The sequence below is a fragment of the Alistipes finegoldii DSM 17242 genome, from assembly GCF_000265365.1.
Lineage (GTDB): Bacteria > Bacteroidota > Bacteroidia > Bacteroidales > Rikenellaceae > Alistipes > Alistipes finegoldii.
On the sequence record NC_018011.1, the window covers coordinates 2,360,515 to 2,591,200 of the forward strand.

A 230,686-nucleotide genomic window follows, 5' to 3' on the forward strand; every position below is an offset into this window, starting at 1 on the left:
CGAGCTGCGGCCGGACCGGGGTCGGGGTTTCGATCCTGACCGCGGCGATTCCGTTTCCGGCGACGCGGACCGTGAAACGTCCGTCGGCGAGCTGGCCCGATGCGCCGCTGCCGCCTATGACCTGCGTCCTGTAGTGCCCTCCGTCGGAATGTCCGCTCAGGGCGTAGTCCAGCGCGACGTCCGTTTCGACGGTTTCAGCAGACTGGTTCATGAAAACGATATACAGCGCGTCGTCGTCGACGGCCGAAATGTAGTTGAGCTGCCGGTCGGCCGGCGTCGCCAGCCCCGTCGGCATCCACAACCGGGCTTCGCGGCCGTAGATTGTGCCGGGGAGGTGACCGTAGAACTTGCTTTGCAGGTAGGCGTATCCTTCGATGAATTCACCCGGAAAATCCACCTTCCCGCCGCTCCGGAAGAGGGCCTGCGTGACGAGAAAATCGTAAAGCAGCGATATGTGCGGCATGATGTGGTTGTAGTGGAAGGAGTTGGCGCCCAGTTCCATGTGGCCCCGGAGCGGATAGTCCGCCTTTTCGTATACGGTCGTGCGGGCCGTGTTGATGTGGTAGCCCGGAAAATTGCGGTAGCGGCCTATGACGGCGTGGTCCGCCGTGCGTGCCAGAAACCCGTCGCCCGTGTAATGCGCCAGCCGCAGCATCCACGCAGCGTAGTTGGCCATGAAGATACCCCGGTGTCCGGTGCTCGTTCCGGAGGATTCCGGGGTGAGTCCGATTTCCGAAAGCCGCCATGCCGGGACCCGTTCGGCGGGAGCGTCCATCTGCGCATGTCCTTTCGACTTGAGGTATTGGTAGTGCGGGGCTTTCCCGTCGGGATTGACCAAAATATCCCGGTCCGGGACGGCGGGGGAGTACCAGACGTACTGCGTGTAGAGTTTCGCCCCGCGGCAGCCGGTGTGTCGATGCGCCGGCGGATGTAACGGTCGGCCCCCGCGACGGCTTTTTTCAGGTATCCGGGCTTTCCGGTGGCCCGGTAAAGGTGCATGGCGTTTCTCCATGTGCCGCCCTGCTCGACGACGTCCAGATTGCGCACGCGCGTGGAGTGGTACTCTTTTCCGGCGAAGGAGAGCAGGTAAGGCGCATTGTCCTTGAGGATGCTGTTGAGCGCCGTCAGTTCCGAGACCGGGCAGCAGGGGCCGTTCATGCGCCGCGAAGGGTACTGGATGTCCTGCGTCGAATCGGCGCAGAAGAGCAGCTTCTCGCGCGAAAGCACGTATTCGTATACCGGAAGCGCCCTTTCGAGAAGCATCGTCCGGTTGTCGTTCAGGACGGCGATTTCCAGCGGATTGAGACTCGAAACGTTTTTCACCGCGCCCGGAACGTCCGTCGCATAGGTGCAGCCCTTTTCCTTGTCCAGAAAACGGCTGTAGGGGCCGAGTACGTAGGAGATCATGTTTTCGATCGTCCCGTTGAGCGAACCGAGCGCATTGTTCCGGTTGGCTGTGAAGCCGAACAGACGCTCTGCGACATTTTGGAGCGCATCCGTGGTGTCGCCCCGCTCTCCGCAGAGCAGGGCGGAAAAGACGAGTTCCCCGCCCGGAGCCGTTTCGGAACCGATGCCGCCCGGAACCGGGGCGAACAGCATCGGCGAGGCCAATCCCTGCCGGTCGCGCACGGCGACGCCGAAACGGCTGTTGGCGGCCGTCGGCAGCGGATCGAACGGGAATTCGGCGGGGTGGGCCAGAATGCCGTATGTCGCGTTGCGGTAGGTGACGAACGCCGAAGGGACGGGACACCGGAACGCGAGCGTGAGGTAACTTTTGTCGGGGAACCGTTTCTCCTGCCAGATCAGCGGCTGCCAGATTTCGTCGGTTCGTTTCGGGGCTCTCCCCGCAAAACCGGTGAATCCGACCGAATACCAGCCCCCGGTCTTCGCCGTGAGGCGGTAGGTGAGCAGGGGCCGGCCCGTCGCGGTGTCGGCCGTCAGCTCCGCCGCGATGCTGAAAAGGTCGTTTTCGGGGTAGCCGAAAGTGACCTTGTCCGTTCCTTCCGCACGGTGGGAGACGGGGCGGACGACGATGATGCGCCCTGCGTTGAAGAGGTCGGCTGTCCGCGATTCGACGGAGCCTTCGAGGATTTCATCGTCGAAGCCGTCGCCCGACTGATCGGCCCTGCGGTCCGTACGGTTCAGTTCCGGGCGGTCGCTGAGCCATGTAGCCACGTTGTACTGAACGTCGGGGATGCCCGCCGGACGCATTCTCAGCTGCGGGTCCGCAGCCGAAAAGAGGACCGTGAATTCCGGCAGATAGTCGGGCAGGAGGTGCTGCCCGCCGAACACGACCGTATGGTCGGGTTTCACCCTGAATTCCTGCGCCTGCGCCGGGCGGCACGCTCCCGCCGCGGCCAGTATGATCAGCAGTATGCGGCCGGTCTTGGTCATTGTTCGAGGTCGAATTTCAGGGTCTGTATTCCGTAGCCCGGCAGGGTGATGCCGAACGCTCCGTCGCCGCCGGGCGTGATTTTGCGTCCGGTTGCGGGATCGTCGGCCGAAGCGGTGCCGATGCGCCTGCCGGCGATGGCCGCGGGGTGCACCGTCAGCGCCGTATGCTGGGGCCGTGGCGTGCTGTTCATCAGGATCAGGAATAGCCTGTTCCGGTCCGTCGTCAGGGCCGACAGAATTTCGATGTCGGTGTTGTCGGCGTCGAACAGCCCTTTGACCATGATTGGATTCGCCTGCTCGTCGTATACGGTTCCCGGTTCGAATCCGAAGATGCGCTGCGGACCGACTTTCGGGGTCATGAAACCGCGGGGGAACGAGATTCGGCGGCCGCTCCGCATTTCGGCTTCGGCGAAGACGTAATCGGCGATCCACCCCAGCTGCCACCACGCATGGTGCGGGAAGGGACCGGGACCCCGGTCGAACTGGCTCCAGTAATAGGTCGCCATGTGCGTGTCCGGTGCGAGGTGCGCTTCGCGCGCCGTAGCCGCAGCCCGCGCGAGGTCGAGGAAGAGCCGGTCTGCGGTCTCTTCGTACAGTCTTACGAACATGCCGCAGTGGCTGGTGAGCAGGATCGGGCCGCTCTTGACCGCCGACCCGGCGCAGCCGCCGTGCTCGAAGCAGAGACCGACCTGACTGATCTGCCACTCCTGCATCTTCCGCCCTTTGTACTCGATTTCACGGTCGCCCGGCGTCGGATGCGTGTAGATCGACGTGGCGTACATCCGGGCCGTGCGGAGCGCGGCGTCGCGGTATCGGGCCTCTCCGGTCAGGCCGTGCATGTCGAGCAGGGCCTGTACGGCCTGTCCCGTGGCGAAGTCGTTGATAAGGCGCGCGTCGCCGCAGACCCCGGTGAAAGCCCCCTTGTCCACGGCGTTGCGGGCGAACCAGTCGGCGCCCCGCACCGCGGCGTCGAGGTATTTGCGTTCGCCGAGCAGCTTATAGGCGACGACGAAGCCGTAAAACGTGGGCCGGAGGTCTTTCAGGTCGGTGAACAGCGGTTTCCCGTCGTGTTTGCCGTAGGCCACGGCAAAACCGCCGTCGGCCTGCTGCAACGACAGCAGCCGTTCGGCTCCGGCCCGGAAACTGCTGCGCAGCAGCGAGTCGTCCCTTTCGAAGAGCAGGATGTTGCCCAAGTCCATGAGCGTATAGTACGTGATGCCGATCGGTTCGATATGGTCGCCCCACTCTTCGACGAATTTTTGCTTTTTCCACAGGTAATACTGTCCCATGGCCGCGCCGTGGTTGGGATCGCCGGCCGGGGCCTGCTGCATCAGTTTGAAGTTGCGCATGTAGGGAAGCCGATCCTCGGTAAGCCGCGGATCGCCGGTCATCGAGGCGAGCATCCACGATGCGCCGATGTCGGAATTCTTCATGGCGTCGTGGTCGGCTTCGACGACTCCGCCCAGATAGTCCTGCGCTCCGATGGTCAGCCCCCTTGTAGGCGGCGGTCCGCCAGAAGGAGAGCGAGTCGTCGAGAATGTAGTCCCAGATCGCTTCCATGCGCTTGTAGAGCGGAAGGGTCGTATGTTTGAGCGCGAGGAAGTTGCCCAGACTGTAAATGTCGTAAACGGCGTGTTTGTGCGCTTCGTACCACCCCTTGTCCGTCATGCTGACGCGGAATCCGAACCGGACGGAGTCTCCCGCCTGCTTTTCGGACCCCTCCTGTCCGAGCACCGGATAGTAGAGCGTCGGGGAGAGTTCTCCCTGCCGGTTCATGTGCGAAAGGCCGCACCGCCACGAGATGCCGTGCGTGCGCTTGCCGCCGGTGTATTCGGAGCGGGAGTAGCCGCTGTCGGGGATCAGCGCCAGCGTATTGCCCGCTTTTTCGGTCATGGACATGATCATCGTGGTGACCGTATTGTCGTTGCATTGACCGGCAGGTGGGGCAGTCCCTGTCCGTACATGTAGGCGAGGTGGAATACGGGCTGGATGTAGTCGCCTTGGAAAAAGCCCGGAACGACGCTCCAGCCGAGCCGCTCTTCGGGAAGTATGGCCAGCGTGGGCGTGCTTACCGAATAGTACCCCTTGCGAGCCGGGTAGAACACGCTTTCGATGCGTATGTCCGCCGAATAATCCGGGTCGGGACTCCATGTCGTGCGCAGGCGGCCCAGTTCGTTGCGGGCTTCGAAGCAGACGGTGCGCCCCTCTTTCCAGCCTTTTTCGGGGTAGAAGCGCAGCGCTTCGCCCGCGCGGTTCATCGGCACGGAAGAGACCGCCCTGTTGGAATCCTTGGCGATGTAGTGGAACCGCGCGATGTCGAAGTTCATGGTGTCGCCGCCGCGGTTGGTGATCGTTTCCGGCTCCGCCGAGGGCTTTTCGCTGCTGAAGAGTATCGTATACGCTCCGTCGGGCACTCCCCAGCAGCAGCCTTTGCGGTCGGCGATACGTGAGATTTTCCATCCTTCCGCGGTCTGCTCCCAGCGGATTTCCAGCCCTTTGTTTCTGACGGCCAGTTCGTCGGAGGGCGTGCAGGCGGCCGACAGTAGCAGGACGAATGCGGAGAATATTTTGAAGTGCGGTTTCATGGTTTCGGTTTCCGGTTCGAAGTTATGCAATTTATTCGGCAATGATCCCCATCAGGGCCTTGTGCCTTCCGGACTCGGAGTCTTCCGGCCAGAAGCGTATCGAGCGCAGCGTGTGCGGGGCGTCCAATGCAATCGTATTGCAGCTCTGGTGGTTGCCTTCCGTGCGGAACAGGAGGTTCCCGTCGCCGTCGGTAATGCGGTAGTTGCGGATGCACTGGGGCATCACCGAATCGAAATGCTCCATTTGCACGTTCTCCAGTGCGTGGTCGAAATCGGTGTCGAAGAACAGCCTGATTTGCCGGACGGTCCGCTCTTCGCCCAAGTCGATGCGGACCGACGGCGTTCGGTCGTCGGGGGCCGGGATCCAGCCGTTGGGCTGTATGTAGGGCCGGAAGTAGCCGTTGAGGAGGTTTTCGGCTCCGAAGCAGGTCAGCGGCGCGGAGAATTCGAGCGCGATGTTTTTCCCTTCGGGACGGCGCTTTGGGCACCAGAATTCGAACGTATCGACCCCGATGTCCTCCGGCGGAGTCTGCCTGCCGAAATTGGAGACCGCGGGATTGACGGTGTTGAATACCGAAGTCAGGCCGGAGACGATCTCCGAACTCATCGGAATGCTTACGTCGGGATTGGCCATGAAGCAGATGAAGACGTACTGCGGCGCGTCGTAGCACATTCCGAAATCGACGGTCAGTCTGTTTTCTCCCTCCCGGAGGTCGAAAACGAGCCGCTTGTCGGTCGTGTCCGGGGTGTAGTTGCCCCTGCGCGACGAACTGCGCAGTTCGACCGTCAGCCGGGTCGCCTTGTCCGCTTGCACGGTGAGACCGACGGCCGGAACCGGGCCGCCGACCGGGATAAGCTCGGCGGCGGAGCAGTCCAGCCGGAAGCGGGTGCCGTCGGGGCGCAGCCGTTCGAGCGCAAATTCGCTGGATGCGCTGATCCGGGCGTTCGGGGCAGCATGCCGCGGCCGAACCGTTCGCCCGGCAGGAAGTGTCCGGTGCGGAGCAGTGCGGACTGCAGCTGGCCTATACGCTCCCGGCCGATAAGGTCGGCCGGTTTGAGGTGGTCGCGCAGGGCGATTGCGGCCGCCGTGCCGATCGCCTGCCCGCCGTGTGCGGCGGTGCACATGACGCGCGTGGAGCCGTTGGCCACGTGGCTGACGCTGATGATGCGGCCTCCGATGAAGAGGTTGTCCGCATCGGGCATCACCAGACAGCGGTAGGGAATCTGGTAGATGCCCTTGCTGTGCCACTGGTTGCAGGCGCGCCCTGCACCGTAAACGCCGTCGGCGGGGTGCAGGTCGATCGACCAGCCGCCGAACGAAACGGCGTCGTAGTGCTCGTGCTGTTCGATGATGTCCTGTTGGGTCAGCATGTAGTAGCCCTTGAACCGCCGGCTTTCGCGTTTGCCGGGGAAAAGCCCGACCCATTCGAGCGTGTAGTTCTCCATTTCCGGGTACTTGCCCGAATTTTTGATGTGATTCCAGACGCCGTAGACGATTTTCCAGAGTTCGAATTTGATTTTTTCGGTATCCCGGATCGTGTCCAGCCGTCCGCCGTACTCCAGCCACCAGTATTTGCAGCCGTGCTGCGAGGTGTTGAAATACTCCGGATTCCGGAGCCGGGGGATCAGCTCCTCGACCTCCTTCAGGGCGAATTCGGGAGCTTCGAAGCGTACGGGGCGCCCCGTGTCCTTGATGTAGAACAGGATGCTGTGCCCCAGCAGTTCGCCGTATCGGGTCTTGTCGGGCGCGAACTTCTCGCCGTATTCTTCGCGGTCCTCGGCGCCCATGCGGTATTCGGCTCCCGCCATGTAGGCGAGCGCGCCGTCGCCCGAACAGTCGGCGAAAAGATCGCCTTCGATCGTGTGGTGCGTTCCGGTCTGCGGATTGAACGCCGTGACCGATCTGACGGTGCGGCCGGACATTTCGGCGTCGTATACGCACGTGTTGAGGTAAAGCGTGATGTTCGGTTCGGAGAGCACCTTGTCGATGAGCACCATGTCGAACAGCACGGGATTGCCTTCCCGGTTGCGGAAGGTGTTCTCGACCAGTATTTCGTCGATGACGCCCCCTTCGCGCGACCAGCGGTTGTTGTTGCCCATGTGCGAGGTCGCTCCCAGCGCCCACAGGCGGACTTCGCTCGAAGCGTTGCCGCCCAGCACGGGACGGTCCTGAATCAGCGCGACGTCGGCGCCCGCACGGGCCGCGGTAATGGCGCAGCATACGCCGGTAAGCCCGCCGCCGACGATCACCAGACTGTGACGGCTGTGTACTTTCGCCGGTTTGCGGCTTTTTTCGAATTCTCCGATAAACATATGTTTATTTGTTTTTTGTCGTGAGGAAAATCAGGCCGCCCAATACCGTCAGGACGATACCCGTCGTGAGGGGAACGAGAGTCTCCCCGCCGGACAGGAGCGCGATCAGGGAGATGAAGCAGCCCGAAATCGCCGCTCCGGCGCCGATGATGCGGATGCTGTTGTTGTTATCCGTGCCGGCGTCCTCGGCGGCGGGCGCCGCTGCGTTCTCTGCCGCAGGCATCGGAACGCAGACGCGCGAGCCGGAGAGTTTGTGATAGATTTCATAGCCGGTCAGCAGCAGCGCGGGGAAGAGCACCCCGACCAGCATCTCTTCGGCCCGGCTGAGCGAGAAGCCGACGGCCGCAGGCGTGATGAATTTGAGAACGGCGTTGACGGTCAGACTGGTGACGGTCGTGCTGAGGATCGCCCTGCCGTTCAGGTTCTTGGAGAAGAGACTCCAGATCAGCGGCAGGTAGAGGGGCACTCCGGTGAGTGCCGCCACGCTGATGACGACGTTGACGATGCCGCCCATGTTGGGGATGAGCAGCGCCACGGCGATGGCCAGCACCCCGAAGCCGAGCGTGGAGATGCGGGCGACTTTCATCAGCGTCGTCTCTCCGGCGGCGGGGCGGAGGCGTTTGAAGATATCGTTGGTGAAGACGCCTGCCGAGATGTTCAGCGTGGCGTTCAGCGAACTTGCGGTCGCGAAGATCATGCCGCCGAGCATGAGTCCGAGCATGCCGGCGGGCATCGTCTGCTTGCACATCAGCAGGTAGGCGTTTTCGTTTTCAAGCCCCGAAAGTCCGGGTTCGAAGACGCGGTAGATCATCGGCGGCAGCATCCACAGGATCGGACTGAAGGTATACAGCACGCCGAACAGCACGCCGACCTTTTTCGCGTCTCTGGGCGTGCGCACGCTCGTATATCGCTGGACATAAGCCCAGTTTCCGCCCAGAAAGAAGAGGTTGTAGAGCATGAACGCGACGATGAACACCCAGTTGTATTCTCCCGCGAAGAGCGTGAAGAATCCCTCCGGAACCCGTGCGAGGAACTCCGGGACGCCGCCCACTTCGCCGAATGCGAGCGGAATGACGATGATGACCGCGGCGAAGAGGATGATGAATTGCAGCACGTCGGTCACGACCACGGCGCGAAGGCCGCCGAGCGAGACGTATATCATGCAGAACACGCCGAGTATCAGGATGCTGGACGAGAGCGGAATCCCGGCGGCCACTTCGATGATTTTGGCGATCGGATAGAGGAAGGAGCCGGTGGTGAAGATCGAGATGAAAAGGAAGATGTAGGTGTAAAGCTTCTGCGTCGAGGCTCCGTAGCGGCGTGTGATGTATTCCGCGGCGGTGAGACAGCCCGTTTTGTTCCAGCGCGGGGCGATAAGCAGGCCGACGGCGAATCCGGCTGCGGCCATCGTGAGCTGTATGGTGACGGCGACGAAGCCCATCGAGTAGGCGATCGACCCCCATACCACGAACGTTCCGGCCGAGAAGAAGCCCATGAACAGCGACAGCCCGCTGATCCACCAAGGGACGTTGCCGCCTCCGGCGAAAAAACTCTTCATGTTTTTGCCGGTCGAGGAGAACAGCGAACCGACGAACATGATGCCCGCCGCAAAGACGGCGATGGTTATGTAGTCCAGAATTTCCATAGCTCAGGTTGTAGTTTACGAACAAAAATAGAATTTGCCGGAAGATATTCCGCACGATCGGCGAATAAAATCTTCGGGAACGATTTCGGGAACGATTGCGATTGCCGGGAGCGGTTGCGGAGTTGCCGGATGCGGGGGGCGGGCGGGGTTTCGGTTCGCAGGCGGAGCCATTGCGCCGAACCGAATTATTGCTATCTTTGCAGGGCGGCCGGACGTCTCAGGCGGACTGCGGCGGCGGATCGCATTAATAAATATATATGGTAAGCATCATCGTAGCCGTCGCCGAAAACGGCGTGATCGGCGATAAGAACGCCTTGTTGTGGCATATTTCCGAAGACCTGAAATACTTCAAGTCCGTTACGTCGGGCCATCCCGTCGTCATGGGGCGCAAGACCTACGAGTCGCTCGGACGGCCGCTGCCCAACCGGACCAATGTGGTCGTCACGCGGCAGGAGATGGAGATTCCGGGATGCAGGGTGGCCCATTCGCTCGAAGAGGCGGTGGCGCTGTTCCCGGCCGAAGAGGAGGTCTTCGTCATCGGCGGCGCGCAGATTTATGCGCAGGCCCTTCCGCTGGCCGGCCGCTTCTACCTGACGCGGGTTTTCCATGCCTACGAGGGCGATACGCATTTTCCCGCATGGAACGACGCCGAGTGGCGGCTCGTGTCGTCCGAGTCGTTCGCTTCGGGCGCGAATTATCCCTATCCCTTTGCGTTCGAGACCTACGAACGGCGGCGAAATTAGGTATTTATACCACTGCGCGGCTCGGCCGTAATCCCTACCTTTGCAGACGCAAAGGTTTTTTTATGCACATGCCGGACGCTTTTTTTCGCACTGCGCGGCGGATGCAGGCGACTGCTGGATCGGATGCGGGAAGCGGTGTAAATCCGCTGGGGCAGTCCGGACCGCATGCGGCGATTCGGTGCCGGCGGAAGGGCGAACGAACAAAGAAAAGAGAAAAATGGCAAAATATTTCGACATGCTGATGGAGGACGTGCGGATGAAGGAGGGCCTTCAGTCGTGCATGAACTGCGGCGTCTGCACGGGCGTCTGTCCGGCTGCCGAGTTCTACAATTACGATCCCCGTCAGATCGTGAACATCGTGCAGACACGCGACGACGACGCCATCGAGGAGCTTCTGAAGAGCGATACGATCTGGTACTGCGGCGAGTGCATGTCGTGCCGTCCGCGCTGTCCGCGCGGCAACACGCCGGGCTATGTGATTCAGGCGCTGCGGACCCTTTCGCAGAAGCTGGGGTTCTTCGTCGAGAGCGAAAAGGGCCGTCAGCAGCTGGCGCTCAAGCGTATCATCGGCGAGAACATCCTCCGCACGGGTTACTGCATCGTACCGCGGCTCGTCAAACCGGAACTGCACCCCGAACAGGGAACCGTGTGGCAGTGGATTTACGATAACGACAAGGAGATTTACGGTCAGTTCACGCCGGTCTACATGCGTCACGGCGCGGGTGCGCTGCGCCGTCTGGACGAGAAGTCGCTCGACGAGATTCACCGGATTTTCGAGGTCAGCGGCGGCAAGGAGATGTTCGACGCCATCGAGGAGCACTCCGACCGCAAGGCCCGCGAATTGGGTTACGAAGAGGGAGCCGATCAGAAGTACATGATGGACGTCTTCCTCAATAACAGCAACGAACACTATTAGCAGATGATAAAACGAAAGAGTTGGCAGGATTACCAGAAGGAGATTGCCGACGACCACTACTATTACGCCCGCAGCTGTATCCGCCAGAATTTCTTTCCCGGCAGCGAGAAGCTGTTCATCGACATGCTGCGCAACGATCTGGGCAAGGACCTGACGGACGATCCGTTGCACTCGTCCTGCACGGGCATCGGCTACCACTCGGACATCGTGCCGCTCGAAACGATCATGACGGTCGTGGCGCGGCAGTTCGCGCTGATGACCGAAGCCGGGTATGAAAACCTCGTTTCGTCGTGCATCACTTCGTTCGGCGTCTACACGGAGATTCTGGCCACATGGCACGAGTTCCCGGAGACCGAGGCGAAGACCCGCGAGAACCTTTACAAGGCCACGGGGCGCGAATTCAAAAAGCCTGCGAGTCTGGCCCACACGTCGGACGTCGTCTTCCACTTCCGCGAGCAGATCGCCGCACGGGCCAAACACCGGCTGGTCAATGCCCAGACGGGCGAACCGCTGAAGGTCGTGGAGCATATCGGCTGCCACTATGCCAAAATATTCCCCAAATCGGGTATCGGCGGATCGGAATTTCCCTACGTGCTGGCCGGCATGGTCGAGTCGTGGGGCGGCGAGTGCGTGGACTATCCCGAACGGCGGCATTGCTGCGGCTTCGGGTTCCGCAACTATCTGGTGCAGGCCAACCGCGGCTATTCGATCGCCAATTCGCACAAGAAACTGGAGAGCATGGCCCCTTACAAGCCCGATTTCATCGTGGCCAACTGTCCGGGGTGCGCGATGTTCCTCGACAAGTGGCAGTACACGATCGCCGAGATGGAGGGGACGACTTACGGCCAGAACGGCCACGGGATTCCCGTCCTGACTTACGAGGAGATGGCCGGTCTGGTGCTCGGTTACGATCCTTGGGCGCTGGGCATGCAGATGCATCAGGTCGACGTCGAACCCCTGCTGGACAAGATGGGCGTCGAGTACGACCCCGCGGCCAAATACCTCGGCCGCAACGGAAAATATATCGGTAAACCTGCGTCGGCGGTGGTGAACTGCTGCCCGACGGACACAATATACGACATCAGAGAGTAATGAAACGAGTGGCAGTCATAGGCGGCGGCGTTGCGGGCATGCAAACGGCCCTGCGTCTGGCAGAACAGGGCATCGAACCTGTAATCATCGAAAAGGAGGCCGAACTGGGCGGCAAACTCCGGGGCTGGCACGTGCTGTTCCCGTCGTTTACCCCGGCGTCGGAGATTCTCACCGAACTGCGCCGCCGCGTCGCGGAGCGCGGTATCGAGGTGCTGACGCAGACCGAAGCCGCCGGGTTTACCCGCGAGGGCGTGCGGCTGACCGACGGGCGTACGATCGCGTGCGACTCGGTCGTGATGTGTTCGGGATTCACGCTGTTCGACGCGTCGATCAAGGAGGAGTACGGCTACGGCATCTACGACAACGTCTTTACGACGGTGGACATCGAGCGGATGCTCAACGAAGGCCGTGTGGCCAAGGCCGACGGCTCGCGTCCCAAGCGCATCGCTTTCCTGCACTGCGTAGGTTCGCGCGACGAAAAGGTCTGCCAGCAGCACTGTTCCAAGGTGTGCTGCATTACGGGCGTGAAGCAGGCGATGGAGATGAAACAGCTGTTTCCCGACGCCGACGTCTTCAATTTCTACATGGACATCCGCATGTTCGGCCCCGGATACGAAGAGATGTACCGTGAGGCGCAGCAGAAATACAACATCCACTTTATCCGGGGACGTATTTCGGAAGCCAGCCCGACGATTGACGGCCGCGTGCAGATCAAGGCCGAGGATACGCTGACGGGACGTCCGCTGCGCATGAGCGTCGACATGCTGATTCTGATTGTCGGCATGCGGGCCAACGACGACAACGCCGTGCTGGCCGAAGGCGCGGGTCTGCACCGTGCGCCGAGCGGTTTCATGGCGCCGCGCGACATGTTCTTGGGCAACGTGAAGAGCAACGTGGAGGGCATTTTTTACGCCGGAACCGTCACGGCGCCGAAGAATATCGGCGAATCGTTGAACGAAGCAACGGCCGCTGCCGACGCCGCGGCCCGATATCTGGGGGCATAGCGTATGGCGGCGATCAATTTCGGATATACCATCTCCAAGCCGCGGGCGATCGACATCGACCGCAACAACCTGCGCAAGAGCGACGAGATCCTGCACGAAATGCCGGAGCTGCAGGCCTGCATCGGATGCGGGGCCTGCACGGCGGTCTGCACGGCCGGAAACCTCACGGAGTTCAATTTCCGCAAGGTCCACACGCTCGTCCGCCGGGGCGAATATCAGGGGGCTTACGAGGAGATGAACAAGTGCATGCTCTGCGGCAAATGCCGGCTGGTGTGTCCGCGCGGTATCAACACGCGCGGCGTGGTCATGCTTATCAAACGTAAACTGGGAGACTTCTGACGATGACTTTTTTCGCACCATTCTGCATACCGTTCATGGTCGGCGCGGCCGTGATGTTCGTCGTACTGCTCTGGAAGTGGGGTTCGTGGCTCTACCTGCTGCCCCGCGCCGACAAGAAACGGATTCTGTTCGGACTGCCGACGCGCCGTACGCTGGCGGCCGTGTGGGAGGTGATCAGCGAATCGCTGCTGCACCGCCGCATCTTCAAGGTCAATCCGCTGCTGGGCTACATGCACATGAGTCTGGCTTTCGGCTGGTTTCTGCTGATTGCCGTGGGGTGGATCGAGACCATCGCCTACCTCGGATTCCGTTATGTGCCGCTGCAGGGACACGTCTTTTTCAAATATTTCGCCACGGGGCTGGAACATAAGCCCGTGTTCGACTTCCTGATGGACCTGCTGCTGCTCTTCGTCCTTTCGGGCGTGGCGCTGGCTTGGGGCAAGCGCGTTTACTCGCGGGCGATGGGCATGCGGCGTACGACCAAGCACTTGCTGGGCGACCGCGTGGCCCTCTCGGCGTTGTGGTTCGTCTTCCCGGTGCGCCTGATCGCCGAGAGCACGACCTGCGCCCTTTACGGCGGCGGAGGATTCCTGACGGGGGCGGTCGGCGCGTGGATGGCGGAGCACGTCAGCACGCTCGCGCTGATGAATCTCGAAAGCGCGGCATGGTGGGCCTATTCCGCATGCCTCGGTATTTTCTTCGTGGCGTTGCCTTTCTCGCGGTATATGCATATCTTTACCGAGATTCCCCTGATTTTCCTGCGGCATTACGAACTCCGCTCGACCGAAAAGGAGGGTTCGTTCGATCATTTTCAGGTCGAAGCATGTTCGCGCTGCGGTATCTGCATCGATCCCTGTCAGTTGCAGAGCGTGCTGGGAATCAATGACGTGCAGTCGGTCTATTTCCTGCGCGACCGCCGTTACCGGATGCTGCGGCTGGCGACGGCCGACAACTGCCTGATGTGCGGGCGCTGCGCCGAAAAGTGTCCTGTGGACATAGACCTGAATACGCTGCGGCTCAACTCGCGCGATACGATGCGCAACGTGCCCGACGAGAAGCGCTACGACTATTTCAAAGGGTTGGACCGCTCTTCGGGAGAGGGCAAGGTGGGCTATTTCGCGGGGTGCATGACCCTGCTTACGCCCCGTACGATGTCGGCGATGGACAAGGTGTTCCGCGCCGCGGGCGAAGAGGTATGGTGGGCCGACCGCGAAGGCGGCGTCTGCTGCGGCCGGCCGCTGAAGCTGGCCGGCGAGACCGATTCGGCGCGCAGGATGATGCGCTACAATACCGATCTGTTCCGCAAACACGGCATCACGACGCTCGTGACCTCGTGTCCGATCTGCCTGAAGGTTTTCCGCGAGGACTACGAACTGGCCGGAATCGAGGTGCTGCACCATTCGGAATATATCCTGCGTCTGATCCGGGCCGGACGGCTGGATGTCGTGCACGGCCCGACGCGCTTCACCTACCACGATCCCTGCGAATTGGGGCGCGGAAGCGGCATTTACGACGAGCCGCGCGCCGTGATCGAAGCGGTGGGCGAACTGCTCGAACCCGCGCAGACGCGCGAAAACGCTCCCTGCTGCGGCTCCTCGGTCGCCAATACGGCCATTTCCGACAGCCAGCAGGTGCGCCTTGCGCAGGCGGTGGCCGAAGAGCTGGAAGCCACGGGCGCAGAAGTGATCGTGACGGCCTGTCCGCTCTGCAAGAAGGCCATCGGCCGCGGCACGAGGGGCGAGGTGCGCGACTTGGCGGAGATCGTCGCCGCCGGGCTGAAATAAGACTGAGTTAGGTTAGTGAGTATAAGATGAAAGCAAAGAAAACGATTTTGGATACCATCGGTTCTACGCCGATGGTTCGGATCAATGCGCTGTCGCCCAATCCGAAAGTGAAGATATTCGCCAAACTCGAAGGGTTCAATCCGACGGGCAGCATCAAGGACCGCATTGCGGTCAAGATGATCGAAACCGCCGAGCGCGAAGGCCGCCTGACCAAAGGGAAGACGATCATCGAACCTACGTCGGGAAATACCGGCATCGGATTGGCTATTGTCGGCATCGTCAAAGGCTATCCCGTGGAGATCGTGATGAGCGAGGCCGTGTCGATCGAACGCCGTAAGATCATCCGCGCATACGGCGGCACGGTGCGTCTGACGCCTGCCGCCGAAGGGACGGACGGCGCGATCCGTCTGGCCCGCAAACTCGTCGCGGAGAATCCCGACAAATATTTTATGCCCGACCAGTTCGCGAATGCCGCCAATTACTTGGCGCATTATGAAAACACGGCGCTGGAGATCTGGCAGCAGACGGGCGGACAGATCGACTATCTTGTCTGCGCGATCGGAACGTCGGGGACTCTGATGGGGCTGTCGCGCTTTCTGAAAGTGATGAATCCCGCGATCAAGGTGGTTTGCGCCCAGCCGACCAAGGGGCACTATATTCAGGGTCTCAAAAATATGGAGGAGGCGATCGTGCCCGATATTTACGACCCCTCGAAGATCGACGTGCAGGAATTGGTCGAGAGCGAGGAGGCGATCGACATGGCCCGCAGGATCATCTCTGCCGAGGGTATCTTCGCCGGGATGAGCAGCGGCGCCGCCATGCTGGCCGCCGTACGCACCGCGGCGCGTATCGAGTCGGGGAATATCGTCGTCGTATTTCCCGACCGTGCCGAAAAGTACCTCAGCACGACGATGTTCCGGGAGTTCGAGGATTGAGGCCCGGCAAGCGCGGGCTTGGGGCCGGTAGATTCGGATTCCGGGAGCTGTTGGAGAACTTCCGGGTTGTGCTGGATGCTGAGAAACGAAAAAAAAATAATTGTTGGCGGCTGATAAATAGCATGATAGATCGTAAATGCCGCATTGTGCCCGGAAAAATTTGTAGAATCCGAATTTTTGTCTTATCTTTGCACACGCAAAAGCGATAGTACATCACTAAAGACATATCGCGGGATGGAGCAGTTGGCAGCTCGTCGGGCTCATAACCCGAAGGTCGGAGGTTCGAGTCCTCCTCCCGCTACCAAAGGGGCTAAACAGCAATGTTTGGCCCCTAATTTTATGCTCTGCAAAGTAGTTAAGTGTCTTATAATCAGTGAATAAGTAAAATTGCTATATTTTAAGATATTTTAGTAATTAACCAAAATCGGGGCATTTTAGGGGTTCTTTGGAATACCGGGCAAAATCTGAAAATCTCGGTATTCCAGACTTGTAATGAAAAGTATTCCAGCAGGTTATAAAACAATCTGCTGACTATGATTGAAATATTACGAATCACTTACTATCTCTATGAATTTAAGCGTACAAAGCAAGGAGAGGTACCTATCTATTGCAAGCTGACTACTGACGGGATTAACCGTCAGCAATTCTCTACCCGGTTGTATATCAGACCTGAAATTTGGGACAAAGACGCTCAATGTGTCCGTGGAACCTCGGAAGATGCCGTATTGATTAACCGTCGGTTACAGGACATCACCGTCGAGCTGAAAAGCATCGAGCGTAAATTATACGAAGCAGATGGAAATGTTTCACTCGATGAAATTTATTCTCTTTATAAGAATAAGACTGCCAATGAGCATACATTGTGTGGAATTTTCCGGGAACGTATAAAGCGGATGGAATCTCTCGTAGGCAAAGAATATTCACCTTCTACGTTGCAAAAATTCCGAGAGGTATTCGCCCACGTGGAGCGATATATCCAGAATTTATGTGCGCCCGTACAAGCTGCTTAGTAAATATCCCACTGGCAAGGGATTAGGTAAGTGTTCTTTGAAAAACCTATCATCACCCGACTTATCCGAAAGGGAAACCGGACGGGGAGTGTAGCATGTCGGGAACGTCGTAAGTCAGTCAGTTACCAGACTGCCACTGAACGGCAAGGTGAAACGATGGATATGAGGATGAAAACCGAATTGTTTGAACGACAGTCCGAGCTGCTCTACTTGAAGGCTATGACGTAAGGTAACTGAAATCGTCATACTGCGGTACTGCTCCGGTGTATAGGTACGGACGCAAGCAAGAACTTGCCGCAGAGCAACCATGATAAATGGTAAAGGACGGAAATCGCATCCGACAATCCATCATGCCAACAGTTACTAAGTAAGTAAACGGGGATTACCTAAACCGGAACGCCGTAAGGCTATGAGGTGCAGACCTCTGAATATCCGGCACGGTAACGGAGCCTCCGTAGTAGTCCGGGCAGGGTAACGCCCTGCACATGGCGAAGGGAGGCAGCTAATTTTCTTTAATACAATTTAATGGATAATGTGAGAGACATTATGAGAAGTCCGGAAAGAGTATTAAACAGTCTGAACGAACACAGTAAGGATTCGAGCTACAAGTTCGAACGCCTTTACCGGATTCTGTTCAACGAAGAGTTGTTCTATGTTGCCTACCAAAAGATCGCATCGAACGGAGGCAGTACGACCAAAGGCTCCGACGGTCGCAGTATCGACGAGATGAGCCTTGCCCGGATCGAAACGCTGATAGCCTCGTTGAAAGACGAAAGTTATCAGCCTCACCCGTCGCGGAGGGTGCATATCCCGAAGAAAAACGGGAAAACGCGCCCTCTGGGAATACCGGCTTTTGAAGACAAGCTGGTGCAGGAGGTAGTCCGCATGATTCTGGAAGCCATTTACGAGGGACATTTTGAGACCACCTCGCACGGTTTCCGACCTAAACGGAGCTGTCACACAGCATTACTTCATATTCAAAAGACGTTCAGCGGGGCGAAATGGTTTATCGAGGGCGACATCAAAGGGTTCTTCGACAACATTGACCATGATGTACTTGTCGGAATCCTGCGGGAGCGCATTTCAGATGACCGTTTTATCCGTCTGATACGGAAATTCCTGAAAGCGGGATACGTCGAGGATTGGACGTTTCACAACACTTACAGCGGAATGCCGCAGGGAGGTATCGTCAGCCCGATTCTGGCGAATATATACCTCGATAAATTAGACAAGTACGTGAAAGAGTATATCCGACATTTCGACATGGGAACCAAACGCAGGCCGGGCAAAGAGAGCAACGATTTGGCCAATGAACGAAAACGGACTGTGCGGAAACTGAAAAAGGTAAAAGACGGGACTGAGAAGGCGGCTTTGGTCGCAAGACTCAAAGCCATCGAACAGGAACGTGCAGCATTTCCAAGCGGAGATGAAATGGACGGAAGTTACCGCAGGCTCAAATACATCCGTTACGCCGACGATTTTATTCTGGGTGTAATCGGCAGCAAAGAGGATGCACTGCGGATAAAGGAGGATATTAAATCATTCCTATCCGAAAGCCTCGCCCTCGAACTGTCCGAAGAAAAGACGCTGATAACCCATACGGGTAAATCGGCGAAATTTCTCGGATATGAGATTACGGTAACACGGAACAATCATCAACGACGGGATGTGCAAGGACGTCTGCGACGCACCTACGGCAAGCGTGTCCGGCTGAATGTCAGCATGGCAACGCTGCGGGACAAACTTCTGGAATACGGAGCTATGGAAATCAAGCTCCGCAACGGGAAAGAGATTTGGAAACCCAAATGCCGTTCAGGATTGATATTCAACGACGATCTTGAAATCCTCGACCGATACAATCGGGAAACAGTGGGATTTTGCAACTATTACCTGATCGCCAACAACTGCGTCGTACTGCACAACTTCAGATATATCATGGAGTACAGCATGTATAAAACATTTGCGGGCAAATATAGGAGCACGGTACGAAAAATCAACAAAAAGTACCGTCTCAACAAACTGTTCACCGTAAAGTACGAGCAGAAAGGGGTAATCAAGTCCCGAACCTTTTACAAGACAAGTTTCAAACGCCGGACAACGGCGTTCAACGGAAGCTGCGACATCGAACCGTACTCTATTGCAGACGTGAGCCGAACCAATTTGACGGACAGGCTCAAAGCGGAAAAATGCGAATTGTGTGGGGCAACGGGCAAGCTGATTATGCACCATGTCCGCAACCTCAAAGACCTGAAAGGGAAAGAGAGTTGGAAACGGCTCATGTCAGCCCGAAAACGCAAGACCATTGCGTTGTGTCCGAGTTGCCACAGGCTGCGGCATCTGGGAAAAGTTTAGACTGAAAAAAAATTAGTGGAGAGCCGGATACGCCGAGAGGTGTAAGTCCGGTTCGGGGGCGAGTTCTTGGAAACCTGCCGTAGAAATACGGTAAGGCGCCGGGTGCTTAGCCTACATAAGAGTACGGACATTCCGATACGCCGTGTGGATTATTTTTTCGTAAAGCAGTTCGAGGACACCCTATTATCTCAAGGACTGAAAGCGATTACTATAAATAAAATCATGCAGCGGCTGCGTCAGATGGTCGTATATGCGTTCAAGTGTAACTATATCCAACAAGACCCATTTGTTGAATATAGACCTTTAAAAGAGCGAAAACGGCTGGTATTCCTTATGCAGGAAGAATTGAAATTGTTGGAAGATTATCATTTTGCCCAACAACGGTTGGAAGAGGTGAAGAATATCTATCTTTTCTCCGTCTATACTGGATTGGCTTATCATGAAGCGCAAGCCCTGCAACCGAAACATATTGTCAAGGGTTTCGATGGGCGAAACTGGATTAATCTGGTACGTCAGAAAACAGACCGGGAGATTGCTGTTCCACTGCTTCCTCAGGCCGAAAAATTAATAATTTGGTTTGAAAAGTTTTGCAAGGTAAATGAGTATGTGCAACCGCGCATCTCTAATCAAAAGGTCAATTCCTATTTACGGGAAATAGCGGAGGTTGTGGGTATCGACAAAAAACTGACCCACCATACAGCCCGTAAAACCTTTGCAACGACGATTTTGCTCTATAACGATGTGCCTATTGAAGTTGTGAGCAAATTACTTGGTCACTCCGATATTTCAGTTACCCAGCGCTCCTATGCGCAGGTTCTAAATAAGAATATCAGCAATCATATCGGGCGGTTGGAAAAGGTGCTTGATGTGTAATAAAAGTGCTGATAACCAGCAAAATAGTTGCTGAATTATTTGGAAATCTCGAATATTTTTCGTATATTGTTAATACAGTTAAAGACTTATAGTCAGGTCTTTACATTGCCCGATGCAATCGGAAGCAAGCTTAGTTAGGGGATAGCCCGTGTGTATGCATGGGCTTCCCTCGTTTAACACCCCATATGAGGAGTATGGGGATAATACATATTGATATGGTAACAAAAAGAGTTTTCCAATCATTGTCTGCCATAACGCTTGGGCGTCATAAAATGAATGACCCGCGTTATGAATTTCTGACCGAAGAGAAAAACGGAGAGGTAGTCAGTTGTATCGTCAATAATGCGGAGATAAAGGATGTACCCGGAATCGATTATGAGTTGAGCATAAATCCGGATAATCCGGACAAGATAGATGCACTCCAAATTATTATCAATGATGAAAGCAAGAAGTTAGGGGATGTTTTCATGCAGTTGCCCTACGGAGTAATTAAGAAGAACGTTCCCGGCATCGGTGCTACAACGCTGGCGCTGCGTTCGCCGAACAACTGTATCGTTGTGTGTCCCACCAAAGCTTTGGCATATGAGAAATATCTGACGGGCATAGACCCTCAAACGGGGAGAAATTCATATTTATATGTGGGCGGCGGATTTGGGGATATTAAACAATCCCCTTCCTCGAAAGCTATCAATAAGTATTTATCAAATAAGACGATACGCTATAAAAAGATTTTGGTCGTAGCAGACAGTCTTCGGAAAGTAATGGAGAAAATCGAGCCGAGGCTTCGGGATTGGTATATAATGGTGGATGAGATTGATTCTTATCAATCGGATAGTACTTATCGGAATCGTGCTTTGGGCTGGGTAATGGACTATTTCTTCAAATTTCCGGAACGCCAACGCTGTCTGGTATCTGCGACAATGCGCCCGTTTTCCAATCCGGAGATATTGAAAATGCCCGTTATCGAAGTGAATTTCAGGCGATTGATTAAGCGCGAGGTGAAGCTGTTATATACAAACGACGTCCATTTGACAACGGCCCAAACGATAATCCGCTTGCGTGACATGTACGGAGCAGGGCATAAAATTGCGGTCGCATATAACAGGATATCGGCTATTCGGGCTGTCATCAATCTGCTGCCGGAAGAATTAAGGACGGAATGCGCAATCTTGTGCAGTGCGCAAAGCCAAAGTGAAGCAGGAGCTTATTATGCGAATTTAGAGGGGACGTGTCTTCCCAAGCCAATTACATTTATAACGTGTACCTACTTCGTTGGAGTTGATATTGACGAGCGATTTCACCTATTATCCGTGTCAGATATCAAGCAGATATATACGATTCTTTCACCGGAAAAAATGTTGCAGATTGCAGGCCGATGCAGGCATCCCCAAGGTCTATATGATGAAACGATTATCTACAACTCCTCTTCAAAATTGAATGAACGCTATACTGTATACAATAAAAATAAGCTGTTGTGTTTGGCTGATGAACTATGTAATATGTATAATGCGACTGTTAAAATATATGAAAATTTTAATGGCGTATTGACGTACAGTTTCTTGAGTTCAATGCAGTCGTTGATTCGTCAATCCAAGCAAACATTCTACGGAAGTACGCCTGTCAGTCTGATTCGGAAGAGTATTCATGGAAATTATGTGATATCCTACTTCAATATCGATGCTCTTGTTGAATTCGTACGATTGCGAGAAGCGATTTACCTGATACCAGACGGTTTGGTTGAAGCATTGGGAAAAACATGCCGTATCGTTGACTGGAAAAAAATGTGGCATGAAAACGGTGAGGCTACTCAAAAAGTTGTTGCGGCAACAAATAAGGATTTAAAAGAGCTGCAGTACCAGAGTGTCGATGAGGTTGTTGAGGCAATCAGGGAGATGCATGAACAGAGAACAGACTGTATCCCGGTTTCTATGGAGAATCTCAAGCGTAAATGCAATCGAACTCAACGCGGATTTGTCGAGCGTTATGAGAAATTATCGCAGTATGTCCCATTTGAAAATCTGGTACAAAGGCTTTCGGATATGAGGGACAAAAGCAACGCTTGGTACAAATGGTATCACAATGCGGTTATCTTCAATGCACTGGCAGAGAATCACCCATTCAAACAAGTTATCAAAGCGAGCTTTAAGCCAGAAACAAAGTGGTGCTCTTTAGATATTCAGGAGCATTTAAATGTCATTTTCGAACAAATGGGGATGAAACCTATTAAAGAGGAGCGTGAAGCTGTGAAATGGCTAAAATGCCTGTGTACCTTGCAGCGAAATAAAGATGCCGTCAAGGGCAACTATTATATAGTTAAAAATTACTGTTCCGAAAAATACCTGAATTGTGAGATTGCACAAACAATTTCGATGGCAACTCCGATTAACGAAGAATTCAAACTCTAGTACTCACTTATATCAATATATTCATATATAAATATTGATTGGAATAAGAAATATTCACAATTATTCCCAATGCGCATCGTAGCATAAAGCATTCATTTACATATCTTTACACATCGGTTTGAGTGCTATTCAGCCCATCGACAAACCGTTCAAACAGAGGATTTTGATGAATATCTGTCGTAAAATCCTTGAATCAATTCTCTAAAGGCATTTCATCCATTTTATTGATTGTCCCGTCCTGAAAAAGGTTTACAGTGATTGATAATTAAAGATAAACATTTTGGTTCAAAAAATATTGTCCTGATATAAGTTTACATATGCCTTCCGAACAACCGTCTTTCGGCCCCAATGATGTTTGAGTTTCCCGGTTCTAAGTTCCGCTTCCAAGGGCGTAAGCCAATCGCAGCTGGCATGAGGTCTGAGTGAATTGTAAAGGATAACGATCTGGTCGATGCGTTCTTTTGCTGCCTGAAAACTTTCAAAACATTCCTCGTCGATCCATTCGCTCTTCAGAATACCGTTCACCCGTTCGGCAACGGCATTCTCATACGGATCGCCCTTTTCAGTCATGCTGATGCGAATCCCATTATCGGTCAGCAATTTCACATATTCTTTCGAACAATATTGGCATCCTCTGTCCGAATGATGGATTAACCCTTGCCGTTTTTGCTGCGGAGTCTGGTCTATGGCCATCCTCAGTGCACGGAGCGCTCCGTCCCGTTCCAATGTCGTATTCAGATCATAGCCTACGATCCGTTTGGAATAGGCATCCGTTATCAAAGCCAGATATGCAAATCCTTCTTTCAAAGAAATGTACGTAATATCTCCGACCCATAAACGATGCGGCCGCTCGAGGTCGAAACCCCGGATCAGATTCGGATATTTACGCATCCAGTGCCGCGAGCAGGTCGTAACGCTGTATTTCTTCCGACGTTTGACCAGAAGATTGTTTTCCGAAAGCAGCGTAAATAACCGATCCCGACTGACCGGAAATCCGTCTTGTTGCAGCAAATGCCACAGTTTACGACCGCCGAGCCTGGGCATCAGTTTCCGGTAGTAACCCACCCGCTCCAAAAGAAGGGTGTCGGACAAAGATCCTTCCCTATTACGCCGTAAATGTTTATAATAGGCCTGACGGGTATAGCCGAACAACCCGCACAGAAACGACAGGCTCATTGCTGTGTGTCTTTCTTTGAGACGCTGGACTGTCCGGCTGCGGATTTTTTTAGCAGGTCGATACCGTATTCTTCTTGGAGGATATCTCCCATGATCTCATAGCCTTCCAGACGTAATAAAGCCTCTTCCAAGCGCCGCCGAAGGGCTTTGTTCTCGGATAATAATTCACTGGCTTCTTCACTCGTAACGCGGGACATGATCGGATAAGGATTAGGGGTACTCACAAAGCTACAACTATTTTTCGCTTTCCACCGCTGACCCATCTTATGAATCGTAGACATGGGAATACCATGTTCTTCGGAGAGTTGGCGAGCCGTCTTGACTCCGCTCAAATACTCCTGTAAAATCAGATGACGCAACTGACGCGATAAATAATGACGTGATAAGTCTGAATTCGTTTTTTGCTGCATAAGATTTACTCTTTTCTGTAAACCTTTTTCAGGACGGGACAGATTGAAACAGTTGGTCTGAGTTGGACTGACATGGACTATGATGGACTATCATAGACTTACATGGACATATATTTTGGAGTATCTCCTTTCGATTTAAATTGAAATCTATATTCCACTATAATCCATGTCAGTCAACGGTAGTCCATTTCATTTTTTCCAATGTAAATCTGCTTCCTACGAAATAAAAGCTATGTAAGTGATCGAAGGCAGAACCATGATTCAACAATGAAAAATCACAAGAGAATCAAGGAATGTTTCGGCGATTTCGAAAATATTAAATTAACCATAAATCAGAACATGAACGAATACACATTCTATCAAGATCATAAAGGTACGATCTGGCAGCGGAGCCATTTCTCAGTGAATGCCGAGTCTCTAAATGAAGCAAAGCAGATCATAGCAGCCAACAACCTGTCTTCGAACTTCGTCGGTGATCTGGACGACGGACAAACCATTGTTTTCCACAAGTCAGAGTACCTATACGATACTTTGAGCAGTATGGTTCCCGATCATAACCAAGGACATGCCACGATAATCGTTCTCGATTCGAACCATGAGACTATCTGCATGAACGGCCACGATCCGCAGGTGGACCGATCTGTGCGGAAGGAGCTGCGGGTCTTCGCCTGGCCTTACAAACTACTGCCCCGCAATGCTTCCGACGAAGAGATTCTCAAGGCATGGGAGAATGGGCCCATACCAGCCCCGGAAGATGAAAGGGAGATGTCCGAAGTAGAAATATACACGCCTGATGAGTTTTCTGAGAGGATCAATGACAATAAATGCGCTTTCGACAATTATTATGTTCGTTTCATTATAATAACCTTATGAACATGACAAAAATAGCAAAACTGTGTAGCAGTAAGTCTGCTCACACGGATCATCGTTGATGAAACAGATTCCGAAGAGGAGAATCTGGCTACCGCCAAGCCTCAATTTATCTGCAAAATCAACACGGACCTTGGAGATAACGTTGAATTTATCGAAGAAGATACCGAATGTCCTTTCGATCCGGAAACAGATTGAACGCCCGGAAACCTATTGAAACGAACGCTGATTTAGATCAAAATTATAACTCAGAGCATGGCCGAATCAAGCCATGCTTTTTAATTATCCATAACCATGAAAACATTCGCAGATGTAAAACGTAAAATGAGACCCGGCACAAAGTGGCGTTGCATCCATCTTTTCGACAACACAGATATGGGTGTGCGAGCGGTTGGTAAAGCACAAACCAATGCCGTAGCATTCCTTAAACCCGACGGAAAACTTATATGGCTCTTTTGGCCCAAGGCTAAAGACATACAAATCATCGACGAGAATACTTTTATCGTAACAGACAACGGTAGACCTATGCTGAAATATATCTTCGTAGAGTAATAATTTCAGCCATAATACGCTGTAGAAATCTTAAAAATTAAAGCCTATGCAAAAGAAAAGCAAAGGCCGGATATTGAGTATTACACGAATATGTGGGTATTGCGGCAATCCCTTCGAAGCCCATAACAGTACAACTCGCTTTTGTTCAAGAAAATGTTATAACCGGGACTATTATCTCCATCATGCCCAAATTATGAATCTAAAAAGGGCCGAGCTGTATAAAAAAACCTACAAACCTCGAAATCCGGCAAAACCGAATCCTCTACCTGCTTCTGGAGAAATCACTACTCCAGTGGACCTCATTTCCATCAAAGAAGCGGCGAGACGTATGTGTGTATGCAAACAAACGGTGTACAACTTAATCCATGCGAATCAAATCAGGGAAATTCGTTACACCTCACGTTTATCCTATGTAAAATGGAGTGAAATAGTGAATCATTTCAATCACAACAATCCGAAGATTCCGCAAATCACGTTGCCGAAAGGTAAACAGCCGTTGCGCAGGGAAGTAATTGCAAAATTCGAAAAGGCAACGGCAAAAGCAAAACTCAAGGAATCAACTCCGCTGTGGCTAACGCCACAGCAAGTATGCGAAAGATACGATTTATCATCAATCAATATTGTCTACGCTTATGCCAGTAAATTTCATATAGTTAAAAAGAAAGTCCACCGGCATACATTGTATTCAAGCAAAGCCTTTGATGCCGTATTAGAACCTTATCCCGATAAAACGATGCCATCCGGGTATATAACCATAAAAGAGGCTTCACTGAGATACAATCTTTCTCTTACAGGAGTCCGAAAGAGACTTGACATTTTAGGTGTTAAATATACATGGTTTCAGAAATCGATTATTTTTCAGGAAGATGAGTTTGTGAAAAAATCCAAGAGACTTGAAATCGCCTGACAATTACCGCATTACAAAACACAAATAATTGATTGTATGGTTAGTAATAAATAACTTGCAATCCCAAAAAAATATAACATGAGAAGAGTAAAAGTTACAGTTCGCAGCCGTCCGATTTCCGGAGATCGACGCACGCTCTATCTTGATTATTACCCGGCAGTCCGCATTCCCGAAACGATGAAAATGATGCGGCAGGAAACATTGGGCATGTACCTGTATGATAAGCCGAAAAACCAGATTCAGAAACGGCATAATGAATCCACGCTTGCACAAGCGGAAGCTATACGCTGTCTCCGCGTCCAAGCTGTCATCAATGAAGAGTTTGGTTTTCTGGATAAACAACGCCTGAATACGGATTTTCTTGAATATTTCCGCAAAGAAACCCTCATGCGGAATTGTAGTTGGGCAAGTTGCTACAAACACTTCAAGACATTCGTGGGCGGTAAATGTACTTTTGCCCAGATCAATGTCGATTTATGCGTGAAATTCCGGGAATATCTTCTGAAAGCTCCCCGCTTTGATACTTCCGCCAAAGCACTTTCCGTCAATACGGCTTCGGGTTACTACCGCAAATTCCGGGGTTTGCTTGCCATCGCATTACGCGACAAACTGCTGCAGGAAAATATCAATTTGTATCTGGACCGTATCGATGTAAAGCCCAACAAAATTGAATTTCTCACCCAGCAGGAATTGCTCAATCTGTCGAAGGCTCCTTGTGAAATTCCCGTACTCAAAAAAGCGTCGCTTTTCTCATGCCTAACTGGATTGCGATATAGCGACGTGCAGCGCCTCGAATGGAGCAATATCGTTCCGAATCTCGAAGGCACGGGGTATAATATCCGTACACGGACAAAGAAAACACAAGCGGAAATATCTCTGCCGCTAAGTCCGGATGCCTTGGAGCTATGCGGAGAGCGTAGTGACGGCGTAGTTTTCATCGGACTTAACCGCAACATGCTCAATGCTCCTCTGCGCCGGTGGATCTCCGAAGCTGGAATTACAAAACATATCACTTTCCATAGTTTCCGGCACACCTACGCCGTGCTTCAGTTGGCAAGCGGGACCGATATTTACACCGTAAGTAAAATGCTCTCGCATAAGCATGTTACAACGACAGAAATCTACCTCGACCTGCTTGAAGAAACCAAGAGTAAAACCATCGGCCGCATTCAAATCCATAAAGATCACGATCCGGATGCAGCATGAAGAAATAGTACTAACCAATAAAATGTTTAGAAATGGACGAATCCACTAATTTGACATTCAACGACCTGCCGCAGGCAGTATGAATGATAGCGCAAGAACTGAAAGAACTCCGGGAAATGGTCGCGGTATTACAGCCTCCGAAACCCACGCGCCGGCCAATTCTTATCGATGAAGCCTGCAAGATTCTCGGTAAAGCCAAACCTACCGTATATACACTGTCCCGCTTAGGTGAAATTCCCAGTTGCAGACAGGGCCGAAAGGTTTATTTCTACGAAGATGAACTGCTTGAGTACATCAATTCCGGAAAAGTTACTACAGCCCGGGAAATACGGGAAACCGCAGAGCAGGCGCTATACAAAGGCACTCGACGCCGATAAATGATGAATACGGCAGAGACCTCACCATCGAATCAGGTGGTGAGGTTTATTGTTGTCTTAGAAATCTGATTTAAGTTAAAGCTTAAGTTAAAAGAAAGCCCAAAACACATTGTGCATCTTTGCCGTACAAAACGACAACCAACAAGCGGTGAAACAATGGATTCGGAACAACAGTTCAAAGAGATCAGAACCTTATGCGTTCTGATGATAGACAAGCTGGATAAGATTTCGGCTGAATTTCGGGAAATGTTTGGCGCACATAAACGAAACTCCGATGATATTATACTCGATTATCAGGATGTATGTCAGATATTGCATATCAGTCTCAGGCATTTGCGCCGACTGGCAAATTCGAATGAATTACCGGGCTTCAAAATCGGCAGACGGCGTTTCTGGCGTAACTACGACGTGCAGGAATATATTCGCAAGATAGAAAAAAATAAGAATCGCTAATCATATAAGTTATGCCCAAAGAACCAAAGTATAAACTCATCGAAGAAGAAACGCTTCGGGAACTCTTATCCACACAGTTCCAACTCAGCTATTCTATTATCCTGCTCAGCTACATTTGCCAGAGAAATAAACTCGACACGACCCTTACTGCAAACGAAGCGGGTGGCATCATAAAATTATCTCCCCGCCAGATAAATGACGCCCGCAACCGCTGCCTGATACGGGCTGTAAACTGCGGGACATGCAAGCTATACAGCATCTTCGACCTTGCCATGCTTGCTGCGAACCTACACCGGAAACGGATGATTTCAAGTTTGAGACACGTAACCACCTATTCTGCTCAAACACCCCGGGAATCCAAATAATTCCCTCTGCTTTTTCTTTTTAAACTCACCTTTCGAAGGGACAGACCGCTTGTGAAAGCCGTCTGTCCCGCTTTTTTATATTCTTATCCTAATTTAAAAATAATGCTTAAAAAACCACATAAATATGTTAGCACGATTCGGAGGCCCACTATATGTCACAGACGACTATATTCCTGGGATATATACTGAAATTTTCAACATACTGATACTCTCTGCCAGCCCCTCGGAGGTTCAACGACAATTACTACAGTTATGCTCCCGAAAAGGACATCAGAACCCCTATAATTATTTTAAATGGGGATTTTCGGGGTCCTATTTCTGGCTGCAGCAACGATTATCATACTGTTCAAAGGAGTGCTTTGCATTCAAACATCTGACGATAATGACTTATTCCCGGATTAATAAGCTCTTTATCAATAATTAATTCTCTAAGCGAAAATGACTTATGGTAAAAGAACCTTTATATCTGCCCGGTGATAAGCAGGAACTCTTCGACCGTTATTTGGATAAAACGGCTCATGCCGACCTGATTGAACGCCTCCGTGTTATCACCGGAGCCCTTCAAAACAAACTTACACCGCAGAAACTCCGACTACACCGTATCGATCGTACCGACGCAATAACCTTGTTCCACGAGCGACAAAAGCTCACAAAGAAAATGTTTCAAGCAGTAGTGACAGATTTTGCCGTGCGTGTCTGTACGAACCAGATTGAAATCTGCACGCAGCAATTCTATGAAGCGCCTCGCGGGAAAGAAGCCGAGCATATTGCGGCGTCCCGAATTCCCGACTTATGTGACGATACGGAGCTATTGGAACAAATGTACGAGTGGTGGAAAAACCTTCTTCCCGGCCAGAAAAAAGGCATTGCCAAAACCTTCGATGATGACTTTAACCCCGAATGGTGCTTCCGGGACAAAGAAGAAGAAACCATCCAATGTATTGATGCCTGCTGGCGCAGTTTGCCCTTGGAAACGCGCATAGATATATATCACTATTGTGTTTGACACACATAAAACTTAAATCCACCTTTTTGAACGTGAGACACACGTAAAACTGTACAACGAGCCTATGATAAAACCCACCGTTGTAAACCTGCCGCAGAGTTTGAATCAAGCCTCCGGTATAATCTTTCATTTTGCCGGGAGCCATGCGCTCCCGGTTCTTTTTTCCAGTAAAGCATTTCAACATTTACCTTTTAATTCCAATCATTATGTCTAAGAAAATCAATCCGGCAATCGCAGCCGCAGCAGAAACCATCGCACCGGAAGTAGCCCTTGTAGCAACTACCGCAATCGCGCCTTTTCAGGCCATTTCGATGAATCTCGACATCTCTCTGATCGACCCGTCGCCGCTCAATCCCCGAACGATCTTCTCCGATGAAGGGATTCAGGAACTTTCCGACAGCATCCAAAAGTACGGATTGCAATCGGAGATTCTGGTCCGCCCCAAGAACGGGCGTTACGAGCTTATCTTCGGAGAACGCCGTCTTCGTGCCTCAAAGAAGGCAGGACTGACGACCATTCGGGCAAAGTGTGAAGATTTGTCCGACAGTGAAGCGAAGATTCGAGCTTTCATCGAAAATCTGCAGCGCGAAAACCTCACCCCCATTGAAGAGGGTGATGCCTTTGTGCGCCTGCTGGACGAACCCGACATGACTGTGAAGCGGCTTTGCGCCGATCTGGGCAAAAGCGAAGGTTACGTGCGAACACGCATTAACCTTATGAAGCTGATCCCGGAGGTTGTCGAGCTGCTCAACAACAAAGAAATATCCCTCGAAATCGCAAAGGAATTTGCGAACTACAGCAAGGATATTCAGCAGACCGTTTGCAAGGATCATTTCAAGGAAAACGGTTATTTCAGTTGGCGCGGCATCTCAGCCAAAGAATTCTCGGAACGGTTGTATTCAAGATATATGACCCAACTCGACAATTACAGCTTCGACAAGACAGAATGCAACACCTGCGAGTTTAATACCCTTCAGCAGAAGATGCTTTTCTCCTTCTGCTCAGACTGCGGCGGATGCCAGAAAACATCCTGCCTGCAGGCAAAGAATGAAGCGTATATGGTAAAGCGGAGTGTAGATCTGATTACCAACGATCCGCGCGTGCATCTGATGAAAACCACTACCAGCAACAAAGCCGTCGTAGACCAACTGACGGAGATGGGACACGATATTTCGGACCTTGAAAAGTCGGTTTACAATTACGACAACGGCCCGCGAATGCCGCAAAAGCCGGATGCCGAGGAATCAGGGGATGCCGATGACTACCAGTGTGCGTTGGAAGAGTACGAGAAAGATCTGGAGAGGTTCAAGGAAAGATGTACCGAGCTGGAATACAGCGTCACGGAAGGAAAGGTTCTCAAATATGCCGTTATCGAAGATACGGATGTTAAAATCTACTATGAGAAAGTCCGCGCAGAGACAACGACACAAAACGGTGTAACCGTTACCACCGTACCCGTGGTACCTGCAAAGGACCTCAAGCAGAAAGATGAACGAAACCACGAGATTTGCATCACGCACATCACCAAAGAACTCAAAAAGGTCCTCCACTGCGAAAAGAAGGATTTCCCCAAGACGGAAATTACACCCCGGGAACAGCAATTTTTCCATTACATTCTCCTGAGCAAAATTTCAGATAAGCACCGGGAAATACTGGGTCTGAAAACCGACTATTCGTCCAAGACAACCGAACGGATGAAATATGCCGCAAACCTCACAGACGAACAGAAAACGATGCTCATGCGTATGACGATCATGTCTTACTGCGACGACATGTACGAGTACAACTGCAAACCCGATTCGGCGAACAGCGCGATCATCACCGAATTTTCCACCCTGCACTTCCCGGATCAGGCCAATCCTATCATTGACCGGTACAAAGGCATTTTCGAAAAACGCCATGTCAACCTGGTTAAGCGCATCGACGCTATCGAGAAACAAGCCGAGAACATGCGCATTCAATCGATGTTCGAAGCCGGGGCCCTCTGGAAAATGCCGGACGGCACTATTCTTAACATTCTGACCGGCGAAATCCTCGACGAAAACGTGGTTTTCCATGCCCTGCCGGATGCCGAAATCCCGGAGTATCCGATCGAAGAACAACCGGAGGGCGACTTCCCCGAACCGGACATTGAGGAACCCCAGACCGAGGATGAGCCCGAAGGAGAGTATCCGGATGACCCCTATGAGTTCATCCCCTTTGAGGACGCTGCCATGAAGACGGGCAAAGGCCAGAAGTCCAAGGCAAAATCCAAGGCGAAACCGAAGGCCAAGACGATGCGTATTTCTCCCAAGAAAACCAAACTCGCAGCCTGATATACATCACACACTTATCGAAGGGGACGGATTAATGTACTGCACCCCAAAAGTTGGACACTTTTGGGGTGTTTTTTATGAAATATAATTATGAGATTCGTTTAAAGGCCGTAAAACTGGTACTCGAAGGCGGACTTTCGGTTAGGGAAGCCGGATGTCACTTGGGCTGTGGCCGCTCGCAAGTTCACTTGTGGGTAACATTATTCGAGCGCCATGGCCTTGCCGGCCTTAAGCTGCGCCACGGTAGCTACAGTGCAGAATTTAAGTTGTCAGTTTTGAAGCATATGCACCAAAATCATCTATCTTTGCTGGAGACAGCAGTGCATTTCGGCATTCCGGGCCCTTTTGTTATTCGTCAATGGGAGCGGCTCTATCAAAACCAAGGTGCTGAAGGCCTGCGGCGTAAACCGCAAAGAAGGAGGCCGGCCATGAGTAAATCGAAGACTAAAAAAGTCAAACTCAAAACGACTCCGCACGAAGAGTTGCTTAAGGAACTGGAGTATCTTCGTGCCGAGAATGCTTACTTAAAAAAATTGCAGGCCTTAGTCGAGGAGCGCATTGTCCGCGAGAGCGGGAAAGAGCCCAAGCCATCGAAGGACTAAGGCCGCAGTGCCGGCTTTCAGTATTGCTCAAAGCCGCAGGGATGGCGCGAAGCACATTTTATTATCACTTCAGAAAATCAAAACAACCCGATAAATATGCTCGCGAAAAAGAGAGTATTATAAGGTTATATCACGAACATAAGGGGCGTTATGGTTATCGGCGCATTACCGTTGAAATGAATAAGATCGGATATGCGATAAATCACAAAACCGTACTTAAGCTGATGAATATTTGCGGGATAAAAAGTCAGGTCAGGCTCCGTAAATACTGTTCATACAAAGGACAGATCGGACGGATAGCGCCCAATCTTCTGCAACGCGACTTTGCAGCCGAAAAACCGAATCAGAAGTGGGTTACTGACCTTACGGAATTTTCGGTTTGCGGCGTAAAGTTATATCTATCGCCGATTATGGACTTATATAACCGGGAGATTATTAGCTATAAAATAGCTGAACGCCCTAACTTTATGCAGATCATGAAGATGCTGGACGATGCGTTTGCCAGAATACCGGATTCTCCGGGTATTGTCTTGCATTCCGACCAGGGCTGGCAGTATCAGATGAAGCAGTATCAGCTCCGTTTAAGACAGAAAGGTATTACACAGAGCATGTCGCGCAAGGGTAACTGTCTGGATAACGCTGCTATGGAAAGTTTCTTTGGATTATTGAAGTCCGAATTATTATATTTGCAAAAATTCTCATCCATAGACCATTTCCGAAAAGAATTGGAAGAATATATCGACTACTACAATAACAAGCGGATAAAGAAATACTTAAACAACATGAGCCCGGTACAATACCGAACTCATGCCATCTAAACAAATACTAATCCGTCCAATATTTGGGGTGCACTTCATAATCCGTCCCCTTTTTATTTTTTATGTACGGGAAACACAGACCCGCCGTACACGGGCAATCCTAATGAATAAACACACAAACCCTCGTGCAGCGCTATTTGCACAACGTGTCCGGGGATCACTCGAATGCTACCGGAGCCTGCATCTGGTAACATACGATTACGGCTCATCGCCGTCATTGGCCTATTGGATCGGAAAGCAGAAAAGGGCTGCCGAAAATCTACACTTTCTATCCAATGGTATACGATTGAAGTACATCGCTGAGCTTAGGCAAAAAACCTCCATTCTCTACCGTGCGAAGTACCGGTTACAAAGGCAACTGCAGCGAGTTGCCGGCAGTGTGATGGCGTAAATCATCCATCAGATTCACTGATCCTGACATTCAATTTTGAATTAAAATCTGAAATCAATATGACAAAAATCGGAAAGACCATGATTACGGTCAAAGGCGAAATCCATCCGGTAGAGATACATTATAACCGGGAACGAAAATTCTTTTACCGGGGTGTGCCCGATGAAGTTATCGCACTCTCGTCGTTCAGAAACCGAGACTATGCCAGTGAGAAAGAACTTACCCAAGCCCTGAGCATCGCACTGGAACAGTACCATGAGAAAATCAAAGTCCAACGCAAGATGATCCTCTATACTCTCTTTGGATCTTCCGCTCTGATCCGGGAACGAATCGAACAGGGCATGTACGGCGGGCAAAAAGAAGGTGTGAGTTCAAAGTTCGAGACTTTAATGTATGCACAATATCTGTTCGGATTTAATTTCGACATATTATTGGAAGTAAGCGAACAAAGAGTCGAATATTACTATATGAAGGAAGATGGCACAGCCGGACGTCGCATGTCACGACCTTTTAATAGCCAGATGTGCCTCATTGAATGGACTCCCCAACGAGAGCAGTTTTTCCGGGATATGGCCTCCCAACTACAAAAACTCATCTGCTCGGTTTCTGAATTCTTCGACAAGCCGGACATGCTGGAACTGATTGACAACGAGATCGTGCGGTTATTGAAGTAATAATAGCCGGACCCAACCTCTCCGGTTGGGCTTGTTTCCACACCCAATACATGATCGACCATGCAGACTGACATTCTCTCATACGATAAATACTTGGTTCAGTTCAGCGGCGGAAAAGACAGTTCCGCCGTTTTTCTTTACTTGCTCGAAGAAGGGGTTTCGCTTAACAAAATCGAACTTTGGCACCAAGACATCGACGGCTGCGGGGTGGCTTTCTTCGACTGGAAAATAACCCGCAATTACTGTCGCTGTTTTGCCCATGCTTTCGGAGTGCCTCTCTATTTGCAATGGAAAGAAGGCGGATTCCAACGGGAACTCTTGCGCAAGAATGCACGCACGGCCCCAACCTGCTTCGAACTTACGGATGGTACGGTGGCCTGCAGCGGTGGGAAACGCGGTAATCCCGGAACCCGGATGAAATTCCCGCAGCTCTCAGGCAGCCTCAGAACCCGATGGTGCAGCGCCTACCTGAAAATCGACGTTTGCACGGCCGCAATCGTAAATCAAAGCCGGTTCAAGGGGTGCCGCACACTGGTACTCTCCGGGGAACGGGGTGAGGAATCTCCCCAGCGTGCCCGATATGCAATATGGGAACGGGACCCCTCCGATCTGAGAGAAAGCCTGAAAAATGCTCGCCTTGTAGACCGCCACCGGCCCATCCGGGATTGGCCGGAAAAAAAGGTTTGGGCAATACTGGAGAAATACCGCATTCGCGTACACCCATGCTACTACATGGGCTGGTCCCGGTGCAGTTGCCTGTTTTGCATATTCGGGAATGCCGACCAGTATGCCAGTGCTGCGTGCATAGAACCTTTGCGTATGCAGCAGCTTATCGACCTTGAACAGGTCCTCGGATGTACTGTGAAACGTAACAAAACACTCCTCGATTTATGTAAAACCGGGAGACCTTATGCAGCCATTGATGAACAGCTCCGGGTACTTTCTTCGCAGGAGTATTATGACCTCCCGGTTATCATGCCATCGCGCGAGAAATGGATATTACCGGCCGGGGCTTTCGCCAAAAAGTAAATCGACGCAAAAAATTAATCACATGACAAGAACAGAATACTTACAACGCCCCTTAATCAAAGACGTTGTTTATGAAATCACCCCTGACAAAATCCGGGTATCAAACACCAACACCGTGTTTGTTGAAGCTCGAAACTGCCGACGGCTAACCCTGCAGGAGGTACGGCAGCATTTTCGGGAACTGCAGCAAGCTGCCAAAACATCTGGGAAAGTACGTTTGAAAGGCGTTACCAGATTTATGCCTGCGATCCGCGACCTTTATCCGAAATACTGCGCTGCCTGCGACAATATTGAAGGTCGCTTTAAAGAGCTGGCCGAACTCGTCCGTCGTATGCAGAAAGATGGAATTCATCAAGGGTATATATACGATGAACTTTTCGATGCCATCATCGAAAAACGGAGCGAAATCACACGGTGTAAATACTGTGACAATGACTATTATTCCCAATTTCTATATTATGATAAGCGAGTCTGTGATGCACTTCAGGACAGGCCGTGGGAGAATGAAGAATTTGCAGACTGCAATATAGTCGTTGCCTAAACTGCAAAACATTTACTCAGAACAAAAGTATAATATCATTAAAATCCACCTCCATGAAATCCATGGAAAATAAAACTTTAGAAGAGTTAGATAACTTGGAAAACGACTACATCGCCCGGCATTGGGACACGCGCGGTCGGCACGAATCGGATATGGAACTCAACGACATCGCCCGTGCGAAAATTGCGGCAGTAAAACGAGATCATGGAATCTGCTTTTTAGCCAAATTTAACCCCGCCAATACCGAATCTATCTTCGTGCCCTATGATGGCAGACTGATTTATAACTTCGAATACGACATCGCCGTACCCGTGGAAGATGAAGAACTGAGGCGTCTTTTAATTTTGTTGAATGATCGGCAAGCCCAGAACTATTCATCCATCATGGAACGAATATTTAACAGGGCCAGCGAAATCGGAGGTGTAGTGCTTATGTGGGTATAGCTAAATCATCATTCTACAAACTCATGGAAAAACAATCCTCTGCCCGGAAACGCCGGGCATCCGCTCTCTGCAGCCAGCAACATCATCCTCGGGATGATCCTTCGCACCATAATCCGACCATGAATCATATACAGAGAATTCAAAGTCCTTTTCCCGGGCTATGGCCCGACGGGAAGCTGAGATGTATCGATTCAGCCACAACCAGAAAGACTGGTGTCGAAATTCGTGGTATCCTTGATATTCTGGTGGACCTGAACATCACAGGACTCTACACGGCATTCTTTCATTTCCATGCACACGTTGGAGAACTCGAAATCATTATTTTCCAAGGCCGCTGGAGTATTTTCAAAAGTCCTGTGTGGCAAGTTCAGATAGATTGCCGGGAGTATCCTTTGATTAATATTAATACCGGTCAGCCGTTTTATGTCCCAGCTTTCCTTGAAATGCTTATTCTATGGGTCCAGTGACAATTTCCCGAATAGATTTAATCGAATCGAAGATAATCATGCATATATCTCATCTAACTCATGCTTAATCTCGCAGAGCGCAAGATGCAAATGATTGGCAACCGTTTTATGCGATATATTCAATCTATGAGCTATCTCGTGGTAATTGAGCCCATCGCGCCTGCTCATCAGAAAAACATTATACCTCTGCCGAGGCATTTTACGAACCAGCATGCGAACATGACTTTCAATTTCGGAAGCAAAGTAATATGCCTCGATCTGTGATATTCTTGGCTCAGGCTTGAGATGTGATCGGTAATTACGCTCCACGGCATACCCCCTGAGATAATCGAATGCGGCATTTTTTCCGATATGGTATATATATGCCCGGAATGAATTTATTGCCTTCATCTGTTTCCGAAGAATCCAAATCTTTATGAAGATGTCTTGCACGATGTCCTCTGCAGCAACATCCGATTTAATAATAAATGCAATATATTTTTTGAGTCCCGGCTGGTATCTCGTAAACAAAATTCGGAACGCTTCGTGATCTCCGGACGATAACCGGATTAATCTTTCTTTGTCGTCATCATACTCCATGTAACACCCACAAATTAGTAATATAATCAGACAAAAAGGCTTCCATTCTCTGATGTACAAAGAATGGAAGTCTTTTTGCCTCTTGAATGATAAATTACATCACCTCGTCATAAGATGTCCTAACGTAGACTTAGACGAATATTTGGGGATTATTTCAGTTTGAGTATTTTTTACTCACCGACACAAATCCTGATCATTTCGTGTATCTATATTTTCCAGAATGCTGTAATTGACTCCCAATAAAACAAAAATACATTTATTTACCGGATTATTGTACCCGATGCCGATTGCATAACGTTTTTATTTTAAACACAATTTTGATCTGCGTTGACTTGCTTATCATGCGAATCAACCAATTCGGGAAATATATGCTATATCAACGGTTATCGAAGTGTTTATAAACTCCGCAAAGGTCCCATATTGCCCGAATCTCATCACACTGTATCTCAACCTTTACGGAATCTGAATTAATATCGTGGAGACATAGACAATCTGATGCAGAGCCTTCACCGACAATACACAACAAACGAATCCGGGACGAAATAACATAGTAAATCCTGCCGAAAATAATTGAATCTACAGTGATTTGCCGAAGAAACAGGATCGTGTGTTGGAGATATTTCTCAGACATTGTATCGTTGCCCTCAAAATATGCTGCGACTTGTGCCCCGTTTGCTACCATCTCGGAAATGACCAGCTCTCTTTCAGGTCTTTTTTTCATTGGACAGTCTATCGACCAAACCGAATTATAATACGGAACACGCATTACACCGGGAATGCCATCCACGTCATCGATGCCAAACATCAGCCATGGAATCGAGTATTCCGGAAACTTCTGATTAATTCTCCGGGCGACATCGATGCTTATCTTGTTGTTACCCCGCTTTATCTGATAGAGATTTTCCCCGCGCAACAGACCGATATGTTTTGCTAAATAATTAGTTGACATATTGACATCCTTCAGCACCGTTTCAATCCGCCGCCAACAATCATTGTTCTGTTTTGCCATTTATGGTGTAATTTTCCGAATTTTAATTCCGTACAGCAGATTGCTCCAATTTCCGGATACAAATTAAGTAGAGGATTCAGATAACATATAATGCAGAGCAAGCTGCTTATAGCTATAGTAATAGAACGGTTATAAGATAGCTAAAAGTTTTGATTATTGATACGGTCAAAACCGTATGCAGACGATTAATGGTAGCATTTTTGCAGGTTTTAAGTTATGCGATCCTGCCATAAAAAAAGTGAGCGGGGCCCTTGCAATCAGCGAGGTACTTGGAGGAAACCCGAAGCAATGCAAGTGAAAATGCCCACGCCCACATATCGTAGCGTAGTAATATACCACAACCGGGCGTGGGACACACGACCCGTCGGGCTGCTTTTCACTTCGTCACTTCTAAAAAAACCTCCAAGTTTTCTCTGAACGAAGGCGTCGCCTATTGGCGGGACGCACTTCAAAGGTAATACTAAAAACTTATTCAGCCAATATTGGACGATTTTTTTGTTCCGTAGTATAGTTTTCGCTATTCACTATTCAACCCCGTCAACTTAGGTAGTCACGAATAAATTGAAATCTCCCGTTCTGAAATCCATACCGCTACAGGACGATTTTTCGACTTTTTCTGCTTGTAATCTCAATGTAAGTAAAATTATTTTTTAATACATTGAATACCAGCATGGTTTAACGGCTAATGTAAGGTTGTTGCAGCTTGGTGTTTCGGGATTTATCTGCTAACTTTGAAATACACGTCGGCTGATAAACCTATGGAAAAGATGTCGCTCAAAAAAGGAATAATCTGCATCCTCATTTTGCTTTGCGGATTCCCATTGCATCCGGCCGACGGCCAACAGGCCTGCCGGACGCTGAACCCTGTGCAGGTCGAATCCCGCAGCCGGCATTACCGGCAGGCATATCTCGAAATGGCCGATATGCTCGACGGCAAAATTCCCTTGAGCATAAAACGTGCGGTCTTCCTTGCGGAGTGGGCCTACCTTGACGGCGACCTCGATTATGATGCCTATTGCTATGGTATAGATACGGCCGTCGCGTTTTTGCAAAGGTTCATTGTGGCAAACGGACTCGAACGCTATAAGACCGGGAAGAATCTGGCGCTCACGGAATACTTTTTTCGTCCTTATTCCGGGAACGGGCATAAACCCTTCACCTACGATTTCGACGATACCGGGGGCCAAGCCGATTTTACGAAACAGTTCGTAACCAAAGTCATGCGGACGCACAGCGGGCAGTGTCGTTCCCTGCCGATGTACTACAAGGTGTTGGCCGAGACCCTCGGCGCCGAAGCATATATCGCGTATGCCCCTGCCCATGTGTTTATCCGCTACCGGAACGAGGATAAGATGTATCCCGAAGAGTGGGTGAACGTGGAACTTACCACGCACCAGATTACCCCGGAGTTCTTTTACAGGGAGCATTTCGAGATCAGCGACAAGGCCATCGAGAACAAGATCTATCTTACTCCTCTGACGGATCGTGAAACCGTTGCGGCGCAGCTTGCCGACCTCGCGTTCGGATATTGGAACAAATTCAAATGTTACGACGAATTCACCCGATGCTGCACGGAGAAATCGCTGGAATACTATCCGCAGCACCCCAAAGCGTGCATTATTCTGGGCAAGTCTCTCGATGCGGCCCTTGTAAAACATCTGAAGGAAAACGGGTATAAGGAGGACGCTTGCACCCGGCAGATTGAAGCGCAATCGGCCGCTCTTTACGAAAAACTGAAAGCATTAGGCTGGGAAGATATGAGCGAGGAACTGCATGACAAACTCGAAAAAGGCAACGAAGAGGGGATGAAAATGCAGGAAGCAACCACCCAATAAACTGCCGATACAATAACCCTTAAAATTATACGATTATGAAACCTAAACTTTTGACCTCAGCGATTTGCATTATCGCATTATTTTCAGTAGATTTGACATACGGCTATCATCCGATTTCACCGTATGCGTATTGTATGGGAAATCCTATTCGATTTGTCGATCCTGATGGACAGGATGTTTGGGAAATGGATTATAATGGAAGGGTAAAATGGATAAGCCAAAGTGAAGAACATACCATGTATGCTCTAAACAAGGATGGTAATAGAACTGGACAATCCATTACGATCCAAGACAGAGCTATTTTTGATGGCCTTACGGCCACAGGAGAAGCAAGCGATTATGCGGCGAGCTTTACAGGAGGAAATCCTACCGAATTAGCTTCAGTCTTTCTTTTTGGCGCAGATAACTCAAATGCTGAATGGAGATTTAGCCGGTATGACGAAGGCAATGGAGACCAATATGCGATTGGAACCGTTCATAATGATGGTTTGGCAATTTCGCCCGAACAGATGGGGTTTGCACGCGAAAACGAGATCGCTTTTATCCATTCGCATCCCGGAAATTATAAATCGGTAACAGGTCCGTTTAGTGAGCATAGCAGCATGGGGTCGCTGCCCGGTGGGAGAATAATACAACCGTCCGACTCTTGGAATGTTTACAATAACTCCGACCGTTATCCGGGTAACAGGAACTCATTCGTGTATTTTCCGAATTCCAGTAATATATATCATGTACGAGGCGTGCAGGCACCTGCATTAATACGAAATGTGAGTAACCACAATTACAATGGTAGGAAACTATTTTGGGGAACACTTAATGGCAGATAATCTATGAAAAAAATCGTTTTATTATTCACTGTGTTAGTACTTTTTGCTGGATGTAAACACAGGAAAGCTATTCGAGTGGAAGATGAAACACCACAAAATAGTGAGGAATCTTTTGTTTTACATCCCACAATAATGGCTGCTATTAAGGAATTTGGATTGAGTAACCATACGGACAGAATCTATGCAGTTTATTTTACCGATACGAATGACGGATTTACCATGCTGAAGCAAGATACGCTTATCTACCTGTCATTTTTGGAAGAAACACCCTTAATTGATGCAAATTACAAAGGTATATTGGATATAGATTCCCTTTCGGTTGCAATTTTTGATAAAAACAGTTGTGGAAATAATTTTTATGATTCGACAAAACTTTCCACTATCCCGTTGAGTAACCTGAAAAAAATCCCCGAACACGAAATTAAACCTGTAGCCGCATGGGGAGTACAGGCGGATAGTATAATAAGATGGGTCGCTCCATAATGACGGAGTGCAACAAAGCGGGAGAACTTAGCGGTAACTTCTTTTACGGCTGACAATAATTTGTCAGCCTTTTCCTCTCCCTACCTCCAATATGGTCGAATACACTTTTAAAGAACGAACAACAGAGGATTGATAAACTAATTGAATAGCTACAATCCGAGATTTTGTTGTTCCGCAACCGGTTCAATAATTCCTTCGTCAAAAGGATCTCCATAGTTGAACTTCTGCCTCACGGGCCATGCCGTCATTTCTTCTTCGGGATATACCGTGAGCAGATCAGTGACGGCTTCCTTCGAAGCGATCGTCGGATCGAGCCACAAACGCTCCTGCTCCGAAGTGAGTATCTTCGGCATCCGGAAGGGATTACTGCCGCCGTTGTGGATCTTACGCATCATGGCGTTGGCATCGGTCGTAATCAAGACGAACGACAGCACCTTCTCTCCGGTCTGGGGATTCGTCCATTCGTCCCAAAGCCCGGCGATCGAGAAAATTTCCTGATCCTTTAAAGTGGTATAGTAGTACTGCGCCTTTCCGTTCGGCAGTCTGTGCGGCTCGAAAAATCCGGTTACGGGAATGATGCACCGGTTATGCTGCCACAGCATTCGCCACGGCCACTTCTCAAAAAGGGTTTCGGCCCTTGCGTTTTTGAACAGGTTTTCCCGGTTATAACGTTCTGCATCCTCAGGCTTCGCCATTCGTGGAATCAGCCCCCATTGCATTACTTGGAGTTTGTCGCTCCCGGAAACAATGACACATTGCGGCTCGGCGTAAGCGGGAATGACGTATATATCCTCGGCCAATCGAATGTCGTAGACACTAACCTTGTGTTCGGGGCCGGCTTCCTGCCTGGCCCTTTCTTCCTGTTCCTGCTCGGCGAGTATCTGCCGGGCTGCTTCGATAATATCCAACTGCTTGCCGTACTTTTTAGCTACGGCTGCCGCATTTGCTGATAGAGAGGTGAAGAAACACATAAACAAAGATTCTTTACAAATTTAGATGGCAATATCTATCCGGTCACTCCATTTGGTCGTAGGACATTTCGAAAGCATTTCGCGCCGCAGCCGGGTGTTATTCTGCCCGGTCAACTCCGCGCCCAGCACCACAAGCCGGCTGTCGAGGTTCAGCGGACCGTTCACCTCGTCCACGGCAGCCTGCAGGCGTCGTAATTGCTCGATGTTGGGCTCCTGATGAAACATGTTAAGCTGCATCGCTTCGGCCGGAATAAGGTCCGAAAGAGTTACCGTCGCCCGTTTGAACAGGAACGGTCTCTCACCGAGAGAATAGGTCGGCCAGATCGCTTTGAGCAGCGTCATGGCATACGGGATCATCTCAAACGTATTGTCCGTAGGTACGGGGAACTCAATCTGCAGCCCCCGGTAGGTCTGCCGCTGGTATTCGTTGAAGGGATTTGTTTCGATACCGACGTAGATGCGCCGGGCATAGGAATGCTGGTCGCGGAGCTTGCGGGCCGAGGAGCTGAGGTAACGGACCACGGCGGCCTTTACCTCGTTGAAATCGGAAGTCATTTTCCCGAATGCCCGCGACGTGCATATCTCCTGCTTGTCGGGCGGCGCCAGTTCCAGACTGATGCAGGGCGTCCCGTTCATCTCGCGCCAGAGGCGATCGCACACAACGGTCATGTTCTTGCGCACCCATTCGCGCGGCAGAACGGAGAAATCGTAGGCCGTGCGGATGCCCATCGCCGTCAGCCGCTTTTCATGCCGCCGTCCGATGCCCCACACATCGCCTATAGGCAGCTTTTTCAGCGCTTCCACGCGCTTTTCTTCCGTGTCGATAATGTAGAGCCCCCGCCGGGCATCGTCCGTCTTGGCGAGCTTGTTTGCGGCTTTGGCCAATACCTTCGTCGGGGCGATACCCAGACAGATCGGGATGCCGATTCCGCGCCGGGTGGAGCGAATGATGTCGCGCCCCAGCTTCTCGAAATCGAATCCTTCCATCCCCGTGAAATCGAGGAACCCTTCGTCGATGCTATACCGCTCATAATTCGGGGTGTAAGATGAAAATATACTGTGCATACGGTTACTCAAATCCCCATAAAGCTCGTAGTTAGAAGAGAACGTGACGATGCCGTGTTCCCGGATGGTGTCCGTTATCTGAAACATCGCGTCACCCATCTTGACGTATTTCTTCGCCAGCCGGTTCATGGCTATCGCACAGCCGTCATTGTTCGAGGCTACGATGATAGGCTTTCCGTAAAGCCACGGCTGAACGGATTCCTCGCAGGAGCAGTAGAAAGAATTTCCATCGGCAAGGCCGACCATCTGACGGGGATTCAGGGGCAATAGTTTCTGACTCATTTCTTACCTCCCTTCTTTACCCTTAATTGCCGGATGGAATGGGTTACGATACCCCAGAGCAGGCGTTCATTGTCTTCGGTAATTTGAATTGGAGCGTAATCCTTGTTGCCGGGCATCAGCCAGATCTCCCCGTTGTCGCGCAATTCAACGTATTTCATGGTGAAACCCTCGGTAGTGACGCATACGGCAAGGTCTCCCCACTGGGGTTCGAGCATCCGGTCTACAATCACCGAATCGCTGTCCTCGATGTCGTCGTCAATCAGGGAGAGGCCCTTTACCTTTCCGAAGAAGGTGCTGACCGGGTTGGGAATCAGCTCTTCGTTCAGGTCGATAAGCCCCTCGGCGGAAACATCGCTCTCCGGAAAAAACGAAGCTCGGATCGCCCGCCGCTCGAACAGCGCGGGTTGTTCCTTCTGCGGCAGGCGGTCGATAAGGCGTGTGCGCCGTCGCTTGAACCTCCGGACTTTGATGACGACCGTAACGACGCCCAGCACCCGCGCTTCGGTTTCGCCGTCGACAGGAAGCGTGTCGTCCGTTCCGCCGCCGAGAAGCCATAGCTCGCGCCCCTTTTTGCGGATGTATTTCAGCACGCGCTCGCCGCAGACCTCGCAGAGTGCGAGGTCCCCGGTATGCGGGGCAAGGCTCGTGTCGAAGAGGATGCCGTCGCCCTGTTCGAGTTCTTCTTCGACCATATAGTAGTCCCGAATGCGGGCATAGTAGGTCGCACCCGGATTGAGTATTAGGACTTCGTTCAGGTCGATGCGGTCGCCGATATAGTCCGTGGCCGGCGAGGGGAATCCCGCCGGAATTCCCTCGCTGACGTAGGGCAGCGATTTGGCCTTTACCGTAACAAGTCCGTATATATCGAAATGAATATTCATTAGATACAGTTATGGCGCAGGGAATACAATGGCAGCACGCAATGCTATCGGGCATTGTGTTGTCATTTCATCAATTATTTAAGCCGGCCGTATACCGACAATGTACATGATTGGAAGTTGCGTCCTTTCCGTAGTACTCTCCTGCGGAGTTTATGTGCAAAAATAACGGAAAATTTCGTGCCTATGTTGTGTGAATCTAAAAGATACTACAAGGCACACATACTTTCCAGCACTTTTATTATGCTTTGAGGTCCATTTTTATTATCTTTGGTCGTCACCTTGCATTCTTCTATGATAAACGGAACAAACAGAATACTGACAATCATTATCCTGATCATTGGGATAAGTACTGGATGTTCGGGAAATAAAACCGTCGAATCGCAGTTGTCCCGAGCCGAGCAGGTGATGCAATCATTGCCGGACAGTGCCCTTCGAATCATTGAAAATATCGATACAGACGATATTTCACGCCGTAGTACCCGTGCCCGCTATGCACTCCTGTATTCCCAGGCCCTCGACAAGAATTACATCGATCAGACAAATGATTCACTCATTCGTATCGCCGGTAAATACTACCGTTCACAAGGCAATATACGAGCCCAAGTTCTTACAGGTTACTATCATAGCAGAATTTTATGCAATAACGGAGATTATACACGGGCACTGTTACTTCTCCTGCGAATAGAAGATAAAGCTCAGGAGTTGAACGATCCTTACTTGCTGGGTATGTTATATCATCAAATCAGCGAGATATATACCACACGCTATGATTACCCCAATAAATTGAAATTCGCACAACAGGCATACGACAGCTATCTCAGTGCTGGTCTGAAAAATCATTGCGGGTATGCACTTTTCGATATTGGCGAAGCATACTTCAACTTGGAAGACTATGACAATGCTTTCGAAAACTATAAAAAATCACTCTACATAGCTATTGAAGAACAGGATTCAGTTATGCAGCGTTCCTGTCTCAGCAATATCGCAATGGCATGCGTTGGGCAACGTGAACCCGAAAATGCGATTGCGGCGTTATGGCAGATTAAGCAACAACTGCATGAAGATTGGGATGACCAAGAATATATCTCTATGGCTAATGCTTATCTTATTGCCAATCGACTGGACAGTGCGCAATATTACCTGAACATGGCCGAAATTCGGCATGATGACGATCCTATTGCTATTGCACGATTGAAAAGCGCAGCAGCACGAATTCATATCAGAACCCGCGAATTGACGAAAGCCGCAACTGAATTTCAATATTGTCTTTCTGCCCAAGATTCGCTATTCAGAATAGCCCTGCAGGAGTCTTATGCAAGTTTGCATCGGGATTATCTCGACAAACGGCAACGAGTTGCCCATCGTATGCTACTTATCATGCGGCAGCGTATCTGGCTTGCATCGGCTCTGTTCATCACTATAATACTCTTTGTAGGATTCATCGCTTTTGTGAACTTTCGCAAACGGCAGCTAACCGTTGCAAAATATATGTCGGCCATCGAAGATATAAATAATGCCAAGAAAATTTTGATGGTTAAACTCGATTCGCAGCAACAATCGGATACGACTGAATTACGGCGTATAATCAAAGATCGGTACTCTGTAATCGACCAACTCGCCTCTACTTATTACGAGCGTCAGGGCATGGACGAGCAAAAAGCCATTTACAATAAGGTAAAGAATTTGCTTGATTCCTATGCCTCTGATGAGAAAGGAAAACAGGAAATCGAACGAATCGTAAACCTCTGCTACGATAACGTGATGCAAAAGGTCCGAGAGGAATTACCGACTTTGAAAGATTGGGAACGCGATCTGCTTTGCTATGTGTACGCCGGTTTTTCGCTGCGTGTAATCAGTGTGTTCACCGGAGACAGTATCAACTATGTGGCAGTAAAAAAATCCCGTCTGAAGACAAAAATCGCCGAATCCGACGCTCCGTCAAAGGATTTTTTCATCAGTTTGATATAGTAAATCACTAACAACCAGATCATTATTTGCATTTGTGTAGATGCTTATTTTGCATCCACCTAATAATCAGTGTGTTATGAATGCGTAATAATTAGCCGCAAATATCGGCCGCAACAATCTGTAATACAGTGTGTTATACTTGTGTCTTGTAATGGTTTTACAAGGCATTTTTTCGTTTTGAACGGAAGGTATCTCTAATTTTGCTAATAATTAACTCACTTATTTAAATCCCTTAATTATGAAAACCTTTACTCTAATCCTCGCTGTTCTGATGCTGGTTCCGGCGATTCCTTTTGCCAGTTCTCTATGTGAATCGGAATACTCCTGTATGACCGGGAAAAAAGACAAAAATCATCAGCACACCTTCGAAATTATGATTACCTCTGGCCGGCCACGCCCTACGCGCCCCCGGATGATCGTTCCGACTCCCATTACCTGCATTTATGACGCACAGTCGGAATCTCTGAACTTCGTATTTTCTGAAAATCTCGGAGGAGTTACTATTACCATCGCAAATACTACTACGGGAACCGTCATCTATGACATGTGTTCAACCACTCCTGGAAACTGTAAGGTCATGTTGCCGGATGAAGAAGGCGAATACCAGATACTACTTGAAGGAGATCACGGAGAAATCTACTCCGGAGTATTCGATCTGTAACCTTCGGTAAATATGTAATTTGATCATTCTTTATCAACTTATAAATTACATCCATTTTGAAAAAAGTATTCACTTTAATCGTCTTGTCGGTTGCCCTGTACTCCTGTTCTCAGGATGAAACGCTGAACGACACAGCAGTGTCCGAACCTGAAAAGGCGGTGGCAGGCACGCCCCCCGGCGTACTTTGTTTCAGCTCGACAGAAGATCTGAATTTCGCCATATCAGCAATGAAAGAGACGAAAAATCTTGACATTCGACATAATCCCATGACCCGCGCGGCAGTTGCCGGGCCTGTAGACGGTTTCGTTTCCCTGCGAGAGCATCTGATCGATCAGGGGCTTCGGGAGTTTACCGATGCGGAACTTGCGGAAATCATTGCCGACTCCCTTGAATATGAACCCGAAGACAGCCTCATCGTAGACCCCTATATGACAGCCATTCTCAACGGTGAGCGTGAAGTACAAGTTGGTAATAAAATTTGCCGTTTCGTGGATGAAGGCATGGTAATGTACGATGTTGCCGATAAAGAAAAATTTAAAGTTCAGGACATAGACCTTGCGCTAAAGAAGGTCGATGTAAATGCAATGGAAGAAGGGCAAACGGCCAAACTTCAAGGCGCCGACATGAACGCAGAATTAGTGAAAATCGACTATATAGCAAGTCATAAAATCGATGATACAAATCTCCATTTTATTCGGGACGACGGTAAACTTATAGAGGTTGGCGGTTCATCGGGCGGTTCATCGGGAGGCTCATCGGGAGGTTCGTCGGGTGGGTCATCGGGTGGCTCCGATTCGGAATACCGCTTGAACGAGAGTCCGGATACGAGAATTTTTCTTGTCGGGGGTGTACAAATCCCAGCCAACAAAATCAGAAGGGCAACATATAAAAAAGGCGGTGGTAACGGCAGTTGGCTGGCTAAAGGTGTCTCCAGTGTCTTTGGGACGAATGTGACCATAACCAACAATTACGATAAGCGTCATCGGATGAAACTGCGCATGTATGAGCAGAACTACATTATCCATCGAGCTGTAGGTATGACCGTCCGCATGCAGGCAAGACGATTCCGGATTTGGTGGAGAAAGAAAGCTCAGGAATTCCGTTATGGCTGGTCTGCTATCGAATGTGAATATGACATGAAAACTCCGACATTCCAGCCTCCCCAAATGCCGGGTGGAGTGACACCGGAGTACAGCAGAATTCCTACGGCCATGACCAAGAAATTCCCGTTCGCCAATTCTAAAATCATTCTTTTCAATGTACCTATTGCTAACTACGATGTAACAACTGGAACTATTAACTCGGTATTCGCAAAAGGAGTAAATGCGATCGCCAAGAATATGAAAAAGTGGTTCGATGCCCCGGAAAATAAGAATACGAAAAAATACCCGCGCGGAATCTTTACCGAAGTAGATTCCAAAACCATAAGGGTCATTTATCCACAGGGAGAAGAAAAGGATTGGAATACCGGACGTGAAGTGGTAAAGTGGGATGCCGAATGGTTTTCCGGAGATTTCTCAGTCGGTTTTGCATACAACTCGCCCGGAGGCGGATTCAAATTTGGTAGTTTGGATGTTAAAGCTGCTAAAAAAGTTCACATCGTCCGAGGCCAGATATATGGGGCTGTAAAATATCGCAATGAATGGCGGGCTTGTGTAATCGCAACGGAGTAGTCAGTTATAAATTCGTCAATATGAAAAAACTAATTCTTGCATTGGCATTGCTATGCGCCTTCCAAAGTAATGCCCAAAGCACCCCGTCAGCAAAAAGATCCGATTGTGAAGTAAGACGGTTCGAAGGCGAAATCGGCGTGGGAATCAATTTCGGAGCCGATAAACTGAATTTCAACAGCAATAGGATCGGTGCTACATTTTTTGCCGAAGGACGCTATAACCTACAGCGGCTTCCAATAGATGTCGGACTACAGATTGCAGGATCGATTTTTCATCGAGATGCAGACAATGCCGGGAATCTGGAATTCCAAACATGGAACGTACTGGCTGTAACGGACTACAATTTCAGAAGGTGTAACAAAGTATCATTCTTTGCAGGCTTCGGCCTTGGCTATACCGCTTTGGACACCTCCGGACCTATCCGCTTTGACAATTCAAATCCCAACTGGGCCGGTTTTTCCACGGGAGACAAAAAAGGATCATTCTGTTTCATGCCGCGTGTCGGTGTTGAACTGTTCCACCGTTTGCGCTTTACCTTCGACTATAAGTTACAGGAAAAGGCAAACCGGCATTTCGATCTTACCGTAGGTTTTGTTTTCGGCGGTGGACGAAAATAACGCTCCATTTTTCAGACCCACAAATGTATCAAGTAACTGCCGAAAAACTTTACGAGTAGGCAAAAATCAACTAACTCATAATGATTATGAAATTTACAAAACTTATCATGCTGGCCTCGGTCGTATCTTTGGCCTGTGCCTGTGAAAAAGAGATGCCCGCCGAGACTGTGCCCGCGCCGGATCAGGCGAAAGAAACGCGCGTTTCGACGCAAATGCTATCGTTCTCTTCGATCGAAGAAATGGGGCAGCAAATCAACGAACTGGGAGCTATGGATGAAGTGGCCCTGAGTGCATGGTATGCTGCGCACAATTTCGAATCCCAGAGCGATGCCGTCTATCGTGTCGCAGCGGAGATCGAGGACGCAAAAACTTTGGCTGAAGCCGAAGCAATCAAGGCCAGCTATGCGCCATATTTCCTTTTCAATGAAAATCCCGATGATGAGGAGAGTTTCAATCCCTATATTCGCAACGAAAATCCGGATTACGCCTATGTCTGCAACATCAACGGCGATGTCGTGATCGGCGGGCAGGTAATAAACTTCAACACGATCAGCGATGTCAAGGATACGCATGAATACCAACTTACGCACGAGACCTTAACCAGAACTGTCGAACAGAGCCGGAATTATCTCAAGTCCACCGTGGGTAAACACAAATTCTGGGCAGAGGGACGTTTCGAGCCCAAGGACGATTTTGTAAAAGTGGAATTCACGGCACACCGGAAAGGGACGTTCGGATGGAATAAAACCAAACAAAATTACCATTTGAGAAACGGTCGTTCAAGCTATCCGAACACATGGGAGCTTTTTGAAAGCATCGGCTATGAACTTATCAACGGATCAAAAGATTTCTGGACCGGCACCTTGAATCCGCACAGACTGAAAAATGTCGGCCGTATCGCTGCCGGCAAAACGGCATCCTTTTCCATGATGGTTTATACTGCCGGAACACTTCAAGCCGGTGAAGGCCGTCTCGATCTGTATTTCACGTCTGCACGGTAATCTACTGAATTCGCAATATTTGCTGAGTTCATGTAAAATCGTTCGTTTTCTATGAAGAGTTTTTTCCGACTGCTATACACAACATGAATTATTCATCAGTTGCCATCCTGACAAACCCAAACAGATTTTGCATGAATATCATTCGAACCTTGAGTATGACGGTGTTAATCACCGTCATACTTTCCTCTTGTGAAGTGGATTATGATTTTGAGGGTAAAGACCTCAAAAGGCGCGTTGTCGTCAACGCGCTGATCACCCCGCAGGAAGAGTTTGCCGTCCGACTGAATTGGAGCGGCACATATACCGACGGCACGAAATTCAAAGCTGTCGCGGACGCCGAAATCCGGCTGTATGAGAACAACGCAGAGGTCATCAACTGCCCGGCTGACAGGGAAGGAATAACTGCGACCGACTTTGTACCTACTGCCGGCCGGCATTACCGGTTAGTCGTCACCGTTCCGAATTACGGGGAATTGTCCGCAGAAACAGATATTCCGCAGGCTCCGGCCGGTTCTCTTGTCTTCGCCCGTCAAAAAGGCTGGTACCGGCATTTCGATATGACGGAGTTGACGGTCCCGGACGACACCAAGTCGGTATGGATTCGGGGCAAGCGCAGATACAACGGCTGGAAGGATGTCTTTGAATACTATACGACCTCTGCATTTGTCGACCAGATCAATGGTTCCAACGACGCTTCCGAAGCCAACGACAAAGGAAGCACCGTGAATTTCGAGCAGTTTTTACGCATCCCCTATGAAAACTGCGAGGCGGTTGTTCCGCTGCGCTTCTCCGTCTTCGGAGCTGAAGACGAAAAACATATTTTCCAAGTAATCACCGCATCGGACACCTACGACCGTTATATGAAATCGCGCTACAAACAGGAACTCAATACCGAATGGGGCGGTGAGGAAAATCCGTTCGTCGAGCAAATTACGGTTTACACGAATATCAGCAACGGCCTGGGCATCTTCGCCGGGTACAACTACTACAAAACCCTTGAGATATGAAACGGTGGATTTTTTGCTGCCTGTCACTCTTGCTTGTGGGGACGGCCCTTGCTCAGACGCCCGCCGACAGCGTATCCCGCAGCGAAGCGATCGATTCGGTCGTTGTTACAGCCCGGAAACCTTTGATGATCTACAAACAGACGGGCAACATCGCAGTCAACATCGAGCAGCTCAAGTATGCTCCGCTGTTCGCCGGCGAGAAGGATATTTTCAAATTCCTGCAGCTCCTTCCGGGAGTCTCGGCCGGAAAGGACGGCATGTCGGGTCTGCTGGTGCGCGGCGGCAGTAACGACCAGACCCTAATTCTTTACGACGACGTGCCAATCTACAACCAGGCGCACGCCTACGGCATTCTCTCGATTTTCAGCGGCGAGACCGTCCAATCCGCCGAGGTGTCGAAAGGCTACATATCGCCTGCCTACGGATCGCGTCTTTCGGCCCTGACGCAGATCCGCACACGCGACGGGGACCGGCAGGACCACCGACAGTCGCTTACCGTGGGAACGCTTTCGCTGGCCGGAACCGTCGATGGCCCCATCGTTCGAAACAAAGGTTCATACCTCGTTTCTGCCCGTTATTTCTTTCCTGAAGCAGTCTTGGCGCTGGTCGGCAATGCCGTCCGTTTCGGGTTCTACGACCTGACCGGGAAACTCTCTTACGATATTCACCCCGGCCATACCCTGAGTCTGGGAGTCTATTCCGGGGACGATCACATGACCAACAAGGAGGATTATGCCCGGAACGAATACGGCTGGGGCAATACCACGGCGTCGCTTCGTCTGGAATCCCGATGGAGCGACAACCTGCGGTCCTCGATAGTCGCTTATTATACCTACCTGCAGAACCGGCAGGAGTCAGAATACGAGGACGATGATTTTAAAAACTGGGGCAAAACGACATATAAAACGCATGAGTTCGGGGCGCGTCTGACATTCGATCAGCGTCTCACACGAGCATGGTCGCTCGATTACGGAGCGAATATATCACACCAACGCTTTATGCCGATGCACTCGAAAGGTTATGTCAACGGACAGCACAAAGAGCGCGGCTATTCTTCCGAGCAGCTTGTTTCGGGGGCGCTTTTCCTGAACAACCGGTTTCAATGGGGCGGCTGGCGGGCAGATGTCGGAATCCGGGGCGCTATGTATGACAACTCGGAGCAAACCAGATTCGCCGTAGAACCGCGGGCGCAACTCGCGTATGATTTCGGCAACGACAATGCCATATGGCTTTCGGGCACGATCAATTCGCAGGCATTGGTGCAATACAATCGCTACTACTATTCCATGCCGATCGACTTCTGGACGCCTTTTAGGGACGGGAAATTACAACATGCATGGCAGGTGGCGCTCGGCGGCCGGGCCCGGCTGCGGGAGAATCTGACCCTCTCGCTGGAGGGCTATTACAAGCGCATGCGCAACCTGCCGCTGATCTACGACAGCGACGATTTCCTGCTGGGGCGCGGCGGCTTCGTCTACGGAACAGGCCGGGCATGGGGACTTGAGATCATGTTGCAGCGGCAGACGGAGCGGCTGAGCCTGACGGTATCGTACACTTATACGAATTCCCGACGCAGTTCGGAGGGCGTTAGCTATCCCTTCGAGTACGACGTACCACATGATTTCAACACGTTCCTCAGCTACGATGTCCTGAAAAGGCCCGGAAGGAGACATACGTTCACTTTCAATATGTCCTGGCGGTCCGGCCTTCCGTACCGCCTGACGAACGAGAGCTATCCCGATACTAACGGCAATCCGATCGTCGGCATTACGGCCTATCCTTCGATGCGCATGCGCAATTACTTCCGTTCGGACATAAGCTACAACATGGAGCGCCGGAAACGCAACGGCGTCCGTAACTGGCAGTTCTCGATCATCAACTGGACATGGCACAAGAACCCGGTCTGCATCTATCCATACCAAGGGACCTATAAGGCGACTGTTTTAGTGCCGATCATGCCGTCGGTTTCCTACACCCGAACGTTCGGGAAATAGTTCTCATAGCCCTCCAATTACGGCTTATTTGTGGGCTTACACTTCATAATTAATATCTTTATTTCAACCTAAACCTCAATCCTATGAAGAAAAATCTACTTGTTTTAGCTATTGCGGTCCTGCTGATCGGCTGCTCCAAATTTGAGGAACCACCTTCTGACACTCCAATAAGAGAGAGCAAGACCAGATCGGCACTCGCAGCCCAAGACAACCCCTATTCTCTGACTAATGTTCAAATGGCAATGGATAAAGTATCTGTAGAGATGGGACAACCGACAATAAAATTAAAACCGACACATTATTACGTCCGTTTCTTGCCTAAAGATTCAACGGAATATACCAGATTACTGGACTCCTCGAATCTTATGCTTTTCACCTATCCCCTTGACCGGGAACTGACAGATGAAGAAGTTGAATTCTTTGAAAACGATACTACAAATACTTATGGCTATCCTTGGCATTATACTAAAGTGCCGACTGACTATATATTTCCGGATGGCATTATCCATGAAATACTCGATGAAGTAGTTGTCGAAACTTTTGATGACAATGATATTAATGCTGGCGTGTCAAATAAACTGACTGAGGACGTGTGGGATCGGGTGATGATAAAATCCATGAGATTGCCCGACCAAACTGCTCAAACACGCTCAAGCTACAAATGGCGTCCCTATGCAAGTGTTCGGTACGTTGATGACTTCAATGGTCAAACTATTCCTCTTGTTGGGGTTCGGGTTCGATGTCATCATCTTCTTCATTTTGAGGAATGCTTTACAAACGCTAATGGTGAGGCAACCTCGTTAGGTAGCTTCAAACAACCTGCACGATATAAGATATTCTGGGAGGATCAAAAATATTGGGATATTCGGGATGGTCTCACATGGCAGGCAAAAACAAAAGGTCCCCGAATGACCGGACGTTGGGAGTTGGTAATCTCCGGAGACACCGAAGATGCAATGTTCGCCGCAATACATCGTGCTTGCCGGGCTATTTTCCACGACAATCCGTTTGGGATTACAAGACCTAAACGTGGTCGAATAAAACTATGCGCCTTTTATAAGAAAGATGTCGGAAAAAATGGCGACCATGCAGGAATTACCGTCGGAATATGGCCTGATATTCGGATATTCAGAAAGGTTAAAGGCAATACAAGATCCCGATGGGAAATTACATCAACTGCGCTCCATGAACTCGGACACGCTTCACACCATCGGGCTGTCGTTGAATTGCCTGGCTCTAATCGAATTGAAGATTTTGTGCTGGCGGATGGAATACTCAAGGAAAGTTGGGCTCGGGGAATCCAATTTGCATTTATGAATTGGCTATACCCAAATCAAGTGAACAAAATAAGACCTGACTATTTTGAAAATTATACCGGAGTCGTTGAAGGACTGATGAATCAGGGACTTACCCTAAAACAGATCGAAGGAACAGTAGTGGGAAACAGACTTTGGCGCGGATGGCGTCGAGATGTTAAAGCACTTCATCTCGTTGACGATATTATTGTGGATATGATTTTTGATAATCCCTACATGTTCTGGGCGGCAGATTTCAAAAACCTTATCATCGGCACATCGCAGATTTATACGGATACTGAGGTAACTTATTCATTGCCCCAAAGTGATAAGCTGCCATCCGCCATATCAAATTCCGGCTGGACAGTTTCCGGCGAAGGATACACAATCATCAAAAAAGAGAATCGGTCGATAAAACTGCGATTCAATACTCTCGGTGAACGGACCCTAACAGCACATCTAAAATTAATTGACGGAACAGACTATGATGTAATCAAAAAAATTAATGTAACTTCACGGGGTACAATTTACGGATCGCCAAATCCCCACACGGGAGAGTGGACAGTATACAGGTTAAGTAATTACACCGGAACAGTTGACAAATGGGAATTTGAAGGACTACCTTCCAAATATTATTGGATCGTATCCCAAACATCAAATAGTGTCACTGTTGTATTTAAGTCATCCGGCAGCGCAACGATAAAAGCAAAAATTCAGAATAGTGAACTGGCAACAAAGTCAATAAAAATACCGACAGACATGCCTATCAATTCATTTTGTGCTTACAAGAATACAGATTGGCCTTATGACTTTTGGATAGATAATGTTTCCAATTATACGCCTAATCCTTCGGTGTATTATAATGGATCACGGACATTAGAACCCAAAACGTCAAAGCAGCATTTTATGGCCTATGGATCACGGCCTTCGTCAAGCCATCCCAACTATTCTCTTCTGAAGCCAATATATGAAAACGGGTTTCATCATGGTAAATATGCATACGACCAGCGAACCTATCCCGAATTTTCACAATATGGAATAAAGGCATGGGTATTTTCATCACAGCGCCCCGGTACGGTTCCTCTTTATTTGATTGAAGACAGTCAATATAAGGATAAGAAAATGGTCTACACCATCAGTTATTTAACTCAGGAAAATCTTGGCGCATGGCGAAAAGTTTCATCATGGTATTGGAACTGGCTCGGAACAAGAAAAAAAGGAGATCGAAATTGGACGGAACGAAAGAATTTCGGCGTTATGGGATACGTTTATCCATACATTCCTTAACTGGACTTGTTAATTATCAAATTATTATGATTATGAGAAAAATATTGATTATATCCATAACCGCATTCACCGCTGCATTATTTATCGGTTGCTCTGACTCGGATTATTCGTATACTTCGAATTATATTTACAAGAACGACAGTTCTCGGGATATTACAATGAAATCATACAATTACGCTAATGGTGATCTTCTCGAAGATGCAAATTATACATTCGTAATCCCTGCCGGAAAAGCCCATACACTGCGTTTTGACACTGAAGGCGGATTCCCGTATCCATTTATGTGGACAAGCCCGACAGGTGCGGATTATATTGTCATTTCGAACGGAGAGAAACAATTTACAAACACCCGACACTCATCCACTGGAGAAGATAAATTATTCAGATCAGAAACGTATGAAATCTTGAAAAACAATGATAAAAAACGGAATAGAACCTATCAATATATTTTTACGGATAGCGACTTTGAGAATGCAACACACATAGAACCTTAATGAAGCAAAAGGGGCGGAAAATTTCCGCCCCTTTTGCTATTCTCGACTAACGGTATCAAAGCTCACCGTCAAATCCCTTTTTAGTCCGAAGTTGTCGATCACGAAAAATACAACCTCGGATTTCTCGTCACTGAGACTCTGATAAAAGAGCGTGAAGCTCAAATTATACGGATCACTGTCGTTGAAACCGACGATCGCAGGCAATTCAACGCTCTCTCTGTTTACAAGGCGGTTTGCGGCAGCATCCAGCACTTGTCCGGCCCCTTGCATCTGAATGTACCCGAAATGGTATTTAGCGCCTTTGAAATCTCCCTGCCGACGAAGCGTGAAACGTATTTCTACGAGTTCGTCCGGTTTTATATCCTCCGGCAGATGCCATGTGCCCAATGCGAAGTCGTAATTCTGCTGTACCTCGATATGATCGTCACATGCACTCGCAAAAATGAGCGATGCTAAAGCTATGAGGCAAATACATACTAATCTTTTCATTCCTCGATCTTTTAATTGATGATAAACCGAAATCCGATTCCCCAGGTAGTATGGAATGTCCCGGTAGAAGAGCCGAATGTACAATATTCTCGAAGGTTCAACAGCACAATAACCCGGTTTGAAAGATAGCCTTCAAGAGATGCCGAAAGCCGCCCGCCGTATATAATACTATCATCGCTGCGCAACGTCGCTCCGTCCCTGAGATGTTTATCACCCCAGTTGGTTGTTTCGTACCCCGCGACACCCGCCAATCCTGCAAAAAGGGATATGTTGCGGCCGCGATCCGAAATCAAGGGGTGATTATAACCGGCCTCCGCGGTAAATTGTGCCATCGGCACGAGCTGATCGCCCAGCACGCCTTCGTATCGGTAATCCTTACGAAGACAGGAGACCGCGAAATTCCAATAACTGTGATTCCGGTTATAGCGCGTCAGTTCCAACTCGCCCCAGAACCGGTATGCTCCATGAGAATCCCGAAAAGAGAAACCATCGGCAATGCCCCCGTTGACACCGAGAGCAACCTGTCCGGGTAATCCGCGTTGGGCATACACTTCACCGGGATTGAGCAGCAATGCGGCCCAAAGCCCCAAGCATAACATAATGATTGCCCGCATAGCTACCTGATTTTAAGTTCCTCGACTGTATGAGCATCCACCAAATCCGTATTCTGAATCATAAACGACTGGTGACGGCCGCCGTTCTTTTCGAATACATCCATGATAAGCACTTTATCATCCGGGATGGTGAACTTCTGAAAAACATAAACATTACGCAGGGTCTCTCCGGCTTTCACGGCTGCGATCGCATTATATGCCCGGACCGGCTCGACGAATGTTTCCTGCAGTGCCGTGCGTTTAGCGACTTTTCTGTCGGCAATACGGAACCGGATATGATCGATGTCGAAATTTACGTTTGAACTGTTGCTCAGGGAGACATGAATGTAAAATAGGTCGTTGTGAATGTAAATTCCCCTCAACAACAGTTGCATGCCGAATCGTTTGCTGCCGATGTTCTTAATCAATCGTGCATCCTTTTTATGGATCGTGTACATGATTCGGTTTACGGTAAGCGGGTTTTCATCGCCGAGTTCCTGAAGCCTGACATACGTCTGCGTGGATGCGAAATCACCATAGGGGTCTTTATGCAGCCAGTCTTCCATCTGAATGGAAAGGCGCCCCGGTACATCGGCATAAATGGCGTTGAAGGCGTAAAATACTCCGTCCGAGGTGATGACGCTGAAATTCGTTTCGCCGGGAAATCCCCGCACCGCAGATTTTACCCGCAGGACATTTTCTGCTCCATCCGCTTTACCGGCAACAAGGTCCGTTGATCCCAGATCAACGTATTTTACGGCTGCGGGGAAAAGAATATGTACGGTTTTGGCAAATGTCACCTCTACCTGATAGGGTTCAATCACCTGCTCCGGCGGTATCACCCGGGATGATTCCTGCGCTCCGGCCGCCCAAAAGCTGCAAAGGAAGAGGAAGGTAATTAATAACGTTTTCATGGAAAATTATTCTTTAGAAATGAGAATGATCTGATAACCCGCTTTCACGGTAACTTTTACCTGCCGCAGCTTTGAAGCAATATATTGCGTTCCTCCTGTCATGGCTCCTCGAACAAGATCCATTGCCACTTGCTGACCGGCATTCTGAGTGAATGAAATACTCGTTCCTAAGCCCGAACCGATTGACGCCGCAGCTTCCTTTGCCGCAGTTCGCTCTTTCGAATCGGGAACATATAACCCTTTTCCGCCGTCCAAATCAAAAGCGCTAAGTTCCACGGGGATGATATTACCAGCCTGTTCGATGCTCGACACGACAATCTGTAATCGCTGTCCTTCGATAGCCGCCGTACCGAATAGAAGGCTTCCGGCATCGATCTGACAATCGTTCACTCGTATAGGCTCCGTCAATCGCAGTCGAATTCGATCTCCGCTGCTGATTGTCTGGTCTTCATCCACACACACCCGAATACCGCGATGATTCGCTTGGGTATTGCTTCCTACGGCAGTATTGAATCCGAGATTACGTTCCCGGCCCAGTTCCGACAACAAAGAATCGGGTTCTACAGTCGCCAGTGTCGTAACAACCCCTTCACCTAAACTGCGGACCGGATGAACTGTAACTGTTTTGGAAGCACTGTTTCGTGCCGGCTCTGCGCGTTGTTCCCCGTTATTAAAGTATTTTGCCGCAAGCGCATATTGCTTTTCTGCAATTTCCATCGGATCAGGAGGAGTCTGGGGCTTCGTCTCAAGGCGCGATTCCAACTCCTCAACCTGCCGTTTCAGTTCTTCGACCTGCGGGTCTGTTTTCGGCGTACTGTAGAAATCGTTCAATAGTTGTGAGACTTCCCGATTCGCTTCCTGAGACTGAGTAATCGCATTCTGCGGATTGGATTTTTGCGGTGTGCCGGATGCTCCGTCGAGCAGCGAAAAAGAGTTCGAATCGAAGGCCGACACACGATCCTGCTGTTGCTGTTCCGAGTTGACACGTTCCAATGCCTTTTGTTTGCTGGCTTCAATCCCCGGACTCCGGCCATCAGGAACAGTCATGTTGAAAGAATTCTCACCCGGAGTTTCCGCCTTACTTCAGCCGCCGAAAATCAAATACATACAACCAAGGAACGGCACGAGCAAAATCAAAGCGGCCAGAACGGTCTTTTTCCGTTGTTCCTTTTGCGGGTCCTTCTGAATATTATCGGACGAACCCTTTTTTACATCAGTTTTATTATCTGCCATTTTATTTACGGTTTAATTGATTGTATATGTTCCATCTGCTTCTGCGGCCTCTCCGTAGACAGCCCATCGATAAGCTGCCAAATGTCGAGAACTGCAAAAATCACCAACATCCCAACGATTATCCACAGCCGTTCTCGTTGTGTACGGCGGTCTAAAAACGCCTTTACCTTCGCCTTGCTCCTTCTTATCCAGATGCGAGGCATGAGCAGTATTCTTTTAGCGGTCATAGGTTCCGAGGTCTTTGTTTTCAATGATGTTGAATCGCTCGATCAGGAACCCTTGCGGATTATTATCTGAACGTGTCGCGTTTACCAACTGGCATGTCGTAACGAGACTTCGCTCAGTAACACTGCTCTCACGTAAAATACGTTGCCGGGCATAAGTTTTCACCTGATACGGGTAATTCGTGAAATCACAGCGGATGCTGTCAACCTCGACTTTCTGGATGATATTTCCGGCTATCAGCCGATTGAAATAGCCCTTCTCCATTAAATCGCGGTAGTAACTCATTGCGCTTTTATCGGCCAGCAAAAGAGCTTTTGTAAGATTGCCTTCAATAGCGCTTTTATCCGGCGAGAGATCGAAGAATAACAGGTGAAAACGTCGGACATGTTCCCGTGCCTCAACAGGCCGGTTTTGTTGTAAATCCTGTGAGAGCGCCAGCATCAAGCTCCGGCCTTGATCCAGAACATAGATTTTCTGACGCTGCGCTTCGGCAAAGCTGTAGGACCTCCACACAACCAAAACCGTCAGGAGCATACAGCAACCCAGAAAAATGATTGCATACAAACGGATTTGCCGGAAACTGCTCTCTATATTTTTCAGTGCTTTAAATTCCATTTTGCTTACTTTATATTAGGGTGTCTCATTTTGAATTTTCGCTCTTCCTCGGCAATCCTTTTACCTTGCCCCTTGATGTACTTTCCAGCACCAGTAATAGAACCCATAGCAAAGCCACCGAGCCATTTACCCCCTTGAGTAACGAGATTATTATAACTGTTGAAACCTCCGGCCTGCACAATCCATGATGCAACAGTAGGAACGGTAAAATAACCACAGATACCGATCAGCAGAAATACCAGATAAACAGTACCGTCCATATTGATAAAATACCAGGGATCAGTACTCATCAACTCCAAATCTTTTTGAAGCGATAGTGTTTGCAGGCGGGCCAGAATAGCACCGAAAATATCAGCAACCGGCAACCATAAATATACGCCGATATACTTTGTGAGCCACTGTGCCAATGAAGCCTGAAAGCCATCGAACGATGCTATAGCAAAGACCAGAGGGCCCAGAATAGCCAGTACAATAAGGTAAAATGTCCGGATCGTATCGATAACCAACGAAGCCGCTTCGAAAAGCGTTTCCAAAAGCCATCTAAAAGCCATGACAATGAGACCGCGTATCCCAAACCAATATCTATCCTGATGCAACTGCGACATTGCATTCAAATCCGGTGGCATCCAGCCCAGTTCATCAATTTGCCGGTCAAACTCTTCATCCGAGACCAAATAAGCCTGTGTCGGGTCCTTGAGCATGATTTCTTTTTCGAGTTTGTCTTTATCCGCCTGATATTGATTCATACTGAAAGTCTGGCCTTGAAGAAGAGAGTGCGTGGCTTTAACAATCGGGGATAGTATTCCGTTGAGACCGCCGATAACCAATGTATTGAAAAAGATGATGCAAATGCACATGGCAAAAGGTCGTAACAACGGAAAAACATCAATGGGCTCAGCACGCGCAATAGACTGCCATACCCGATAAGATATGTATAGCAACGCACCGATACATGCTATTGCCGACGCCATGACAGTCATTCTTTCACATAACGGAAGCATCGAATCGAAGAGCTTACGCAGAATTTCATGCAGGCTTTCAAAAGATACTAAAGGGATCATCATAATCATCGTCTTTTATTACCAATACTTATCCTCATCTGTGCCGTACAGGGATAATGTCCGCTCCATATCATTCGACTTCCTCGCCCTTATATAGGACACAGAAAGATTCTGCCGGGTATAGTAGCTCGTTAAATTCCGTAACCGCAGTAATTCGGCATAGGTTTTATCAACCACATCCAAGCGATCTTTGTCCGTCATCGACAAATCCGAGGGATTGATGATACCCTGCAAATCCTTTAGCGTGTTGGCACTTCCCTGAAGAATTCGTGTATATCCCGAAGCGATAGCAGCAAGTTCCCTCACGGAAAAGTTCTTGTCGGAAAGCATGAGCTGATAGTTCGAGACATACATATCCGAAATTTCTCCCACAAAAAGAATACACTGCTGGACCTTCCGGGCGCTGCGAACAAGGTTTTTTACTTTTTTCAGCGTATCATAGTATTTCTTACTCTGGTCATAAATCTTCTGAGTCTCCTGAAAATTCTGAACCATCGTCTGTGCCGTAGAGGATGTCTGCACCATCTCATTCGACGAATTGATGATACTTTGCGTTAAACCGGCAAGGTCCGTTACAGGCCACTGGGCCCGGGCCGCCCCCGAAATAAGGACGAGGGCGACCAGCATAACACTAATTTTATTTTTCATGTTCTGTTTCCATTTTTCGTTTGAACGCTCCGTAGTCTTCAACCAGAAGCAAATCCTGTTTGGGATCGTAACCAATGCCCTGATTCATAAAATCGGCATAGAGATTCCCTTCTTTATCTTCCAGCAGCTCAGAGGATAGGCATTTCTTATAGTTATTAATCTTGTTCCCATAGCGGAATTCGATATAATACTTCCCGTCCTCTATATAGATTCTGAAAGAAACCGTAGAGTCTTTACGTTCCCATTCACCGCAAAGCAGCTCACGGGTCGATGCGGTCTGCAGTAAATATTGCCCCCGCATCGACCGTATCGTCTTTATAAGCGACTCGAATAAATCGAGTATTTCCTTAGAACGTCCCATCGTCTTCGGTTGCCGACCGTACTGCAAATTCCATTTCGCTATCCATCTCCTCACGGAGCATGTCTTCTTCACTACGGAAAATACCGTAGGCTCCGCATCGAAGCAGCCCGTCTTTGCCGATCGTAATGTCTCCGCCCGGTCCCTCGGAAACAATCACCACACGGCGTCCCTGAGCGAGGGCCGTCATCTGGCGAATAATCGTCTTGTAGCAGCGCGTATTGTCGCAGAGCATGAGGGAGAAACCGTCCTCGATACTGCGAATCAGCAGCGAGCAGCCCCCGTCCTGAGCGATCCAACTGCCGCAAATCGTGTTATTACGCACCTGTGCGCTTAATCGATCCACATACGACAGGAATTGCCCCTGCTCCGCATGTCCTTTCCGGTAGGCAGCAAGAAGTTCTGCGAATTTTTCCGGATTATTATTTTTCTTATCCATAGCATTGAGTTTTTATTGGGTTATTTGTGTTGATTTTATTCTGCGATAACTACACCCTGGCACGAGTAGTAAATTATTCCCTGATTCCGAGAGCCAGACATAAATCCGCCTTCCGTCTTGAAAATAATAGGGCCTTAGCCAATGATGCAACCTATACCAAGTATCTTTTGAGTCCCCGAAGACAACTATATAATGGTCATCTTCGCGCGAAATAGTGAGCCTTCCACGCGGAAGAACAGCATCTCATACCCCGCATAACGCGGCATTCTTATTCCGACAATGGGATGCAGACCACCATGCGAGGGAAGCTGCACAGATTATAAACGTTCAGAGACCTGTGATAGCCCAAAGCCACATTTTCGTCTTTCGGGATAATTCGGTTTTCTGTAACATGATCGTTTGTTATTCTGAATTGCGCCTCTTATCTGCCAAAATACGAATAGCTCCCTCGATGTCTCCGTTCATCTTCTTGGCGAGGTTGAAAACCTCGACTTTCTCAACCTCTTCGGTCGTGTATGTCAAGTATTCCTCTGCCGAGACCTCCGTAGCATAGACTGCGGATTGCACCCCGCCCAAACCGATCCACACCTCTTTGTACAGCCGCGAGGGATCGTTCGAAAGGTTGATAGATAGGATCTGGGCCTTCTCCTTGTCCGAAAGTCCCAGCAGGCTTTGGATGCCGTCGAACTTTGTCATGTACTTACGCTGATCGAGAAGAATCTTGCAATCTGCATTGTTGATGATCGAGTCTTTTACAATGGAAGAAGAAATAATATCATCGACTTCCTGCGTTACGGTAATAGCTTCTCCAAAATACTTGCGGACAGTCTTATGTAGGCTAAGCACCCGGCGCCTTACCGTATTTCTACGGCAGGTTTCCAAGAACTCGCCCCCGAACCGGACTTACACCTCTCGGCGTATCCGGCTCTCCACTAATTTTTTTTCAGTCTAAACTTTTCCCAGATGCCGCAGCCTGTGGCAACTCGGACACAACGCAATGGTCTTGCGTTTTCGGGCTGACATGAGCCGTTTCCAACTCTCTTTCCCTTTCAGGTCTTTGAGGTTGCGGACATGGTGCATAATCAGCTTGCCCGTTGCCCCACACAATTCGCATTTTTCCGCTTTGAGCCTGTCCGTCAAATTGGTTCGGCTCACGTCTGCAATAGAGTACGGTTCGATGTCGCAGCTTCCGTTGAACGCCGTTGTCCGGCGTTTGAAACTTGTCTTGTAAAAGGTTCGGGACTTGATTACCCCTTTCTGCTCGTACTTTACGGTGAACAGTTTGTTGAGACGGTACTTTTTGTTGATTTTTCGTACCGTGCTCCTATATTTGCCCGCAAATGTTTTATACATGCTGTACTCCATGATATATCTGAAGTTGTGCAGTACGACGCAGTTGTTGGCGATCAGGTAATAGTTGCAAAATCCCACTGTTTCCCGATTGTATCGGTCGAGGATTTCAAGATCGTCGTTGAATATCAATCCTGAACGGCATTTGGGTTTCCAAATCTCTTTCCCGTTGCGGAGCTTGATTTCCATAGCTCCGTATTCCAGAAGTTTGTCCCGCAGCGTTGCCATGCTGACATTCAGCCGGACACGCTTGCCGTAGGTGCGTCGCAGACGTCCTTGCACATCCCGTCGTTGATGATTGTTCCGTGTTACCGTAATCTCATATCCGAGAAATTTCGCCGATTTACCCGTATGGGTTATCAGCGTCTTTTCTTCGGACAGTTCGAGGGCGAGGCTTTCGGATAGGAATGATTTAATATCCTCCTTTATCCGCAGTGCATCCTCTTTGCTACCGATTACACCCAGAATAAAATCGTCGGCGTAACGGATGTATTTGAGCCTGCGGTAACTTCCGTCCATTTCATCTCCGCTTGGAAATGCTGCACGTTCCTGTTCGATGGCTTTGAGTCTTGCGACCAAAGCCGCCTTCTCAGTCCCGTCTTTTATCTTTTTCAGTTTCCGCACAGTCCGTTTTCGTTCATTGGCCAAATCGTTGCTCTCTTTGCCCGGCCTGCGTTTGGTTCCCATGTCGAAATGTCGGATATACTCTTTCACGTACTTGTCTAATTTATCGAGGTATATATTCGCCAGAATCGGGCTGACGATACCTCCCTGCGGCATTCCGCTGTAAGTGTTGTGAAACGTCCAATCCTCGACGTATCCCGCTTTCAGGAATTTCCGTATCAGACGGATAAAACGGTCATCTGAAATGCGCTCCCGCAGGATTCCGACAAGTACATCATGGTCAATGTTGTCGAAGAACCCTTTGATGTCGCCCTCGATAAACCATTTCGCCCCGCTGAACGTCTTTTGAATATGAAGTAATGCTGTGTGACAGCTCCGTTTAGGTCGGAAACCGTGCGAGGTGGTCTCAAAATGTCCCTCGTAAATGGCTTCCAGAATCATGCGGACTACCTCCTGCACCAGCTTGTCTTCAAAAGCCGGTATTCCCAGAGGGCGCGTTTTCCCGTTTTTCTTCGGGATATGCACCCTCCGCGACGGGTGAGGCTGATAACTTTCGTCTTTCAACGAGGCTATCAGCGTTTCGATCCGGGCAAGGCTCATCTCGTCGATACTGCGACCGTCGGAGCCTTTGGTCGTACTGCCTCCGTTCGATGCGATCTTTTGGTAGGCAACATAGAACAACTCTTCGTTGAACAGAATCCGGTAAAGGCGTTCGAACTTGTAGCTCGAATCCTTACTGTGTTCGTTCAGACTGTTTAATACTCTTTCCGGACTTCTCATAATGTCTCTCACATTATCCATTAAATTGTATTAAAGAAAATTAGCTGCCTCCCTTCGCCATGTGCAGGGCGTTACCCTGCCCGGACTACTACGGAGGCTCCGTTACCGTGCCGGATATTCAGAGGTCTGCACCTCATAGCCTTACGGCGTTCCGGTTTAGGTAATCCCCGTTTACTTACTTAGTAACTGTTGGCATGATGGATTGTCGGATGCGATTTCCGTCCTTTACCATTTATCATGGTTGCTCTGCGGCAAGTTCTTGCTTGCGTCCGTACCTATACACCGGAGCAGTACCGCAGTATGACGATTTCAGTTACCTTACGTCATAGCCTTCAAGTAGAGCAGCTCGGACTGTCGTTCAAACAATTCGGTTTTCATCCTCATATCCATCGTTTCATCTTGCCGTTCAGTGGCAGTCTGGTAACTGACTGACTTACGACGTTCCCGACATGCTACACTCCCCGTCCGGTTTCCCTTTCGGATAAGTCGGGTGATGATAGGTTTTTCAAAGAACACTTACCTAATCCCTTGCCAGTGGGATATTTACTAAGCAGCTTGTACGGGCGCACAGAGATATTTCAGATACTCCGCCATACCTTCCTTGGCGATAGCCTTCCACGCTTCCTCGATGAGAATAACCTTTCGCACGCCCTGTAACCGTCGCATCTTATTGATGAAGGTTTCCATGATGATGAGCGTTACGATCGGGAATAGGATTTTGTGATCCTTAATATTATCTAACTCAAAGATCACAAGACGTTTTGAGAGCAAATCCAACTGTTTGTCGGAGTTGAGAAGATAGTCATACTCGCCACCCTTGTAGTAGGGTTCAAGCACATTGAGAAATCCATCGACATCGAAATCTTTTTCCCGGACATTTTTCTGCCGCAGAAGCCGCCGGTAATCGCTGCCCACGAATTCATAAAACGTGTTAAACGAAGGAATCAGTTCAGAATCCTTTCTCAGTTCGGCCAGATAGAGATTAACGGCATTGGAAAGAGCTACCTCCTCGGCCCGCGTCGGCGGTTCATTCTCGCGTTTCCACAGAGTCAGAATCAAGGTTTTGATAGACTCTCGTTTCTCAATGTCGAAAATCCCGTCATCCGTATAAAACGGATTGAAGCAGATCGGGTTTTCGTCGGTATAGGTAAAATAGATGCCGTCCTTCCCATGCGTCTTTTGATTCACAAGTTCACACAATCCTTTGTACGAATTACCAGTGTCAACAAGTACAATATGCGCTCCCTGCTCCCAGTATTGACGAACTAAATGATTGGTAATAAACGACTTGCCACTCCCCGAAGGCCCGACGATACATTTATTTCTGTTCTGGATTATACCTCGTTTCATCGGCAAATCCGAGATGTCGAGATGTATGGGAATTCCAGTATGCCGATCGACCATTTTGATCCCGAAGGGTGACGGACTGCTGCGGTAATTTGTCTCTGCGGTGAAAAAGCATAAAGCCGGCTCCAAAAAGGTATAAAATGATTCCTCAGCGGGAAAATCCGCTTCATTACCCGGAATAGCGCCCCAGAACAATGCCGGAACATCAACCGTATTGTGATGGGGCGTGCAACCCAAAAGTGCGAGCTGGGCTCCAACGTCATTGCGGATACGCTTGAGATCGTCTTCATTCTCCGCCCAAGTCATCACATTACAATGGCAGCGAACGGAACGAAGATTACCTACATGAGCTTCCGAAAGATACAGATCGATCCACTCCTTGTTCACGGCATTCGACCGGGAATACTGCGACAAGGAATTCATATTACGTCCCATGCGTTCGAAGCGTTCGAGAATCTCTTCGTGGTTCTCCAGAAAGATAAACTGATTGTAAACGTGATCGCATCCGAGCAACAACCCAACGGGTGCGGCAAAAGAAAGACGGCAATCACTGCGATCGGTAGAAAGCCGCTCGTAACGGGTGTCCGTTCCGACCTGCTGGGGCAGGTCATCCAAATCGGTGAGCGTATGCATACAGAGGATCTTGTCCCCGATCATCATTCGCCCCGGATCGAGCTTTATATCCTCGTTTACCGAATGTTCGAAGTTGAGCGTGAAATACTGGTTCAGGATTCCCGGAGTCTTTTCATCCCCAAGAATCTCTTCGGTCGTAAGACGCCGGATTCCAATCAGACCGCTTTCACGGATAATGCTCTCGGCCTGACCTACGGCATCCAGAAAACGGCTTATAGCTTCGGGATCACGAATCTCCTTTGGAATGATAAAACCCCGGCACAACGTCGTGAAATTGCTCTGCTGGCTGATACGCTCTTTGGTTGTCTTCGTCAGGAAAAGGTAACAGGCATGCTCAAGGTAAGGCCGTTCATTGAAATGCCGTTCAAAAGAGCGGGAGAGGAAACTTTGATCGCCATCCCGATTCTCCGGCCGATACTTTTGCGACAGAAACCAGTCCTGTTTATGAACAACGGAGTAATCGGGTAGGACTTTGATTGCTTTCAGTCAGGTAGCATGAATCGCTTCGTATTCTTTGGTGGTCACGGAAAACAGTTCCGGCAGTTCAACCCGAAATGCGACCGTTACATCAGCCTCTTTACTGACGATGCAGCCATGTTCGACAGCCATGATTGGAAACTTATCTTCCAATGTATTTTTTTTCAAAATGCTTTTCATAAGTGTTTGGGATATTAATCCTTTTCAGGCATTTGAACCTCTTATCGACAGCTAAAGGTCCCGGATTCCGCTCGTTCTGGCGATGAGCCTTACAAGGGTTTTCCGAGAACTTATCCTCCGGGGAAACCGATGCCGCGCAGCAAGTTTCATCAGCCCGTGAGCCCCATATTCGGCGTTCAAATGAAAAGTGAACCAGACCAGCGCAGTACCCAATACCAATGCAATGGTGATACATACTACAGGAGGTGCGCCCATCATGTACAAGACGACAAAAAGGACAAATACGCCTAACAATCCTCCGGCGAAAATGAAGACATACTGCGCTCTGAGTCCTTTAAATTCAACTTGTTTGCCAACGCCTTTATTAATCATGTACTCGGCCATCGTTAGAGGAAGAACGATTCGAGAACGACACCCACGATTACAAGGAAAATGCAGGCTCCAAACCAACTGGCAGCCGTTTTTGAAGTGTCCGGGTCTCCCGACGAGAACTTTTGATAGACTTTGATGCCGCCGATCAAGCCAACGACAGCGCCTACGGCATAAATTAATTTCGTTAAAGGCGCAAAATAACTCGTAACCATTGAGGTGGCATCCGTGATGCCTTTAATACCATTGCCCTGAGCCATAGCTGCGCTGGCAAGAACGACGGCCATCAAAGTCAAAATCAGTTTTTTATTCATTTTTTATGTCTGCGTTTTAAAATTATTAAAAACCGCAGACCGCGCACTTCGGAAGATTGGCGGCCTGCGGTCGTCAGTCTTCGTTAGTGCGTTCAGGTCAGTCAGCCTGAATCGAAATAGAGCATTTTCATCGCTTCGTAGTTTTTGGGTTTAACAATTTAACTGTAAGCACCTGCATCGAAATTATCAATGCCGTACTTCTCTTCATCCGTAGGTTCCAGCAGGTCCCGTTGTTCATCGGCTTGTGCAAGTTCCAACTGTTCGGCAACTTCCCGGCGAATTTGTTCTTCATCGATGATCTCGATAATCTCCTCCTCTCCGTCACCGCCATTGACAGGAACAAATCGCGCCGCAGCAAAACCTTTGTCTTCCCACCTCTGCGGCTGTTTCTTTTCTGCAGGGCGGGGTGTCTGCGTTCTCTGAAAGGCCGGAGCCCTCCATTCCATGATCCGCGGCTCCTGCTCAACCTTCGTCGTGGCTGCAAATGTATCATCCCCGGCAGTTTTTGGTTCTCTTTTCGGGCCGATGTCACCCGTTGGCTCTTTCTGGCGTGAAACATACCGCTTCTTTTCAACCAGATTATCGTCCGTCAGCGTAGATATTACCTCCTGTTCGGGAGACGCCAAGGGTTGTTCGGGCGAACTGCGGCAGGAAAATCGGAGTATAGGACCGAACCATTCCCGAAGCAAAGACCGCCATCCGTCAAAGAAAAGTTGTGCGAGTTTTCCTTTAAACAGGAACTTGTCTACATAGAGATATGTAGAAAGGCTTCCCAAGAGTATTATTAGGATTGTCTTCATGCTACAATATGTCTTTCGTATTCTTCTGACGATGCAATCTGTTAATCTCATCCCGAAACAATTCAAGATGATGGGCAAGGATATTTTCGGCAAAGGATGTGACTGAAATCCTGCTCCATCCCAACCGGCGTACTACATCTGAGAGTTTCTCTTTAGTCTTTGAACTGATGTATATTGCACTGCGCTGCTGCACGACATGTTCGCAGAGGAAAAGCCGCTCATAGCTCGATATAGGGCGAGGTTTCGCTGGTTGAGGAGGTCTTTGTTCAGTAACAGCCCCTTTCACCTCTTGCTGTACATTCTCTTCGGTTCTGTTCGCAGAGTCGGTCTTGCCGGTTTGCGCCGTGGGATTATTCAGCACGGAGCCCGAAGGACTGCGGCGCGACGCCACTTCTCGCAGGAGGATTTCATCAAGATCAATCTCCTCCAATTTTTTCTTTCCTGCCATGCCTATTCCTCCTCGACGATTTTGCAGATTTCAGCACACAGAGAATCGAGACAGCACTCCGCAACGAAAGACCGCTCACCGGGGAAAAGCGTCGAACGGCATATAGCGCCGCCTTCGGGCCGCAATTCTTTACTGAAACGAAGGCGCTGCGGGATGTTGGTTTGCATCATCGGGAGCCCGAATGCGGCCAAAGCCTTCTCGTACAGATCGTATAGTGGCGTGCGTTCACGGCGATCGATCATCGACCAAAAAAGATGCACTCCTTTGATTTCCGACTTCTCGCTGGGAATAAAAGACTCCGCAATGGTGCGGGCAAAAGTTACACTGCTCTCCATAATCATCTTATCAGCTTTCAGCGGGATGAAAATCCGCTCCAAGCCGGCAATAAGGGGTAGAACCCCCTTGGTCGCAGTAGTGCCCGGGAGATCGAAAAAAACGTAATCGTACTCCTCATCAGTAGAATCGAGGAAGGTTTTAACTGTAGTCAAGGCTGTGGCGGCCCGGCATTCAAGTACAGGCCAAATCTTCCGCCCTGTAGCTTTATACTGCCGAATCATCATCAGTTTGTAATAATCCGAGCGGTCGAGGATTTCCAACTCCCGGCGGCGCTGTTCAAGAATGCTCCACTGGGGGTAGTCGCAATCCGCGACTACAACACGCCGGCCGAGACGATAATGAAGCATTCCCGCAAGAAGAATTGTAAAAGTAGATTTCCCGACGCCGCCTTTCTGACTGCAGATAGAGATGAAATGAGGTTTGTTTTTCATAGCTGAATTCATATATTGATTCCGTTGAGTGGAATGCTGTCATTGCACTGCATGCAGGCAATGACCGCCGTGAACCCCGATCATTCATTTCACTGAATGCATCGTATTCACTGAATGCAGTGCGTGAACTGAATTCACTGCATGAACGGCCTGCTTCCAACGACCTCAATTCATACAGCGACCTGCACGCATCCACATCATCCGGCACAAAGAAAAGCAGGAATCGAAGCCCTGATTCAGTATGTCACTCAATGACACTCCCAGTCCGCAATCGTCTCTTGTGCAGTTGATTTTTTATCCCTAACATTGCACATGAGAACGATACCGCATCCGATGAGCGGCGGCACGCTGGCCGCCGCCGGGAATAATCCGCTGAATAAGCGGATTCTATCGGCGCCTGCCGATAGCGAGCTGTGTTTTTGTATGCCGCAAATATTTGCGGCATACAAAAAGGCCCGGACTCCGAAGTCGTCCGGGCTGGTTTTCGCTCCAAAGTCGCATAACCTATAAAAAAATTACTATGGCAAATGGAAAATCGGGGCGTCCGAAGGCCAAAGACCCCAAAACTCACAGGTATAATTTCAAGCTCAACGATGAACAGGAACTACATTTCCGGAAGATGCTCGAAGAAGCCGGCTACCGGGAAAACATCTCGAAATTCATCCTCGCACGTCTGTTCGGATGAGAGTTCCGGGTCTATAAAAGCGATCCTACAGGCGCAAAATATGTCGCGCGGCTGAATGATTTCTACTGGCAGTTCTCCCGAATAGGGAACAACTATAACCAGATCGTAAAGCAAGTGAACACCCACTTTTCGGAGCAGGCGATCCCCGTGCAGCTCGACATGCTCATCGGCTACACACGCCAGCTCAAAGCCCTGAGCGAAAAGATCGCATCCCTGACCGAAGAACTGCGCAAACAATGGTTGCCCGAATAAACCACGGCGCACATATCGAAGGGGTGCTTTTCTACAACAAGTTCAAGACCGACAAAGGCGAAGCACGGGTCGTCCTGTGCCACAACCTGCCCATCGTTCCCCAAGACGGCAAGATCGACATCCGCCGCCTGAGCGAAGCATTCCGCCCCTGGATGACGCATCCCCGGCCCAGACTCGGGGAACCGGTCTTTCATGTCTCGTTAAACCCCAATCCAAAAGACCGGATAGACGAGATGAAAATGCTTGAAATAGCTCATTACTACATGGAGCGCATGGGCTATGGGGATCAGCCCTATGTCATTTTCGAACACAACGACATCGAACGCAAGCATTACCACATCGTTTCGACACGGATAAAACCCGACGGCACGACGATCGACTCTTTCGAATACAAGAAACGATCGAAGGCCCTGACCGAAGAAATAGAACGCGAATTCAACCTTATTCCGACCGTTCAGGGCCAGCAGTCCGCAGCTTTCGAGGAACTGCGCAAGGTCGAATACGCGCAGAGCAACCTCAAAGCGCAGCTATCTTCCGTACTCAACAACCTGACGGACCGCTACCGATTCAGTTCTAAAGGCGAATTTACGACCCTGCTGAAAATCTTCAACATCTGGATGGAGGAATGCAAGGGAGAAGTCGAAGGCCGTCCCTATGCCGGCATTATATACGGAGCCTTGGATGAACACGGCCAACGGGTAGGAAAACCCATCAAGTCAAGCCGTATTAGCAAGAAATTCGGCTATAAGGCACTGCAAAAGGAATACAGCAAAACCAAACGATGGATCGCCGGTAACAAACAGAAGTTGGAGCCGACACGGATAACAATCCGTGAGGCGATGAAGACCGCCCGGACTACTGAGGAATTTGCAGCGGCGATACGTCCGGGTGGAATATCAGTAGTCTTCCATCGAAGCGCCGAACATGAAAACAGAATCTACGGCGTTACATTCATCGACCATAGGAACGGACTTGTTATAAACGGCTCCCGGCTCGACAAGGCTTTTGCGGCCAACCGCTTCCAAGAACTGTTTACCAAGGCTCCGGCCACTGAGCCTCAGAACCGTGCGGAGCGTTCGCAGCAGAGCTCCGACACGGGAAATGACTGGTTCACGCAGCAATCGCACGACTTTGGAGCCATATCCGACATATTCCCGGACCTGGATTTATTCTCCGTGCTGCTCAACGAGGCATCCAGACCCGATTATTGGGATGAATGGGCGCAGGAATACCAACGAAGAAAAAAGAAGAAAAAACGCCGGCACTTGAAATAATACCCGTCAAAACTTAAAGCAGGCTTACAAAAAAAGCTGTCATAGACAGCTTACATTTTGGATTCTCCGGTACACGCCCGGATTAGGTGATTTTTTTATCCCCTGTTCCCAGCTTTTGACGGTCAACATGCAACCGTAGGCCGCAATGCGGACAGACGATATTATCAGCCTTGAGTAATTGTTCTACCGATAAAGGAATATAACCACTGCATACGGGGCAACTCATGCCCATTGGCTCTGACGGTATCATATAATAATCACTTTACAGGTTTCAGTTCTTGGGGCAGTATATAGGGAATCATGGCTATTTTAACCGAACTGACACCCGTTCTCAGGATATTTATAACCCATCTTTCACCGTTTTTTCTTTTAATAACAACTTTCTCTCCCTTTTTTACCGGACATTCTTGTTCTGAATAATACGGTTGACTGGATTCCGGGGCCTTTGTCCAGCCAACTATGCCTGAGAAGATCAGGTTATTATAAATAGAGTTGAATTCCATAGTTATCATAACTTCCCCTCCCCAGACAGCTACAGCTTCATCCGACGTTATGTCTAATTCAAGCATATTATTCTTTTCTTCGGATTCAGAAGGCAAATTCGAAACACGGGGGATAGATGGAACTACTGTTTGCACACTGTCGGGCTTCGAATCCTTCATTTTATTCACAACAAAACAGAACCCATAACCAGCCGAAAATATAAAACTAACTGCCGTAATAATAGACCACAGAGATTTAACTTTAACCCGGCCAAGTAATTTCCATAATTCTTTGCAAGTTATATTTTCCATGTACCTTACGACAATCGCATAGTCATCGCTATTCTTTCCCGCGTTATTTTGAATCTGGGATTGTGCCTGTGCCGCGGCTTGCGCCTGAACTTGGTTATTCACGTTGATATTAACTTGAAGCGGCTTGTCGTCCCGGCTATGGGCATTCTTTTGCTCCTGTTCCTGATCCTTCTGCTGCTCCTCGTCCACTAATTTCAAAAAATGGTTGCAAGCTTCGATTGTTTCCTGACGCATGATTTCAATGCCGGAAACAGGCAGTGGAAGCGATCCTTCACGCTTAGTATAGTAATCGATCGTCTTTTTGAAAACAGCATCTTTCGACTGAAGATAATTCTTTAAGTTCTTGACGGTATCGATAAGATGCTTCGGGCTTACAAAATGATTGCCTATCTCTAAATCACAAAACTCCTCCCTTAAATTATGAGCAATATCCCGTGATGTTTGGATGATTTCACTGCTGTTTATAAATTCTCCATACGAACGACTACCGTATTCCTTCATACTCTCGAAGTATTCACGGGAATGGTTCTGCACGAACTTTTCGAAATATTTCCTGGCTTCGTCAAAAGTATTCATAAAACAAAGGTAGTGAATTATCTCCGAATTATCCTAATATCCAGAACCTCGAAAAAAACGCAAACACCTGCCCGTAGTAGCTGCAGAGACTTTCGACCGTGGAAACGGATAGAATACCCATATCAACCGGCACATCAGAAAATTACTTGAAGATTTGCTGTTTTCTGAATAATAATCGCTAACTTTATATCACGGTCTGATAAATATTAGGCTTTATGGGTCGGTGGACCTCACAGTTCATAGATGTTTCATGGAGGAGGTGATTAGTGGCCTCCTCCCTTTTTTAAACGATGTTTGTACACATACACATACCCATCATCGACTGTAGAAGTCTGTGTTCATCCTTTCAGAGGTTGAAGCGTCCCGTCTTTCCGATTCCGGAAGAAAATGACTTTATCCGCAACTTCGGCAAAGTATCCTTGAATTACATCCCAGCCCTTCCGTGTTACGCCGGAGAAGACTGGTTTTTCCGGGGTGAAAATACCGTGAGGTTTAAGGAACTGCCCCGATTTAGGATTAGGATTGGCAAACAATATTACAACTGCCAAAGCAAATTCCGACGCCTCTTCTGCAACGGGAAAATGGCTAATCGTTATGAAGTGGGCTTAGAATTCACGGGAATGAGAGTATACGCCAATCAGCTTGTAGACCATCTGTTCAGCCTGGGCGTCAAAGTCAAAAACTGCGAAAAAGGATACACCCCGACCACTCTTTTGGCTGTCGGGAAATTCCTGCCTGCGATTTACGACTATTCGACATCGAATCAGCCGCTCCACGATGATTTACGTGTAAGCTGCGGGGAGACATTGTGTATTCTGGAATCTGCGGCCGGGGAAATCGTATTCCGGCCTCAGCATGCCGAATTGGTGCTTAAATTTCCTAAACAGGGACTCTCACTTTATCATTTCGTCTACACACGGGCGAATACCAAGATTCATTGCTGGATAATACAGAAATGGCTGACGGCAGACGCCCGCTTCGCCAGCAAACTGAGAAACGCGCTATTTCAAGTTCATTTGGAGTCCCAATCTTTGATTCAGGCATATAAATTTCTGATCCTGAACGACGATCCCCAAAAGTTAAACAAGGAGGCATTCCTGCGTTTCGTAACGGATATTCAGGCTAAACTCAAGCGCCGATCCCGCTTCACTATCAGCACCGAACGTATCGTCAACATCGCTCTCAAAGCAACGCACGCCCTACAACCGGCGCAGATGACCAAGATGATCGACATGGTGGATAGGATCGGCGACAAATACCAGACCGCCGACTTTCTGGAACTCATGTCGCCCCTAACGATCGCCGAGTGGAAAGAAGAGATCGAACGGGAGCTTCAAAAAAACTGGAGTCCCGGAACCAAAACGCAACTCGAATACCTGAAAGAGGCATGTAGTTCCTCTTCGTTCAAGCAATTCATTCGCTTTATTGTTCAATATAAGGGCGAAATCTGGGATATAGCGAAGGACATCATTACCGACCGACTAAAGAAATAAGGCTTACGGGGGAGGGCCAGTAGGGCGAAGCCCCTACAATATACTTCAAAACTAAAAATGGCCGGAAGAAAAATCTTCCGACCATGAATGGGGCAAACCGCTCCGTTTTAAACGGTTTCCATCATAGTGAATTGCTGCATCTTTAATTGCGTATCTCAAGTTTACAACCAGCATTTACATGTAAAGTCTCAAGCGATGTAACACTTTCGGTTCCTATGATTGTCAATTTTGCGTTATTACTAACAGTGACATTCTTAGTCTCCACTTTACGACCCTGAACAATCTGATCTGTCGTTACATGCTGATCGTAAAAAAGAATTTTATCAGGAACGTAATTCACTGCGGCATAAGCATCGACCAAGCCATAGCCCATGTAATCAACCCATAGCCCATTGGGACGACCGGAAGTCGTTTTATATAAATAACCTCCGACCTTTTTCCCTGATTTTTCTATAGCAGTTACCACTTGCAAGCGTGTAAAAGTAGGGTTCTTCGATATTACGAGAGCTGCTACACCCGCAATATGCGGGGTAGCCATAGACGTTCCACTCTTCTGGCCTGTGCTATTGCCCGGAATTGTAGACAAAATATTAGATCCGGGAGCCACAACATCCAACTTCGTACCATATCCGGAGAAAGACGATTTACTGCCATTTGAGTCAATAGAACCGACAGTTAATATATCATCATGGAAATTGCCGGGATAATCCATAACTCCAGAATAATTTCCTGCAGCAAAGGTTACTACACACCCTAATCCATCCCGGCCTTTTGTCATGGCATCAATAATAGCCTGCTCCAAAATCGCACTATGCATAGTGTCGTAAAATGCTCCACCCTGATCGCCCCAAGAATTAGTAAGTACATCAGCCCCATTTTGCCATGCCCAGCTAAATCCGCTCGCAAGTTCAGCCGAGAATGTTGTTGACAAATATAGGTCGTGACTAACTCCGATAATCTTGGCTTCAGGAGCAACGCCAACCACTTGCAGATTATTATTCCATACGGCGGCAACAGTACCGGCTACGTGTGTTCCATGACTCAATCCATTCACAAATACGCTGGGAGATTTGCCCGTTTGCGCATCATAGCTCAAGGTATGAAGATTGGCATTCAAATCATTGTGGCTGCGGTCAATCCCCTGATCTAATACCGCGACTTTCGCACCGGCTCCTCTTGTTATATCCCACGCAGCGGTAACATTGATATCAATATCCGGATAAGAATTATTTTTCAATCCCCATAGTTGGCCAAACATCGGATCATTAGGAATAACGTTCGGCTTGAAATCAAACATAAATGCAGGGTCCACATCTGCGAAATGACCAGTTTCATAGAAGTAGTTGCTTGCATCTACCGAACTGCCGAAGCTGGAGTTATGAATAGACATAATATACCACAAAGGCATATAAGGAACCTCCTTTACAATCTGAACTTTCTGTTCTTCTGCCAGCAGCTTTAATGTGGCGAAATCTTTCTCATCCTTTAATTTCAAATAGAAAATATCGGATGTTCCGATGGGTTGAGCATTCGCACCTCGGCTAAAGAATGGCAGAATGTGTTTAATCTGCTTATTTTGCTTGAGGTCTTTTATGAGTTTAGAGTAGTCTGTAGCAGTCGATTTCGAAGTCAATCTATATTTGACTACATTCCCGCTCCGAGCGCCATCTTCTTGTACTAAGTCCAGCCCTTGAAATGAAGAACCGGTCTTTGAAGATTTCAACGACGCATCATCTGCAACAATATTCACATATTCAGTATTCAGAGTCAAGGGTATCTTTTCTCCGCTATACCAGTAGTAGCACGTCGCATCTGCCCCTGCCGAGCGTGTCTTACTCAGGCCGTCTTGTCCCGGCTCATCGACAGGAGCGTCAGTACAAGAACCAAGAGTAATGGCCAGCAGGAATAGCATACTGAAAATGCCTATTATTTTTTTCATGGTTTCAAGTTTTTTAATTATATCTCGTTAAGACATATAAGAGATATTATATTGAGAAGCACAGAGCGGGTTACCATCCCCGCATCCGCCTGTTCCTCGACTAACGAGAGTTGTCACCGATTCTCTTTCAAGGCATTTACCTCGGCTTGAAGAGATTTTACGGCATCGATCAGCACGGGGATCAACATGTTGTAGTTGACGCATTTATTGCCCTCTTTGTCCGTGATGACAGCGCCCGGTAAGACCTCCTCCAACTCTTGTGCAAGGACGCCAATCTCCTGATCAGAAGACCTGCGATAGTTTTTACCCTCGTTAATGAAGTTGTAGGTGACAGGTCTGATCCGCGAGATAACCTCCAAGCCTTGTGAGAAATCACGAACATTGGTCTTGGCACGAGCATCGGAGTGGTAGTAAACATTCAGCACATTGATGCTGTTATACTTGTTCGTTGAGGAGTTGTAGAAAGAGATCTGATCACCATGCCCCGCCAGCCGGGTGTTTTCTGACGAAATGTCAATCTGGAAGAAGTTCGTCTGTGACGGGAGTTTGAAATATGCGCCGTTTCCGGCTATCGAGACCTTATAGCTCCCAATAGGGGTGGTATCCAGCGACAAGCGGCCTCCGGAATAGGTAAGCTGTGCATTTGCCGAGAAAATGCTGACAGCAGAGAATAGAATTGTGAAAAGCAGCGTATGGAGAGTTGTAGGTTTCATATATTCAAGTTTTTTAAGGTTAAAAGTAATCCGGGGTTTGGTTTACCCAAACCCCGGATTTGGGTATTACTTAGTTATTATGATTCGTGCTGTTTAAATATATAATGGGATGATAAAATCCGGATTCCCATACAACATTCCAATTTTTTGCAGGAAGATTTTGATTTATAGCATTATATATCACTCTATCGATGGGAATTTGATCGTATACAGGATTCGGCCGGACTGGGGTGATTGGACCGATCGCGTTTCCTGTCTCATTCTCTGAAGGATACAACCGGAAGGCAATTCCCCGCAGGACGATCGATCCTTTTGCGGCGGCTTCTTTTGCGGGTAACGTATTGACCGCATCGAGCAGCAATTTTCCATAAGGATCTGAACCACCAACGATGTAACCACTGAAAGAGGACAAATAGACGTATTCCAAAGCAGGAAGATCCCCGAAGTTGAAATTCTTGAGTTGGGTATTCTCCAGACTGATTTGCTTGAGGTTATTGCAATTCAGAATTGTCAACCCGCCGGTATCGCTCAACGAATATAACGATTCCGGATAGTCCGGCCATGCGAACACAGACTCATAATCTCCGATGTCAATAGGATCAGTTGGCTCGGAATATGATTCTCCTGGTTTCCAAATTCCTTTACTTGTCGCAAAAGTTTCCAGATTCGAACAATTATCCAAAATAACCTTTGAGTCGCCAATCCTGACTAAATACAGTTCTTTGAGATATTCGTACCCTGTGAAGTTGAACTCCCGACTAATGAAATCCGAACCGCCTATAATGCGGATATAGCTTAACGCATGATTCACGGGCTTGATGTCGATCGCACCTGCATTATTAGCACCCTTAAAGTCGAATCTGGTCAGCGCATAGCTGTAATCCGGCTTTGCCTCTCCGTAGTCCAGCACCTCGCCGATAACGATCTTACGGGTTTTCGTTTCGTCGAATGTCTTGTTGATCATAAACGTATGCTCAGACGTCGTATAGTCCGGAAGATCATAGGCAGTGTACTCTTTCGAGACCTCACCATCCCAGCGTACCCCCAGATTCTTGGTTGTAGTCACCGAAAATCTTGTGCTGGAACCAGTGCATTCGAACTCGATCAATGGGACGAATAGATTATCTGGGGGCGTACCTCCGAATGACTCTCCATAGAGGAACTGCGCAAATGACTTATCATTTTCGGACAACTCGGTTATGTAATCCTCGTCGAATTCGATGGGCGGAATATTGCGGGCAATCATCTCATAGAACGGCCAGTTCATCACCGACCACTGGTCGTAGTACTCGGTTTTGTGGATGAAGAACGCCTGATCTTCGAGCGGATCGAGTACGATCTTCTTCAACTCATCCCAGGCAATGTAATTCGCCAGTTCATTTTCCCAGTACTCCCGAATGGCCGTTTCGTTTACACTGCCGTCGGCATTGGTTATCCAAGCCGGATGGAACATCGGGTGACGGAACTCCAGCTCCAGACCGAGGACCTGACCGAAAGCCCGTAGTACGTCACTCCGCTTTTGGGCATCTCCGGCACGGCGCCATTGTGCAAAGTGCATTGTAGCTTCGCTCTGCTGTCCGTAAACCTGCATATGATCGGTGCCGGTCAACGACCAGCTCGACATCATGCCCGGCACATAGTCGAAGCCGATACGGACAGTGGCAGGCTTGTCACTTCCTACGAAATGGAAGCGGACGCCGGCAGCCTTCTCCCACTCTTTAGCTACTTCCTTAACATATTCCTGATAGCCGGCCGAACCGTTCAGGAATTTGACGGTCAGGTTATTGGCCGCCATAGGTTTACTCCACACTTTCATGGCGTTCGCAACGCCACGGGTCGCGGGAGCAGGGGTATTCAGCATGGCTGCACCATAGAAATGCGGAACAAAGGCTTCCGTTTGGTCAGCCTGCCCCGAACTCGTTGTTTCATCCTTGCTGCAACCTGCAAAGAGCAACAACACAACAGATAGCAGTAATAGTTTTTTCATAGCTGAATGTGTTAGGTTAATAATTGGGTTATCGTCTACATAGATATGTAGTTTATATGGTTATTAACTCTCAGTTTACTCCCCGATAATCGGCGGCTGGTGTCTGCGTTCTTGATCTTTGGTCTGTTGTGATCGTGATTTTGACAGATTGGGTCTGTCTTTATCGCTGTCTTTGGCCAGAAACTTGTCAAAGGTATATTCTTCGCCAGTTAGCGCCATAATGCGCCTGACAATCAATTCCCGACAGATGGTATTGAAATAAAAATCGGCTGATTCATCCATCAAACTATAAGACTCAGATCGCCAAACCCCAAATGCATAATAATATCCTCCTTGAAGCACACCCACATAGGGGTATCTCGGATGTCCGATCAGATGTGCCCAATAGACCGATTTCGGATCGCTGGTCAGCGAGAGATTCAGATACCAACCCTTCTTCTGTTCATTTCTCAATCTTGTTGCTTCATAATCCGGAATCTCGAACGGCTGTCCAGGATCGAATCCAGAAGTACTGTATTCGTCACCTAAAAGGCCAAAAGCATGACCGGCCGTTTCGTGAATAAATGTCCCCATTGACATCTTACGTCCTCCATAGACATAGCCTGTAAAGGCAAAATTTGGCCCGGATATCGGTTCCCGCATATAAGTAACCCCTCCTTTGACCCCATTGATAACGATCCCGACCGAATGTACCGGCCTTTCATATGCCAGGACAGGGAGACGATAATAGGATTCCAGCCTTTGTTGTGCGGTATAAATGTAAAACCACTGACGGCTGTTTTCTGTTTGCACACCTAATGCAGTCTGACCGCCGCTGTCAAACGCACCGATATAGGCATCCCTCGACACGGCATATACCATGTGTACGTTGAAGTATTCGCGGTAGGATTTGGTGGGTTCGATGGCAAAGAAGGATTCCATAGCAAACTCCATGACCTGCTTGTAGTAGCCCGTGGCAATGTCTACGTCGGTAAATGCTTCGCCGATCAATACGATGTCGATGCCCTTGCCCTTGGTCGCCCGTTGCAGGGTCTCGAACTGCTTATCCATCGAGAAGTCGGTACTCTGGTAGGAGCTGTTGCCGAATACCTTCTTCAACTGCGTGTTCAGGTCGTCCGTATGCTGGAACGGCCGGGCCATGAAATCTATCAGAAACGGCTCCTCGGGGTAGAGGCTTGTGGAGCAATACTGCCCCGTGAACATGTCGTTGGAGAACGTGCCGTACTGATCGACCAGAAAATAGCTCGGATAAGGTTCGGCAGGCAGAATCACGCGGTGTCCCTCGGCATCGGCATAGTCCGTCACCACGGGATAGGGCACGTCGTGCGTGCGGAGGTATTGCTCCGCTGCCTGTTTGTACTCCTCCCCTTCGGGAGTGATCGCCACCACAGCGAAGCCCTGTCCGCCGAAGAGCGTATGCACCCGCCGGACAGTGGTCTCCAGAAAGGTCTTCGAATCCTCCTGCAAGGGATTCCAGTGCAGGATCATCGTCCGGATGTTGCCGCTGTACACCTCGCGGATGCTGCCCTGCGAGCCGTCGCGCAGGTCGGTGAAAGTAAAGTCCGGAAGGTGGATATCCTTGCTGTATGATACTCCACCGGATTTACCGTAGTCTTGCCGGACACACTGGAGGGCGATGCGGCTCCACAGAGGATGGTTCTGAATAACGTCCGGGATTTTCCCATAGAGATAATTGTTGTTCAGGATCAAGTCTATTGGCCGCCCGCTTTGGAACAAATGCGCCCAAGTCGCCACCCAACTCGTGATCTTATTGAACGACAGATTTATATACTGCAATCTGTTCAGTTTGGCCCAATCGGGAAGATAACCGCCCTCGATGCAGTTATGGCTGAGGTCGATCGTTTCCAGTTCTATCAGGTCGTCCAGACAGGTAATTGAGTGCCCTTTTCCGTCATTGACGCTGATGGGGCCTTCGAGCGCATTCCAACTCAAATCCAGATGCCGCAGCTTCGTGAGTTTTGCGATCTCCCACGACACGGTTCCCGCGAGGTTGTTCTTCGCAAGCCGCAGGGCCGTGACGTGCCCCTCGGCGTCGGTCTCCACGCCGTACCACTCGCCCAGAGGCTTGTCGCTGCACCAGTTCTCGCGGTGCGTCCAGCCGCCGCCTTCGGCCGCGTCGTAGAATGCCCGCAGCGCCGAGCGCTCCGGGTCAGGATCGTCCCACGCGGCCTGCACGACGGTCAGTTCGTCGAACAGGTCGGACGCCTTATCCTTGAACACGATAAGCCCCGTGCGTTCCCGTGCATCCGGATTGGCAGAGATCGTGAAGCGGTGTGTACGCTCTTCGAGCCCCGGTGCGGCCCGCGATTCGGGGAGCTCCTCGATCCACTCGCCGCCCTCTTTCACCGATACGGTGTAGTCTACGTTCGACTGCACCTCTACCGTGAGTGTCCGCTCTTCACTGCCGATTTCAAGCCGGTTGTCGCCCGCGATGATCGCGTTCTTCTTCGCCTGCGAGACCTCGATGCGCTCTTCGAGGGTTTCGCCACGCAGGATAAGTGTAAAGCACCGCCCGACATACTCCTCATTCGGGTCCACCTTCACCGTAACATTAATCTCCCCGCCCGCATCACCCGAAGGGGGAGCGATGTCGTACCAAGTAGCGGCATCGATGGCCGATTCAGGAGCGGTCTCCGAGGTAATACGCCACGGCTCATTGGTCGAGAAAATCAATACGGCGCTCCCGCCCTGCGCACCGAAAGGCGCGGCGGGTAGTGCCTGCGTGATGGTTAGAAAAGGTTTGTCGGGATCAGGTGGTACGGGTGGATTATCCACGTTGTCGCTTCTGCTGCATTGCGAAAAGAATAACACGGCAGAAATCCAGAGAAACGGATGCGTGAAACATGGGAAGGGACGTGTCATAACCGTTCATGTTTTAGAATGATCCAAGTTATCGACTTTTGCTCAATATAATAAAATATTTCCAAGAAATCTTCGAGGCTGTTTCTCAATTATTACTCGAACGCCCGAATTTTCTACTAATAAATCCATATAGGATAATTTTGCGAATAGCACAACGATTCGGGAAATCGGTCAATTTTCGTATATGCGCAGAAACGAATCGATTATGAAGACTTCGGACCGCAGGTCAGAATGGCTGTATCTCGGCAGGTATTGAATATAAAACACGCGCAAAAAGGACATTTAGTAGATTTTGTTCTGGATGGTCTGTAAAAAACGTCGCCCATAAAGGACGACGTATAGGATAAAGTGTATTCGGTTTTCTTGTTACTCTTTCAGGATTGCTGTGTGCGACATATCCCGGACGATTATACCCTCATCAAAAAGTTCATAGGCGGACTATTTTTCCTCTACTTGTTGTAAACTATAAATTTCTTTCTGCCTTTCAATCTCCTCGCGTAACTCTTCCTCTTTGGGCAGGTAGGTCAGGTATTTTGCAGCAAATAGTTGTGGATTCTCATGCAGCACCGAATACCGGGCGATGTCGCGGCTGGTTTCCGTACAGAGGATCAATCCGATGGTCGGATTATCGCCGTCCGTGCGTTTCAACTCATCGTACATGCGGACATACATATCCATTTGCCCGACATCCTGATGCGAAATCTGGGTGGTTTTCAGGTCGATCAGCAAAAAGCACTTTAAAATGTAATTGTAGAATACCAGGTCAATGAAATAATCCCCTGCATCGGTAGAGATATGCTGCTGCCGGGCGACGAAAGCATAGCCCTTACCCATCTCCATAATGAATTTCTGCAAATGCGTGAGGATTGCACTTTCAAGCCGGGATTCGGTAAAATCCATGTTGGACGCCAAGCCCAGAAACTCTGCAACCATCGGATTCTTGATGAACTCCAACTTGTCCTTTTCATACGCCGCCGTCAGGGATTTCATTTCCGATACGACCTTTTCCTTTTTCGGTGATTGGAGCAGACGATGATAGTATTGCGACGATATATTGCGATCAAGTGTACGGACGCTCCACATTTCTTGTGCAGCTTCATTCAAATACCAGATGCGGGCCGCATCGTCCGTAACCCGCAATAAGGTTCGAATATGCGACCATGTAAGATTTGGTACACGCGTGTGCCAAATCTCATCATGGGGAAAAGATAGATAGAATTGCCTGTAATTTCGCAAATTGCGAGCCGAGAAGCCTTTGCCGAATGCCGCGGACAGTTCTTCGGAAAGCACCTTCAATAACTGCGTTCCATATTCCGCACGGCTCTTGCCATGCTGCTCCTGCTCTACGATCCGCTTGCCGATATTCCAATAGGTCTCCAGCATCACGGCGTTGATGGCAGCATAGGTATTCAGACGGGCATCCTCGATCAGACGTTTAATGTCGTCGATAAACGTGCGCTCCAGTACGGGTTTCATAACGGGTTAATTAGATTGGAAAAAAGATAAAACAAAGGTAGAAAATAATATCCGAATTACCCTACATTTTCAGCTCCTCGAAGAATTCCTCGAAAGTCAGGCCGTAATAGTTGCAGAGTCTTTCGAGAGTGGTGACGGATATATTGTAACCGCCGACCTCGCTGGCCGTGTATCTCGTAGATTTTATTTTGGATGGTCTGAAGTTCCATTGTTCGGGGTGAGTAACGGGGTTCATTCTTATAAAGTTTGCAGGAAAAGACCGGAATCTTTTAAAAGCATCACATTTCTTTCAGGTGTTCTCTCATCTTCAAGCCGGAGAAGAGTCCGGGCGTGTCACTGGACTGTCGTAGGAATAATTTTTAAAGTACAATTTTATTTTTCTTGAAAAATTCAACTGCCTGCTCGAACTTCTCGACAGAAGCTTCAATATTATTTGCATAAGCTGCAAAATTTTTGCTATACTCTTTCATTGCATTTATTTGCTCTGCAATTACAAAAACTTTACCTGCGAGAAAATGCGTCTTTATAATTGCAGGGGTTCTTTTTACAACAGAGCTGTCAAATTGTTTTATCACTAATATAAGGTTATGTAACCGTGAAAATTGCGGATTTACTGATGGAATGGCGTTTAAAGCAACGGTAATAAGATTTGTCAAAATAGAGTAATATACCTTTTCTGAGGACATCATAGGCATATTAATAATTCTATTATAATTTAATGCTACATCCTGCTGGTAGGCAGGCCAAAGCTCATTCCATTCCAAAAGAAATTTATTGCTGTATGAATTATAATCGTCGTATATCTTTCTGATCTCAGGTTGTATGCTGATTAAATATGATACACTTGACAAATAGGAATTTAGTTTTTTTCCTTTTATTTCATTTTTTTCTGATATACCTCGATGCAGGGAATCAGTCAGCCGATCAATGGTAAATTGCGAAAGTACATCAATGGTAATTTGCTGCACTGGAAAGGCTTGAGGCAGTATTTCGTCCGATTTCTTAATTTTATCAGCGAGCGTCTTTATCGAATGAATGTACTTCCGCAAAATAGGTATATTTTCTTCTGCCCAGATTACGATAGCGTCTTTTACAACCTCACGTTCTTCCTGCTTTTGTTTTCTCCGATACAAAATGTTAATACAGACTCCTAAAATAAAAATACCGAGCGAGATTAACGCCGGTAATAGAATGTCCCAAGACACACCAAGAAATGTGTTCTGACTGTGCGCAACAATACAATTCTGTATATCGGAAAGGCTTGTAGACATATCCGACAGTTTCGAAATAGCAAGGCTGTCTGAAGCATTGAGATTGTAGTCGAGCCGATACAGCCCCTCTTGAATGTCATCGAGTTTGAGCAGTAGTAATTTGTCTGAATACATATTCCCTTATTATTTGAGCGTGATTTCCGGGTGTTTGTCTTTCCAAGAGATCAAATCCTTGCACAACTTCCGCATGAAAATATTGAGCTGATACAAATCTTTCTCAGGACACTCGTTCTCTGTTGGTTTGAAATTGGCTTTCGCGTGTACGATACTATTCCTCGTGGCATAAAGAATGACCGCAACCTTATTCTTGATCGTCCTTTCTTTCTCCGCCACAATGCCGATGGCGGATTGTTGTTTGCTGGCTTTTGTTTCTTTGAGACACCGCTCCTGCACCCATTCTGGAAGGAATTCGTAGAGCTTAACGATGTCGCATTGTTCCATTACGATTTTTACAAGGTCACGATCCTTTATGTGTTTATCGTGTGCCCTCATGGATAATCCGGAATCCAGAGAATCGACATTCCCAGTTGCCGGAATCCCGGAAGAGAATTTCCGGCACAACTCTTCATGGGCCTTGATTTTGGCGACTATTGGAGAGATATACTCGATCACCTTATAGAAATACAGGAATTTAATATCGTTATTTCTTATTAGCAGGGCTTCAGAATATAAATCCAGAATAGGCGAACAATGAGGTAAAGAAGCTATTTGAATTGGATGTGTTTGGGTTGAATCCTTTGTCAAATCTAATTTGATCGTATATTTCACCTTGCGAACAGAACGGTTGTCGAGAGAAAAATTTATAAAATTGTATTTATCTATCAAATAGTACAAAACACGGTTAATAATATCACTCTCTTGTTCTTCGGGTAAAACATATTCCGGGGAATCATATCTTATCTCAATGGCAGAAAATGATGAACATGGCGAACATAATCGCTCATCTTCAGTGCATTTCTCTACATTATTTAATAGCCCTATTAGTAAGGGACTCTCAACCAACAATACAGTATAGTGTATGTCAGAAAATACATCTATGAATAACCTTGCATGTTTTAGGTTAATAACAGACTGCCTTATACTATCTGTTCGGACTGTACTTTCGTTTACCCCCTTTAAGGATTGTATATTATTAGTGTAGAGTAAAAAATCTTCAACAGGATATATTATGTAATCTTTTTCCTCTGCAAATAAAATTTCAATAGAATCTACACCTATTTTTACATCTTTATATTTAACATCATAATTATTCGCCAAAAAATCAAGCCGACGCTTGATCTCTTCGATATTTTCAGATGTAATGTAGGTATTCATATTCTCCTTATATTGGTGTTACATTTCCAACTCCCGGAAAAACTCGCCCAGCGTCGTGCCGTAGTAGCGGCACAGACGATCGATGGTGTCGAGCATCGGATTGAACAGGCCGGCTTCGATGTTGCCGACATTGATGCCGGTCTCCTTTATCACCTCTTTTTGGCCCTTGCCCGCGGCTTTGCGCAGTTCGCGGAACCCGGCCCCGATCCTATTGATCACCTCGTTATTGCGGATGTGTTTCTTGCTCATGGTCGTCGCTTATTTCCGGATTGTCGGTCGGTTCAGGTGCGTCGGTTGTTTCCGGCTCAACGGAAGGCGTGAAAAATTCATGTAGGGTCGTGCCGTATAAGGTGCAGAGGGCATGGAGTGTCGAGATGGTAATGTTGTTGCGCCCCATTTCGATATGCTCGACACGGACGCCTGTTTCAAACAACACCTTTTCCTGCGACAGGCCCCGCGCCAAACGCAGTTCCCGCAGCCGGTAGGCTATGTAACGGACAAGTTCTTCGTTTCTGGGAATTCTTACCATAATACAAAGAACTCGAAATCTCAAATACATTATGTTGTAATTGATTTGAGAGAATAAAAAAACAGGCTAAATAATTGATTTACCGGGTCTTTTTCGGAACGGAAATCGTGTGTAGAAAGGAAAATAATGTATATTTGCGGCAGAATAACATTCGACATGGAGACTTTAATTGCAGATAGTGACAGGCGGTTCAGCCGTAGTTCAGGCAAATAAGTCCGTTTACCCTCAATAATATACGGGCAGCGGGCTGACAAGCCCGGCGCGATGATTGTACCGATACCCCGGTGACGGGTATTTGTGCGTCGATGCAGACCTTCATAACGGCCCAGATCGCCCATTACACGGAAAAAATAGAAAAAAAAGATGCCAGCCCTGTAATCTATTTGAGAAAAAAGTTGCAGAAGAAAGATTTAGTACTTACCTTTGAATTGCGAACTCGCCGAAAGGCGTGAATCGCGTTGCTGCCCCGTAAACGTGGAAATTTACAGTAAAGCGGCAATAAGAGGCGTCACGACGGGTCGTAACCACGCTCGTCGGAAAGCAGTACTTTACAGGCACTACACCTTGACGGGCGTGGGCTTCTTGTGTTATTAGGCTTTACGGGTATTCCACGACCTACGGGACATAGTAACGCAAGCACGCATACCTCTCGTGCAGGGGACAGCGTGGGCCTATCCTCGATAGGCCGGGTTCACGTTCCGTCTCTTTTTAGTATAGGGACGATTTCGGCGGATAGCATCAACTTAAAACGAAAAAGTTATGTTATCTTTGCGGAGTAATACACGGCCTTTGCCGTGACATATTGTAAAGAATAAAGGTTAGGACAACCTTTACTTGTTCCCGCTAAACTTCGGACTACCTTTTAGGTAGGTTTAAGGATCGACGTAAAATTGTCTGAAACCTGTGTTATGTCCCTACACCTCGGTGTGGGGACGGGCACGGGCGTAAGGGCAGATCGTCGATCTGAGGCTCCGAAGGCCGAGCGGGAGAGGTCTGTACCTGCGCTCCGTGTCTTTTTAATTGACATCGTGCCGGGTGCATAGGTTATCCGAAACACCCGGCCCGCAGCTTCACACAGGAGCTTCGGGCGCAAGGACAGTACCAGCTAAGGCTCCGAAGGCCGGTGAGTGGACTGCACCTGCGCTCGTTTTTCGTAAGGGGCCGGGAAAGTTGAACAACAACTAACCCCGGTTACAATGTCACGGAAAATCAATCAGAAGAAGGAGGCGTTTTTGGCGTCCGGCGGTCTGCTCAGATCGGCGGGCTTAGCTGTGCCTGTTGCCGGGGTTTCTTCTATATCTAACTTTATCCACCAAGCTCACCACCTCCCCGCGATGCAACAGCATCCGGGCCGGGTGCGGGGTCCGCATTTCTGCATGAAGTTGCGTCACTACAAAATTCTTCATAGTGTCCCCGCGCCCGTTTTTTCTGCCTGCAATCTGGTCCGGTCTCCCGGCCAAAACGCTGGCGCTATCACCCTTAAAAATTATGCCCCATTGGAAAACGGGCCGCAGAGTCGGCTGCATAATTTTAGGGTCGGGGCCGCAGGCCCGATCAACCTGCGCCCCGTTTTTTTCTCGAAGTTTTACCCCGGCAATTTGCCACGGCCAATATATTTTAAAAAGGTTAAATTTGAGGTTATTGTAACTTCGGGCGAGTGCAAGGAAGCCCGATCCGCCGTGACATTTGCCGGGGTTTCTTCTATCAATACCAACCAAGCTAACCATTTGAACCTTCCCGCGATGTCGCTGCATCCGGGCCGGGCGTGGGTGACACATTTCTGTGTGAAGTTGCGTCACTACAAAATTCTTCATAGTGTCCCCGCGCCCGTTTTTTCACCAAACGCACCCCGGTATAAACTTAAATTCGGTGTGGTTCCGAATGTCGGATTTTCCCGATGCATAGGCAGCCGCGGTGCGCTTTTTTCTCCAGCCACTTTCCCAAGTGGAGTTTTCATAGCATCAGAAGTAACTCCGTCCTGCAAACCTACTGCGGGACGTGCGAGCAGGTTGATTCGCCTTGATTCGGATGCAGCATCCCCAATGCAGTCCGTCTCTGCGTGCGGATCAGCCGGCTCGCTTTCTTCTCACCAAACCCGGATTTCCCCATGAAAGAGAACTTGTTTTACCTCCCGCCCTACGAGGACGAAGCGACGGCCGAAAAGATTCGGGAAATCTACGGCTATCCAATCAGGTACATGAAACAATACCTGCTCGACTTCTTCACGGCCCTGTACGAGGAACAGCATCACATCTACGTGCTGCTCGAAAACCTGCCCCTCGACTATTTCGCTGTCGAAAGGACTTACGACCGCCTGCTGTACTGGAACAACCGCAACGGCAGCCATGAGGTAGACGGATGGCTGTACCCCCGCGAACGATACACGCTGAAAGAATTTCTGGCGAAAAAACGCACCTTCCACCGTATCGACGAATTCGAACTCGTTGCTCTGGGGACGAGTTTTACAAACAGCAAAGCGGAATTACCCTCGCAAAAGCTCCTCAAACAGCTCTACATGAAATTCCTGCAGGAACAATGCGAACGCCATCTGCGGCTCAATACTCCCATCCGGCTCACCCCCGAAATCATCAACCGCTACGGCCTGACCAAGTGGGATGCCGGAAAGATACGTCCCTACATCAACCGCTTCAACCGCAAAGCCAAGACGAAAATCCGGGCCGAATTCGACAAGCTGGCCGCGTTGGACTTTATCCGCGAAGAACTCGAAAAATCCGGCACAAAATGACACGATCCCTTACCATACGGCGGAACATGCACGGCGAAACCATATCGTCGGGCGTCGTCGCGCCGTGCGGCGGGAAATATACAGGGACGGCAGTGGCTCTGAAATCTGGTAACTCATGCATTCGCCGCGTGAGGATGATAATCCCGGCCGTCCCTTTTTTCGACTTCACCACAAACACGATATATGCCGCCGTTCTTCGTTCGGTTCAAGCCTATGGCAACTCGGACGAAAAGGACGGTTATTGCGGGAAGGCAGAGACCTCCGCACCCCATCCCGATTCTCACTGTCTAAAAACAACGGCGGCACAACTCTTAACGGATGCGGTTCCACCCCAAGCGTCCATCCGGACGTACTCCCACAACAATCAAGTAACCGGAACCGCATCCGTATCTTTACCCCCGGACACCAACACGGCCGAGGCCGAGGGTCCGGGCTGCAAAAACCCGAATCTAAATAAAACCAATGGTGACCAACGTGCAAATTGTCACGGCTTATTTACAGAGGGTCGGGATGCGGGTCACACGTCCCCGCATCCCGTTATCACAGCGGGAACAGCGGAAAAGGGAGAATATAACGAATTAAGTGAGGATCGCGCGGATCGGGTAAGTCCGCGCATCCGCCGTTCCCGCTTTCTTCAAACCCATCACCCGGCTTTATGCCGTGGCAACAGTCTGGGGGCAGTTTACTGTGTAGGATTAGACATTCAAACTGGGAACGCCGGTTTTGCAAGAGCCGGCGATGTTGCTGCCCCCTCTTTTCGATCCCACCAACCAAATCTAAATAACCCCGCCCGGTGCGTCGTGTACGCCGCCGGGTACAGGACGGGCGATGCACCAAAGTCTGTTAGGGCATACGATGGCTTACATCGTCCCGTCCTTTCTTTTGCTCCTTCCGCGGAGGCATGCAGCTTCCCGCGCCAGCCGGGATGGGGAAAATTCTCGGATACAGCCGCAATAATCTCCCGATCCATATTAAACCAAAAGATCATTATTCTTCGGCTTTTCGCACCCGCCATGCAACGGCATATCCATTCTTGATATAGGGGGGGCGAAAGCAACACAATATCCATTGAACCTTCGATTACTTATTTTAGTTGCCGTAGTCTCTAATACTATCATGGGACCTTGCTTCATGCTCAGGCTTAAAATATTTATTATGATTTTCAGGTGCGAATTGGGTTTCTTCTCCCAATGAATCGTCTTTACTAAAAGTTACAATTATGTTCAGATAGAAGGTAAATAACGTAGAACCACTTTAAAACTAAAAGCCGCAACTGAGTATTTTGCTTTTTTATGCCATGTCCTATTACCATTAATCATCAAGCCTTCCCCAAGAAGCCTTGATGACACCCTTTCTCCCATTCTAAATTTCTCAGTTCATCCGAACGCAGAGAACTATTACTTTTCCTATCCGGACATTCATAGTTTTCAAGCTGCACATGGAAGACAATTCTGCCCCAGAGATTCCCAGCCCTGGGGTTTTTGTTTAATCCTAACACTTAAATTTATGGACAATCTCCTGATCCAAGAGGAGTTGCTATCCTTGTTGAAGGAAGCGACCCAAGCCTCCCATGTGCAGTTGGAACCATGCGTCTGGCAGAATGCGTATGAAAACTTCTGCCGGCATGCCGAAAAGCTCACCGAAAGCGAATGTTCTTCTAAAGTCATGCGGACCATCGATCACGCCCGTATCGAACTTGAGCAAATCCCAAAACGTCTGTATGCAATCCCGGACCGGGATACAACGGCAGAACTTTACTGCAGCAAAGCGTTGAACGTGCTGCGCGGAGAACTGCGAATCATCACCTTCGAGCTGTCTCATCCGACCTTTGCCGGACAAAATGAAAAGATGTTTGTCTCCCCGCTGCATCTGAGCGAAGGGTTCCATCCTACGAACTTGGTGGAAATCATTACTCCTTTCTTCGAAATGGGACTGTGCGTAACGGCAGAAAAAAGACTCGCAAAACTCACCGAAATTATCCGGGTCTTCGAATGGGCATTCAATATTACAATACCCAATTATGCCGTACTCCGCAACGCAGCCATCAACCGCAAAATCCACCAAACACCTCTGCTCGACAAAATGCGGGAGATATTGATCCGCCTGAGTCAACAGTAACGCCTAAACTTTCCGGGGCTGTTTCTATAACAGCCCTTTTTTCCTCAGTGTCCTGAGAGACCTATGAGTGCCAATGAGTGCCAAGACCCAGAAATCAGCACCAAAAACATCCCTGCAATTTACCTTTGCCGGACCTAAATCTTAACGGCATGCAAAGCGAAGACGACCTGAGAGGACTTGCCAAAGTCATGCAATTTATGCGGGCACTGAGCATTCTCATTCTCCTAATTCATATCTACTGGTTCTGTTTCGACTGGATGGAATCCCTCGGCTGAACGCACCCGACCATAAACCGAATCCTTTCCGGTTTTCACCGTTCATCGCATCTTTTCAAAGCTCCTATCTATTCAAAACTTTTCTGCCTGCTATTCCTCGCTCTTTCATGCTGGGGGACGCGGAGCGTGCGCAATGAACAGATAACCCGCAAAAAAATCATCTCCTGCTTATCACTGGGGACCCTGCTGTTTTTCGGCTGCGGCATCTTTTTACATATACGCGGGGACATAATGCTCCTTTGTTCCCTGTATGCTATCATCTTGGCGATCGGATATGTTTTCCTACTCACCGGAGGCATCTGGCTTGGACGGATGATGTCGGAGCGTATGATGGATGACCCATTCAACGATGAGAATGAAAGTTTCATGCAGGAAACCCGATTAATCAAGAATGAATATTCCGTAAATCTACCAACACGATTCTATTATAACAAACAATGGCACAATGGATTTGCAAATGTAGTAAATCCAGCAAGGGCAGTCGCCGTTATCGGCAGCCCGGGCAGCGGAAAATCCTATTGCGTAATTAATCAATTCATCAAACAGCAGATCGAGAAAGGTTTCGCCATGTATGTTTATGATTTCAAATTCGATGATCTATCGATCATTGTATACAACCACTTGCGCAAACATCTCCACTGTTACAAAACACCCCCGAAGTTCTATGTCATCAACTTCGATAATCCGAGGAAATCACACCGATGCAATCCAATAAATCCGGCATTTATGACCGACATCTCGGACGCTTACGAGAGTGCGTACACCATTATGCTGAATCTCAATAAAACATGGATTACCAAACAGGGCGATTTTTTCGTGGAATCGCCAATTATTCTTCTGGCGGCAATTATCTGGTATCTAAAAATTTACAAAGACGGAAAGTTTTGCACCTTCCCGCATGCGATCGAACTGCTGAATAAACGCTATGCTGATCTCTTTGTCATACTAACCTCATATCCCGCACTTGAGAACTACCTGTCACCTTTCATGGATGCCTGGCGCGGTGGAGCGCAGGATCAGTTGCAGGGCCAGATTGCATCGGCAAAAATTCCTCTTTCACGTATGATCTCCCCGCAACTCTATTGGATCATGTCGGGAGATGATTTTACACTGGACATAAACAATCCCCAAGAACCCAAAGTGCTGTGCATAGGCAATAATCCGGACCGCCAAAATATCTATTCCGCAGCCCTCGGCCTCTACAACAGTCGCATCGTCCGTCTTATCAACAAAAAAGGCAAACTCAAATCCAGCATTATCATCGACGAGCTTCCGACGATCTACTTTCGCGGCTTGGATAACCTTATTGCCACGGCCCGAAGCAATAAAGTCGCTGTGTGCCTCGGACTGCAAGACTTTTCGCAGCTTACCCGCGATTACGGGGACAAAGAGTCCAAAGTCATTCAAAATACCGTCGGAAATATTTTCTGTGGACAGGTCGTAGGAGAAACCGCCAAAACCATCTCAGAACGTTTCGGTAAAATCCTCCAGCGACGTGAATCCATGTCAATCTCCCCGGAACAAAAATCCACGTCGATCAACACGCAACTCGACAGTCTGATTCCTCCCTCCAAGATTTCAAACCTCAGTCAAGGCATGTTCGTCGGATCAGTCTGTGATAATTTCGATGAGAAAATCGACCAGAAAATATTCCATGCCCAGATTGTCGTTGACAACGACGCCGTAGCACGCGAGACTGCCGCTTATGTCCCGATTCCGGATATAACAATCTTTCAGGATGAGAACGGAAATGACTGCATGGAAACACAAGTCGAGGATAATTACCAACGCATCCGTTCCGAGGTCAACCAAATAATCAAGGATGAGATGGAACGCATCAAAAACGACCCCAAACTCCGGCATCTTATTCCCCAGCCCAAACAGCCTGCAGGCGGAAAATAAACCGGATCGCTCCTTGGTCCATAGTGTCAGGAACGGACTGCGAGCGCCAACGGGTGACACGGAGAACAATCTAATAATCAGCAATATATCTTCGCATCATAGGACCACTAAACCTTATATTTTTTAATTATGGCAAAAAAAGAAAAACAAACAGAACCGGCGGAAAAAACGATGCCCGTTCGCCCTGATCCCAACAAGGAAACCATCCTGCTACGCTATCCTCTGGATGGCAGCGTCAAAGTCGTCAGCGCCCTCAAGGACGAGAAGGGCTCGCCGAGTTTAATCTGGGTTGAACCTTCCGGGAAAAACCAGCCTCGTTTTTACGAGTGCAACAACTGCCGCGAAGTCGCCAATTTCTTCGACATGGAGTACCGTCGGGCGTTCGCCGAAAACCGCGACAGGAAAACCATTCCTGAACTCTACAAAGTTCCCTTCGACAAAGTAGGGCTGATCGGCGAGGAACTTCGCAAGCTCTCCGACGATCCCCAAAACGCCGTGATTCTTGAAACCGTCAAGAAGTACCGGACCTACACGGCACAGCTCAACCGGATCACCTTCGACATCGCCCGTATGCCGATCGCGGAACTGGCCGCCGAGGGCTTCGACATCGAACAAATGAAAAAGGACGGAGCCTTCAAACTGCTGGAAGTCGGCAGACAGACCAAATTATACCCGGTCAAAGCGGTGCAAACCGGACATATCACCAAGGAGAGTACCTATTCTCTGCACTGTTTTTTCGACCAAAACGGGGAAATCGGCTTCAAGGCTCAATCTGCTCTTTCCGAACCTGAATACCGAACGGACGAACGTCTGCGAAGGGAACTGACGAAACAAGACATCAACGATCTTCGCGCGAAGAAGACCCTGAACCGTCTGATGCAGCATGACGGAGAGTATTGCTTTGTCGGCTTCAACAAAGATACTCAGCGCATGATCTATGTTCCCTGCAAAGATGTCAGAATTCCGGATTACATCTTCGGGCAATTCATCGGCCCTTCGCGGAAACAAGAATTCGAACGCGGCGGCAGTGTGCTGCTGGAAAACTGTAATTACTCCGGCAACGACAACCATTTCTCCGGTCATGCGCATTTCGATGTTCACCGCAGGGATTACGTCGTAGACGACCCGCATTACGAACGTCCTTATCTCCCGGAACATATCAGGACCCAAATGCCGAAAGAAGAGGTCGATAAATATTTCGCCGGCGAAGTAATGAAAGGCTACCGTTACAAAGGACGGGACGGAAGGCCATTCACCCAAGATTTCAGACTTAACACTGAGACCAATGCCTGCGAGTTCATCGACTATCAGAAACAGGCAGCAAGCCTACAGCAGACTCAGACGCAGGGACCGATCAGTGATCCTCCCGAATCGATGGAGCCGCAGGAAGCCCCCTATATGGCGCCTCACATCCCCGAAGAAGGACAGGACCGGAGTCAGGGCCCAAGGATGTAAACCAAAGCCGGTCACAGCCGGCGAATTCTTCAAGGCATGAAACGAAACCAATTAACAGACCCTCTCTATTACCGGAACCGACTTGAAGAGTTCATCCGGGAGAGACACCCCCGGCTCATCCATGCTTATAAACTCATCGGCACACGCAGTAATCTTGCGGCCCAGACTTACAAGGAAGCTATTGAATCCGGTGAAAGCCCTCTTGCGGCTTCAGCCCGTGCCGATACAGTCCTTTATGAAGATCTGATCTTCTCCCGCTTCGACACGCTGCGATGTATTCTGGCAACTGAATTCCCGATGATTCCCGCCCATCGGCAACGTTCGCTCGCCTTAACGCTGGAAACGTATTGCGAAGATGTCTTCGCAAGATATAACCTCGATGATGGCATGGTAGCCCGCAGCGAATATAATCACTTGATTGTTGAGCTGACAAACACACTTCGAATCTATTTTCAACAAAACAACATTTACACGCCACGGCGGGGACGCCCGGCAAACCAACGATAAAAATTACAACTGTCACAACAGAAAAAACACTATTAACAATGAAAAAAATGTTTATCGCGGCGCTGACCGCACTCGCTCTGTATTCCTGCGACAAAGACGAACCCGCAACCGGAACACCGGACCCCAAGCCCGATACCCACGGAGCAACCGTAACCATGACGTTCACCGACGAAACCCCGACCCGTGCGTTCTTTGCCGAAGCCGCGGCCGCCGAAGCGTGGGAGAAATCCCTGTCCTCGCTCTCCGTGTACGTGTTCAACGCCAAAGGCGACCTGATCGTGCTGCGCAATTTCACAGCATCCGAACTCACGGCCCGCTCCGCAACGTTCGCCCTGCCGCATGCCACGGCCGGTACGACCTGCGACTTTTATGCCGTCGCTAATCTGTCGCTGTCGGGCATTGCCACGAAATCCGCGCTGCTCGCCAAACTGGAGACCGCCGCCGCCGACTACAACGGCACGTTCGCCGAAGTTTCGACCAAAGCCAAGCGCAGCGGGGGCTTCGTAATGACTGCCGGAGTGAGCAAAGCCGTTGCTGACGGCTCCACGACATCCGTGCCCCTGACACTCAAACGTACCGTCGCCAAAGTCGCCGTGCAGACATCCATCGACCCGGCGTTCGCCAGCAAGTATTCCGGGACCCTGACCGTAACGGGTACGAAGCTGCTGCGGGCCGCCAGCCAGACGCCGATCATTGCCCCGGCCACGCCGACACCCGGAGCCATGAGCTTTACCCACACACAGACTGCGACAGCAACATCCGGGAAGTATAACAACCTCTTTTACCTCTTCGAGAACGGCCCCCTCGCCGAAGCAAGCCGCGTAGCGCTGGAGATCACCGCGACATACGACGCCGACGGGAACGCATCCACGACCGCCGACCGCATGGAGGTAGTTTATACCGTACCGCTGACAGGCAAGACCGGGGGCGAGATCGCACGCAACGGCTACTACCGTATCGCAGCTAACCTCACGGGCCTCGTGGGGCAGGATTGCCAAGTCTCCGTGTCGGTCGCCGAGTGGGAAAGCCCGATCACGCAGTCCGTCGATCTGGGAGCATAACCGAATTATTCACCAACACCGCCCGCACCTTTCGGGGCGCGGGCGGTTTAAACAATCACAGATGAAATATTTACTGTTCGCATTGCTTTCCCTTTCGATCTGGTTTACAGGCTGCATACACGATAAAACAGCCGCGGATGCGCCGATAAAAAACGTGTCCGTAGAGGTGGGCATTACGGCCCGACCCGCAGACCGCATTACCCGCGCCACCGACGAAACGCAGATTAAAGACCTGAACGTATATCTGTTCGGGAAAAGCAACACATTCAAACTTCACATTTATACGCAGTCGCCGCTCTTGCAATTCGAATGTCCCGTCGGAGAATACGACCTTTACATTGCCGCGAACCTCCATGCGGATATGGCAGACTTATCCCCGGCAGAACTCGAAGCCTGTTCCATAGCTTCCAGACCCGCGTATGACGATCTGCCGATGTCGGCGAAGACAACCGTAACGATTGCAGCTTCGGCGCAGGGAGAGGTGGTTACGCTCCCGACTATTGAGGTCCGGCGTTGCGTGGCGAAGATCGCCTATAATATTCGTGTCGCCAATACTGCAGGGGACATCAAACTTCAATCCGTGCGGCTGATGAGTATTCCCCGCACCTCGCTGCTGTTCACCTCCGCCCGGCCCTCCGAAAACAAGGCCGATTATACTTCCGGATTCTACTCGGAAATCCCGGCCGCCGGGGGCGCGGCATTTTCGGGCGTATGCTATATCTTCGAGAATAGGCAGGGCCGCGTTCCGGGCATTACTTCGCAAGCCGACAAAAGCGCCCGGAACGCCCCCAAAAACGCATCCTATTTGCTGGTGCGGGCGGTTCGGGGTGGGAAAGTACTGTCATATTCTATCTATTTTGGAGAAAATAATACTGATAATTTCGACATAGGGCGTAACACAATCCAGACATTCAATATCACCATCAATGGGGACAACGAAGTAGATACCCGCATCAGCAGCTACACCCTTAACGTGTACGACACGTATGCCGGCAATATGATCGGCGGCTATTGCCTCAATGATCAATATGGAGAATTGTTAATCGAGGTGGATGGTAACCCCGCACCTCTGACGCTTTGCGGGCGGATAACGGCTTCGGGGGACACGGGGCATATTCTCGTGAACGATACTCCCATCGGTTCCGGGCGTGACCTGGAGCTAACGGACCAGCCGGGATTGAACGAATATTATTTGCATTACGACAAACCCGTATATACGTCTGCCGATTCACAATTCTCCTACACCGTGACAATCGAGGACGACGGCGGCTATGCGCAGTCTTTCAAATTTGAACGGCGCTTTGCCAACAAACTCGACGTTATAGTCGATACCCCTGACAATGGCAAAGGCAAGGTGAAAGTTTCCGACGCGCTGTATTCCGTACAGGTCACCGGAGTGCGTGACCATATTGCAATGTGTTACGAAATGGGCTGCACGCTGGTAGCACTGCCCGCGGCAGGTTATCGGTTCGAGGGATGGTACTCCACGGATGGTTATAAGACGCGGCTTTCAATATCGACAACCTATTTCTATGTGCCGAAATCGGCCAACGCTGCTATCTATCCGAAATTCTCGCCTGCGACATCTCCGCTGGACAGCGACGGTACGGCAAATTGCTACATTGCACCCAAACTGAATACAGAATATTCCTTCGATGCAACCGTGCAGGGCAACGGCAAAAACACGAAGAATATTTGGGCCCTAAATCTTAACGGGATTTCCGCTCGTATGCTTTGGGAATCGGATAGCAAAGTTGTCGAAGATGTAATGTTTGCAGACAGCCGTATCTCTTTCTCGACGGGGACCGTGCGGGGAAACGCCGTGATAGGATTGTTCGACGTTACAGATAATTGCATTTGGTCGTGGCATATCTGGTCCGTGGATTACGACCCGGCATCGACAGCACAGACCTATGTTTCCGGGGCCGTGTTCATGGATCGAAACCTCGGAGCGATCACTACCGATTGCACACAGCCCGCATCCCGCGGGCTGTATTACCAATGGGGCCGCAAAGACCCGTTCATCCATCCGGCAAGCTGCAACAGCGATGAACGTGAAAGAGTGGTCTATACCGAAGGATTCGCATTTAATGTCAGCTATCCCCGGAATGCCGGAACTGAAAGCCCCTATGACGTAATGACCGTAGAGTGGTCGATTGCCCACCCGACAACCTTTATGAGCGATGCCATGTACGAAGATTGGGAAGAATGGGCATCTGTTGTGGATTGGCTTTACAATCATCATCCGAATCTTTGGGGTAACGTCACGACAAGCAACAACAATATCAGCAAGGTAAGCTACAAATCTATCTATGACCCGTGCCCCGTTGGTTGGAAAGTTCCCAGCCCCGAAGATTTTGCCGGAATCGAGCGGGTAAGTCAGTCGTCGCCCTATTATGTAACGATTCATTACAATGGTAATCGTACCACGAATATCCCGACTGGAGGGACTTTCGTTGAAACACGCTTTATGAATAACGGACAGCTCGGACGGCTTTATACCAATGCGCCCTACTATATGTTCTGGGGAACGTCATCCTGTCGGTATGGCGATATTTCCTGCACCTCGATTATTTTCTCGACGGGTTCCGTACCCTCGTTTATCGACACTTCTGATTACTATCGTTACGCCGCAAATCCCATACGGTGCATCAGAGAATAAAAAGCCATGAAGAAAAGACACATCATCATTTTATCGCTTTGCCTGCTGGCTTTTTGGGGCAAACCCCAGTTGGCCGCAGCGCAGTTTTTCAGCGCCAAAGTAAACGCGTTGGCCGCACTCACCGCAACGGTGAACGTAGGAGTGGATGCCGCCGTCGCGGACAAGTGGACGTTAGACCTTTCCGCCTACTGGAATCCCGTAAACTCCGATTCGTTCAGTTGTCGGCTGTATGCCGCGCAGATCGGCACGAAACGCTGGCTTTACGAAGCGTTCGTGGGCCATTTCATCGGCAGCCAGCTAACCTATGGAAATTACCTGTACGGCGGTTCCCGACGCTACTACAAAGGCGGAATGGCCGGGCTGGGATTCAGCTATGGTTATGCTTGGCTGCTCTCGAAGCGTTGGAACGTCACGGCCGAAATCGGCATCGGGGTCTTTTACATGAAAGACACCCGCCGCGACCGCATCCCGCCCGAATACGAATCCATCTTCATACACCACTACAAGCGGTGGGTTGTAGGCCCCTCGCGGGCAGAGATCAGTTTTAACTACTTATTCTAAAAGCAGCATGAAAAAACTTATTTATACCGTCGTCTGCATGATGCTTTTTTGCTGCGCCTGCTCGGATGCGGACATAGAGCTTAATCCGGCGACGCAGGCCAAACAGCAGCTTGCAATGACATTCCGCTGCGGGGCCATGTCCCCGACACGCGCCGCGACGGACGACACCCGCATTGACGACATTAACCTGTACTTGTTTCCTGCGAACGGCGACCCGGCCCGACACCTCTATATTGCTCCGGTGCGCCCCGTCGTACTGGAACTGCCCAAAGGCGACTACACGCTGTATGCCATTGCCAACCTCGGACACGACGCAGGCGAGCGGACGCAGGATTTCGTTCGTACGCTGCACGTCGAACGGGATCCTGCGGTCCTCGCGGATGCTCCCTTTCCCATGTCCGCGCAGCAGTCCGTCACCGTGCGCGGTGACACGCAGATCGCCGTATCGCTCATTCGCGCCGTGGCAAAGGTCAATTTCAGCTACACCGTGGCCGCGGATTTCGCAAAGTCTTTCCGCGTGAAGTTTATACAGCTTCGCAGCGTTCCCCGTTCTGCTACTCTTTTCGGCTCCAGCCGCGCCGAGAGCAGCGAAGCCGTTGCCGACATGCCGCCCATAGAAACGTCGGCCACGACCTATGCCGCAACCTACTATTTATTGGAGAACAGGCAGGGAGAGGTTGCAGGTATCGGTTACCAGCAGCAGAAAGACCAAACCCGCGCTCCGGAACATGCCACCTACATAGCCATAGCGGGCGAAGCCGACGGAACGCAGGTTGTGTACCGCATTTACCTCGGCGCGAACAACACGACGGATTTTAATGTCGGCCGCAACCGGGTTTACAACATCGACGCCCGCATCCTCGGCATGAACACCGTGGACTGGCGGGTATCGACGGCAGAACTCACCGTCACGCCATTTGCCGGGAACCATGCGCCGGGGGAACTTGCAACAACCGAACTGCGGCTTACATCCACGAACGACACCGAAAATGTCTATTACTTGTCCTATCATATCGACGCCGGGACGGGGATAGTCGCCATCGACGGTGTGGAACGGAACCCCGACACACCTTATCCGCTCTTTTCGGGCAACGGAACCGTAACGGCTGACATCAGCTATACGCAGGCAGAGCCGGGCGACGTGCGGCTCCGCCTGACGGTTACGGACAAATACGGATTCAGCATGGAGCGCGTGCTGACAACAGGATTCAAGAACCCGGAGCTGACGATAACCTATACCCAGCAGGGAAATGAACTGACGGTTTATGACCGGGCATATATCGACTATACCGTGTCACAACCCGGTTACTCCGGGAACTACACCGTAAAAGTGGAAGGTGTTCCGTCCGTGTACTATGGTCGCTATGGTTCCGACGTTCCTCTGACAACATTCACCCAATACGGGAACGGCAGTTATACGTTGCGTGTAAAACCGAATATGGTCGGTCCCAATCCCCTGAAAATTACCGTCACGGACGCCGACGGCCACAGCGCGGAGATCATCACATCGGTAATGGGTATTAAGGCCACCGCCGACCTCAAACCGACATTCAGCACATCATCGGGTCTGCTCTATGTTACCGTGGAATCTTCGCAGCCCGTAGTGGACGACCTGACCGTGAAAGTGACTGCCAATGCGGATATATATTCTTTCGGCGGGACCGTGACAAAGAAGCAGTATATCGTAACGGTGAAGATCGAAGCCGACCACACGACAGGAAAAGGGTCTGTATCATTGAGCGGATTAGGGAGTTATGCAACGTTCACGGTGGCATCCTACACCGCAGAATTTAAGCGCACATCGGATAACGGATTGGTCGAATATAAATTGCAGTAGAAAATGAAAAGGATAATGAAAACTATTGCCGTATGCTTGGCCGCGTTGCTTTGCGGCTGTTCGATAACCGGGCATCTGGAACGTCGCCAATACCGCGCGGACGTGCTGCACGTCAGCCGCGAACAGTACGAACGCGAGCAGCAGACCTACCAGCCACCCGCGTTGAAGATCGAGCGCGATAGTAACCGATTTTACCTCGTGCCGACAGAGGTGCAGGAGAACGGCGAACGCATCATGGCGATGCAGATACAGGAGGTGACGATCCGCGCCACAACCCGAACGCTCCCGGAACGACTGGGGAAAGTTACAATCGACTTTGTAATTGACATGCCCCGGCAATTACAGGGTACATGCCGCAGCATCGCGGTAATTCCCTATCTGCATAAATACGGAGAAGCACATCCCCTGCAAGACATTACCATCCGCGGAGGACTGTTCTCCCGTGTTCAGGACCGCGATTATTGGCAATACAACAAATACCTGCACGTATTCAACCCCTCGGAAATCGGAGCCGAAAGAGCTTTCGCCCGCTTTGTAAAATATCCCTACAGCGAAGGCTCACGACTGGACAGCATCGTTCAACATCCGGGGCATATCTCATACTACTATTCGCAGGAAGTACCTACGGATGAAACCTCGAAAACGATGCTTGTCACCTTACAGGGCTGGGTTATGGCACTCGACGAGAGTTACTACAAACTGCCCCCTTCCGATACGCTGACCTACCATGTGTCATCAATGCTATCCTTTGCCGATACAACCACCCGCTATAAAATCAAAATAATCGAAAAATACGCCACGGTTCAAGACAGAAACTACATCCAATTCCGCCTGAACGATACGCACGTTCTCGACTCCCTCGGCCGGAACGCCGCCGAACTTGACAAGATCAGGACACGTATGGCCGGGTTGATCGGCCAGCGGGAATTTTTCGTGGACAGCATCGTGCTGACCGCTTCGGCCTCCCCAGAAGGCCGTTATGCCCGCAACAGCACTTTGGCGCAGGGCAGAGCCCATGCCCTCAAAGGCTACCTGCGCAAATGTATCGGCCCCCAAGTCGATACACTTATGCAGATACGGTGGATCGCAGAAGACTGGCACGAGCTGACAACCCGTATCCGCAGCGACGAGAACCTACAGCACCGCGCCGAAATACTGAAGTTGATCGACACCGACTCCGATCCCGACCGCCGGGAGCGGACAATACGTGAACTATATCCGCAGGATTACCAATACCTCAAAGAATCGGTTTATCCCTCATTGCGTGCTGTGACGATGCGCTACGACCTGCGGCGTGTCGGGATGGTAAAAGACACCATACACACCCGAGAAGTCGATACCGCCTATATGCGGGGCATAAACCTGCTACAAAAAAGAAAATATGCAAAGGCGCTATATATCCTCAATGACTATCGGGACCGCAACACCGTGATAACGCTCCTTTCGCTGGGATATGACGCTCAGGCGTTGGAAATGCTGAACGGACTGGAGCGTTCGCATACAACCGAATACCTCAAAGCCGTTGCATGCGCCCGGCTGGGCCGCAAAACCGAAGGCCGGGAACATTTCCTGAAAGCCTGCGAATTGGACGAACGAATGCTCTTCCGTGGAAATCTGGACCCGGAAATAGCTGAACTTTTAAAAAACTAAGAACCATGAAAAAACTCATAAGCATCATAATCGTGCTTCTGGCTCTGGTAAGCCTGACGCACTGCAAACTGGCGGAAGTTGAAGCGATCGAAGAAATCCCATGCCCGGAGATCGGCATCGATTCGATCATTATTCCGCCGTGGGACATGGAAACAGAACAGGAGATATATCCTTTTATCGAAAACCAGTAAATACATTCGCAATGGACCTTTTTGATAAAGAATCCGGCAGCTTATATCTGACCTACGACAGGTTCCACAACATCCTTCATGCAAGTCGGGAAGGAGAGGGAACAGATGGCTTTCTCCGACATATTCACGACGATGTTTCTCTTATTCTCCAAGAAGGACATGATCCTAATGTCTGGTTTACCTATTTCGAATTCCCGGACAAACGGGATATTCCCAATTTGGCGCTTAAAGACATGTCACTTTTCTTCGAGAAAACAACACGTGCCGCAGAACGCTCCAATGCCCGCTGCCGCTATACGGTCAATGCCGCCGATGTCATCTATTGCTTCAAAAACGGCATTGTTCCCTTAACCCCTCAAGCGGAAAAAAGCGTGTTGTGCCAACAGGAAAACTACCCCCTGCCCACAGACGGCTTCGGGAACAATACCCCGCAAACGAATGTCGCATTACCTGAATACCGCTCCTATATGGCTGTTGAAACCGAAAAAGGAGTCGTGCTGTTTACAAATACCTCGGAAGGTCTGCGACAACGCAAAGCCTATGAAAAATACCTCGAACTAAACTTCTTCAATCCGTCACAACCGGGCGGCAAATTCCGGTATTGGGAAATCATTGCCAGTCCGTTCGACCTGAAAGACAAAGTAGATTGCCTCTCAAACCTCAATTCGCAGAGCAAAGATGATTTATTCCACGAGGCTTATGTCGATCCTGCCATCCTCAAACAAGGGCATTCGATACGCGAATTCGACCTCACCCAGAGTTTTGAGAACTATACCATTTTCTGCAAACGTACCGATCCGAATAAAACGCCCTATAAAGACTTGGGCGACATGACGCTCAAAGAACTTTATCAATTTTTCACATCCATGCTTCGGGGTAAAGAAAAGGGAGTAGTTTGTACGGAAAGTTTGGGATTTCCGAGCAATCCGCAGAACAAAACCTTCAAAATAAAGCGCTAATGGAATCTGAATTTAAAAAGGACTTGAATCCTGCGCCGAAATCCAAACCTGCAAGACTTTGCATCACAGTGGATAAGTTCTTCAAGCCCGTTCATATCAAGATCATCAGCAATGAACTCCGGGACTACAATAGATACTGCCGGAATGAAGCCGCGGACGCTCTTTTGCACCAAACGCCCGATATTCTCCAGAGAAGAGTCGTGAGCTTTGAATTTCAGGACCCGAAAATGATTCCGCCGATTTCACCGGACAACAACGATTCCTATCTAAAGCAGATACGAGAAATGTCTAAGCATCCTAACAACCACATATCCATAATGTATGATAAATATCTTAGAGATGATATCGGACTTTTCATTTCTAAAGTTCCTCGGCAACATCTTATATCCCGCTATGGAATCGTACCCGACAGTCCCCATACAATCAACATCCCGGAACTCTATGACGGTACAAACAAACCCCTCGTGCGGGACGTACTTCTGCATAATAACTTTCTGGACTGTGAGCTTATCGAAAGCCCACAAAGCAGTTGGCTGTTTACAGATACCGATTCAGGCATTAAACAGATGTCCGCATTCTATGCTCTTCTCAACAAGCATTTCTTCGACCCCCGCATGGACATCGATCGGCTCACCATCTCAACAGTATGGGTTGACAGAGACAATATGCCGAGGCAGGCAAATAAATTTACAGTGGATGATTCTTCGAAAGACCATCTGTTGTTGGCAAATGCGATCGAAGCGGAAAAAATCCCGATCCGGGAAAAGTCTGTTGAACATGATTTTAGCCCTTATCCCGAAAACTACTGGAGATTCTTCAGTGAATACCCCAATGACCCTCTTAACCGCAGTGACGAAATAGCTTGGCTACTTTTTGCAGAAAGCACAGGAATTATTGTCGAGAAGGACGAATATCACGATTATAGTTATATCGACCGGTTCGAGAATTTAAAAGAGCGACAGTATAATACGAGCTATATTGATGAGAAAATGGAAATAGAAAAGCAGCTCAAGACCCTTGCCGGAGAAATTCTCCGGCAAGAAGGATTCGTAATACGCGGCAGGGAGCTGGAACCCGCTGTTTCGATCGATGAAAACCTCATCCCGGAAAACCGGCCTTGCATACATTTATAATTCATAATCCATTGCCATGAATCCTAAAAACGAACAACCCTCCACAGTATTCATTTCGGTAAATCCTCGTTATTCGGCCGATGCCGTGCAGATCCTTCATAAAACATACTGTGAAGAGGATTTCCGCGCATTCATCCATAAGTCCTTTCCAACACCGGAAAAGAATCACAAAACACTCTCCGACAACTGGATGTTCGCTTACGAGTTTCAAGATGGCGGCAAACTGCCGCCTTTGGCTCCGGGTGCCAACCACAGCAATTTTTTCCGCTGTATACACGACATAGCATCCCGCGAGAATATTAAACCCGTCAGCATCATTCCTCTGCGGGATGCCTGTTATTGCCATAATTATGGCATCGATATGTTTTCCGATGAGGGGCAGCACCGCAATGTCATTCAGCAACCCGGTTACAAATCAATAAGTACGCACTTCGCCATCTTCGGACAACGCGGCGATATTTTTCCGACATGCCGGGCTGTAGATATTGGTTCCGGAGTTCTCCTCTATGACCGGAAAAGCGTATCCGGGGAGGATGCTTACAAAAGTTTTATGCAATTCTGTGCCGATCACTATTTCGATCCCAGCCTGAACATCGATCGTATGAAAATATACGAGCTGCATACGTTCCTCGATAAGAAACTGCTTGAAGAACATTGTGCGACCCTGAACTTTAATTTCAACTACCACGGACGCGATTTTACCTTCCGCGATCTGATGCAACTGCCGCTTATCGACTCTGATATTCTACGGGAAGGACTGCCGGCAAAAGAGTATGACATGCATCCTACCTCCGAAAATTACTCGTTGTTCCTCAGTGGTGAAAATGTCAATCTCCAGCCCCATACGCATACCTTCGACATCGCCATCCTTGACCAGATACATCAGAATGGTTTCCCAAGGGAACGACTATCATCGGAGTGGCATTTTGTCTGTCACTATCTGGGGAATTTCAAGGACTTAGCCGATGAAATTGTAATCTGCGACGATCCGAAAAAAATGGACTCGCTGCAACAAGAAGCCAAACATCTGGCTCAGGCATTACTCGACAGGGATTTCCCGGAGCGCCGGCAAATCACCCAAAACCCCGAACAAAGTCTGATGATCGAGATTCCATCCGAAAATTTTCACCAAGGGCCCAAACTCTAATTACATGACTATGGAAACACAAAAAAACAGCTATTCCGACCTTTATCTGATGTTAAGCCCAATTTACGACACGCTCCACCTGCGGCGTTGCAACTTGGGGGACAAAGGTTTCGAAGAGTTCGCACTGGAGAATGTGCAGCGTGCCCATGACCAAGCGCTATTTCCGAATAACTGGATGTTTCATTACCACTTCTCCGAAGAGCAAATCCCGCGGATAAAATCCTTGGATGGAATGCACCGCAGAGATTTTTTCCAAAAACTCCGCCCTGCATTGTTAGAGGAAGGGATCACCCCTTTACATATTCTTCCTTTGGACAGAGCATTGTATCTGCATATCCATTGCAAACCGCTCCTCGCATCCTGCCGAGATATTCCCACACTTGCACTTAGTGACCTGTTCGCGCGGGACGGGAATCCGGATTTTGAACTTAACCTTGCACGGCCGCCGTTCCGGGCATATACAGCCGTAAAAACCTGTCAGGGAGTTCTTTTATTTACCCCTACACCAAAAGGAGCCCGGCTGCTGGAAGGCTTCATGCAGAACATCGCCGACAACTTCTTCTTACCGCAAATGCCGGAGACAGAGATCACCATATCCAAACTCCCGGCTTTTGACTCCGAATTGCAGGATTTTGCCGATCTCTGTCCGCTTTACAAGCCGTCATTGACGCAACGGCAGAAGGAAATGATCCTTGCCCCGGCAATTTTCGAATCAGAAAAAATCCTCGGCAATGGTTTGGAATACTTTCATTTAGACATGGCTCCGACATGGAGCAACTATCACAAACTGGTGTTCCCGAACAATAGGACGGGCCTTAGCTGCACCCAGCGCAATTTCAATATTATGCGCTTATTAGCAATCGCCGAAACCGGACATTTTATATATAAATTTCAGAATGGCATGCCTGAAACTTTCAGCTATAGATCCTCTTTCAGTGATCTGGTAAAAGACCGCACGCCTCAATACACGGAATTAGTGTCACGTCGTGCCAAGGAATTGCTCGATCGTGATTTCCCCGACCTACGCGGCCGCCTGGCAGAGCAAAACCAAATGCAACAGCAAGCGCAGGATAAACTGGACAGGCTCTATGAAAGCAGGAGCAAAGGTCTTAAATTCTAATTCTACAACGCCATGTTCTCCGATTACGATACACCCACACCTGCATCCGTCTACTTAATCATTAATCCGGATCAGAAAGTTGAATACCTGCGGTTGTTCGATTGCGGCTGGCTGTTCTCATTCATCGAACGAGAGGTCAGTGCCTACCGCCTGTGCAAGGATCGGGATATTCCCGACAACTGGTTGATGGAATACCGGTTTAAGGATCAAAGTCTCATACCCCCGTTTTCAAACACCGACAACGGCGACTATCTCTCGCGGTTGCTCCCCGTAACGAACTCATTGGGTATCTGGCCCTCGAATGTAGTGCGGCTGCGGGATGCCGTCTTCTGCCATAAAATGCACATAGAGCCCCTGAGCGAACAGGGCTCCCATGACGTGTTGCTGAATCATCCCCATTTTACAAGCAGTTCAAATTACTACGACGACAAGTTGGTGAAAGAAGGGAATTACCAGTTTCCCTGCTGGAAAGCTCTCGAAAGCGAACGCGGCGTATTGTTATTCAGTGAAACCGAGAACGGGAAACTCGCATTCCGGAAATATTGGCAATACCTCACCGATCACTTTTTCGACCCGAAGTTTCACATCGAATTCCTCAATGAATACCATGTACCCAAATTCATGGACCCGTATGCCAGCCATGTAGACCGGTTTTATGATCTGCGCATAAAACGGAGCATCGAACGCGAATCTATCACGCCTATACCCCAAGAATTCTTTGCCCCGCGCGAACTCGTGCGCACAGGATTCTGCCAGCAGCGTTTCGATATGACTCCCACCGGCAAAAACTATGAACTCTTTGCCGTTGGAATGCATATCTACAAGGAGATCAAAGTAACGTTGGATAATTACCGCCTTGCATCGTTACTGCACCTCTGTGAATGTGGGGAGCCTATTCATCATCTCTCACCTGAAAAACATCAGCAATGTCCCTATGAAGCGGACCTCAATGCAATCCGCGAAAAATTCTACAACAAGCCGTCCGAAGAGCAAGAGAAAGCCTACCGAGAATATGGCGAGAAGCATCTGAAAGAGGAATTCCCTTTGTATTGGCAAAAGATCGCAGAACACCAAACCCCGGAACAGGAAAAGGCCACAACTCCCAAAATTAAAATTTAGCCATGAATAGCCCCAAAGAACAGGATTGCGTCCTTCTTACCCTCACAAAGGATAACAAAATTGAACGTGTACGGCATTGCACCCACTCGGATGATAAACTCCGGGATTATTTCGATGCCATCATCGCAAAATTCAAGAATGACTTCTATGCAATGAAGGATATCTGGGTGTTGAAAATGGTTTTCACAGATAAATCCCGCATCCCGGACATTGCGATAATGGACCAATATGAAACCCTGCAGAAACTTCTGCGCAACCCCCAGCTATATGGTATAAAAGAGCATAAAGCCTTCCTCGTACATGATCTCGATTTTTGCAGCCTTCATGGTTTCGACCCGCTATCCTACGAGGGTGCGCACGAAAAAATAGCGAAAAGGATTGGTGTTTATGCGTATACGGACGATTTCCGGGCAATACGCACAGACCGCGGCGTGCATGTTTTCACTTCCGATGAAACCGGGGACCACGCCATCGAGAACTGTTTGAGTTATTACGAAGGGCATTTCTTCTCGACAAAAAGAGGAACAGACCGCTTCGATCTCATCACCGTGCGGCCTATCGACCAGATACCTCAAGGTATTTTGAATCCTTTTGCAGATACGGTAGATTGGAACACAGCGCCCCTCGATTTGCCCGACGACTTCTTCTGTAAAGGCGTGACCATGCTGGAACTTACCGAGAAGAAAATCGATATGCTCCCCACGGTCAGCAACTATTGGAGCTTCTCGCATGAAAATGAAATTTCCGATATTTCAAGTTCAACCGACGTATACGATTATTGCTGCCTGATCGGTATCTGCGAAGGAGATATTCAACGACCCGATATGATCGAAGGCGAATGGTATGAATCCTTTTCATTAGAGAACCGATTCGATGATCTGCTCGAAGAACTGGATGATTGTGACGACAACATCGAAAGAGAGAATGTCAGCTCCCGAATCAAGAAACTGGCCGCGAAGATCCTCACGGAAGAATTCGCCGACTTCCGCTATTGCCGGGAACCGGAGAAAATCGAAGAACAACTCCAGCAGATTCAAACGCCCGAAACGGAGGATTTCCAAGAGAACAGCAATAAACCCAAGATGAAAATCTAACAAACAACAAACCGTTATGGATAAACAAAGTAATCCCTGCAGCCTGTATCTTTCGCTTTTACCCGAAAACGAGATTAAAAATGTCTACATCTCGGATTCCGACGAAGAGGGATTCAGGCAATACCTCACTGAACAGGTGCAGAAATTTGATGACAGTTCATGTGCTATTCCTGATATATGGCTCGTGCAAATCAATTTCGAGAATCGCCGTAAAGTGGAAAGAGCGACCTCGAAAATTGAAGGTATTATCAGATCGGAACTTGAACAGCAGAAGGGGAAAATCATGCACGTAATTTCTTTGATGGATGCCTATTACTGCTACCTAAAACATATCAACCCGCTTTTGGAGGAAAACAAATATGCCAACATCGTAAAAACCGAAGGCTATTTCTTATTGATGATCTCCTCAAAAACCCAATATATGCATGAGCATTCCTTAATGGGAATCCGAACGGACCGGGGTGTACATGTTTTCTCTCCGGACAGAAAAGGAATGAAGGCAATGAATGCTTGCCTTCATTATTATGAAAAACATTTTTTCTGTCGTGAACATGCTACGGACCGGCTTGAAGTCATTTATATCAAGGCGATCGGAGAAATGCCGGCTCCCTGCGGCAATCTTTTCGGAGAAAACAACAATTTGGAGACAACGCCACTGCATCTTCCCCAGAACTATTTCTGCCATGACAAATCGCTGGTGGAAATTACAACCTCAAAATTCGATATGCATCCGACGATGCAGAACTACTCCATATTCTGCACGAAGAACGGGATTGACCCCATGAAAACCTCCACCCCGAATTTTGAATTTTTATGCCTGGCTCAAATTCGTGATGGCTATTCTCACCATCTGGCAAGTCTTTTCCCCGAATGGCCCGACAACACTGCATTCGGAACCGATTTCCTCGACTTGTTTTTAAAATATGGCAAGTGTAAAGACAATACCCAACTGAGAATAATCCAAAAAGAAATCAAGGACTTTGCCAACCGGCTTATCAATGAAAAATACCCCGACAAAATTTGCTGCCGGGAACCCGTACAAACCCAAGAATATCTTCCCGACGACACACCCGAACAATCAACGAGTCCGAAACTGAAAATATAGAATCCAAATTGTCACAGCTATGGTGCAACACATTAAAGCAAATGAACCAGCGAGTCTGCTGCTGACCCTGACACCCTATAAAACGGCAATACATGCCCGAATTACCTCAGACCCCGAAAAGGATTTCCCGGCCTTCATCAACTCCGATATTCAACATATCGGGGACGATCCCCGCACAGTCCCCGGATACTGGTTCCTGCACGTCGATTACAAACACAAGAAGGATATACCTGAACTCAGTTCGACTGACCTGCTGCCAAAAGTCATACAAGCCCTTTCACGGAAAGTTGCGGTTATAAAGAGCGGAGTGCCCATGATCGACGTATTCTTCTGCCGAAAACAGGACCTCGACGCCCTTGCACCGGAAAACAGGCACGAGATAATTGCACAAGATTTCAGATACGATGTAATGGTTAATGAACACACCCGGAACAGCGACGTGAAATTGAATCTTTTCCAAGGAATCCGCACCGATCGAGGACTCCACCTTTTCTCGCAGAACGCCAACGGACAAGAAGGCATCCGTAACTTCCTGCACTATTACGGCAACAACTTTTTCAATAAACAACGGCCTTGCAATAGTTTGGAAATTGTTACCGTATACCCGCTGGGAAATCCCCCGACCATCGGCAAGGAGATAAGCAAAATGGAAATACATAAATATTTGCCCTCCAAACTGCCGAAAGTCATCTTCTGCAAAGACCCCGCACTGATCTGCATCACCGAACACTGGTTCGACATGCGGCCTACACTCAGCAACCAACGAAAAATAATGACCCAAAACGACCTTTCCTATCTTCAAACCAATACCCGCGTCCATGATTTCATGTGTCTGGCGTACTTGCATGAGGGAATTTGCACCCACACAAGGGAGTTGCCGAAAGATAATATCAATGAGTTTTCCCATCAGGACCGCTTCTGTTCCATGATGCAAGAGCTGGATGCCGCCCAAGGCACACCCCGAACCGAAGAGATCGGTAAGTGGGTGCGGGAACTTGCGGGCAGAATTCTCAAAAAAGACTTTAAGGACCTGCATTACCGCCGGGAACCCGCACGGGCCGAAACACAAGAACATCTCATCTCCAATCCCGATGACACACCCGAACTATCAGCCTATCCGAAACTGAAAATGTAAAATACGAATTTAACCGTATGCTGCAACTCCAATCTCGAAGAATAAAAAGCTGTCACAGGGGAGAGGACCGTAGATGTCGTTGATTATTTCCCTGACCGTAAATAAAAAAGGCAGCGATTCGCTGCCTTTTCATTATTAGCCAATTCAAGGAAAAGTTATTTGAAATAATTACTCAACCGTAACAGGATCACTAAGAGGATTACTATGTTAGGGAAATAATTGTATTCCCATGCCTCCATTAATCCATGAGCAACCCGGTTCCGCAGGTTGTGTCCTTTTAAAGTCAGTACATACTTCAGTAATAACCTATCTTCTTCCCTGAACCCGGTCGCCCTCTCCGGGGTATCTTTTAAATCGCTCAAGAGATCATCCAATAGTTTTTCCATCATTAATTGTACGCCGGCTTTTTCTCGGGGCTTCATGGTGGGAATACCTATTCTTTCGCAGTACAGACGTAATATGGATTCGATTTTAAGAGTTAAGGTGTCGGTGACAGTAATATAGTCGAATTCATAATTATCCGATTCCTTCATGGTTGCTTCCAATTCGCTGAAGAATAGCTTTAAACCGGGGCGCAACACATCCAAAACCCGGACCTCAATATGCTGTCCATTATAGGTGCGAGGAACTGGAACATTAAACCAGGTGTTTTCAAGATACCTCAGCAAAGAGTCATAAGATAATTTGCCGGCTTTATAGACTTCAAGGATAAATTGATGCAGGTTTCGCATGCCTATCTGGTGTGCAAACCCATACTCCTCCCAGAAAAACATCTCCTTAATTTCCTCATCGGTAATATATTGATCCACAGTATTCCCGAACTTATCTTTTATTACCGTAGTCGCTAAAAAAGGTACGAGGCTTCCTCGCTGGTTTACTTCCGCTTGGGCTTTAATTTGCGCTATATCTGTAAACCAACTCGCGTCGGTGAGTTCCGAAAGGATACCGTTCTCGTCGGATGTCGCAATTATTTCATTTATCATTTTCGTGACGTATTTTAAATATTCAGGCGGGAATTCTTTGAAAAATTGGGTATTTAGCGTGATCTGACTCCGCGTAGCCATGTAAGCGGCTTCCATTTGTGCAACTTTCTCCGCAGATTGCGCAATTTTATATAACCGTAAGGCTTTCTCGATGAACGTGAGACATACAAATTCCTCGTCTCTTTCACCTGCCATTTTCTCATAAAGCTGAGCTTTATAGTAAATCAGGTCCTTAGAATCGGCATTCTGCTTGGTTCTAATCTTTATACAGCGATCTACGATGTATATTGCTCCCCAAGTATATGTTTTTTCGAGTTCATGCGCCGCACTCAAGTTTTTCTCTACTACATGGTTGAAATCCACCTTGTCCTTGAATAAGGAATAATTATCGGCCATCAAACCTGAAAGATCAAGCATTCCCCGGAGTGAATCTCCTCGGTGAATATCCCAGCTATCATGGTGGTCGATGATTTCCGCACACAACACATCGAGTTCTGCCGTGAGCTTCGCTCGCTGGAAAATATTGAAGGCTAATGTCAGAATCCTAAAATAATGCTGGAAATTGTGGTTGTGTTCTCCGCCCTCTAAAGATTTATCCCAGTATATTTTCGCCAACTCGGATAATTTAAGCCCTAATTCGGACTTGAAATCGTTCCTTTTGGAATAAGGAGTAGCATGCCCAAAATACACCAACAGACCGTACTCCGTTTTAGGAAAGAGGCTGTGGCATGCCTTATAGCGATCTTCGTAGTATTCGAAATCATCCGGTTTCAAATTCCTCACATCAGGCTCATAGATGTCTATTTCTTCTCCGGCCGCATTTCGACTTGTGCCGGCTCTCATCCAAGATAACCCGAAAACCGTTCCCATGGCAGGATCGTCCTTATTATCGAACGATTTGCGGATGCAAAAAGCCATACACTCTCGGGCCGCGGTATTATAGTCCGGGTGGCTGGAATCAAGATGTGGTAGCAATGCAAGAACATCATCGCTTGTTATCCCTTCAAATTCCGGGCTGTCAATTTTTGCATAATAATCAGGTAGGGTTTCCATTGTTTTTGTATTTGGATTTGAATACAAGTTACAAAAAATATCGGAATGTACTATCAGAAAAAGGGTGGAAAATTCAATCCTCTGTTATACTATAGGGCACATCGGGACTGATAGCGGTTCTCGCTGTCGTTGAGGTGAGTTTATACCGAAAAAAGACCGGCCGTCGTCGGGTTTCGGACGGTCGTGAGTTTCCGGACGGTCGTGAGTTTCCGGACGGTCGTAAAATATAAGGGAGAAGGGAGAGAGGGGGTCCGCATGTCCTCTGGTTTCGTGCACAAAAATAAAGCACGGGCCGCGACGCGCAAGGTTATATGAATTTCGACAAAAAAAATGCACCGCAGGGGTGCATTTTTTTGCCGAAAACCTTGCGCGTGGCTCTTCCCCGTGCTTTAAAAGACGTGCACAAACCAGAAGACATGCTTCCTGGGGAAATAATATTAAAATATTATAAATCTTATGATTATGTATAAATATATCAAAATAATCTTGTTGCTGATTATAGCAATTATAGCAGTATTATACTGGCAAACCCTGCTTCGAATAGTAGGATGGCTTATCATCTTGAATTGTATCATCCGATTCTTCCTGCGGGTGTTGGGAGTACTTGCTCCCATCGTTGTGCCGATCGCTGTTCTGTACTTATTGTTTCATTAAAAATTATAACCATGAAAAACGGATGGGATTCTAATCGCTGGGACGAAGACTGGGATGAACCTTATAAAACGCCGGAAGAGCGTTTACGCGACCATGCAGCACGAAGCATGGACGAAGATCCTTTGTTGGGATATGGCCTCGGCCCTTATCAGGATAACATACAGGAAGCTGCAACGGATGAAGAAATAGAGTTCAGCCGGGAACGTAGAATTTCCCGCGGCCGATACCGCCGCTCAACCTATAAGGTGTTCACCAAAGAGGAAGCTCGCAACCTCGGACTTATCAAATAGTAATCTCAAACCCCTGCCGGCCCGGCAGAAAGAAAGGGCTATTATTATGGATCAATTCAAATATCAAGAAGGACTCAACGAAGTCGTAACCAACAAAGTTCATCGCATGATCGACAACCACCAGCCGGTTGTAATGCAGACCGTCGAAAGACTGCTCCGGGAAGCTGAAATCTCAAGGGATTTCATCGTCCCGATCGGTGTCGAACAACGCGGAACGTGCGAGAATCCGATCATCTCCTTCGAAGGGGATGACAAACTTATGATGCGCAAACGCGGAGAGCCGTTCACACTGCATAACAACGCCGTGCGTCAGCTCGCCGAGAAAATGGACATCCCCTCGAAATACCTCCGAGAGCTTTCAGAAGGAAGCGCATGGCAGCGACAGCTTGCGGCTGAAATCCTGAACAAAACTTCGGGCTGGACACCCCGAACACGGGTGATGATCCGGACCGTAGGCGATCAGGTGCGGGGCGTGCTTTCCGACAGCTACCGAAGACTCAACAGCGAAATTATCCTCACCGCATTTATGAAAACCGCTCTTAATGAAGGAGCCGTGGCTTGCGACGCCCTGATGACCGACACGAAAGTATGGATCGAGACAATTCTTCCCGAACCCATCTGCATCCCGACCCGCCTGAACGGTACGGTGATTATTTACATGGGAGTGCGGTTCTCCACCTCCGACTACGGCGACGGATCGCTCGACTTGCGGACATTCCTGCTCAACGGCGTCTGTCTCAACGGCATGGTCCGCGAACGCACCCTCAAACAAGTCCACTTGGGAGGCCGACTCCCCGAAGACCTGCAGCTCTCGGAGGAAACTTACCGGCAGGACACGAAAACGGTCCTCCTCACGGTAAGAGATGCTACCCGACAACTCTACAACAAGGATATTATCCGTAAAAAAGCGCTGGAGATAGAGAGGGCCGGAGATACGGCGGTAGATTTCGAAGCCGAATTGAAGAAACTGGTGAAGAACAACAAAATCCTCAAGAACGAGGAAGTGGCCATCCAGAAAATACTCATGGACCACAATCCCGAAGACGGACTGCAGGGAAGCCCGTCGCTGCTGAACCTTACACAGGCACTCACGGCTTACGGCCGGAACCAGAACTCTGCCCGCACCCGGGATTTTGCGGAAATAGCCGGAGAACTGATGGACCGCGTAAAACAGTAATTCCACACATCGATATTCACATACAGCCTGCGGCCTCCAAAGAAACGTGGAATCCGCAGGCTTAATAGTATTCCATTATGAATAAAAAGTTTAAACACTACGACATCGAACTGAGAAAGAATAGCAAGGAATTCATCGCTATGGAAAGCCTTTTATCCGAGTTGAATTCTTATGGCTTTCATACGGATAACTTCCTTGCTGCCCTGAGCGTGGAACATCACACGACACAGCAGACGTTCTTCCGTCTGATCCAAAGTATCATACTCTATATGGCCGAACCGGATAACGTTTGTATCGACGACCGCAACCGCGCCAGCTACGAGATGTGCAGGAAGATCGCAGATACCGTGCGGGAATGCCACCTGCCCCATATTTAAACCTATCAACGACTATGACACAGGAAACTAAAGATATGATCGTATTGCTGCAGCTCGAATTCAGCGCCGAAATCGAACAGGCAGACCATGACCCGAAATACTCCTATCGGATTTTCCAGCGGAAAACGGGTAATCCCATCTATCAGGCGTGTCGCTTCAGCGATATGTTCCGTTTTTTCAATATCGGTCCGTCGATGAAAATTGAAGATATTGATATTCGTATCCAATGGGGCCGGAAGATCGTCATGCCCGCCATGATCGACACGCCCCGGATACGGGAACGATCGCGCCTGAAACTCGTAAGGTTTTATATCGAATCCGGATACGGTCCGGAGGGGATTGCACAGTACAAGAATCAACTCTTTGAAACGGAAATCCGAAAGATATTCTCAGACCTCGGATTTGAAATCACAAGGAAAACTCCAGAATACAGCTTATCCGCAACAAAGGGCCACACAAATCTTTACTGCCATCCCACACATATCATGGGCCTTTGCGACGCCAGCTCGATTGAGACGATAAGGCAGAACCTCTCAGCGTCTCAAACATTCATTCTTACGTCATCAGAAACGATCCATGAAATCTACGACATCACCCCGGAACAGGAAATGAAATACTATCATCAGTTTTTTAATGGATTTGTCCATCTGGTGCTGATCGGAATATTCAGGACCAAACGCCGTAATCTCTACAAAAGTAAAGACATGATGTACGACATTGGACGCACCATAAAGATCCGTACATTACGTGCAGAACAGGGTTATAAATTTGGACTCCTTGCGGAGAAATTCGTGGAGGAAATCTATCAGAAAATGGTTGAGAACGGGGTGCTGATCGAATCCCCATGCCATCGCAAATGCCGTGCATCCACCTCCAAAGACAAAATAACCGCAAAATCCTAAATACATGGAAAACGCTGAATTAACAGTACACGAAGAGGAAGGTGACTTCTTCAAAATATCTCTCTCCGAAAAAGAGACTCCCCAAGCATTCAAACGTCGTGTCGAAGAACTCATGCTGAGCGGTCTTTCAGAAGGGGAAGCCCGTCACAACGCCGCAACAACACCTGTAGCTATGGAACTCTTCTACGACTGTGGCCGCGGTATGTTTGCTATAGAATCCGAGCCCCTACTGCACATCGGAATCTTCAATCCCTACACCGGGTTTGAAATTCCCAATGAAAACCTGCCCGCGTTTCCCCGGCCAAAGGAATCATCGGTATCCGCGGACAAAATCCCAATAGTCCCGGTCCCGGTCCATTTGCTCAGCATACTACTCGATTACATGTGGCAGGAGGAAAAAAAGAGCTGGGAAGAACTGGTCTTTGAACAAAACAGAACCAAACCCGATGAATACGACCCTCATGCTGTCACAGGGCATGTTTTCCATATAATGAAAGAGCTGTCCGAAATCCTGCTGCTCGACACCCGGTTCTACAGCCAGTCCACCCACCTGACACGGCGCATGCTCGAAGAACTTCCGTCGTCGCTTCAAGTCCGGGAGATCGGAAATGACCGGATGCAGCAGATTGCAGAACTGGCCGAGCAGTTTACAAAGATAAAACTCCACATGCCGCCCGGCTCGCACCTCGATATGGAGGATCAAGACATCGCCGAAATATGGCGCGAAGAACTTATCGCCATTTTACATTCGCAGGACATCCCTCAGCATTGAATACCCACTAACACTTTACGAAGATGGATAACAGCAAACAACAGCAAGTAGCACAAACGAACCTTCAGTTTGTCGCATTCCTGTGCGGACAGTTGATGGCGATCATAACCAAACTCCTGCAACGGGAAAAATTCACTCCGGGCGAAGACCTCGCCATCAACAAGGCTTATGAGGAAATCAGCCGAGCTAAAAACCGTTTGGAAAAGATTCCCGAAAAGTAACACCATTAATACCATATGTACGCGGCGACAGGCAAATGCTTGCCGCCGATTTTGTTTCCCTATAATTCCTCACATCATGCAAGACAAAACACCAGACAACAGCGATATGCTCGCTGTATTCGACCAAATCGAGGTCGATCAGGAGCCGGAAATCCCAATGGATGATAAGGCTTATTGCGAACGAATGCAAGCCCAATGTCATGCCGCGCTACGCCATCTGAAAACATGGCATGACCGATTCCGGTCCGAAGCGGAAAAGTACTCTGATCAATTTGCCATTTCGTACTCTCCGTCCGGATCTGTAGAAATCAGCCTCCTCGTCAGACAAGACGAACAAGAACAAAATGAATTCAAGGAATACTATTTCTATCCCTTCAAAATCATCAACAATATTGCCGATAACTATCGACGCGCCTGTTATTTCTTCGGTAGTGTTATTATGAGGTATTTTGAGGAAAAATACAGATTCTCCATCCTGCGTCCCGACTGTGAGGATACGATCTCTGTGGGCTTCCTTCCCGATTACAAGTTATATGTGGATCACATCATCAGCCGCCTGAACGGACAAACGTTCCGCGAGAAGGCCGAAGAGGAAATCATCATCCGCTCGTTATTCGCTTCAAAACGCCGAGAGCGTGGCACAGCACCCGAATTACGGGATAATAAAATCCTCTTCTACGACATCGTGGAGATGGACGACTACCAACGCAGCATAGGACGATACCAGATTGCTTACGGCACAGATACGTTTGTAAACAATATATGCGCGGGTTTGGTCCTCTATGCTACCCAAAGTATACAAGGTAATATCGGCTCCATCCCGGAATTCAACCAATACAACGTACAGGTCGGAAAGTGGTACGACATGAAAATGGACAAAATCGAGGCCATCAGGTTCTATGTAAACGGCCGTATCGATGTCCGTTTCTCAACACCCACAGCCGCCGCAGAGTGCTTCCACTTCCTGCGCCTCTATTCACTCGCAAACCATTGACATATGAGTTATCAGATCAAGAATCAGACGATCCCCAAGGAAAAGCGGGAAGATTACAACAAGAGAATCCTGAAAGCCATTGACAAGAATAAAGGGGAAATACCCCGGGAAACGATCTTCAACTGCTATACCGGCCTCGGAGGTTTGCACGGCCTCAAACAAGCCAATTTCGGAAATTATAACGACTATTCTCAAGCCAAGAAAGAATTCGAGATGGGGCAGTTCTTCACGCCTCACGACCTTTGCCGCCAGATTGTCGAAATAGCAGCTCCCGAAGCAACAGAAAGCATTCTGGATATGTGCTGCGGCATGGGCAACTTCTTCAACTATCTGCCCAATCCCTACAATGCCTACGGTTTCGACATCGATCCCAACGCCGTGAAAGTGGCCAAATATCTCTATCCCGACGCCAACATCCAAACTCAGGACATCCGGTGTTTCGACCCCGATCAGCGCTTCGATATTATCCTTGGAAACCCGCCTTACAACCTCGATTTTGACAGGGAGCCGTCGCAGTTTTACTTCTGTGAAAAAGCATACAACGCACTCAATCCTGCCGGAATATTCATTCTCGTCGTGCCCATGACCTTTATGAAAAGTGAATTCTGGGACAAGTCGCAGATCGGGGCTATTGATCGAAGATTCTCATTCATCGGGCAAACACAACTCCCTGTATCGACCTTCAGTTCATTGGATGTTGAAAACTTCGCTACCAAAATCATGGTTTTCACTCGCAGAACGGAACATATCGAGAGAAATTCATACAAGGATGATGAATTTGTATCTATGGAATGCCTGAAACAGCGCGTTGCGGACTTTCGGAAGCTCCGACAACCGCTAAAACTCAAATTGCTGCGCGAAACAAACGAACTGCTCTATTCCGAAGACCTTGCATTTCAAGTGAAACTCAAAAAATATCTGTATGAACTCAAAGCACATCCTCATATGCAGGGAAAATATGAAAAGGCGCTGGCGCTTGTAACGAAATTCCGCAATCAGAAACCTCCCCAGAACTACACCCGGACCCAATACGACGAATTTCAAAAAAAGAAACTCACCCATGCCAAGGTGTTGGCAGTAATCTATCGTTACATCCGGCGGCAATATGTAGTGCCACGCAAAGAAGTGGCACTCGTGAAGACCAACTACACATACAAACTCAAAGCATACGCCCCGCACATGCTGGATAATGTCGAATGCAAAGAGGCCCCCATATACCAGCTAACCTTGAACGACGGCGGGCTGCCCACACCCGTAAAGGACATGTCCCCAAACGCGGCGGCACAGTATGCACAGGCCATGCGGGTAATCCACCGCAAACATCGCCAATACCTGCGACACAGCACACCTATACTCGATGTGGAACCCAACAAAGCTCTTGCCAAGCATATCGCGGGGTTGCGCTTCTTCAACAACTACATGGAAGTTTGCCAGTTCAACGACCTGCAGCAACATGATATGAACCTGATTTTCCAAAGACGCTATTCACTCTTGAACTGGCAGCAGGGATCAGGAAAAACCGCCGTAGCGTACTATTACGGCAAATACCTGCGATCTCTGGGCCGCATACGCAACAGCGTCGTACTGGCCCCGGCGATTGCGATTAAAATGACATGGAAACCGTTTCTTATCAAACACAAGAAACGGTTTGTAATCCTGACATGCGAAGAGGATTTCAAAAAGATTCGCCCCGGTATGTTCATTCTCATTTCGACCACCATGCTCGAAAAAAACAAAAGGTCGGTGAAACTATTCATGCGAGGGATTTCCCGCAAAGTCTGCCTGATCTTCGACGAGTCAGACGAAATCACCAACGACGAAACGCAGCGTACACGCAACTCGCTCGATGTATTCCGCCGCTGCAAATACAAATTACTCGCCACCGGCACGACGACCCGCAACAACGTAGCCGAACTCTACGGACAGTTCGAAATACTCTATAACAACTCCGTGAACTTCATGTGCTGGTGCAAGAAAGTGTATATCGAGGATCGGATCACGCATGACATTTTCTGCGAAGATAACACCAACGTCGGAAAACCGTTCCCGCCACGAGAAGGAGCCCGCCTCTTCAAAAACTGTTTCTGTCCGGGAAAAGTCACCGTCTTCGGAATTGAGAAACGGAATCAGGATATTTACAACAAATATGAACTCGCCGAGTTGATTAAGAAAACAATCCTGACCCGGAAATTCAAAGAGTTTGCGGCCGACAAATATGAGATCAGGCATCATGCCGTAATCCCCGGACCGGGAGAGAAGGCAGTATACGCCAAGATACTGAAAGAATTTTGCGAAATATGCTCCTTCTATTTCACAAGCACCGGCGATGCGAAGAAAGATGCAGCATTGCGCTTAGTCCGTCAAATCATGCTAATGATTCGCGCATGCTCCACACCCAACACATTAGCCGGTTACGATGGGGAACCTTTCCCCAGAAAAACTCGCTACATCGCTAACCTGATAAAAACAGAGATTCCAACAAAAGTTGCTGTCGGCTGCACGACAATCGAAGCAATGAATATGTATACCGATTATCTGGGACTCATGTTTCCGGAAAGACCGCTGTTCACAATTCACGGAGAAATAAGTTTCGAGCGCCGCCAAAAGATTATTGCCCAGTTTGAAGAAACAGCAGACGGTATTCTCGTATGTACACAACAAGCTCTCAAAAGTTCGACCAATATTCCATCCTGCGATGACGTGATACTCGAATCCCTGCAATGGAATATCCCCAAGATGGAGCAATTCTACTTCCGCTTCATCCGCATGGATTCCAGAAATAAGACGCGCGTACACTATGTCTGCTACGATGAATCCATCGAACAAAATCTCATCGCCCTGATCCTGACTAAAGAGCGGCTCAATGAATTCATTAAAGTCGGCGAAATCATGGAGGAATCCGAAATCTTCGACGAATTCGACGTATCAACAAACCTGATTGAAAACCTGCTCAAACGAGAACGGGATAAAGACGGTAATTTCTATATCTCATGGGGTAATCAGAAGGTTGCATAACAATTAAAACTACATCATTATGACAAGACAAGAATATTTAAACCGCCCTTTAATCAAAGATGTAATTACTATGGATAAACTCATAGAAAATATCTGCTCGGCATGCCATTGCGGTAAATGCAAGGCACAAAGATACCTCGATTCGGAAATACAGAACCTCCGGGAACTACGTGACACGGGCGAACTGCGCTATGACGATCTTGAAGCTGCCTGCTCAAACTTAGGGGTAGATTTCGATTGCACGGAATATTTCGCCACCGCATTATCGCTGAGTTGACCACAAAGCCATGTTTGGGCGGGAGATCAGTTGCCCGGGCAAACTAAACTTCCTGATATATATTAACCTGTAACCCCGAATTTATCAAACCGCAAATACCACTATACATGAATATCACAAGTATGCAACTTATGGCAGGTGTGACCGAATTGGAAGCTACGCTCGGAACTGCCACGCCTGAACAACGAGCCATCATCGGCAATCTCAAAAAGCAGATACGCGAGAATGGCCTTTTTTTCGAGGTCACCTCTGCATCTCTTACTGTTGAATCTATGCGGGAGCATGGTTATGACGTGACCGACGAGGATGCCGGCATCCTGTCTAAAATCGCTGGGCATGTCGAAGTCGACGCCGATATGCTATGGAATGCCGTAGAAATATGGGCCCGCGAATACAATGTCAAATCAATCAAAGAAGAGGAGGAATAGTTATGCCAGTTAGTGTAGCGATAAGTCGGGAACCTGCGAATCGATCTGCATTGTCCCCGCATCGGGATATGGTCCTCCATAACACACAATGAATTATCTTGATTTTTTCCGACTAAATGAACACCAAGTTTAAAAATCGATTATCTTTAGCCATTATTATATAAAAAATTCATTACAAAATGTAAAAATCATGTCAAACGAAACTATTTCCAATTTAGACCTTAAAGCAATTTATTTAGAAACCGAGGCAGGTGATATTTACGGTCTTTTTTCTGAATATCGCTTAAAAGATGCTGTTTTGCCGAAGGGCCTCATTGCTTATGGAGTAAGGCACTCTGACGACGATGATTCTGTCCCCAGCACTATCGAACCATCGGCAACGGTAAATTACTTTGGCTCGCTCATAGTAGATAGACCCCTTGATTTCCGCGGAAAAGACCATATAGACATTACCGAATGGGGATTCGATGAGGACGAAGAACTTTCAGATTCGCTCAAACAGTATCTTGACAAATAATAACTGCAGACATTTATAAAGAAGCCGCCCAAGGGCGGCTTTGTTGTATTCGCATCAACCCTAATTCTGGTGAAATGTGGCAATCGACCGCGGCGGAGTGGTGAAAAACATATAACAAAAATAAAACATGAACGAACAGTCAAACACCTACCGAGTTTACGACTCAATGGGACGAGCTACGGATGTTGTTTATTGTGCCAGTAATATGAAACAAGCGTATGCGCTTTTCAAGGCTGATGTTAAAAATTATCAACGCTTTTTCAATGGTCATTTAAAGCGGACTTACAATGGAGGCGCAAAAGGATAATCGCGACATATGGGAAGCATCCCCAGAATCCAGCCAAACTCATCGAACCTTTTGTCGGTGTAGCCAAAAAGCAGGCCCCGTTCCTATCCCTTTTCGATGTGACTCTTTTTTAAATAAGATAACACAGGCACGGTCAAAATGGCCGTGCTTTTCATATTTACCTAAAAAATACAATTATGTCAACAAGAAGCGAAAGAAAACAAAACAGAATTGACCGCTACAACGAACTGGCTCGTAAAGCGGAAACAAAGTCGATCGAAGCGTTCGAACATTCGAACAGTATCGTGAAATGTATCCCTATGGGCCAACCGATTCTGGTAGGACACCATTCTGAGAAAAGACATCGCAGGGATTTGGACAAAAGCTGGAATGCTATGGGGAAATCAGTTCAGGAAAGCGAGAAAGCAGAATATTATCGCAAAAAAGCAGAGGCCGCAGAAAACAACAATGCGATCTATACCGAAGACGAAGACTCCGTAGAACGGCTGGAGGAAAAGATCGCACGGCTCGAAAAATTGCAACAGGCGATGAAAGATCGGAACAAAATCGTGAGGGACAAGAAACTCACGGAGGAAGAAAAGATCGCCAAGCTCATTGAAACCGGAATGACGGAAAAAGCGGCTCAAGGTCTAATCGTCCCCGATGTATGTAATGACATCGGCTATGCTGCGTGCTATCTGACAAACAACAGTGCGACTATCCGCAATGCAAAAAAACGCCTCGAAAGAGTCAAAAGACTCAAATCCCAAGAAGAGAAGACATACGAAGTGAACGGAATCCGCGTTGTCGAGAATCCCCAGGAAAACCGCTTCCAAATATTCTTCGTGAAGAAACCTGCAGAAGAAATTCGCCAAAAGCTACAACATGTAGGTTATCGGTATTCCTACGGAAATGGTTGCTGGCAGTGTTACTTGAAAAGATGGAATATCGAGGCCGGAAAACAGATACTCATGTCTCTCGGCAATGACTAAAATATATTCTATCCCTGTTAGCCTAAATAGCGTAATCAACAAGGTTGCTGTTTGTTGATGAATTTTTGATGTACGGATATGTAATGTGCTGATATACTATGCATATGACAATCAATATTTATAAGTTGAGTGAGTAATTGAGGATATAAAGGCTTGTCAGTAATGGCAGGCCTTTCATTTTATGGGGTACTTGAATCAAGTAAAACAGTAATCCCCAATCTAGGATAATCATATATATAATTCAATCTTGATTTTCAGAAACTTTTAACCGAAATTTACATCTGCAACAACCTAAAAAAGAGGCATACACCTGCTTGTGATTTCAAATATTTTGTAACTTTGCAAAGCTACTTCGGTAGCAACATATTTGAACACAGAAAGTGTTTAGTTTATTCTCGCTGGTGAACCTAGGAAATTCATTGAGACAAGGGAATGAGCTGACCTCTTCCACATTGTATATAACTGTCATTCTAGCAGATTATATAGGTGTGGGGTTGTTGCTTATTTATTGTCACGGCTATTCCTAGGGCCTACCAGCTAAAATAAGTCTAACAGCTCCACGCTTTCTTTTTATAATCACCCGAATCGGAGTTGGGCGGGAATAGTTCTAAAACTATGACTACTAATTTAAATGAGAACCTGACTGTGATAAGCCAACAACCGTTTGCATTCACATTAATCAATTTATTAAAAGATAAAGGAGTAATAACAACTGGGATAACGATTCCATTTATAATAGGTGCATATAAAATTGCAAAACATGATTCAATAGAAGTAAATCTAAAATTTATACAGGAGGTATTTGCTGATATTGTAGCAACAGCCAAGGATACAAAATTTTTTATATGCACGTGTAACCATATTAATCAACATGTAATTACAATTTTGACACAAGAGGATACAGATGTGACCGGACATTATTCTACGTATCAGCATATCAAAAATAGTGATGGCGTCCCTGTCCTTTATTTTGAAGAAAATTTTGATATCGCTTATCCTTCATTAGATAAGATAAGTCAATTTTATTGGCTGAAATATGAACATATCCTCAAGGAACAAGTTTATTCATATCAATCAACTGAAAATAAATGGATTAAATTCTCTGATACAGAACTAGGATGTATTATATCTGCATTTTCATCTTGTGAAGAGGCTAAAGAAATCATTCGACCACGCATTTCTAAAAATGTTGCTAGGATATATTATTTTTGGTGTGTCCTCAATATTCTACTGTTACTTCGTGGATTAGCTTACGGAGATGATTTTGATCGTCAAATTAAACGTTGGTTTCCTTTTGAAGGCGATTTAGACTGTTATGATATTAGTGAATTTATTCTTTATTGTGCCATAATCCCCCTCGTGTTACGTTGGATTTATAAAGGATGGAAAAAAGTCGAATGTAAATACTATAAAGACTAATTAAAATAGATTAGTTCTAACTCACTCGAATAGAACCGGGATAGAATTACTGAAATAATAATGCAACTGATTAACTGTATGCTATGGCAGTTCTTCGATTTTATTGTCTGGCTTGCGGTTACACCGATTGCTGTGTAGGTCATCGTTGGGAAGATGAAACGCCATTAGCCAAATTTACATCCTTTACTTGTAAAGATTGCAAACGCTTATGCGATAATCGTTATCTGAAAGGTCAGCCCAATACCTTGATATATGCTTCAACTGGGCAGATATATTGGGAATACATACCCGATGAACCTTTTTGTATGTGGTGTGGTTCAAAGAATGTCGAGGAGTGGAGCGAAGATAATCCGGTGTGTCCTAAATGTGAAGGGGTAATGAAGAAATTATGAGTATACGACAGATTTATAAGTGGATAATATTAAGAATTAAAAAACGGCATAAGGAATATTCTGAATGTTTTTTAATCCTTGACGGTGATTGGCTAAATAATCTTACAGATAAAGAGATATAGTATTACCATGTACAATTTACTCACTTACTTGTATATAGAATAATAAAGTAAGTGAGTATAAAGGGTTGCTGTCAAACATCCATTCAGCCCGTTATTATAATAGGGGTTTACTCATTCAGATTAATTATTTTATATAGAAATTTATGTTTGAGTGAGTAACCTAACTTTTGTCCGGGCTTTTTCTCCTGCAATATGAGAATCAAGTAACTACGGCTATTAAAATGATATAACCGAATATCCTCTGTCCCCACATGCGAATCGGCTCAAGTACCACCCATCATACGATGAATTCTTGTGGTTACTTGAGTCGAATTCATTATTTTCTGCAATAAAAATTTTTCTGAAAGGCTGAAAATGTATGCCCGTGCGATATATCCCCCGAATACCCCCTCCCGCCTTGCGGGATTGGGTTCCGACCCCAGCTGGGCTTTGGGGCATATCATATTATTGCCCATGTTGTCGAATCTTATAAATCTATGACTATGAACCACACGCTCAAATTCCTGCGGACATTCACCCTCGACGAGTTCAAGGAGTGGAAAGGCATCCTTCAAATCCGCATCATCCGCAACGAGCAGACGGGCAAGCATTTCTTCGGGTATGGCGATAAGGCGGGCGCTGTCACGTCGAAGTATCCCGCCGAAGCGCTCGACCATCCCGTCATTTCGGAAGTTCTCTCCGAGGAGAGCGGCGAGCAGTTCCTCCTGCTTCACAATGCAGGCGACAATCCTCAGTTCACCACGGTTGCCGTACTGTAAGAATCGTCCTCTTCATTTAAAAGGCTGTTCCCCTCAAAAGGAGCAGCCTTGCTTTTTATCACCGTACTATAATCATTCCCATATCAAATAACCATTTATCTATGCAATTACGACATTCACAACGCCGGGCAGCCAAGATGCGGCTGGCCCTGCAAGGGGCATCGGGTTCGGGCAAGACCTATTCCAGCCTGCTGCTGGCCTGCGGTATGGCTTCCGACTGGACTAAAATCGCCGTTATCGACACCGAGAACGGCAGTGCAGACCTCTATGCCCATCTGGGAGCCTACAACGTACTCTCCCTCTCGGAACCCTACAACCCGGAGAAATACATCGATGCCATCGGTATCTGCGAAAGCGCAGGCATGGAAGTAATCATCATCGACAGTATCTCGCATTGCTGGGATTACCTGCTGGATTTCCACGCCAATCTGCAAGGCAACTCCTTTGCCAACTGGGCCAAGGTCACGCCGCGTCAGAACGCCTTTATCCAGCGTATCCTCAATTCCTCGTGCCATGTCATCTGTACCATGCGCAGCAAGCAGGAGTACGTACTCAACGAGCGTAACGGGAAGATGATTCCGGAGAAAGTAGGGTTGAAGGCCGTGCAGCGTGACAACGTGGACTATGAGTTTACCATCGTCTTCGACGTGAACATGAAGCACTATGCCACGGCATCCAAAGACCGTACGGAACTGTTCGCCGGGAAACCCGAATTTCCCATTACCAGCCAAGTCGGGACACGGATTCTCGACTGGTGCAACCAATGTCAAACCCCAACCCCTGTAAGCTATGGAAGCAGCTATCCGGCGGGCAATACAGCCCGATAACCAACCCCACCCGCTGCCCTTTGTGCCCGTTGAAGATGCGAAGGACGATATGCAGCCGATTATTTCCTCGCCCTCGTTCGGTGAGGATGAAGAATCCCCGTTTCGGGAAACTCCCGAAGAACAGCCACGCAAGCCTTTCATCGAGGCCAATACCAAACAGGTCAGCCTTTACCACCTCAAGAACGACTGTATTACCCCGGTATTCTCCAAAGACAACGAGGTGACCATCTCCCATAACCAATTCATCGAAACCATGTGGGAGTGTGCGCAGCGGATGTTCAGAGGAGATACGGTAGACAATCCCGAAATCCGGGTGAGCCATATCGTCAAGGGCCGGACTCCCGAAGCCATCCACAAGGCGGTACACGAACTTACGGATGCAGACAAGACGATTTATTACGAGCGGATGATGTTCTGCATCGAAATTCCCTCTGTCACGGAAACCATTGACGGATGCAGGCTGAACCTTACGATAGGGGGTGTCAGAGCCTATAACCAAGAGAACCTGTATAGCAAGAAAGGCTTCGAGAAGTTCAAGGTCTTTATCGGCTTCAAAAACATGGTGTGCTGCAATATGTGTGTGGCTACGGACGGTGTGGCCGAAGAGATACGGGTGACAAATACGCAAGAGTTGACGGCGAAGATTACCGAACTGGTGGTAAGCTACAATGCCAAACGCCATCTGGAGCGGATGCGGGCATTGCTCGACAGTACGATGTCGGAGAGTCAGTTCGCACAGCTGGTAGGCAAGGCGAGGTTATACCAGTTCCTGCCACCGGCACAGCGGAAACTGCTCCCGGAGTTCGAGTTCACGGACTGCCATCTGAACACCATTGCAAGGGCCTATTACAACGACCCTGCATTTGCCTGCGACAAGCAAGGAGAGATAGACCTATGGCGAGTGTTCAACCTCTTTACTGGAGCCAACAAGTCGAGTTATATCGATTCGTTCCTAACGAGGAGCCGCAATGCTATGGTATTTGCAGACGGACTGGCAAAGGCGCTGGCGGGAGAGAAGGAGTACAGTTGGTTTGTGGAATGAAACAACGCAATATCTATGGTACGAATTCTATACAAAATATTCTTCGGGTATCTGCTGAAATGGTGGATTTAATCAGTTCAAATATTGAATAAACAATACTTGTTGGAATACTTTTTAGCAGAGAAGCTAGTATAATTCATTGAAATATAGGCTTAAACATTCCGAGTTCGAGTCCTCCTCCCGCTACCAAAGGGGTCGGATTGAAAAATCCGACCCCTGTTTTTTTGTAAACCGACGGCGAATAATGCAGGCTGACGGCGATCTACAAACCGTGCGCCTTGATAATCCTCCGGAACATGCTTTTCACGACGAGCGTGTGGAACGGGCGGATCAGGTTGAAATAGAAGAATCCCAGCCGGTTGTGGTATCGGACCAAGGTGCTCAGGTGGATTTCGCGCGCTTCGGCGTAAACCGAGAGGTAGGCTTTCAGGTGTTTGTCGTCGAGTGAAATTACCGTTTCATTGTCGGTTTTGCCGACGACCGACATCATGCGGTAATCCCTGCCGCTGCGGATTGCCTTTTCCAGCTGTTTCGCATCGCCGTTGTCGGTTTGCAGTCCGAACGGTCTGACCAGCGCGTTGCGCAGTTTGAACAGCGTGTTTAGCCATCCGGGCATCGTCGTCCAGAATGCCGTCATCAGGTCGTCGGGCGAGATTTTGCGCCGGCAGGTCATGCCGTATGTGAAGCAGTCGTGGTAATCACCCGGCAGACAGGGTGTCAGCAGCGACCGGGGCGGAATGTCTGTCTTGTGAATTTTCATGTCGTTGTGTCGAAGTTGCGTTTGGTTTCAACAAGATATGCAAAAAAACGGAACGAACCGCCGTCGGGTCGCAAACTCCGGCGCGTAATTTGCCGGGTAGCGTATAACGTCAAATTCCAAAAGTTATGAAAGAGGATACGAAAACGACCTGCACGCCTTGCGAGCAGAATTTCGAACGCAAGGTCGATGAGCTGGTGAAGGAGGGCAAGGCCCCGACCGCCAGAGAGCGTGAAGAGAAGGAAGCCGAAGTGGAAGCGGCTTTCTCCGACCGCGGGAAAGAGAAAAAGTAACGCCGTCGGGTGTGTATGCAAAGAGCCTGCTACTTGTGAGGAGCAGGCTCTTTTATGCGTATGTCCGTGTTATTGCTGCTTCTTGTAGGCTTCGACGCCGCTACGCAGGAACTGCACGAAGTTTTCGACGTTGAGGTCGTATCCGCGCGGCGGCACGAGCGTTTTCCCGTCGCGGCCCTGCAGTACGTAGTAGGGCTGGGCGTTGACGCCGTAGGTTTTCAGCGCATAGTAGGAGTTGATCTTGCCGAGACTTTTGAGCACTTTGCCCGAATCGGCGGTCACCCATTCGTTTTCGGGCAGGACTTTCTTGTCGTCGGAGTAGAGCGCCGCGATCACGTAATCCCGGCGCAGGATATCCAGCACCTGCGGATCGGACCAAACGCGGGCTTCCATTTCGCGGCAGTTTACGCAGCCGTGGCCCGTGAAGTCGATGAACAGCGGCTTGTCGACTTTCGCGGCGTATGCTTCGGCCTCCTGCAGGTCGAAGAATCCTTCGAGTCCGTGCGGCAGGTGCAGGAAGTCGCTGTGCTTGGGTTTTTTGCCGTCTGCGGTCAGCAGCATGCCCGGTTCGCCCGACGCTGCGGCTGAGCCGACCTGTCCGATGACGAAGTCCTGCGTATGCAGGGGCGGCAGGTAGCCCGAAAGTCCCTTGAGGGGCGCACCCCACATGCCGGGAATCAGGTATACGACGAACGAGAAGGTGATGATCGCCAGCGCCAGCCGTCCTACGCCGAGGTAGGGCATGTCGCTGTCGTGCGCGAATTTGATTTTTCCGAGCAGATAGAGTCCCAGCAGCGAGAAGGTCACGATCCATACGGCCAGATAGATCTCGCGGTCGAGCAGTCCCCAGTGGTAGGTCTGGTCGGCGACCGAAAGGAACTTCATGCCGAGGGCGACTTCGATGAAGCCCAGCACGACCTTCACCGAGTTGAGCCAGCCGCCGCTCTTGGGCAGTTTCTTGAGCATCGAGGGGAAGAAGGCGAAGATCGTAAACGGCAGGGCGAATGCCACCGAGAATGCGAGCATCGTGACGATCGGACTCCAGAATTCGCCCGAAGTCGATTTGATGAGCACCGAACCGACGATCGGTCCCGTGCAGGAGAACGACACCAGCACGAGCGTCAGGGCCATGAAGAAGATGCCGGCCAAGCCTTTAGAATCGGCTTTGGCGTCGGTCTTGTTCACCATCCACGAGGGCATCGTGATCTCGAAAGCCCCGAAGAACGAAGCGGCGAAGACCATGAATACGAGGAAGAAGAGGATGTTCGGGAGCCAGTGCGTCGCCAGCCAGTTGAAGATGTCGGCCGTCACGGTGTCGCCGCCCAGAATGCGTGTGATGACGATGATGGCCGCGATGGGGAGCGTGTAGAGCGCGACGATGAAGAATCCGTACATGGCGGCACGGAAGCGGCCGCGTGCGGGACCTCCTTCGCCCTTCATGAAGAACGAAACGGTCATCGGAACCATCGGGAACACGCAGGGGGTCAGCAGGGCTGCAAAGCCCCAGAGGATGGCTTCGATAATCAGCGCCCACAGCGTGCCGCCTCCTGCGGCGTTCTTCTGCGCCGGGACGATCTCCGCGGCAGCTGTCGGGGCCGTGCCGGAGGCCGTATCCGCGGCGGCTTCCGCCGGGGTGTCTTTGGCGGAGGAGTCGTTATTCGGGGAGACGGCTGCAGTACTGTTAGCTGCTGCCGAGCCGGGACGTGCGGTCAGCTCGACCGTCAGTTCCGTGTCGTCGGGGGGCATGCAGCTCGTGTCGTCGCAGATCATCCATTCGATTGCGGCCTTGACGGTGGCTTTGGCCGCGGCGAGTTTTACTTGCTGGGCGAAGCGGGCCTTGCCGGCGAAGGTGCCGATCTCCATCTCGAATGTCTTGTCGTAATGGCGTTCCGGCGTCGAAAGCTGTTCCACGCCGCCTTCGAGCGTTACGCCGTCGCCCGGCGTAAAGACGATGGCCGTAGCGTTGGGGCCGCCTTCGTAGGGTCCCATGTCGTACATATGGTAGGGGGCGGGAATCGACGCTTCGAGAACGATCCGGTAGACATCGCCTTCGAGGTGCTCCACGGAGCTTTTCCAGCTGACGTTCTGAGCCGTGGCCGCTGTGAAAGCGAACAGCGCGGCAACCGGCAGTAAAAGTGTGCGAAACAGTTTGTACATAGTCGTGGCGCGTTATAATTTGTGCAAAGATAGGTGTTTTTTGCGGATAAATTGCTACATTCGCACGATGATTCGCCTGTCGCTCATAATCCCCACGCACAATAGGTCCGAACGGCTTATCGCCGCGCTCGAATCGGTCATACGGCAGGATTTGCCCGCCGCCGACTGGGAGTGCGTGGTCGTGAGCAACAACTCGACGGACGACACCGTCGCGCGGTTCGGGGATTTTGCGGCCCGTTATCCCGGCCTGAACCTGCGCCTCGTGACGGAGGACGGTCCGGGCGTCTCCTATGCCCGCAACCGGGGCATTGCCGAGACTTCGGCCCCGCTGCTGGTTTTCATCGACGACGACGAGCGTATCAATCCGGGATTCTTGCGCGCCTATGCCGACTTTTTCGATGCGCATCCCGACGCCGTCGTGGCCGGCGGGCGCATTATCGCCGAGTATGTGACGGGACGTCCCGCGTGGCTCTCGAAATATACCGAGATGCCGATCGCCAATCCGATGGATTTCGGCGACGCCGTGCGGCCGTTTCCTGCCGGCCGGGTTCCGGGCGGCGGCAACATGGCGTTCCGGCGTTCGGCGGCCTTGCGCTACGGGGGCTTCGACCCTTCGCTGGGGCGTGTCGGACGGATGTTGATCGGGGGTGAGGAGAACGATTTCTTCGAACGCCTGATGCGCGGCGGCGAGACTTGCTGGTATGTGCCCGGTGCGGTTATGTGGCATATCATTCCGCCCGAAAAACTGACCGAATCCTATTTCCGCCGCCTTTGTTACAACGTCGGCGTGAGCCAGCGTCTGCGGGCGGGCATGTATCGCCGCTATCCGAAGACGCTTCTGTTCGAGAGCCTGAAATGGGGCGCGACGCTGCTGCTGTCGCTTACGATGCCGCCCCGCAAGTCGCTTTGGCTGATCCGGATGCGCTATGAGATCAGCCGGGGGCTTCTCTCCGATCCGCAATGAAAAACCGCAGTCCGGAGACTGCGGTTCTGTCTGTCTTGCGATCTTCTTTTTAGAAAAGATACTTTTCGTTTTTGACCTTGTTCACGAGCCGGGAGATGTCCTCCCACGCTTCTTCGCCGAACGTCGTGCCGACGACCTCGATGACCTTACCCGCCGTGATGGCCCCGATCGTGCCGCACTGGCGCAGCGAAAGTCCGTCGCAGAGTCCCGAAAGGAATCCCGCGGCGTAGAAGTCGCCCGCGCCCGTCGTGTCCACGCGCTTGGCTGCGGCCATGATGCCTACATGCACCACTTCGTCGCCCTGCTTGATCATGGCGCCCTTGATGCCGATTTTCACCACGGCCAGCTCGCACATTTCAGAAATTACCTGCAGGGCGTTCAGCGGTTCGGCTTCGCAGGTGAAGGTCTTGGCTTCGTCCTCGTTGGCGAAAACGATGTCCACGTAGTCGCGGACCAGACCGCGCAGGAATTCGAGATTCTCGGCCACGATGTTGAAGCTGGCCAGATCGACGGCGACTTTCAGCCCGCACTCCTTGGCCGTCTTGGCGGCTTTGAGAATCAGGTCGTGGTTCTGCACCAGATAGCCCTCGACGTAAAGACAGTCGTAATGGTCGAAAATCGACGTTTCGATCTCTTCGGCCGTCAGTTCGAGCGCGGCGCCCAGATGGGTGACCATCGTGCGTTCGCCGTCGGGCGAGATGAGCGACACGCATTTGCCCGAACGCTCCGTGCCCCGGAAGATGACCGGTTCCACACCCAAGTTTTCGAGCGCCTGCACGAAGAAGTCGCCCGTCGTATCCTGTCCGACCTTGCCGATGAACCCGACATCGCAGCCCAGTTTGGCCATGGCGCGGATGGTGTTGCCCGCCGAGCCGCCCAGCGACAGCGAGTAGGGCAGTCCTGCCACGGATTTCGAAATTTCGGTCTGCAGGGTGGTGTCCACGAGGCTCATCGAGCCTTTGGCGAGTTTGAAGCGACTCAGCACCGAGTCGGATTTCAGATTGACCAGCATGTCCGTCAGGGCATTGCCGATGCCTATAACACGTTTCATTCGGTAAGTTCGGGATTGCGTTTTGGATTATATGGAGAGTATCTTGACCAGTTCGAGGTCTTTGCGGTCGATGCCCTTGTCGTGCTTCACGGCTTTGGCGAACGGGACGTAGACAATCTTGCCGTTCATCGTGCCGATCATCACGTTGCGCTGTCCGTCGAGAAGCGCTTCGATGGCGGCTTCGCCCATGCGCGAGGCGAGGATGCGGTCCACGGCCGTCGGCGATCCGCCGCGCTGGATATGGCCCAGAATCGTGACGCGCGCGTCGTACTGCGGGAACTCCTTCTTGACACGTTCGGCCAGCGCCGTGGCGCCGCCCGTCTTCGGGTTCTCGGCCACGATGACGATCGCCGAGTTCTTGCTCTTGCGGAAGCCGTGGTTGATGAGTTCGGCCAGCTGGTCCACTTCGGTTTCCATTTCGGGTATGATCGCCGCTTCGGAACCCGTGGCGATGGCGCTGTTCATCGCCAGATAACCCGCCGTGTGGCCCATCACCTCGACGAAGAAGAGCCGCTCGTGGCTCGACGCCGTGTCGCGGAGTTTATCGACCGCTTCGACGATCGTATTGAGCGCCGTGTCGTAGCCGATCGTCGAGTCGGTGCCGCCCAGATCGTTGTCGATGGTGCCGGGAAGTCCCACGATCGGCACGTTGTATTCCTCGGCGAAGATGCCGGCGCCCGTGAGCGAACCGTCGCCGCCGATGACCACCAGCGCGTCGATGCCGGCCGCCACCATGTTGTCGTATGCCGCCTTGCGGCCTTCGGTCGTGGTGAATTCCTGACTGCGGGCCGTCTTGAGGATCGTACCGCCCAATTGGATGATGTTGCTTACGCTTTGGGATTTGAACGACACGATCTCGTTGAATACGAGACCTTTGTATCCGCGCATGATGCCCTTGACGGCGAAGCCGTTATAGATTGCGCTGCGGGTTACCGCGCGTATGGCGGCGTTCATTCCCGGAGCGTCGCCGCCCGAAGTCAGAATACCGATACATTTGATTCCAGCCATAGTTTTTCGTTTAGAAAACAAAATCGCTCAAAGGTAGTAATTATTTCAATTTTTTCAAAAAACGAGGGCGGTTCCCGGAGGATCCGCCCCGCGTTTCGAAAAAACTTTTTATTTTACCTAACGCCTGTGGCCTTTATTCGGTCTGCTCTGCGGGGACTCGGCCGGCGTCCGGCTGTCGGACCGAATCCGGTTCTGCGGATTCGGTTTTGTCGTCTCCCGTCTGCACTTTCACCCGTTTGCCGTTGGCTTTCACCTCCAGTCCGGCCTTCTCCCTGTCGATCGTAATGTCGATCGACTGGTTCGGGACGCTGATATGCAGCGTTTTGCGGCCGTCCTCGATGACGTTCTGGCTGTCGTACTCCTCCAGCAGCCGCTCGACCGTCGTGGTGTCGTTGTCGATGATTATCTCGCTGTTGAGCATCCGTTCGATAACGCTGTGTCTGGTCCGGATACGGTCGCCGACGTTCTCGCGGATGGCGATACAGGTGCAGGCGATGATGCCGGCGAGCCACAACAGGAAGATTACCAGTATGGTCTTGCCTCCGGGCTTGCGCGAAGCGATGAGGCACATCAGTACGTAAATGAGCAGTATTACCAGTATCAGTACAATAAGTATGCCGAGCGCGGGAACCCACAGCGTCATGCCCAGCGGGAAGAACGGAATGGAGATGCTGGCGCCGCCGATGATGAGCGCGAAGAGTCCGATAATCAGCGCGCAGGCCGCCATGATGAGTCCGAATACGAGCACTCCGGCGAAGAGCTTGAGGAGGATGAGCACCACCTTGCCGAATACCGACACGGCTTCGGCGACGATGGGTTTGGCCTTGGCGTCGGGATCGCAGCTCGCGCTGGCTTCGGTGGTTTCGCGGATCGACTGCGCCGTGATCTTCTCGCCGTTCATTTCGAGTTTCTGGCGCGCCGTGCGGGGAGCCGGAACGGCAAACCACATGATGATGTAGCAGATGACGAAGATGCCGAACAGGTTGCCCATCATCGGACCGGTCCAGCGCATGAAGGGAATCCACTGGAAGACGGTGAGCAGTATCGGCAGGAACATGGCCAGCCGTATCCAGACCGGATCGACGTCGAAATACTTGCCGATGCCGGCGCAGACGCCGCCCAGCTTGGCGTTTTCGGTGTCGCGGTAGAGACGGCGCGGGATGCGCGGCTCTTCGGGGCTTCGTCCCGGCTCCTCTTCGGAGATGTCCTCGGCGGTCCCCATCTGTCGGATGATATTCAGAATCAGGGGCTTTTCGACCACGCGGGTGCTGTCCTGCGCCGAGAGGATCAGCTCGGCGATGCGGGCTTCGATGTCGGCGACGATCTCGGCTCCGTCGGGAGTCTCCTTGTAGGTCTTTTTCAGGCTTTCGAGATAGGCTTCCAGCTCCTGATAAGCGTCGGTATCCATCGTGAACGCCACGCCCGAAATGCTGCATTTCTTAACCTCTTTCATGGTTGCTCGGTTTGGGGGTTAGTTGCGGCCGACACTGCCGCCGCTCGACTTGTTGATGCTGGTCTGACAGTCGCCGCTGTAGCGGATCGAACTGCCGCTCGATGCGTCGGCGTGCAGACGCTCCGTGCAGTTTACGACGGCTTTCGCCGCGCTCGAAGTGTTTACCGAGCACTCGGCGGCGACGAAGTCTCCGGCCGAAAGTTTCGCGGCCGAGCTGAGGTCGGCGGTGCACTTCGCGGCCGAGCCTTTCAGCGTGATTTTCGATGCGCTCGAAGCCTCCACGCTGCAGGAGACCGCTTCTACCGAGGCGTTGATTTTCGATGCGCTCGATGCGGCTACGGCGCAGGATTGGGCCTTGACCGAAACGTCGATCTTGGCGGCGCTCGATGCGTCCATGGCGAATTTGTCGGCGTTCAGCACCACGTCGCCCGAAATTTTCGCGGCGCTCGATGCGTCGAGGGCGCGGATGCTGCCGTTGGCCGGAACCGTCACGGTGACGTCGGCGTTCGAGAGGTTGTTTATCGACTTGTCGATCGTGGCCGTGAGCCGGCCGCCGTTGGCTTCGACTACGACGTAATCCATAACGTTGTCGTCGGCGGCGATGGTGATTTTGCCGGAGGTCTTGTCGGTGATGACGACCTTGACGGCGCGTGCGGCGTCGATGCGGTCGAAGGCCGGAGTCTCGATGGTGCGTGTGACGATGTTGCCGCTGCCTTTGAGCCCTTTGCCGAAGAAGACGGACGGCGCTGCGATGCAGACAAAATAGACCGTTACGGAGAGCATGGCGCCCAGCAGGACTGCGATCAGGAGTATCTTTTTCATGGTTGTGATTTTTTGAGGTTTTTTATTGTTTGCCGTGACGAATGATGCGGATCTGTCCTACGAGTTCGTCCCATGCCTCGTCGAGCGTCGTGAGGTATTCGCGCCCCTTTTCGGTGAGCGTGTAGTACTTGCGGGGAGGTCCCTGCGGAGACTCTTCCCAGCGGTAGGTCAGAAGCCCTGCGTTCTTCTGCCGCGTGAGGATCGGGTAGAGCGTACCCTCGACTACGATCATCTCGGCCTGCTTGAGTTCGGCGATGATCTTCGGAGCGTATGAATCTTCGCGGGAGAGAATGGCGAGGATGCAGTACTCCAGAATTCCTTTGCGCATCTGCGCTTTTACGTTGTCTTCGGCCATTGTGCTATTCGGTTAATCGCTTCGGAGCCTTCGGCACGATCAGCCAGAGGATGATGTAGACCCAGATCGAAAGGCCGCCGAAGAGTATGAGGATCAGTGTTGCTATGCGTATGAGCGATACGTCGAGACCGAAGAATTCGGCCAGTCCGCCGCAGACGCCTGCGATGATGCCGTCGGGAGTGCGCAGCAGTCTCTTGGTGTTGTTCGTTGTCATGGTTTTATCGGTTTTTGTTGTGAATGCTGAATTTGCGTGCGGGTTCTTCCGGAATGACGATCCAGAGAATGATGTAGGCCCAGATCGAGAGTCCGCCGAAAAGTATCAGGAACAGGGTGATCAGGCGCAGGACGGTCGTATCGACATGGAAGAATTCGGCCAGTCCGCCGCAGATGCCGGCGATCGAACGGTCCGTGCGCGAGCGGAACAGTTTACGGGGTTCCGGTTCGGGCTGTTCCTCCTGCGGGGCGCTGCCGCGGCGTTCGCCGAAGTCGGCGGGCGATCCCATGCGGTTCATGGTCTGGCGGACCGTGTCGAGGGTGATGACCCGCATCGGCGACGAAACGATCTCGCGGAAAATCTCGGCGATGCGCGCTTCGATGTCGCCCATGGTCTCGGTGTCGTATTCGGGCAGGCGGCTGCGGATATCTTCGAGATAGTTTCTCAGTACGCGGTAGGCGTCTTCGTCGAGCGTGAAGGCTTGCGAACCGATGTTTACGTTTACTGTCTCTTTCATAGTCGTAGAAGCTGATTTAGGGTTAATGTGTCCGGGTTACTGCTACTTTGGTACTGCAAATATAATACAGTTTTTAGTATTATGCAATGCAAAGTACTTTTTTTCTTAAAAAATGCGATTTTTTTTCGGATACCTATAATATAGAATCACCGGTTGCTGCGGAAGAAAGGAGGTGTTGCAGGAAAAAATTGCGATATTTGATGATCCGATGTTGCGTTTCGCCCGTCGGTTTCGTCTTACAGATACAATGGAGGAATTCGAATTCACCCGATATGTCGTCCCGCTGCGCGATCGTATGTTCCGCTACGCGCAGAGTCTGCTGCTCTGCGCCGACGAGGCGGAAGACGTGACGCACGACCTGTTGGAGCGGTTGTGGCGGGAGCGTGATCGGCTCGACGGCTGCCGCGACGTCGCTTCCTTCGTGATGGTCGCGGTGCGTAACTGCTGTTACGACCGGTTCCGCAGCCGGCAGGCCGGCGAGCGGCGCGACAATGCGGTCGCGGGGTGGGCCGAACGTTCGACGACGGGCGATGCGGAGGGCTGGGAGGCGCGCGATCTGGTGCGACGCGCGATGGCCTGCCTGCCCGAACGGCAGCGCGAGGTGCTCCACCTGAAGGATATCGAGGGGTATCCGACCCGCGAAATCGCCGAGATAGCGGCGTGCGACGAAGCGCAGGTGCGCGTGATTCTCTCCCGCGCCCGCAACGGACTGAGAGAGGTACTGAAAAAAATGATGGACGATGAAAGAGCAGGACGAAAGAATTGAGCGGCTGCTGGAGCGCTATTTCGATGCGCGGACGACCGAAGCCGAAGAGCGCGAACTGCGCGACTATTTCCGGTACGTGGATGAGATTCCCGCATCCCTGCGTTATGCGCGGACGATGTTCGGCGGATTGGACGCTCTGGCCGAAGAGCGGTATCCCGGCGAGGGTAGCGTGCAAACCGGTCCGGCTGTCCGTCCGGCGGAAGGGATGCGGCGTTATGAAACGCGTTCCGCAGCCGGGCGCGGGGCGCGGGGCGGCCGGAAACTCCGTCCCCTCTGGGGCGTGGCTGCCGCTGCGGCGGTGGTGCTGGGCGTGTTTTTCTATGCCGAATATCTGCGCAAGCCCTATTGCTATATCGACGGTGTGGCGATTTACGACAAGGAGGCTGCCATGCAGGCGACGGTTTACCTGCAGGGACTCTCGGATTTCGGCGATCAGGTCCGCATGGTGGATGAACTGATAATAAACGAATAAAACGATACGGGTATGAAAAAACTGTTTGTTTGTACGGGAGCGCTGCTCCTGCTGGCGGTTTCGCCTGCTGGGGCGCAGTTCTTTATTTCGTCCGCTCCGGCGCATGAAGTCGCTGCGGCGCAGAAAGCCGATTCGGCCTGTTTCCGCCGAGCCGACGGAAAACCGGTTGCCATCGAGACCGTGGAGCGCGATTCGACGGGAATCGATACGCTCCGGCGGATTGATACGGTGGACAGCGATCTGATCCGGCTGCGTGACGGCGGCCGTGACGGCAACATGATCCTCGAAGTGGCGGGTTTCGGGCTTACGCTGGGACATACGCCGATGCAACGAATGGAGCTGAAAAAGCCCCGCGTCTGGTTCAATGCATTCAGCAATATCGAATTGGGATTCACGCAGTTGGTCGGCGTCGACTATTCGGGGTATGCGTCCGGGGAAAAGGGCTTTCTGGATCAGCGGCTGGGATCTTCCTTCCATTTCAGTTTTTCGGCGGTGCAGCTCCGGCTGGCGCTCAACCGGAGCCGTTCGCTCTGCTTGGGGGTGGGCATGCAGTACACGCTCGACAATTACCGGCTCTCCGATAATACGATCACGCTCGGCAACGACGGAGGACGTGTCGTTCCGGTCGCGCTGGACGAACCCGCCGGCAAGTCGAAAGCCGTCACCTCCTCGCTCGGCATTCCCGTTCGGCTGACTTACACTCCGGCGAAACACCTACGGATCACGGCCGTCGCCTATTCCGACTTCCTCTTGGGCGCCGACGCGATTTATAAGAAACCGAAGGAGAAAAACAGCCTGTCCGGGTTCCGGGCCTATCAGTTCGGGGTCGGTCTCAGTGTCAGCTATCGCGGTTTCGGGTTCTTCACCCGTTACGGCGTGACTCCGCTGTTCAAACAGCATGTGGGACCCGACTGCCATGCCTTCTCGTTCGGTGTCGGACTCATGCTCTGATTGCAACCTAACCTAATACGTGTCGATTATGAAACGATTGCTGTTGATTCTGATTCTGCTCCTTCCGCAGCTGCTTGCCGCGCAGAGCGCCGACCGGAGTGCCGCGCAGACTGCCGACCGGATACCGGCCAATTCGGCCGGCCGCCGTACCGGCCGTGAATATGCCATCCGAACCGTGGACCGCGATTCGCTGGGGCTCGACACCCTGCGGCGGCTCGATGCGATGGGCGGCGAGCTGATGTCGTTGCGCGGAGACGGGCGTGAGGGGAGTGTGGTACTCGAAGTGGCCGGTTTCGGCCTGACGCTGGGCCGTGCGCCGGAGACGGATTCGCAGGCGGATCTGGTCATGAGGTCCGGGCGTGTGAAACTCTACTTTTTTAACAGCGGCGAATTCGGCTTTACGAAGCTCGTCGGCGTCGATTACGGCGGCTATGCCCCCGAAGAGAAAGGGTTTCTGGATCAGAAACTGGGGAATTCGTTCCACTGCGCCGCTTCGGTGATGCAGGTGCAGGTCGCCCTGAACAAGAGCCGGACACTCTACTTCGCCACCGATCTGCGGTTCGCCGTCGACAACTACCGGCTTGCGGATGCCGGAATCCGCTTGGGCTACGAAAAGGGCCGTCTGCTGCCCGTGGCGCTGGACGAACCCGCCGACAAATCGAAATTCGTCACTTCGTCGCTGGGAATTCCGATCCGGCTTATCTACAAGCCGTTCAAACATTTTCAGGCCTCGGTGATCGCCTATTCCGATTTCGGGATAGAGCTGACGTCGCTCCACAAGAAACCGCGCGTGGAGTACGAGCTGTCGGGGCTGCGAACCTATCAGTTCGGTGTAGGAGGAACGGTTTCCTATTACGGCATCGGCATCTTCGCCAGCTACGGCGTGACCCCGCTGTTCAAGAAGCATGCGGGACCGGAGTGCCATACGTTCAGTTTCGGCATCTCGCTGCTCATGTAACCAAATACGAACGGACATGAAACGACTATTATTGATTTTGATACTGCTCCTTCCTCGGCTGGCTGCGGCCCAGAGCAATTCCGTAGACGACTTTTTTAGCCGTTATGCCGCCGCCGAAGGCTTTACGAGCGTGCAGCTGGAGCAGAAGATGATGCAGCTGATGAGCCGTCAGGCCGCGGAACGGGGCGACAAGGGGCTTGCCGTACTGCTGAAGGACATTCAGTATATCCGCATCATCGCCCTGAAAGAGGGTGACGGCGGTCGGTTCGTTCGGGATGCCGAGGCGGCCGTTGCCGCCGACCGGAAGTTTCAGCCCGTCACTTCCGGCTCGGAGAACGGGCAGACCACGAAGTTCTATATCCGCGAAACCGCGCTGTCGGTCAAATCGGAACTGGTGATGATAACTTACGGCGCGAAGGAGACGGTAGTGGTGAATATTTTCGGGGTGTTCGATCTCCGGCAGGTCGCCCGCCTTTCGACGATTCGCCCTAAATAAGGGCCGGATTCGGAAAATTCGGGCGGCTTCATCAAGCGGTCTCCGGTATGAAAAGTAGATGCGCCACGGATTCCGTGGCGTATTTTTTTTCTGTATACTGTGCCGGATTTCGGCGTTGTATGGACGATGCTTGTTGCTGTCTGATGAGCGGCATTTGCTGCATGCGAATCCTGCGGAAGCCGGCGCGGCTTCTGCGTTTTTTTATTTTCGGAGCCGATCCCGTGCTGTTGCAGGGCCGGTGTCTGCGTCGTTGCGGACGGAATCCCGGAGGCTACTCCGGGGATTTTTCATTCTCCGCCCGGATCGTATCGGTAGCCCTCCTCGTCGTAGACGGGGCGGTCGTTCTCCGCATCTTCGTGCGCCGCGTCCGGAATCCGGTCGTCGAGCGGGATTTCCGTCTCCAACAGCTCCTCGTCGATCAGATTTTCGTCGCGCTCGCCGCCTGCGAATCCGTTGTTCTCCGTGGAGATGACGGTGCGGTCGTTTGGAAATTCTACGATGTCCATGTTTTTGCCGTTTTGGTTTTTCGCGTTTCGTCGCAAGAACGATACCGTTGTTGCGGAGCTGTGCGAAAGAAAAGTGGGGTCAGCCGTCGCTTCGGGTATTTGCCGGAACGTTCCGCGGCTGCGGCCGGAAAATAGTGCCCGGAGAACAGTGCCCGGAGCGCGCGGGGTGAATCACTGAGGAGTGTTGCCGGGGATGAAGGGGCGGGGGCATGATGCAAGCGTCTGCGTTCCGGGGCATGAAAAAGGGCGGGAATATGCTTCCCGCCCTTTTCCGGATTGTTCCGGCACTTTTATTAGTCTTCGAACTTCGCGGAGAGGAACTCGCGGTTCAGGCGCGCGATGTGCGCGATCGAAATCGACTTGGGGCACTCGGCTTGGCAGGCACCCGTGTTGGTGCAGTTGCCGAAGCCCAGCTCGTCCATCTTGGCGACCATCGCCTTGGCGCGGCGTGCACCCTCCACACGGCCCTGCGGCAGTTTGGCGAGCGACGATACGCGGGCGGCGACGAAGAGCATCGCCGAACCGTTCTTGCAGGTTGCCGCGCAGGCGCCGCAGCCGATGCAGGCGGCAGCGTCCATCGACTCTTCGGCGTCGGCCTGCGCGATCGGAATCGCATTGGCGTCGGGCACCGAGTTGGTGCGTACCGAGATGAAGCCGCCGGCCTGAAGAATCTGGTCGTAAGCCGAGCGGTTCACGACGAGGTCCTTGATGACGGGGAACGCCGCCGAGCGCCACGGCTCGATGGTGATCGTTGCGCCGTCCTTGAACTTGCGCATGTAAATCTGGCAGGTGGTAGCGGCCTGACCGGGACCGTGGGCGTGACCGTCGATGTGCAGTGAGCACATGCCACAGATACCCTCGCGGCAGTCGTGGTCGAACGCTACGGGCTCCTTGCCCTCGTGGATAAGGTTGTTGTTCAAGATGTCGAGCATCTCAAGAAACGAGGTGTCTGCCGAGATGTTCTCGACTTTGTACGTCTCGAAGCCGCCCTTGGTCTTAGCGTCCTTTTGACGCCATATCTTTAATGTAAAATTCATAATTTCAAATTGTTATTAAAGTTTAACGTCAAAAGCTTAGTCTTTGTAGTTGCGCTGAGCGGGGTGTACGAATTCGAAGTTCAGCGGCTCTTTCGTCAGTTCGGGAGCGGCGTCCTCGCCCTTGTATTCCCAAACGGCGGCGTATACGAAGTTTTCGTCGTCACGCTTGGCTTCGCCCTCTTCGGTCTGGTGTTCTACGCGGAAGTGACCGCCGCACGACTCCTCGCGGTTGAGTGCGTCGCGCGCCATCAGCTCGCCCAGTTCGAGGAAGTCGGCCAGACGCAGCGCCTTTTCGAGTTCCACGTTGAAATCCTTCTCCTGACCTACGACTTTCACGTCTTTCCAGAACTCCTTGCGCAGCGCCTGAATCTCGCTGATCGCCTTTTCGAGCGACTCCTTCGAGCGGGCCATGCCGACGTTCTCCCACATGATATGGCCGAGTTTCTTGTGAATGTCGTCCACCGACTGCTTGCCGCCGATCGACAGCAGCTTGGCGATCTTCTCCCTGACGCCCTTTTCCGCCTCGTCAAAAGCCTTGGTATCGGTCTTCACCTTCGGAGCCTGAATCTTGTGCGAGAGGTAGTCGCCGATGGTGTAGGGCAGTACGAAGTAGCCGTCGGCCAGACCCTGCATCAGGGCCGAAGCGCCGAGACGGTTCGCACCGTGGTCCGAGAAGTTGGCCTCGCCGATGGCATACAGGCCGGGGATGGTGGTCATCAGGTTGTAATCGACCCAGATGCCGCCCATGGTGTAGTGCACGGCGGGGAAGATCTGCATCGGCTGCTCGTAGGGGCTTACGTCGGTGATCTCCTCGTACATGTCGAACAGGTTGCCGTAACGTTTCTTGATGATCTCCTTGCCCAGACGCTCGATGGCGGTCTTGAAGTCGAGGAATACGGCCAGTCCGGTCTCGTTTACGCCGAAGCCTGCGTCGCAGCGCTCCTTGGCGGCACGCGATGCCACGTCGCGCGGCACGAGGTTGCCGAAGGCCGGGTAGCGGCGCTCCAGATAGTAGTCGCGGTCCTCTTCGGCGATGTCCGACGGCTTCTTGGCGCCCGAACGCAGCGCCTTCACGTCTTCGAGTTTCTTGGGAACCCAGATGCGGCCGTCGTTGCGCAGCGACTCCGACATCAGCGTCAGTTTCGACTGCTGGTCGCCGTGAACCGGGATGCAGGTGGGGTGGATCTGCGTGAAGCAGGGATTGGCGAAGCCTGCGCCCTTGCGGTAGCACTGGAATGCAGCCGAGCCGTTCGACGCCATGGCGTTGGTCGAGAGGAAGAATACGTTGCCGTATCCGCCCGTTGCGATCACGACGGCGTGTGCGCCGTGGCGCTCGATCTCACCGGTGACGAGGTTGCGGGCGATGATGCCCTTGGCTTCGCCGTCCTCCACGACGATGTCGAGCATCTCGTGACGGGGATAGCTCTTCACCGTGCCGGCGGCGATCTCCTTGTTGAGTACCGAGTAGGCGCCCAGCAGGAGCTGCTGACCCGTCTGGCCGCGGGCGTAGAACGTACGCGAAACCTGCGCGCCGCCGAACGAACGGTTGGCCAGCAGGCCGCCGTATTCGCGGGCGAAAGGCACGCCCTGTCCCACGCACTGGTCGATGATCAGGTTGGCGACTTCGGCCATGCGGTAGACGTTGGCTTCGCGGGCGCGGTAGTCGCCGCCCTTGATCGTGTCGTAGAACAGACGGTATACCGAGTCGTTGTCGTTCTGGTAGTTCTTCGCGGCGTTGATACCGCCCTGCGCGGCGATCGAGTGCGCGCGGCGGGGCGAATCCTGAATGCAGAATACCTTTACGTTATATCCCAGTTCGCCGAGCGAAGCGGCTGCGGATGCACCGCCCAGACCCGTTCCGACGATGATGATGTCGAGCTTGCGCTTGTTTGCGGGGCTTACGACCTTGATAGCTGCCTTATGGTTGCTCCACTTTTCTGCGAGAGCGCCGGCAGGAATTTTAGCATCTAATTTGAAAGCCATATCTGTTGTGTGTTTATTGTTCTGGATAATCGGTTAGCAGGCGCCTGCGCAGCAGGGGCAGACACTCTTGATGAAGTAGATCACCACGACGGCGGCGAAGCCGAGGAAGATGACCGTCGCCACGATGTTGGCGATGCACTTCAGGCGGGGATACCACGTGTCGTTGGCCCATCCCACGGTCTGGAACATCGACCATACGCCGTGCGTGAGGTGGAACCAGAGGGCGAAGAACCACACGAGGTAGATCACCACGTAATACCACTGCGAGAAGGTGTAGGCGATCAGCGAAGCGCCGTCCGCCGGATGGAGTCCGAGCGAGTTCTCGTGGCCGCCCAATACCTCCACGAGCTGCATTTTAGCCCAGAAGTTGAAGAGGTGGAGCGCCAGACCGCCCAGAATGATGAAGCCCAGTACGAGCATGTTTTTCGACGCCCACGACACGCCCGGTTCGACTACCGTCACGGCGTAGCGCTGACTGCCGCGCGCCTTGAGGTTCTCCATGGTGAGGATGACCGCGTAGATGAAGTGCACGACGACGCCTGCCGCCAGCACTGCGGTGCCGGCCAGAGCGTACCAGTTGGCTCCGAGCAGCGCGCAGATCATGTTGTAAGCCTCAGGCGAGATGATCGCCACAATGTTCATGGACATGTGGAAGAGAATAAAGAGCACGAGGAAACACCCCGTTACGCTCATCACTAACTTCTTGCCCAGCGAGGAATTAGATAAAAAACAGCTCATAATGATTTAAATTTGTTTATATTTGTTAAAGTTTTGTGTTCCCGGACGCAAAGATAGCCATTGTTTGCAGAATAACAATAGAAACGGGCGGGAATTTTAGGCCGAAAAGGTGGGATTTTATGACCAAGAAAGAACTGCGCGCTGCGATGAAAAAACGGAACCTCTCGCTCTCTTCCGAAGAGCGTGACGCGGCGTCGGAACGCATCTTCGGCCGGGTGGAGCGTCTGCCCGGATTTTCGGCGGCCCGCTGCGCGGCGTTTTTCTGCGCGCTGCCCGACGAGCCGCAGACCGGTGCCGCGCTGGCGCGGTGGAGCGCCGCGAAGCGCATCGTCGTGCCGCGGGTCGAGGGCGATGCGATGCGGTTTTACGACTATGCGCCCGGAGAACTTTGCCGGGGCGCTTTCGGAATCGCCGAGCCGTCGGTTGCGGAGCGGCCGTGCGATCCGGCGGAAATCGACTTCATCGTCGTTCCGGGAGTGGCTTTTACCGCCGCCGGAGCGCGTATGGGCCGCGGCCGGGGATATTACGACAAATACCTGTCGCAGCCGGGTTTCCGGGGCGTGAAGGCCGGAGTCTGCTATGCGCATCAGCTGGTCGGGGAACTGCCCGTCGAGCCGCACGACGTTTTTATGGATTACGTTGTCACCAATGATTGAAGAGATATGGATGTGAAAGAATTTACCGCCGCCTACAGGGAGGCTTTCGGCGAACGGCCCGAACTGCCCCTGCTGTTCCGCTATACGGACAGTCCGATGCGCCCGGTCGAAAAGGTCGGGGGCTGTTTCTTCAAGGCGCTGGCCGAAGCGCGCCGGGGGCTGCCCGTGAGTCTGAATGCCGGCAATATCGGCTGCGGGGGCGGGAAGTTCTACACGGGATTCAGCCCGATGCCCGAATTCGTTCCGCAGTTCGTGTCGCTCAAGGAGCGCTATAAGCGGACGCCCGAAATGGTGCTGGAGTTCATCGCCGCTCTCGACCTGCGTCCCGCGCCGAAGGCGTGGCTCGAATTCGTGCGGGCGGACGTTGCGGAGACGTTTGACGGAGCGGAGGGAGTCCTCTTTTTCGCGGCGCCCGATGCGCTGGCGGGACTGGTGACGTGGGCGACGTTCGACAACAATGCGGCGGACGCCGTGGCGTCGCCCTTCGGGTCGGGGTGCAGCTCGGTCGTGGCGCAGGCCGTGCAGGAGAACCGCAACGGCGGCAGGAGGTGTTTTCTGGGCCTTTTCGATCCGTCGGTACGCCCGTGGGTGGAACCGGATGTTTTGAGCTTCGTCGTTCCGATGTCCCGCTTTCGGGAGATGTGCGGCATGATGCGTGCAAGCTGTCTGTTCGATACGCATGCGTGGAGCAAAGTTCGCGAACGGATTAATAACGACAATTGATTTTATGGAAAAAAGAAGAGCGGCGCTGGTGCTTGCCGGCGGCGGAGCGCGTGGAGTGGCCCACATCGGGGCTATCGAGGAGTTGGAGAGTCAGGGATTCGAAGTGCATGCCGTGGCAGGCACTTCGATGGGGGCGCTGGTCGGCGGCATGTATGCTTCGGGACACCTCGAAGCATTCAAGGAGTGGATGTATACGCTCGATAAATACAAGGTTTTCAGTCTGGTCGATTTTGCGCTGAGCACCGAAGGTCTCGTGAAGGGAAACCGCGTGATCGGCGCCATGAAGGAGCTGGTGCCCGACGTGAAGATCGAACAGATGCCGCTGCCTTTTGCGGCGGTGGCGGCCGACCTGCTGACCGGGCGCGAGGTCGTGCTCGAACGGGGCGGGCTGTACGACGCCATCCGTGCTTCGATTTCGATTCCTTCGGTTTTCCGGCCCGTCCGCCGGGGCAACATGGTGCTGGTGGACGGCGGTACGGTCAATCCGCTTCCGCTGAACCGCGTTCGCCGCGAACCGGGCGATGTGCTGGTCGCCGTGGACGTGAGCGCGCCGTTTTCCGACGAGATGGCCGCGCGGGTCAGGTCCTCGCTGAATTATTATAAGGTGATTACCGCTTCGTCGGAGATCATGCAGCAGCATATCGCGCGTCTGATGTGCGAGATCTACAAACCCGACCTGCTGATCGAGCTGCCGGCGGACCGTTTCGGAATCTTCGAATTCTACCGTGCGCGGGAGATCGTCGAAGCCGGCCGTCTGGCGGCACGCGCCGCACTCGAACAGCACATGGTCGTCGCCGGATAGCGGATATCCTCTGCCGGAATGCAGGAAAAACCGGGCCGTTGTGGCATGATCTTTGTCTTGGGGAAGAAGAAAAGATTGCGACGGCCCGAATTTTGAAGAATTCAAAAGTAGTGACGCAACTTCACACAGATTTGAGGGCCGTCGCAATGGTTTTTATGACGCGGATATCTCCGGGGACGGACGCAGTTTTTGTCCTCCGGGGATTTTTATAGTACTCTGCACTACAAAGGTAAATAAAGTTTCTGGAATTGCAATGCCCTTGACCGAAAGTGGTATTCGTGCGCCTAAAATATGGAAACGGGCGGACTGTTTGGGCATCGGGGCTTGTTGTTTTCTCGTATATGGGCTGACTTTACGGCTTGTTTTGCCGGTTTTTTCCGCGGCTGTAAATAAAAACGTTCCGGCCTTGCCGCCGGAACGTTTTCGTGTAATCCGTTTTATGCGTGACTAACGTCTGTCCTTGCCGTAGACGTAGGCCGGGATGCGGTGGCTGCGTTTGCCGATCGGAACGCCGATGCCGAGCGTGACGTTCATGATGCTCTGTCTGACGGGTACGAACTGCGGCGTGTGTTTGGTTATCAGGACGTCCGTGCCGATGAAGAAGTTGATCCAGTTGGGGCAGAGGTTGAGTCCCAGCCCTACGGCGCCGCCGCGGTTGTCGATCACCGAGTAGCTTCCGGTGAGCGTAAACCAGCGGATCGGGTGGAAATTGACCGATCCGGTGATGTTGTGAAAGGTCTTGTACTCCCAGAAACGGGCCGAATACAACAGGCCGATGCCGATTTTGTGGCGCCATACTTCGTATTCGAGTCCGGCGTTGATCGTTGCGCGCAGCATGCGCGACACGCTTTGGGGCGCTCCTTTGTGAAATTCCAGCACGTCGATGTCAAAATCGGGCGATTCGGTGCCGTCCTCCGTGACGTTGACGCCCGTGAACGAAAGCTCTTTCGACGAGAAGCCCGTAACGTTTTTCTTCTTGCTCCAGCCGATGAATCCCAGATCGTTTACGGCCAGCGACGCCTGCAGGTTGGGCAGGATGTCGTACGTGGCGCCCAGATCGACGGCGAAGCCGTAGCCTGCGGGCGACGTGGGTTTGAAGTCGATGTCGTCCAGCTTGTAAACCTCCTCGCCGGCGTCGTTGCGCTTGGTCGTGACGTCGAGACCGGCGGCGGTGATGTCGAGTCCGCCTGCGGCGTCGATCCGCCACTCCTCTTCTCCGTGCGTCACGTTGAATCGGGTGAAGTACATGCGGGCGCGGGCGGCTCCGACGAGGAATTTGCCGCGGACACCGATGTAAAGCCGGTCGTCGAGCAGCGGGAACGAGTAGCTGAAGGCCGCTTCGAGGTAGCTGTCGGCCGTGAGGCCGATGTTGTGGATGTCGCTGCCCGTGCCTTCCTTGAGGAATGCGAAGAGCGAGTAGGGCAGCGTAGCGTCGGCGGTCGCGCGGGCGTTGAGGTCGAACGACCAGAAATTCTTGTGGTTGCGCGTGAAGGCGCCGAAGCCGATGAGGTTCACGCGGGTGTCGATGCCCAGCAGGTTGTCGGCATTGAGTCCCGAAAGCGCCTGTCTGGTCGAAACGGCTTCGTCGAGCAGCGTGACCAGTTTCCCGTTGCGGGGATAGAGCAGTTTGTCCACGGCCAGATTGCCGCTGGCGTTGATGTCGATGCCGCCCAGACCGGGAATGTTGACATAGCCGCGCAGCGGTGCGAAAGCCGGGTTGAATTGGCTGCGGAAGGTCGTTCCCTCCATGAAGTAAGCCGTCGGGTTCTGGGCGGCACGCCTGATGCCAGCAGCAGCGTTGCGAGAAAAACGTATATTCTTTTCATGTATGGCGCCGGGTTAGAGGTTGAGTTTCAGACCGCCGCGCTTGACAAGACGCAGTGCGATGACGATTTTCTGGTCGGGCGTGAATCCGGAGCCGGGGAAATATTTCTCCAACTTGACGGGGAGGATGATCTCCGTGCCGTCGATGATCTGGCGCAGGTCGTTCTCGTGGAGCCGCGTCTCGCCGATCTTGGTCTTTACGTTGGGTTCGACACGTATGTCGAATTCCACCTCCGTGGGGTAGAACCGGGGGCTGAACTGCAGGCTGACAGGCAGTGCGCTGATGATTTCGCCGTAGATGTCCAGCGTGTTTCGGGGATTTGCCGTGCCTTTCGGATCGAGGTTGTCGGCCAGCATGTCCACTACGTCGCTGCCGAGGTCGATCCTGCCGAGGTCGTAGGTTACGTCTTCGATTTTCAGATCCGTCAGGTAGCCGCCGGCCAAATCTCGGACCTCGCCGGCCAGCTTCTCCTGCAATCCCGTGGTAGCGCGGAACATCGTGATGAATACCTGCTTGAAATCTTTCGGGTCCGTGTTCGGCGGAAGCAGGGGCAGGAACGTGCCGAGATACTTGTCGTGGAGCAGGTCCGCCACGGCGTTGATTTTGGCATCGGACCTCTTCATTTGTTCGATCAGTTCGTCGAGCAGCTCGTCGATATAGGACGGGGTGTGCTGAATCTTCTGAAGATCCACGTATTTTCCGCCTGCGGGCAGCGGCGAAGGCAGCCAGATGTCGGCTTCGTCGAAGAGGGCTTTGATGTCGGTGCCGTCCTTGCCCAGTTCGCTCATGCTGACGGTGACCGTAGCCAGCGGCAGCCGGAATTCGTCGCCGATGACGACGCCGTCCGTGTCGATTTCCGACAAGTCGTAATTGTTGTCGATACACGAAGTGGCGAGCATACCGAACAGAAACAGTGGTAAAATAAATCTCATAGGTTTGAGGGTGTTTGCATTGGATTGCAAATATATGCCGTTCCGACGAATAAACCAAAGAATTGGATAAATTCGTCAGCGGAGCGGATAAATCCGGCCGCAATATCATCCCCTGACGGGCTTCAGGGGTGCATCTGCGGGTTTTGCGAAATATTTGCTACATTTGCGTTGCTATTGTCGTTATGGCCGAAACCGGAAAAAACAACCTTAAAGAGCAGGTGGCGATGCTGCCGCTGTCGCCGGGCGTCTACCAGTTCGTGGACCGCTCCGGAACGATTATCTATGTGGGTAAGGCCAAGAGCCTGCGCAAACGGGTCTCCTCCTATTTCGTGCAGAGCAAGGAGCACAGCGCCAAAGTGCGTGTGCTGGTGCGGCAGATCGCCGAGATCCGCCATATCGTCGTCAACAGCGAGACCGACGCGCTGCTGCTCGAAAATTCGCTGATAAAGACCCTCCAGCCGCGTTACAACATCCTGCTCAAGGACGACAAGACCTATCCGTGGATCGTGGTGCGGCGCGAGCATTTTCCGCGCGTGCAGTCCACCCGACAGCTGACGCGCGACGGTTCGCAGTATTTCGGTCCCTACAGCTCGGTGATGATGCAGCACAGCGTGCTCGAATTCGTGCGCGAAGTGGTGCCGCTGCGGACGTGCAAGCTCAATCTGGCGCCCGAACAGATCGCCAAAGGCAGGTATTCGGTCTGCCTTCAGTATCATCTGGGCAACTGCAAGGGCCCCTGCGTCGGGGAGCAGAGCGAAGCGGAGTACGCAAAGTTGGTCGATATGGTCGTCGCGGTACTCAAGGGCGACCTGCGTCCCGTGCGGAGCTATCTGGAAGGCGAAATGGCGAATGCCGCCGCCGGGTTGAAGTTCGAGCTGGCGCAGCGTTACAAACAGCGTCTGGACGCGCTGGACAACTATTCGAGCAAGTCGGTGATCGTGAGCGCGAAGATCGTCGATGTGGATGTTTTTTCGCTTCTTCCGGACGACGATGTGGCCTATTGCAACTTCGTGCGCATCCGTCACGGCTCGATCGTGGGCGTCTATACGGTGAAACTCTCGACGGGCGTCGGCGGCGACGAACGCGACATGCTGACGCTGGCCATCCAGCATATCGTGGAGCATATCGCGGGAACGCTCGCCAAAGAGGTCGTCGTTCCGTTCCTGCCTTCGACGACGCTGTTGTTCGACGGCGTGACCTTCACGGTGCCGAAGCGCGGCGAAAAACTCGAACTGCTGGAATTCTCGCAGAAGAGCGCCCGCATCTACCGCGCCGAGCAGCTCAAAAACCTCGAAATCAAGAATCCCGAACGCTATACCGAACGGCTGTTGAACGCCCTGCAAAAGGAGCTGCGTCTCGACAGACAGCCGCGGCACATCGAATGTTTCGACAACTCCAATCTGCAGGGGGCCCATCCGGTAGCCTCGTGCGTGGTCTTCCGCGATGGAAAACCCGCACGCAAGGAGTATCGTCACTTCAACATCAAGACCGTGGAAGGGCCTGACGATTACGCTTCGATGCGCGAAGTCGTCTTCCGGCGTTACAGCCGTCTTCAGGAAGAGGGGGCCGAGCTGCCCGATCTCATCATTGCCGACGGCGGAAAGGGGCAGATGGGCATCATTCACGAGGTGCTGGAGTATCTTGGGCTGGACATACCTGTGGCCGGACTGGCCAAGAACGACCGCCACCGGACCTCCGAACTGCTCTGCGGCTATCCGCCCGTGCTGGTCGGCATCCGTCCCACTTCGCCCCTTTTCCACTTTTTGGCGCACATTCAGGAGGAGGTGCACCGTTTCGCCGTCTCGTTCCACCGTCAGAAGCGCAGCAAGGCGTTTATCCATAGCGAACTGGAGCAGATCGAAGGCATCGGCGACAAGACGATCCGCACGCTTCTCCAGCACTTTCGCTCCGTGGCCAAGGTCAAGGCCGCTCCGGCCGAGGAGCTTTCGGCGCTGGTCGGTCCGGCCAAGGCGAAAAAAATCAGGGCTTTTTTTGAAAAATAGCCGGATTCTTTGAAAATTGCAAAGATTCGACTATCTTTGCCATCCCGATTCTACGGATGAGGTTTGCCCGGATGGCGGAATCGGTAGACGCGTTGGTCTCAAACACCAATGACAGCAATGTCGTGCCGGTTCGACCCCGGCTCCGGGTACAAGTAAAATCGCTTAATTTGTTGATTATGGCAAGTTAGGCGATTTTTTATTTTCGGATTTTCCCCGCATTTTCCCCACAGAGAAGAAATGGTTGTAATGTGAAAACCAAATGTTGGATATCCCTTTTGTTATTGTGTAACCTGTTGGTTGAATTAAAATAAAGCATATTTGATAATACAAATTTTGTCGATGATTGTAGAAGCTGAGGTATTGCAGCATGACCAAGCTCGATTTTAACGGCTGTACGGGTAAACAGCCCGTATGTCATACTAATCAAGAACTGGTTCAGTTGAGAAATCTTTTGATATGCTTTCTGGAACGATTGTAAGCTCATGAGAGTTGTTTCCGGTTCTTTTGGTTCAGTTGATACGGGACTTCAAGTTTGATATGAGCCATTTTGAAAAGGTCTTGTTGCATATCAATATTCAAGTACCATACGTGCCGAAATAATTTCTGAATATCAATCTTTTATACGATTGATACCCAATTTTACACCCGAAAAATGTAAAATTAGGTGTTGTATTTTCTCTATATCGAATCACACAGGCTAATGAATAAGGAAAGATCATTGAGCTTTCGGGTACTTTTTGGAAATGTCAAATGATTGGTATTTAATAATATGAGATTTGTATTTCGTATTTTGCATCCGCAATTTGTCTGCATTTCTTATGATGACAATGCATTTTTCATCTTTTTTCGTTATCTTTGGAGCCAATCATATAAAGAATAGTGCGAAAATACAAACGGAACATAGGTGCGGTATTGCTACTGGTACTCTTCGCATGGTACTGGAGTTCTGTTACGCTGTTTCCCCATGCTCACAATATCGACGGGCATATCTATGTTCACTCGCATCCTTTCTCCGGTACCTCGAATAATCCCGGCCACAGCCATACCCCGCAGCAGTTTCAACTGATCGCACACCTGTCGCTGCTGGTAATGATGGTGGCGACGCTCGTCGCATTCGCCTTACGGCTGCTGGGAGTTTCCTTCATTTTCAAAACGCAAAAACCGGCCGTCCGGCAGGACGCTCCGATCCGGATTTACGGGCTGCGTGCACCTCCCGTCTGCTGATACACATTCCATTCTGAACGGGACGGGCTTGTTGCCCGCACCCGTTGCCATGTATATGTATCAGTAATTATCAAAAACCGGATTTTTCCATGAAAGAAAAAATATTGGGGGCATTTCTCATGCTCATGCTCCCCGCGGTATGCTCCGCCGGGGAGGAGCCTGCCATGAAGCCCCAAAAGCAGAGCGACGCAAATATCACCGGCCATGTGGTCGATGCCAAAACCTACGAACATCTGGCCTTTGCCACCATCGCCGTGAAAGGCACGACCATCGGCATCGCTACCGATGCCACGGGGCACTATTTCCTGAAGAACCTGCCGCAGGGCCGTTTTACGCTCGTTGCCTCGTCTGTGGGTTACAGGAGTGCCGAGCAGACGGTCGAGATCTCGCCCGACAAGACCATCGAGGTCAATTTTTCCCTGACCGAAGAGGCGCTTTCTGTCGAAGAGGTCGTCGTGTCGGCCAGCCGGACGGAGACCAACAAGAAAACATCACCGACTATCGTATCGGTGGCCTCGGCCAAACTCTTCGAATCGACCGCCTCGTGCAATCTGGCCGAGACGATGAATTTCCAGTCGGGATTGCGCGTCGAAACCAACTGCGGCAACTGCGGTACGACCCAGCTGCGCATAAACGGACTCGAAGGGCAGTATTCGCAGGTACTGCTCGACAGCCGCCCGATCTTCAGTTCGCTGGCATCGGTCTACGGCCTTGAACAGCTGCCCGTCGCCATGATCGAGCGGGTCGAGGTGATCCGCGGAGGCGGCTCGGCGTTGTTCGGGGCGAATGCCATCGGCGGTGTGGTCAACATCATCACCAAGGAGCCGCTGCGCAACTCCGTCACACTCTCCAATACGACCAATATCTTTGAGGGCGGTACGGCCGACTTCAACACCTCGCTCAACGGCTCGTTCGTCTCCGACGACTACAAAATGGGCGTCTACCTGTTCGGCATGATTAAGGACCGCGATTCGTATGACCGCAACGGGGACGGATTCTCGGACATCCCAAAACTCAACTCCGAGACGGCCGGATTTCGGGCCTATTACAAAACTTCGCCCTATACGCGTCTGACGGCGGAATACCACCATATTCACGAGTTTCGCCGTGGGGGCAACGAGTTCGACCAGCCGCCCCACATGGCCGATATCGCCGAACAGCTCAATCACAAGATCGACGGCGGCGGATTGAAATTCGACTGGTTCAGTCCGAACAACCGCCACCGGATGGGCATCTATACTTCGGCGCAGAATATCGACCGTGACAGTTATTTCGGCACGGACAAGAATCCCGACGCCTATGGCGCTACGGACGACAAGACGTTCGTGGCGGGAGCCCAATATACCTACTCTTTCCATAAACTGCTGTTCCTGCCCTCGGAACTGACGGCGGGCGTCGAGTACAACTACAATACGCTGCACGACAAATACCTCGGCTTCGGGCGCGACTTCGAGCAGACCACCCATAGCACGGGTTTCTTTTTCCAGAACGAGTGGCGGAGCGAAAAGCTCAACTTCCTGATCGGCGGCCGCGTGGACAAGCACAACATGATGAAGAACGTCGTCTTTTCGCCGCGCGTGAACGTGCGTTACAGTCCGACGGAAAAGATCGGCCTGCGGGCCAGCTATTCGAGCGGTTACCGCGCGCCGCAGGCCTACAACGAGGACCTGCACATCGACGCTTTGGACAACAAGGTGGCGATCATTCGACTCGCTCCGGATCTCAAACCCGAATACTCGCACAGCCTGAGTGCATCGGTGGATCTGTATCATAATTTCGGGCGAGTGCAGGCCAACCTGCTCGTCGAAGGATTCTACACGATGCTTGAGGACGTGTTTACGCTCGAAAAAATCGGCGAGGATGCCCAGGGCAACATCATTAAGGAGCGCCGCAACGCTTCGGGAGCCACCGTGGCCGGCGTGGGAGCCGAAGCCAAGGCGGGTATTCCGGGACGGTTCGAGCTGCAGCTGGGCTACACCTTCCAGCGCAGCCGTTACGACGAACCCGAAAAATGGTCGGACGACGTGACGCCCCAGCGGCGGATGTTCCGTTCGCCGGACCATTACGGCTACTTGACGGCGAACGTCAACCTCACGCGTGATTTCACGGCGTCGGTGTTCGGCAACTACACGGGCCGGATGCTCGTGCAGCACAATGCTGGGTATATCGAGAGGGATACCGAGCGTCTGACGCCCGATTTCTGGGATATGGGCCTGCGGCTGTCGTACAATTTCCGGCTCACGAAACAACTGCGGCTGGAACTGAATGCCGGGGTGAAAAACCTTTTCGACAGCTTCCAGAAGGACCTCGATTTCGGCCAGAACAAAGATGCCGCTTATATCTACGGTCCGGCAGTTCCGCGCACTTACTTTATCGGAGCAAAATTCGCGCTGTGACCAAGATGTACCGTGTTATTCGGATGCAGGGCCGGTTCCTGCATCCGAATTTGTATTTAGAGCTTGAAGGTCGGCAAACCAATAGGAATAAGTTTTCACCGTTCCGTCGTCTAGGCGGATGTCGTAGCTTTGTGAAAAAGATCGGCCCAGCCGGAACGGCACGGGCTGTCGGAAGATCGGACCGTCGTAACAGAATGTATGATATTCGCCGTTTTCTCCATTGGGATCGACTCCGGCAGGCAGAGAGGCTATGAAGCCGCGGTCGATCTCCCGGCCTATGGCGTCGGCGCCGAGTCCGTCGGCCATCGTGGTTACGACGACCGTCCGAAATCCCGATACGAGGAAATCGTTCATCACCTCTTCCGAAGATTTTCCCCAAAGCGGTTCCACGATTTCGATTCCGTGCGGCGAGAGTTGCTGCTCCCGGTATTTGCGCACATCGTGCAGGAAAATATCCCCGAAGATGAAACGGGTCACGCCCTGCGTCTTGAAATGCTCCACGGCCCGGGACATGGCGACGTCGTAATCCTCCATATTGCCTTTGGGCGTCAGGTCTACGATATAAAGAGGAACGCCGATGCTTTCGGCCTGCATTTGCAGTAATGCCGTCGGGATGCCGTGCATCGTCGAACGGTGCGTATCCCGGTTTACGGTAGTCAGCAGCGCGACGATCTCGTATTCGCCCGATTGCTGTGCCCGCAACAGCGCATGGGCGGAATCCTTGCCGCCGCTCCAGTTGAATACGGCTTTTATCCGTTCCATATTATATTTTCTGCATTATGGAAGAACCCGCAGACAAGGGTCAAATACTCGGGCAATGATCCGTCTGTACCCCATTTCAGTTCGATGCCGAAGAGTTCGGAGGTCGTGCGTGCGATGTCGAATCCGCAGGCTTCGAGCGATGGGCGTACCAGTTCGGGGTGGCGGCAGGGTTTCGCTTCGGGGCGGGTGCAGGTTCCTTCGGGGCAGTAGAGGCAGGTGCCGACATAGGCGAACGACCGTCCGCCGTACCTGTGTTCCATTTCGAGCAGACGCCGTTCGAGCCGCTGCCGTTCGGGGCGGATCAGCCGGCCGGCTTCCGATATCGGAACGTGCTGTTCGGCAGGAGTGATCTTCGTCGCGATAATCAATGCCGACGTATATTGCGAGAGATATGCTCCGACATCGTATCCGAACGGCGGGCATCCCCAGCTGCGGTTGTAATTGCGGCAGGCACGGCAACACTCCAAAAACCGCATGGCATCACGGAATCGGGCGATATAGTCAGCCACGGGCAATGCAGCGCAATGGTCTTCTGCGGTATATCGAAATGAAAAATCCATGAAACAAAAATAGTCGTTTCGGGCGTTTGTAATGCTGTTTCACGAAAATAATTTGTTGTCGAGCGCTGTTTTTCGGGATTAACCGTTATATTTGCCCCAGATTTGGTTTTCCGTTCCCCGTGCCGGGGAGGAAATGAAAAGGGAATCGGGTGCAAATCCCGGACAGTCCCGCTGCTGTGAAACTCCGTGAAGGTTTCGAACATCTCAGCCACTGATCCGCAAGGATCGGGAAGGCTTCGGAACAGGAGTCAGTCAGAAGACCTGCCAAGTCGATTCGATGTCAAAGGACCCCGAGGGATGGGCGTTTGATTTCGGTTGTATACTGCATGATAATTTTAATTCCGATGCTGTTGCAAGGATTGTTGTGCCGTTTTCGGCACACGGGTTTTGCTTTGCGGGAACGGCTCGGCCTAAAACGGGATTCGGTATGGAATTACTCGAACGATTGCTATTTGGTTCCGATTCGCTTTGGGGCGGCGGTGTCGCCCACTCGGTGATGATCCTGGCGCTGGGCATCGCACTCGGCATCATGCTGGGCAAGGTGAAGATCGCCGGGGTGTCGCTGGGTGTGACGGGTATTTTGTTCGTCGGCATCGCGTTCAGCTATTTCGGCATGAACATCGACGAGCACCTGATGCACTTCCTCAAAGAGTTCGGACTGATTCTCTTCGTCTATTCGATCGGTTTGCAGGTCGGTCCCGGATTTTTCTCCTCGTTCCGCAAGGGCGGCGTCACGCTGAACAAACTGGCCGTACTGGTCGTGGCGCTCGGCGTCGTTACAACGGTTGCCCTTTATTATGTCACCGGGCTTCCGATGACGACGATGGTCGGCGTGATGTCGGGTGCCGTGACCAATACCCCGGGGCTGGGTGCCGCGCAGCAGGCTTTCAGCGACCTGCACGCCGGAGCCGATGCCCCGGATATCGCGACAGGCTATGCATTGGCCTATCCGCTCGGAGTGATCGGAGCCATCCTGACCCTGCTGGCGTTGCGCTATCTGCTGCGTATCGACGTGCGGCAGGAGGAAGAGGCGGCAGGTTTGGGTACGGACGTGCTGAAAGACCTGACGACCCGGCGGATTTCCGTCGAAATCTGCAATCCTGCCGTCGAGGGTAAAAGCATCTCCGGAATACGCCGTTTGGCCCTGCGCGATTTCGTCGTGTCGCGGATTTGCCGTCCGGGCGAAGCTCCTGAACTGGCCGATGCTGCGACGACGCTCCGCTGCGGCGACCGGATTTTGCTCGTGGCGGCGCCCAAAGATGCCGAGGCACTGGTCGCGTTGCTCGGCCGGGAGGTGGATGCCGGTCCGATGATGCCGGATAGGAAGATGATTTCACGCCGAATACTTATCACCAAACCCGAGCTGAACGGCAAGACACTCGCCGAACTGCGCATCCGCTCCACGAGCGGCGTCACCATTACACGCATCAACCGTTCGGGTATCGACCTGGTGGCTGCAGGGAATCTGCAGTTGCAGCTGGGCGACCGGGTGACGGTCGTGGGGCCCGAACTTTCGGTAGCCCATGCCGAGCGGCTCTTCGGCAATTCGCTCAAGCGTCTCAACCATCCCAACCTGATTCCTATTTTCATCGGCATCGCGCTGGGTGTCGTGCTGGGCAGTATTTCGTTCTGGATTCCCGGCGTTCCGCAGCCCGTGAAACTGGGCCTTGCCGGCGGTCCGCTGATCGTCGCCATCCTGATCGGCCGCTACGGTCCGCATTACCGGCTCATCACCTATACGACGATGTCGGCCAACCTGATGCTGCGCGAAGTGGGCATTTCGCTTTTCCTTGCGGGCGTGGGGCTGGGTGCCGGCGAGGATTTCGTGCCTACGCTCGTCGCGGGCGGATATGTCTGGATCGCTTACGGAGCTGTAATCACGATCGTTCCGCTGCTGCTGGCGGGGCTTTTCGGACGTTTTTACTACAAACTCAACTATTATACGCTGATCGGCGTGCTTTCGGGCGCGTCGACCAATCCGCCGGCACTGGCCTATTCGACCGAGCAGACCACGTCCGACGCACCTTCGGTGGGATATGCTACGGTCTATCCGCTGTCGATGTTCCTGCGGGTGCTGGCGGCCCAGCTTTTGATTTTGATTTTCGGATAACTCAAAAAGGCGCGGCCAAACAAAGACCCGTTACTGCCATAACAAGTCATTGCATAGAGATTAGTAGCCGGCCGCGCCTTTTTTTAATTGAATAGTTATGAATATCGTATTATACGGAGTTCCGGCGGAAACGGCCGGAAGGATTGCAGACCGATACGGTCTGAAAGTGATAAATTCGCCCGACAAATTCGACGCATCGGGAACGATGGTACTTGTTCCGTCGATAAACGCCCCGCGGTACCTGTTGGCATTTTACAACGCCATGCTGCGGCATGAGGACGATGTCGATGCGGTCATTATCTGCGGTGCCGATTCCTGCGAGGCCGTCAGCACGGTGCAGTACTGCACTCCGCTGGGGAAATTCTTCACCCTGAACGGCGATCTGGACGGAGAGGAACTGGTATCGGAACTTTGTCTGCTTCTCGATTCGCTGTTCGCCGAGGGGAATCAAATCAATTTTTAGGAATGGAGACTAAAGGCTATGTACACGTTTACACCGGTAACGGCAAAGGCAAGACCACGGCGGCATTCGGACTGGCCCTGCGGGCGTTGTGCGCCGGGAAGGGCGTCTATGTCGGGCAGTTCGTCAAATCGATGAAATACAATGAAACGAAGATCGAACGGCTGTTCAACGGCTCGGACCCGGCATTCGGCCGTATCCGTATCGAACAACTGGGGCGCGGATGTTTTATCGGAAAAGACCCCGAGTCGGCCGATGCGGAAGCGGCACGCAAAGGATGGGCCCGTTGTGCGGACCTGCTCCGAAGCGGGGAATACGATGTGGTGATCCTCGACGAACTGACCATCGCTCTGCATTTCGGACTGCTCTCGACCGCTGTCGTGCTGGATGTGCTGCGCAGCCGTCATCCGGCTGTCGAGGTGGTTATCACGGGGCGTTATGCACCGCAGGCACTGATCGATGCGGCCGACCTTGTTACTGAAATGTGCGATGTGAAGCACTACTACACGCAGGGCGTCCTTTCGCGCGACGGTATCGACCGTTGATTATTCGAGGCGTTGGTAGTAGTGTAATTCCCGGTCGTTTTCGTCCAGTGCCTCCGGGTGCATGATTGCGATCAGGTCGTGTAGCACGACATCGGGCCGGACGACGCCCGATTCCCAGTAATCGTTGCCTCCGGCGGCGTTCAGCCGTTTGTTGCAGTTGTAAACGGCACCGTTTCTTACGCATCGGGTGTTTGCGAATTTCGGGAACTGCGATTTCAACTCCCCGAGTGACGCGGCACTGCCCGCATTGAGCCACATATCGGCCTGTGCCGTGAGCATATACGCCTCTTCGAGATCGATGGGGAGCGAACGGTTCGATGTGTTCTTCTTGTAAATATAATCCCCTCCGGCGTCGGCGATCAGCCGGGCGACGTAGCTTTCGGTCGACGCCATAAACCACGACCCGGCATAGGGCGTGTTAATCATCACTTTCGGATGTTTCGAAGTCGCCGCCGCGACTTTTGCCCGGAGCGCATCGTAACGTTCGGGAACCGGCTCGAAGACTGCTTCGCCTTTTTCGCGGCTGTCGGTGATCTCGGCGATAGCCACCAGCCATTCGGCCTTGCCGAGCGGCGACTCTTCGAGGTACTCGCCGATGTAACAGAACGGAATGCCCATTTCGAGCAGTTTCGACTCCATGCCGCTTGCGCCGCTCACGCCGAACAACAGCACCAGATCGGGCCGTTGTGCGAGCAGCAGTTCGTAGTCGATATTTCCGTCGAAGCCGATGTCCGCCACGGCTTCGGGGTGTGTCGTTACATATTTATTCGAAATATAGTTTCTTCCCGAAACTCCTACCACCCGGTCGGCCTGTCCCAACGCATCGAGCATCGCCACATAAGTAGAGGAGAGGCAAACGATGCGCCTCGCTCCCGCTTTCACGACCTGTCCGGTGAAACCTGCCGGAATCTTTTCTCCGTTGCGGACGATGAAGAGCGTTGTTTCGGTGTTCTCGGCGCCTTGCCACGGATTGAATACTTTGAGAAGCGTACTTTGCCGGCCTTCAGCACCGACGATCTCGAAGCCCGAGGCATAGGACGGTTTGTAGAGGGTTTCCGTATAGGCGTCTATTCCTGTCGTGTTCGATGCGCAGGAGATAAGGAAGGTAGCCGCGCTAAGCAGGATGAAATAGACTGTTTTTTTCATAAGAATCCGTTAAAAAGTCTGTTTGCAGAAACCGGATGTATGGTTGTATGGCAGACAACGCATACTACTAACCTCTGTGATTCTCCAGTTTCTGCAAACAGACTATCAAAAAAATGGCGGCAGGATTAATTACAGGAAGGTTTGCAATGGTTCACCGCGATTAAAAGGCCCCGCCGCCGTGTCAAATATTATTGCGCAATTGTTTCGATCTCTTTTCCCGCCAAGTGCAGGTCGATAGCGCAGTTGAACAACACGCAGGCCGGACCATAGCCGTAGCCCAGATCCTGCAAGGTGGCGTTCTGGATCTTCACGAAATCGATGCCCGGCAAATTAACTTTGTTCCCTTCTTTGTCGCGAGCCCAGCCGATGTCGAACGACGATCCAGTCTCATCCGTGGGGTCGCTGTTGCAGACATAGCCGTAGTCGTACCAGCGGGAAGCTTGAGTTGGCCAGCCGTTCGTCAGATCTTCCGGGGCCTTGGCCAGAGGCGGCAGCATCGTGCAACCCGTATATGTCAGTGCGGTGCCCTCGGCCGATTCCATCAACCATGCGGGCCAGACCGAGAATGTCCCCCATGGAGCCTTGGCATAACAATAGGTTCCGGTTTCCGATTCGTTGATTGCATAGGAGACCCATTCTACCATTCCATCGGACGGGGTGACATTGTCGGGACGGGTATAAACCATTTTCAGGTTGCGTCGTTCGCCGGTCTTGCCGTATTCGCTGCCAGCCAGTTCGTACCATTCATCGTCGGCCTTGCCGTTGCCGTTCGCGTCAGACGAAACATAGACAACCCCTTGTGCAGGATAAGCGCCTTTGGTGGCATATGAACCGATGCGGAAGTCGCGCAGACCATTGACATTCATCACTGTATGGTCGAATCTGAATACGATGCTGCCGCCGAACGAACCGAGATTCACTCCCAGATCGTTTTTGTCAAACGGCTTGTCGACGAGTTTTGTGTTGACGCTTGCCAATACCGTGGACGGCGTGTCGATGGTCGAGAATGCCAATCCCTTGCCGTTGGTAATCGCAGGATTATACTCCAAGACTTCCGAGATATAATACGAATAGGCCGTAGCCTCGGTCGTTACGGTGACGGTGGCGCTCTTGGTCTCGGTGATGCCGCTGTCGTCGGAGATTGTCAGCGAAATCGTGTAGTCGCCCGTTTCCAGTTGGATGAACGAAAGCGTCTTGTCGGTTCCGGCTTCGGCAGCTTCCGCGTCGTTAGGGCCCTTCACCGTCCATTTGTAGACGGGGTTTTGGTCGAAGCCTGTGATCGTCGGTTCGATCACGAGCACCTTGCAGCGGTCGGTCGAATAAGTCGCGTCGAGCGACATCGAATTGGAGAATCCGGCCTGGTTGACCGTGATTTCGAGCGTCTTGTCGCTTTCGTCCTGTTTGAGGATCACTTTGCCCGGTTCGCGGGCCTCGGTCGAACTGTTCTTGGCGACCGTGATGACCAGCGCCGTCTGTTCGAGTTCGGCCGGAGCCCATTCGGGAGATGAGACCACTTCGTAGGCTACTGCGCTCGTTCCGGCCTGAGCCGTTTTGGTTGAGGTGACCAGGATGGTGTAGGTCTTGCCGTCGGCCGGGGCGCTGATGGGGTTGTCTTCGGCTTTCACTGAAAATTCATAGGTCGTTTTCGACGTGTTGCCGTCGTCGTTCTCGTCTTTACATGCGGTAAAGAGTACGCCTGCGGCCGCAATGGCCAGCAAACTCCGGAAAGTAAATTTCTTCATCGTTTTATAAATTAAAGGTGTGTTGAGTTATTCGTCTTTAGCACAGCGGACGGAATATCCGTCGCTGCGATAGCCCCTGTCTCTTTTTATGCTGGGACGTTGGTCGTAGGGAATGATGTAAATGGAGAGCTGGTAGGTATCCTGAGTCCAGATACCTGTATTGAATCCCGAATTCTTCAGGCATCCGCCACCGACGCGGTAACGGAATCCGGCATAGGGAAAGACCCCTAGTGGCGAATAGTCGGTCGTGGCCTTGTCGAGTCCGTTCCATGCGAACAGTCCGTTCTTGTCCGCCGGGACACACCACCCTTCGGGACAGGGATCGAACGGCGTTTTGCCCCGAGCACCGCACCACAACGTGTCGCACGCTTCGACTTTCAGGGGCTCCTTGCTGGGGAACCAGTCGTCGGCTAACAGGAAATGCATCGGCGAAAATATTGATTTGGCAAAGTTCGTCCGGGTCAGGTCTTCGCTGGTTCTGATCGTGCGGATACCCGTGCCTCCCGATTGCGACCCCTCGGTCAGCAGCGTTCCTGCAGCGTCGTAGATGGGTTTGCTATCGAAACGGTTGTAGTCGGTCTGATTCGTTCCGCGGAGTATGCGGTCGCCGGGGAAGGGATCCTTGCGTCCCCATTGATACAGCAGTCCGCAGGCGGTCAGCGAGTCGGCCGGTGTATTCTCGATGAGCGCTTTGTTGATCACGGCGCCGAGATTACGGTCCATGAAGGTATAATCCGTTACCCCGTCGCCGTTGTTGTCCCATGTGTAGATCTTTCCGAAGGCCACCAGTTCCGCATTGGGATCGTAGCGTGTCACCCAAATATGCCAACTCCAGCGTATTTCGCCACCAATGCGGAGGCCGATTAGGGCGTTGCCTACCTTGTCGGCCGTCGATACGAAGATCGAACCCTCCTCGGCGGTCTGCCCCGGGATCAGTCCGACGTTTGTAATTAGGCCGGGAGTATCCTGCCAGAGCAGGACGGGTTCGGGTGTCATCCCTGTGAAATCGCTCTTGTCCAGCCATTCAGCATAGAGATCCCATATGGCATAGGCTTTCAGCACCGGAATGTCGACCGACTCGCCTGGCTTGACCATAAAGCAGTTGGGAGTGTACGATGCTTCGAGGTATTTTTCGTTAACATCGGGTTGGGGTTCCGGCTCCGGTTCCGGCTCCGGTTGGGGATCGGGATATTCGTTGGGATTGTCGTCGTTGTGGTAAGAGCATGACGATGGGCCTATCACGCTAGCAAGAAGCAACAATGTGAAAAATAAAAACGTTTTTTTCATAGTCATGCATCTTTTACACAGCGTATTGATTGTCCGTCGCTGCGGCAACTGACATCGGATTTGATGATCGGTCGTTTTTCCGAAGGAGAGATGTAGATGGAGAGTTCATGGGCATTGCCGATACCGGTCGGTGGAGTTCCCGACCAAATACTGGCTCCGAATCCTGAGTTTTTCAGACAGCCACCGCCTGCCCGATAGCGGAATCCGGCATAGGGGAATACTCCCAGTGCCGAGTAGTCGGTTGTGGCGTTTTCGAGCCCGTTCCAGATGAACTTGTCATTCTTGTTCGCTGGGACACGCCACCCCTCGGGGCAGGGATCGAATGGCGTTTTGCCCCGTGTGCCGCACCACAGCGTGTCGCATTTTTTGATTTCTGTGGGTTTACTGCTGCAATACCAATCGCTGTACCCTTCGGCGCCGAGCAGAACGGTCATCGGTTCAAGAATGGATTTGGCGAGCCCCGTCCGCGTGAGATCCGTATCCGTCTTAACGGAGCGGATACCCGTACCTCCAGTGGCACTTCCTTCGGTAAGCAACGTTCCCGAAGTGTCGTAGATCGGTTTGCTTTCGAAATAGTTGTAATCGGTACTGTTGGAACGGCGAAAGTCGTGGTCTCCGGGGAAAGGATCCTTGCGCCCCCATTGGTACATCAGTCCGCAAGCGGCCAATGAGTCAGCGGCAGTATTTTCTATGATCGCCTTGTCGATCGTGGCTCCGAGGTTGCGATCCATAAAAGTATAATCTACAACTCCGTCGCCGTTATTGTCCCATGTGTAGATTTTGCCGTAAGCTACCAATTCCGCATCCGGATCGTAGCGTGTCACCCAAACATGCCAGCTCCAGCGGATTGCACCGCCGATGCGGATGCCGATTACTGCATTGCCCACCTTGTCGGCCGTCGATACGGCGATGGAACCCTCTTCGGCTTGTTGTCCAGGAATCAGTCCGACGTTCGTGATCAAACCCGGCAGATCCTGCCAAAGCAGAACCGGTTCGGGTGTCAGTCCCATGAGATCAGTTTCACCCAGCCATTCGGCGTAGAGGTTCCACATGGCAAAGGCTTTCAGTATCGGGATGTCGACCGACTGTCCCGGCTTGACCATAAAACAGTTAGAGGTATACGCAGCTTCGAGGTATTTTTGGTTAATGTCGGGTCCGGGCTCCGGTTCGGGTTCCGGCTCCGGTTGGGGATCGGGGTATTCGTTGGGGTTGTCGTCGTTGTGGTAGGAGCAGGCGACATTCCCGACGCTCAGCGTCAGCAGCAACGCAGGCAGCAACAGCAGTTTTTTCATTTTCATAGTGTGAAATCTCTATTTTATTGGTGTTGGTCGGGCCGCACGTAGATATGCATGTCGCGGGCCATGAAAATTTCAGTGGAGGTCTCGCCGATCCAGCCGCAGTACTGGTTTAGGGCGGTGTAGACGCGGATAAAGTCGACCCCCGGCAGGTGCACCGGTTCGCGGGTCTCGGGATCCACGGCCCATCCGATGTCGAAGCCGTTGTAATAGTTGCCGTTTTCGTCCTTGGCCTCGTTGGGATAGTTGTCTGCATAGGCGCCGTATTTGAACATGTATTGCAGGTAATAGGAGCCGTTGCCTGAGACATCCACGGCGTTCTTGGGCAGCAGCGTGCCTCGGAACGTCATTTCGTCGGCGTCGATCCACTTAGGATAGTAGTCCTGGTCGTGGAACTTGTTTTTGTAGACATAGTCGGTTTGTCCTCGATTATCCTCCCATTTGATGTAGGTCATATCGGTCAGGGCGCTGTCGTTTCCTTCGCCGGGCGTCGGGACATGGTCGGGGGCGGGACGATGATAGGTGATCTCATAACCGTAGGTAGCCGCCTCATCCGTGTACCACGGATTCTTGTCGATCTCGTACCACTTGTCGTCAGGCTTGCCGTTTTGGTTCTCGTCGAACATGACCATGATGATACCCGGTTCCGAACTGCCTCCGTCGACGCCCGGATGAGCTGCGCTGTTGAACGAGTTGCCGTCGATGCGGATGTCGTATTCGCCCGGAACGTTTACGACCGTATGGTCGAATCCGAACGTGATGTAACCGCCGTATGCGCCGAGAGAAACACCGCTCTGCATCTTTCCGGCGATGGCCTCCTCGGCCTTCTGCCGCATGGTCTCCGCCGTGTCGCCCTCCCGATATTCGGGCATCGCGTTCACGAACTGTCCCGGAGCCGGGCAGTATTCGTAGACCGTAGATATGTAGGGACTGTACTCTACCTCCTCTTCGACCACGTAAAAGGTCATCCGGTGCACGATCGGATTGACGGGGTCGAAGATTTGGAACGTTACGTCATAGGTGCCCGGGTATTGCATCAGGAAGATGTAGTCCTTCTCTTCCGAGAGCAGCGAATCGGCTCCCGAGGCGGTCTTAACCGTCCAGCGGTAACTTTCGCCCGTGAAGGCGGGTTTGAGATCGACGGTCTGCATGCGGGCGACCTTGTAAAGGTCGTCCAGCCCGAGGCTCACATAGGGGATGCCGTCGTTTTCACAGCCGCCGAGCGCGAGGGCCGACAGCAGGATGGCGAATATCTTTTTCATTGCCGAGTCTGTTTGCGTTCGAGAAAAACCATGTGTGCGGGGATATCGCCCGTGCGGACACTCCATTTGTGGACGCCTTCGCGCGAATAACAGTGCAATACGCCGCTCGAAACGTAGTTCTTGGCGTCGGTGACATAGATGTCGCCGTTTCGGGGGTGGATGGCAATGCCGTAGGGAATCACGATATCGAGCTCTGTGCCGTCGGTGATGAATTTGCGCGATACGACACGCTTTTTCTTGACGTCGATGATGGCGTAGGTTACCGTGTTTTTCGAGGTCTGGTTGCTGTACTCGACACTGTAGACATAAAGGGAATCCCCGGAGATGATCATGTTCGAAGCCGGAATGTTCATCGCCTCGGCCACCTGGTAACGTCCGCCGTTGGGTTCCAGCCGGTAGAGGTTCGACGGAACGTCGTCGTAGTTGCCCCGCGAGGAGACCCACAGGTTGCCGTAGGCGTCGGCTTTGATGCGGCTGAGGTTGATCGCTACGTCGATCTTGTACATTTGGCGCATGGTTTCCAGTTCGATGACCGAGACCGTCGAGTCGTAGTTCGGGGCGCGGTAACCGCCCGAATTGGCGACGTAGGCGCGTCCGCCGATGATGGCCAGTTCATCGGGCTGGTAACCCACGGTCACCTGGCCGACGATCTTATAGGTGTCGAGATCCACCTTGAAGACCGCGCCCTTTTGGGCGTTGGGATCCATCGCCACGGGCCCGACATACGCGCTAACGTAGGCATATTTGCCCTTGAACCGGATGTAGCGGCAGTTTGGAATGTCGATCTGCGTGATGCGCCGCGCCGTGTAGGCGTCCATCACCTCGACCTTGTGCGAACAATTGATGACGGCGAACAGCCGTCCGTCGTAAACCTGGATGTCGTTGCCCACGTCGCCCAATTCCTTGACGACATTGGGATTTTTTTCTGCATAGATACCCCGGGCATAGACCGCCGTACGGTAGTCGAGGTAGTCGATGTCCGCCTTGTTGCTGCCCATGTTGCCTTCGTTCAGGAGATACATGCCGATCGGATCGGCGTCGGGATCCTCCCCGAACGGCAACACCTCATACTCGGTGGGGTTCACCAGTTCGATCTTCCGGCAGCCGGCGGCGAGGCAGCAGCCGGCCAAAACGATGAAGAGATACCTTTTCATGGCTCGCGGAGGTTAGAGATCGACGCTGACGACGAACCGGAAGTTGGTCTTCGGCATCGGATAGTTGAGCACCACGTCGTAATCCTGTCCGAAAAGATTGTTAACCTCGGCCGTGGCCTTGAGGGTTCGGGTGCGGATCTTGAAAGTCTTTTGCAGCGAGAGGTCGCTCGTGTACCACGGCTGGGTGTGGTTGCGCGGGATGTTCTCCTGCTGGTTGTAGCGCTGGCCCGTGTAGATGAAGCTGTAATTGAGCCCCCACCCCTTGTAGAACAGCGCGAGGATGGCCGAGCCGCTGTGCCAGGGGATGTAGGGAATCTGGTCACGGTAGTAGGTGTCGGCCGGGTCGGTGATGTCGATGGCCTCCTGATAGGTGTACTGGAACTTGGTCGTCACCTCCAGTTTGCCGAGCGTGAACAGGGCGTTCAGCACGGCGTCCACGCCCTTGATCTCCACTTCGCCCAGATTGAGCATCGTCCAGCGGAACTGCTGTCCCTTGGGATAGGCGATGATTTTATCTGTGATTTTGTTGTAGTAGGCGTCGACCGAAACGTCGAGCATCCGCATGAAAGGCGATTTCTCAAAATTGCGCGTGTATTTCAGGCCGACGTTGAATTGTTCGGCATATTCGGGCTTGAGGAAGGCGTTGCCCATGTCCGTATAGTAGAGGTCGTTGAAGGTCGGCATACGGAACATCCGTTTGTAGAAGGCGCGTACAGAGAGGTCGTGGTTTTTCAGCACTTTGAACGATCCGAAGAACGCCGGGGTAGCCACAGCCTTGTCTGGCCGGGCTTCGAAGCGCTCGACCTTTTCGTGGACAAAGTAACCCAGCACGCTGGCCTGCATCTTCAACCGTCCCCATTCAAATGCCGTGGCCAATGCGGCCATATGGGTATAGCGCGTCGGAAAGGGGAAGGTGCCATCGCTTTCTGTGGGCATGTAAAAAGTGGCGTCGAGCGTATTCCATTGGAAGTCATAGGCCAGCGACACCTCCCAGTGTTCGAAGATGTTGTAGAGATTAGCGCACGAGAAATAGAACTCCTTCTGCTTGTAGGTGTTCTTGGTTTGGATCAACTTGGCGTCTTGATTCTCGTAATGGGTGTAGTCGGCGGCGTACTTGGTGTTGAACAGCGTGCGGAATTTCTTCGACCAGCGGTTGGTCAGCGTTCCCTGGATGAACGAGTTGGTGTCTCACAGCCGCTCACCATGGCGAAAGACGTTGTTGACGATGGCTCCCGGGATGCCGCGTTCGGAGTTGTAGGTGTAGGCCCGCACGGTCCATTGTCCGTCGGCCATCTTGCCGTGGAGTCCGGCCTCCATGCGCGTAGCGTTGATGTCGCCGTTCTGTCGGTAGGCCGTTGTGTCGTAGGCGATCTCGCCCAGCGTGTTGCGGCGGCGGTAGCGGAATTTGTACCGGCCGGTGGCATTGATCCACTCGCCGCTGAACGACGAGCTGACGGCGTCGGAGATCTTATACTCGTAGCGCATCGAGGGATTGATGAGCCCGAACGAGCCGGTCTTCATCGTGGCCTTGAAATTGGCCCGCTTGCCCTCCTCGAAGCGGGGGCGCCGCGTAGTGATGTAGATGGTTCCCGAGGCCCCGAAATCCTTGGCCGACTGGAAAATGTCACTCTTCTGTCCGTTATAGAGCGATATTTCCTCCACGTCGTCCAGCGAGAAGCGCCCCAGATCGACCTGCCCGTTCTGGGCGTTGCCCAACTGGATTCCGTCGTAGAAGACCGCCATGTGGTTGGTGCCCATTGAGCGGATGTTGACGGTCTTCAGTCCGCCTACACCTCCGTAGTCCTTGAGCTGCACGCCCGCGAAATAGCGGATGGCGTCGGCCACCGAAAGACTGTTCAGCCGTTGCAGGTCGACCTCCTTGAGGACCTGTGCGGGGATGACTTCGCGGTATTTGGGAATGACGGGGGTGCCGACGATGATGACCTCGTTGATTTTCTGGATACTGTCCAGTTTTCCGACGTAACGCCGGTTCGTGGTGGAATCGGCTTTATCGGATGCCTGAACTGCTGTGGAAATTCCCCCCCCCGCAATAAATGCGAGACATAGGATCGAAAGGTAGAATTGCTTCATTATGCGCTTGGTATCAATAGTTTGTTCGGTAACCATTGATTCCACAGCCGCAATGCAACGAAACAAAATGAAAAAGTGCTTTACATGCATTATCGATTCACGCCCATTCTCCGCAGGCTGCGAAACCAATCTGTCATGCAAGGCAGGTCTTCTGACTTATTCCGGTTACGACGCCTTCCCGGTTTTCACCAGTGGCTGAGATTGTCGATCCCTCATGTGTCCGTTTCCGGACAGGAACTTACAGCAGCGGGAACTGTTGCCGACTTTCACGGCATTCCCTTTTAATCGATCGGAGGCCATATGGCCTTCTTTCCGAACCTTTGCGTGGCAAAGATACAAAATTTACCAGTAATAAAAAATGTTTTTATTTTTTATTAGTCTGTGTCGTTTTATATTGGTCGCTCTGTTTATACCAATATGTAGCTTCGCCCCGCCATTCGTTCCGATCTCTATATAAATACCCGGTTGCCAATATTGTCAAAATTGATAATACGGTTAGAAATACGATTGTTCTCAGAACGATAGGTGGTTGTTTGAGATAGCGTATCTGGGTTTTCATTTCCCATAATGTATTGTTGGCGAGCTTTTCGAATTTCGTCGTATCAACTTCGTTCTTGAATTCGGATAAAGACTTTTTGAAACTTAGAACTTCAGTAATTATTGTTCGATTCTCCTTGTCGATCACCTCCAGTCTCCCCGCTAACTGCGCCAGCAACGCGTTGTATCTGTCGGTAAATTCCTGCATCTGCTCGGTTTTTGCTCCGGACAAGGCCGTATTCCGTTGCAGTTGTTCGAGCTGCTGTGCGATCTGCCCTTGCGAGCGTTCCGCGGCCTCTATCAGCCGTTCGATCCGTCCAAGCTGGACATTCTCCAAACCTGCGTTTCCTGCGCTGCCTGCCTTGGCGTTTTTGATGGTTTTGACAAGCGTTTCCTTGAGGTCTTCATACATCTCGATCGAGAGGTCGATCTTATTTTCGTTGTTCATGGTTTTCCGGTTTTAAGGTTATATTTTCATTTTGGCTCTTCTTTTCTGTTCTTCGAGCTTGCGGCGGCGTTCCATCGCGGCGATGGCCATTGCTTCGGCTGCGGCGTTGAGCAGCGCCGTGATTCGTGCTATATGCTCTTCGGGACTTTCTCCCGGCTTGCGCTGCAACTGTGCGGCCGATACTCCGACCGGCGAACTGGCCGGCGGAAGCGGAATCGCGTCGATCTTTCCGCCGGGGCTAGGCGCCGCAGGCTCTTCGCGCGTACCGCCGCCCATGCCGCCGAACAACCCGGCAAATGCCGAACGGTAATTGCCTGCCGCCGCCGAGAGGTTTCCGAGGAGCTCGGCCCGATGCAGCGCCTGCTGTTGCAGGTGGGTGAACCGGTTGTCGAGTTTCGTAAAGCTGAATGCCCTGTCGATCTTCGATCCGGAGAACTCGAAGCCGTTTTTCGAGAAGAGGACACCCTGCTTGCGGTTGGTATTTCCGCAATACTTATAGCGGACGTTGATGCCCTGTTCCTTTAATTTACCTTCCAACTCGTTCCAGTTCTTGCATTTGGGCAGACAGCCTTTGATCGCATCGTAGATTTCGTATCTGGTCTTGTCGGGTTCGCGCAGCCGCTCCCGCCGTACGTCGTCCTTTCCCGGTGCGAGATACAATCCGTACTTCTCGGTCAGCTCCCGGCAGACCTTGGCGTTGCGGATCTTGATGTTCCTGTCCGATATGGTCTGCCCGTTGTTCCCGACCCGGTTGTAGACCAGATGGCAGTGCGGATGGGGCTGGTCGAGATGGCGCACCAATAGATACTGCGTATCGGTGATGCCCATCTTTTGCATATACTCCTTTGCGATCTGCGTCATCAGGGCGTCGGTCATCCGCGGGGCGTCTTTGGGTGAGAAAGACAAGGAGATATGGCCGACATTGTTTTTCAGCCGTGGGTTGAGCATGGTCTGGTCTTTGAAGTCCTGCACCATATCCTTCACTTCCGGGGGCATGATTCCTTCGGCTTCCAATATCCGGGATTCTTCTTTCATCACGTAGCCTACCGTCCCCGAAAAAGACGATCCCGATATTACCTTACCGACCATCGCATATTTGTTTCAGGAGTTTTTCGATGGCCGTGATGATCGCCGCATGCCGTACCCTGACAGCCGCCAGACCTTTGGCATTGGCCAGCCGGGTCAGCTGGTTCAGATTCCGGGCGATGCCTTTGAGCTGGGCCATGAAATCCAGCTGTTCGCGTGTGATTCGCGCCCTTACCGTTCCTCGGTCGATCAGCTGGCGCAGGACTTCGGCAGGCGGTTGCCCTGCCTCGCGGCAGAGGGCCGAGAATCGGAGTTTCCGTTCGGGGCTGAGCCGCGTGCTGACGACGTATTTGCGGATGCGGCCGATACTGACTTTCGGGCGTCCGCCTTGTTTGCCGTATGTTTTTTTCGGTGTTTCCATGATAAGTGGTTTGTAAGCATTTTTTTTCAGACCAGCGGGATTTTACGCCGACCAGCGGGGAAGGCGCAGTTTTCGTCTACGAAAACACAACCTTGCCTTCCTTAAATCTTTACCCCTTTCCGACACGGTGGTTCAATTTCCGCCCTTTCCGCTTTCAGAGCTTGCAGATTATTCCGACAAGAGTGATCTTGCTTATCGGATATAGTTTTCGTGGTCTTAGGTCGGTCTTTTATGCGGGCGATCAGATAGTCGTTTACGTCCTTGTGCCCGCTGTAAAAATGCCTTTGGTCGATTACCTCGCTGCGGGGGCAAAGACGGATCAGATCGGAGGTCGTTTTACGCCCGGCTTCGTCGTTGTCAAAGAAGGCGTGAATCACCGGATGCCGGGAGAGAAACGGGATGGCTTTGGGCAGGTTGACGACCGAGTTCAGAACCGCGGCGTCGATGCGCAGTCGTTCGGGATGTTTCAGCGAAAGATAAGCGAGGAAATCCATAAATCCTTCGAAGGCGATCACCGTATCGGAACGGTTGTCGATGGTGGTGATATGTTTGGGCGAGGAGCCGCCTTTGAACCGCTCGGAGCGGAGCTCCCACCCTCCGGCATCGTTGCGGAACCCGACGGCGAAAAAGGCGCGGCCGTTTACCTCGTAGCGGACTTCGCGGCAGAATGCCGCGGCGACAGACGGGACGATGCCGCGCGAGACGAGATAACCGATCAGTGCCGGATGACGGAGCGGGTCATCGGAAAGGATGCGGAGTGCGGGGACGGCGGCTAGACGCACGACCGGCGAGGGCCCTCCGACAGCTGGACGCTCGCCAACACTCGGTGAAAGAGAAGCGGAACCGGCGTCCCTTTTTTCACCGTTTTGCAGCCGTCGGACAGCTTCACGGCTGTCGCACCGCTCCAACCGCATCACGAGGGTGAGCAATGTGCCGCCTTCGCCCAGTCCGAAGTCGTACCAAAGATTTCGCACGTAGTCCACTTTGAAACTCGGCGTGCGTTCTTCCCGCAAAGGGGAAAGATACATACCGTAGCCGTTGCATTCGTACTTGGGCTGAATGCCCCGCCGTGCGAGGAATTGCCTGATGCCGATATTTTTCAGATCATTCATAATGTTTGTTTTTCGAAGTTTAGCGATATTGCCTTACTACCTACTACATTCGCGTAATCGTTTGATAAACAATTTGCTATGCGTAGTAATGAAGTGCATGGCAGCTTACTACCGTAGTAATTGACGTAGTAGCGTCGTAAGATGCCGTAAGGTGTTTTTTTACATCCTACTACACGCCTGCGTGTTCTTTTTCAATGTTTTGCAGCTGTGTGTAGTAGCGTAGTAACTACAATCCGTAAGAGACGAAAGGATTGGGTGTGATCTTCTCGATGACCCAGCCGTAGACGGGATTTCCGTTGACACGTTTCGAGCGGCGCTCGAACCCAGCCTTGCGCAAGGCTTCACCCATACGTTTCTCGGAGAGGTTCAGCGATGAATAGCTGCGCAGGTAGTCCAGAATCTCCACGGTGGTCATAAAGCAATCCGTGACGGCATGTTCCGGAGGTTTCTCGAACCCTTTCAGCAGCATTTCGTATTCGATGGTCTGGACATGGAATGCGGCGTTTCCCCGGTGCAGTTCTTCGATTTCGGCGTCGTCGAACCAATAGCGGAATCCGTTGCTCAGGAGTGTTCGGGCTTCGGCATATACCCGATCCATATTGACCCATATCGCCCGGTCGATGTCGATGGATAACACCTCGAAGGGCAGGAAGCGCCGCGAGCCGGTCGGATCGGTCAGAAAGTCGTTCCCGTTCACCGAGGCCATGAAGCTCGCCAAGTGGGGATACTCTTCGATGTAGACGTCGTAGGGCCGCCGGTATTTGACCGAAGGAGCCGTGATGAGGTTCTTCAGCTCGTTTTCATCCCGTTTGTTGAGCGCCTTCAGCTGGTCGTCGATGTTAATGAAGAGGTATTCGGCGACCAGCGTCAGCACGTCCTTGTTCTGCGGGTCGATTTTTCCCGTGAAAAGATAACTGGCGAGTGAGCGGGGACAGAGGTTGTCGAGCCACGTGGTCTTGAACTTTCCCTGCTCGCCGGTCAGTACCAGACAGACATGGTTCTGACATCCGAGGTCATTCATCGCATTGGCGACCACGCCGACGAGCCATTTGGTCAGGTACTTCGACCAATGCAGGGCATTGCGCACAGTGACGGTCGCGGCCAGTTCGCCGATCGCCTGCGTTCCCGTTGCTGGCGGCAGTTTATGAAAATACGCCTGCACGGGATTTACACGCTCGGAAAAGTCGCTTTCGAGCATGCTGCGCAGGTTCTCCGCCGAGGTGGAGATGCCGATGGTGCGGTCGAGCTCCCGCCGGAAGGAGTTGAGCCGGTATTTGGTCACGGGGAGGAACTCGCCGTCGCTGCTGCGGAACTCCGCACGGCTTTTGACCGTGTTGTAGCGAAAGGCGTAATGCTCCCGCAGGAACTCCTCGATACGCTCGTTCCGGGACTGCTTGCCGGGGACTGCAACGCTGTCTGACGACTTATTTGCCATCGCGCTCGCCGAGAATCCGTTGAATGTCCGAGGTGCGGTAGCGAACCTTGTTCCCGACCTTAACGGCTTTCAGATATCCTTTGCGGTTCCAATGCCAGAGCGTCGCATCGCAAACGCCGCATAGCTCTTTGACCTGTTCTTTGGTCAGGTAACGTTCCTTGCGGGCTTCGGCGACTTGTGCAGCCAACTCTTCTTTGGCGCGGTCGATAAGGCTTTTGGAGAAAGCCAACAGATCCTCGCCGCTTACCTCCAGCCGGATGCTGCCCGGAGCATCCCGGAGGATGGATAACAAATCTTTCATACATTGCTTTCCGCTCATTGTGAGGCGCAGCCTTCCGGCGGTCGGGAAAGCAACGCCGCCGCCCGGAAATCCGAGCGACGGCGCAAATATAATGTTATGATTGAGCGATATTTAAGCGTTTAATTCGCGGTATGTTAAGACGGATTTAACGAGCCTTATTGCGATAGAAAATCTTTTATTTCCCGGATGATGAGGGCTTCGCTGCCCCGGCTGCCGACGGTCGATCCGATGAGCAGCGGTTCCGTCAGGCGGCTGTATGCTTCCTGTATGCCCCGCTCGTGGACGATGCGGATGTCAGATCCGTATTCTGCTTGCAGGGCATTGCGGAATGGCTTGATATTGATTGGAACCACCAGATAGCGTAATTCATCGAGAGCGATCTTCAGACGTGCGATGTCGGTCTGGGTGTGTTTCCTCGTGAGGTATTCGCCGATCTTTCTTCGCAACTCAGCGGGATGTGTGACAATTGGCGAAAACATTTCCACCAATGATCTGGCTGCGCTCGGCCTGCCGGGCTTCCTCTTTTCACCTGCATCTTCGACAAGAAGAGTGCCCGTTGCCCATTCCAGCACTCGGTCGCTTTCGGCCAGCCGTATCGCTTCGCGGTGGGCATCCCAATCCTGCTTGGTGCGCAGTTCTAATTTGATGGAGCGGGAGATTAGCAGTTTGATCGTGGCACTCATGGTCATTTTCTGCAAGAATCCCAGATCGGGCGAACGCCGCAGTTCTTCGCAACGCTCCACCATCCGTTCGAAACTCTTGCCGAAGTAGAGCCAGCAAAGCATCGCCGGAAGGGTGGAATCCTTGCCGGGCTGTTCGCACTCCCGGATGATCTTGCCGGCAAGGTCGTGTTGTCGGGCCGCCTGTTCGATCTCATCGACATGCTCGAACAGTCCTTCATTGGCTTTGTCGGACATGAGGCGCCGGTACCGGGGGATAAGGGACATGGCTTGGAATATGACCGACTGGCACCCTGCATAGTCACGGGCGTTCATCGCCTCTTCGAATGCGGCGTATTCGTCGGGGTGGGTGTTCATCCATTCCCGCAACTTCGCTTTGAAAGCCTCGTATTCCTGCTGGCCCATAAGTCGTTTCCTGTTACAATCCGATTTTCAGGTAAGAATCCCGCCGTCCGAGATACATATTCCGGTAATTCTCTTTCAATTCATCGGATAAATAGGAGTTGGCGATCAGCGTATCTAAAAGCGGATAAGAGGTGCAGAATTTGTCGAGTTCCCGTCGGATAGTTTTGTCGGGGAGCCCTAATCTTTTGCCGAATTCCCGGAAAGTTGTGCTGTTGGTCATTCCATAAGGCATAGATTCGGCGGCATTGTCTTTCAGCAACCCTTTGTCGAGAGCGAATATCCGGTCGTCTACATGCAGTTTGGTATTTATCAGGTCGTATGCCGGGGACAGACGGAAATCGCCTGATTCGGTTTCGAGTACCGAAAAATTTTTCAGATGGGCGTCGCCGTTGCAAATCAGAAAATTGAATATGATGAGATCGAAAAATTTCAGGGTCTCTACTTTCCATGCGGGCAGGTATCGTCGAATTAACTCTCCGCATTCTTCGTATGTCAAGTACTCATATTTGTAATTCTTACCGCCGTTTTGCGTAGTCAGTCCGGCGAGCGATGCGAAATCTTCTTTTCTGCGCTTTGTGCCGTCGGGTTTGACATCGAACCGTTTGGTGATATAAGCCGGTTCTCCTCCTTTGAAAAAGCAAAGTCCGTTTGCGGCGGTTTCGATTCCGAATACCTGTGACGCGATTTGCATGGTCAGATTCTCATTCGCGGAACTATATATCCGGTTGCGGAAATCGCTTAACTTCGGTTTGAGGATATAGTGGCCTTGTTCGCCTTTTTGAGTTAAAGCCAGTTTACCGTTGCGAACGATCATCGAATATTTGGGTTGTACTCCCGACAGCGAGATTCGCTCCTGATTGTGCAGAAACTCTTCTTGGGCTGCGGAATTGTTGTCGTCATCAATGGGTGTATAATCCAAAAATGGAGACACTTGCCGGCCGTCGAACAGATGTTTTATCGCAATCGGAGAGTAGCTGTCATATCCTTCGGCCAATGTGGACGGGCAAATCGTAATCGGGTTCATTGTTATAGGGGTTTTACGGTTACTGCTCCGGCAACATCCGTTTGCGCTGTTGCCAGCAGAATGCCGAAATGGTCGTTTTCATCGATATGCAGCATGCGGGATTGAACGATGCGGTTGCGGCCCTCGGAAAGCATGTTGCTGAAAAAGGGGAACAGATAGGCTGATCTATACTCCTGTTGTGTTTTGGGTAATGTCAGACTGACGGCTGGCTGCATATCATCAGCATAGTATGTATCATCGTATTTGAAAACATATTCAGTCGGCGATATTTCTGTCAATATGCCGGCTAACTTGCCATTCATGTATACTGCCCCTTGTCTCATTGTATATTTGTAATTAGTTAATTAAATTTGAATAGTTAAGACATCAGAGTATGGAATAAGTCCGATCTCTCATTGGTTTTCTAAACCGGGAATTATGTTCTGACCCCATACTCTTTACATCAGAATCCGGATAGTTCGTAAGGTGTCTGAGCCCGTATTCGCAATGAAGGACCAAGATGTAAGCGATGTCGTTAAAACCAAAAAATGAACGGCCATGAGGTACATTGGAATCGACGTGAGCAAGGCTACATTCGTGGTAGCTTACTCCTCCGACAAAGGCGGGGAGATCCGTACTTTTAACAACACGACCGCTGGTATCAGACAGTTTATCGGGACTCTCCCCAAAGACGGCAGTATCCACTGTGTTATGGAGGCGACAGGGAATTACAGCGCCTTGCTGCTGTATATGCTCAATGTCGCCGGAATTACTGTCAGCATGGAGAATCCGCTGAAGGTAAAGAACTTCGCCAAAGCCTTGCTCTCTACGGTCAAGACCGATAAGAGCGATGCACGACTCATTACCTTGTACGGAGAGAAGATGAACCCGCGTCCTTTCAAGGTACAGGGAGAGGCCATCCTGCGGCTCCGACAGAAAAGAACCGTCATTCGCCAACTTACTAAGCAGATTACCGCCATGTCGAACCTTCGTGGCTCTCTTGCATGTCTGCCTGTCCCGGACAAAGGTGCAACTCATACCGTAGACGAAACTATCAAGTTCCTTGAAAAGAAGCGTGACAGGCTCCAGGCGGAACTCACGGATCTTGTCGAAGTGGAGTTCAGCCGACAACTCGCGCTGCTGACGACCATCAAAGGGATAGGCATAACGCTTGCCACGGCGCTCATCATCACTACTGGAGGCTTTACCTACTTCCAAAATGCCAAGCAGGTGTCCCGGTATCTCGGAATTTGTCCCACTTACGAACAGTCCGGAACTTCGGTAAACATCAAAGGGCATATCAACCGAAACGGAGACGCATACACTAGAGGACTTCTCTATATCGCCGCTTGGCCTGCCAGTAGGTTCAATGCCCAATGCAAAGAGACCTATACGAGGCTCAGGCAAAACGGAAAATCGGGAAAACTCGCTATGATCGCTGTCGCAAACAAGCTCATCAGGCAGGCTTTTGCTGTTGTCGCGCACGATAAAGAGTATATCGACGGATTCGTCTCCAACAGACCTTAGTAGGAACCATTCTCCGATATTATTACTCTTTTTCCGCATTTTTTAATATAGTTCGTAATTCATTCCGCTGTTTGATTCCGATTTGTAGTTCCAGCCCCAGTGTATCGAGTATTTTTTCAAGAACTTCGATCGTGGGATTCCCTTCTCCGCGCTCAATTTTTGTGAGCGTATTGATACCCACACCGGCCAATTCCGCAAGTGTCCGTTGCGTTATTTTCAACATCTTTCGGCGCTCTTTTATTGCATTTCCGATTTTGTTCATAAATCCCAATTTGATGTGATTTTAATGCAAATATAGCGCAATTTATGGATAAGTCAAATAAAATCACTGTTTGCTGTGATTTATGATTGCGGGCTAATGTTCGTTGCATTCCGACCGCGCTGCGGACGCAATCATCTCCTTTACGACAACAAATTTACTAATTCTTTTTTCATTTCATCGTCAATGGTGCGGTAACGCGCGAAAGCCTTGCTGCCTTCCTTATGTCCGCTCAAAGCTCCGACCAAATTGGGGTCTTTGACCTGCTTATACAGATTTCCGACGAATGTCCGGCGGGCCAGATGCGACGAGGCGATCTCGTAAAGTACCCTTTTTTCTTCTTCGCGGGTGGTGGGGTTTATGACCGTAACCAACCGCTTCAATCCGGCGGCTTTGAAAATCCGCTTGATCGCCATATTGTATTTCTGCTCGGAGATGAACGGCAGCAGTTTGTCGCCGTCCAGACCTTTGTAACGGGCTGCGATCTCTTTGGCTGTCTGATTCAGCGGAACCCGCACGGTCAGCGGTCGCCCTTCCTTGGTCTTGCGCGGTATGTATTCGATGGCTCCGTCGATCAGATTCGATTTCGTCATTTTCAGCAGATCACCCACCCGGCAGCCGATCAGACATTGAAAAACGAAGATGTCGCGCTGAACGGCCAGTTGCGGATGCCGCATCAGATTCGTGCCGTAAATCTTGTGCAACTCCTCGACCGTGATATAATAAGGCGTTCCGTATGTGCATTCCTCCAACGGGAAATCGTCGAACGGTCGGTTCCGGGTCTTTTTGTTGCTGTTGCACCAGTAGAAGAAAGTTCGGATGCGCGAGAAACAATCCAATAACGTATTCTTTCCTCTGGGTTGCGGCGTGCGTGCTTCGGGTATAGCTTCGTAGATTTCCGGGTAAAGAGCGCAGTAGCGGTATTCATTTTCCAAAAATTCCCAAATATCCCGCAAGGTGTCGGCCGTTACTTGATCGATGTCCAATACGAATGCTTTTTGCCCCCTCTTGGTTGTCCGGATATAAAGTTCATACCGCTGTAATCCTCGTTTGATGACCCGGTAATTCTTTTTGCGGACATCGGAAAGACGGTGCTTCTCGAGGAATTCGTCGAACAATGCGATCAACGTCGGCTTGACGGTTTCTTCCGTGGCCGTTTCGACATTGTACTTTTGCGGATTGTAATATTGTTCCAATGCCTCTTTCAGCCACTCTTTCTGCGGTTCTGTCGTCTGTCGGGACTGATAGGCTTTTTCGAGGTAGGACTTGAGTTTGCGGGCTTCATCGTTGTAATAGGAACGCATTTCGTCGTTGCAAACGATTTTGCTTTTGACCTGTTCGGCCTTGTCATCCCAAAGATTGGGGTTGATGGTGAGCCGGGTCGGTGCGACCATATCTACCTGCCTGCCGTCCCGCAGGCGTGCGTAAATGGTCGCCTTCGATTCTGTATCATAGCGTTTTACGCTCTTTTTGATGATGAGAGTTATTTTCATAGTACCCAGATTCCGGATTGTCAAAGCAAAAATACGAAAAATTCCCCACATTTTCCCCACATCTGCTAAAATATGTTCAATCGGAATTTATTAGATAAAATGATTGGATGTTTATATTCTATTGATTATAAATAAAATAAGTATATTTTTATCTCTATTTGGATTTAATAGAGTTTAATATATTCAAATGCGGCTCCGGGTACTGATTAAGGTGTCAAAACTTTGATTGTCAAGGTTTTGGCGCCTTTTCTTTTTTGCCATGCCCTTCTGCGGCGGTTTGCTTTTCGCAGATTTGTTCAGGCGGTGCCGCTTTTTGAGAAGGAGCGTGATTTTGCCCGTTCGGGAAATTTCCTGCGGCGGAGCATGATATGCGCTTTCGCGTTATGCCGTCTCTCCGGTGCGATTTTGAGTTTTGATACTTAAGTTTGCCATTCGAGTTCAATTTTTGCATTAAGGAGATGCGGGGAAGGCGAATGTCGTATATTTAATGCAATAAAAATCAGCATGCATCCCAAATTCCAAATATATACCGATATTTCGTCTCTGCCGATAAGCGAACACGAGGCCTATCAGGAGGAGGGTTTCTGCGGTATTTGCACGGGAGGTACCGCTGTGATAGAGGTTTTTTCGGTGCGCAGTCCGATTTCCGAAAACGATATCGTGACGATTCTGCCGTTGCAGCTGGTGTCGATCCACGAGGTCAGCAACGATTTCTCGATGACCTTTTTCAAAGTAGACAAGGGGATGTTCCTCGACATCATGAGCGGGTTGGGGAAAATAACCCCGGATTTTTTCTTCTATATGCGGAAGAACTTCCTGTACAGCGTGAACGATGTGGACCGAAACCGGTTTCTGGGGTTTTGCCGGGCGATTGATCTCAGGGGCAGCAACAACGATCCCCTTTTCCTGCGGGAGACCATTCTGCACCTGCTGCGGATTTATTACTGGGATTTCTACGTCCTTTTCCAGCAGAAGACGAGCGCCAAGAAGCGCCCTTTCGTGAATACCAACAAGGAGAATATCGCCATGCGGTTCGCCATGCTGGTCAGCGAACACCACAAAACGCGCAGGGAGGTCGCTTTTTATGCCGATAAATTGTGCATATCTCCCGTATACCTGACCAAAGTCGTTCAGGAGGTAAACGGCCAGTCCGCCCATGAGATGATTGCCGACTACGTCGTTATCGAGATCAAAACCCTGCTCCGGGACGCGAGGCTCGACATAAAGGCCGTGGCGCGGCGCGCCGGCTTTGCCAACCAGTCTTCGCTGAGCCGCTTTTTCCGCCTGCATACGGGCATGTCTCCCACGGAATACCGCCGTACGATCCACGTTACAAGATAAACTCTTGTTCCGTCCACGGTTTCGGAATCCCGTATCGTGCAAACCCGTCCGATGACCGATGTGCGGCGTTCGTAAACAGACACGCCGGTTTTTCTGCCGCTGTTCCGATCGGCTCCGGCGGAGGGTCGTTTTGTTCCGGGAACCGGAGGTAAATCGTTGTATGGCAGACAACGCTAAACTAATCTCCTGTGCTCCGGCTCCCCTGAACAAAACGCCGTTCCTTTTACGGCTTGTGACGGAATTGCTCCGTAATGTCTTCCATTGCGCCCGCAGGACCGATTCTGTAGAGCCGCTGATTGGTCGTCGGTGAAGTCAGCGGCCCCAGCGACTCGACCCACCCGCCCAGTTTGATGTAATCGAACACCTGCGGCGCGAATCCTTCCGGCAACTCCTGCCGTCCCGAATACCAGCCGACGTGCAGGACCGGCAACTCCTGCCGCACGACCTCCGCCAGCCGGGCGATCCGGTGCGGCGCGGCATCCCCGCCCATAAAGCAGACGCAGGTCACCGACCGTCCGTACCGTTCCAGCAGGGCGCGCAGTTCCGGGGCGTCGAGCACATGCCCCGCATCGGCCTGCAGGTGGGGGCTATGACACCCCGGACAGCGGTTCGGGCAGTTGGCGATGTTGATCGCCAGCGTCGTTTCGCCCGGAATCTCCGCGAATACGATGTCGAAATTGTAGTATCGGACTACTGTTTCCGGAGCTGTCATACGGCCTCCTGAGCGGGCGAACTTTTCTGTCCGGCCGGTTCTTTCTGTGCGAACGGTTCCTGCTGCGGGTGCGCACCTTGCTGTCCGGGTGTTTCCGTGCCGCCCGCCGCCGGTTTCATGTTGCCGTAATAGCGGCGTTCGGCCTCCTGCTGGCGTGCGGCCGAGAAGTTCGAGACCCGTTTCATGTAGCCGATCACGCGCGTCAGGTAATCCAGATCGTCGCTATGGCATGCGGGACATGCTTTCAGATAGCGTTTGTCGATATGCCCGCACTTGTTGCAGACCGTATTGGGAATGTTGAACGTAAAGTAGTTGCAGCCCTCGGCCGCGGCCACGCGCAGCAGGTGGCGGTACTGCTCCTTCGAAAGGTGCTCTTCGAGATTCATGTGTAGCGCCGAGCCGCCCGTGAGGTGGTCGATGTAGCGGCGTCCGTGCAGCCGGAATTTGTCGACGACGTTCAGCGACTGGTCCTCGACGACGTAGAAATAGGAGTTGTAGCAGTCGCGCGGCACGGCGTATCCGTCCTCGCGGTCCCATTTGGCGTGCTTCACGCCGACGTTTTCGGCGGGGATCATCTCGCAGTTGAACATCAGCTCCTTGGTGCGGTATTTCTTGTTGTAACGCTCGATCAGCCCCAGTACGTTCTGCACGAAAGCGACGTAGTCGTCGTTGTCGTCGATGCGGATTCCCAGAAATTCGGCGGCTTCGACCAGTCCGTTTACGCCGATGGTCAGGTATTGGCGCGAAAGGTTGATGTAGCCCGCATCGAAGAGCGGCAGCATGCCTTTGGACTTCAGTTCCTTGAGGTTTTCGTTGTAAGCCGTCTGTACTTTGTGTACCAGATCCGTGATCTCTTCCAGATAGGTGAGATAGTGCATGCCGTTCTTCACGGCGTACTGGATGCAGCGGTTGAGGTTGATCGTCAGCACGCTCTTCGAGCCGGTCGAGACGCCGCCCGCGCCGAGCGTGTAGCTGAACCCGTTGTCCTGAATCTCGTTCCGCAGACGGCAGCAGCTCGACAGCGAGTCGGCGTTGTCGCTGATATAGGTGAAGAACGAGTGCCCCTCGGCGTACATCTGCGCCGTGATGTCGCCCCACTCCCGGTCCATCACGTCGCCGTCTTTGGTCAGCAGCGCCATCGTCTCTACCGGGAAAGTCAGCACGGTCTTGGTGCGCTCGCGGTTGAACCACCTCATGAAACGCTTCTGCAGCCACGACAGCGACTCCCAGTGCGGATGCGAACCGTCGGGAAATACGAACTCCCCGAACAGGCTTTCGAAGTAGTAGCGGTCGTAGTAGGCCACGTTCCAGAACACGGCTTGGAAGTTGCGCGCCCCGGTCGGCTGGTTGATCGAGTAGACGATCTGTTCGAAGCAGTCGGTGATTATCTTGTCTATCGTGCGGCGTTTTTTCGAGAGGTCGGCCACCTCGTCGGCCCGCTTGTAGTAATCTTCGCCGTACTCCTGCTCGATGAAATAGTTCATGTACATCAGGAATTCGGGCGTGGCGCATGCGCCCGAAAGCATCGACGACACGATGAAAACCATGTTGACGAATCCGCCGCAGAACGATTTGAGATTCGTCGGACGGGTCGAGTTGCCGCCCACCGAGAGCGTGCCGCCCAAGAGCCACGGATACATGGTGATCGAGGCGCAGTAGTTGGCCATCGACGTCTCGTCGTTCTTGTAGATGAAGTGCTCCTTGAGCAGGTGCAGGTATTTGTCCGACAGCTCCTTGCCGTACATCTCCTTGATGCGGTCGGTCAGCAGGCGGCGGTTCAGGCGGATGAAGTTCTGCTTCGGCAGCTCGCCGATCAGCGTGGCGATATTCTTGTTTTCGACGTTGGCGTTGGCGTCGTATTTCGAGCCGGTCGCCGGGTTCGAGGCGTCGCAGTAGTTGATCAGAAATTCGAGTTTCTCGCGGTCTTCGCGCTCCTCGGTGTGTTTCTGGCGGTAGAGCATGTAGCTCTTGGCCACCGCGAAGTAACGCTCGGCCATCAGCGCCACTTCGACCTGATTCTGAATCTCTTCGACGCTCATGCCGTCGGACACGTGTACGCGGCTCAGTATCGACGTGATGTCGTCGTCGGTGGCGTAGCTGCCGACCGAAAGGAAGGCCTTGCGTACGGCGCGTTTGATTTTCTCGACGGAAAACGCTTTGCGCTTGCCGTCGCGTTTTACGATGTAAAGTTCGGAAATGCCCATATTTTCTCCTGTTTTGTTGTTGGCCGGTTATGCGATAAAGCCCGCTTTTGCCGGCGGACGGCCGCCTGAAAAGCATGGTTTCACCAAAAAAATCAGTGTAAAACAAAGTTGCTGCACCGCTCTATATCCCGAAAGCGGGTGCCGTATATCGGTCAGGCAGGTCTTCTGACTCGCTCCTTCCGCACGCCTTCCCGTCCGACGGACAGTGGCTCTGAGAGTGTGCGGAGCGCAACGGAGCTTACAGCTACGGGGATAGTCCCTGATTTGCACAGGAGTTCCCTTTTGATCCCAAGCCGGCAGCCGCCGGCGGGGAACCTTGACCGGGAGCAAATATAGAGATTGTTTCCGAGGCGGCAATCGTTCGGCGCTCCAATTAATGAACAAATTGTAAACAATACGGCCGACGGCGGCCGACGCGGAAAAAATATGCCGCGTCCGCCCTCATGCGGTGATTTTTCGCAAAAGCTGTCCGCATGCACCTCTCTTTGGGGGCCGGGTGGCGCAAAACCGATAAATTTTGCTACCTTTGCCGCCGTATGAGAGCATCCGTCAAAAAGATATACGCTTCGTTCGGTCCCGACGCCTTGGTCGCGTTCTGGCTGGGTGTATGGTGGATTTGCAACCTCTTTCAGGCCGGGCTTACGGAGCTGGCCAACGACGAGGCCTACTACCATATGTTCGCCGAAAACATCTCGTGGGGCTATTTCGACCATCCGCCGATGACGGCGCTGCTGGTCTGGCTTGGGGAGCATCTCTTCGGCGGGGAGTTCGGCGTGCGGTTTTTCTTTACCCTGCTGCAGCCGCTTTACCTCTTTGTCTTCTGGCGCATCATCCGGCCCACAGATGCCGACCGCCGCGATGCGGGGCTTTTCGTCATGCTCTCGGCCGCGACGCTCATGCTGCAGTTGTACGGTTTTATCGCCGTGCCCGACGGTCCGCTGATGATGACCGCGGCGTTGTTCCTGCTCACCTTCAAATGGTTCACCGAAGGGCGGCGCGCGGCGTGGCTCTGGATGGGTGTGGCCATGGCGCTGATGGCCTACAGCAAGTACCACGGGGCGCTGGTGGTGCTCTTCGCGCTTGCGGCGACCCCCCCCCGCGTGTTCCTGCGTCCGACCCTATATCTCAGCGGCGCGGTGGCGCTGTTGCTGCTCGTGCCGCATTTCGTGTGGCAGTACGAGCACGACTGGGCGTCGCTGGCCTATCATCTGGCGGGGCGTAACTCGGTCTTCCGGCCCGGTTACGTCGCCGAATACCTGCTCAACCTGCTGGTCGTCTTCAACCCGTTCTTCGTGCCGCTCTATGTCCGGTCGTGGATCGCCGTGAAGCCGCAGAACGCCGTCGAACGCGCGCTGAAATTCATTCCGGCGGCGTTTATCGTCTTTTTCCTGCTTTCGACGCTGCGCGGATACGTCCAGCCCCAGTGGGTGATCGTCGCCGTGTTCGGACTGCTCTATACGCTCTTCACCTACGCCCGGCGTCATCCCCGGACGCGCCGCTACCTGATGCGCATGGGGTGGGTGACGCTCGCCCTGATCGCCCTGACGCGGCTGGTGATGATCTTCAATCCGCTGGGCATCCGTTACGAAGTGTTCGACAACCGCACCAGTTACGGGGAGATCGCCGAAATCGCCGACGGCCGTCCCGTCGTTTTCCGCCACGGTTACGCCGTTGCAGCCAAATACGCCTTCTATACCGGCGGAGAGGCCTACTGCCAGCCCAATATCCGCTACCGGACCCACCAATGGCAGTTCCGTGACGACGATACGCGCTTTGCCGGCCGCGAAGTGCTGGTCGAGACGCCTTATGACGAAGCCGACACGACGGGCCGCGTCCGGAGCGTCGTACTGCCCAACGGCAAGCGTTTCACGTGGTTCGTCGATACGCATTTCCATCCGACCCGCCTTGTGGACATCTCCTTCACGGGGCTTCCCGAACGAGTTGCCGCGGGCGATACGCTGCGGCTTTCGCTGCGAATCGAAAATCCCTATCCTTATAACATCGACTTGGGCGGCGACATGTCGCTCGTCATGCTCTGGAAGCACGGTCGTTTCCGCGTCGAGGAGTTCGACACCGGGGAACGTTTCCGGATTCCCGCCGAGGAGGAGATCCGGCGCGAAGTGGCGTTCGTCGTGCCCCGACAGCTGGCCGGGACCGATTTCGACGCCGGCTTCGCCCTGCGCCGGGAAGGGTATACGAATTGGTTTAACGGAAAACCCCTCCGCACGGAGGTTGCGCGATGATCGAGCAGTTTCTCAAATTCTGCATCGTGGGCGGTTCGGGCGTCTTCGTCGATTTCGGAATCACCTACCTCTGCAAGGAGTGGCTGAGGCTCAACAAGTACGTCGCCAATTCGCTCGGCTTTCTCTGCGCCTCGACGACGAATTACATCCTGAACCGGATCTGGACTTTCCACAACGAGAATCCTGACATTACGGGACAGTACCTCCGCTTTCTGGGCATTGCCGCCGTGGGACTTGTCATCAACAACCTGACGATCTGGCTGCTGCACGGCCGTTTCCGCCTGAATTTCTATCTGGCCAAGCTTTTCGCCATCGGCGTGGTCACCTTCTGGAACTTTTTCATGAACTATTTCTTTACGTTCTGACCTCTTTGCTGGAGCGGGCGTAACGATATCGGATTGCCGCCGGAATTGCCGCCGTGTTTTTCGATGCAATTGTCATTATTGCGGTCCGCAACCTTTGTATGTGTTATAAAATCCAAGGTTTGATGAAAATTCAATTTTCATCAAAATATATTATGAAATATTTAGTAAGTGTATGTGGGATATTTAATGTTTTATAGTATTTTAGGTTTTGGATATCCGCTTGTGTTCTCAAATTCAAATTTTGTGTCACTAACTTTTCAGTTTTATGAAACGTATTACATTGATTGTGATCGGTTTTGCGATCTTCGCAATGTCGTGTCAAACTCAGGAAAGCGAATCCGCCACGAATTTTCCTTCTGAAACGCCATTGCAAGCGGGTGCGGAACATAATCTTTATTTACAAGAGATCCTTAATTATTTTGGCGAGAATCCTGATGTTATGACGCGTGCTTCAGGGACCGCAGAGGATTTTATCAAACAGATGGCAAGTGTGCAGACGGCTGCATTGAAAAATCAGAATTTCAGAAACATGTCCACTGCACAGATAAATGCCTTTGTGCGAAATTGTGTGGATGTTTCGGTTGATCCGGCAATTATTGCTGCCGTTGAATCCTCCCTGCCGACGAAAGGTTTTTCCATTATTCCCGAAATGAATCGGGACGCCCCTTTGACTTCTGCCGTGAAAGGTTATATGGAGGAAGTGGAGCGTCTTGAAACTGCAAATGATTCTGATGCTGTATTTAAATCTAAAATGCAAAAAGCATATCTGACGTGGTATCGTGCGGCTGACGATGACGATGATCGGAAGTTGATCGCAGATTCGTATAATGTCTTTTTGGGTTCTTGGGAATATTGGACGGACAATGGTAGAGCGTGGGAGATTGGATTGAAATCTACCCGTACGATTAAGTCGTTCCTCAAGAAACTTGTTATTGCAGATGTTAAAGCAACAGCATGGGCTTGTTGGAAAGCAAAAATATATGCTCTCGTATTCTGGAAAGCTATGCTTGCAGCAGGTGCTTCCGGCAGTGCATATGCTGCGATTCGTTATTTGGTTTTTTATGAAATAATTTTCCATGCCAGCGCTGACGGCATGGGATATTATCGGATAGGAAATCAGATGTTCACAGTGGAAGAGGTGAAAAATATGCTTTGCAGGGAGATTGCACGCCAAAATCCTGAGCTGAATTTGTCCGTCGAATAGGCGTATGCTGCGGATCGTTGCCATAACCCTGATTCAGGGGATGTTGCCCGCTATTTTCGGGTTGGTGTTTTTATGGATAAAATCGGACGTAACCCTTATCGCTCCGTGGCCAATGCTGATGCTGTTTATCTTCTTTGCGAATTTGCTGATCGTTGCGGCAGGTTGGAAATATCTCGGCGTTACGCGGAGCGACAGGCAGGCGCAAGCCATACTTATGTTCCTTGCCGTTTTCGAGCCGTTATTGACCTATAAAGTGCTTATTGCCGAGGGAACGAATTTGACGCCGTGGGTGCAAATCGCTTGTTATTGCGCCGGACAGGCTGCTGTCTGGGTCACAATCGTCTGGGGGCCAGAGATATCCGGCTATTTTATGCAGCGACGTTGGGATAAAAAGGTGCTATCCGGAGAAAGGAAATTTCCGTCTCGCAAAGAATTCTTGGAAAAGCGGGAGCGGCACCGGGCGCAGAGATACAAAAAATAGTATCTCATAAAATAGACGAAGAAATTACATAATCCGATCCCGACAAAAATTTTTTACTTTTGGTTAGGATCGGATTTAAATTCTAGTTTTCATATTCTATGCTTTTTTCGCGGCCCTGATTTTGCGCAGCGGGAGTCCCAGCACGCCGAAGAACGCTTCGCGGAAGATGCCGCCGCTCATCTTGGAGGTGCCCTCGCGGCGTTCGACGAAGATGATCGATACCTCCTTGAGTTTCAGCCCCAGCCGCCACGCCGAGTATTTCATCTCGATCTGAAAGCCGTATCCCTTCATCCTTACGGCGTCGAGGTCGAGCGTCTCCAGCGCATGGCGCGAGTAGCAGACGAATCCCGCCGTCGCGTCGCGCAGGGGCATGCGCGTCACGATGCGCACGTACATCGAAGCGAAGTAGGACATCAGCAGACGCGACATCGGCCAGTTGACGACGTTTACGCCCTGCACATAGCGCGAGCCGACCACCACGTCGTTGCCCTCGGCGGCGGCTTCGTACAGCCGCACCAGATCGTCGGGATTGTGCGAGAAGTCGCAGTCCATTTCGCAAATGTAGTCGAATCCGTTGTCCAGTCCCCAGCGGAACCCCGTCAGATAGGCCGTTCCCAGCCCCTGTTTGCCGCTGCGCTCCAGCAGGTGAAGCGTTTCGGGGAACTCTTTCCTGCGTTGCCTGACGATTTCAGCCGTCCCGTCGGGCGAACCGTCGTCGATGACGAGCAGTTCGAAAGGTTCGGGCAGCGAAAAGACCTTGTCGATCATCGCCGAGATGTTTTCCTTCTCGTTGTAGGTCGGAATGATTACCAGTTTGCGCATAGGGCCTTGTTTTCGGATTTTCTATACAAAGGTAGCATTATTTTGCAAAAACGCGCCGCCCCGGCTCTTTTTCTGCGGGGACGGCGGATATTTCCGGCGCTTTGTGCGGGAGCCGCGCACGCTTTTTACCGGCGGCGTTTCATCGCCCGGATTTCCTGCTTCGCGGCGTCGCTCACGCGGTAGGACTCGATGATTTTCTGCAGCGATTTGTTGTAGGTCCAGTCGTCCAGCGAGCAGCTTCCCAGCCAAGCGTGTGTGCGCTGCGGAAATTTGACGTAGCAGACCGACACCGCCCATGCCACGGCCATGCGGGCGTAGTAGGCTTCGTGGCGGATGCCGTCGAGCTGCCGCAGAAACGCTTCGAGGTGCTGTTCATCGACGAAATTGCCCAATCCCATGACTACGGCGAAACGCACGTCGTATTCGGCCTGCGCGTGAAAATAGGGTTGTATGAACTCCCACATCGGCTGCCGCTCGGCGGCGCGGAGCCGCCAGCAGAAGCAGTCGCAGACGGCCCAGTTGTCGATCTTGGGTACAAAGCGGGCCACGTGTGCGAGCTTTTCGGCGGGTTCGCACCGGGCATAGCCGATCACCAGCCCCTGCAGCATCCGCTCTTCGAAATAGAAATCCTCGGCTTCGGCCAGATATGCGCGCCAGTCCCCGGCGGCGATCTCCTTGGCGATGCTGCGCAATACGGGCAGGCGTATGCCCAGCACGTTTTCGACGCCCGGCATCAGCGCCGAGGTGAATTTCATGTATTTAGGCTCGGTGAGTTCGAGCAGTTGTTCACGCAGCGTCATCGTTTGCCGAATTTGGGGGTTATGCCGATGAAAAAGGAGACGTTGAGCCGCGGCATGGGGCGCGAAAGCACCGATTCGTACTCCTCGTTGAGCAGGTTGTGGATGCAGCCTTTGAGCGAGAACGACGCCCATTTGCAGTCGAGTCCCTTTTCGAGCGAGAGGTCGCTCATGAAGTAGGGTTTCACGCGGCCCAAGACGCCGAGGTCGTTGCTCGACATGGTGTAACGTTCGCTGTACCAGTTCCATTTGTAGGTCAGCTCCCACCGCCGCCACTCGACGCGCGCCGTGAGGGCCGCCGAATAGACGGGAATGTAGACGAGCTGTTTGCCGACCGATTCGTCGGCCGGGCTGAACGGATCGCCCCGGTTGATCGAACGGGTCCATGCGAAATTGCCGTCGAGGAGCAGTCGCCAGCCGCCCGAAGTCTCGGCTTCGGCCGAGAGTTTGGCTTCGACGCCGTAACTGTGGACGCGGCGGATGTTGATCGGGGTGTAGATACCCAGTTTGGGACTGCCTATCCAGAGTATCCAGTCGTCGATGCGCGAATCGAACGCCGTGGCCGACGCGCGCAGCGAACGGGCGTCGCCTTTGAGCGTCGTTTCCAAGCCCGCGTCGAACGTCCAGCCCCGTTCGGGTTTGAGGTTCTTGTTGCCGCCGGGACGGAAGTAGAGGTCGTTGAGCGTGGGGTAGCGGTAGTTGCGGGCGGCCGAAGCCCGGACGACCACGCTGCCGCGTTTCGAGAGCACGTAGTCCGCGAACAGCGCCGGGATGACGGGCGTGGTACGGTCTCCGTATAACTCCCACCGCAGGTCGGCGGCGACGCCCAGCCGCGGCACGGGACGCCATTTCACGGCGGCGAACGCCGAAAGTTCGAACCGCTCCTGCCGGTAGAGCGTATCGGCCCGCAGGCCGTTGTTGCCGATCACCGAGAGGTCGCCGCTGCGCACCCGGTGCTGATGGAGGGCGGCGTTGGCCGAGAAGAGCCACTTCTCGCCGAGCGCATATTCGGCTTCGGCCTTGGCGAAGAGCGTGTGAATGCGGCTCCGGGCGTCGGTATTGACGACGAACTGCCCTTTGCCTTCGGGGTCCTGCTTGAGCAGGTAGCGCAGATCGGTGTAGGTGTAACCCGCGCGTGCGCCGAGTTTCAGTCCGTTGCGCAGCCGCTCCCAGCCTGCCACGGCCCGCAGCGTGCGCTCGTCCTGCGTATTCTGTTTCTGTTTGCTTTTGTTGCGGTCGGACGTGAGCATCGCCAGTCCGCGGTGCGAATCGAGGTACCATGCCGCCAGCGAGAACCGGTCGCCGCCGCGCGTGGTGTAATAGAGTTCCTGCATGACGTGCAGGTCGCGGAATCCGCCGTTGCGGTTGCGCTGCAGGGGGTAATATTCGCCGACGATTTGGCCGTCGTCGTCGGTTACGAACTCTTTCGAGTTGTAGTTGCGGAAGCGGAAATCATTGTCCGAGGTGCTGTAGAGCACGCGCGTCGAACTGCTCCACCGCGCGCCTCCGTAGGTCAGGTGCAGGAATTCGTCGAACGTGGCGAACGACCCGATGCCCTGCACGTAACGCAGCCCCAATCCCTGCTCCGCGGGGGCTTTGGTCGCCAGCGTCACCGCGCCGCCCAGCCCGCCGCCGGTGACGCCCACCGAGCTGGCTCCGTGATAGATCGTCGCGTCGTCGATGAAATAGGCGGGTATCAGCGAAAAATCGACCTGTCCGAGCATCGGCGAATTGACCTTCATGTCGTTCCACGTCACCTGCGTGTGCGAGGGCGCCGTGCCGCGGAACGAGGCGGTCGCGAGCGTTGCGCGGCCGTAGGATTTGATGAAGATGGTCGAACCCGTCGCCAGGGCGTCGGCCAGCGATGCGGTGATGTTTTCGCGCAGGACGAGCGTGTCCAGCTCGGTGCGCTGTACGCCGATCTCCTTCATCGGGCGGCGTCCCGAAATATCGACCGACTCGATGGCGATGGTGCGGGCCGTCGAGTCACGCTGCGCCGCGGCGGGCAGGGCGCAGGTCAGGCAGAGGAGTATCGTCGCGGTGCGCAGCACGCGGTCAGTTGCGTTTGGTTACGGTCCGGTAGCAGCCGATGCCGCACACTTCGGTCGAAATCTCGCCGATCAGCGGGGCTTTGGCGTTCACGCCCGTCTGCACCTTGATGAAGTCGATCTGCTGCAAGTTGGCGGGCGAACCGTCGGCCGTCACGGCGTCGCTGATGCGCAGGCGGTTGGTCGTTCCGATCCGGTCCACCGTCGAGAAGTTGTCGGCGTAGCCCCATGCGAACGCCTGAGGTCTCCACTGTCCGTCGGCCTGTTCGACGTTGTCGCGCAGCCGCGTGCCCGTGAATTTCAGGTCGGCGGACTCGATCCATGCCGGGCAGTAGGACGCCTGCGTATGTTCGTCCATTCGGTCGATCGTGCCGCTGCCGCCCCGGTCGTCGGTCCATGCGGCGGAGCCGTCGGCGAGCGGCGTGTAGGTGACCGCATATCCCCGGATCGTCGCGGCGTTGTCGTACTCGCTGCCTTTCAGCTCGTACCACGTGTCGTCGGGCACTCCGTTGCCGTTGGCGTCCTGCATGACCCAGACGACGCCCGGCTCGGACGAGGTGTTCATGGCGTTGCCCTTGACGTAAAGGTCGTAACCGCCCGTGTTGGGTACCGGCTCGGCGAATGCCGCGACGAGGTATCCGCCCCATCCGCCGAGCGAAACCCAGTTGTTCTCGGCGAAGCGCGCGGCAGCGTACCGGCAGGCTTTCTCCGGCGTATCCACGTTGTCGAACGCGCCGCCGGAGCGCGCCTCTTCGTTGATGAACTGTCCCGGTGCGGGAGTGTATTCGAGAATCCGGGCCACGGGTTCGTCCGTCTGCGTGGTCGTGATCTCTTCGCCGGAGTTGCAGGCGGCCAGCAGAAGAGCCGCCAGAGGGAATGCGTATTTTTTCATCTTCTTCGAATGTTTTTTACGGTTTGAAACAGAACGATCCGGGGGTGATGCCGACGCGTATCGTGTCGATGGCCGCGCCCCGCGCCGTGAAGCGGTAGACCACGCCGTGCTGGACGTAGTCGATGGCGTCGGCCACGTAGACCTCCGAGGTCAGCGGATCGACCGCCACTTCGTAATAGGTGGTCTGCGTATAGGGCAGGAACGGCGTGACGGGCAGCTCCTCGGCGTCGACCCGCATGCGCCAGACGTCGCGGTTGATGAAGTAGAGCGTGTCGCGCGTGCCGTTGAGGGTGACCGACGAGGGATGGTCGCCCGCGGCGAACGTATAGGTCTGCTCGACGCGGCGCGTGGCGGCGTCGATGCGGTAGAGCGCCGCCGGAATGCCTGCGGTGCGTCCGTCGGTGACGGTCCAGAGTTTGCCGAAGCGGTCGAGGACCAGCGACGAAGGCTGCGGCCCGACCTCGATCGAGTCCACCAGCGTTTCGCGTGCGGCGTCCACGACCAGAATCTTGTCGTCGTACGACCAGCAGTTTACGAACACTTCGTCGCCCCACTGCACCATCTGTTCGGTCGATTTGTGGCCGTTCATCGGAATCCGGCCGCGGATACGGTTGCTGCGGGAATCCACGACCGTGATGCGCGGATCGTAAAGGTCGGTGATATAGGCCGTCGTGTCGTTGGGGAAGTGGATGTAACGCGGCGAGACGACCCCTTCGATCACTCCCGTGACGCGGAAAGTCGCCGGGTCGATGACATAGACCGCGCCCGAATTGTTCACCACGACGTATCCGCGTCCTTTGTGGAGGGTCATGGACTGGGCGACGTCGCCCAGTTTCATGCCGTTCGCGCGGATGAAGATTTCGTTTTCGACAGTTCGCGCCGCAGGATCGTAGAACGACAGCGAAGCGTTGTCCCAGCCGAAGTTGCCCTCGCACGTGATGAACACGCCGCGCTGCGACTGTGCGAACGGCTCTTCATGCAGCGGTCCGTAGTCCATGCAGGCGCAGCAGAATCCTGCGCCGGCGCATAGAACCGCCATATGTCGTAAAACGCGTTTCATCGGCTTTCAAATGACTGCGGCTGGTACGGGCGGACGTGTCGTATGCTGATTTTGGCGACGGCCTGCTGCGCCCCATTCTCCGCAGGGTGCATAATGGTTGAACGGCATGCGGCAGGTCTTCTGACTCGTTACCGTTCCGGCGCCTTCCCGTCCCGGAGGACAGTGGCCAAAGAGTGCCGGAACATGTTGCGTAACTTACAGCAGCGGGAACTGTTGCCGGATTTCACGGCATTCCCTTTTAATCCCCGCGCCCTTCCGGGGCGTTTCGGGAACCGATGCGACGCAAAAGTAATCTTTTTTCGAGACATGCCCCAAAGATTCGGACGAAAATATTAACTTTGTTGAGTAAATTGCGGCTCTGCGGACTCCGGCGAGGGTGATCGGCGGAGCTGTTGTGAAAAAAAGATTAACTTTGCCCGAAAATCGGATGTTATGACGGTTGAGATACGACGGATAACCCAAGTCTCGGATGCGCTCGAAGAGGCGTTCGCGCGGCTGATGCCGCAGCTTTCGCCGCGGCTGGGCGCGCCCTCCCGCGAGGTGTTGCGGCGTGTGGCCGGAAGCGAAACCGGGGCGTTGCTGGCCGCTGTGGCCGGGGAACGCATCGTCGGGGTGCTGATGCTGGCGTGGTACGATGCGCCTTCGGGGCGCAAGGCGTGGATCGAGGACGTCGTGGTGGACGGCGCGGCACGCGGCTGCGGCGCGGGCGATGCGCTGGTGCGCGCCGCCGTGGAGCATGCGGCCCGCATCGGCGCCGGGAAGGTGATGCTGACGTCGAACCCGGCGCGCGAAGCCGCTAGGGCGCTTTATCGCAAAGTCGGATTCGAAGAGGTGGAAACCACGGTTTTCGCCTTTAAAACAGATAAGTGATGAAAAAATTCGTGAAGATTGCGGCCATCGTGGTGGCCGTCGTGCTGGTGATCGCTCTGGTGGCGCCGATGGTGCTGCGGGGCAAGATCGCCGAGATTGTGAAGCGTGAGGCCAATGCGATGCTCGATGCGCGGCTCGATTTCGAGAAGCTGGACATCAGCCTGTTGCGCCATTTTCCCCGTGCTTCGCTCGACCTGAAGGGACTGACGCTGGTGGGCGAGGAGCCTTTCGCGGGCGATACGATCGTCGCCGCGCAGCGGATTTCGGTGGTCGTGAACGTGATGTCGCTTTTCGGCGACGAGGGGTTCGAGGTGACGAAGATCATCCTTTCGGAGCCTGCGCTCCATGCGCACAAACTCGCCGACGGCAGGGTGAACTGGGACGTTATGAAGGCTTCGGAAGAGGCTCAGGGCGAAGAGGAAAGCCCCGCCGATGCGGAACCTTCGTCGTTCCGCCTTTCGGTCCGCGACTTCAGGATCAGCGACGCGTCGATCCGTTACGAGGACGATTCGACGGGCATGCGCTTCTCGACCGCACCGCTGTCGCTCCGTCTGCGGGGCGATATGTCGGCCGACCAGACCGACCTCGACCTGCGGCTGACGGCCAAGGGCATGCGGCTGGTTTCGGGCGGTATTCCGATGCTCAGCGGCGCCGAAGCGGAGCTGGATGCGGTGATTGCGGCCGATCTGGCGAACAGCCGCTTTACCTTCTCGCAGAACAAACTGCGCCTGAACGCCATCGAGGTAGGTCTCGACGGCTGGGTGGAGCTGAAAGACGACGCCGTGGCCATGGACGTCACGGCCGGCTGCGACAAGGTGCAGTTCAAGGACGTGCTTTCGCTCGTTCCGGCCTTCTACACCCGCGACTTCCGTAATCTTGCGGCCGGCGGCGAACTTTCGATGGCGCTCTGGGCGCGCGGCGAAATGCGCGGTGCGGCGCTTCCGGCGTTCGAGCTCAGGACGGAGGTGCGCAACGGCAGTTTCCAGTACTCGTCGCTGCCCAAGGCGGTGGACGGCATCAACATCGACGTCCGGATCGCCAATCCCGGCGGCGTGGCGGATAAGACTGAAATCGACCTCTCGAAATTCACGCTCCGGATGGCCGGGAATTCGCTTTCGGCGTCGGCTTATGCGACCAATCTGGTCAGCGACCCGACGTTCCGTGCCGCGGTGGACGGCCGTGTCGATCTGGGGGCCGTCAAAGAGGTGTATCCGCTAGAAAAGGGGATGGAACTGAGCGGCCTGATTACCGCCGACGTGAAGGTTTCGGGCCGTATGTCCGACATCGAAAAGAGCCGCTACGAGCGGATCGGCGCGTCGGGAACGTTCGTCGTCGAGCGGCTGGGTCTGACCATGCCCGAACTGCCTGCGGTCCATATCCGCCGTGCCGCAGCGACCATTACGCCCGCGGCCATGACGCTCGGCGAACTCGGCCTTACGATAGGCCGGAGCGATCTGGCGGCCAACGGCCAGCTGTCAGGCTACATCGGCTACCTGCTGCGGGGCGACATGCTTTCGGGACGTCTCTATGTGAAGTCCGACCTGCTGGACCTGAACGAAATGATGAACGTCATGCCCGATTCCGCACCGGAGGAGACCCCGGAGACGTCGTCGGCCGGGACTTCCGCCGAACCGGCGCAGGCGCTCGAAGTGCCGCGCAACCTGAATCTTTCGCTCAATACCGAACTGCAGAAGGTGCTCTTCCAGAAAATGACCGTATCCGGCATATCGGGCGAGATGCGCGTGGCCGGCGGCGCCCTTTCGCTCGAACGGCTGCGCATGCAGCTCTTCGGCGGTTCGGCGACCGCTTCGGGCAGCTATTCGACGGCGGCCGATCCGCAGCGTCCGGCGCTGAAGCTGTCGCTGGGGCTTTCGGGCGCTTCGTTCTCCAAGACGTTCGACGAACTGGAGATGGTGCAGAAACTCGTGCCGCTGTTCGCCAAAACGGGCGGCGATTATTCGTTGTCGCTCGATATGACGACCGCGCTCGATCCGAATATGGAACCCGACCTGCAGTCGCTCAGCGCCACGGGCGAAATCAAGTCGGCGAACATCCGTATCCAGAACCTCGAAGCGTTCGATGCGCTGGCCAAGGCGCTCGACAACGACAAACTGCGGAAAATCGAAGCCAAGGACGTCGCCGTCCGTTTCTCGATCAGGGACGGTCGGATTACGACCCAGCCTTTCGACCTGAAGATGGGCGACATAAAGATCAACATGTCCGGTTCGACGGGACTCGACCAGACCATCGACTATACGGCCAAGGTGGCCCTGCCTGCGGGTTCTGCGGGCGGGAGCTTGGAGTCGGTCAATGTCGGCATAGGCGGCACGTTTACCTCGCCCAAGATTACGCTCGGCGTGAAGGAAGCGGCCGAGCAGGCCGTGAAGAACGTCATTGACCAGCAGATTCAGAAGCTTACGGGCAGCGAATCGCTCGGCGAGGAGATTCAGAAGCAGGCCGACAACCTGCGCAAGGAGGCCAAACGTGCCGGCGACAAGCTGGTCGAAGCCGCCGAAGCGCAGCGCACGAAACTTGTGGACGGCGCCAAGGAGAAGGGCGCTTTGGCGAAGCTGGCGGCCGAGAAAGCGGGCGACAAGCTGGTCGAAGAGGCCAAGAAGCAGGCCGACAAACTCAGCGCCGAAGCTGAAAGACAGATCGAAAAACTCACGGCGAAGCAGGAGTAGGCAATGCTTGTTCTTTTCGCCGTCATTTTCGGAGGAATCGTCACGGGGCGCCTGCTGCAAAGCCGGCGCCTCGCCTTCGTCTCCCGGCTGATCGCCGTCATCATCTGGGCGTTGTTGTTCCTGCTCGGACTGGAGGTCGGTTCCGATCCCGCCGTCGTGGGCGGCATGGCGACGCTGGGGCGTACCGCCTTCGTGATCTTCGTCTTCTCGGTCGCGGGAAGCATCGGGGCTTCGTGGCTGTTGTGGCGGCGTATCCGGGGCCGCAGTGCTTCCGGGACGGAGGGCACCGGGGCAAATCCGGCATCTGCAGGCTCTGTTTCGGGCCGGGAACTTGGGACCGGAGGCGGGGGCTGCGGTGCGAATTGCTCTTCCGGGACTGTTGCGGATATATCTTCCGAAACGTTCCCGAATCCGGCGGCGTGTGGCGCGTCATGCTCTGCTGAACCTTCGGATTCAGCGGTGGGTCGCGTGTCATGCTCGCCCGAACCTTCGGAGCCGGCATTGTTTCGCGCGCCGTGTTCTCCCCAATCTTCGGAACCGACGGCGTGCGAGCCGACGCCCGCGCCTGCTTGTCCGGCATCCGATCCGGAAAAGCCGCTGTCGATGTGGAATGCACTGAAAGGGAGTCTGGTGATCGTCGCCTTCTTCGTCGCCGGATGCGTCGCGGGACTTTTCGCTCTCGTGCCGTTCGATGTCGCCGGGGCGCGCGTCAGCACGTATGTTCTCTATGCGCTGATGTTTTGTGTCGGCGTGACGCTGGGCCATGATGAAACCCTTGCGGGACGTGTCCGGCGGCTCGATCCGCGGCTGGCGCTGCTGCCCGTGATGACTGCCGTCGGAACGCTGGCGGGCGCGGCTCTCGCGACGCCGCTTCTGCCGCCGCTGGCCGTGACCGATACGCTGGCCGTCGGTTCGGGTTTCGGCTATTATTCGCTGTCGAGCATCTTTATCGCCGATTTCCGGGGCGCGGAGCTGGGAACCGTCGCTCTGCTATGCAACGTCATGCGCGAGATCTTCACGCTGCTGGCCGCGCCGCTGGTCGTCCGTTGGTGCGGACCGCTGGCGGCCGTCTCGATCGGCGGTGCGACCACCTTCGACACCACGCTGCCCGTCATCACGCAGGCGGCCGGAAAGCCCTATGCCGTGGTTTCGATTTTCCACGGCTGCACGCTCGATTTCAGCGTTCCGTTTCTGGTGACGTTTTTCTGTACGCTGTAATTGTTGGCCGCAATAAAAATTCCCGCGGGTCTCTTGTATCCGGCGGGCGTTTTATTTCCGGATATAGGTCTGCAACGCCGCGACGTATTCGGCGAAGGCGTCGCGTCCCGTGTCGGTGATGCGGCAGACGGTGCAGGGCATCTTGCCCCGGAAGGTCTTTTCGATTTCGATGTAATTCGCTTTCGCCAGCTTGTCCAGCTGTACCGAAAGGTTGCCCGCCGTGGCTCCGGTCTGCTGCCGGATGAAGACGAAATCGGCGCTTTCGACCCCAATGAGGATCGACATCACGGCCAGACGCAGTTCGGAATGCAGCAGGGGGTTGAGTTCTTTAAACACGGTTCCTGCGTTCGTTGTAGCGCAGCACGATTCCCGTTCCGAAGAAGAGGATGACGGCTGCCGCAAGGGTGAGTATGAATTGGGAGACGGTCTCTCCTGCTGCTGCGGCCCGGAAAATCCATGCGGCGAGAAATGCCCCCGCAATGCTGATGAAGAGCAGTCCGCCCAGCGATCCGCTCTGGTTCGACCGGTTGGCTTCGCTGCGGCGGAACAGTTCGCCCGTGACGCCCGCCGCAATGGCTGCGCCCATGGTCAGCAGTCCCATGACGGGCAGCTGCAGTCCGTCGCCCGCGGCTACGTATCCCGCAGTGTAGAGACATACGCCGAGCGCATAGGCCCAGACGTTCATCAGTGTCCGGTCGTTGGCCGTGACCGTGCGGTGACTTCTGTAATGGAAATAGAGTGCGGCCAGCCCGGCGACCGTCCCGGCGAGGACCAGCATCAGCGTCAAATCCCGGCCCGTCGTCCGCCGGACGACGTAATCCGCCGTTGTGACGGCCAGCGCCAGCGCTCCTGCGCCGAAGAAAAGCGTGCTCCGCACGAAACTCAGTTTGCGGCGCTGCGCTTCGAGCGAGCGGGCGATCAGCTCCATCGCCTCTTTTTCGGACATTTTCCGTTCTTCCATACGGCTATTGTTTCGGATGATTCGACTTGTAGTTGAGAATATGCCCCGGCACGATCATCATTGCGACGAATCCGGCGATAAAGAGCGCCGGCACCCAGTAACCGGTTGCGGCGAGCGATACGGGGGCGAGGATGATCGCCGCGGCCCCGCCGACGGCGGCCGGGACGAAGCGGATGACAAGCCCCGTGATGGCTGTTCCCATGCCCATCATCAGCAGGATGACGAAGAGGATCGGGACCGGCATGTCGCCGAATACCGAGAGCAGGCTGACGAACCACGCCGTGAGACCCATTACCAGCCATACCTGACCGATTACGCGGTCGATGAAGGTGTAGACCCTGCCGCCGTCCGCCTTGGGCATCGTCAGCAGACTCAGCGCGGTTCCGAATACGGGCAGCAGCAGCCATAGGTAGTACCAGTTCCGGCCCGGAAAGAGTGCGTAGGCGGCCCATACGGCGAGTGTCGTGACGACGGTCGCATAGCCCCATATCAGGAACGGCCGCCCGGCGTTGCGGACCATGCGGCTGCGGGTGTTGTCGATCATGCGGCCGACGAGTGCGATGTTTTCGGCGGCGTCCAGCGGCCTGTCCGCCGGTGCGCTGCCCGTTGCCGCGCCATCTGCCGCAGTGCTGTCCGTTGCCGCGCCGCCCTCCGCAGTGCCGTTTTCGGTCGCTGCGCCGTCTTCCTCCGTACTGCCGTCTTCCTCTGCTGCGCCGTCTTTCGTCGCCCTGCCGGGCCGCGGTCCGGCCGCTTGTTACACGTCGCTGCGGGAGTGTCTGTACCGGTAATTGAGGATATGCCCCGGAATAATCGTCATCAGGACGAAGGCTGCCAGAAACAGTCCGGCGTGCCAGTTTCCGGTGACGACGAGCGAGACCGACGCCAGCACGATTCCGGCGATGCCGCCTGCCACGCCGGGCTTGAAGCCGATGATCAGGTTGTTGATGGTCGTGCCCAGACCGATCATCAGCAATACGGTGAATGCGACCGGAAACCGGACGACGAAACAGATCGCCAGCGTGCTTATCAGCAGGGTGGCGGGGCCTATTACGCTCCAGATGAGGTCGAGTACGCGGTCTACGTAGGTGTGCACCGAGCCTTCGGCCGCCTTGGGGCGCGTGAAGTACATCAGCGCGCCGCCCAAGAGGGGTAGCATGAACCAAAGGTAGTTCCAGCGTATGTCTCCGGTGCAGGACACTGCGGCCCATACGGCGATCAATGTCGCGGCGGTCGCATAGCCCCACGCCAGAAACGGCCGTCCGGCGTTGCGGACCATGCGGCTGCGGGTATTTTCGATCATCCGCCCGATGAGTGCCAAACTCTCGGCGGCATCCAGCTTTCTGTCTTCCATGTCTGTCGGATTTCGGGGTTAAAGTTACGAATTTGTTCCGGGTGTTCTTCGCTTTTCACCGGATGTCTGCGCGTCTTCTGCGGCGTTTCTGCCGTATGCGGGGCGGCGGTTTATTCCGCGGCAGGGTAGCGGAGGCGTATCGTCACGGCGTTCCGCTCTGCGGGCAGGGCGCGCTTTTTCGCGGCATAGCCTTCGGCCGGGCCGCGTTCGCCCGTCTTCATTTTGTAGTCGCCGTCCTCGTCGTGGAGGAGCGATACCTCGGCCGTTTCGGCGTCGATGCCTTCGAGCGTTACCACGACTTCGCCCCTCTTGGCGGGCGACATGCCGTATACGGGCTGTTCATGTCCGGCGACTTTCGCCATCGCCAGAACATTGCCTTTGTCGCTGCGGATGTCCGTTACGGTGATTTCAAGGGTTTTGGCCGCGGCGGCAACGGATGCCAGCGCAAAAATGACGGTCAGGACGAGTTTCCATGCTTTCATGGTTGCGGAGGTTTTAGCGGTAATTGTTTTCGTCGTCGCAGTCGGTGAGATACCAGACCAGCGACAGCACCAGATTCAGCCCCCATCCTGCTGCGACCCATGCCACCCACCAGTAATGGGGCGAGGTCTGCCAGTTGACGAAGGCGAGGAATGCGCAGACTACGAGGTAGGTGGTGATGCGGCGTGCGAACCAGCGGCCGAAAAGGCGGCGTTTGTCCGGGGAGGTGTTCGTGAGTTCCATGCTGTTCGGTTTTTTAAGATTCTTTTATTGTGCCATAAATATATTGCGAATATAAAGTAGTTTATATAATAAACCAAATTTTCCGGCGGGATTTTTTCAAAAAAACAGATACCTATATTAATTACGAGGAAATTTTCCGCATTCCGTTGTTTTTCATCCGCCGAAAAATCGTATTTTTGCAGAAATTCGATACCGATCCGTTATGAAAAGAATCCTCCTGCTTTTTATCGCCCTTGCGGCCGTATGGGGCGCCGCGGCTAAAATCCGGCTGCCCGAAATCATCGGCAACGACATGGTGCTTCAGCAGAATGCCGAGGTCCGGTTGTGGGGCTGGGCCGAGCCGCATGCCGCGGTGAAAGTCGAGACCTCGTGGGGCGCCGGAGCCGCCGTGAAAAGCGACGCCGACGGCCGCTGGGCCGTATCGGTCCGGACGCCGGCCGGAAGTTACGAGCCGCAGCGGATTACCTTCGCCAGCGGCGACCGCGTGACGTTCGACCGCGTGCTGATCGGCGAAGTGTGGTTCGCCGGAGGGCAGAGCAATATGGAGATGCCGCTCGGCGGTTTCTGGCAGTGTCCGGTTACGGATGCGAACGAGATCATCGCCCGCGCGGGCGCCAAAAGCGGAAAACTCCATTATGTGAAGATTCCGCATGCCGCAGCCTATACGCCGCAGGACCGGACGGCCGGAAGCTGGACGCCCTGCACGACCGCTACTGCGGCGAAATTCACCGCTGCGGGTTACTTCTTCGCCGAAATGCTCAACGACGTGCTCGGCGTTCCGGTCGGCATCATCGACTGCTCGTGGGGCGGAAGCCGCGTCGAAAGCTGGATGAGCCGCGAAGTGCTGAGCGGTTATTCGGACATCGACCTGACCGAAGAGGGAATCTCCCGCGTCGCGCAGCACCTGCGTCCGATGGTCATGTACAATGCCATGCTCCGTCCTGTGGCGGGCTATACCGTCCGCGGATTCCTCTGGTATCAGGGCGAATCGAACGTCGGCCGCTACATGGATTACGCCGCGCGGCTGGCCGATATGGTCTCGTTGTGGCGCGGATTGTGGGGGCGGGACGACCTGCCGTTCTATTACGTCGAGATCGCTCCCTTCGAGTACGGCAACGGGAAGTCGCCCTACCTGCGCGAAGCGCAGTGCCGGGCGCAGGAGTTGATTCCCAACAGCGGCATGATCTGCACCAACGATCTGGTGGAGCCTTATGAGTTTTGCAATGTCCACCCGAAGAACAAGCGGGACGTGGGGTACCGGCTGGCTTTCATGGCGCTGAACAAGACCTACGGGATGAAGGAGATCGCCTGCCAAAGCCCGCAGTACGAGTCGATGGAGATCCGCGACGGCAAGGCCCATGTCAGGTTCAAGTATATGGATCAGGGTTTCAACCGGATGGCCGACATCCGCGGATTCGAGATCTGCGGCGCCGACAAGGTATTTTATCCGGCCGATGCGGTCGTCGAAAACCAGTTCGCTCTGGTCGTTTCGTCGGAGAAAGTGCCGGAACCCGTGGCCGTGCGCTACTGCTTCCGCGATTTCCAGCCGGGCAATCTGGCCGATACCCGCGAACTGCCGGTCGTTCCTTTCCGTACGGACGATTTCTGAGTTTGCTGACCGTCGGAATTGCAGGACCCGGCCCTGAAAAATGAAATTCACCCCTGCCGCACTTCGCTGCGCAGGGGTGAAATCGTCTGAGACCGCTTGTCCGGCCGGTTCCTGCGTTATTTGGCGGGTACTTCCTTCAGCACCACGTCCGCCCATTCGGGATGGCGGTAGATGTATTGTGCCACAAAGGGGCACTGGGGGATCATCGGCAGTTTTTTGGCGCGGAGATCCTCCAATACGGCGCGCGTCAGCTCCGAGCCGATGCCCTGTCCTTCGTATTTTTCGGGAACCTCGGTGTGCGTCAGGACGATGAATCCCTGCGCCTTGATGTATTCGATCATGGCGAGGTCCCCGTCGAGGTCGAATTCGTATCGCTTTTCCGCAGCGTTGTCGATCAGTTCGTGTTTCTTTTCCATAATCCTGAGTTTTAGATGTCGGCTTGGTTTCTTCAAATATAGAGCCTAAACGGGAAAATTGCTACTTTTGCAGACAGAATATGGACAACATTTCCGATATATTGCTGGACTGGTACGCCCGACACGGCCGCGATCTGCCTTGGAGACGCACCCGCGATCCTTACCGCATCTGGCTTTCCGAAGTTATCCTCCAGCAGACCCGCGTCGCACAGGGCATGGACTATTACCTGCGCTTCACGGAGCGCTTTCCCGACGTCGGGTCGCTGGCCGCCGCTCCGGAGGACGAGGTGCTCAAGTTGTGGCAGGGACTCGGCTATTACAGCCGTGCGTGCAACCTGCACGCTGCGGCGCGGCAGGTCGCGGAGCGGTTCGGAGGCGTGTTTCCCCGGTCTTACGACGAGGTCCGCTCGCTGCGGGGCGTCGGCGACTATACCGCCGCGGCCGTCTGCTCGGCCGCTTACGACGCTCCCTGCGCCGTGCTCGACGGCAATGTTTTCCGGGTGCTGGCGCGGCTTTTCGATATCGACCTTCCGATCGACTCCACGGCCGGAAAGCGCACGTTCGCTGAATTGGCGCAAACGCAGCTCGATATGCGTTGTCCGGGGCGTTACAATCAGGCCGTCATGGATTTCGGGGCGCTGCAATGCACTCCGGCGCAGCCCGGATGCGCCGACTGTCCGCTTGCGGCGCGCTGTCTGGCTCTGGCCGCAGGAACGGTTGCGGAGCGTCCCGTCAAGCAGGCGAAAACCAAGGTGCGCGACCGTTGGTTCAACTACCTGCACGTCACATGCGGCGACCGGACCTTGTTGCGGCGGCGCGGGGAAGGCGACATCTGGCAGGGATTGTACGAGTTTCCGATGATCGAGACGGACCGTGCGGCGGATTTCTCGGAACTAACCGATTCGGAAGAGTTCCGAACCGTGTTGGGTGGCGTCGAATGGCGTCTGCTGCGGAGCGTTGCAATGCCGAAACACCAGCTCTCGCACCAGACGCTGCATGCCGTGTTCCACCGCTTCGAGATCTTTTCCCCTGTGGATTTCCCCTCCGTGCCGACCGCCACGCTGGGCGACTATGCCGTGCCGCGGCTGATCGACCGCTATCTGGACCGGCAGCCGTGAAAAATCCCTGCCGCGGCAGGGATTCGTCTTGTGTGCAAACGCCGCCGGGAGACGGCACGTTTTGCCCGTGTATCTGTCCGTCAGCGTATCAGATACCAGATATAGGCGACGTATATCATCAGGAAGATCGCGCCCTCCCAGCGGTCGATCTGCTTCCTGCGGAAGGTGAACGCCGTCAGCAGCAACAGCAGGGAGCTTAGCACCACCATCAGAATGTCGGTCGTCGTGATGCCGCCCATCGTCAGCGGGCGGATCGTCGCGCTCACGCCGAGGATCAGCAGTATGTTGGCGATGTTGGACCCGATGACGTTGCCCAGCGCCATTTCTGACTTGCCTTTGAGCAGCGATACGACCGACGAGGCCAGTTCGGGCAGCGATGTGCCGCCCGCGACGAGCGTAATGGCGATAACCGATTCGCTGATGCCCAGCCTGCGGGCGATCTCCGTGGCGCTTTTCAGGAACATGTCGCCGCCGAAAATCAGCCCGGCGAGTCCTCCGGCGATCATGACGACCGCCAGCCAGAGGGCCGCCGGCTTTTTGGCGCCGGCATCGGCGGGCACCGCTTCGGGCCGTTTCGTGGTGCGGATCGTGAACCACATCAGCGCAATGTAGAGCGCCACCATGACGATGCCGTCGATGCGGCCGATTCTGTCCGCCGCCCCCGCACATATCAGGCGGTCCGAAGTGACGGCCAGCAGGATCAGCGACGCGGCCATGCCGAAGGGAATGTCGCGCCGGATGTTGCTCCGGGTGAGGGGCAGCGGCCGGATCAGGGCGCAGACGCCGAGGATCAGAAAGACGTTGAAGAGGTTCGAGCCGACGACGTTTCCGATCGCCACGTCGCTGTTGCCCGCCGCGGCCGAGAGTACCGAGACGACCAGTTCGGGCGTCGAGGTGCCTACGGCGACGATCGTCAGGCCGATGATGAATTCCGGAACCCGGAAGCGTTGCGCGACGGCGGCCGAGCCGTCCGTCAGGAAATTTGCGCCGGCGAGAATCAGTCCCAGTCCGACGATCAGCAGCAGAATGTCCATAATCTATGCAAGCAGAATCAGGCTGACGGCCATGAGCGCCATGCCGGCCACCACGCCGTAAATCGAAATGTGAGCTTCGCCGTATTCGCGGGCTGCGGGCAGCAGTTCGTCGATCGAGATGAAGACCATGATGCCCGCGACTCCGGCCAGTATGCAGCCCATCAGCGTCGGCGACATGAAGGGCATCAGCACCAGATAGGCCAGCAGTGCGCCGACCGGCTCGGCGAGTCCCGACAGCAGCGAGAGTTTGAACGCCTTTTTGCGGTCGCCCGTGGCGTAGAAGATCGGAATCGAGACCGCAATGCCTTCGGGAATGTTGTGGATGGCGATCGCCACGGCGATTGCCACGCCCAGCGCCATGTTGTCCACGGCCGACGTGAAGGTGGCGATACCTTCCGGGAAGTTGTGGATGCCGATGGCCAGCGCCGTCATCATGCCCATGCGCATCAGTTTGGGGTTGCGGGGTTGTTTGTCCATCTCCTCGACCATGTGGGCCTCGTGGGGGTTCTCGAACGAGGGAACCAGCCGGTCGATGACGCCGATGAGCAGGATGCCCGCGAAGAAGCTGACCACGGTGACGATTATCCCCGTATGCGCGCCCCACTCCTCCGAAAGAGTTGTCTGCGCCTGCTGGAACAACTCGACGAACGAGACGTAGATCATCACGCCGCCCGACAGTCCGAGCGAGAACGACAGCAGCCGCTTGTTGGTGCGGCGGGCGAAAAAGGCGATCGCGCTGCCGATGCCGGTGGCCAGACCGGCTCCGAGCGTCAGCAGCAGCGGGATGAGAATATTGTGCTCCATATTGATATGCGGTTTGTCGTTGACTTCGCAAATATAGTGCTTTTCCGGCGAAAGAGACGGAAAAACCGAATCCATTTGGATTCGGTTTTCTGATACCGGCATAATTGCAGCCTGTTTTGTTTGTGGGCAATTGTTCCGGTGTGTTTGCTCGTGCATGGTTGTTCCGGCCCTTTTGTCGGTGCAGGTCGTTCCGGCTTGCCGGTCCGTGTGCGGTTGTTCCCGTTCTTTGGGACGAGCGCGGCTGTTTTCGTGCTTTGGTTCGTGTACGCCTGTTCCCGTCCTTTGGTCTAGACGGGGTTTTCGCTTCGTTGGTCCGAACATGGCTTTCCCGCTCCGTTCTGCCGGATATGCCCCCGGTGCGGAGGCGGGCCTGCCTATTTGCCGTGCGCCTCGCGGATCAGCCGGCCCAGCACTTCGATGCTGTCTGCGGTGATGTGCGGCTGCGGATCGGCTTTGTCGGCTACGTCGAGCGTCGTTTCGCCTGAAAGCACCAGCACTCCCATCGCTTTGGCGTTGTGGGCCATCGCCACGTCGGTGTAGATGCGGTCGCCGACCATGGCGATCTGGTCGGGCTTGAGGCCGTGGCGCGAAAGGATGCCCGAAAGCATGTTGGGATCGGGCTTGCCGAGCGTGATGTCGGGACGCCGTCCCGTGGCATGCCCGATGCAGGCGCAGATCGAGCCGCAGTCCACCAGCACCGTCGGCTGGTCGGTGGGGCATACGCGGTCGGGATTGGTGGCGATGTAGGGTACGCCCTGCGACACCCACCATGCCGCGCGGCAGAGCCGGTCGTATTGCAGCGTCATGTCGAACGCCGCGACGATTACGTCGGGCACGTCGTCGGCCGAATCCGCCGCCGATTCGAACCCGGCAGCTTCGAACTCCGAGATCATGCTCGGCGTGCCGAGCAGGAAGAGCCGTTTGGCTGCGGGGTAGTGTTGTTTGATGTAGTCGATGGTCGCCAGCGCCGTCGTATACATCTCCTCGCGTGTGGCATGGATGCCCAGCGTTTCGAGTTTGTGTAGGTAGTCGGCGATGGATTTGGAGGGGTTGTTGGTCAGGAACGAATAGCCGATTCCCAGCTCTTTCAGCCCTTCGAGGAAGGGTTTGGTGTAGGGGAAGAGCGACATGCCCATGTAGATCGTGCCGTCCATGTCGAGCGCCACGTGTTTGATGCCGCGCAGCCGCTCCATCAGTTCGTCGTGTGTGTAAACCGAGCGGAATTTGTCGAATGTTGCCATTATTTTCGTGTTAGATTGAGATGCTGGAACAGGTAGGGATAGTCGGTTTCGATCACGTCGCATCCCGTGGGGATTTCGAGTTCGTAACCTTTGATTTTCTCGGCGTCGGTCGCCCGCCGGTCGTGGGTCGGGGCGAGCGAAATCATGCACATCACGCCCTTCTCGTGCAGCTTGTCGTAAAGCTCCTGCTGGTCGGGGAGCATCATCGTGCCGACATAGGCCATCATCTGCGACCACGGAATGCGCTCTTCGGCGTATTCGCCGAACTCCTTCATGTTCTTGCACCAGCACGAGAACATCGCCTGCGGGTCGCGGTCCAAGTAGGTGCGGGCCTGCCGGGCGTTGCGCACGGTGTACATTACGTTGGCGGGCGCCAGCCGGTTGATGAAGTCCGACATCACCTCCAGCGGCACGTCCTTGATGTCGAGGTTGAGGATGGTCTTGCCCCGGCTCCAGACGATGCACTCTTCGAGCGTCGGAATCTTATAGGGCGTGACGTTGCCTTCGCGGTCCTTGAGGAAGAACTGCTGCAACTCTTCGAAGGTGTAGTCCGACACCTTGCCCGTGCCGGTGGTCGTGCGGTCGATCGTGGCGTCGTGCATCAGCACGATCACGCTGTCCTTGGTCAGGCGCGGGTCGATTTCGAAGAACGAAGGCATCATCGAGAGGGTCTTCTCGAAGGATTCGATGCAGTTTTCGGGATAGCCCGTCACCATGCCGCCGCGGTGGCCGCTGACGACGATCGGACGCTCCGGTGCGTACCGGAACCAGTCGTGCAGCTGGGCGCGGCTTTCGATGTCGGTGTAAAAAGGTCCTTCGGCCTTTTTGCCGCTTTCGGCGCATCCCCACAGCAGGGTGCCCAGCGTAAGGGCTGTCAGTAGTCTGAAAGTTTTCATGGATGGTTTTTATCGGTTGTTTTTCGTAATCTTGTGTTCTTTCAGCACATTGCCTGCCGTATCGACTACCCGGATGTCGATGCCCTTTTCGTCGGCCTTGACGACCGTTTTGTCGTTGTTGGAATTGATCAGGATCGGGAAATCGGCGCCGCGGCTCCGGTCGTCGATCCATTGGTAACGGTGGTAGTGGCCGCAGAGCATCAGGTCTATGCCGCTTCCGTCGAGTATCGGGAGAAACAGCCGTTCGATCTCCAGCTCGCCGTGCCAGCCGCGTCCCTTGTTGGGCGGCATGTGGATCAGGACGATGCGGTAGGGCGCCGACCGGAACTCTTCGCCGGCGACTACGCCCCTGAGCCACTGCGCCTGCTGTTCGCGGTAAGCGTCGGCGGTCGAAAGCCCGTAATAGCGGATGTCGCTGTCGGGTTTGTCCTCGCAGCCGTCGAGTACGACGAAGAAGACGGGACCGCGGCGGAACGTATAGTAACTTTCGCCGGTCGGCGTGGGGAAGTAGTCGAGCCAGTGCCGGGCGAACTTGCCGCGTCCGTCGTGGTTGCCGCGCATCACGACGAGCGGAATGCCCGCCGGGGTGAGCAGCTCCGACGCCGATGCGAGGAATCCTTCGAAAAGCGCCTTCTCCGATTCGATCGAATTCAGCAGGTCGCCGTTCAGGCATACGAAGTCGGGCTTCTGGCGCGGTGCGTCCCCGATAAGCAGCTGGAAGACGGAATCGCGGCCGTGGATGTCGTTCACCATCCAGAATTCCAGCTCGTTCCGGTCCGCGCTGGGCGTTGTGACGGGATAGGGCGCGTGTTTGAGTATGTCGCTGCCGTAGCCCTCGCCCAATACGACCCGTTTGTTGCCTTCGTCGCTGAGCACGGCCTGCTGCATGATGCGGTAGCGGTAGGTTTTGCCCGGTTCGAGTCCGCCGACGCGCACCCGGTGCAGTTTGCCCAGACGCCGCCGTCCGAGGTGCGAGTCGTAGTATTTGGGGCGTTCGACGGCATAGAAGTGCGTTCCGTCATCGGGGGCCGTTTCGACCCACGCCGCCGCGTCCGTCGTTGTCGTCCAGATTACGGTGAATCCGTCCTCGGTCACGTTCTGGAGGTAGGGACCTCCGGCGATGCGTGCCGACGGTTGTGAAAATGCCGGACTTGCGGGTAATGATGCTAAAAAGCAAGTTAATAGAAATAGCGTATTTTTCATATTGTTTCTTTCTGTTGTGCTTCTGATTTACAAAAATAGGTAAAATCCCTCAGGTTCCAAAACGAAACCGAATAGATTTTGCATTTATTTCGATTTTACTGTCAGAGGGGTTGTTTTGTGGTGGAACGGACGGAATGGGGGCGGTTGTCGTGCCGGACGATTGTTTGTTACGGAGAGTCCGGACCTTTGTTTTACATGGAATAATCCTGAAAAAGAAATCTTTTTTTGCTATTTTTATGTTGTGATTTTGGCGTAAGGAAGTAAAAAAGGAAAAAATGGAGTGCTATTTGTTGTGTGAAAACAAATAATTATGTATATTTGCCTTTGCTTTGGATGCCCTTTTGTCGCTTCTGTGTGAATTAATTCAATCGTTAATAGTAATGAATAAAGTAGAAAGCGCTCTGTCGCGCACGACCGATACCAAAGCTCTGGTAATCGGAATCGAAACCCTTCCGCGGGTCGCGGATATGTTCAAGGAACTCTTTCCCGGCAGGCGTGCGCTTGTCGTCGCCGATGCCAATACGTGGCGGGCGGCCGGAGGCGATGTTCACCGGATTCTGGCTCAGGCGGGTGTTGCGCAGGACGAGCCGCATGTTTTCACCGATCCGAAGCTTTATGCCGAGTGGACGTTCGTCGAACAGCTGGACGGGGTGCTGTCCCGCACCGACGCCATTCCCGTCGCAGTGGGATCGGGCGTTATCAACGACCTGACCAAACTCTGCTCGCACCACAACGGGCGCCGCTATATGGTCGTGGGAACCGCGGCGTCGATGGACGGCTATACGGCCTACGGAGCCTCGATCACCAAGGACGGCAACAAACAGACCTTCGACTGTCCGGCTCCGCTGGGCATGGTGCTCGATCCGACGATCGCCGCCGCCGCGCCTGCGAAAATGTCGGCGTCGGGATATGCCGACCTGATTGCGAAGATTCCGGCCGGGGCCGATTGGATGCTCGCCGATGCGGTCGGCTCCGAACTGCTCGACGAATTCGCCTTTTCGGTGGTGCAGGACGGACTGAAGGACGCCCTCTGCGACCCCGCAGGCGTGCGTGCCGGCAATGTGGCCAAGGTCGAACAGCTGGCCGAAGGTTTGCTGCTGAGCGGTTTCGCGATGCAGGCTACGCAGTCGAGCCGCCCCGCGTCGGGCGCCGAACACCAGTTCAGCCACCTTTGGGACATGGAGCACCTCAAATACAACGGCGCATCCGTCTCGCACGGTTTCAAGGTCGGCATCGGCACGCTGGCTTCGACGGCTTTTATCGAGATGCTGCTCGATACGCCGGTCGAGACGCTCGACGTCGAAAAATGCGTCGCCGCATGGAAATCGTGGGAGGAGACCGAAAAGGATATCTACCGGATTTTCGACAACGATCCTGAGTTCGTGGCCCGCGGTCTGGTCGAGACCAAAGGCAAGTATGTCGATAAGGAGGGGCTGCGCCGCCAGCTGCAGCGTCTGCAGAAGGCGTGGCCCGCGCTGAGCGGCCATATCCGCCGGCAGATCATTCCCTTCGGCGAGGTCCGCCGCCGTCTCGAACTGGTCGGGGCGCCTTACGAGCCGGAGCATATCGGCGTTTCGCGCGCCAAGTTCCGCGCCAGCTTCGAAAAGATACCCTACATGCGCAGCCGCTTTACGGTGATCGATATCGCGTTCCGCTGCGGATGGATGGATGAATGGCTCGACAAACTCTTCGGAAAAGGCGGAATTTGGGAAATAAAATAGCATTTGGGAAATAAAGTAGTATATTTGCTTTCTGAAACTACTAAACTTTCATTCCGAAATGACTCCTGAACAAACCAAGCGCTTCAAGTACTGGCAGACCCGTACGATCGTCGCCACGATGATCGGTTACGCGCTCTTTTATTTCGTGCGTAAAAACTTTTCGCTGGCCATGCCCGGCCTTGAGGCCGATCTGGGGATCTCGAAAACCAGTCTGGGAATTTTCCTGACCCTGAACGGCGTGGTCTACGGACTTTCGCGTTTCGTGAACGGCATTCTGGCCGACCGGATGAACGCCCGCTGGTACATGGCTGTCGGACTTGCGCTCTGCGCATTGGCCAACTTCGCCTTCGGATTCGGCGAAGACGTCTCCTACTGGATCACGGGCCAGCACGACGGTTCGCAGTTCACCAATACGATGATCCTCTTCATGGGTATCATGTGGGTGATAAACGGCATGCTGCAGGGAACGGGATTCCCGCCCTGCGCCCGTCTGCTGACCCACTGGATTCCGCCCACGCAGCTGGCGACGAAGATGTCGGTGTGGAATACCTCGCACTCGATCGGGGCCGGTCTGGTCGTGATCCTCTGCGGATATATCATGGGTACGCTGGGCATGAACGTCTCGGCCGATCCCGACGCCGTGGCGGCCATGGCCGCCAATCTGGGCGTACAGCCCGGTGACGCCGCGGGTATGGAGCGCGTCATGGCGGCCGCTGCGCATGCCGGGGCGTGGAAATGGTGTTTCTGGATTCCTTCCGCCATTTCGTTCGCAGGCGCTATCGGGCTTGTCGTCTTCCTGCGCGACACGCCCTCGTCGGTGGGGCTTCCCGAATTGGAGGGCACCGAGGTCAGGAAGGAGAAGAAAGCCGCCAAAGGTGCCGAGCACCGTGCATTCCTGATGAAGCACGTCTTCAAGAACCCGCTGATCTGGATTCTGGGTTTTGCCAATTTCTTCGTCTATGTCGTCCGCTTTTCGGTCCTCGACTGGGGGCCTTCGCTGCTGAGCCAGTCGAAGGGCGTCAGCATGGAGCACGCCGGCTGGCTCGTGGCGATGTTCGAGATTGCGGGCATCGTCGGCATGCTGGTCGCCGGCTGGGCGACGGACAGGTGGCTGAAAGGCCGTGCCCACCGCACCTGCGTATTCTGCATGGCGGGAGCCGCGATTTTCGTCTTCCTCTTCTGGCAGCTGCCCGGTGACGCTCCCGTCTGGCTGCTCTTCACGACCCTCTGCGCCGCCGGTTTCTGCATCTACGGTCCGCAGGCGCTGATCGGCATCGCCGCGGCGAATCAGGCTACGAAGAACGCCGCCGCGACGGCCAACGGTCTTACGGGTCTGTTCGGTTACGCGAGCACCGTCGTTTCGGGTGTCGGACTGGGCTATGTGGCGCAGCATTACGGCTGGAACTGGGCCTATGTCGGCATCCTCGGCATGGCCGTCGTGGGCATGCTGGTTTTTCTGCTGATGTGGGGCGCCCGCGCCGACGGTTACGATGCCGAACCGGAGCATGATTAGACGTGTTTGTCCCGTACGGGAAAACGATATGGACTTTCGGGTTCGAAAGTGTCCGGAGCCGGTTGCGGTTTCGGATACTTTATTTTGAAATCTGAGAAAAAAATTGTTACCTTTGTTCAATTAACTGCTAAAAGACAGAGTGATATGCTGAGTATTGCCGAACGACACAAATACATCCTCGATAACCTGAACAAATACGGGTTCGTGCGTATTACCGACGTCGCCAACGAACTGGGGGTTACGAAAGTGACGATCCGCAAGGATGTCAAGATACTGGAAAGCAAAGGGTTGCTTTACAAAGTGCACGGCAGCGCCCGTCCCGCCAACCCCCATGTGGCCGATATGGACGTGCATGTCAAGGACAACATCAACCGCGACTCCAAGCGGCTTATCGCCCAGCGCGCCCTCGAACTGCTGGAGGATAACGATTCGATCATCGTCGCTTCCGGCTCGACGATCTATGCCTTTGCCGAGGAGATCAAGGCGCGCCAGTGGCATCACCTGAACATCGTTACGCCCTTCCTGCGGCTGGGCGTGCTGCTCAACGAGGCGGAAAATGTCAATGTCGTGCAGCTGGGCGGCACGGTGCACAAGAAGTCGCTGTCGGTGCTGGGCGAGGAGGCCGCGCGTTCGCTCGACGACTGCATCTGCTCGAAGCTTTTCTTCGGCGTGGACGGCATCGACCTCGAACACGGCATCACGACCTCCACGATCGACGAGGCGAAGCTCACGCGCAAGATGATGAAGGCGTCGTCGCAGAATATCGTGCTGGCCGACTCTTCGAAATTCGGACAGCGCGGCTTCGGACGCATCTGCGCGCTGGAGGACATAGACGTCATTATTACCGACGACCGGATTTCCGAACAGATGGTCGCCATCGTCGAGGAGGCGGGCGTGGACCTGATTATCGTCAAGTAGGGCTGTCGCCAACCGGGAAAATGACAGGCGCGCCCTGCGTGCGAAAAACAGAGGCGGTTCCGAAATTTCGGAGCCGCCTCTACTTTGTCGGAAGGCAGGAGGGTTATTTGGTCCATGCGGCGTAGCCGCTGCCGATCGCGTCCCAGTCGGTCAGCGCCGTGCATCCGCGGAAGCAGGTGCCGAAACTCTTCGGCGCGGTGAATGCGTCGGGGTGGAGCGAACGTTCGTAGATGTGTACTTTCACGCCGTCGATGGTCGTGTAGGGCGATTCGACGGCGAGTTTGGCCGCATCGCGGAATGTGCCGCTGAAGTCGGTGACCTTACGGCTGTCGTCGAACATGTCGGCGGGAACGCTCACAAGTTCGGTGCAGTTTGCCAGAAGCCATTTGTAGGAAGTGACGTTGGTGCACCCTTTGAATACGTTTCTGCCCACTTTCGTCAGGGCTTTGTTGCCGAAGAAACAGCTTCGGAAAATGTCGGCCGACGTACATCCTGCGAAAAATTCGTCGGGAATCTCTTTGAGTGCGGTGCAGCCGTAGAAAGTCTCCTCGAAGTTCGTGGCGTTGGCTAGTCCCTTGAACAGGCCCGCAGGCAGCGTTTCGAAGGCCGTATTTCCGGAGAAGGTGTATTTCAGCGTCGTGATCTGGGGGCTTCGGGCGAAAAATCCGGCCGGAACGGTTTTGAGCTGCTTGCAGTGGGCGAGGAAGCTTTGCAGCGACGTGACGTTTTTGAGCGGGGCGAGCAGATTTTCGGGAACCGACGTGAGCGAGGCGCATTTGGTGAAACATCCCAATACGTCGGTGACCTTGTCGCAGCCGCTGAACAACGAGGCCGGAATGGTTTGCAGGCCGCTGCAGCCTTCGAATGCGTATTTGAACGTGGTTACCTCGGCGAACGAGTCGGTCGTGTTTTCGGGGAGCGTTTTCAGGTTGGAGCAGAGGTAGAACGCATAGTACATCGAGGTCAGGTTTACGTTGCCCCATTGTTTGACGGCCGTCAGGTAGCTGCGGGAGGTTTCGGAGTGTCCCTGCAGGCTGTAGAGTTGTTCCACCGAACCGGATACGGACACTTCGTAGACGCCCGCTTCCGCATATTCGTAATTTATCAGGCTGCCCGTCGCGGGGTTGAGGGTCAGGGCGAGTTTCTCGCTGTATCCGTCGCCGTAATCGACCGTGCAGTCGATGGCGCCGGAGAGCGGCAGTATGATCTTGCCGCCTGCCGGGACGGTGTATTCGAGGATGAGCGACGGAGGACCTTGGGTGACGTTGATGGCGGCCGACACCTCGGCGGGGTTGTCCTTGCAGCCGGTGGTGACCGTCACCACGGCCGGCCGGTTTCCGCCGTCGGGATTGGGCGACGCCGTGAGGCGGAGTTTGTCGCCCTCTTTGGAGATCGTTATCCATCCTGCGTCGCAGGCGGCGTCCCATCGCTCCTGATTCGTGGTTACCGTGATGGGGTCAATTCCCCCCCCCTCGTTGGTGAACTCCGCCGTATTGCTTTCCAGACTCAGGGTCGGCGCGATGCCTTGTTCGACCGTGATTTTGCCGATGACGCTTTCGCCGTTCATGATGGAGATTGCGGCGTTGCGCAGCTCCTCGGCGTTCTCTTCGATTTCGACCGTCAGTCGATCCCCCGACAGGACGGCCGTACACCACGACCGGTCGGATTCCGGCACGGCTTCGAAATTCTTTTCCATGGTGAGGACGAACTGGCCTGCATGGTGTGTCGCGGTTATCGCGGCAGAGGTTCCGTCTTGTGAAATTTTGACATCCGAATCGGGCGAACTGAATTTGACCGCCGGATTCGGGGTGTCGTCTTCCGAGCATGCGCCGCTGAATAGCAGCAGGCATAGCAGTGCATAAAACTGTCTCATAACAATGGGATTAAAGTTTGACATGAAGATCGTTTCAAATATAATGAAATTTTTTCGTCATCGGTAGAAATAATTGTGCTTTTTTGTCGCAGGGCGCGTATTGTTTATTTTAGGTCGGGGTGTGCGGAGACCTTCCTGCACCGGGAGTGCGGGGCGCAGCGGCATGGACGGACGAATCCGCGGCCCGGCCCGGTGTGTGCGGATTGTTGAAAATTTTTCCGGCAAAGTTTTGCACGCCCCGTAAAAATGTCCTACCTTTGTCCTCAATTACAGCGATTCCGAATACCTATGAATTGTAACCCCCTCATATCGTCAGCGCAGGCATTCTGGCAGCAGGACTATTGGTCGGGCGACGTGTCTCCGGTTTTCGGTAATTTTGTTTTATTAGGGTAACTGTTTCGGTTGCCCTATTTTTTTACGCTCGTACAGATGAAGACACTTTATACCAATGCCGTGATCTACACCGGCGGCCGTTTTGCGGCCGGGGAGTTCGCCGTCGAGGGAGGCCGCATCGTGCCCGTCGCGGGCGCGGCGCCCGACCGGACCGTGGACCTCGGCGGCCGGCATGTGATTCCGGGACTCGTGGACGTGCACGTCCACCTGCGCGAACCGGGATTTTCGCAGAAGGAGACCATCGCCTCCGGAACGGCCGCGGCCGCACGGGGCGGATACACGACGGTCTGTTCGATGCCGAACCTGAACCCTGCGCCCGATGCGCCCGATACGCTTCGTGCGCAGGCCGAGATCATCCGCCGCGACGCCGTGGTGCGGGTCGTGCCTTACGGCTGTATCACGATGGGACAGCGGGGTGCCGGCGAGCTGGTCGATTTCGCGGCCCTCGCGCCCGATGTTGTCGGCTTCTCGGACGACGGCCGCGGCGTGCAGTCCGACGAACTGATGGAGGAGGCGATGCGCCGGGCGGCAAAAGCCGGCCGGCCGGTCGTGGCCCACTGCGAGGTGGACGACCTGCTGCGGGGCGGCTATATCCACGACGGCGAATACTGCCGTGCGCACGGGCACAAGGGTATCTGCTCCGAGAGCGAGTGGAAGCAGGTGGAACGCGACATCGCGCTGGCCGAAAAGACCGGTTGCCAGTATCACGTCTGCCACGTCTCGACCAAGGAGAGCGTCGAGCTGGTACGGCGTGCGAAGGCCCGCGGCGTGCGTGTGAGCTGCGAAACGGCGCCGCATTATCTGCTGCTCTGCGACGAGGATTTGCAGGAGGACGGACGCTTCAAGATGAATCCGCCGCTGCGCAGCCGCGAAGACCGCGACGCGCTGATCGCGGGCGTCGCGGACGGTACGATTGAGGTGATCGCCACCGACCATGCGCCCCATACCGCCGAAGAGAAGTCGCGCGGACTGGCCGGCAGCGCCATGGGAATCGTGGGCTTGGAGTGCGCTTTCCCGCTGATGTATAAATATATGGTGTTGCCGGGAACGCTCACGCTCGAAAAGCTTGTCGCGCTGATGTCCGACAATCCCCGCCGGATATTCGGTCTGGGCGGCGGCCTGAACGTCGGCGGCGAAGCCGACTTCACGGTGCTCGCCCTCGGCGCACAGTACGAGATAGACCCTGCGGCGTTCCTCTCGAAGGGCCGCGCCACGCCTTTCGCCGGCTGGCCGGTGCAGGGCCGCGCCGTGCTGACGGTCGTCGGGGGCCGGGAGGCATACCGGGATGATGGATTGCAGTTGTGAAGTCTCCCTTCTCAAAGGAAGATTTAGCGGGATTATAGATATGCCGGGTTTCATATGGAGCGGAATCCGGATCGACAGAACGAAACAAATCCATAAAAAGGGGCGATGCGAAAAGCCCGTACCGAAAATAAATATGAAACCATTTACGAAGAAAATTGTCTTGGAGAACGGCCGTGAGTTTTACGGCTACGGCTTCGGCGCCGACCGCGAGGTCATTAACGAGATCGTCTTCAATACCTCGATGGTGGGGTATCAGGAGATTATGTCCGACCCCTCCTACACGGACCAGATGGTCGTGATGACCTATCCGCTGATCGGTAATTACGGTATGGCCGACGAGGATTACGAAACGAAGACTCCGACCATCGGCGGCATGATCGTGCGCGAGTACAACGACTCGCCGAGCAACTTCCGCTATACGAAGACCCTGAACGAGGTCTTCGAGGAGCATGACATTCCCGCGATCTGGGGCGTGGACACCCGCACCCTGACGCGCATCATCCGTAACGAAGGCACCCAGAAGGTGATTATCACCGGCGCGGACACGCCCCTCGAAGAGGCGCTCCGCAAAGTGCGCGAGTACGCCCTTCCCCACGACATGGTTTCGCGCGTGAGCTGCAAGAAACGCTGGATGTCGCGCGTCCCCAACCACAAATACGACGTGGTGGCGGTCGACTGCGGCATCAAGTACAACATCATCCGCCAGCTGAACCGCGTGGGCTGCAACGTGACGGTCGTGCCGTTCGACTCGACGCTGGAGGAGATCATGGCCTTCCGTCCCGACGGCGTCGTGCTGTCGAACGGTCCCGGCAACCCGCAGGACGTGACGCCCGTGATCGAGCTGGTCAGGCAGCTGCGCGGCAAACTGCCGATCTTCGGCATCTGCATGGGCCATCAGCTCATTTCGCTGGCTTACGGCGCCAAGACCGTGAAGATGAAGTTCGGCCACCGCGGCGGCAACCACCCCGTGAAGAATCTGGCCACCGGCAAGATCGAGATCACGAGCCAGAACCACAGCTACGCCGTGGACGTCGATTCACTGGCCGGTACGGGGCTAGAGCTGACCCACGTAAACCTGCTCGACGGCACGGCCGAGGGCGTGGAGTGTGTCGGCGACGCTGTTTTCTCGATGCAGTATCACCCGGAGAGCGCTTCGGGTCCGCAGGACAGCGGCTATTTGTTCAGAAAGTTTACCAAAATAATGGAGGAGCGTAAAAATGCCTAAGAGAAGAGATATAAAGAAGGTAATGGTTATCGGTTCGGGTCCGATCGTCATCGGACAGGCCGCCGAATTCGACTATGCGGGCACGCAGGCCTGCCTCGCACTCAAGGAAGAGGGCTACGAGGTGATTCTCGTGAATTCGAACCCCGCCACGATCATGACCGACACGCATATTGCGGACAAGGTATACATGGAGCCGCTGACGCTCGAATACGTCGCCAAGATCATCCGCTTCGAACGCCCCGACGCCATCGTGCCGGGACTGGGCGGGCAGACGGGTCTGAACCTCGCGGTGCAGCTCGCCAAGAAGGGCATTCTGAAAGAGTGTCAGGTCGAGATTCTGGGCACCTCGTTCGAGTCGATCGAACGTGCCGAGGACCGCGAACTTTTCAAGGAGCTGTGCGAATCGCTGGGCGAGCCGGTGATCGAGTCGAAGATCGCCATGTCGGTCGAGGAGGCCGTCGAGGTCGCCGCCGAGATCGGCTATCCCGTCGTGCTGCGTCCCGCCTATACGCTGGGCGGCACGGGCGGCGGCTTCGCCGACAACGAGGAGCAGCTGCGCGAGATGATGCGCCACGCCCTGTTCCTTTCGCCCGTACATCAGGTGCTCGTCGAGAAGAGCATCAAGGGATACAAGGAGATCGAGTTCGAGGTGATGCGCGACCACAACGACACGGCCATCAGCATCTGCTGCATGGAGAACATCGACCCCGTGGGCGTCCATACGGGCGACTCGATCGTCGTGGCGCCGTGCCAGACGCTCACCAATAAGGAGTTCCAGATGCTGCGCGACAGCGCCCTGAAGATCATCCGCGAGCTGAAGATCGAAGGCGGCTGCAACGTGCAGTTCGCACTCGACCCCCTGTCGTTCAAATACTACCTGATCGAGGTGAATCCCCGCGTGTCGCGCTCCTCGGCCCTCGCATCGAAGGCCAGCGGTTATCCGATCGCGCGCGTTACGGCCAAGGTGGCCGTGGGTCTAACCCTCGACGAGATCATGCTGGCCAATACGCCCGCCAGCTTCGAGCCGACGCTCGACTACGTCGTGACCAAAGTCGCCCGCTTCCCGTTCGACAAGTTCAGCGACGCGTCGAACAAGCTCGGTACGCAGATGAAAGCCACGGGCGAGGTGATGTCGATCGGCCGCACGATGGAGGAGAGCCTGCTGAAGGCGATGCGTTCGCTCGAAACCGGCGTCTGCCATATCTACCACAAGAAGTTCGAAGACTGGACGAACGACTGGCTGCTGGAATACATCGCCGAGCCTACCGACGACCGGCTGTATGCCATCGCGCAGCTGATCCGCGGCGGCGTCGATCTGGTGCTGATCTACAACCGCACGAAAATCGACATGTTCTTCCTCGAAAAGTTCAAGAATATCGTCGAATTCGAGCGCGTCGTCGAGGCCGCTCCGATGGATATCGAAGTGCTGCGCGAAGCCAAGCGCATGGGTTTCAGCGATAAGTTCATCGGCCAGCTGTGGGGCGTCTCGCAGCACGACATGTACCTGCTGCGCGAGAAGAACGGCATCTTCCCGGTCTACAAGATGATCGACACCTGCGCCAGCGAGTTCAGTTCCTACGTGCCTTATTTCTACTCGACCTACGAGGACGAGAACGAGTCGCAGGTGAGCGACAAGGAGAAGATCGTGGTGCTCGGTTCCGGTCCGATCCGCATCGGTCAGGGCGTCGAGTTCGACTATTCGACCGTACACGCCATCTGGTCGATCCGCGAAGCGGGCTATGAAGCCATCATCATCAACAACAACCCCGAAACCGTCTCGACCGACTATACCACCAGCGACAAACTCTACTTCGAGCCGCTGATGGTCGAGGACGTGATGAACGTCATCCACCTCGAAAAACCGAAGGCGATCGTCGTGTCGCTCGGCGGACAGACCGCCATCAACCTCGCCGAGCCGCTCTCCCGGCTGGGCGTGCCCATCATCGGCACCGACTGCGAAGCTATCCGCAACGCCGAGGACCGCGGCTGCTTCGAGAGGATCATGGAGGAGCTGCGCATCCCGCAGCCCGAAGCCGAAGCCGTCACCGACATCGAGTCGGGCGTGAAGGCCGCCGCCCGCATCGGCTATCCGGTGCTGGTGCGTCCGAGTTACGTGCTGGGCGGCCGCGCCATGCAGATCGTTTCGAACGAGGAGCGCCTGCGCCACTACCTGCAGACGGCCGTCGAGGTCAACGACGACTCGCCGGTGCTGGTAGACCGCTACATCATGGGCAAGGAGCTTGAGGTGGACGCCATCTGCGACGGCAAGGACGTCTTTATCCCCGGCATCATGGAGCATGTCGAGCGCACGGGTATCCATTCGGGCGACTCGATCAGCGTCTATCCGACCTTCAGCGTCAGCCAGAAGGCCAAGGACAAGATCATCGACTACACGGTGAAGCTCGGTCTGCGGATCGGCATCATCGGTCTCTACAATATCCAGTTCATCCTCGACGGCAACGACGAAGTCTACGTCATCGAGGTCAATCCCCGCTCGTCGCGCACGGTGCCGTTCCTCTCCAAATCGACGGGCGTCCCGATGGCCCATATCGCCACGCAGGTGATTCTGGGCAAGACGCTGAAGGAACTGGGCGTCACCGAAGTATACGGCAAGGAGAAGAAACGCTGGTACGTCAAGGCGCCGGCCTTCTCGTTCGCCAAGATCCGCGGCATGGATTCCTACCTCTCGCCTGAGATGAAATCCACGGGCGAGGCCATCGGCTACGACGACAAGCTCACCCGCGCGCTTTACAAGGCGTTGCAGGCGACGGGCATGAACGTCTGCAACTACGGCACGATCTTCGTCACCATCGCCGACCACGACAAGGAGCAGGCGCTGCCCCTCGTGCGGCGTTTCTACGACCTCGGCTTCAACGTCGAGGCGACGACCGGGACCGCCGAATTCCTGCGCGAACACGGCATCCGCACCCGCACGCGGCGCAAGTTGAGCGAGGGCAGTTCGGAGATCATCGACGCGCTCCGTCAGGGCCACGTGAGCTACGTGATCAATACCATCGACATCAACCAGCACAATACCCGGCTCGACGGATACGAAATCCGCCGCACGGCCGTCGAGAACAACGTGACGATCTTCACGGCGCTCGAAACGGTGCAGGTGCTGCTGGACGTGCTCGAAGAGATCACCTTCGGAGTCTCGACCATCGACGCGAAGTGATTTCCGGCGTGAGGACGCCTTCCGTACGCACCTCTTTCGCTCCGAACGGGATACGGTCCCGTCCGGAGCGAAACGAACGAAGCGCGGGGGCTGTTCTCCGGATCAAAAATCGAAAGGGAATACATGTATAAGAAAGGCATCTATAAGATTCTTGCGAACGAGCCGCTGACGGCCTCGGTGTGGCGCATGGTGCTGGAGGGCGATACCGAGTGGATCGTCCGTCCGGGACAGTTCGTCAATATCGCGCTCGAAGGCCGCTACCTGCGCCGTCCGATTTCGGTGTGCGACTGCGATGCACGGACCCTCACGCTCATCTATAAGGTCGTGGGCGGAGGTACGGAGCAGATGAGCCGCATGGCGGCGGGCGCGGAGCTGGACCTGCTGACGGGACTCGGCAACGGCTTCGACACCTCCAACGATGCGCGGCGGCCCCTGCTGGTGGGCGGCGGCGTAGGCGTGCCTCCGCTCTACAAGCTGGCCAAAGCGCTGCTGGCGGAGGGCAAACCGGTGAGCGTCGTACTGGGATTCAACACGGCGGACGAGGTCTTCTACGCCGACGAATTCCGGGCGCTGGGGTGCGACGTGCATGTCGCCACGGCCGACGGTTCGGCCGGGACGAAAGGCTTCGTCACGACGGCCATCGCCGGCGACGGCATCGACTTCGACTACTTCTATGCCTGCGGTCCGCTGCCGATGCTGCGCGCGTTGTGCGACTCGGTCGCGCAGGACGGCCAGCTGTCGTTCGAGGAGCGTATGGGATGCGGTTTCGGCGCCTGCATGGGCTGTTCGTGCAAAACGAAATACGGCAACAAACGCATCTGCAAGGAGGGGCCCGTATTAACGAAAGGGGAGATCATATGGTAAGAGAGCAGTTCATCGCACAGAACCGGCCGGCAGGAAAACCTGCCCCGGATATGTCCGTCACCCTGAGCGGTTTGAAGCTGGACAACCCGGTCGTTCCGGCCAGCGGTACGTTCGGATACGGCAACGAATTCCGGGATTTTTACGATATCAACATCCTCGGTTCGTTCTCGTTCAAGGGCACCACGCGCGAACCGCGCTTCGGCAATCCCACGCCCCGCATCGCCGAATGTACGGCGGGGATGATCAACGCTGTGGGACTGCAGAATCCCGGCATCGACGCCGTGATCGCCGAGGAGCTGCCGCGCCTGAAGAGCTTCTTTCATAAACCCGTGATCGCCAATATCAGCGGCTTCTCGATCGAGGAGTACGCCTATTGCTGCGAGCGGATCGACCGCGAGGAGCAGGTCGGCATCATCGAGGTCAATGTCTCGTGCCCCAACGTGCGGCACGGCGGCATGTCGTTCGGCACTTCGCCCGAATGTGCGGCCGAGGTGACGCGCGCGGTGAAGGCCGTGACCACCAAACCGGTCTATATCAAACTGTCGCCCAACGTGACGGACATCGTCTCGATCGCCCGCGCCTGCGAAGAGGCCGGTGCCGACGGCATCTGCCTGATCAACACCCTGCTGGGAATGCGGATCGACGTGAGGTGCCGCAAGGCGGTGATCGCCAATACGATGGGCGGTTTTTCGGGCGCTGCGGTCTTCCCCGTGGCCGTGCGGATGGTTTATCAGGTCGCCAAAGCCTGCTCCGTACCCGTCATGGGATGCGGCGGCGTGACGACGGCCCGCGACGTGATCGAAATGATGATGGCCGGAGCCACGGCCGTGCAGGTCGGCGCTGCGAATCTGGTGAATCCCTATGCCTCGAAGGAGATCGTCGAAGCCCTGCCCGCCGAGATGGAGCGGCTGGGGATCGAGCGGCTGAGCGACATTATAGGAATCGTAGAATAAAGTTAAAATCGGATATGATGCAACACGACGTAATTATCGCCTGCGACTTCAAGTCGGCGGAAGACACTTTCAAGTTCCTCGACCTGTTCCGGGACGAGGAGCGCAAACCGTTCCTCAAGATCGGCATGGAGCTTTTCTATGCCGAAGGCCCTGCCATCGTGCGCGAAATCAAGCGCCGGGGCCACCGGATTTTCCTCGACCTCAAACTGCACGACATTCCCAACACCGTGAAGAAGGCGATGGCCGTGCTGTCGCGTCTGGACGTCGATATGTGCAACGTCCATGCGGCCGGAACGGTCGAGATGATGAAATACGCCCTCGAAGGGCTTACCCGCGAGGACGGCACGCGGCCCCTGCTGATCGCCGTGACGCAGCTCACCTCGACCAGCGAGGAGCGCATGCGGCAGGAGCTGCTTATCAACGCTTCGATCAACGACACGATCGTCAAATACGCGCAGAACACCCGTGCCGCGGGGCTGGACGGCGTGGTTTGCTCGCCGCTCGAAGCGGGCATGGTGCACGAAGCCTGCGGAAAAGAGTTCCTGACCGTCACGCCCGGCGTGCGTTTTGCAGACGGAGACGTTGCGGACCAAGTGCGCGTCACCACGCCCGCCCGTGCGCGGGAGATCGGCTCCGACTTCATCGTCGTGGGCCGTCCGATCACCGCCGCTGCGGACCCCGTGGCCGCGTACCGCAGGTGCGTAAGCGAATTTTGCGATTAAACACGATTAAAAACAGTCGATTATGAAACCGGTAAAACTTTTCTACCTGAAAAACTGTCCCTTCTGCCGCAAGGCGCTGCGTTACATCGAAGAGGCCAAGGCCGCACACCCCGAACTGCAGCCGGTGGCGATCGAAATGATCGAGGAGTCGGAGCAGTCCGATTTGGCTGACACATTCGATTACTACTATGTGCCGACGTTTTACGTCGATGGCGTGAAGGTCCACGAGGGCGGCATCTATGCCGAGGAGGTGGAGAAGATTTTGCGTTCGGCGCTGGAATAAACAACTACAGAATATCATGGAGAAATCAATTGCTAAAGACCTGCTTTCGATCGGCGCGGTGTTCCTGCGCCCCGAACAGCCGTTTACATGGGCCAGCGGCATCAAAAGCCCTATTTACTGCGACAACCGCCTGACGCTGACGGCGCCTGTCGTGCGCGGACACGTCGAAGAGGGGCTGGCGCAGATCGTCCGCACCCGCTTTCCCGAAGCCGAGGTGCTGATGGGAACTTCGACCGCGGGCATCGCCCACGCCGCCATCACCGCGACGATCCTCGACC

Annotated in this window: 211 protein-coding genes, 2 tRNA genes, 6 pseudogenes and 4 riboswitches (2 of these 223 running past the window's edge); of the genes and pseudogenes, 118 read left to right on the top strand and 101 right to left on the bottom strand. The window is 52.5% G+C overall.

Annotated elements, in window-relative coordinates:
- From ALFI_RS17145 to ALFI_RS10245, 7 genes are all read right to left on the bottom strand, one after another.
- On the bottom strand, positions 1-676 hold the 5' portion of the coding sequence (locus tag ALFI_RS17145) for a hypothetical protein (RefSeq protein WP_139022440.1). Its footprint begins 302 nt before the window's first position; 676 of the gene's 978 nt are visible here — the first part of the coding sequence; its start codon is at positions 674-676; its stop codon lies off the left edge, out of view.
- Positions 589-2,394: a hypothetical protein gene (locus tag ALFI_RS10230; protein WP_155835655.1), complete on the bottom strand. Its 1,806-nt coding sequence runs from the start codon at positions 2,392-2,394 to the stop codon at positions 589-591. Before ALFI_RS10230 ends, ALFI_RS17145 begins: the two co-directional genes overlap by 88 nt.
- The gene (locus ALFI_RS17465; RefSeq protein WP_244264965.1) at positions 2,391-3,827 is read right to left on the bottom strand and encodes a beta-L-arabinofuranosidase domain-containing protein; all 1,437 of its coding nucleotides are present in this window, start codon (positions 3,825-3,827) and stop codon (positions 2,391-2,393) included. Before ALFI_RS17465 ends, ALFI_RS10230 begins: the two co-directional genes overlap by 4 nt.
- A 468-nt stretch (positions 3,828-4,295) precedes the next feature.
- Positions 4,296-4,979: a hypothetical protein gene (locus ALFI_RS17470; protein WP_244264966.1), complete on the bottom strand. Its 684-nt coding sequence runs from the start codon at positions 4,977-4,979 to the stop codon at positions 4,296-4,298.
- Between the two features lie 31 nt (positions 4,980-5,010).
- On the bottom strand, positions 5,011-5,793 hold the full coding sequence (locus ALFI_RS17475; protein WP_244264967.1) for a discoidin/SUN/FTP domain-containing protein: 783 nt from the start codon (positions 5,791-5,793) through the stop codon (positions 5,011-5,013).
- Positions 5,766-7,292 (bottom strand): FAD-dependent oxidoreductase, encoded by a 1,527-nt coding sequence (locus tag ALFI_RS10240; RefSeq protein WP_244264968.1) that lies wholly within the window; start codon positions 7,290-7,292, stop codon positions 5,766-5,768. Before ALFI_RS10240 ends, ALFI_RS17475 begins: the two co-directional genes overlap by 28 nt.
- A 4-nt stretch (positions 7,293-7,296) precedes the next feature.
- Positions 7,297-8,937 carry a sodium:solute symporter family protein gene (locus ALFI_RS10245; RefSeq protein WP_014775748.1) on the bottom strand — a complete coding sequence of 547 codons (1,641 nt, stop codon included), beginning with the start codon at positions 8,935-8,937 and terminating at the stop codon, positions 7,297-7,299.
- Positions 8,938-9,194: 257 nt separating this feature from the next.
- Here ALFI_RS10245 and ALFI_RS10250 point away from each other — a divergent pair, with 257 nt between their 5' ends.
- From ALFI_RS10250 to ALFI_RS10305, 12 genes are all read left to right on the top strand, one after another.
- Positions 9,195-9,680: a dihydrofolate reductase gene (locus ALFI_RS10250; RefSeq protein ID WP_009596466.1), complete on the top strand. Its 486-nt coding sequence runs from the start codon at positions 9,195-9,197 to the stop codon at positions 9,678-9,680.
- Between the two features lie 217 nt (positions 9,681-9,897).
- Positions 9,898-10,596 (top strand): 4Fe-4S dicluster domain-containing protein, encoded by a 699-nt coding sequence (locus ALFI_RS10255; protein ID WP_009596362.1) that lies wholly within the window; start codon positions 9,898-9,900, stop codon positions 10,594-10,596.
- Between the two features lie 3 nt (positions 10,597-10,599).
- On the top strand, positions 10,600-11,688 hold the full coding sequence (locus ALFI_RS10260; protein WP_014775749.1) for a CoB--CoM heterodisulfide reductase iron-sulfur subunit B family protein: 1,089 nt from the start codon (positions 10,600-10,602) through the stop codon (positions 11,686-11,688).
- Complete coding sequence (locus ALFI_RS10265; protein ID WP_009596372.1) at positions 11,688-12,692, top strand: FAD-dependent oxidoreductase; 1,005 nt, start codon at positions 11,688-11,690, stop codon at positions 12,690-12,692. Before ALFI_RS10260 ends, ALFI_RS10265 begins: the two co-directional genes overlap by 1 nt.
- A gap of 3 nt (positions 12,693-12,695) precedes the next feature.
- Complete coding sequence (locus tag ALFI_RS10270; protein ID WP_009596497.1) at positions 12,696-13,031, top strand: 4Fe-4S dicluster domain-containing protein; 336 nt, start codon at positions 12,696-12,698, stop codon at positions 13,029-13,031.
- Between the two features lie 2 nt (positions 13,032-13,033).
- On the top strand, positions 13,034-14,815 hold the full coding sequence (locus ALFI_RS10275) for a (Fe-S)-binding protein (protein WP_042493546.1): 1,782 nt from the start codon (positions 13,034-13,036) through the stop codon (positions 14,813-14,815).
- 26 nt (positions 14,816-14,841) lie between these two features.
- Positions 14,842-15,750 (top strand): PLP-dependent cysteine synthase family protein, encoded by a 909-nt coding sequence (locus ALFI_RS10280; RefSeq protein ID WP_009596330.1) that lies wholly within the window; start codon positions 14,842-14,844, stop codon positions 15,748-15,750.
- Between the two features lie 228 nt (positions 15,751-15,978).
- Positions 15,979-16,054 (top strand) — tRNA-Met (locus ALFI_RS10285).
- Between the two features lie 229 nt (positions 16,055-16,283).
- Positions 16,284-16,760 (top strand): Arm DNA-binding domain-containing protein, encoded by a 477-nt coding sequence (locus ALFI_RS10290; protein WP_227042391.1) that lies wholly within the window; start codon positions 16,284-16,286, stop codon positions 16,758-16,760.
- A 546-nt stretch (positions 16,761-17,306) separates the two neighbouring features.
- Positions 17,307-19,112 carry a reverse transcriptase domain-containing protein gene (locus ALFI_RS10295; protein WP_014774765.1) on the top strand — a complete coding sequence of 602 codons (1,806 nt, stop codon included), beginning with the start codon at positions 17,307-17,309 and terminating at the stop codon, positions 19,110-19,112.
- 102 nt (positions 19,113-19,214) lie between these two features.
- Positions 19,215-19,985 (top strand): site-specific integrase, encoded by a 771-nt coding sequence (locus ALFI_RS10300; RefSeq protein ID WP_276324427.1) that lies wholly within the window; start codon positions 19,215-19,217, stop codon positions 19,983-19,985.
- Between the two features lie 215 nt (positions 19,986-20,200).
- Positions 20,201-22,390: a DEAD/DEAH box helicase family protein gene (locus ALFI_RS10305; protein WP_155835656.1), complete on the top strand. Its 2,190-nt coding sequence runs from the start codon at positions 20,201-20,203 to the stop codon at positions 22,388-22,390.
- A 285-nt stretch (positions 22,391-22,675) separates the two neighbouring features.
- Here ALFI_RS10305 and ALFI_RS10310 read toward each other — a convergent pair whose 3' ends face one another.
- Positions 22,676-23,566 carry an IS3 family transposase gene (locus ALFI_RS10310; protein ID WP_014774758.1) on the bottom strand — a complete coding sequence of 297 codons (891 nt, stop codon included), beginning with the start codon at positions 23,564-23,566 and terminating at the stop codon, positions 22,676-22,678.
- Positions 23,563-23,976 (bottom strand): hypothetical protein, encoded by a 414-nt coding sequence (locus tag ALFI_RS10315; RefSeq protein WP_014774978.1) that lies wholly within the window; start codon positions 23,974-23,976, stop codon positions 23,563-23,565. Before ALFI_RS10315 ends, ALFI_RS10310 begins: the two co-directional genes overlap by 4 nt.
- A gap of 339 nt (positions 23,977-24,315) precedes the next feature.
- Between ALFI_RS10315 and ALFI_RS10320 the strand changes: the two genes are divergently transcribed.
- The 16 genes from ALFI_RS10320 (at position 24,316) to ALFI_RS10390 (ending at position 36,992) form a co-directional block, all read left to right on the top strand.
- A complete protein-coding gene (locus ALFI_RS10320) occupies positions 24,316-24,849 on the top strand; it encodes a hypothetical protein (protein WP_147344317.1) in 534 nt (177 codons plus the stop codon).
- Positions 24,850-25,140: 291 nt separating this feature from the next.
- Positions 25,141-25,398 carry a hypothetical protein gene (locus ALFI_RS10325; protein ID WP_042493551.1) on the top strand — a complete coding sequence of 86 codons (258 nt, stop codon included), beginning with the start codon at positions 25,141-25,143 and terminating at the stop codon, positions 25,396-25,398.
- 46 nt (positions 25,399-25,444) lie between these two features.
- Positions 25,445-26,305 carry a hypothetical protein gene (locus tag ALFI_RS10330; RefSeq protein ID WP_014775755.1) on the top strand — a complete coding sequence of 287 codons (861 nt, stop codon included), beginning with the start codon at positions 25,445-25,447 and terminating at the stop codon, positions 26,303-26,305.
- Positions 26,306-26,383: 78 nt separating this feature from the next.
- Entirely contained in the window at positions 26,384-27,511 is a 1,128-nt protein-coding gene (locus ALFI_RS10335) for a site-specific integrase (protein ID WP_014775756.1), read from the top strand.
- A gap of 116 nt (positions 27,512-27,627) precedes the next feature.
- Positions 27,628-27,888: a helix-turn-helix domain-containing protein gene (locus ALFI_RS17795; RefSeq protein ID WP_208854092.1), complete on the top strand. Its 261-nt coding sequence runs from the start codon at positions 27,628-27,630 to the stop codon at positions 27,886-27,888.
- A gap of 156 nt (positions 27,889-28,044) precedes the next feature.
- Positions 28,045-28,341: a helix-turn-helix domain-containing protein gene (locus tag ALFI_RS10340; RefSeq protein WP_014775757.1), complete on the top strand. Its 297-nt coding sequence runs from the start codon at positions 28,045-28,047 to the stop codon at positions 28,339-28,341.
- An 11-nt stretch (positions 28,342-28,352) separates the two neighbouring features.
- Complete coding sequence (locus tag ALFI_RS17265; protein WP_014775758.1) at positions 28,353-28,706, top strand: hypothetical protein; 354 nt, start codon at positions 28,353-28,355, stop codon at positions 28,704-28,706.
- Between the two features lie 445 nt (positions 28,707-29,151).
- On the top strand, positions 29,152-29,712 hold the full coding sequence (locus ALFI_RS10350; protein WP_014775760.1) for a hypothetical protein: 561 nt from the start codon (positions 29,152-29,154) through the stop codon (positions 29,710-29,712).
- Between the two features lie 206 nt (positions 29,713-29,918).
- Positions 29,919-32,027, top strand: a complete 2,109-nt coding sequence (locus ALFI_RS10355; protein WP_014775761.1) for a ParB/RepB/Spo0J family partition protein — start codon at positions 29,919-29,921, stop codon at positions 32,025-32,027.
- A 77-nt stretch (positions 32,028-32,104) separates the two neighbouring features.
- The gene (locus ALFI_RS10360; protein ID WP_032558195.1) at positions 32,105-32,629 is read left to right on the top strand and encodes a helix-turn-helix domain-containing protein; all 525 of its coding nucleotides are present in this window, start codon (positions 32,105-32,107) and stop codon (positions 32,627-32,629) included.
- Positions 32,560-33,447, top strand: a complete 888-nt coding sequence (locus ALFI_RS10365) for an IS3 family transposase (protein WP_117615371.1) — start codon at positions 32,560-32,562, stop codon at positions 33,445-33,447. Before ALFI_RS10360 ends, ALFI_RS10365 begins: the two co-directional genes overlap by 70 nt.
- A 450-nt stretch (positions 33,448-33,897) precedes the next feature.
- A complete protein-coding gene (locus tag ALFI_RS10370; RefSeq protein ID WP_014775762.1) occupies positions 33,898-34,512 on the top strand; it encodes a hypothetical protein in 615 nt (204 codons plus the stop codon).
- A 60-nt stretch (positions 34,513-34,572) separates the two neighbouring features.
- Positions 34,573-35,541 (top strand): phosphoadenosine phosphosulfate reductase domain-containing protein, encoded by a 969-nt coding sequence (locus tag ALFI_RS10375; protein ID WP_014775763.1) that lies wholly within the window; start codon positions 34,573-34,575, stop codon positions 35,539-35,541.
- A gap of 22 nt (positions 35,542-35,563) precedes the next feature.
- Positions 35,564-36,082, top strand: coding sequence for a hypothetical protein (locus ALFI_RS10380; RefSeq protein WP_042493554.1), 519 nt, complete (start codon positions 35,564-35,566; stop codon positions 36,080-36,082).
- A 53-nt stretch (positions 36,083-36,135) separates the two neighbouring features.
- Positions 36,136-36,525 (top strand): hypothetical protein, encoded by a 390-nt coding sequence (locus tag ALFI_RS10385; RefSeq protein WP_014775764.1) that lies wholly within the window; start codon positions 36,136-36,138, stop codon positions 36,523-36,525.
- A gap of 23 nt (positions 36,526-36,548) precedes the next feature.
- Positions 36,549-36,992 (top strand): hypothetical protein, encoded by a 444-nt coding sequence (locus ALFI_RS10390; protein ID WP_147344316.1) that lies wholly within the window; start codon positions 36,549-36,551, stop codon positions 36,990-36,992.
- A 36-nt stretch (positions 36,993-37,028) separates the two neighbouring features.
- Here the strand turns inward: ALFI_RS10390 and ALFI_RS17800 are convergent, their stop codons facing one another.
- Together ALFI_RS17800 and ALFI_RS10400 are read right to left on the bottom strand one after the other, a co-directional pair.
- Entirely contained in the window at positions 37,029-37,571 is a 543-nt protein-coding gene (locus ALFI_RS17800; protein ID WP_042494050.1) for an RNA polymerase sigma-70 factor, read from the bottom strand.
- 376 nt (positions 37,572-37,947) lie between these two features.
- Positions 37,948-38,580 carry a transcriptional regulator gene (locus tag ALFI_RS10400; RefSeq protein ID WP_014775766.1) on the bottom strand — a complete coding sequence of 211 codons (633 nt, stop codon included), beginning with the start codon at positions 38,578-38,580 and terminating at the stop codon, positions 37,948-37,950.
- 767 nt (positions 38,581-39,347) lie between these two features.
- On the opposite strand from ALFI_RS10400, the gene ALFI_RS10405 reads away from it, so the two are divergent.
- From ALFI_RS10405 to ALFI_RS10415, 3 genes are read left to right on the top strand one after another with little or no spacing between them, the layout of a single operon-like run.
- Positions 39,348-40,415 carry a hypothetical protein gene (locus tag ALFI_RS10405; RefSeq protein WP_014775767.1) on the top strand — a complete coding sequence of 356 codons (1,068 nt, stop codon included), beginning with the start codon at positions 39,348-39,350 and terminating at the stop codon, positions 40,413-40,415.
- A 35-nt stretch (positions 40,416-40,450) separates the two neighbouring features.
- Positions 40,451-41,242 (top strand): JAB-like toxin 1 domain-containing protein, encoded by a 792-nt coding sequence (locus ALFI_RS16600; RefSeq protein WP_014775768.1) that lies wholly within the window; start codon positions 40,451-40,453, stop codon positions 41,240-41,242.
- Between the two features lie 3 nt (positions 41,243-41,245).
- The gene (locus tag ALFI_RS10415; protein ID WP_014775769.1) at positions 41,246-41,725 is read left to right on the top strand and encodes a hypothetical protein; all 480 of its coding nucleotides are present in this window, start codon (positions 41,246-41,248) and stop codon (positions 41,723-41,725) included.
- 149 nt (positions 41,726-41,874) lie between these two features.
- Here ALFI_RS10415 and ALFI_RS10420 read toward each other — a convergent pair whose 3' ends face one another.
- The 3 genes from ALFI_RS10420 to ALFI_RS16940 are packed head-to-tail and all read right to left on the bottom strand — an operon-like array spanning position 41,875 to position 44,924.
- Positions 41,875-42,696: an SOS response-associated peptidase gene (locus tag ALFI_RS10420; protein ID WP_014775770.1), complete on the bottom strand. Its 822-nt coding sequence runs from the start codon at positions 42,694-42,696 to the stop codon at positions 41,875-41,877.
- Between the two features lie 21 nt (positions 42,697-42,717).
- The gene (locus ALFI_RS10425; protein ID WP_014775771.1) at positions 42,718-44,043 is read right to left on the bottom strand and encodes a Y-family DNA polymerase; all 1,326 of its coding nucleotides are present in this window, start codon (positions 44,041-44,043) and stop codon (positions 42,718-42,720) included.
- Positions 44,040-44,924: a S24 family peptidase gene (locus tag ALFI_RS16940; protein ID WP_014775772.1), complete on the bottom strand. Its 885-nt coding sequence runs from the start codon at positions 44,922-44,924 to the stop codon at positions 44,040-44,042. The genes ALFI_RS10425 and ALFI_RS16940 overlap by 4 nt, the downstream gene beginning before the upstream one ends.
- Before the next feature lie 291 nt (positions 44,925-45,215).
- Here ALFI_RS16940 and ALFI_RS10435 point away from each other — a divergent pair, with 291 nt between their 5' ends.
- From ALFI_RS10435 to ALFI_RS10475, 9 genes are all read left to right on the top strand, one after another.
- Positions 45,216-46,892 carry a tetratricopeptide repeat protein gene (locus tag ALFI_RS10435; protein WP_014775773.1) on the top strand — a complete coding sequence of 559 codons (1,677 nt, stop codon included), beginning with the start codon at positions 45,216-45,218 and terminating at the stop codon, positions 46,890-46,892.
- A 238-nt stretch (positions 46,893-47,130) separates the two neighbouring features.
- Positions 47,131-47,553 (top strand): DUF3244 domain-containing protein, encoded by a 423-nt coding sequence (locus ALFI_RS10440; protein WP_014775774.1) that lies wholly within the window; start codon positions 47,131-47,133, stop codon positions 47,551-47,553.
- 56 nt (positions 47,554-47,609) lie between these two features.
- A complete protein-coding gene (locus ALFI_RS10445) occupies positions 47,610-49,226 on the top strand; it encodes a hypothetical protein (RefSeq protein ID WP_014775775.1) in 1,617 nt (538 codons plus the stop codon).
- Positions 49,227-49,246: 20 nt separating this feature from the next.
- Positions 49,247-49,843, top strand: a complete 597-nt coding sequence (locus tag ALFI_RS10450; RefSeq protein WP_042494055.1) for an outer membrane beta-barrel protein — start codon at positions 49,247-49,249, stop codon at positions 49,841-49,843.
- Between the two features lie 86 nt (positions 49,844-49,929).
- Positions 49,930-50,844 carry a DUF4848 domain-containing protein gene (locus ALFI_RS10455; protein WP_167537968.1) on the top strand — a complete coding sequence of 305 codons (915 nt, stop codon included), beginning with the start codon at positions 49,930-49,932 and terminating at the stop codon, positions 50,842-50,844.
- Positions 50,845-50,975: 131 nt separating this feature from the next.
- The gene (locus ALFI_RS10460; RefSeq protein ID WP_014775778.1) at positions 50,976-51,851 is read left to right on the top strand and encodes a DUF4249 domain-containing protein; all 876 of its coding nucleotides are present in this window, start codon (positions 50,976-50,978) and stop codon (positions 51,849-51,851) included.
- Positions 51,848-53,845 carry a TonB-dependent receptor plug domain-containing protein gene (locus ALFI_RS10465; protein WP_014775779.1) on the top strand — a complete coding sequence of 666 codons (1,998 nt, stop codon included), beginning with the start codon at positions 51,848-51,850 and terminating at the stop codon, positions 53,843-53,845. Before ALFI_RS10460 ends, ALFI_RS10465 begins: the two co-directional genes overlap by 4 nt.
- A gap of 83 nt (positions 53,846-53,928) precedes the next feature.
- Entirely contained in the window at positions 53,929-56,427 is a 2,499-nt protein-coding gene (locus ALFI_RS16945) for a hypothetical protein (protein WP_014775780.1), read from the top strand.
- A 32-nt stretch (positions 56,428-56,459) separates the two neighbouring features.
- The gene (locus ALFI_RS10475) at positions 56,460-56,921 is read left to right on the top strand and encodes a hypothetical protein (RefSeq protein ID WP_147344315.1); all 462 of its coding nucleotides are present in this window, start codon (positions 56,460-56,462) and stop codon (positions 56,919-56,921) included.
- Between the two features lie 36 nt (positions 56,922-56,957).
- Here the strand turns inward: ALFI_RS10475 and ALFI_RS10480 are convergent, their stop codons facing one another.
- From ALFI_RS10480 to ALFI_RS10575, 18 genes and pseudogenes are all read right to left on the bottom strand, one after another.
- Complete coding sequence (locus ALFI_RS10480; protein WP_014775782.1) at positions 56,958-57,410, bottom strand: TraQ conjugal transfer family protein; 453 nt, start codon at positions 57,408-57,410, stop codon at positions 56,958-56,960.
- A gap of 11 nt (positions 57,411-57,421) precedes the next feature.
- Positions 57,422-58,024, bottom strand: coding sequence for a conjugal transfer protein TraO (locus ALFI_RS10485; RefSeq protein WP_014775783.1), 603 nt, complete (start codon positions 58,022-58,024; stop codon positions 57,422-57,424).
- Between the two features lie 2 nt (positions 58,025-58,026).
- Positions 58,027-58,917: a conjugative transposon protein TraN gene (gene traN, locus ALFI_RS10490; protein WP_014775784.1), complete on the bottom strand. Its 891-nt coding sequence runs from the start codon at positions 58,915-58,917 to the stop codon at positions 58,027-58,029.
- 6 nt (positions 58,918-58,923) lie between these two features.
- A pseudogene (gene traM, locus ALFI_RS10495) lies at positions 58,924-59,982 on the bottom strand (conjugative transposon protein TraM); the annotation flags it as partial.
- A gap of 18 nt (positions 59,983-60,000) precedes the next feature.
- Entirely contained in the window at positions 60,001-60,150 is a 150-nt protein-coding gene (locus ALFI_RS16950) for a hypothetical protein (RefSeq protein ID WP_155835658.1), read from the bottom strand.
- Positions 60,151-60,366: 216 nt separating this feature from the next.
- Entirely contained in the window at positions 60,367-60,990 is a 624-nt protein-coding gene (traK, locus tag ALFI_RS10505; protein WP_014775787.1) for a conjugative transposon protein TraK, read from the bottom strand.
- Positions 60,991-60,995: 5 nt separating this feature from the next.
- The gene (gene traJ / locus ALFI_RS10510) at positions 60,996-62,054 is read right to left on the bottom strand and encodes a conjugative transposon protein TraJ (protein WP_014775788.1); all 1,059 of its coding nucleotides are present in this window, start codon (positions 62,052-62,054) and stop codon (positions 60,996-60,998) included.
- Between the two features lie 15 nt (positions 62,055-62,069).
- Positions 62,070-62,699, bottom strand: a complete 630-nt coding sequence (locus ALFI_RS10515; RefSeq protein WP_042493581.1) for a DUF4141 domain-containing protein — start codon at positions 62,697-62,699, stop codon at positions 62,070-62,072.
- A complete protein-coding gene (locus tag ALFI_RS10520; protein ID WP_042493584.1) occupies positions 62,689-63,060 on the bottom strand; it encodes a hypothetical protein in 372 nt (123 codons plus the stop codon). Before ALFI_RS10520 ends, ALFI_RS10515 begins: the two co-directional genes overlap by 11 nt.
- Positions 63,047-63,496 carry a hypothetical protein gene (locus tag ALFI_RS10525; protein WP_014775791.1) on the bottom strand — a complete coding sequence of 150 codons (450 nt, stop codon included), beginning with the start codon at positions 63,494-63,496 and terminating at the stop codon, positions 63,047-63,049. The genes ALFI_RS10520 and ALFI_RS10525 overlap by 14 nt, the downstream gene beginning before the upstream one ends.
- Positions 63,497-63,898: 402 nt before the next feature.
- Positions 63,899-64,333, bottom strand: a pseudogene (locus tag ALFI_RS10530) (TraG/VirB4 family ATPase); the annotation flags it as partial.
- 111 nt (positions 64,334-64,444) lie between these two features.
- Positions 64,445-66,250, bottom strand: coding sequence for a reverse transcriptase domain-containing protein (locus ALFI_RS10535; RefSeq protein ID WP_014775792.1), 1,806 nt, complete (start codon positions 66,248-66,250; stop codon positions 64,445-64,447).
- Between the two features lie 555 nt (positions 66,251-66,805).
- Positions 66,806-68,887, bottom strand: a pseudogene (locus ALFI_RS16615) (TraG family conjugative transposon ATPase); the annotation flags it as partial.
- Between the two features lie 51 nt (positions 68,888-68,938).
- The gene (locus ALFI_RS10555; RefSeq protein ID WP_014775793.1) at positions 68,939-69,271 is read right to left on the bottom strand and encodes a DUF4133 domain-containing protein; all 333 of its coding nucleotides are present in this window, start codon (positions 69,269-69,271) and stop codon (positions 68,939-68,941) included.
- A gap of 2 nt (positions 69,272-69,273) precedes the next feature.
- A complete protein-coding gene (locus ALFI_RS10560) occupies positions 69,274-69,570 on the bottom strand; it encodes a DUF4134 domain-containing protein (RefSeq protein ID WP_014775794.1) in 297 nt (98 codons plus the stop codon).
- A gap of 158 nt (positions 69,571-69,728) precedes the next feature.
- On the bottom strand, positions 69,729-70,370 hold the full coding sequence (locus ALFI_RS10565; protein WP_014775795.1) for a hypothetical protein: 642 nt from the start codon (positions 70,368-70,370) through the stop codon (positions 69,729-69,731).
- A gap of 1 nt (position 70,371) precedes the next feature.
- Complete coding sequence (locus ALFI_RS16215) at positions 70,372-70,818, bottom strand: DUF3408 domain-containing protein (protein WP_052312789.1); 447 nt, start codon at positions 70,816-70,818, stop codon at positions 70,372-70,374.
- A gap of 2 nt (positions 70,819-70,820) precedes the next feature.
- A complete protein-coding gene (locus ALFI_RS10575) occupies positions 70,821-71,585 on the bottom strand; it encodes a ParA family protein (protein WP_014775797.1) in 765 nt (254 codons plus the stop codon).
- A 520-nt stretch (positions 71,586-72,105) separates the two neighbouring features.
- On the opposite strand from ALFI_RS10575, the pseudogene ALFI_RS10580 reads away from it, so the two are divergent.
- Positions 72,106-72,522 (top strand): annotated as a pseudogene (locus ALFI_RS10580) (plasmid mobilization protein).
- The gene (mobB, locus tag ALFI_RS10585) at positions 72,507-73,796 is read left to right on the top strand and encodes a conjugal transfer protein MobB (protein WP_014775798.1); all 1,290 of its coding nucleotides are present in this window, start codon (positions 72,507-72,509) and stop codon (positions 73,794-73,796) included. The pseudogene ALFI_RS10580 and the gene mobB overlap by 16 nt, the downstream one beginning before the upstream one ends.
- A gap of 257 nt (positions 73,797-74,053) precedes the next feature.
- Here mobB and ALFI_RS10590 read toward each other — a convergent pair whose 3' ends face one another.
- Positions 74,054-75,166 (bottom strand): hypothetical protein, encoded by a 1,113-nt coding sequence (locus ALFI_RS10590; protein ID WP_014775799.1) that lies wholly within the window; start codon positions 75,164-75,166, stop codon positions 74,054-74,056.
- Positions 75,167-75,519: 353 nt separating this feature from the next.
- On the opposite strand from ALFI_RS10590, the gene ALFI_RS10595 reads away from it, so the two are divergent.
- Entirely contained in the window at positions 75,520-76,659 is a 1,140-nt protein-coding gene (locus ALFI_RS10595) for a hypothetical protein (protein WP_155835659.1), read from the top strand.
- Positions 76,660-76,801: 142 nt separating this feature from the next.
- Here ALFI_RS10595 and ALFI_RS10600 read toward each other — a convergent pair whose 3' ends face one another.
- The 12 genes from ALFI_RS10600 to ALFI_RS10640 all read right to left on the bottom strand — a co-directional run bounded on the left by ALFI_RS10600 (position 76,802) and on the right by ALFI_RS10640 (position 90,585).
- Positions 76,802-78,598 carry a S8 family peptidase gene (locus ALFI_RS10600; RefSeq protein WP_052312790.1) on the bottom strand — a complete coding sequence of 599 codons (1,797 nt, stop codon included), beginning with the start codon at positions 78,596-78,598 and terminating at the stop codon, positions 76,802-76,804.
- A gap of 113 nt (positions 78,599-78,711) precedes the next feature.
- Positions 78,712-79,311, bottom strand: a complete 600-nt coding sequence (locus ALFI_RS10605; protein ID WP_014775802.1) for a tail fiber domain-containing protein — start codon at positions 79,309-79,311, stop codon at positions 78,712-78,714.
- Positions 79,312-79,381: 70 nt separating this feature from the next.
- Positions 79,382-81,298, bottom strand: coding sequence for a zinc metalloprotease (locus tag ALFI_RS10610; protein ID WP_081488107.1), 1,917 nt, complete (start codon positions 81,296-81,298; stop codon positions 79,382-79,384).
- 75 nt (positions 81,299-81,373) lie between these two features.
- A complete protein-coding gene (locus tag ALFI_RS10615; protein ID WP_167537969.1) occupies positions 81,374-84,094 on the bottom strand; it encodes a BACON domain-containing protein in 2,721 nt (906 codons plus the stop codon).
- 525 nt (positions 84,095-84,619) lie between these two features.
- Positions 84,620-85,657 (bottom strand): PDDEXK nuclease domain-containing protein, encoded by a 1,038-nt coding sequence (locus ALFI_RS10620; protein WP_014775806.1) that lies wholly within the window; start codon positions 85,655-85,657, stop codon positions 84,620-84,622.
- Between the two features lie 61 nt (positions 85,658-85,718).
- Positions 85,719-85,892 (bottom strand): transcriptional regulator, encoded by a 174-nt coding sequence (locus tag ALFI_RS16620; RefSeq protein WP_014775807.1) that lies wholly within the window; start codon positions 85,890-85,892, stop codon positions 85,719-85,721.
- A gap of 124 nt (positions 85,893-86,016) precedes the next feature.
- Entirely contained in the window at positions 86,017-87,042 is a 1,026-nt protein-coding gene (locus ALFI_RS10625) for a hypothetical protein (RefSeq protein WP_014775808.1), read from the bottom strand.
- Positions 87,043-87,051: 9 nt separating this feature from the next.
- Positions 87,052-88,242: a hypothetical protein gene (locus ALFI_RS10630; protein WP_042493598.1), complete on the bottom strand. Its 1,191-nt coding sequence runs from the start codon at positions 88,240-88,242 to the stop codon at positions 87,052-87,054.
- An 18-nt stretch (positions 88,243-88,260) separates the two neighbouring features.
- Entirely contained in the window at positions 88,261-88,491 is a 231-nt protein-coding gene (locus ALFI_RS10635; protein WP_022044125.1) for a helix-turn-helix domain-containing protein, read from the bottom strand.
- On the bottom strand, positions 88,466-88,771 hold the full coding sequence (locus tag ALFI_RS16625) for a helix-turn-helix domain-containing protein (protein ID WP_022044126.1): 306 nt from the start codon (positions 88,769-88,771) through the stop codon (positions 88,466-88,468). Before ALFI_RS16625 ends, ALFI_RS10635 begins: the two co-directional genes overlap by 26 nt.
- Before the next feature lie 29 nt (positions 88,772-88,800).
- On the bottom strand, positions 88,801-89,109 hold the full coding sequence (locus ALFI_RS16955) for a hypothetical protein (protein ID WP_147344312.1): 309 nt from the start codon (positions 89,107-89,109) through the stop codon (positions 88,801-88,803).
- Positions 89,110-90,036: 927 nt separating this feature from the next.
- Complete coding sequence (locus ALFI_RS10640) at positions 90,037-90,585, bottom strand: hypothetical protein (RefSeq protein ID WP_042493601.1); 549 nt, start codon at positions 90,583-90,585, stop codon at positions 90,037-90,039.
- Between the two features lie 293 nt (positions 90,586-90,878).
- Between ALFI_RS10640 and ALFI_RS10645 the strand changes: the two genes are divergently transcribed.
- The 19 genes and pseudogenes from ALFI_RS10645 (at position 90,879) to ALFI_RS10755 (ending at position 114,548) form a co-directional block, all read left to right on the top strand.
- On the top strand, positions 90,879-91,517 hold the full coding sequence (locus tag ALFI_RS10645; RefSeq protein WP_014775811.1) for a hypothetical protein: 639 nt from the start codon (positions 90,879-90,881) through the stop codon (positions 91,515-91,517).
- A gap of 1,506 nt (positions 91,518-93,023) precedes the next feature.
- On the top strand, positions 93,024-93,635 hold the full coding sequence (locus tag ALFI_RS10655) for a hypothetical protein (RefSeq protein WP_014775813.1): 612 nt from the start codon (positions 93,024-93,026) through the stop codon (positions 93,633-93,635).
- Positions 93,636-93,784: 149 nt separating this feature from the next.
- Positions 93,785-95,812, top strand: a pseudogene (gene mobC, locus ALFI_RS10670) (conjugal transfer protein MobC).
- A gap of 129 nt (positions 95,813-95,941) precedes the next feature.
- Positions 95,942-97,267 carry a DUF3945 domain-containing protein gene (locus ALFI_RS10675; protein ID WP_081488109.1) on the top strand — a complete coding sequence of 442 codons (1,326 nt, stop codon included), beginning with the start codon at positions 95,942-95,944 and terminating at the stop codon, positions 97,265-97,267.
- Between the two features lie 36 nt (positions 97,268-97,303).
- A complete protein-coding gene (locus ALFI_RS10680; RefSeq protein ID WP_014775815.1) occupies positions 97,304-97,774 on the top strand; it encodes a DUF1896 family protein in 471 nt (156 codons plus the stop codon).
- 38 nt (positions 97,775-97,812) lie between these two features.
- Positions 97,813-98,835: a fimbrial protein gene (locus tag ALFI_RS10685; RefSeq protein ID WP_014775816.1), complete on the top strand. Its 1,023-nt coding sequence runs from the start codon at positions 97,813-97,815 to the stop codon at positions 98,833-98,835.
- 61 nt (positions 98,836-98,896) lie between these two features.
- A complete protein-coding gene (locus ALFI_RS10690) occupies positions 98,897-101,497 on the top strand; it encodes a DUF4906 domain-containing protein (protein ID WP_014775817.1) in 2,601 nt (866 codons plus the stop codon).
- Positions 101,498-101,503: 6 nt separating this feature from the next.
- Positions 101,504-102,058, top strand: a complete 555-nt coding sequence (locus tag ALFI_RS10695; protein WP_014775818.1) for a DUF3575 domain-containing protein — start codon at positions 101,504-101,506, stop codon at positions 102,056-102,058.
- A gap of 7 nt (positions 102,059-102,065) precedes the next feature.
- Positions 102,066-103,895 carry a DUF4906 domain-containing protein gene (locus ALFI_RS10700; protein ID WP_014775819.1) on the top strand — a complete coding sequence of 610 codons (1,830 nt, stop codon included), beginning with the start codon at positions 102,066-102,068 and terminating at the stop codon, positions 103,893-103,895.
- A 15-nt stretch (positions 103,896-103,910) separates the two neighbouring features.
- Positions 103,911-105,545, top strand: a complete 1,635-nt coding sequence (locus ALFI_RS10705; protein ID WP_014775820.1) for a hypothetical protein — start codon at positions 103,911-103,913, stop codon at positions 105,543-105,545.
- A gap of 5 nt (positions 105,546-105,550) precedes the next feature.
- The gene (locus tag ALFI_RS10710; protein WP_014775821.1) at positions 105,551-105,736 is read left to right on the top strand and encodes a hypothetical protein; all 186 of its coding nucleotides are present in this window, start codon (positions 105,551-105,553) and stop codon (positions 105,734-105,736) included.
- 11 nt (positions 105,737-105,747) lie between these two features.
- Complete coding sequence (locus ALFI_RS10715; RefSeq protein ID WP_014775822.1) at positions 105,748-106,695, top strand: DUF6047 family protein; 948 nt, start codon at positions 105,748-105,750, stop codon at positions 106,693-106,695.
- Complete coding sequence (locus tag ALFI_RS10720) at positions 106,695-107,828, top strand: DUF6047 family protein (RefSeq protein ID WP_014775823.1); 1,134 nt, start codon at positions 106,695-106,697, stop codon at positions 107,826-107,828. Before ALFI_RS10715 ends, ALFI_RS10720 begins: the two co-directional genes overlap by 1 nt.
- 16 nt (positions 107,829-107,844) lie before the next feature.
- Complete coding sequence (locus tag ALFI_RS16960) at positions 107,845-108,975, top strand: DUF6047 family protein (RefSeq protein ID WP_014775824.1); 1,131 nt, start codon at positions 107,845-107,847, stop codon at positions 108,973-108,975.
- A gap of 10 nt (positions 108,976-108,985) precedes the next feature.
- Positions 108,986-110,095 carry a DUF6047 family protein gene (locus ALFI_RS10735; protein WP_147344311.1) on the top strand — a complete coding sequence of 370 codons (1,110 nt, stop codon included), beginning with the start codon at positions 108,986-108,988 and terminating at the stop codon, positions 110,093-110,095.
- Positions 110,096-110,107: 12 nt separating this feature from the next.
- Positions 110,108-111,214 (top strand): DUF6047 family protein, encoded by a 1,107-nt coding sequence (locus ALFI_RS10740; protein ID WP_014775826.1) that lies wholly within the window; start codon positions 110,108-110,110, stop codon positions 111,212-111,214.
- A gap of 2 nt (positions 111,215-111,216) precedes the next feature.
- The gene (locus tag ALFI_RS10745; protein WP_014775827.1) at positions 111,217-112,308 is read left to right on the top strand and encodes a DUF6047 family protein; all 1,092 of its coding nucleotides are present in this window, start codon (positions 111,217-111,219) and stop codon (positions 112,306-112,308) included.
- 16 nt (positions 112,309-112,324) lie between these two features.
- Positions 112,325-113,413 carry a DUF6047 family protein gene (locus ALFI_RS10750; protein WP_014775828.1) on the top strand — a complete coding sequence of 363 codons (1,089 nt, stop codon included), beginning with the start codon at positions 112,325-112,327 and terminating at the stop codon, positions 113,411-113,413.
- Positions 113,414-113,432: 19 nt separating this feature from the next.
- Positions 113,433-114,548 carry a DUF6047 family protein gene (locus ALFI_RS10755; RefSeq protein WP_014775829.1) on the top strand — a complete coding sequence of 372 codons (1,116 nt, stop codon included), beginning with the start codon at positions 113,433-113,435 and terminating at the stop codon, positions 114,546-114,548.
- A 155-nt stretch (positions 114,549-114,703) separates the two neighbouring features.
- Here ALFI_RS10755 and ALFI_RS10760 read toward each other — a convergent pair whose 3' ends face one another.
- Positions 114,704-116,584, bottom strand: a complete 1,881-nt coding sequence (locus ALFI_RS10760) for a DUF4209 domain-containing protein (RefSeq protein WP_022043425.1) — start codon at positions 116,582-116,584, stop codon at positions 114,704-114,706.
- A 665-nt stretch (positions 116,585-117,249) separates the two neighbouring features.
- On the opposite strand from ALFI_RS10760, the gene ALFI_RS10770 reads away from it, so the two are divergent.
- The 17 genes from ALFI_RS10770 to ALFI_RS10845 all read left to right on the top strand — a co-directional run bounded on the left by ALFI_RS10770 (position 117,250) and on the right by ALFI_RS10845 (position 132,046).
- Positions 117,250-117,528, top strand: coding sequence for a hypothetical protein (locus ALFI_RS10770; protein WP_014775832.1), 279 nt, complete (start codon positions 117,250-117,252; stop codon positions 117,526-117,528).
- A 46-nt stretch (positions 117,529-117,574) separates the two neighbouring features.
- Entirely contained in the window at positions 117,575-118,705 is a 1,131-nt protein-coding gene (locus tag ALFI_RS10775; protein ID WP_014775833.1) for a hypothetical protein, read from the top strand.
- A 77-nt stretch (positions 118,706-118,782) separates the two neighbouring features.
- On the top strand, positions 118,783-119,082 hold the full coding sequence (locus tag ALFI_RS10780; protein ID WP_014775834.1) for a hypothetical protein: 300 nt from the start codon (positions 118,783-118,785) through the stop codon (positions 119,080-119,082).
- A gap of 14 nt (positions 119,083-119,096) precedes the next feature.
- A complete protein-coding gene (locus ALFI_RS10785) occupies positions 119,097-119,984 on the top strand; it encodes a hypothetical protein (protein WP_118406773.1) in 888 nt (295 codons plus the stop codon).
- Between the two features lie 4 nt (positions 119,985-119,988).
- A complete protein-coding gene (locus ALFI_RS16220) occupies positions 119,989-120,756 on the top strand; it encodes a hypothetical protein (RefSeq protein WP_014775836.1) in 768 nt (255 codons plus the stop codon).
- A gap of 23 nt (positions 120,757-120,779) precedes the next feature.
- Positions 120,780-120,977 carry a hypothetical protein gene (locus ALFI_RS10795; protein ID WP_014775837.1) on the top strand — a complete coding sequence of 66 codons (198 nt, stop codon included), beginning with the start codon at positions 120,780-120,782 and terminating at the stop codon, positions 120,975-120,977.
- A 76-nt stretch (positions 120,978-121,053) separates the two neighbouring features.
- On the top strand, positions 121,054-121,971 hold the full coding sequence (locus ALFI_RS10800) for a hypothetical protein (RefSeq protein WP_147344310.1): 918 nt from the start codon (positions 121,054-121,056) through the stop codon (positions 121,969-121,971).
- 3 nt (positions 121,972-121,974) lie between these two features.
- Positions 121,975-124,986 carry a helicase-related protein gene (locus ALFI_RS10805; protein WP_014775839.1) on the top strand — a complete coding sequence of 1,004 codons (3,012 nt, stop codon included), beginning with the start codon at positions 121,975-121,977 and terminating at the stop codon, positions 124,984-124,986.
- Between the two features lie 19 nt (positions 124,987-125,005).
- The gene (locus tag ALFI_RS16630) at positions 125,006-125,263 is read left to right on the top strand and encodes a hypothetical protein (protein ID WP_014775840.1); all 258 of its coding nucleotides are present in this window, start codon (positions 125,006-125,008) and stop codon (positions 125,261-125,263) included.
- A gap of 107 nt (positions 125,264-125,370) precedes the next feature.
- Positions 125,371-125,691 carry a hypothetical protein gene (locus ALFI_RS10810; protein ID WP_014775841.1) on the top strand — a complete coding sequence of 107 codons (321 nt, stop codon included), beginning with the start codon at positions 125,371-125,373 and terminating at the stop codon, positions 125,689-125,691.
- A gap of 190 nt (positions 125,692-125,881) precedes the next feature.
- On the top strand, positions 125,882-126,208 hold the full coding sequence (locus ALFI_RS10815; protein WP_014775842.1) for an LPD28 domain-containing protein: 327 nt from the start codon (positions 125,882-125,884) through the stop codon (positions 126,206-126,208).
- A 127-nt stretch (positions 126,209-126,335) separates the two neighbouring features.
- A complete protein-coding gene (locus ALFI_RS10820) occupies positions 126,336-126,515 on the top strand; it encodes a hypothetical protein (protein WP_042493610.1) in 180 nt (59 codons plus the stop codon).
- 176 nt (positions 126,516-126,691) lie between these two features.
- On the top strand, positions 126,692-127,486 hold the full coding sequence (locus ALFI_RS10825) for a DUF3560 domain-containing protein (RefSeq protein ID WP_014775843.1): 795 nt from the start codon (positions 126,692-126,694) through the stop codon (positions 127,484-127,486).
- A 615-nt stretch (positions 127,487-128,101) separates the two neighbouring features.
- Positions 128,102-128,905 carry a hypothetical protein gene (locus ALFI_RS10830; protein ID WP_014775844.1) on the top strand — a complete coding sequence of 268 codons (804 nt, stop codon included), beginning with the start codon at positions 128,102-128,104 and terminating at the stop codon, positions 128,903-128,905.
- A 990-nt stretch (positions 128,906-129,895) separates the two neighbouring features.
- A complete protein-coding gene (locus tag ALFI_RS10835; protein ID WP_244264970.1) occupies positions 129,896-130,177 on the top strand; it encodes a hypothetical protein in 282 nt (93 codons plus the stop codon).
- Positions 130,178-130,278: 101 nt separating this feature from the next.
- Positions 130,279-131,004, top strand: a complete 726-nt coding sequence (locus ALFI_RS10840; RefSeq protein WP_014775846.1) for an ATP-binding protein — start codon at positions 130,279-130,281, stop codon at positions 131,002-131,004.
- Positions 130,967-132,046 (top strand): DUF3871 family protein, encoded by a 1,080-nt coding sequence (locus tag ALFI_RS10845; RefSeq protein ID WP_014775847.1) that lies wholly within the window; start codon positions 130,967-130,969, stop codon positions 132,044-132,046. The genes ALFI_RS10840 and ALFI_RS10845 overlap by 38 nt, the downstream gene beginning before the upstream one ends.
- 262 nt (positions 132,047-132,308) lie before the next feature.
- On the opposite strand, the gene ALFI_RS10850 is transcribed toward ALFI_RS10845, so the two are convergent.
- Positions 132,309-132,806, bottom strand: coding sequence for a DUF2867 domain-containing protein (locus ALFI_RS10850; RefSeq protein WP_014775848.1), 498 nt, complete (start codon positions 132,804-132,806; stop codon positions 132,309-132,311).
- 125 nt (positions 132,807-132,931) lie between these two features.
- Here ALFI_RS10850 and ALFI_RS17150 point away from each other — a divergent pair, with 125 nt between their 5' ends.
- Positions 132,932-133,096 (top strand): hypothetical protein, encoded by a 165-nt coding sequence (locus ALFI_RS17150; RefSeq protein ID WP_014775849.1) that lies wholly within the window; start codon positions 132,932-132,934, stop codon positions 133,094-133,096.
- 69 nt (positions 133,097-133,165) lie between these two features.
- Here the strand turns inward: ALFI_RS17150 and ALFI_RS10855 are convergent, their stop codons facing one another.
- The gene (locus tag ALFI_RS10855; protein WP_014775850.1) at positions 133,166-135,253 is read right to left on the bottom strand and encodes a protein-disulfide reductase DsbD family protein; all 2,088 of its coding nucleotides are present in this window, start codon (positions 135,251-135,253) and stop codon (positions 133,166-133,168) included.
- Positions 135,254-135,320: 67 nt separating this feature from the next.
- Between ALFI_RS10855 and ALFI_RS10860 the strand changes: the two genes are divergently transcribed.
- Entirely contained in the window at positions 135,321-136,217 is an 897-nt protein-coding gene (locus tag ALFI_RS10860) for a glycosyltransferase family 2 protein (RefSeq protein WP_009597441.1), read from the top strand.
- Between the two features lie 49 nt (positions 136,218-136,266).
- Here ALFI_RS10860 and ALFI_RS10865 read toward each other — a convergent pair whose 3' ends face one another.
- The 7 genes from ALFI_RS10865 to ALFI_RS10895 form a co-directional block, all read right to left on the bottom strand.
- Positions 136,267-137,268, bottom strand: coding sequence for an adenosine kinase (locus ALFI_RS10865; RefSeq protein ID WP_009597464.1), 1,002 nt, complete (start codon positions 137,266-137,268; stop codon positions 136,267-136,269).
- A 27-nt stretch (positions 137,269-137,295) separates the two neighbouring features.
- On the bottom strand, positions 137,296-138,276 hold the full coding sequence (gene pfkA, locus ALFI_RS10870) for a 6-phosphofructokinase (RefSeq protein WP_009597478.1): 981 nt from the start codon (positions 138,274-138,276) through the stop codon (positions 137,296-137,298).
- Between the two features lie 133 nt (positions 138,277-138,409).
- Positions 138,410-139,729 carry a PspC domain-containing protein gene (locus ALFI_RS10875; RefSeq protein WP_014775851.1) on the bottom strand — a complete coding sequence of 440 codons (1,320 nt, stop codon included), beginning with the start codon at positions 139,727-139,729 and terminating at the stop codon, positions 138,410-138,412.
- Between the two features lie 18 nt (positions 139,730-139,747).
- Complete coding sequence (locus ALFI_RS10880) at positions 139,748-140,551, bottom strand: head GIN domain-containing protein (protein ID WP_014775852.1); 804 nt, start codon at positions 140,549-140,551, stop codon at positions 139,748-139,750.
- 22 nt (positions 140,552-140,573) lie between these two features.
- Entirely contained in the window at positions 140,574-140,906 is a 333-nt protein-coding gene (locus ALFI_RS10885) for a PadR family transcriptional regulator (protein ID WP_009597447.1), read from the bottom strand.
- A 4-nt stretch (positions 140,907-140,910) separates the two neighbouring features.
- Positions 140,911-141,120, bottom strand: a complete 210-nt coding sequence (locus ALFI_RS10890; protein WP_009597438.1) for a PspC domain-containing protein — start codon at positions 141,118-141,120, stop codon at positions 140,911-140,913.
- A gap of 4 nt (positions 141,121-141,124) precedes the next feature.
- Positions 141,125-141,637, bottom strand: coding sequence for a PspC domain-containing protein (locus tag ALFI_RS10895; protein ID WP_014775853.1), 513 nt, complete (start codon positions 141,635-141,637; stop codon positions 141,125-141,127).
- Positions 141,638-141,884: 247 nt separating this feature from the next.
- On the opposite strand from ALFI_RS10895, the gene ALFI_RS10900 reads away from it, so the two are divergent.
- From ALFI_RS10900 to ALFI_RS10920, 5 genes are read left to right on the top strand one after another with little or no spacing between them, the layout of a single operon-like run.
- Entirely contained in the window at positions 141,885-142,403 is a 519-nt protein-coding gene (locus ALFI_RS10900) for an RNA polymerase sigma factor (RefSeq protein ID WP_022043911.1), read from the top strand.
- Entirely contained in the window at positions 142,378-142,875 is a 498-nt protein-coding gene (locus ALFI_RS10905) for a hypothetical protein (RefSeq protein ID WP_014775855.1), read from the top strand. The genes ALFI_RS10900 and ALFI_RS10905 overlap by 26 nt, the downstream gene beginning before the upstream one ends.
- A gap of 12 nt (positions 142,876-142,887) precedes the next feature.
- Positions 142,888-143,826 (top strand): hypothetical protein, encoded by a 939-nt coding sequence (locus ALFI_RS10910; protein WP_014775856.1) that lies wholly within the window; start codon positions 142,888-142,890, stop codon positions 143,824-143,826.
- 28 nt (positions 143,827-143,854) lie between these two features.
- A complete protein-coding gene (locus tag ALFI_RS10915) occupies positions 143,855-144,784 on the top strand; it encodes a hypothetical protein (RefSeq protein WP_014775857.1) in 930 nt (309 codons plus the stop codon).
- Positions 144,785-144,800: 16 nt separating this feature from the next.
- On the top strand, positions 144,801-145,280 hold the full coding sequence (locus ALFI_RS10920; protein ID WP_014775858.1) for a DUF4252 domain-containing protein: 480 nt from the start codon (positions 144,801-144,803) through the stop codon (positions 145,278-145,280).
- A 287-nt stretch (positions 145,281-145,567) separates the two neighbouring features.
- On the opposite strand, the gene ALFI_RS10925 is transcribed toward ALFI_RS10920, so the two are convergent.
- The 4 genes from ALFI_RS10925 to ALFI_RS10940 all read right to left on the bottom strand — a co-directional run bounded on the left by ALFI_RS10925 (position 145,568) and on the right by ALFI_RS10940 (position 149,544).
- Positions 145,568-145,786 (bottom strand): hypothetical protein, encoded by a 219-nt coding sequence (locus ALFI_RS10925; protein ID WP_014775859.1) that lies wholly within the window; start codon positions 145,784-145,786, stop codon positions 145,568-145,570.
- A gap of 293 nt (positions 145,787-146,079) precedes the next feature.
- Positions 146,080-146,823: a succinate dehydrogenase/fumarate reductase iron-sulfur subunit gene (locus tag ALFI_RS10930; RefSeq protein WP_014775860.1), complete on the bottom strand. Its 744-nt coding sequence runs from the start codon at positions 146,821-146,823 to the stop codon at positions 146,080-146,082.
- Between the two features lie 36 nt (positions 146,824-146,859).
- Entirely contained in the window at positions 146,860-148,806 is a 1,947-nt protein-coding gene (locus tag ALFI_RS10935) for a fumarate reductase/succinate dehydrogenase flavoprotein subunit (RefSeq protein ID WP_009597473.1), read from the bottom strand.
- Positions 148,807-148,839: 33 nt separating this feature from the next.
- Positions 148,840-149,544, bottom strand: a complete 705-nt coding sequence (locus ALFI_RS10940) for a succinate dehydrogenase/fumarate reductase cytochrome b subunit (RefSeq protein ID WP_009597483.1) — start codon at positions 149,542-149,544, stop codon at positions 148,840-148,842.
- Between the two features lie 119 nt (positions 149,545-149,663).
- Between ALFI_RS10940 and ALFI_RS10945 the strand changes: the two genes are divergently transcribed.
- The 3 genes from ALFI_RS10945 to ALFI_RS10955 are packed head-to-tail and all read left to right on the top strand — an operon-like array spanning position 149,664 to position 151,725.
- Complete coding sequence (locus ALFI_RS10945) at positions 149,664-150,200, top strand: 5-formyltetrahydrofolate cyclo-ligase (RefSeq protein WP_009597481.1); 537 nt, start codon at positions 149,664-149,666, stop codon at positions 150,198-150,200.
- 6 nt (positions 150,201-150,206) lie between these two features.
- Entirely contained in the window at positions 150,207-150,923 is a 717-nt protein-coding gene (locus ALFI_RS10950; RefSeq protein ID WP_014775861.1) for a DUF169 domain-containing protein, read from the top strand.
- 4 nt (positions 150,924-150,927) lie between these two features.
- Positions 150,928-151,725, top strand: coding sequence for a patatin-like phospholipase family protein (locus tag ALFI_RS10955; RefSeq protein WP_014775862.1), 798 nt, complete (start codon positions 150,928-150,930; stop codon positions 151,723-151,725).
- 447 nt (positions 151,726-152,172) lie between these two features.
- Here the strand turns inward: ALFI_RS10955 and ALFI_RS10960 are convergent, their stop codons facing one another.
- Positions 152,173-153,474, bottom strand: a complete 1,302-nt coding sequence (locus tag ALFI_RS10960; protein ID WP_014775863.1) for a DUF5723 family protein — start codon at positions 153,472-153,474, stop codon at positions 152,173-152,175.
- A 90-nt stretch (positions 153,475-153,564) separates the two neighbouring features.
- A complete protein-coding gene (locus ALFI_RS10965; protein ID WP_014775864.1) occupies positions 153,565-154,482 on the bottom strand; it encodes a hypothetical protein in 918 nt (305 codons plus the stop codon).
- 182 nt (positions 154,483-154,664) lie between these two features.
- Between ALFI_RS10965 and uvrC the strand changes: the two genes are divergently transcribed.
- The 4 genes from uvrC (at position 154,665) to ALFI_RS10990 (ending at position 160,105) form a co-directional block, all read left to right on the top strand.
- Positions 154,665-156,485, top strand: coding sequence for an excinuclease ABC subunit UvrC (gene uvrC, locus ALFI_RS10970; RefSeq protein ID WP_014775865.1), 1,821 nt, complete (start codon positions 154,665-154,667; stop codon positions 156,483-156,485).
- Between the two features lie 65 nt (positions 156,486-156,550).
- A tRNA-Leu gene (locus ALFI_RS10975) sits at positions 156,551-156,634 on the top strand.
- A 730-nt stretch (positions 156,635-157,364) separates the two neighbouring features.
- Entirely contained in the window at positions 157,365-157,709 is a 345-nt protein-coding gene (locus ALFI_RS10985; protein WP_009597463.1) for a hypothetical protein, read from the top strand.
- Positions 157,710-157,798: 89 nt separating this feature from the next.
- Positions 157,799-160,105, top strand: a complete 2,307-nt coding sequence (locus ALFI_RS10990) for a TonB-dependent receptor (protein WP_014775866.1) — start codon at positions 157,799-157,801, stop codon at positions 160,103-160,105.
- A 15-nt stretch (positions 160,106-160,120) separates the two neighbouring features.
- Here ALFI_RS10990 and ALFI_RS10995 read toward each other — a convergent pair whose 3' ends face one another.
- Both ALFI_RS10995 and ALFI_RS11000 read right to left on the bottom strand, forming a co-directional pair.
- A complete protein-coding gene (locus ALFI_RS10995; RefSeq protein WP_009597486.1) occupies positions 160,121-160,867 on the bottom strand; it encodes a Dph6-related ATP pyrophosphatase in 747 nt (248 codons plus the stop codon).
- A complete protein-coding gene (locus tag ALFI_RS11000) occupies positions 160,855-161,427 on the bottom strand; it encodes a DUF2284 domain-containing protein (protein ID WP_042493615.1) in 573 nt (190 codons plus the stop codon). Before ALFI_RS11000 ends, ALFI_RS10995 begins: the two co-directional genes overlap by 13 nt.
- 86 nt (positions 161,428-161,513) lie before the next feature.
- Positions 161,514-161,710: riboswitch (cobalamin riboswitch) on the top strand.
- Between the two features lie 144 nt (positions 161,711-161,854).
- On the opposite strand from ALFI_RS11000, the gene ALFI_RS11005 reads away from it, so the two are divergent.
- The 3 genes from ALFI_RS11005 to cobO all read left to right on the top strand — a co-directional run bounded on the left by ALFI_RS11005 (position 161,855) and on the right by cobO (position 164,542).
- Positions 161,855-163,537, top strand: coding sequence for a putative transporter (locus ALFI_RS11005; protein ID WP_014775868.1), 1,683 nt, complete (start codon positions 161,855-161,857; stop codon positions 163,535-163,537).
- 97 nt (positions 163,538-163,634) lie between these two features.
- Positions 163,635-164,000 (top strand): hypothetical protein, encoded by a 366-nt coding sequence (locus ALFI_RS11010; RefSeq protein ID WP_014775869.1) that lies wholly within the window; start codon positions 163,635-163,637, stop codon positions 163,998-164,000.
- Between the two features lie 2 nt (positions 164,001-164,002).
- Complete coding sequence (gene cobO / locus ALFI_RS11015) at positions 164,003-164,542, top strand: cob(I)yrinic acid a,c-diamide adenosyltransferase (protein ID WP_014775870.1); 540 nt, start codon at positions 164,003-164,005, stop codon at positions 164,540-164,542.
- Here the strand turns inward: cobO and ALFI_RS11020 are convergent, their stop codons facing one another.
- From ALFI_RS11020 to ALFI_RS11095, 16 genes and pseudogenes are all read right to left on the bottom strand, one after another.
- Positions 164,543-165,688 (bottom strand): ABC transporter substrate-binding protein, encoded by a 1,146-nt coding sequence (locus ALFI_RS11020; RefSeq protein ID WP_014775871.1) that lies wholly within the window; start codon positions 165,686-165,688, stop codon positions 164,543-164,545.
- A gap of 188 nt (positions 165,689-165,876) precedes the next feature.
- Positions 165,877-167,430, bottom strand: coding sequence for a BACON domain-containing protein (locus ALFI_RS11025; RefSeq protein WP_014775872.1), 1,554 nt, complete (start codon positions 167,428-167,430; stop codon positions 165,877-165,879).
- 27 nt (positions 167,431-167,457) lie between these two features.
- Positions 167,458-168,717 (bottom strand): fibrobacter succinogenes major paralogous domain-containing protein, encoded by a 1,260-nt coding sequence (locus tag ALFI_RS11030; protein WP_014775873.1) that lies wholly within the window; start codon positions 168,715-168,717, stop codon positions 167,458-167,460.
- Between the two features lie 2 nt (positions 168,718-168,719).
- Positions 168,720-170,015: a fibrobacter succinogenes major paralogous domain-containing protein gene (locus tag ALFI_RS11035; RefSeq protein WP_014775874.1), complete on the bottom strand. Its 1,296-nt coding sequence runs from the start codon at positions 170,013-170,015 to the stop codon at positions 168,720-168,722.
- 17 nt (positions 170,016-170,032) lie between these two features.
- Positions 170,033-171,274, bottom strand: coding sequence for a hypothetical protein (locus tag ALFI_RS11040; protein WP_014775875.1), 1,242 nt, complete (start codon positions 171,272-171,274; stop codon positions 170,033-170,035).
- Entirely contained in the window at positions 171,271-172,428 is a 1,158-nt protein-coding gene (locus ALFI_RS11045; RefSeq protein WP_009597452.1) for a DUF5074 domain-containing protein, read from the bottom strand. The genes ALFI_RS11040 and ALFI_RS11045 overlap by 4 nt, the downstream gene beginning before the upstream one ends.
- A gap of 12 nt (positions 172,429-172,440) precedes the next feature.
- Positions 172,441-174,519: pseudogene (locus tag ALFI_RS11050) on the bottom strand (TonB-dependent receptor).
- 124 nt (positions 174,520-174,643) lie between these two features.
- Positions 174,644-174,857: riboswitch (cobalamin riboswitch) on the bottom strand.
- Positions 174,858-174,883: 26 nt separating this feature from the next.
- Positions 174,884-175,504, bottom strand: a complete 621-nt coding sequence (locus tag ALFI_RS11055; protein WP_014775876.1) for a hypothetical protein — start codon at positions 175,502-175,504, stop codon at positions 174,884-174,886.
- An 18-nt stretch (positions 175,505-175,522) separates the two neighbouring features.
- Positions 175,523-176,593, bottom strand: coding sequence for a relaxase/mobilization nuclease domain-containing protein (locus tag ALFI_RS11060; protein WP_014775877.1), 1,071 nt, complete (start codon positions 176,591-176,593; stop codon positions 175,523-175,525).
- Complete coding sequence (locus tag ALFI_RS11065) at positions 176,583-176,951, bottom strand: MobC family plasmid mobilization relaxosome protein (protein ID WP_014775878.1); 369 nt, start codon at positions 176,949-176,951, stop codon at positions 176,583-176,585. Before ALFI_RS11065 ends, ALFI_RS11060 begins: the two co-directional genes overlap by 11 nt.
- Before the next feature lie 101 nt (positions 176,952-177,052).
- The gene (locus tag ALFI_RS11070) at positions 177,053-178,063 is read right to left on the bottom strand and encodes a toprim domain-containing protein (protein ID WP_014775879.1); all 1,011 of its coding nucleotides are present in this window, start codon (positions 178,061-178,063) and stop codon (positions 177,053-177,055) included.
- A 226-nt stretch (positions 178,064-178,289) separates the two neighbouring features.
- On the bottom strand, positions 178,290-179,498 hold the full coding sequence (locus ALFI_RS11075; RefSeq protein WP_014775880.1) for a virulence-associated E family protein: 1,209 nt from the start codon (positions 179,496-179,498) through the stop codon (positions 178,290-178,292).
- Positions 179,488-179,799 carry a helix-turn-helix transcriptional regulator gene (locus ALFI_RS11080; protein ID WP_014775881.1) on the bottom strand — a complete coding sequence of 104 codons (312 nt, stop codon included), beginning with the start codon at positions 179,797-179,799 and terminating at the stop codon, positions 179,488-179,490. Before ALFI_RS11080 ends, ALFI_RS11075 begins: the two co-directional genes overlap by 11 nt.
- 155 nt (positions 179,800-179,954) lie before the next feature.
- Positions 179,955-180,884, bottom strand: a complete 930-nt coding sequence (locus ALFI_RS11085) for a DUF6043 family protein (RefSeq protein WP_014775882.1) — start codon at positions 180,882-180,884, stop codon at positions 179,955-179,957.
- A 13-nt stretch (positions 180,885-180,897) separates the two neighbouring features.
- Positions 180,898-181,908 (bottom strand): type II toxin-antitoxin system HipA family toxin, encoded by a 1,011-nt coding sequence (locus tag ALFI_RS11090; RefSeq protein WP_009597477.1) that lies wholly within the window; start codon positions 181,906-181,908, stop codon positions 180,898-180,900.
- Positions 181,909-181,910: 2 nt separating this feature from the next.
- A complete protein-coding gene (locus ALFI_RS11095; protein ID WP_014775883.1) occupies positions 181,911-182,231 on the bottom strand; it encodes a HipA N-terminal domain-containing protein in 321 nt (106 codons plus the stop codon).
- A gap of 214 nt (positions 182,232-182,445) precedes the next feature.
- On the opposite strand from ALFI_RS11095, the gene ALFI_RS11100 reads away from it, so the two are divergent.
- The gene (locus tag ALFI_RS11100) at positions 182,446-183,414 is read left to right on the top strand and encodes an IS110 family RNA-guided transposase (protein ID WP_014774638.1); all 969 of its coding nucleotides are present in this window, start codon (positions 182,446-182,448) and stop codon (positions 183,412-183,414) included.
- A gap of 22 nt (positions 183,415-183,436) precedes the next feature.
- Here ALFI_RS11100 and ALFI_RS11105 read toward each other — a convergent pair whose 3' ends face one another.
- Together ALFI_RS11105 and ALFI_RS11110 are read right to left on the bottom strand one after the other, a co-directional pair.
- Complete coding sequence (locus ALFI_RS11105; protein WP_014775884.1) at positions 183,437-183,676, bottom strand: helix-turn-helix domain-containing protein; 240 nt, start codon at positions 183,674-183,676, stop codon at positions 183,437-183,439.
- Between the two features lie 140 nt (positions 183,677-183,816).
- Positions 183,817-185,166 carry a site-specific integrase gene (locus ALFI_RS11110; RefSeq protein ID WP_014775885.1) on the bottom strand — a complete coding sequence of 450 codons (1,350 nt, stop codon included), beginning with the start codon at positions 185,164-185,166 and terminating at the stop codon, positions 183,817-183,819.
- A gap of 504 nt (positions 185,167-185,670) precedes the next feature.
- Here ALFI_RS11110 and ALFI_RS11115 point away from each other — a divergent pair.
- Positions 185,671-186,507 carry a helix-turn-helix domain-containing protein gene (locus ALFI_RS11115; RefSeq protein WP_014775886.1) on the top strand — a complete coding sequence of 279 codons (837 nt, stop codon included), beginning with the start codon at positions 185,671-185,673 and terminating at the stop codon, positions 186,505-186,507.
- Between the two features lie 223 nt (positions 186,508-186,730).
- Here ALFI_RS11115 and nrdG read toward each other — a convergent pair whose 3' ends face one another.
- Both nrdG and nrdD read right to left on the bottom strand, forming a co-directional pair.
- Positions 186,731-187,219: an anaerobic ribonucleoside-triphosphate reductase activating protein gene (gene nrdG / locus ALFI_RS11120; protein ID WP_014775887.1), complete on the bottom strand. Its 489-nt coding sequence runs from the start codon at positions 187,217-187,219 to the stop codon at positions 186,731-186,733.
- Positions 187,216-189,423 carry an anaerobic ribonucleoside-triphosphate reductase gene (nrdD, locus tag ALFI_RS11125; protein WP_014775888.1) on the bottom strand — a complete coding sequence of 736 codons (2,208 nt, stop codon included), beginning with the start codon at positions 189,421-189,423 and terminating at the stop codon, positions 187,216-187,218. Before nrdD ends, nrdG begins: the two co-directional genes overlap by 4 nt.
- A 139-nt stretch (positions 189,424-189,562) precedes the next feature.
- Positions 189,563-189,757: riboswitch (cobalamin riboswitch) on the bottom strand.
- A gap of 202 nt (positions 189,758-189,959) precedes the next feature.
- On the opposite strand from nrdD, the gene ALFI_RS11130 reads away from it, so the two are divergent.
- The 4 genes from ALFI_RS11130 to ALFI_RS11145 all read left to right on the top strand — a co-directional run bounded on the left by ALFI_RS11130 (position 189,960) and on the right by ALFI_RS11145 (position 193,716).
- Entirely contained in the window at positions 189,960-191,666 is a 1,707-nt protein-coding gene (locus tag ALFI_RS11130) for an ArnT family glycosyltransferase (RefSeq protein ID WP_042493621.1), read from the top strand.
- Positions 191,663-192,031 carry a GtrA family protein gene (locus ALFI_RS11135; protein ID WP_009597359.1) on the top strand — a complete coding sequence of 123 codons (369 nt, stop codon included), beginning with the start codon at positions 191,663-191,665 and terminating at the stop codon, positions 192,029-192,031. Before ALFI_RS11130 ends, ALFI_RS11135 begins: the two co-directional genes overlap by 4 nt.
- A gap of 265 nt (positions 192,032-192,296) precedes the next feature.
- On the top strand, positions 192,297-193,235 hold the full coding sequence (locus tag ALFI_RS11140) for a hypothetical protein (protein WP_014775890.1): 939 nt from the start codon (positions 192,297-192,299) through the stop codon (positions 193,233-193,235).
- A 4-nt stretch (positions 193,236-193,239) separates the two neighbouring features.
- On the top strand, positions 193,240-193,716 hold the full coding sequence (locus ALFI_RS11145; RefSeq protein ID WP_014775891.1) for a hypothetical protein: 477 nt from the start codon (positions 193,240-193,242) through the stop codon (positions 193,714-193,716).
- Positions 193,717-193,812: 96 nt separating this feature from the next.
- Here ALFI_RS11145 and ALFI_RS11150 read toward each other — a convergent pair whose 3' ends face one another.
- From ALFI_RS11150 to ALFI_RS11170, 5 genes are all read right to left on the bottom strand, one after another.
- On the bottom strand, positions 193,813-194,538 hold the full coding sequence (locus tag ALFI_RS11150) for a polyprenol monophosphomannose synthase (RefSeq protein WP_014775892.1): 726 nt from the start codon (positions 194,536-194,538) through the stop codon (positions 193,813-193,815).
- A 125-nt stretch (positions 194,539-194,663) separates the two neighbouring features.
- Positions 194,664-195,338, bottom strand: a complete 675-nt coding sequence (locus ALFI_RS11155) for a DNA alkylation repair protein (RefSeq protein ID WP_014775893.1) — start codon at positions 195,336-195,338, stop codon at positions 194,664-194,666.
- Positions 195,335-197,383 (bottom strand): TonB-dependent receptor plug domain-containing protein, encoded by a 2,049-nt coding sequence (locus tag ALFI_RS11160; RefSeq protein ID WP_039940076.1) that lies wholly within the window; start codon positions 197,381-197,383, stop codon positions 195,335-195,337. The genes ALFI_RS11155 and ALFI_RS11160 overlap by 4 nt, the downstream gene beginning before the upstream one ends.
- Before the next feature lie 7 nt (positions 197,384-197,390).
- Positions 197,391-198,275, bottom strand: a complete 885-nt coding sequence (locus ALFI_RS11165; protein WP_014775894.1) for a hypothetical protein — start codon at positions 198,273-198,275, stop codon at positions 197,391-197,393.
- A 16-nt stretch (positions 198,276-198,291) separates the two neighbouring features.
- Positions 198,292-199,314: a YncE family protein gene (locus ALFI_RS11170; RefSeq protein WP_014775895.1), complete on the bottom strand. Its 1,023-nt coding sequence runs from the start codon at positions 199,312-199,314 to the stop codon at positions 198,292-198,294.
- A 113-nt stretch (positions 199,315-199,427) separates the two neighbouring features.
- A riboswitch (cobalamin riboswitch) is annotated at positions 199,428-199,627 on the bottom strand.
- Positions 199,628-199,767: 140 nt separating this feature from the next.
- On the opposite strand from ALFI_RS11170, the gene ALFI_RS11175 reads away from it, so the two are divergent.
- The 3 genes from ALFI_RS11175 to ALFI_RS16965 are packed head-to-tail and all read left to right on the top strand — an operon-like array spanning position 199,768 to position 204,107.
- The gene (locus ALFI_RS11175; protein ID WP_014775896.1) at positions 199,768-200,205 is read left to right on the top strand and encodes a GNAT family N-acetyltransferase; all 438 of its coding nucleotides are present in this window, start codon (positions 199,768-199,770) and stop codon (positions 200,203-200,205) included.
- Complete coding sequence (locus ALFI_RS11180; protein ID WP_014775897.1) at positions 200,205-202,889, top strand: AsmA family protein; 2,685 nt, start codon at positions 200,205-200,207, stop codon at positions 202,887-202,889. Before ALFI_RS11175 ends, ALFI_RS11180 begins: the two co-directional genes overlap by 1 nt.
- A 3-nt stretch (positions 202,890-202,892) precedes the next feature.
- Positions 202,893-204,107, top strand: coding sequence for a LysO family transporter (locus ALFI_RS16965; protein WP_155835661.1), 1,215 nt, complete (start codon positions 202,893-202,895; stop codon positions 204,105-204,107).
- A 51-nt stretch (positions 204,108-204,158) separates the two neighbouring features.
- Here ALFI_RS16965 and ALFI_RS11190 read toward each other — a convergent pair whose 3' ends face one another.
- The 6 genes from ALFI_RS11190 to ALFI_RS11215 all read right to left on the bottom strand — a co-directional run bounded on the left by ALFI_RS11190 (position 204,159) and on the right by ALFI_RS11215 (position 207,142).
- Positions 204,159-204,443, bottom strand: a complete 285-nt coding sequence (locus ALFI_RS11190; RefSeq protein WP_014775899.1) for a winged helix-turn-helix domain-containing protein — start codon at positions 204,441-204,443, stop codon at positions 204,159-204,161.
- Positions 204,436-205,068, bottom strand: a complete 633-nt coding sequence (locus ALFI_RS11195) for a hypothetical protein (protein WP_014775900.1) — start codon at positions 205,066-205,068, stop codon at positions 204,436-204,438. The genes ALFI_RS11190 and ALFI_RS11195 overlap by 8 nt, the downstream gene beginning before the upstream one ends.
- A 4-nt stretch (positions 205,069-205,072) precedes the next feature.
- Positions 205,073-205,612, bottom strand: a complete 540-nt coding sequence (locus ALFI_RS11200) for a hypothetical protein (protein WP_014775901.1) — start codon at positions 205,610-205,612, stop codon at positions 205,073-205,075.
- A 210-nt stretch (positions 205,613-205,822) separates the two neighbouring features.
- Positions 205,823-206,419 carry a hypothetical protein gene (locus tag ALFI_RS11205; protein WP_014775902.1) on the bottom strand — a complete coding sequence of 199 codons (597 nt, stop codon included), beginning with the start codon at positions 206,417-206,419 and terminating at the stop codon, positions 205,823-205,825.
- 110 nt (positions 206,420-206,529) lie between these two features.
- A complete protein-coding gene (locus ALFI_RS11210) occupies positions 206,530-206,901 on the bottom strand; it encodes a DUF2141 domain-containing protein (protein ID WP_014775903.1) in 372 nt (123 codons plus the stop codon).
- Between the two features lie 13 nt (positions 206,902-206,914).
- Positions 206,915-207,142 carry a 2TM domain-containing protein gene (locus ALFI_RS11215; protein WP_009597423.1) on the bottom strand — a complete coding sequence of 76 codons (228 nt, stop codon included), beginning with the start codon at positions 207,140-207,142 and terminating at the stop codon, positions 206,915-206,917.
- Positions 207,143-207,344: 202 nt separating this feature from the next.
- Between ALFI_RS11215 and ALFI_RS11220 the strand changes: the two genes are divergently transcribed.
- On the top strand, positions 207,345-208,751 hold the full coding sequence (locus tag ALFI_RS11220) for a sialate O-acetylesterase (protein ID WP_014775904.1): 1,407 nt from the start codon (positions 207,345-207,347) through the stop codon (positions 208,749-208,751).
- A gap of 116 nt (positions 208,752-208,867) precedes the next feature.
- Here the strand turns inward: ALFI_RS11220 and ALFI_RS11225 are convergent, their stop codons facing one another.
- Positions 208,868-209,167, bottom strand: coding sequence for a GNAT family N-acetyltransferase (locus tag ALFI_RS11225; RefSeq protein ID WP_009597372.1), 300 nt, complete (start codon positions 209,165-209,167; stop codon positions 208,868-208,870).
- An 80-nt stretch (positions 209,168-209,247) separates the two neighbouring features.
- On the opposite strand from ALFI_RS11225, the gene mutY reads away from it, so the two are divergent.
- Positions 209,248-210,285: an A/G-specific adenine glycosylase gene (mutY, locus tag ALFI_RS11230; RefSeq protein WP_014775905.1), complete on the top strand. Its 1,038-nt coding sequence runs from the start codon at positions 209,248-209,250 to the stop codon at positions 210,283-210,285.
- An 80-nt stretch (positions 210,286-210,365) separates the two neighbouring features.
- On the opposite strand, the gene ALFI_RS11235 is transcribed toward mutY, so the two are convergent.
- The 5 genes from ALFI_RS11235 to ALFI_RS11255 all read right to left on the bottom strand — a co-directional run bounded on the left by ALFI_RS11235 (position 210,366) and on the right by ALFI_RS11255 (position 215,463).
- On the bottom strand, positions 210,366-211,319 hold the full coding sequence (locus ALFI_RS11235; RefSeq protein WP_014775906.1) for a calcium/sodium antiporter: 954 nt from the start codon (positions 211,317-211,319) through the stop codon (positions 210,366-210,368).
- A 3-nt stretch (positions 211,320-211,322) separates the two neighbouring features.
- Positions 211,323-212,123: a zinc transporter ZupT gene (gene zupT / locus ALFI_RS11240; RefSeq protein ID WP_042494075.1), complete on the bottom strand. Its 801-nt coding sequence runs from the start codon at positions 212,121-212,123 to the stop codon at positions 211,323-211,325.
- 374 nt (positions 212,124-212,497) lie between these two features.
- A complete protein-coding gene (locus ALFI_RS11245; protein WP_014775908.1) occupies positions 212,498-213,364 on the bottom strand; it encodes an HAD-IIA family hydrolase in 867 nt (288 codons plus the stop codon).
- Positions 213,364-214,260: a glycerophosphodiester phosphodiesterase family protein gene (locus ALFI_RS11250; RefSeq protein ID WP_009597367.1), complete on the bottom strand. Its 897-nt coding sequence runs from the start codon at positions 214,258-214,260 to the stop codon at positions 213,364-213,366. Before ALFI_RS11250 ends, ALFI_RS11245 begins: the two co-directional genes overlap by 1 nt.
- Positions 214,261-214,269: 9 nt before the next feature.
- Positions 214,270-215,463 carry a purple acid phosphatase family protein gene (locus ALFI_RS11255; RefSeq protein WP_014775909.1) on the bottom strand — a complete coding sequence of 398 codons (1,194 nt, stop codon included), beginning with the start codon at positions 215,461-215,463 and terminating at the stop codon, positions 214,270-214,272.
- A gap of 380 nt (positions 215,464-215,843) precedes the next feature.
- On the opposite strand from ALFI_RS11255, the gene ALFI_RS11260 reads away from it, so the two are divergent.
- The 3 genes from ALFI_RS11260 (at position 215,844) to ALFI_RS11270 (ending at position 219,615) form a co-directional block, all read left to right on the top strand.
- The gene (locus ALFI_RS11260; RefSeq protein ID WP_009597413.1) at positions 215,844-217,184 is read left to right on the top strand and encodes a sn-glycerol-1-phosphate dehydrogenase; all 1,341 of its coding nucleotides are present in this window, start codon (positions 215,844-215,846) and stop codon (positions 217,182-217,184) included.
- A gap of 58 nt (positions 217,185-217,242) precedes the next feature.
- A complete protein-coding gene (locus ALFI_RS11265) occupies positions 217,243-218,697 on the top strand; it encodes an MFS transporter (RefSeq protein ID WP_014775910.1) in 1,455 nt (484 codons plus the stop codon).
- A gap of 144 nt (positions 218,698-218,841) precedes the next feature.
- Positions 218,842-219,615 carry a DeoR/GlpR family DNA-binding transcription regulator gene (locus ALFI_RS11270; protein ID WP_014775911.1) on the top strand — a complete coding sequence of 258 codons (774 nt, stop codon included), beginning with the start codon at positions 218,842-218,844 and terminating at the stop codon, positions 219,613-219,615.
- A 103-nt stretch (positions 219,616-219,718) separates the two neighbouring features.
- On the opposite strand, the gene ALFI_RS11275 is transcribed toward ALFI_RS11270, so the two are convergent.
- Positions 219,719-221,488: a BACON domain-containing protein gene (locus ALFI_RS11275; RefSeq protein ID WP_042493623.1), complete on the bottom strand. Its 1,770-nt coding sequence runs from the start codon at positions 221,486-221,488 to the stop codon at positions 219,719-219,721.
- A 429-nt stretch (positions 221,489-221,917) separates the two neighbouring features.
- Between ALFI_RS11275 and ALFI_RS11280 the strand changes: the two genes are divergently transcribed.
- From ALFI_RS11280 to pyrE, 8 genes are all read left to right on the top strand, one after another.
- Positions 221,918-223,186, top strand: coding sequence for a dihydroorotase (locus ALFI_RS11280; RefSeq protein WP_014775913.1), 1,269 nt, complete (start codon positions 221,918-221,920; stop codon positions 223,184-223,186).
- Positions 223,187-223,319: 133 nt separating this feature from the next.
- Entirely contained in the window at positions 223,320-224,411 is a 1,092-nt protein-coding gene (gene carA, locus ALFI_RS11285; RefSeq protein WP_014775914.1) for a glutamine-hydrolyzing carbamoyl-phosphate synthase small subunit, read from the top strand.
- On the top strand, positions 224,404-227,586 hold the full coding sequence (carB, locus tag ALFI_RS11290; RefSeq protein WP_014775915.1) for a carbamoyl-phosphate synthase large subunit: 3,183 nt from the start codon (positions 224,404-224,406) through the stop codon (positions 227,584-227,586). Before carA ends, carB begins: the two co-directional genes overlap by 8 nt.
- A gap of 123 nt (positions 227,587-227,709) precedes the next feature.
- Entirely contained in the window at positions 227,710-228,450 is a 741-nt protein-coding gene (locus ALFI_RS11295; protein WP_014775916.1) for a dihydroorotate dehydrogenase electron transfer subunit, read from the top strand.
- Positions 228,444-229,403 (top strand): dihydroorotate dehydrogenase, encoded by a 960-nt coding sequence (locus ALFI_RS11300; RefSeq protein ID WP_014775917.1) that lies wholly within the window; start codon positions 228,444-228,446, stop codon positions 229,401-229,403. Before ALFI_RS11295 ends, ALFI_RS11300 begins: the two co-directional genes overlap by 7 nt.
- A 17-nt stretch (positions 229,404-229,420) precedes the next feature.
- Positions 229,421-230,125, top strand: a complete 705-nt coding sequence (gene pyrF, locus ALFI_RS11305; protein WP_039940061.1) for an orotidine-5'-phosphate decarboxylase — start codon at positions 229,421-229,423, stop codon at positions 230,123-230,125.
- A 22-nt stretch (positions 230,126-230,147) separates the two neighbouring features.
- Complete coding sequence (locus tag ALFI_RS11310) at positions 230,148-230,408, top strand: TlpA family protein disulfide reductase (protein ID WP_014775918.1); 261 nt, start codon at positions 230,148-230,150, stop codon at positions 230,406-230,408.
- 16 nt (positions 230,409-230,424) lie between these two features.
- Positions 230,425-230,686: the beginning of an orotate phosphoribosyltransferase gene (gene pyrE, locus ALFI_RS11315; RefSeq protein ID WP_009597415.1), read on the top strand. Its footprint extends 371 nt past the window's final position; 262 of the gene's 633 nt are visible here — the first part of the coding sequence; its start codon is at positions 230,425-230,427; its stop codon lies off the right edge, out of view.

Bases quoted from the DNA above. Each gene is read 5' to 3' on its own strand.
- ALFI_RS10230 (WP_155835655.1), bottom strand. From the start codon at position 2,394: ATGACCAAGACCGGCCGCATACTGCTGATCATACTGGCCGCGGCGGGA.
- ALFI_RS17465 (WP_244264965.1), bottom strand. From the start codon at position 3,827: ATGAAGAATTCCGACATCGGCGCATCGTGGATGCTCGCCTCGATGACC.
- ALFI_RS17470 (WP_244264966.1), bottom strand. From the start codon at position 4,979: ATGAAACCGCACTTCAAAATATTCTCCGCATTCGTCCTGCTACTGTCG.
- ALFI_RS10240 (WP_244264968.1), bottom strand. From the start codon at position 7,292: ATGTTTATCGGAGAATTCGAAAAAAGCCGCAAACCGGCGAAAGTACAC.
- ALFI_RS10245 (WP_014775748.1), bottom strand. From the start codon at position 8,937: ATGGAAATTCTGGACTACATAACCATCGCCGTCTTTGCGGCGGGCATC.
- ALFI_RS10250 (WP_009596466.1), top strand. From the start codon at position 9,195: ATGGTAAGCATCATCGTAGCCGTCGCCGAAAACGGCGTGATCGGCGAT.
- ALFI_RS10255 (WP_009596362.1), top strand. From the start codon at position 9,898: ATGGCAAAATATTTCGACATGCTGATGGAGGACGTGCGGATGAAGGAG.
- ALFI_RS10260 (WP_014775749.1), top strand. From the start codon at position 10,600: ATGATAAAACGAAAGAGTTGGCAGGATTACCAGAAGGAGATTGCCGAC.
- ALFI_RS10265 (WP_009596372.1), top strand. From the start codon at position 11,688: ATGAAACGAGTGGCAGTCATAGGCGGCGGCGTTGCGGGCATGCAAACG.
- ALFI_RS10270 (WP_009596497.1), top strand. From the start codon at position 12,696: ATGGCGGCGATCAATTTCGGATATACCATCTCCAAGCCGCGGGCGATC.
- ALFI_RS10275 (WP_042493546.1), top strand. From the start codon at position 13,034: ATGACTTTTTTCGCACCATTCTGCATACCGTTCATGGTCGGCGCGGCC.
- ALFI_RS10280 (WP_009596330.1), top strand. From the start codon at position 14,842: ATGAAAGCAAAGAAAACGATTTTGGATACCATCGGTTCTACGCCGATG.
- ALFI_RS10290 (WP_227042391.1), top strand. From the start codon at position 16,284: ATGATTGAAATATTACGAATCACTTACTATCTCTATGAATTTAAGCGT.
- ALFI_RS10295 (WP_014774765.1), top strand. From the start codon at position 17,307: ATGAGAAGTCCGGAAAGAGTATTAAACAGTCTGAACGAACACAGTAAG.
- ALFI_RS10305 (WP_155835656.1), top strand. From the start codon at position 20,201: ATGGTAACAAAAAGAGTTTTCCAATCATTGTCTGCCATAACGCTTGGG.
- ALFI_RS10310 (WP_014774758.1), bottom strand. From the start codon at position 23,566: ATGAGCCTGTCGTTTCTGTGCGGGTTGTTCGGCTATACCCGTCAGGCC.
- ALFI_RS10315 (WP_014774978.1), bottom strand. From the start codon at position 23,976: ATGCAGCAAAAAACGAATTCAGACTTATCACGTCATTATTTATCGCGT.
- ALFI_RS10320 (WP_147344317.1), top strand. From the start codon at position 24,316: ATGAACGAATACACATTCTATCAAGATCATAAAGGTACGATCTGGCAG.
- ALFI_RS10325 (WP_042493551.1), top strand. From the start codon at position 25,141: ATGAAAACATTCGCAGATGTAAAACGTAAAATGAGACCCGGCACAAAG.
- ALFI_RS10330 (WP_014775755.1), top strand. From the start codon at position 25,445: ATGCAAAAGAAAAGCAAAGGCCGGATATTGAGTATTACACGAATATGT.
- ALFI_RS10335 (WP_014775756.1), top strand. From the start codon at position 26,384: ATGAGAAGAGTAAAAGTTACAGTTCGCAGCCGTCCGATTTCCGGAGAT.
- ALFI_RS17795 (WP_208854092.1), top strand. From the start codon at position 27,628: ATGGTCGCGGTATTACAGCCTCCGAAACCCACGCGCCGGCCAATTCTT.
- ALFI_RS10340 (WP_014775757.1), top strand. From the start codon at position 28,045: ATGGATTCGGAACAACAGTTCAAAGAGATCAGAACCTTATGCGTTCTG.
- ALFI_RS17265 (WP_014775758.1), top strand. From the start codon at position 28,353: ATGCCCAAAGAACCAAAGTATAAACTCATCGAAGAAGAAACGCTTCGG.
- ALFI_RS10350 (WP_014775760.1), top strand. From the start codon at position 29,152: ATGGTAAAAGAACCTTTATATCTGCCCGGTGATAAGCAGGAACTCTTC.
- ALFI_RS10355 (WP_014775761.1), top strand. From the start codon at position 29,919: ATGTCTAAGAAAATCAATCCGGCAATCGCAGCCGCAGCAGAAACCATC.
- ALFI_RS10360 (WP_032558195.1), top strand. From the start codon at position 32,105: ATGAAATATAATTATGAGATTCGTTTAAAGGCCGTAAAACTGGTACTC.
- ALFI_RS10370 (WP_014775762.1), top strand. From the start codon at position 33,898: ATGACAAAAATCGGAAAGACCATGATTACGGTCAAAGGCGAAATCCAT.
- ALFI_RS10375 (WP_014775763.1), top strand. From the start codon at position 34,573: ATGCAGACTGACATTCTCTCATACGATAAATACTTGGTTCAGTTCAGC.
- ALFI_RS10380 (WP_042493554.1), top strand. From the start codon at position 35,564: ATGACAAGAACAGAATACTTACAACGCCCCTTAATCAAAGACGTTGTT.
- ALFI_RS10385 (WP_014775764.1), top strand. From the start codon at position 36,136: ATGAAATCCATGGAAAATAAAACTTTAGAAGAGTTAGATAACTTGGAA.
- ALFI_RS10390 (WP_147344316.1), top strand. From the start codon at position 36,549: ATGGAAAAACAATCCTCTGCCCGGAAACGCCGGGCATCCGCTCTCTGC.
- ALFI_RS17800 (WP_042494050.1), bottom strand. From the start codon at position 37,571: ATGGAGTATGATGACGACAAAGAAAGATTAATCCGGTTATCGTCCGGA.
- ALFI_RS10400 (WP_014775766.1), bottom strand. From the start codon at position 38,580: ATGGCAAAACAGAACAATGATTGTTGGCGGCGGATTGAAACGGTGCTG.
- ALFI_RS10405 (WP_014775767.1), top strand. From the start codon at position 39,348: ATGTCGCTCAAAAAAGGAATAATCTGCATCCTCATTTTGCTTTGCGGA.
- ALFI_RS16600 (WP_014775768.1), top strand. From the start codon at position 40,451: ATGAAACCTAAACTTTTGACCTCAGCGATTTGCATTATCGCATTATTT.
- ALFI_RS10415 (WP_014775769.1), top strand. From the start codon at position 41,246: ATGAAAAAAATCGTTTTATTATTCACTGTGTTAGTACTTTTTGCTGGA.
- ALFI_RS10420 (WP_014775770.1), bottom strand. From the start codon at position 42,696: ATGTGTTTCTTCACCTCTCTATCAGCAAATGCGGCAGCCGTAGCTAAA.
- ALFI_RS10425 (WP_014775771.1), bottom strand. From the start codon at position 44,043: ATGAGTCAGAAACTATTGCCCCTGAATCCCCGTCAGATGGTCGGCCTT.
- ALFI_RS16940 (WP_014775772.1), bottom strand. From the start codon at position 44,924: ATGAATATTCATTTCGATATATACGGACTTGTTACGGTAAAGGCCAAA.
- ALFI_RS10435 (WP_014775773.1), top strand. From the start codon at position 45,216: ATGATAAACGGAACAAACAGAATACTGACAATCATTATCCTGATCATT.
- ALFI_RS10440 (WP_014775774.1), top strand. From the start codon at position 47,131: ATGAAAACCTTTACTCTAATCCTCGCTGTTCTGATGCTGGTTCCGGCG.
- ALFI_RS10450 (WP_042494055.1), top strand. From the start codon at position 49,247: ATGAAAAAACTAATTCTTGCATTGGCATTGCTATGCGCCTTCCAAAGT.
- ALFI_RS10455 (WP_167537968.1), top strand. From the start codon at position 49,930: ATGAAATTTACAAAACTTATCATGCTGGCCTCGGTCGTATCTTTGGCC.
- ALFI_RS10460 (WP_014775778.1), top strand. From the start codon at position 50,976: ATGAATATCATTCGAACCTTGAGTATGACGGTGTTAATCACCGTCATA.
- ALFI_RS10465 (WP_014775779.1), top strand. From the start codon at position 51,848: ATGAAACGGTGGATTTTTTGCTGCCTGTCACTCTTGCTTGTGGGGACG.
- ALFI_RS16945 (WP_014775780.1), top strand. From the start codon at position 53,929: ATGAAGAAAAATCTACTTGTTTTAGCTATTGCGGTCCTGCTGATCGGC.
- ALFI_RS10475 (WP_147344315.1), top strand. From the start codon at position 56,460: ATGAGAAAAATATTGATTATATCCATAACCGCATTCACCGCTGCATTA.
- ALFI_RS10480 (WP_014775782.1), bottom strand. From the start codon at position 57,410: ATGAAAAGATTAGTATGTATTTGCCTCATAGCTTTAGCATCGCTCATT.
- ALFI_RS10485 (WP_014775783.1), bottom strand. From the start codon at position 58,024: ATGCGGGCAATCATTATGTTATGCTTGGGGCTTTGGGCCGCATTGCTG.
- traN (WP_014775784.1), bottom strand. From the start codon at position 58,917: ATGAAAACGTTATTAATTACCTTCCTCTTCCTTTGCAGCTTTTGGGCG.
- ALFI_RS16950 (WP_155835658.1), bottom strand. From the start codon at position 60,150: ATGGCAGATAATAAAACTGATGTAAAAAAGGGTTCGTCCGATAATATT.
- traK (WP_014775787.1), bottom strand. From the start codon at position 60,990: ATGGAATTTAAAGCACTGAAAAATATAGAGAGCAGTTTCCGGCAAATC.
- traJ (WP_014775788.1), bottom strand. From the start codon at position 62,054: ATGATGATCCCTTTAGTATCTTTTGAAAGCCTGCATGAAATTCTGCGT.
- ALFI_RS10515 (WP_042493581.1), bottom strand. From the start codon at position 62,699: ATGAAAAATAAAATTAGTGTTATGCTGGTCGCCCTCGTCCTTATTTCG.
- ALFI_RS10520 (WP_042493584.1), bottom strand. From the start codon at position 63,060: ATGGGACGTTCTAAGGAAATACTCGATTTATTCGAGTCGCTTATAAAG.
- ALFI_RS10525 (WP_014775791.1), bottom strand. From the start codon at position 63,496: ATGGATAAGAAAAATAATAATCCGGAAAAATTCGCAGAACTTCTTGCT.
- ALFI_RS10535 (WP_014775792.1), bottom strand. From the start codon at position 66,250: ATGAGAAGTCCGGAAAGAGTATTAAACAGTCTGAACGAACACAGTAAG.
- ALFI_RS10555 (WP_014775793.1), bottom strand. From the start codon at position 69,271: ATGGCCGAGTACATGATTAATAAAGGCGTTGGCAAACAAGTTGAATTT.
- ALFI_RS10560 (WP_014775794.1), bottom strand. From the start codon at position 69,570: ATGAATAAAAAACTGATTTTGACTTTGATGGCCGTCGTTCTTGCCAGC.
- ALFI_RS10565 (WP_014775795.1), bottom strand. From the start codon at position 70,370: ATGAAGACAATCCTAATAATACTCTTGGGAAGCCTTTCTACATATCTC.
- ALFI_RS16215 (WP_052312789.1), bottom strand. From the start codon at position 70,818: ATGGCAGGAAAGAAAAAATTGGAGGAGATTGATCTTGATGAAATCCTC.
- ALFI_RS10575 (WP_014775797.1), bottom strand. From the start codon at position 71,585: ATGAAAAACAAACCTCATTTCATCTCTATCTGCAGTCAGAAAGGCGGC.
- mobB (WP_014775798.1), top strand. From the start codon at position 72,507: ATGGTTGCCCGAATAAACCACGGCGCACATATCGAAGGGGTGCTTTTC.
- ALFI_RS10590 (WP_014775799.1), bottom strand. From the start codon at position 75,166: ATGAATACTTTTGACGAAGCCAGGAAATATTTCGAAAAGTTCGTGCAG.
- ALFI_RS10600 (WP_052312790.1), bottom strand. From the start codon at position 78,598: ATGAAAAAAATAATAGGCATTTTCAGTATGCTATTCCTGCTGGCCATT.
- ALFI_RS10605 (WP_014775802.1), bottom strand. From the start codon at position 79,311: ATGAAACCTACAACTCTCCATACGCTGCTTTTCACAATTCTATTCTCT.
- ALFI_RS10610 (WP_081488107.1), bottom strand. From the start codon at position 81,298: ATGAAAAAACTATTACTGCTATCTGTTGTGTTGTTGCTCTTTGCAGGT.
- ALFI_RS10620 (WP_014775806.1), bottom strand. From the start codon at position 85,657: ATGAAACCCGTACTGGAGCGCACGTTTATCGACGACATTAAACGTCTG.
- ALFI_RS16620 (WP_014775807.1), bottom strand. From the start codon at position 85,892: ATGAACCCCGTTACTCACCCCGAACAATGGAACTTCAGACCATCCAAA.
- ALFI_RS10625 (WP_014775808.1), bottom strand. From the start codon at position 87,042: ATGTATTCAGACAAATTACTACTGCTCAAACTCGATGACATTCAAGAG.
- ALFI_RS10630 (WP_042493598.1), bottom strand. From the start codon at position 88,242: ATGAATACCTACATTACATCTGAAAATATCGAAGAGATCAAGCGTCGG.
- ALFI_RS10635 (WP_022044125.1), bottom strand. From the start codon at position 88,491: ATGAGCAAGAAACACATCCGCAATAACGAGGTGATCAATAGGATCGGG.
- ALFI_RS16625 (WP_022044126.1), bottom strand. From the start codon at position 88,771: ATGGTAAGAATTCCCAGAAACGAAGAACTTGTCCGTTACATAGCCTAC.
- ALFI_RS16955 (WP_147344312.1), bottom strand. From the start codon at position 89,109: ATGGGCGATCTGGGCCGTTATGAAGGTCTGCATCGACGCACAAATACC.
- ALFI_RS10640 (WP_042493601.1), bottom strand. From the start codon at position 90,585: ATGAAGAATTTTGTAGTGACGCAACTTCACACAGAAATGTGTCACCCA.
- ALFI_RS10645 (WP_014775811.1), top strand. From the start codon at position 90,879: ATGAAAGAGAACTTGTTTTACCTCCCGCCCTACGAGGACGAAGCGACG.
- ALFI_RS10655 (WP_014775813.1), top strand. From the start codon at position 93,024: ATGGACAATCTCCTGATCCAAGAGGAGTTGCTATCCTTGTTGAAGGAA.
- ALFI_RS10675 (WP_081488109.1), top strand. From the start codon at position 95,942: ATGGCAAAAAAAGAAAAACAAACAGAACCGGCGGAAAAAACGATGCCC.
- ALFI_RS10680 (WP_014775815.1), top strand. From the start codon at position 97,304: ATGAAACGAAACCAATTAACAGACCCTCTCTATTACCGGAACCGACTT.
- ALFI_RS10685 (WP_014775816.1), top strand. From the start codon at position 97,813: ATGAAAAAAATGTTTATCGCGGCGCTGACCGCACTCGCTCTGTATTCC.
- ALFI_RS10690 (WP_014775817.1), top strand. From the start codon at position 98,897: ATGAAATATTTACTGTTCGCATTGCTTTCCCTTTCGATCTGGTTTACA.
- ALFI_RS10695 (WP_014775818.1), top strand. From the start codon at position 101,504: ATGAAGAAAAGACACATCATCATTTTATCGCTTTGCCTGCTGGCTTTT.
- ALFI_RS10700 (WP_014775819.1), top strand. From the start codon at position 102,066: ATGAAAAAACTTATTTATACCGTCGTCTGCATGATGCTTTTTTGCTGC.
- ALFI_RS10705 (WP_014775820.1), top strand. From the start codon at position 103,911: ATGAAAACTATTGCCGTATGCTTGGCCGCGTTGCTTTGCGGCTGTTCG.
- ALFI_RS10710 (WP_014775821.1), top strand. From the start codon at position 105,551: ATGAAAAAACTCATAAGCATCATAATCGTGCTTCTGGCTCTGGTAAGC.
- ALFI_RS10715 (WP_014775822.1), top strand. From the start codon at position 105,748: ATGGACCTTTTTGATAAAGAATCCGGCAGCTTATATCTGACCTACGAC.
- ALFI_RS10720 (WP_014775823.1), top strand. From the start codon at position 106,695: ATGGAATCTGAATTTAAAAAGGACTTGAATCCTGCGCCGAAATCCAAA.
- ALFI_RS16960 (WP_014775824.1), top strand. From the start codon at position 107,845: ATGAATCCTAAAAACGAACAACCCTCCACAGTATTCATTTCGGTAAAT.
- ALFI_RS10735 (WP_147344311.1), top strand. From the start codon at position 108,986: ATGGAAACACAAAAAAACAGCTATTCCGACCTTTATCTGATGTTAAGC.
- ALFI_RS10740 (WP_014775826.1), top strand. From the start codon at position 110,108: ATGTTCTCCGATTACGATACACCCACACCTGCATCCGTCTACTTAATC.
- ALFI_RS10745 (WP_014775827.1), top strand. From the start codon at position 111,217: ATGAATAGCCCCAAAGAACAGGATTGCGTCCTTCTTACCCTCACAAAG.
- ALFI_RS10750 (WP_014775828.1), top strand. From the start codon at position 112,325: ATGGATAAACAAAGTAATCCCTGCAGCCTGTATCTTTCGCTTTTACCC.
- ALFI_RS10755 (WP_014775829.1), top strand. From the start codon at position 113,433: ATGGTGCAACACATTAAAGCAAATGAACCAGCGAGTCTGCTGCTGACC.
- ALFI_RS10760 (WP_022043425.1), bottom strand. From the start codon at position 116,584: ATGGAAACCCTACCTGATTATTATGCAAAAATTGACAGCCCGGAATTT.
- ALFI_RS10770 (WP_014775832.1), top strand. From the start codon at position 117,250: ATGAAAAACGGATGGGATTCTAATCGCTGGGACGAAGACTGGGATGAA.
- ALFI_RS10775 (WP_014775833.1), top strand. From the start codon at position 117,575: ATGGATCAATTCAAATATCAAGAAGGACTCAACGAAGTCGTAACCAAC.
- ALFI_RS10780 (WP_014775834.1), top strand. From the start codon at position 118,783: ATGAATAAAAAGTTTAAACACTACGACATCGAACTGAGAAAGAATAGC.
- ALFI_RS10785 (WP_118406773.1), top strand. From the start codon at position 119,097: ATGACACAGGAAACTAAAGATATGATCGTATTGCTGCAGCTCGAATTC.
- ALFI_RS16220 (WP_014775836.1), top strand. From the start codon at position 119,989: ATGGAAAACGCTGAATTAACAGTACACGAAGAGGAAGGTGACTTCTTC.
- ALFI_RS10795 (WP_014775837.1), top strand. From the start codon at position 120,780: ATGGATAACAGCAAACAACAGCAAGTAGCACAAACGAACCTTCAGTTT.
- ALFI_RS10800 (WP_147344310.1), top strand. From the start codon at position 121,054: ATGCAAGACAAAACACCAGACAACAGCGATATGCTCGCTGTATTCGAC.
- ALFI_RS10805 (WP_014775839.1), top strand. From the start codon at position 121,975: ATGAGTTATCAGATCAAGAATCAGACGATCCCCAAGGAAAAGCGGGAA.
- ALFI_RS16630 (WP_014775840.1), top strand. From the start codon at position 125,006: ATGACAAGACAAGAATATTTAAACCGCCCTTTAATCAAAGATGTAATT.
- ALFI_RS10810 (WP_014775841.1), top strand. From the start codon at position 125,371: ATGAATATCACAAGTATGCAACTTATGGCAGGTGTGACCGAATTGGAA.
- ALFI_RS10815 (WP_014775842.1), top strand. From the start codon at position 125,882: ATGTCAAACGAAACTATTTCCAATTTAGACCTTAAAGCAATTTATTTA.
- ALFI_RS10820 (WP_042493610.1), top strand. From the start codon at position 126,336: ATGAACGAACAGTCAAACACCTACCGAGTTTACGACTCAATGGGACGA.
- ALFI_RS10825 (WP_014775843.1), top strand. From the start codon at position 126,692: ATGTCAACAAGAAGCGAAAGAAAACAAAACAGAATTGACCGCTACAAC.
- ALFI_RS10830 (WP_014775844.1), top strand. From the start codon at position 128,102: ATGACTACTAATTTAAATGAGAACCTGACTGTGATAAGCCAACAACCG.
- ALFI_RS10835 (WP_244264970.1), top strand. From the start codon at position 129,896: ATGACTATGAACCACACGCTCAAATTCCTGCGGACATTCACCCTCGAC.
- ALFI_RS10840 (WP_014775846.1), top strand. From the start codon at position 130,279: ATGCAATTACGACATTCACAACGCCGGGCAGCCAAGATGCGGCTGGCC.
- ALFI_RS10845 (WP_014775847.1), top strand. From the start codon at position 130,967: ATGGAAGCAGCTATCCGGCGGGCAATACAGCCCGATAACCAACCCCAC.
- ALFI_RS10850 (WP_014775848.1), bottom strand. From the start codon at position 132,806: ATGAAAATTCACAAGACAGACATTCCGCCCCGGTCGCTGCTGACACCC.
- ALFI_RS17150 (WP_014775849.1), top strand. From the start codon at position 132,932: ATGAAAGAGGATACGAAAACGACCTGCACGCCTTGCGAGCAGAATTTC.
- ALFI_RS10855 (WP_014775850.1), bottom strand. From the start codon at position 135,253: ATGTACAAACTGTTTCGCACACTTTTACTGCCGGTTGCCGCGCTGTTC.
- ALFI_RS10860 (WP_009597441.1), top strand. From the start codon at position 135,321: ATGATTCGCCTGTCGCTCATAATCCCCACGCACAATAGGTCCGAACGG.
- ALFI_RS10865 (WP_009597464.1), bottom strand. From the start codon at position 137,268: ATGAAACGTGTTATAGGCATCGGCAATGCCCTGACGGACATGCTGGTC.
- pfkA (WP_009597478.1), bottom strand. From the start codon at position 138,276: ATGGCTGGAATCAAATGTATCGGTATTCTGACTTCGGGCGGCGACGCT.
- ALFI_RS10875 (WP_014775851.1), bottom strand. From the start codon at position 139,729: ATGAAAGAGGTTAAGAAATGCAGCATTTCGGGCGTGGCGTTCACGATG.
- ALFI_RS10880 (WP_014775852.1), bottom strand. From the start codon at position 140,551: ATGAAAAAGATACTCCTGATCGCAGTCCTGCTGGGCGCCATGCTCTCC.
- ALFI_RS10885 (WP_009597447.1), bottom strand. From the start codon at position 140,906: ATGGCCGAAGACAACGTAAAAGCGCAGATGCGCAAAGGAATTCTGGAG.
- ALFI_RS10890 (WP_009597438.1), bottom strand. From the start codon at position 141,120: ATGACAACGAACAACACCAAGAGACTGCTGCGCACTCCCGACGGCATC.
- ALFI_RS10895 (WP_014775853.1), bottom strand. From the start codon at position 141,637: ATGAAAGAGACAGTAAACGTAAACATCGGTTCGCAAGCCTTCACGCTC.
- ALFI_RS10900 (WP_022043911.1), top strand. From the start codon at position 141,885: ATGGAGGAATTCGAATTCACCCGATATGTCGTCCCGCTGCGCGATCGT.
- ALFI_RS10905 (WP_014775855.1), top strand. From the start codon at position 142,378: ATGAAAGAGCAGGACGAAAGAATTGAGCGGCTGCTGGAGCGCTATTTC.
- ALFI_RS10910 (WP_014775856.1), top strand. From the start codon at position 142,888: ATGAAAAAACTGTTTGTTTGTACGGGAGCGCTGCTCCTGCTGGCGGTT.
- ALFI_RS10915 (WP_014775857.1), top strand. From the start codon at position 143,855: ATGAAACGATTGCTGTTGATTCTGATTCTGCTCCTTCCGCAGCTGCTT.
- ALFI_RS10920 (WP_014775858.1), top strand. From the start codon at position 144,801: ATGAAACGACTATTATTGATTTTGATACTGCTCCTTCCTCGGCTGGCT.
- ALFI_RS10925 (WP_014775859.1), bottom strand. From the start codon at position 145,786: ATGGACATCGTAGAATTTCCAAACGACCGCACCGTCATCTCCACGGAG.
- ALFI_RS10930 (WP_014775860.1), bottom strand. From the start codon at position 146,823: ATGAATTTTACATTAAAGATATGGCGTCAAAAGGACGCTAAGACCAAG.
- ALFI_RS10935 (WP_009597473.1), bottom strand. From the start codon at position 148,806: ATGGCTTTCAAATTAGATGCTAAAATTCCTGCCGGCGCTCTCGCAGAA.
- ALFI_RS10940 (WP_009597483.1), bottom strand. From the start codon at position 149,544: ATGAGCTGTTTTTTATCTAATTCCTCGCTGGGCAAGAAGTTAGTGATG.
- ALFI_RS10945 (WP_009597481.1), top strand. From the start codon at position 149,664: ATGACCAAGAAAGAACTGCGCGCTGCGATGAAAAAACGGAACCTCTCG.
- ALFI_RS10950 (WP_014775861.1), top strand. From the start codon at position 150,207: ATGGATGTGAAAGAATTTACCGCCGCCTACAGGGAGGCTTTCGGCGAA.
- ALFI_RS10955 (WP_014775862.1), top strand. From the start codon at position 150,928: ATGGAAAAAAGAAGAGCGGCGCTGGTGCTTGCCGGCGGCGGAGCGCGT.
- ALFI_RS10960 (WP_014775863.1), bottom strand. From the start codon at position 153,474: ATGGAGGGAACGACCTTCCGCAGCCAATTCAACCCGGCTTTCGCACCG.
- ALFI_RS10965 (WP_014775864.1), bottom strand. From the start codon at position 154,482: ATGAGATTTATTTTACCACTGTTTCTGTTCGGTATGCTCGCCACTTCG.
- uvrC (WP_014775865.1), top strand. From the start codon at position 154,665: ATGGCCGAAACCGGAAAAAACAACCTTAAAGAGCAGGTGGCGATGCTG.
- ALFI_RS10990 (WP_014775866.1), top strand. From the start codon at position 157,799: ATGAAAGAAAAAATATTGGGGGCATTTCTCATGCTCATGCTCCCCGCG.
- ALFI_RS10995 (WP_009597486.1), bottom strand. From the start codon at position 160,867: ATGGAACGGATAAAAGCCGTATTCAACTGGAGCGGCGGCAAGGATTCC.
- ALFI_RS11000 (WP_042493615.1), bottom strand. From the start codon at position 161,427: ATGGATTTTTCATTTCGATATACCGCAGAAGACCATTGCGCTGCATTG.
- ALFI_RS11005 (WP_014775868.1), top strand. From the start codon at position 161,855: ATGGAATTACTCGAACGATTGCTATTTGGTTCCGATTCGCTTTGGGGC.
- ALFI_RS11010 (WP_014775869.1), top strand. From the start codon at position 163,635: ATGAATATCGTATTATACGGAGTTCCGGCGGAAACGGCCGGAAGGATT.
- cobO (WP_014775870.1), top strand. From the start codon at position 164,003: ATGGAGACTAAAGGCTATGTACACGTTTACACCGGTAACGGCAAAGGC.
- ALFI_RS11020 (WP_014775871.1), bottom strand. From the start codon at position 165,688: ATGAAAAAAACAGTCTATTTCATCCTGCTTAGCGCGGCTACCTTCCTT.
- ALFI_RS11025 (WP_014775872.1), bottom strand. From the start codon at position 167,430: ATGAAGAAATTTACTTTCCGGAGTTTGCTGGCCATTGCGGCCGCAGGC.
- ALFI_RS11030 (WP_014775873.1), bottom strand. From the start codon at position 168,717: ATGAAAAAAACGTTTTTATTTTTCACATTGTTGCTTCTTGCTAGCGTG.
- ALFI_RS11035 (WP_014775874.1), bottom strand. From the start codon at position 170,015: ATGAAAATGAAAAAACTGCTGTTGCTGCCTGCGTTGCTGCTGACGCTG.
- ALFI_RS11040 (WP_014775875.1), bottom strand. From the start codon at position 171,274: ATGAAAAAGATATTCGCCATCCTGCTGTCGGCCCTCGCGCTCGGCGGC.
- ALFI_RS11045 (WP_009597452.1), bottom strand. From the start codon at position 172,428: ATGAAAAGGTATCTCTTCATCGTTTTGGCCGGCTGCTGCCTCGCCGCC.
- ALFI_RS11055 (WP_014775876.1), bottom strand. From the start codon at position 175,504: ATGAACAACGAAAATAAGATCGACCTCTCGATCGAGATGTATGAAGAC.
- ALFI_RS11060 (WP_014775877.1), bottom strand. From the start codon at position 176,593: ATGGTCGGTAAGGTAATATCGGGATCGTCTTTTTCGGGGACGGTAGGC.
- ALFI_RS11065 (WP_014775878.1), bottom strand. From the start codon at position 176,951: ATGGAAACACCGAAAAAAACATACGGCAAACAAGGCGGACGCCCGAAA.
- ALFI_RS11070 (WP_014775879.1), bottom strand. From the start codon at position 178,063: ATGAATGATCTGAAAAATATCGGCATCAGGCAATTCCTCGCACGGCGG.
- ALFI_RS11075 (WP_014775880.1), bottom strand. From the start codon at position 179,498: ATGGCAAATAAGTCGTCAGACAGCGTTGCAGTCCCCGGCAAGCAGTCC.
- ALFI_RS11080 (WP_014775881.1), bottom strand. From the start codon at position 179,799: ATGAAAGATTTGTTATCCATCCTCCGGGATGCTCCGGGCAGCATCCGG.
- ALFI_RS11085 (WP_014775882.1), bottom strand. From the start codon at position 180,884: ATGGGCCAGCAGGAATACGAGGCTTTCAAAGCGAAGTTGCGGGAATGG.
- ALFI_RS11090 (WP_009597477.1), bottom strand. From the start codon at position 181,908: ATGAACCCGATTACGATTTGCCCGTCCACATTGGCCGAAGGATATGAC.
- ALFI_RS11095 (WP_014775883.1), bottom strand. From the start codon at position 182,231: ATGAGACAAGGGGCAGTATACATGAATGGCAAGTTAGCCGGCATATTG.
- ALFI_RS11100 (WP_014774638.1), top strand. From the start codon at position 182,446: ATGAGGTACATTGGAATCGACGTGAGCAAGGCTACATTCGTGGTAGCT.
- ALFI_RS11105 (WP_014775884.1), bottom strand. From the start codon at position 183,676: ATGAACAAAATCGGAAATGCAATAAAAGAGCGCCGAAAGATGTTGAAA.
- ALFI_RS11110 (WP_014775885.1), bottom strand. From the start codon at position 185,166: ATGAAAATAACTCTCATCATCAAAAAGAGCGTAAAACGCTATGATACA.
- ALFI_RS11115 (WP_014775886.1), top strand. From the start codon at position 185,671: ATGCATCCCAAATTCCAAATATATACCGATATTTCGTCTCTGCCGATA.
- nrdG (WP_014775887.1), bottom strand. From the start codon at position 187,219: ATGACAGCTCCGGAAACAGTAGTCCGATACTACAATTTCGACATCGTA.
- nrdD (WP_014775888.1), bottom strand. From the start codon at position 189,423: ATGGGCATTTCCGAACTTTACATCGTAAAACGCGACGGCAAGCGCAAA.
- ALFI_RS11130 (WP_042493621.1), top strand. From the start codon at position 189,960: ATGAGAGCATCCGTCAAAAAGATATACGCTTCGTTCGGTCCCGACGCC.
- ALFI_RS11135 (WP_009597359.1), top strand. From the start codon at position 191,663: ATGATCGAGCAGTTTCTCAAATTCTGCATCGTGGGCGGTTCGGGCGTC.
- ALFI_RS11140 (WP_014775890.1), top strand. From the start codon at position 192,297: ATGAAACGTATTACATTGATTGTGATCGGTTTTGCGATCTTCGCAATG.
- ALFI_RS11145 (WP_014775891.1), top strand. From the start codon at position 193,240: ATGCTGCGGATCGTTGCCATAACCCTGATTCAGGGGATGTTGCCCGCT.
- ALFI_RS11150 (WP_014775892.1), bottom strand. From the start codon at position 194,538: ATGCGCAAACTGGTAATCATTCCGACCTACAACGAGAAGGAAAACATC.
- ALFI_RS11155 (WP_014775893.1), bottom strand. From the start codon at position 195,338: ATGACGCTGCGTGAACAACTGCTCGAACTCACCGAGCCTAAATACATG.
- ALFI_RS11165 (WP_014775894.1), bottom strand. From the start codon at position 198,275: ATGAAAAAATACGCATTCCCTCTGGCGGCTCTTCTGCTGGCCGCCTGC.
- ALFI_RS11170 (WP_014775895.1), bottom strand. From the start codon at position 199,314: ATGGCGGTTCTATGCGCCGGCGCAGGATTCTGCTGCGCCTGCATGGAC.
- ALFI_RS11175 (WP_014775896.1), top strand. From the start codon at position 199,768: ATGACGGTTGAGATACGACGGATAACCCAAGTCTCGGATGCGCTCGAA.
- ALFI_RS11180 (WP_014775897.1), top strand. From the start codon at position 200,205: ATGAAAAAATTCGTGAAGATTGCGGCCATCGTGGTGGCCGTCGTGCTG.
- ALFI_RS16965 (WP_155835661.1), top strand. From the start codon at position 202,893: ATGCTTGTTCTTTTCGCCGTCATTTTCGGAGGAATCGTCACGGGGCGC.
- ALFI_RS11195 (WP_014775900.1), bottom strand. From the start codon at position 205,068: ATGGAAGAACGGAAAATGTCCGAAAAAGAGGCGATGGAGCTGATCGCC.
- ALFI_RS11200 (WP_014775901.1), bottom strand. From the start codon at position 205,612: ATGATCGACAACACCCGCAGCCGCATGGTCCGCAACGCCGGGCGGCCG.
- ALFI_RS11205 (WP_014775902.1), bottom strand. From the start codon at position 206,419: ATGGAAGACAGAAAGCTGGATGCCGCCGAGAGTTTGGCACTCATCGGG.
- ALFI_RS11210 (WP_014775903.1), bottom strand. From the start codon at position 206,901: ATGAAAGCATGGAAACTCGTCCTGACCGTCATTTTTGCGCTGGCATCC.
- ALFI_RS11215 (WP_009597423.1), bottom strand. From the start codon at position 207,142: ATGGAACTCACGAACACCTCCCCGGACAAACGCCGCCTTTTCGGCCGC.
- ALFI_RS11220 (WP_014775904.1), top strand. From the start codon at position 207,345: ATGAAAAGAATCCTCCTGCTTTTTATCGCCCTTGCGGCCGTATGGGGC.
- ALFI_RS11225 (WP_009597372.1), bottom strand. From the start codon at position 209,167: ATGGAAAAGAAACACGAACTGATCGACAACGCTGCGGAAAAGCGATAC.
- mutY (WP_014775905.1), top strand. From the start codon at position 209,248: ATGGACAACATTTCCGATATATTGCTGGACTGGTACGCCCGACACGGC.
- ALFI_RS11235 (WP_014775906.1), bottom strand. From the start codon at position 211,319: ATGGACATTCTGCTGCTGATCGTCGGACTGGGACTGATTCTCGCCGGC.
- zupT (WP_042494075.1), bottom strand. From the start codon at position 212,123: ATGGAGCACAATATTCTCATCCCGCTGCTGCTGACGCTCGGAGCCGGT.
- ALFI_RS11245 (WP_014775908.1), bottom strand. From the start codon at position 213,364: ATGGCAACATTCGACAAATTCCGCTCGGTTTACACACACGACGAACTG.
- ALFI_RS11250 (WP_009597367.1), bottom strand. From the start codon at position 214,260: ATGAAAACTTTCAGACTACTGACAGCCCTTACGCTGGGCACCCTGCTG.
- ALFI_RS11255 (WP_014775909.1), bottom strand. From the start codon at position 215,463: ATGAAAAATACGCTATTTCTATTAACTTGCTTTTTAGCATCATTACCC.
- ALFI_RS11260 (WP_009597413.1), top strand. From the start codon at position 215,844: ATGAATAAAGTAGAAAGCGCTCTGTCGCGCACGACCGATACCAAAGCT.
- ALFI_RS11265 (WP_014775910.1), top strand. From the start codon at position 217,243: ATGACTCCTGAACAAACCAAGCGCTTCAAGTACTGGCAGACCCGTACG.
- ALFI_RS11270 (WP_014775911.1), top strand. From the start codon at position 218,842: ATGCTGAGTATTGCCGAACGACACAAATACATCCTCGATAACCTGAAC.
- ALFI_RS11275 (WP_042493623.1), bottom strand. From the start codon at position 221,488: ATGAGACAGTTTTATGCACTGCTATGCCTGCTGCTATTCAGCGGCGCA.
- ALFI_RS11280 (WP_014775913.1), top strand. From the start codon at position 221,918: ATGAAGACACTTTATACCAATGCCGTGATCTACACCGGCGGCCGTTTT.
- carA (WP_014775914.1), top strand. From the start codon at position 223,320: ATGAAACCATTTACGAAGAAAATTGTCTTGGAGAACGGCCGTGAGTTT.
- carB (WP_014775915.1), top strand. From the start codon at position 224,404: ATGCCTAAGAGAAGAGATATAAAGAAGGTAATGGTTATCGGTTCGGGT.
- ALFI_RS11295 (WP_014775916.1), top strand. From the start codon at position 227,710: ATGTATAAGAAAGGCATCTATAAGATTCTTGCGAACGAGCCGCTGACG.
- ALFI_RS11300 (WP_014775917.1), top strand. From the start codon at position 228,444: ATGGTAAGAGAGCAGTTCATCGCACAGAACCGGCCGGCAGGAAAACCT.
- pyrF (WP_039940061.1), top strand. From the start codon at position 229,421: ATGCAACACGACGTAATTATCGCCTGCGACTTCAAGTCGGCGGAAGAC.
- ALFI_RS11310 (WP_014775918.1), top strand. From the start codon at position 230,148: ATGAAACCGGTAAAACTTTTCTACCTGAAAAACTGTCCCTTCTGCCGC.